General features: G+C 41.4%; 206 protein-coding genes, 4 tRNA genes and 1 pseudogene (1 of these 211 cut by a window edge). 126 read left to right on the top strand and 85 right to left on the bottom strand.

Annotated features, from left to right (window positions below; genetic code table 11):
- Positions 1–402 carry the 3' end of a matrixin family metalloprotease gene (locus tag EZ437_RS17165; protein ID WP_131597304.1) on the top strand. The gene continues 1,137 nt to the left of window position 1, outside the view, so the window shows 402 of its 1,539 coding nt (coding positions 1,138–1,539); the start codon falls outside the window, past its left edge; its stop codon occupies positions 400–402.
- A gap of 381 nt (positions 403–783) precedes the next feature.
- Here EZ437_RS17165 and EZ437_RS17160 read toward each other — a convergent pair whose 3' ends face one another.
- Entirely contained in the window at positions 784–3,144 is a 2,361-nt protein-coding gene (locus EZ437_RS17160; RefSeq protein WP_131597303.1) for a restriction endonuclease, read from the bottom strand.
- 375 nt (positions 3,145–3,519) lie between these two features.
- On the opposite strand from EZ437_RS17160, the gene EZ437_RS17155 reads away from it, so the two are divergent.
- From EZ437_RS17155 to EZ437_RS17145, 3 genes are read left to right on the top strand one after another with little or no spacing between them, the layout of a single operon-like run.
- Positions 3,520–5,220 (top strand): patatin-like phospholipase family protein, encoded by a 1,701-nt coding sequence (locus tag EZ437_RS17155; protein ID WP_131597302.1) that lies wholly within the window; start codon positions 3,520–3,522, stop codon positions 5,218–5,220.
- A 17-nt stretch (positions 5,221–5,237) separates the two neighbouring features.
- Complete coding sequence (locus tag EZ437_RS17150; RefSeq protein WP_131597301.1) at positions 5,238–7,220, top strand: gluzincin family metallopeptidase; 1,983 nt, start codon at positions 5,238–5,240, stop codon at positions 7,218–7,220.
- 10 nt (positions 7,221–7,230) lie between these two features.
- Entirely contained in the window at positions 7,231–8,607 is a 1,377-nt protein-coding gene (locus EZ437_RS17145; protein WP_131597300.1) for a ComEC/Rec2 family competence protein, read from the top strand.
- A gap of 63 nt (positions 8,608–8,670) precedes the next feature.
- Here EZ437_RS17145 and EZ437_RS17140 read toward each other — a convergent pair whose 3' ends face one another.
- The 5 genes from EZ437_RS17140 to EZ437_RS17120 form a co-directional block, all read right to left on the bottom strand.
- Positions 8,671–9,990 carry a hypothetical protein gene (locus EZ437_RS17140; protein WP_131597299.1) on the bottom strand — a complete coding sequence of 440 codons (1,320 nt, stop codon included), beginning with the start codon at positions 9,988–9,990 and terminating at the stop codon, positions 8,671–8,673.
- A 284-nt stretch (positions 9,991–10,274) separates the two neighbouring features.
- Positions 10,275–10,955, bottom strand: a complete 681-nt coding sequence (locus EZ437_RS17135; RefSeq protein WP_165500454.1) for a helix-turn-helix transcriptional regulator — start codon at positions 10,953–10,955, stop codon at positions 10,275–10,277.
- Positions 10,956–11,564: 609 nt separating this feature from the next.
- The gene (locus EZ437_RS17130; RefSeq protein WP_131597297.1) at positions 11,565–12,215 is read right to left on the bottom strand and encodes a hypothetical protein; all 651 of its coding nucleotides are present in this window, start codon (positions 12,213–12,215) and stop codon (positions 11,565–11,567) included.
- Positions 12,216–12,265: 50 nt separating this feature from the next.
- Positions 12,266–12,697 carry a DMP19 family protein gene (locus EZ437_RS17125; RefSeq protein ID WP_205942739.1) on the bottom strand — a complete coding sequence of 144 codons (432 nt, stop codon included), beginning with the start codon at positions 12,695–12,697 and terminating at the stop codon, positions 12,266–12,268.
- A gap of 362 nt (positions 12,698–13,059) precedes the next feature.
- Positions 13,060–13,341, bottom strand: coding sequence for a DUF3892 domain-containing protein (locus EZ437_RS17120; protein WP_131597295.1), 282 nt, complete (start codon positions 13,339–13,341; stop codon positions 13,060–13,062).
- 329 nt (positions 13,342–13,670) lie between these two features.
- On the opposite strand from EZ437_RS17120, the gene EZ437_RS17115 reads away from it, so the two are divergent.
- Positions 13,671–14,555: an ORF6N domain-containing protein gene (locus tag EZ437_RS17115; RefSeq protein WP_131597294.1), complete on the top strand. Its 885-nt coding sequence runs from the start codon at positions 13,671–13,673 to the stop codon at positions 14,553–14,555.
- A 22-nt stretch (positions 14,556–14,577) separates the two neighbouring features.
- On the opposite strand, the gene EZ437_RS17110 is transcribed toward EZ437_RS17115, so the two are convergent.
- On the bottom strand, positions 14,578–15,348 hold the full coding sequence (locus tag EZ437_RS17110) for a hypothetical protein (protein WP_131597293.1): 771 nt from the start codon (positions 15,346–15,348) through the stop codon (positions 14,578–14,580).
- 406 nt (positions 15,349–15,754) lie between these two features.
- On the opposite strand from EZ437_RS17110, the gene EZ437_RS21975 reads away from it, so the two are divergent.
- The 8 genes from EZ437_RS21975 to EZ437_RS17065 all read left to right on the top strand — a co-directional run bounded on the left by EZ437_RS21975 (position 15,755) and on the right by EZ437_RS17065 (position 28,750).
- Positions 15,755–15,883 (top strand): hypothetical protein, encoded by a 129-nt coding sequence (locus EZ437_RS21975; protein WP_262708931.1) that lies wholly within the window; start codon positions 15,755–15,757, stop codon positions 15,881–15,883.
- Positions 15,884–15,996: 113 nt separating this feature from the next.
- Entirely contained in the window at positions 15,997–17,607 is a 1,611-nt protein-coding gene (locus tag EZ437_RS17105; RefSeq protein WP_131597292.1) for a tetratricopeptide repeat-containing sensor histidine kinase, read from the top strand.
- A 9-nt stretch (positions 17,608–17,616) separates the two neighbouring features.
- Positions 17,617–18,282 carry a response regulator gene (locus EZ437_RS17100; protein WP_131597291.1) on the top strand — a complete coding sequence of 222 codons (666 nt, stop codon included), beginning with the start codon at positions 17,617–17,619 and terminating at the stop codon, positions 18,280–18,282.
- Between the two features lie 1,369 nt (positions 18,283–19,651).
- Entirely contained in the window at positions 19,652–20,242 is a 591-nt protein-coding gene (locus EZ437_RS17085; protein WP_131597288.1) for a hypothetical protein, read from the top strand.
- A gap of 1 nt (position 20,243) precedes the next feature.
- Positions 20,244–21,233, top strand: a complete 990-nt coding sequence (locus EZ437_RS17080) for a DUF4407 domain-containing protein (RefSeq protein ID WP_131597287.1) — start codon at positions 20,244–20,246, stop codon at positions 21,231–21,233.
- A gap of 446 nt (positions 21,234–21,679) precedes the next feature.
- Positions 21,680–26,344 (top strand): DUF3320 domain-containing protein, encoded by a 4,665-nt coding sequence (locus EZ437_RS17075; RefSeq protein ID WP_131597286.1) that lies wholly within the window; start codon positions 21,680–21,682, stop codon positions 26,342–26,344.
- 201 nt (positions 26,345–26,545) lie between these two features.
- Positions 26,546–26,875 (top strand): nucleotide pyrophosphohydrolase, encoded by a 330-nt coding sequence (locus tag EZ437_RS17070; RefSeq protein WP_131597285.1) that lies wholly within the window; start codon positions 26,546–26,548, stop codon positions 26,873–26,875.
- 12 nt (positions 26,876–26,887) lie between these two features.
- Entirely contained in the window at positions 26,888–28,750 is a 1,863-nt protein-coding gene (locus tag EZ437_RS17065; RefSeq protein WP_131597284.1) for a DUF2075 domain-containing protein, read from the top strand.
- A 45-nt stretch (positions 28,751–28,795) separates the two neighbouring features.
- Here EZ437_RS17065 and EZ437_RS17060 read toward each other — a convergent pair whose 3' ends face one another.
- Positions 28,796–30,022 carry a hypothetical protein gene (locus EZ437_RS17060; protein ID WP_131597283.1) on the bottom strand — a complete coding sequence of 409 codons (1,227 nt, stop codon included), beginning with the start codon at positions 30,020–30,022 and terminating at the stop codon, positions 28,796–28,798.
- Positions 30,023–30,397: 375 nt separating this feature from the next.
- On the opposite strand from EZ437_RS17060, the gene EZ437_RS17055 reads away from it, so the two are divergent.
- The 5 genes from EZ437_RS17055 to EZ437_RS17040 all read left to right on the top strand — a co-directional run bounded on the left by EZ437_RS17055 (position 30,398) and on the right by EZ437_RS17040 (position 33,440).
- Complete coding sequence (locus EZ437_RS17055; RefSeq protein WP_131597282.1) at positions 30,398–30,871, top strand: hypothetical protein; 474 nt, start codon at positions 30,398–30,400, stop codon at positions 30,869–30,871.
- A 47-nt stretch (positions 30,872–30,918) separates the two neighbouring features.
- Positions 30,919–31,077: a hypothetical protein gene (locus EZ437_RS21670; RefSeq protein ID WP_165500452.1), complete on the top strand. Its 159-nt coding sequence runs from the start codon at positions 30,919–30,921 to the stop codon at positions 31,075–31,077.
- A gap of 228 nt (positions 31,078–31,305) precedes the next feature.
- On the top strand, positions 31,306–31,779 hold the full coding sequence (locus EZ437_RS17050) for a LexA family protein (RefSeq protein WP_131597281.1): 474 nt from the start codon (positions 31,306–31,308) through the stop codon (positions 31,777–31,779).
- Between the two features lie 6 nt (positions 31,780–31,785).
- Entirely contained in the window at positions 31,786–33,063 is a 1,278-nt protein-coding gene (locus EZ437_RS17045; RefSeq protein ID WP_131597280.1) for a Y-family DNA polymerase, read from the top strand.
- Positions 33,064–33,065: 2 nt separating this feature from the next.
- Positions 33,066–33,440, top strand: a complete 375-nt coding sequence (locus EZ437_RS17040) for a hypothetical protein (RefSeq protein ID WP_131597279.1) — start codon at positions 33,066–33,068, stop codon at positions 33,438–33,440.
- A 167-nt stretch (positions 33,441–33,607) separates the two neighbouring features.
- On the opposite strand, the gene EZ437_RS17035 is transcribed toward EZ437_RS17040, so the two are convergent.
- Positions 33,608–34,030, bottom strand: a complete 423-nt coding sequence (locus EZ437_RS17035; protein WP_131597278.1) for a hypothetical protein — start codon at positions 34,028–34,030, stop codon at positions 33,608–33,610.
- Positions 34,031–34,141: 111 nt separating this feature from the next.
- Positions 34,142–34,525: a hypothetical protein gene (locus EZ437_RS17030; protein ID WP_131597277.1), complete on the bottom strand. Its 384-nt coding sequence runs from the start codon at positions 34,523–34,525 to the stop codon at positions 34,142–34,144.
- Between the two features lie 113 nt (positions 34,526–34,638).
- Here EZ437_RS17030 and EZ437_RS17025 point away from each other — a divergent pair, with 113 nt between their 5' ends.
- Positions 34,639–35,253 carry a hypothetical protein gene (locus tag EZ437_RS17025; RefSeq protein WP_131597276.1) on the top strand — a complete coding sequence of 205 codons (615 nt, stop codon included), beginning with the start codon at positions 34,639–34,641 and terminating at the stop codon, positions 35,251–35,253.
- Between the two features lie 335 nt (positions 35,254–35,588).
- Here the strand turns inward: EZ437_RS17025 and EZ437_RS17020 are convergent, their stop codons facing one another.
- On the bottom strand, positions 35,589–36,551 hold the full coding sequence (locus EZ437_RS17020; RefSeq protein ID WP_131597275.1) for a hypothetical protein: 963 nt from the start codon (positions 36,549–36,551) through the stop codon (positions 35,589–35,591).
- A 216-nt stretch (positions 36,552–36,767) separates the two neighbouring features.
- On the opposite strand from EZ437_RS17020, the gene EZ437_RS17015 reads away from it, so the two are divergent.
- The gene (locus EZ437_RS17015; RefSeq protein WP_131597274.1) at positions 36,768–37,241 is read left to right on the top strand and encodes a LexA family protein; all 474 of its coding nucleotides are present in this window, start codon (positions 36,768–36,770) and stop codon (positions 37,239–37,241) included.
- Between the two features lie 132 nt (positions 37,242–37,373).
- Here EZ437_RS17015 and EZ437_RS17010 read toward each other — a convergent pair whose 3' ends face one another.
- Positions 37,374–38,696 (bottom strand): hypothetical protein, encoded by a 1,323-nt coding sequence (locus EZ437_RS17010; RefSeq protein ID WP_131597273.1) that lies wholly within the window; start codon positions 38,694–38,696, stop codon positions 37,374–37,376.
- A gap of 480 nt (positions 38,697–39,176) precedes the next feature.
- Here EZ437_RS17010 and EZ437_RS17005 point away from each other — a divergent pair, with 480 nt between their 5' ends.
- From EZ437_RS17005 to EZ437_RS16995, 3 genes are all read left to right on the top strand, one after another.
- Positions 39,177–40,454, top strand: coding sequence for a Y-family DNA polymerase (locus tag EZ437_RS17005; protein ID WP_131597272.1), 1,278 nt, complete (start codon positions 39,177–39,179; stop codon positions 40,452–40,454).
- A gap of 2 nt (positions 40,455–40,456) precedes the next feature.
- Complete coding sequence (locus EZ437_RS17000) at positions 40,457–40,831, top strand: hypothetical protein (protein ID WP_131597271.1); 375 nt, start codon at positions 40,457–40,459, stop codon at positions 40,829–40,831.
- A gap of 285 nt (positions 40,832–41,116) precedes the next feature.
- Positions 41,117–41,665, top strand: a complete 549-nt coding sequence (locus EZ437_RS16995) for a hypothetical protein (RefSeq protein ID WP_131597270.1) — start codon at positions 41,117–41,119, stop codon at positions 41,663–41,665.
- Between the two features lie 147 nt (positions 41,666–41,812).
- On the opposite strand, the gene EZ437_RS16990 is transcribed toward EZ437_RS16995, so the two are convergent.
- Positions 41,813–42,346, bottom strand: a complete 534-nt coding sequence (locus EZ437_RS16990; protein ID WP_131597269.1) for a hypothetical protein — start codon at positions 42,344–42,346, stop codon at positions 41,813–41,815.
- Between the two features lie 28 nt (positions 42,347–42,374).
- Here EZ437_RS16990 and EZ437_RS16985 point away from each other — a divergent pair, with 28 nt between their 5' ends.
- A complete protein-coding gene (locus EZ437_RS16985; RefSeq protein ID WP_205942738.1) occupies positions 42,375–43,328 on the top strand; it encodes a PDDEXK nuclease domain-containing protein in 954 nt (317 codons plus the stop codon).
- 387 nt (positions 43,329–43,715) lie between these two features.
- Here EZ437_RS16985 and EZ437_RS16980 read toward each other — a convergent pair whose 3' ends face one another.
- Positions 43,716–46,013 carry a zinc-dependent metalloprotease gene (locus tag EZ437_RS16980; protein ID WP_131597267.1) on the bottom strand — a complete coding sequence of 766 codons (2,298 nt, stop codon included), beginning with the start codon at positions 46,011–46,013 and terminating at the stop codon, positions 43,716–43,718.
- 7 nt (positions 46,014–46,020) lie between these two features.
- Positions 46,021–46,539: a hypothetical protein gene (locus EZ437_RS16975; RefSeq protein ID WP_131597266.1), complete on the bottom strand. Its 519-nt coding sequence runs from the start codon at positions 46,537–46,539 to the stop codon at positions 46,021–46,023.
- A gap of 451 nt (positions 46,540–46,990) precedes the next feature.
- Here EZ437_RS16975 and EZ437_RS16970 point away from each other — a divergent pair, with 451 nt between their 5' ends.
- The 3 genes from EZ437_RS16970 to EZ437_RS16960 are packed head-to-tail and all read left to right on the top strand — an operon-like array spanning position 46,991 to position 50,589.
- Complete coding sequence (locus tag EZ437_RS16970) at positions 46,991–47,611, top strand: hypothetical protein (protein WP_131597265.1); 621 nt, start codon at positions 46,991–46,993, stop codon at positions 47,609–47,611.
- A 2-nt stretch (positions 47,612–47,613) separates the two neighbouring features.
- Positions 47,614–49,116 carry a hypothetical protein gene (locus EZ437_RS16965; RefSeq protein ID WP_131597264.1) on the top strand — a complete coding sequence of 501 codons (1,503 nt, stop codon included), beginning with the start codon at positions 47,614–47,616 and terminating at the stop codon, positions 49,114–49,116.
- Positions 49,117–49,170: 54 nt separating this feature from the next.
- Positions 49,171–50,589 (top strand): esterase/lipase family protein, encoded by a 1,419-nt coding sequence (locus EZ437_RS16960; protein WP_131597263.1) that lies wholly within the window; start codon positions 49,171–49,173, stop codon positions 50,587–50,589.
- Positions 50,590–50,996: 407 nt separating this feature from the next.
- Here EZ437_RS16960 and EZ437_RS16950 read toward each other — a convergent pair whose 3' ends face one another.
- Positions 50,997–51,380 (bottom strand): hypothetical protein, encoded by a 384-nt coding sequence (locus tag EZ437_RS16950; protein ID WP_131597261.1) that lies wholly within the window; start codon positions 51,378–51,380, stop codon positions 50,997–50,999.
- 199 nt (positions 51,381–51,579) lie between these two features.
- On the opposite strand from EZ437_RS16950, the gene EZ437_RS16945 reads away from it, so the two are divergent.
- Positions 51,580–52,194 (top strand): hypothetical protein, encoded by a 615-nt coding sequence (locus tag EZ437_RS16945; RefSeq protein WP_131597260.1) that lies wholly within the window; start codon positions 51,580–51,582, stop codon positions 52,192–52,194.
- Positions 52,195–52,532: 338 nt separating this feature from the next.
- Complete coding sequence (locus EZ437_RS16940; protein WP_131597259.1) at positions 52,533–52,826, top strand: hypothetical protein; 294 nt, start codon at positions 52,533–52,535, stop codon at positions 52,824–52,826.
- A gap of 345 nt (positions 52,827–53,171) precedes the next feature.
- Here the strand turns inward: EZ437_RS16940 and EZ437_RS16935 are convergent, their stop codons facing one another.
- Positions 53,172–54,116 (bottom strand): hypothetical protein, encoded by a 945-nt coding sequence (locus EZ437_RS16935; protein WP_131597258.1) that lies wholly within the window; start codon positions 54,114–54,116, stop codon positions 53,172–53,174.
- 118 nt (positions 54,117–54,234) lie between these two features.
- On the opposite strand from EZ437_RS16935, the gene EZ437_RS21665 reads away from it, so the two are divergent.
- The gene (locus EZ437_RS21665) at positions 54,235–54,396 is read left to right on the top strand and encodes a hypothetical protein (protein WP_165500450.1); all 162 of its coding nucleotides are present in this window, start codon (positions 54,235–54,237) and stop codon (positions 54,394–54,396) included.
- A 5-nt stretch (positions 54,397–54,401) separates the two neighbouring features.
- Here EZ437_RS21665 and EZ437_RS21660 read toward each other — a convergent pair whose 3' ends face one another.
- Positions 54,402–54,944 carry a hypothetical protein gene (locus tag EZ437_RS21660; RefSeq protein ID WP_165500449.1) on the bottom strand — a complete coding sequence of 181 codons (543 nt, stop codon included), beginning with the start codon at positions 54,942–54,944 and terminating at the stop codon, positions 54,402–54,404.
- A 440-nt stretch (positions 54,945–55,384) separates the two neighbouring features.
- The gene (locus EZ437_RS16920) at positions 55,385–55,906 is read right to left on the bottom strand and encodes a tetratricopeptide repeat protein (protein ID WP_131597256.1); all 522 of its coding nucleotides are present in this window, start codon (positions 55,904–55,906) and stop codon (positions 55,385–55,387) included.
- A 521-nt stretch (positions 55,907–56,427) separates the two neighbouring features.
- On the opposite strand from EZ437_RS16920, the gene EZ437_RS21655 reads away from it, so the two are divergent.
- Positions 56,428–56,571, top strand: coding sequence for a hypothetical protein (locus tag EZ437_RS21655; RefSeq protein WP_165500448.1), 144 nt, complete (start codon positions 56,428–56,430; stop codon positions 56,569–56,571).
- Positions 56,572–56,585: 14 nt separating this feature from the next.
- On the opposite strand, the gene EZ437_RS16915 is transcribed toward EZ437_RS21655, so the two are convergent.
- The 6 genes from EZ437_RS16915 to EZ437_RS16890 form a co-directional block, all read right to left on the bottom strand.
- Positions 56,586–57,227, bottom strand: a complete 642-nt coding sequence (locus tag EZ437_RS16915; RefSeq protein WP_131597255.1) for an alpha/beta fold hydrolase — start codon at positions 57,225–57,227, stop codon at positions 56,586–56,588.
- Positions 57,228–57,248: 21 nt separating this feature from the next.
- Complete coding sequence (locus EZ437_RS16910) at positions 57,249–57,863, bottom strand: hypothetical protein (RefSeq protein ID WP_131597254.1); 615 nt, start codon at positions 57,861–57,863, stop codon at positions 57,249–57,251.
- Positions 57,864–58,178: 315 nt separating this feature from the next.
- Positions 58,179–58,691: an ExbD/TolR family protein gene (locus EZ437_RS16905; protein WP_131597253.1), complete on the bottom strand. Its 513-nt coding sequence runs from the start codon at positions 58,689–58,691 to the stop codon at positions 58,179–58,181.
- A gap of 122 nt (positions 58,692–58,813) precedes the next feature.
- Complete coding sequence (locus EZ437_RS16900; RefSeq protein ID WP_131597252.1) at positions 58,814–59,422, bottom strand: dihydrofolate reductase family protein; 609 nt, start codon at positions 59,420–59,422, stop codon at positions 58,814–58,816.
- Positions 59,423–59,470: 48 nt separating this feature from the next.
- Entirely contained in the window at positions 59,471–59,824 is a 354-nt protein-coding gene (locus EZ437_RS16895) for a hypothetical protein (protein ID WP_131597251.1), read from the bottom strand.
- Between the two features lie 117 nt (positions 59,825–59,941).
- Entirely contained in the window at positions 59,942–60,397 is a 456-nt protein-coding gene (locus tag EZ437_RS16890) for a helix-turn-helix domain-containing protein (protein WP_225869607.1), read from the bottom strand.
- A gap of 273 nt (positions 60,398–60,670) precedes the next feature.
- Between EZ437_RS16890 and EZ437_RS16885 the strand changes: the two genes are divergently transcribed.
- The gene (locus tag EZ437_RS16885; RefSeq protein WP_131597249.1) at positions 60,671–61,318 is read left to right on the top strand and encodes a hypothetical protein; all 648 of its coding nucleotides are present in this window, start codon (positions 60,671–60,673) and stop codon (positions 61,316–61,318) included.
- A gap of 107 nt (positions 61,319–61,425) precedes the next feature.
- Here EZ437_RS16885 and EZ437_RS16880 read toward each other — a convergent pair whose 3' ends face one another.
- From EZ437_RS16880 to EZ437_RS16870, 3 genes are all read right to left on the bottom strand, one after another.
- Entirely contained in the window at positions 61,426–61,698 is a 273-nt protein-coding gene (locus tag EZ437_RS16880) for a SemiSWEET family sugar transporter (protein WP_131597248.1), read from the bottom strand.
- Positions 61,699–61,888: 190 nt separating this feature from the next.
- The gene (locus EZ437_RS16875; protein WP_131597247.1) at positions 61,889–62,329 is read right to left on the bottom strand and encodes a hypothetical protein; all 441 of its coding nucleotides are present in this window, start codon (positions 62,327–62,329) and stop codon (positions 61,889–61,891) included.
- Positions 62,330–62,334: 5 nt separating this feature from the next.
- Positions 62,335–62,703 carry a SpoIIAA family protein gene (locus tag EZ437_RS16870; RefSeq protein WP_131597246.1) on the bottom strand — a complete coding sequence of 123 codons (369 nt, stop codon included), beginning with the start codon at positions 62,701–62,703 and terminating at the stop codon, positions 62,335–62,337.
- 169 nt (positions 62,704–62,872) lie between these two features.
- Between EZ437_RS16870 and EZ437_RS16865 the strand changes: the two genes are divergently transcribed.
- The 4 genes from EZ437_RS16865 (at position 62,873) to EZ437_RS16850 (ending at position 65,763) form a co-directional block, all read left to right on the top strand.
- Positions 62,873–64,030 carry a zinc-dependent alcohol dehydrogenase gene (locus tag EZ437_RS16865; RefSeq protein ID WP_131597245.1) on the top strand — a complete coding sequence of 386 codons (1,158 nt, stop codon included), beginning with the start codon at positions 62,873–62,875 and terminating at the stop codon, positions 64,028–64,030.
- A gap of 12 nt (positions 64,031–64,042) precedes the next feature.
- Positions 64,043–64,936: an SDR family oxidoreductase gene (locus EZ437_RS16860; protein ID WP_131597244.1), complete on the top strand. Its 894-nt coding sequence runs from the start codon at positions 64,043–64,045 to the stop codon at positions 64,934–64,936.
- Positions 64,937–64,956: 20 nt separating this feature from the next.
- The gene (locus EZ437_RS16855; RefSeq protein WP_131597243.1) at positions 64,957–65,151 is read left to right on the top strand and encodes a hypothetical protein; all 195 of its coding nucleotides are present in this window, start codon (positions 64,957–64,959) and stop codon (positions 65,149–65,151) included.
- A 111-nt stretch (positions 65,152–65,262) separates the two neighbouring features.
- Positions 65,263–65,763, top strand: coding sequence for a protease (locus EZ437_RS16850; RefSeq protein ID WP_131597242.1), 501 nt, complete (start codon positions 65,263–65,265; stop codon positions 65,761–65,763).
- 36 nt (positions 65,764–65,799) lie between these two features.
- Here EZ437_RS16850 and EZ437_RS16845 read toward each other — a convergent pair whose 3' ends face one another.
- From EZ437_RS16845 to EZ437_RS16820, 6 genes are all read right to left on the bottom strand, one after another.
- Positions 65,800–66,393 (bottom strand): hypothetical protein, encoded by a 594-nt coding sequence (locus EZ437_RS16845; RefSeq protein ID WP_131597241.1) that lies wholly within the window; start codon positions 66,391–66,393, stop codon positions 65,800–65,802.
- Positions 66,394–66,428: 35 nt separating this feature from the next.
- Complete coding sequence (locus tag EZ437_RS16840; protein ID WP_131597240.1) at positions 66,429–66,743, bottom strand: hypothetical protein; 315 nt, start codon at positions 66,741–66,743, stop codon at positions 66,429–66,431.
- Between the two features lie 211 nt (positions 66,744–66,954).
- Entirely contained in the window at positions 66,955–67,842 is an 888-nt protein-coding gene (locus EZ437_RS16835; protein ID WP_131597239.1) for a helix-turn-helix domain-containing protein, read from the bottom strand.
- An 8-nt stretch (positions 67,843–67,850) separates the two neighbouring features.
- Positions 67,851–68,855, bottom strand: a complete 1,005-nt coding sequence (locus EZ437_RS16830) for an aldo/keto reductase (RefSeq protein ID WP_131597238.1) — start codon at positions 68,853–68,855, stop codon at positions 67,851–67,853.
- Positions 68,856–68,965: 110 nt separating this feature from the next.
- Positions 68,966–69,250, bottom strand: a complete 285-nt coding sequence (locus EZ437_RS16825) for a hypothetical protein (RefSeq protein WP_205942737.1) — start codon at positions 69,248–69,250, stop codon at positions 68,966–68,968.
- A 436-nt stretch (positions 69,251–69,686) separates the two neighbouring features.
- On the bottom strand, positions 69,687–70,130 hold the full coding sequence (locus tag EZ437_RS16820; protein ID WP_131597237.1) for a hypothetical protein: 444 nt from the start codon (positions 70,128–70,130) through the stop codon (positions 69,687–69,689).
- 227 nt (positions 70,131–70,357) lie between these two features.
- On the opposite strand from EZ437_RS16820, the gene EZ437_RS16815 reads away from it, so the two are divergent.
- Together EZ437_RS16815 and EZ437_RS16810 are read left to right on the top strand one after the other, a co-directional pair.
- Complete coding sequence (locus EZ437_RS16815; RefSeq protein WP_131597236.1) at positions 70,358–70,858, top strand: DinB family protein; 501 nt, start codon at positions 70,358–70,360, stop codon at positions 70,856–70,858.
- Positions 70,859–70,949: 91 nt separating this feature from the next.
- On the top strand, positions 70,950–71,465 hold the full coding sequence (locus EZ437_RS16810) for a hypothetical protein (protein ID WP_131597235.1): 516 nt from the start codon (positions 70,950–70,952) through the stop codon (positions 71,463–71,465).
- 80 nt (positions 71,466–71,545) lie between these two features.
- Here the strand turns inward: EZ437_RS16810 and EZ437_RS16805 are convergent, their stop codons facing one another.
- The 5 genes from EZ437_RS16805 to EZ437_RS16785 form a co-directional block, all read right to left on the bottom strand.
- Entirely contained in the window at positions 71,546–71,926 is a 381-nt protein-coding gene (locus tag EZ437_RS16805; RefSeq protein ID WP_131597234.1) for a PH domain-containing protein, read from the bottom strand.
- 122 nt (positions 71,927–72,048) lie between these two features.
- Positions 72,049–72,363, bottom strand: coding sequence for a hypothetical protein (locus EZ437_RS16800; RefSeq protein WP_131597233.1), 315 nt, complete (start codon positions 72,361–72,363; stop codon positions 72,049–72,051).
- Between the two features lie 165 nt (positions 72,364–72,528).
- Positions 72,529–73,002 (bottom strand): hypothetical protein, encoded by a 474-nt coding sequence (locus EZ437_RS16795; RefSeq protein WP_131597232.1) that lies wholly within the window; start codon positions 73,000–73,002, stop codon positions 72,529–72,531.
- A 109-nt stretch (positions 73,003–73,111) separates the two neighbouring features.
- Positions 73,112–75,286: a xanthine dehydrogenase family protein molybdopterin-binding subunit gene (locus EZ437_RS16790; protein WP_131597231.1), complete on the bottom strand. Its 2,175-nt coding sequence runs from the start codon at positions 75,284–75,286 to the stop codon at positions 73,112–73,114.
- A 3-nt stretch (positions 75,287–75,289) separates the two neighbouring features.
- Entirely contained in the window at positions 75,290–75,760 is a 471-nt protein-coding gene (locus EZ437_RS16785; protein ID WP_131597230.1) for a (2Fe-2S)-binding protein, read from the bottom strand.
- Between the two features lie 198 nt (positions 75,761–75,958).
- Between EZ437_RS16785 and EZ437_RS16780 the strand changes: the two genes are divergently transcribed.
- Positions 75,959–76,909 (top strand): M20/M25/M40 family metallo-hydrolase, encoded by a 951-nt coding sequence (locus EZ437_RS16780; protein ID WP_131597229.1) that lies wholly within the window; start codon positions 75,959–75,961, stop codon positions 76,907–76,909.
- A 35-nt stretch (positions 76,910–76,944) separates the two neighbouring features.
- Here the strand turns inward: EZ437_RS16780 and EZ437_RS16775 are convergent, their stop codons facing one another.
- Positions 76,945–77,736 carry a carbon-nitrogen hydrolase family protein gene (locus tag EZ437_RS16775; protein ID WP_131597228.1) on the bottom strand — a complete coding sequence of 264 codons (792 nt, stop codon included), beginning with the start codon at positions 77,734–77,736 and terminating at the stop codon, positions 76,945–76,947.
- Positions 77,737–77,776: 40 nt separating this feature from the next.
- Entirely contained in the window at positions 77,777–78,229 is a 453-nt protein-coding gene (locus EZ437_RS16770) for a DinB family protein (protein ID WP_165500447.1), read from the bottom strand.
- Between the two features lie 170 nt (positions 78,230–78,399).
- Between EZ437_RS16770 and EZ437_RS16765 the strand changes: the two genes are divergently transcribed.
- Together EZ437_RS16765 and arr are read left to right on the top strand one after the other, a co-directional pair.
- Complete coding sequence (locus EZ437_RS16765; protein WP_131597226.1) at positions 78,400–79,104, top strand: SDR family oxidoreductase; 705 nt, start codon at positions 78,400–78,402, stop codon at positions 79,102–79,104.
- Between the two features lie 2 nt (positions 79,105–79,106).
- Complete coding sequence (arr, locus tag EZ437_RS16760) at positions 79,107–79,541, top strand: NAD(+)--rifampin ADP-ribosyltransferase (protein WP_131597225.1); 435 nt, start codon at positions 79,107–79,109, stop codon at positions 79,539–79,541.
- Positions 79,542–79,649: 108 nt separating this feature from the next.
- Here arr and EZ437_RS16755 read toward each other — a convergent pair whose 3' ends face one another.
- Both EZ437_RS16755 and EZ437_RS16750 read right to left on the bottom strand, forming a co-directional pair.
- Complete coding sequence (locus EZ437_RS16755; protein ID WP_131597224.1) at positions 79,650–80,717, bottom strand: oxygenase MpaB family protein; 1,068 nt, start codon at positions 80,715–80,717, stop codon at positions 79,650–79,652.
- Positions 80,718–80,775: 58 nt separating this feature from the next.
- Positions 80,776–82,416, bottom strand: a complete 1,641-nt coding sequence (locus EZ437_RS16750) for a hypothetical protein (protein ID WP_131597223.1) — start codon at positions 82,414–82,416, stop codon at positions 80,776–80,778.
- A gap of 195 nt (positions 82,417–82,611) precedes the next feature.
- Between EZ437_RS16750 and EZ437_RS16745 the strand changes: the two genes are divergently transcribed.
- A complete protein-coding gene (locus EZ437_RS16745; RefSeq protein ID WP_131597222.1) occupies positions 82,612–83,091 on the top strand; it encodes an ankyrin repeat domain-containing protein in 480 nt (159 codons plus the stop codon).
- 54 nt (positions 83,092–83,145) lie between these two features.
- Here the strand turns inward: EZ437_RS16745 and EZ437_RS16740 are convergent, their stop codons facing one another.
- The 3 genes from EZ437_RS16740 to EZ437_RS21650 all read right to left on the bottom strand — a co-directional run bounded on the left by EZ437_RS16740 (position 83,146) and on the right by EZ437_RS21650 (position 86,738).
- Positions 83,146–85,332 (bottom strand): catalase, encoded by a 2,187-nt coding sequence (locus EZ437_RS16740; protein WP_131597221.1) that lies wholly within the window; start codon positions 85,330–85,332, stop codon positions 83,146–83,148.
- A gap of 85 nt (positions 85,333–85,417) precedes the next feature.
- A complete protein-coding gene (locus tag EZ437_RS16735) occupies positions 85,418–86,419 on the bottom strand; it encodes a 2-hydroxyacid dehydrogenase (RefSeq protein WP_131597220.1) in 1,002 nt (333 codons plus the stop codon).
- 151 nt (positions 86,420–86,570) lie between these two features.
- Complete coding sequence (locus EZ437_RS21650) at positions 86,571–86,738, bottom strand: hypothetical protein (RefSeq protein ID WP_165500446.1); 168 nt, start codon at positions 86,736–86,738, stop codon at positions 86,571–86,573.
- Positions 86,739–86,847: 109 nt separating this feature from the next.
- On the opposite strand from EZ437_RS21650, the gene EZ437_RS16730 reads away from it, so the two are divergent.
- The 6 genes from EZ437_RS16730 (at position 86,848) to EZ437_RS16705 (ending at position 95,375) form a co-directional block, all read left to right on the top strand.
- On the top strand, positions 86,848–87,312 hold the full coding sequence (locus EZ437_RS16730; protein WP_131597219.1) for a hypothetical protein: 465 nt from the start codon (positions 86,848–86,850) through the stop codon (positions 87,310–87,312).
- A gap of 144 nt (positions 87,313–87,456) precedes the next feature.
- Entirely contained in the window at positions 87,457–88,956 is a 1,500-nt protein-coding gene (locus tag EZ437_RS16725; protein WP_131597218.1) for an alpha-L-fucosidase, read from the top strand.
- Between the two features lie 105 nt (positions 88,957–89,061).
- On the top strand, positions 89,062–90,216 hold the full coding sequence (locus EZ437_RS16720) for a pyridoxal phosphate-dependent aminotransferase (protein ID WP_131597217.1): 1,155 nt from the start codon (positions 89,062–89,064) through the stop codon (positions 90,214–90,216).
- Positions 90,217–90,231: 15 nt separating this feature from the next.
- A complete protein-coding gene (locus tag EZ437_RS16715) occupies positions 90,232–91,080 on the top strand; it encodes a prephenate dehydrogenase (protein ID WP_131597216.1) in 849 nt (282 codons plus the stop codon).
- Positions 91,081–91,198: 118 nt separating this feature from the next.
- A complete protein-coding gene (locus EZ437_RS16710) occupies positions 91,199–93,727 on the top strand; it encodes a beta-L-arabinofuranosidase domain-containing protein (protein ID WP_131597215.1) in 2,529 nt (842 codons plus the stop codon).
- A 31-nt stretch (positions 93,728–93,758) separates the two neighbouring features.
- A complete protein-coding gene (locus EZ437_RS16705; protein WP_131597214.1) occupies positions 93,759–95,375 on the top strand; it encodes a glycoside hydrolase family 43 protein in 1,617 nt (538 codons plus the stop codon).
- Positions 95,376–95,377: 2 nt separating this feature from the next.
- Here EZ437_RS16705 and EZ437_RS16700 read toward each other — a convergent pair whose 3' ends face one another.
- Positions 95,378–96,454 carry a phosphotriesterase family protein gene (locus EZ437_RS16700; RefSeq protein ID WP_131597213.1) on the bottom strand — a complete coding sequence of 359 codons (1,077 nt, stop codon included), beginning with the start codon at positions 96,452–96,454 and terminating at the stop codon, positions 95,378–95,380.
- A 52-nt stretch (positions 96,455–96,506) separates the two neighbouring features.
- Between EZ437_RS16700 and EZ437_RS16695 the strand changes: the two genes are divergently transcribed.
- Genes EZ437_RS16695 through gloA2 form a run of 3 tightly spaced genes read left to right on the top strand, consistent with a single transcriptional unit; the run spans position 96,507 to position 98,347 of the window.
- On the top strand, positions 96,507–96,929 hold the full coding sequence (locus EZ437_RS16695; RefSeq protein WP_131597212.1) for a DUF2147 domain-containing protein: 423 nt from the start codon (positions 96,507–96,509) through the stop codon (positions 96,927–96,929).
- Complete coding sequence (locus EZ437_RS16690) at positions 96,929–97,951, top strand: WD40/YVTN/BNR-like repeat-containing protein (protein WP_131597211.1); 1,023 nt, start codon at positions 96,929–96,931, stop codon at positions 97,949–97,951. Before EZ437_RS16695 ends, EZ437_RS16690 begins: the two co-directional genes overlap by 1 nt.
- Before the next feature lie 12 nt (positions 97,952–97,963).
- Positions 97,964–98,347: an SMU1112c/YaeR family gloxylase I-like metalloprotein gene (gloA2, locus tag EZ437_RS16685; protein ID WP_131597210.1), complete on the top strand. Its 384-nt coding sequence runs from the start codon at positions 97,964–97,966 to the stop codon at positions 98,345–98,347.
- Between the two features lie 225 nt (positions 98,348–98,572).
- Here gloA2 and EZ437_RS16680 read toward each other — a convergent pair.
- Positions 98,573–98,646: transfer RNA gene (locus EZ437_RS16680), tRNA-Cys, on the bottom strand.
- A gap of 159 nt (positions 98,647–98,805) precedes the next feature.
- Here EZ437_RS16680 and EZ437_RS16675 point away from each other — a divergent pair.
- Positions 98,806–99,453 (top strand): peptidylprolyl isomerase, encoded by a 648-nt coding sequence (locus tag EZ437_RS16675; protein WP_131597209.1) that lies wholly within the window; start codon positions 98,806–98,808, stop codon positions 99,451–99,453.
- Between the two features lie 231 nt (positions 99,454–99,684).
- Here the strand turns inward: EZ437_RS16675 and EZ437_RS16670 are convergent.
- From EZ437_RS16670 to EZ437_RS16655, 4 genes are all read right to left on the bottom strand, one after another.
- A tRNA-Gly gene (locus tag EZ437_RS16670) sits at positions 99,685–99,757 on the bottom strand.
- A 44-nt stretch (positions 99,758–99,801) separates the two neighbouring features.
- Positions 99,802–99,886 (bottom strand) — tRNA-Leu (locus tag EZ437_RS16665).
- A gap of 69 nt (positions 99,887–99,955) precedes the next feature.
- Positions 99,956–100,028, bottom strand: a tRNA-Gly gene (locus tag EZ437_RS16660).
- A 132-nt stretch (positions 100,029–100,160) separates the two neighbouring features.
- Complete coding sequence (locus tag EZ437_RS16655; RefSeq protein ID WP_131597208.1) at positions 100,161–100,649, bottom strand: regulatory protein RecX; 489 nt, start codon at positions 100,647–100,649, stop codon at positions 100,161–100,163.
- Positions 100,650–100,795: 146 nt separating this feature from the next.
- Between EZ437_RS16655 and EZ437_RS16650 the strand changes: the two genes are divergently transcribed.
- The 3 genes from EZ437_RS16650 to EZ437_RS16640 are packed head-to-tail and all read left to right on the top strand — an operon-like array spanning position 100,796 to position 104,574.
- Positions 100,796–101,482, top strand: coding sequence for a substrate-binding periplasmic protein (locus tag EZ437_RS16650; RefSeq protein WP_131597207.1), 687 nt, complete (start codon positions 100,796–100,798; stop codon positions 101,480–101,482).
- A 15-nt stretch (positions 101,483–101,497) separates the two neighbouring features.
- The gene (locus EZ437_RS16645) at positions 101,498–103,954 is read left to right on the top strand and encodes a bifunctional UDP-N-acetylmuramoyl-tripeptide:D-alanyl-D-alanine ligase/alanine racemase (protein ID WP_131597206.1); all 2,457 of its coding nucleotides are present in this window, start codon (positions 101,498–101,500) and stop codon (positions 103,952–103,954) included.
- Positions 103,955–103,983: 29 nt separating this feature from the next.
- Entirely contained in the window at positions 103,984–104,574 is a 591-nt protein-coding gene (locus tag EZ437_RS16640) for a DUF502 domain-containing protein (protein WP_131597205.1), read from the top strand.
- Here EZ437_RS16640 and EZ437_RS16635 read toward each other — a convergent pair.
- Both EZ437_RS16635 and EZ437_RS16630 read right to left on the bottom strand, forming a co-directional pair.
- Positions 104,571–105,278, bottom strand: a complete 708-nt coding sequence (locus tag EZ437_RS16635; RefSeq protein WP_131597204.1) for an LOG family protein — start codon at positions 105,276–105,278, stop codon at positions 104,571–104,573. The two genes, EZ437_RS16640 and EZ437_RS16635, sit on opposite strands and share 4 nt — an antisense overlap.
- Positions 105,279–105,296: 18 nt before the next feature.
- A complete protein-coding gene (locus EZ437_RS16630) occupies positions 105,297–106,775 on the bottom strand; it encodes a sodium:solute symporter (RefSeq protein WP_131597203.1) in 1,479 nt (492 codons plus the stop codon).
- A gap of 178 nt (positions 106,776–106,953) precedes the next feature.
- Between EZ437_RS16630 and EZ437_RS16625 the strand changes: the two genes are divergently transcribed.
- The gene (locus tag EZ437_RS16625; protein ID WP_131597202.1) at positions 106,954–109,674 is read left to right on the top strand and encodes a GH116 family glycosyl hydrolase; all 2,721 of its coding nucleotides are present in this window, start codon (positions 106,954–106,956) and stop codon (positions 109,672–109,674) included.
- Here EZ437_RS16625 and EZ437_RS16620 read toward each other — a convergent pair.
- Positions 109,669–109,929, bottom strand: coding sequence for a hypothetical protein (locus EZ437_RS16620; RefSeq protein ID WP_131597201.1), 261 nt, complete (start codon positions 109,927–109,929; stop codon positions 109,669–109,671). The two genes, EZ437_RS16625 and EZ437_RS16620, sit on opposite strands and share 6 nt — an antisense overlap.
- Positions 109,930–109,992: 63 nt before the next feature.
- Positions 109,993–111,042 (bottom strand): endonuclease/exonuclease/phosphatase family protein, encoded by a 1,050-nt coding sequence (locus EZ437_RS16615; protein ID WP_131597200.1) that lies wholly within the window; start codon positions 111,040–111,042, stop codon positions 109,993–109,995.
- 298 nt (positions 111,043–111,340) lie between these two features.
- On the opposite strand from EZ437_RS16615, the gene EZ437_RS16610 reads away from it, so the two are divergent.
- From EZ437_RS16610 to EZ437_RS16595, 4 genes are all read left to right on the top strand, one after another.
- The gene (locus tag EZ437_RS16610) at positions 111,341–111,859 is read left to right on the top strand and encodes a DUF892 family protein (RefSeq protein WP_131597199.1); all 519 of its coding nucleotides are present in this window, start codon (positions 111,341–111,343) and stop codon (positions 111,857–111,859) included.
- A 71-nt stretch (positions 111,860–111,930) separates the two neighbouring features.
- Positions 111,931–112,140, top strand: coding sequence for a hypothetical protein (locus EZ437_RS16605; RefSeq protein WP_131597198.1), 210 nt, complete (start codon positions 111,931–111,933; stop codon positions 112,138–112,140).
- Entirely contained in the window at positions 112,140–112,370 is a 231-nt protein-coding gene (locus EZ437_RS16600; RefSeq protein WP_131597197.1) for a hypothetical protein, read from the top strand. Before EZ437_RS16605 ends, EZ437_RS16600 begins: the two co-directional genes overlap by 1 nt.
- Positions 112,371–112,818: 448 nt before the next feature.
- Positions 112,819–113,868, top strand: a complete 1,050-nt coding sequence (locus EZ437_RS16595; protein ID WP_131597196.1) for a hypothetical protein — start codon at positions 112,819–112,821, stop codon at positions 113,866–113,868.
- A 40-nt stretch (positions 113,869–113,908) separates the two neighbouring features.
- On the opposite strand, the gene EZ437_RS16590 is transcribed toward EZ437_RS16595, so the two are convergent.
- Together EZ437_RS16590 and EZ437_RS16585 are read right to left on the bottom strand one after the other, a co-directional pair.
- Complete coding sequence (locus tag EZ437_RS16590; RefSeq protein ID WP_131597195.1) at positions 113,909–114,133, bottom strand: helix-turn-helix domain-containing protein; 225 nt, start codon at positions 114,131–114,133, stop codon at positions 113,909–113,911.
- Between the two features lie 39 nt (positions 114,134–114,172).
- Entirely contained in the window at positions 114,173–114,811 is a 639-nt protein-coding gene (locus tag EZ437_RS16585) for a DUF6266 family protein (protein ID WP_131597194.1), read from the bottom strand.
- Positions 114,812–115,183: 372 nt separating this feature from the next.
- Here EZ437_RS16585 and EZ437_RS16580 point away from each other — a divergent pair, with 372 nt between their 5' ends.
- The 7 genes from EZ437_RS16580 (at position 115,184) to trpA (ending at position 120,990) form a co-directional block, all read left to right on the top strand.
- The gene (locus EZ437_RS16580; RefSeq protein ID WP_131597193.1) at positions 115,184–115,666 is read left to right on the top strand and encodes a CHRD domain-containing protein; all 483 of its coding nucleotides are present in this window, start codon (positions 115,184–115,186) and stop codon (positions 115,664–115,666) included.
- Between the two features lie 62 nt (positions 115,667–115,728).
- On the top strand, positions 115,729–116,346 hold the full coding sequence (gene recR, locus EZ437_RS16575) for a recombination mediator RecR (RefSeq protein ID WP_131597192.1): 618 nt from the start codon (positions 115,729–115,731) through the stop codon (positions 116,344–116,346).
- Positions 116,347–116,351: 5 nt separating this feature from the next.
- On the top strand, positions 116,352–117,167 hold the full coding sequence (locus EZ437_RS16570; RefSeq protein WP_131597191.1) for an SDR family oxidoreductase: 816 nt from the start codon (positions 116,352–116,354) through the stop codon (positions 117,165–117,167).
- Between the two features lie 237 nt (positions 117,168–117,404).
- Entirely contained in the window at positions 117,405–118,394 is a 990-nt protein-coding gene (gene trpD, locus EZ437_RS16565; protein ID WP_131597190.1) for an anthranilate phosphoribosyltransferase, read from the top strand.
- Positions 118,394–119,026: a phosphoribosylanthranilate isomerase gene (locus EZ437_RS16560; protein WP_131597189.1), complete on the top strand. Its 633-nt coding sequence runs from the start codon at positions 118,394–118,396 to the stop codon at positions 119,024–119,026. The genes trpD and EZ437_RS16560 overlap by 1 nt, the downstream gene beginning before the upstream one ends.
- On the top strand, positions 119,023–120,204 hold the full coding sequence (gene trpB, locus EZ437_RS16555) for a tryptophan synthase subunit beta (RefSeq protein WP_131597188.1): 1,182 nt from the start codon (positions 119,023–119,025) through the stop codon (positions 120,202–120,204). The genes EZ437_RS16560 and trpB overlap by 4 nt, the downstream gene beginning before the upstream one ends.
- A gap of 18 nt (positions 120,205–120,222) precedes the next feature.
- Complete coding sequence (gene trpA, locus EZ437_RS16550) at positions 120,223–120,990, top strand: tryptophan synthase subunit alpha (protein ID WP_131597187.1); 768 nt, start codon at positions 120,223–120,225, stop codon at positions 120,988–120,990.
- Here trpA and nhaA read toward each other — a convergent pair.
- Together nhaA and EZ437_RS16540 are read right to left on the bottom strand one after the other, a co-directional pair.
- Entirely contained in the window at positions 120,980–122,161 is a 1,182-nt protein-coding gene (gene nhaA, locus EZ437_RS16545; protein ID WP_131597186.1) for a Na+/H+ antiporter NhaA, read from the bottom strand. The genes trpA and nhaA overlap by 11 nt on opposite strands.
- Positions 122,162–122,180: 19 nt before the next feature.
- Positions 122,181–122,801, bottom strand: a complete 621-nt coding sequence (locus tag EZ437_RS16540; protein ID WP_131597185.1) for an L-threonylcarbamoyladenylate synthase — start codon at positions 122,799–122,801, stop codon at positions 122,181–122,183.
- A gap of 77 nt (positions 122,802–122,878) precedes the next feature.
- Between EZ437_RS16540 and EZ437_RS16535 the strand changes: the two genes are divergently transcribed.
- Positions 122,879–124,537 (top strand): FMN-binding glutamate synthase family protein, encoded by a 1,659-nt coding sequence (locus EZ437_RS16535; protein WP_131597184.1) that lies wholly within the window; start codon positions 122,879–122,881, stop codon positions 124,535–124,537.
- Here EZ437_RS16535 and asnS read toward each other — a convergent pair.
- From asnS to EZ437_RS16505, 6 genes are all read right to left on the bottom strand, one after another.
- The gene (gene asnS, locus EZ437_RS16530; protein WP_131597183.1) at positions 124,534–125,982 is read right to left on the bottom strand and encodes an asparagine--tRNA ligase; all 1,449 of its coding nucleotides are present in this window, start codon (positions 125,980–125,982) and stop codon (positions 124,534–124,536) included. The genes EZ437_RS16535 and asnS overlap by 4 nt on opposite strands.
- A 578-nt stretch (positions 125,983–126,560) precedes the next feature.
- Complete coding sequence (gene sucC, locus EZ437_RS16525) at positions 126,561–127,751, bottom strand: ADP-forming succinate--CoA ligase subunit beta (RefSeq protein WP_131597182.1); 1,191 nt, start codon at positions 127,749–127,751, stop codon at positions 126,561–126,563.
- 77 nt (positions 127,752–127,828) lie between these two features.
- On the bottom strand, positions 127,829–129,439 hold the full coding sequence (locus EZ437_RS16520) for a DUF4153 domain-containing protein (RefSeq protein WP_131597181.1): 1,611 nt from the start codon (positions 129,437–129,439) through the stop codon (positions 127,829–127,831).
- Positions 129,440–129,451: 12 nt separating this feature from the next.
- Positions 129,452–129,766 (bottom strand): hypothetical protein, encoded by a 315-nt coding sequence (locus EZ437_RS16515; RefSeq protein ID WP_131597180.1) that lies wholly within the window; start codon positions 129,764–129,766, stop codon positions 129,452–129,454.
- Between the two features lie 51 nt (positions 129,767–129,817).
- Positions 129,818–130,114: a winged helix-turn-helix domain-containing protein gene (locus EZ437_RS16510; RefSeq protein ID WP_131597179.1), complete on the bottom strand. Its 297-nt coding sequence runs from the start codon at positions 130,112–130,114 to the stop codon at positions 129,818–129,820.
- Between the two features lie 22 nt (positions 130,115–130,136).
- Positions 130,137–130,766 carry a hypothetical protein gene (locus EZ437_RS16505; RefSeq protein ID WP_131597178.1) on the bottom strand — a complete coding sequence of 210 codons (630 nt, stop codon included), beginning with the start codon at positions 130,764–130,766 and terminating at the stop codon, positions 130,137–130,139.
- An 82-nt stretch (positions 130,767–130,848) separates the two neighbouring features.
- On the opposite strand from EZ437_RS16505, the gene EZ437_RS16500 reads away from it, so the two are divergent.
- From EZ437_RS16500 to EZ437_RS16485, 4 genes are read left to right on the top strand one after another with little or no spacing between them, the layout of a single operon-like run.
- The gene (locus EZ437_RS16500) at positions 130,849–131,499 is read left to right on the top strand and encodes an ABC transporter ATP-binding protein (RefSeq protein ID WP_131597177.1); all 651 of its coding nucleotides are present in this window, start codon (positions 130,849–130,851) and stop codon (positions 131,497–131,499) included.
- Between the two features lie 3 nt (positions 131,500–131,502).
- The gene (locus EZ437_RS16495) at positions 131,503–131,826 is read left to right on the top strand and encodes an ATP-grasp domain-containing protein (protein WP_131597176.1); all 324 of its coding nucleotides are present in this window, start codon (positions 131,503–131,505) and stop codon (positions 131,824–131,826) included.
- A gap of 8 nt (positions 131,827–131,834) precedes the next feature.
- Complete coding sequence (locus EZ437_RS16490; RefSeq protein WP_131597175.1) at positions 131,835–132,449, top strand: HAD hydrolase-like protein; 615 nt, start codon at positions 131,835–131,837, stop codon at positions 132,447–132,449.
- 48 nt (positions 132,450–132,497) lie between these two features.
- On the top strand, positions 132,498–134,054 hold the full coding sequence (locus tag EZ437_RS16485) for a S41 family peptidase (protein ID WP_131597174.1): 1,557 nt from the start codon (positions 132,498–132,500) through the stop codon (positions 134,052–134,054).
- Here EZ437_RS16485 and EZ437_RS16480 read toward each other — a convergent pair whose 3' ends face one another.
- Positions 134,055–134,993, bottom strand: coding sequence for a M20/M25/M40 family metallo-hydrolase (locus EZ437_RS16480; RefSeq protein ID WP_131597173.1), 939 nt, complete (start codon positions 134,991–134,993; stop codon positions 134,055–134,057).
- Between the two features lie 145 nt (positions 134,994–135,138).
- On the opposite strand from EZ437_RS16480, the gene EZ437_RS16475 reads away from it, so the two are divergent.
- The gene (locus tag EZ437_RS16475) at positions 135,139–135,405 is read left to right on the top strand and encodes a hypothetical protein (protein ID WP_131597172.1); all 267 of its coding nucleotides are present in this window, start codon (positions 135,139–135,141) and stop codon (positions 135,403–135,405) included.
- 83 nt (positions 135,406–135,488) lie between these two features.
- Here the strand turns inward: EZ437_RS16475 and EZ437_RS16470 are convergent, their stop codons facing one another.
- The 3 genes from EZ437_RS16470 to lpdA form a co-directional block, all read right to left on the bottom strand.
- Complete coding sequence (locus EZ437_RS16470) at positions 135,489–136,349, bottom strand: sigma-70 family RNA polymerase sigma factor (protein WP_037444054.1); 861 nt, start codon at positions 136,347–136,349, stop codon at positions 135,489–135,491.
- Between the two features lie 314 nt (positions 136,350–136,663).
- Positions 136,664–137,503 (bottom strand): MBL fold metallo-hydrolase, encoded by an 840-nt coding sequence (locus tag EZ437_RS16465; protein WP_131597171.1) that lies wholly within the window; start codon positions 137,501–137,503, stop codon positions 136,664–136,666.
- Between the two features lie 216 nt (positions 137,504–137,719).
- The gene (gene lpdA, locus EZ437_RS16460) at positions 137,720–139,108 is read right to left on the bottom strand and encodes a dihydrolipoyl dehydrogenase (protein WP_131597170.1); all 1,389 of its coding nucleotides are present in this window, start codon (positions 139,106–139,108) and stop codon (positions 137,720–137,722) included.
- Positions 139,109–139,431: 323 nt separating this feature from the next.
- On the opposite strand from lpdA, the gene EZ437_RS16455 reads away from it, so the two are divergent.
- A complete protein-coding gene (locus tag EZ437_RS16455; RefSeq protein WP_131597169.1) occupies positions 139,432–142,605 on the top strand; it encodes a TonB-dependent receptor in 3,174 nt (1,057 codons plus the stop codon).
- A 677-nt stretch (positions 142,606–143,282) separates the two neighbouring features.
- A complete protein-coding gene (locus tag EZ437_RS16450; protein ID WP_131597168.1) occupies positions 143,283–144,404 on the top strand; it encodes an ATP-binding protein in 1,122 nt (373 codons plus the stop codon).
- Positions 144,405–144,423: 19 nt separating this feature from the next.
- Here EZ437_RS16450 and EZ437_RS16445 read toward each other — a convergent pair whose 3' ends face one another.
- The 4 genes from EZ437_RS16445 to EZ437_RS16430 form a co-directional block, all read right to left on the bottom strand.
- Positions 144,424–145,215 (bottom strand): hypothetical protein, encoded by a 792-nt coding sequence (locus EZ437_RS16445; protein WP_131597167.1) that lies wholly within the window; start codon positions 145,213–145,215, stop codon positions 144,424–144,426.
- 206 nt (positions 145,216–145,421) lie between these two features.
- Positions 145,422–145,772, bottom strand: coding sequence for a Fic family protein (locus EZ437_RS16440; protein ID WP_131597166.1), 351 nt, complete (start codon positions 145,770–145,772; stop codon positions 145,422–145,424).
- Positions 145,769–146,200 (bottom strand): hypothetical protein, encoded by a 432-nt coding sequence (locus tag EZ437_RS16435; RefSeq protein WP_131597165.1) that lies wholly within the window; start codon positions 146,198–146,200, stop codon positions 145,769–145,771. Before EZ437_RS16435 ends, EZ437_RS16440 begins: the two co-directional genes overlap by 4 nt.
- A gap of 39 nt (positions 146,201–146,239) precedes the next feature.
- Positions 146,240–146,611, bottom strand: a complete 372-nt coding sequence (locus tag EZ437_RS16430) for a hypothetical protein (RefSeq protein WP_131597164.1) — start codon at positions 146,609–146,611, stop codon at positions 146,240–146,242.
- Between the two features lie 98 nt (positions 146,612–146,709).
- On the opposite strand from EZ437_RS16430, the gene EZ437_RS16425 reads away from it, so the two are divergent.
- The 6 genes from EZ437_RS16425 (at position 146,710) to EZ437_RS16400 (ending at position 155,176) form a co-directional block, all read left to right on the top strand.
- Positions 146,710–147,465: a phosphatase PAP2 family protein gene (locus EZ437_RS16425; RefSeq protein ID WP_131597163.1), complete on the top strand. Its 756-nt coding sequence runs from the start codon at positions 146,710–146,712 to the stop codon at positions 147,463–147,465.
- 3 nt (positions 147,466–147,468) lie between these two features.
- The gene (locus EZ437_RS16420) at positions 147,469–148,143 is read left to right on the top strand and encodes a response regulator transcription factor (RefSeq protein WP_131597162.1); all 675 of its coding nucleotides are present in this window, start codon (positions 147,469–147,471) and stop codon (positions 148,141–148,143) included.
- Entirely contained in the window at positions 148,140–149,435 is a 1,296-nt protein-coding gene (locus tag EZ437_RS16415; protein WP_131597161.1) for a sensor histidine kinase, read from the top strand. The genes EZ437_RS16420 and EZ437_RS16415 overlap by 4 nt, the downstream gene beginning before the upstream one ends.
- A 232-nt stretch (positions 149,436–149,667) precedes the next feature.
- Positions 149,668–152,073: a TonB-dependent receptor domain-containing protein gene (locus EZ437_RS16410; protein ID WP_131597160.1), complete on the top strand. Its 2,406-nt coding sequence runs from the start codon at positions 149,668–149,670 to the stop codon at positions 152,071–152,073.
- 47 nt (positions 152,074–152,120) lie between these two features.
- Positions 152,121–152,948 carry a ThuA domain-containing protein gene (locus EZ437_RS16405; RefSeq protein ID WP_131597159.1) on the top strand — a complete coding sequence of 276 codons (828 nt, stop codon included), beginning with the start codon at positions 152,121–152,123 and terminating at the stop codon, positions 152,946–152,948.
- Between the two features lie 65 nt (positions 152,949–153,013).
- Positions 153,014–155,176 carry a S46 family peptidase gene (locus EZ437_RS16400; protein WP_131597158.1) on the top strand — a complete coding sequence of 721 codons (2,163 nt, stop codon included), beginning with the start codon at positions 153,014–153,016 and terminating at the stop codon, positions 155,174–155,176.
- A gap of 209 nt (positions 155,177–155,385) precedes the next feature.
- Here EZ437_RS16400 and EZ437_RS16395 read toward each other — a convergent pair whose 3' ends face one another.
- From EZ437_RS16395 to EZ437_RS16370, 6 genes are all read right to left on the bottom strand, one after another.
- Positions 155,386–156,654, bottom strand: a complete 1,269-nt coding sequence (locus tag EZ437_RS16395; protein WP_131597157.1) for a glycoside hydrolase family 71/99-like protein — start codon at positions 156,652–156,654, stop codon at positions 155,386–155,388.
- Positions 156,655–156,657: 3 nt separating this feature from the next.
- Entirely contained in the window at positions 156,658–158,316 is a 1,659-nt protein-coding gene (locus EZ437_RS16390; protein WP_131597156.1) for a hypothetical protein, read from the bottom strand.
- Between the two features lie 68 nt (positions 158,317–158,384).
- Positions 158,385–159,713 carry a glycoside hydrolase family 71/99-like protein gene (locus tag EZ437_RS16385; RefSeq protein ID WP_131597155.1) on the bottom strand — a complete coding sequence of 443 codons (1,329 nt, stop codon included), beginning with the start codon at positions 159,711–159,713 and terminating at the stop codon, positions 158,385–158,387.
- Entirely contained in the window at positions 159,710–160,423 is a 714-nt protein-coding gene (locus EZ437_RS16380; RefSeq protein ID WP_165500445.1) for a DUF3823 domain-containing protein, read from the bottom strand. The genes EZ437_RS16385 and EZ437_RS16380 overlap by 4 nt, the downstream gene beginning before the upstream one ends.
- Before the next feature lie 19 nt (positions 160,424–160,442).
- Positions 160,443–162,287, bottom strand: a complete 1,845-nt coding sequence (locus tag EZ437_RS16375) for a RagB/SusD family nutrient uptake outer membrane protein (RefSeq protein ID WP_131597153.1) — start codon at positions 162,285–162,287, stop codon at positions 160,443–160,445.
- An 11-nt stretch (positions 162,288–162,298) separates the two neighbouring features.
- Positions 162,299–165,445, bottom strand: a complete 3,147-nt coding sequence (locus EZ437_RS16370) for a SusC/RagA family TonB-linked outer membrane protein (protein ID WP_131597152.1) — start codon at positions 165,443–165,445, stop codon at positions 162,299–162,301.
- 357 nt (positions 165,446–165,802) lie between these two features.
- Between EZ437_RS16370 and EZ437_RS16365 the strand changes: the two genes are divergently transcribed.
- From EZ437_RS16365 to EZ437_RS16340, 6 genes are all read left to right on the top strand, one after another.
- Positions 165,803–168,322, top strand: coding sequence for a Kelch repeat-containing protein (locus EZ437_RS16365; RefSeq protein ID WP_165500444.1), 2,520 nt, complete (start codon positions 165,803–165,805; stop codon positions 168,320–168,322).
- A gap of 175 nt (positions 168,323–168,497) precedes the next feature.
- Positions 168,498–170,699: a GH92 family glycosyl hydrolase gene (locus EZ437_RS16360; RefSeq protein WP_131597150.1), complete on the top strand. Its 2,202-nt coding sequence runs from the start codon at positions 168,498–168,500 to the stop codon at positions 170,697–170,699.
- 25 nt (positions 170,700–170,724) lie between these two features.
- Complete coding sequence (locus tag EZ437_RS16355; protein ID WP_131597149.1) at positions 170,725–172,962, top strand: DUF7133 domain-containing protein; 2,238 nt, start codon at positions 170,725–170,727, stop codon at positions 172,960–172,962.
- 31 nt (positions 172,963–172,993) lie between these two features.
- Positions 172,994–175,444, top strand: a complete 2,451-nt coding sequence (locus EZ437_RS16350; RefSeq protein ID WP_131597148.1) for a glycoside hydrolase family 95 protein — start codon at positions 172,994–172,996, stop codon at positions 175,442–175,444.
- 42 nt (positions 175,445–175,486) lie between these two features.
- On the top strand, positions 175,487–176,734 hold the full coding sequence (locus EZ437_RS16345) for a sugar MFS transporter (RefSeq protein WP_131597147.1): 1,248 nt from the start codon (positions 175,487–175,489) through the stop codon (positions 176,732–176,734).
- A gap of 15 nt (positions 176,735–176,749) precedes the next feature.
- The gene (locus EZ437_RS16340) at positions 176,750–178,240 is read left to right on the top strand and encodes an FAD-binding oxidoreductase (RefSeq protein WP_131597146.1); all 1,491 of its coding nucleotides are present in this window, start codon (positions 176,750–176,752) and stop codon (positions 178,238–178,240) included.
- Here EZ437_RS16340 and EZ437_RS16335 read toward each other — a convergent pair.
- The 3 genes from EZ437_RS16335 to EZ437_RS16325 all read right to left on the bottom strand — a co-directional run bounded on the left by EZ437_RS16335 (position 178,234) and on the right by EZ437_RS16325 (position 182,577).
- Positions 178,234–179,415 carry an AIR synthase related protein gene (locus EZ437_RS16335; RefSeq protein ID WP_131597145.1) on the bottom strand — a complete coding sequence of 394 codons (1,182 nt, stop codon included), beginning with the start codon at positions 179,413–179,415 and terminating at the stop codon, positions 178,234–178,236. The genes EZ437_RS16340 and EZ437_RS16335 overlap by 7 nt on opposite strands.
- A gap of 85 nt (positions 179,416–179,500) precedes the next feature.
- Complete coding sequence (locus tag EZ437_RS16330) at positions 179,501–181,684, bottom strand: glutamine synthetase III family protein (protein WP_131597144.1); 2,184 nt, start codon at positions 181,682–181,684, stop codon at positions 179,501–179,503.
- Between the two features lie 179 nt (positions 181,685–181,863).
- Complete coding sequence (locus EZ437_RS16325) at positions 181,864–182,577, bottom strand: GntR family transcriptional regulator (RefSeq protein WP_131597143.1); 714 nt, start codon at positions 182,575–182,577, stop codon at positions 181,864–181,866.
- A 163-nt stretch (positions 182,578–182,740) separates the two neighbouring features.
- On the opposite strand from EZ437_RS16325, the gene EZ437_RS16320 reads away from it, so the two are divergent.
- From EZ437_RS16320 to EZ437_RS16240, 17 genes are all read left to right on the top strand, one after another.
- A complete protein-coding gene (locus EZ437_RS16320) occupies positions 182,741–183,571 on the top strand; it encodes a class I fructose-bisphosphate aldolase (RefSeq protein ID WP_131597142.1) in 831 nt (276 codons plus the stop codon).
- 11 nt (positions 183,572–183,582) lie between these two features.
- Entirely contained in the window at positions 183,583–184,725 is a 1,143-nt protein-coding gene (locus EZ437_RS16315) for a Gfo/Idh/MocA family protein (protein WP_131597141.1), read from the top strand.
- Positions 184,722–185,294 (top strand): D-lyxose/D-mannose family sugar isomerase, encoded by a 573-nt coding sequence (locus EZ437_RS16310; protein ID WP_131597140.1) that lies wholly within the window; start codon positions 184,722–184,724, stop codon positions 185,292–185,294. Before EZ437_RS16315 ends, EZ437_RS16310 begins: the two co-directional genes overlap by 4 nt.
- Positions 185,295–185,296: 2 nt before the next feature.
- Positions 185,297–186,307, top strand: a complete 1,011-nt coding sequence (locus EZ437_RS16305; RefSeq protein ID WP_205942736.1) for a carbohydrate kinase family protein — start codon at positions 185,297–185,299, stop codon at positions 186,305–186,307.
- Between the two features lie 65 nt (positions 186,308–186,372).
- Positions 186,373–187,227 carry an energy transducer TonB gene (locus EZ437_RS16300; protein WP_131597138.1) on the top strand — a complete coding sequence of 285 codons (855 nt, stop codon included), beginning with the start codon at positions 186,373–186,375 and terminating at the stop codon, positions 187,225–187,227.
- A 154-nt stretch (positions 187,228–187,381) separates the two neighbouring features.
- On the top strand, positions 187,382–188,413 hold the full coding sequence (locus EZ437_RS16295) for a LacI family DNA-binding transcriptional regulator (protein ID WP_131597137.1): 1,032 nt from the start codon (positions 187,382–187,384) through the stop codon (positions 188,411–188,413).
- A gap of 93 nt (positions 188,414–188,506) precedes the next feature.
- Complete coding sequence (locus EZ437_RS16290; protein ID WP_131597136.1) at positions 188,507–189,328, top strand: SDR family oxidoreductase; 822 nt, start codon at positions 188,507–188,509, stop codon at positions 189,326–189,328.
- Between the two features lie 46 nt (positions 189,329–189,374).
- Positions 189,375–190,538, top strand: coding sequence for a mannonate dehydratase (gene uxuA / locus EZ437_RS16285; RefSeq protein WP_131597135.1), 1,164 nt, complete (start codon positions 189,375–189,377; stop codon positions 190,536–190,538).
- A gap of 346 nt (positions 190,539–190,884) precedes the next feature.
- A complete protein-coding gene (locus tag EZ437_RS16280) occupies positions 190,885–194,082 on the top strand; it encodes a SusC/RagA family TonB-linked outer membrane protein (protein WP_131597134.1) in 3,198 nt (1,065 codons plus the stop codon).
- 11 nt (positions 194,083–194,093) lie between these two features.
- A complete protein-coding gene (locus EZ437_RS16275) occupies positions 194,094–195,995 on the top strand; it encodes a RagB/SusD family nutrient uptake outer membrane protein (protein ID WP_131597133.1) in 1,902 nt (633 codons plus the stop codon).
- A gap of 31 nt (positions 195,996–196,026) precedes the next feature.
- Positions 196,027–197,211: a DUF5000 domain-containing lipoprotein gene (locus EZ437_RS16270; RefSeq protein WP_165500443.1), complete on the top strand. Its 1,185-nt coding sequence runs from the start codon at positions 196,027–196,029 to the stop codon at positions 197,209–197,211.
- 48 nt (positions 197,212–197,259) lie between these two features.
- Positions 197,260–198,411: a DUF4998 domain-containing protein gene (locus EZ437_RS16265; protein WP_131597131.1), complete on the top strand. Its 1,152-nt coding sequence runs from the start codon at positions 197,260–197,262 to the stop codon at positions 198,409–198,411.
- A 133-nt stretch (positions 198,412–198,544) separates the two neighbouring features.
- Positions 198,545–199,807 carry a DUF6807 domain-containing protein gene (locus EZ437_RS16260; RefSeq protein WP_131597130.1) on the top strand — a complete coding sequence of 421 codons (1,263 nt, stop codon included), beginning with the start codon at positions 198,545–198,547 and terminating at the stop codon, positions 199,805–199,807.
- A 21-nt stretch (positions 199,808–199,828) separates the two neighbouring features.
- The gene (locus tag EZ437_RS16255) at positions 199,829–200,683 is read left to right on the top strand and encodes a ThuA domain-containing protein (RefSeq protein WP_131597129.1); all 855 of its coding nucleotides are present in this window, start codon (positions 199,829–199,831) and stop codon (positions 200,681–200,683) included.
- A gap of 30 nt (positions 200,684–200,713) precedes the next feature.
- On the top strand, positions 200,714–202,153 hold the full coding sequence (locus tag EZ437_RS16250; RefSeq protein WP_131597128.1) for a Gfo/Idh/MocA family protein: 1,440 nt from the start codon (positions 200,714–200,716) through the stop codon (positions 202,151–202,153).
- Position 202,154: 1 nt separating this feature from the next.
- Positions 202,155–203,525 (top strand): putative oxidoreductase C-terminal domain-containing protein, encoded by a 1,371-nt coding sequence (locus EZ437_RS16245; RefSeq protein WP_131597127.1) that lies wholly within the window; start codon positions 202,155–202,157, stop codon positions 203,523–203,525.
- Positions 203,526–203,562: 37 nt separating this feature from the next.
- Entirely contained in the window at positions 203,563–204,663 is a 1,101-nt protein-coding gene (locus EZ437_RS16240) for a glycoside hydrolase family 2 TIM barrel-domain containing protein (RefSeq protein ID WP_131597126.1), read from the top strand.
- On the opposite strand, the gene EZ437_RS16235 is transcribed toward EZ437_RS16240, so the two are convergent.
- Positions 204,647–205,657: a zinc-binding alcohol dehydrogenase family protein gene (locus EZ437_RS16235; RefSeq protein WP_131597125.1), complete on the bottom strand. Its 1,011-nt coding sequence runs from the start codon at positions 205,655–205,657 to the stop codon at positions 204,647–204,649. The two genes, EZ437_RS16240 and EZ437_RS16235, sit on opposite strands and share 17 nt — an antisense overlap.
- Positions 205,658–205,776: 119 nt before the next feature.
- Between EZ437_RS16235 and EZ437_RS16230 the strand changes: the two genes are divergently transcribed.
- From EZ437_RS16230 to EZ437_RS16195, 8 genes are all read left to right on the top strand, one after another.
- Positions 205,777–206,646, top strand: a complete 870-nt coding sequence (locus EZ437_RS16230) for an AraC family transcriptional regulator (RefSeq protein WP_131597124.1) — start codon at positions 205,777–205,779, stop codon at positions 206,644–206,646.
- Positions 206,647–206,778: 132 nt separating this feature from the next.
- On the top strand, positions 206,779–208,431 hold the full coding sequence (locus tag EZ437_RS16225) for an alpha-L-fucosidase (protein ID WP_131597123.1): 1,653 nt from the start codon (positions 206,779–206,781) through the stop codon (positions 208,429–208,431).
- 422 nt (positions 208,432–208,853) lie between these two features.
- Positions 208,854–212,477 carry an RHS repeat domain-containing protein gene (locus EZ437_RS16220; protein ID WP_131597122.1) on the top strand — a complete coding sequence of 1,208 codons (3,624 nt, stop codon included), beginning with the start codon at positions 208,854–208,856 and terminating at the stop codon, positions 212,475–212,477.
- 7 nt (positions 212,478–212,484) lie between these two features.
- A complete protein-coding gene (locus EZ437_RS16215; RefSeq protein ID WP_131597121.1) occupies positions 212,485–215,832 on the top strand; it encodes a DUF6443 domain-containing protein in 3,348 nt (1,115 codons plus the stop codon).
- The gene (locus EZ437_RS16210; RefSeq protein ID WP_131597120.1) at positions 215,826–216,146 is read left to right on the top strand and encodes a colicin immunity domain-containing protein; all 321 of its coding nucleotides are present in this window, start codon (positions 215,826–215,828) and stop codon (positions 216,144–216,146) included. The genes EZ437_RS16215 and EZ437_RS16210 overlap by 7 nt, the downstream gene beginning before the upstream one ends.
- 307 nt (positions 216,147–216,453) lie before the next feature.
- Positions 216,454–217,353: an RHS repeat domain-containing protein gene (locus EZ437_RS16205; protein WP_131597119.1), complete on the top strand. Its 900-nt coding sequence runs from the start codon at positions 216,454–216,456 to the stop codon at positions 217,351–217,353.
- Complete coding sequence (locus EZ437_RS16200; RefSeq protein WP_131597118.1) at positions 217,350–218,486, top strand: RHS repeat domain-containing protein; 1,137 nt, start codon at positions 217,350–217,352, stop codon at positions 218,484–218,486. Before EZ437_RS16205 ends, EZ437_RS16200 begins: the two co-directional genes overlap by 4 nt.
- Positions 218,487–218,490: 4 nt before the next feature.
- On the top strand, positions 218,491–218,850 hold the full coding sequence (locus tag EZ437_RS16195; RefSeq protein ID WP_131597117.1) for a hypothetical protein: 360 nt from the start codon (positions 218,491–218,493) through the stop codon (positions 218,848–218,850).
- Positions 218,851–219,131: 281 nt separating this feature from the next.
- Here EZ437_RS16195 and EZ437_RS16190 read toward each other — a convergent pair whose 3' ends face one another.
- Positions 219,132–219,854, bottom strand: a complete 723-nt coding sequence (locus EZ437_RS16190; protein ID WP_131597116.1) for a LytR/AlgR family response regulator transcription factor — start codon at positions 219,852–219,854, stop codon at positions 219,132–219,134.
- A gap of 174 nt (positions 219,855–220,028) precedes the next feature.
- On the opposite strand from EZ437_RS16190, the gene EZ437_RS16185 reads away from it, so the two are divergent.
- The 14 genes and pseudogenes from EZ437_RS16185 to EZ437_RS16120 form a co-directional block, all read left to right on the top strand.
- Positions 220,029–220,322 (top strand): hypothetical protein, encoded by a 294-nt coding sequence (locus EZ437_RS16185; protein ID WP_131597115.1) that lies wholly within the window; start codon positions 220,029–220,031, stop codon positions 220,320–220,322.
- Positions 220,312–220,716 carry a type IV pilin protein gene (locus tag EZ437_RS16180; RefSeq protein WP_131597114.1) on the top strand — a complete coding sequence of 135 codons (405 nt, stop codon included), beginning with the start codon at positions 220,312–220,314 and terminating at the stop codon, positions 220,714–220,716. Before EZ437_RS16185 ends, EZ437_RS16180 begins: the two co-directional genes overlap by 11 nt.
- 4 nt (positions 220,717–220,720) lie before the next feature.
- Positions 220,721–221,227 carry a hypothetical protein gene (locus EZ437_RS16175; protein ID WP_131597113.1) on the top strand — a complete coding sequence of 169 codons (507 nt, stop codon included), beginning with the start codon at positions 220,721–220,723 and terminating at the stop codon, positions 221,225–221,227.
- On the top strand, positions 221,224–222,633 hold the full coding sequence (locus tag EZ437_RS16170; protein ID WP_131597112.1) for a GspE/PulE family protein: 1,410 nt from the start codon (positions 221,224–221,226) through the stop codon (positions 222,631–222,633). Before EZ437_RS16175 ends, EZ437_RS16170 begins: the two co-directional genes overlap by 4 nt.
- A 1-nt stretch (position 222,634) precedes the next feature.
- Positions 222,635–224,566, top strand: coding sequence for a type II secretion system protein GspD (locus tag EZ437_RS16165; RefSeq protein WP_131597111.1), 1,932 nt, complete (start codon positions 222,635–222,637; stop codon positions 224,564–224,566).
- Positions 224,566–225,630, top strand: a complete 1,065-nt coding sequence (locus tag EZ437_RS16160; RefSeq protein WP_131597110.1) for a hypothetical protein — start codon at positions 224,566–224,568, stop codon at positions 225,628–225,630. The genes EZ437_RS16165 and EZ437_RS16160 overlap by 1 nt, the downstream gene beginning before the upstream one ends.
- Positions 225,620–226,147, top strand: coding sequence for a hypothetical protein (locus EZ437_RS16155; protein ID WP_131597109.1), 528 nt, complete (start codon positions 225,620–225,622; stop codon positions 226,145–226,147). The genes EZ437_RS16160 and EZ437_RS16155 overlap by 11 nt, the downstream gene beginning before the upstream one ends.
- Positions 226,144–226,635, top strand: a complete 492-nt coding sequence (locus EZ437_RS16150; protein WP_131597108.1) for a hypothetical protein — start codon at positions 226,144–226,146, stop codon at positions 226,633–226,635. The genes EZ437_RS16155 and EZ437_RS16150 overlap by 4 nt, the downstream gene beginning before the upstream one ends.
- Position 226,636: 1 nt before the next feature.
- Complete coding sequence (locus EZ437_RS16145) at positions 226,637–227,161, top strand: toxin-antitoxin system YwqK family antitoxin (RefSeq protein WP_131597107.1); 525 nt, start codon at positions 226,637–226,639, stop codon at positions 227,159–227,161.
- Positions 227,158–228,396, top strand: coding sequence for a hypothetical protein (locus EZ437_RS16140; RefSeq protein ID WP_131597106.1), 1,239 nt, complete (start codon positions 227,158–227,160; stop codon positions 228,394–228,396). The genes EZ437_RS16145 and EZ437_RS16140 overlap by 4 nt, the downstream gene beginning before the upstream one ends.
- Complete coding sequence (locus EZ437_RS16135) at positions 228,381–228,752, top strand: hypothetical protein (RefSeq protein WP_131597105.1); 372 nt, start codon at positions 228,381–228,383, stop codon at positions 228,750–228,752. The genes EZ437_RS16140 and EZ437_RS16135 overlap by 16 nt, the downstream gene beginning before the upstream one ends.
- Positions 228,733–229,230: a PulJ/GspJ family protein gene (locus EZ437_RS16130; protein ID WP_131597104.1), complete on the top strand. Its 498-nt coding sequence runs from the start codon at positions 228,733–228,735 to the stop codon at positions 229,228–229,230. Before EZ437_RS16135 ends, EZ437_RS16130 begins: the two co-directional genes overlap by 20 nt.
- Complete coding sequence (locus EZ437_RS16125; protein WP_131597103.1) at positions 229,218–230,381, top strand: type II secretion system F family protein; 1,164 nt, start codon at positions 229,218–229,220, stop codon at positions 230,379–230,381. The genes EZ437_RS16130 and EZ437_RS16125 overlap by 13 nt, the downstream gene beginning before the upstream one ends.
- Positions 230,382–230,446: 65 nt before the next feature.
- A pseudogene (locus EZ437_RS16120) lies at positions 230,447–230,686 on the top strand (hypothetical protein); the annotation flags it as partial.

Below are 230,686 nucleotides of genomic sequence, written 5' to 3'. Positions count from 1 at the left end.
ACCTACAAGGATGGACCGATTATTTCGGAGATTATAAACGTTCAGACTTTTGATAATTCGAATGGTAATTTGACAGTAATGCCCAAATTTACAATACAAAATGCTCGTAATGAGCAATTTGAAGTAGTTGGTCACTTCTTCTTTCAAGATGGGACACCAGTAACTTATTACAACACTATGTCGATGCAAAATCTAAATTTAACTTTCAAAACTATTTTTAGACCGAATTTTGATATTACAACTTACAACTATGGCTATTATAGCGACCTATTTCTCAATATACCTTTTAGTTATTTCCAGGCAAATTATCAACGAACCTATTACAAGTACTATACTTCAATCTTTAAGGACGGAGAACAGATTGCGACGAGTAATTGGACAAGTTTTTATCTTGATAGGTAGAATCAATATTGTTAGAATTCATTCTGACAAAATGATAAAATTGGCAATTATATTGACTCTTTGTACGCTCTCGGTGACAGTCCAAATGTCTTGATTGTTCAGGTGGTAATTTATATTGTTCATCATGTGCGAGTAAGGGTTACTCGGTATGTGAAAATTGTTCCGGTGGTGGCGGGATAATTAATAAGGATCCTGACGCTGAATGTAGCGGCACAGATAGATTATAAATTAGTTTCTGAAAATACGAAGGGCGCTAGCTGTGGCGAATAATATCTCTTTTTTAGATGCAAAGTTAGTTTTAGCCTGTTTAAAAATTAAAAGATGTCCGAGGACTGAATTAAGCTGCATTTACAAAATGCTTAAAAACGTGGCTGACACAGTTCAATTTAGACTTCCTTTGCGTTTTTGCTTCCGTGTTTCCTGAAAATCATCGTAAACGAGTTTAAGCGTTCTAAGCCTGCCGATAACCTCATCATCGACATCCCGTAGCACTGATACTATTCGATATTCATTTGAATTCAGCGTTTTGTCATCCTTCCATTCAGTAATGAAACACCACCCTTCCATTTTCTTTACAAATAGTGGCAATAGTGCCCTTAAGTCCAAGGTGTTATTTCTGGTGCTGATATTTGTTTTTAATAAAAGATCGGTTATCCAGGTTACGCTCTCCGCGACCGGGTGTATTTGCTTTTTTCGCGCTTCCTTCAGGATTTTGTTGTAATAAATTATCAACTCTTCACATAAATGGGATAAGATAGTTTCTACAGTATTGATTTTTTCGTGCATTGCTAAAAATAAGGCACAGACAGCGGCCATATCATCTGTCAGTTTTTTTGTTTCGCGGATTAAAAACTGTTTGAATTCTCCTATTTGTTCCGCTGTAAACGGATCAGCCTCGTGCATCAGAACAAAAATAATTTTGTACCACGGCGCATAGCTGGTCAGCACTTGTTGGAGAAAAATGCGCTTGTATTCGGGTTTGAAAAATATGCGTACAAGGTTGGTAGAAAGCATGCCCCGGTAATTTTTAAAGGCAAGATCTAAGTTGACGACTATTTTCAAACCGGCCAGCCCCTTAACAAAATCACTCACTTCGACCGTAAGGAGGTTATCTATTTTTTTTATATCGATATCTTGTCCGCTTGTAATTTGAATGACTACCTCTTCAGCTACAAAATATTCTTGAAATGACCTGTGAGGGAAATAAATTGTACTGCCCAATTTTCTAGACAGAAAGCACCCGGATATGAAATCACGTTTGATCTTGTCAATATCCCGGGCATTTTCGGGTATAAATTGCTCGAAAATATTATTAGGTATTTCTTCAAACTTGATACTGTATTCGCTGGAATTTTCCCAGAGAAATAAAGCAATCAACCTAGAAAATTTACGTCTATTGTCTTTGGATATATTAAAATTGGACTCCTTTTCGAATTCGCGGTCGAGGATCATACTGATAAACTCATCATACAGGAGCGCTGTCGTTAAGTTCTCAGCGGTAAAAGTAACATAGGGCAACAGGTCCGCAAGCATCTTGAGTTGAACTGGCCGGTTTGATATTTCTCGGATCTTACGATCTGTAATATGTCTAGACTTATAATCCCGAGCATGCGCTAAGGCACTGGCGTCTTGAGTATCTGATGCTACTTTGATGCGGTAAGTATAATAGTCTTGAAAAAACTTTTCAATTTGCGGAGCGTTTAGAAGTTCCAGTTCAAGCTCATGGTAAACCGGCCAGTCGCGTTCCCGGACTATCCCGAATGATGATTTTCGTTCGCCGCGCAACACGAATGCATGTTCGTCATCAGTCAAAAATGCGTTTGGTCGGCCTAGCAAAATAACTTTGCCTGTCCCATGAACCAGCTTATTTAATTGTGAGAAATTGTATTTAAATTCTTCCCAATTCAGCGATTGTTTCATTTCATCAAAACCATCGAGAATGATCACGAACTTTCCCATGGCATTAAGTTGGTTGAACGAAAAATAATTGTAATGTTTTACATTAACCGACGCAGTAAATATCTTCCCTAACAGTCCCTCGATAGACTGTTCTTTTGAAATAGCACTGAGTTTAATATAAATAGGAATACGTTTTACAGGATCTGACTGGTGTGCCTTTGCCAGAAAAGCGGCCAACTTTCGTGAAAATGACGATTTCCCTTGGCCGTAACTACCTAATATAGCCAGGGGCGTATAATCACTGCTTGCTATCCATTCCTCCACGATTGACATTAGGTCCCTGGTGTTACGACTGGTAACCGTATTCTCCCGAACACGTAAGTCAATATAATACTGATCCAAACCATCTGTGCTCTGATAAAAATCATTTTCTTGTTGATGAATAAATTGGGAAAAGTCGATTGTCAGATTTAATAAATCAACATACGTTATATGTTTAATATTTCGATGTTCTTCTACAAGCTGCATAGCAGCTGGAGATAAACCATTAAGTGTGACAATAAGTAAGCTGTCAATCAAATTTGTGGCTATCAATCCACCATACTGGAAAACGATTCCGCTGAGATCTTCCTTACTTAACTTGCTTTTCCAAGCTTTACATTCTACGGCATAATGTTCGGTTTTATTAAAGCCAGATAGGTTGAATGAAAGGTCGACTTTTTTACTTCCGATCATCATTTCCGGCAGGACATTTCTGCCCTGAAGCACTAATAATTGACGCACATGTTTTTCGAACAGATTGCCGTTTTCCAGACTAGTATTTTGCTCATTGAAAAATTCCATAGTTTTTGCAATATGTTTAAGGATTGGAACGGAAAGTTAAAGAACTAATTGTTGATATCCTAACTGGAGAAATTTGATTTTTTTAACTTACTTGGGTATTTTGCCAAAAGTGGTGAAATGTGCAGGCAATCGTCTCCCGTTATAAAATGAAGAATAATGCAGGAATGGCTGACTACCCTAAAATTAGAAACTTAGAGTTTTAATTGTTTTAGACTAAGATCAAATATGAGGCTTTGTCTTGATTAAGTTGTTGTGTTACTTTAAATTAAGTTTTGAAATAATAATAATTATAGTGATATTGTTTAAGTCAGCCATAAAGCCGATAGTGAAGAAGAATGAATAGCTAGCTGACTTTAAATAACAGATCTTCATAGTATGAAAACTATCGCATTGGCTTTTTCTGGCGGAGGATTTCGAGCTGCCGCCTTTTCCTTAGGAACGCTTTCCTATCTAAATTCCATTAAATACGAAGGAGAACCCTTGCTGAGAAATGTAAAGTTTATTGGATCTACATCGGGAGGCAGTCTTACCAATGCTATGTACAGTACCGGGCTTTGTAGGGAACATAGTTTTGAGGAAATCTTCGGGCGAATTTATGCTGCAATGGACGGGGACCGCCTTATTACCCGAGTATTCGCAATCTTAGCCAACGAAAAGCACTGGATGGGACGACCGCATAAAAGTCGCAATTTAATCAATGCATTTTCTATAGCATACAATGAAAGCAACTTGCTGGATGACCAGGAGTTTGGTTTAATTTCCCAAAAATTATCGGCAACCCATCTCGAACAAATAACAATTAATGCAACAGAGTTTACAAATGGGATCAGCTTTAGGTTCCAAAGCCAGCAATCAGGAATATCCAGTGGCCGTATAGGCAATAATTATATTTATTTTAAGGCGCCGCACACCTCTGTTTCAGATAAGCTCAAGCTTTCTGACATAGTTGCGAGTTCATCGTGTTTTCCGGGAGGTTTTGAACCCTTTTTATTTCCGGATGATTTTAGCCATAAAGAACTTTCAAGGGAAATATTGTCGGGCAGTATAGTATTTAAGGAAAATCCATTCAGCGTACCCAATGATCGAACAGACGCTTTTCCCGATGAACAGTTCCTGCAATTAGAACATCGGTTCGGCCTGATGGATGGGGGAGTAGCTGACAACCAGGCGATCGATAGTGTATTAAAAGCTAACAGCCGACGACTAAACAGCGGTCGACCTGCTTTCGATCTAATCATTGCAACAGATGTTTCCAGCTATTTCATGAATGGCTACACCTTGCCTATGGAAAAACACGGTTGGACTAACTATTTTACCTCAAATTGTGTTTACTGGTTCATGCTACTTTTTGGCCTGTTGTTTCCCTTATGGTGCTTATTTACCCAGTGGCAGGAGTGGTATAGCTTGTTATTAACTCCAGCCTTAATAAGTTTGGTTTTATCATTATGTATCAGTTCAAAACTACATATCAGTATGGTTAATGCATCAAAGGAAAAAAATACATGGCTTATCATTGTACATAAATTTGTCGGATTTTTTCTGGGTCAACGGCTTAGTGTTCTCAATCAAATGTTGACAGTAAGATTAAAATCGGTTATGTTGCTGGTAGACGACATCTATTTGAAACAAATAAGGCGACATTACTACAACATGCTGTACCGTGATCCCGAGCTTAGAAAGATCATTGTAAGTAACGCTATTTATGATCTGAGCAAGGTTAAGCAAAAGGCGCAGGATGATGATGACCTTGATGAGGTAATTGGCCCGAATTCATTTGGTGTTTTGGATAATTCTATCGACGCTCCCAGTCAACTGTTGATTGATGTTGCCGAACAGGCTAGGCTAATGCCTACGACTCTTTGGTATGACCAACACCAAACTGCGGCGAAAATGCGGGAAACTATTATTGCTACGGGTCAGTTTACCACCTGCTATAATTTATTAAAATATGTTAATAAGATGGAAAAGGTGCCAGATGCCCCGCTCACAAATGCACTTGTTGCACTAAAACAGCAACTTGAAAGAGATTGGGCGCGCTTCAATCTAAATCCTTTTTACCTTATGAAAACGCCTTAAAAAATCGAACTAATATTATGAGCAAAATGAACTATCCGCAACCCTTTTTTAGAAAACTGAAAGGATATGCATTTGACCCGTCTTTTTCTGCAACGCTAGCAAAACGGGAAGTAAATGAAGTGCTTTATAAAATAAAGTGGGAAGATACTAAACCAGGACCGGTCGGTGAATACATAGCAGTAATTGACTATGATCCTTCTAAGCGTCGCTTTTATGAACCTATCAATCTTCACCATGAATTAGTACTAGCGGATTATGGAATGGAACTGTCTGAAGGCGATCCAAGATTTCACCAGCAGCAGGTGTATGCGGTCATTATGAGCGTGATAAACCAGTTTGAGCGTGCGCTGGGCAGAAAGGTGATTTGGTCTAAAATCACCAACGCCGACCCTGCTGGAGGAAAACTATACAAGCATGAATTTATTCCGCAGCTATGGGTATATCCACATGCTATGCGACAGCAAAACGCTTATTACTCACCAGCAAAAAACGCCCTGATGTTTGGATATTTTCAAGCTGCCCACAATTGGAACGGTAATAATGTGCCCGGAGCTACAGTGTTCACCTGCCTCTCTCCCGATATTATTGCGCACGAAACTACCCACGCAATTCTCCATAGCATTCACCCTTATCTAATGAATGATACCAATCAGGATATGCTGGCATTTCATGAGGCGTTTTCAGACATCATTGCCCTGCTGCAACGGTTTACCTTTCGCTCCGTGGTGGAGGACCAGATAAGAAGTTCAAGAGGAGATCTTGTCTCAGCAGAAAATTTGCTTGGAGATTTGGCCATACAGTTCGGTCAGGCGGTATCAGGGAACAGGCGTGCCTTACGCAGTTTTTTGGTTGAAAAAGATGAGCACGGTAACTGGAAGAACATCACACCTGACCCATCACTTTACCACACTATAACGGATCCGCATAGCCGTGGTGGAATTTTGGTCGCCGCGATATTTGATGCTTTTGCCAGATTATACAAATTCAATGTAGCTGATCTGATCAGACTGGCCTCAAATGGAAGTGGTATTTTAGGGCAGGGCGAGATTGATCCAGATTTGGTTAAAAGGCTGTCTAAGGAGGCCTGCCATATTGCAGATCAACTCATGATGATCTGTATCCGCGCATTGGATTATTGTCCTCCGGCTGATTTAACATTTGGTGATTATTTACGAGCCATTATAACGGCAGATCTAGCAAATGATCCTGACGATGACCAGGGGATAAGGTATGCGATTATGGAATCATTTAGAGCATGGGGGATTATACCCGACGAAGTGAATACGTTTTCTGTAGCGGCTTTAAAATGGGAGAATCCAAATGAGTTCTTCGATGACGGAAGTCAGCTGGATTCGCTTATCAAAACGATCAAGTTTGCTTTTGATCCTGAGTTTTCAAGAACCTTAAATTTCTCCAACACTAAGATTCAAGAAGTGTTAGGTGCTTTTGAGAGAATTTTAAGGGCAAATGACCGCAAAATTATTTTTGAGCAAACGCAGTACCTTGCTGCAGTAGTGCATGACCTTTTCAAAATGAAAATGGAGATTCTTGATGCCGGAGTGGAAAATCTGCTGGGGATGAAATTTGATGATATAGAATATTTTCATAAAGGTGAGCAGGAATCTGATAACATCAGACTGCGAGCTCCAGGGCGACGAGTTTTTCAAGTCTACAAATGCCGGCCAATGATTCTGACTGATCCGCATACAGGAAATAGCCGCAAAGTAATGCTGATTATGTTTTTACAAAAAGTTAATATTGATGTCTCGGAGACTAAATATAAAGGGTATTTCAAAGATAATACCTTTGTTTTTCGCGGCGGCTCCTCACTCATTATCGATATGGCGAACTATGAAATTCAGTATGTCATATCAAAGAGCATATGCAGTTCTGCCAGATTATTTCGCCAGTTAGATTTCTCAATCGCGAATGTCTCTTTAGATAACAACGCCTTGCTAATGCAGGACGATGAGCCATTTGCTTCACTTCATATCCATTAATCCATACCTCATGTCAGTGACCGCTACAATACGCATGTATAACCAGAAAAATCTGGGAGACTGCTTCTTATTAAAATTCCAGGCTGAGGATCAGCAGGATACCTATATTCTGATTGACTTTGGTTCTTATAAAAGTAATGAACTACGAGAACATGAAATCGCATCGCACATAAAAACAACTGTGGGAGATAAAAAATTGACAATCGTACTCACCCACCAGCATAAAGACCACATAAGCGGGTTCGGTACATCTAATGATATTCTGAAAGGTCTGCCCAAAGAGCTCTGGCTTTCTTTTCTAGATGATGAAAACAGCAAACAGGGCAAAGTCATCAGGGAGATGACTGAAAAGTACTGGAAGAAAAGTGCTAAAGTGAGGCAATTGCTCTTAAAGTACTTTAACACGAACGCGAAAGTTGAGCAAATGTTACAGGCAAAGGAATCGCTGGATCTATTTGCTGAAGGACAGATAGGTGGAAAGGAGATGAGTAACCTACTTGACCTGGTAGATCACAATGTCAAATTTCTCACTCCTGGAGATTCTTTTTTCCTGCCTGGGACTAATGATAGTGTCAAAGTCTATGTACTAGGACCGCCAACGGATAACGTCCAATTGGCAAAACTTAATCCTCGAAAAGATGAAGAAGTTACTGGCCTTAAATCAGTTATGGAATTTGCGCAGTTGGATCTTTCCGGCACACTAATGATGGATGCCCTCACCGCATTTGACGGTGAGCTGAGCCCAAAGGAAAATTCATTTCCGTTTAACAAAAAATACCTAAGTAAAGGGAGCCCTGAAAGCGCAGAAATTAAGGCACTTTATCAGGGAGAGCCTGACCGCAAGATTGACGAGGACTGGTTAAGTGAAATCGGGCGGATGTCACTTCATATGGACAAGCTCACCAACAATACCAGTTTAGTACTCGCTTTTGAATTGGTGGATTCCCGAAAAGTGCTGCTGTTTGTAGGCGACGCGCAGATTGGTAACTGGCAAAGTTGGTTTGACGTTAAATTTAAGGACACAGAAGTAGATGGCAAGGATTTGCTTTCCCGTACGGTAATTTATAAGGCCGGTCATCACTCGAGCCATAATGCAACGTTGAAACAGGGACTCGAGATGATGAACAAAAAGGAGCTGACTATACTTGTTCCGGTGGACGAAGCAGTTAGTAACAATCACCACTTTGCGATGCTACGGCCTGAAATGGTAATGGGTTATCATCGTCAAAGTCTCGGGAGGGTATTACGATCGGACACTATTGTTCAATCGGGCAATAACTTCAAACTTGCCTATCCCTTCTACTCGCAGGAGGACTTCGAGAACTTAAAAGTTATCAACGACAGCGAAGGGAGCCATCTATGTCTCGATTTGACGATTAAGGGATAGATACAAGTTTATACCACACTAATTCCTTTTGCTAATAGTTACTATACATTTGGCCTGTCAATTCTAAAGCATGTGGAAAGGAAGGCCGAATTTGATGCCCCATAGTTCTTCACTTTCTAAATCCATTTTTTTATAACTCTTTCTTTGATAAAAGAATTCCAGGTTTACTGTGCTTTCGCCACTTTTGTCCAGAAAAGGAACGACAAGGCCGATGGTTGTTTTATTAACGTAGGCATTTTTTTTGGCGCCGACAAGTCCATTGAACGAGGTGGCGAGATCTAACCCTAGCGGTGTTTTGTTAAAAGTATTAATAAGAAAGATTAATTGTCCTCCGACGTCCGGTCTAATACCGGTTTTAAAATCACTATTGATTAACCGGTACACTTTCTCATCATTACTAATTATAAAAGTCGAATCTGTTAACAGCTGGCTTTGTTGCCACTGCGAAGGGCTGGCAATTTCTGACAGACTATGCTTATTCGAAGCTGCCAAGAACCCACTGAGATAAAGCTGCATATTACGTTTGTGTGGATAGGTGAAAAGTATATTGCCAGATAATTTCGCGTTTGCGGTGTAAACGGACTTATCAATTGGCTTACTATAACTAGTCTGTTCAGTCTGATCCACATATAAAAAATTGTCCCAACTAAAAGGTGTTAGGTTGAACTTTACCCAGGCAATTCTTTTGACTGTCCATTTGTCATCATAATACTTGAGTTCAATGCTTTCCAAATTTTTAAAAAATCGTTTTTTGATGTCTTTGTAAAAAGCGGTTTTGTCTTCATCTTCTGCAGCAGCTGCAAGATCAAGATAGGCAGAGAAACTGGTCGTCATTTTTTGATATTCAGATCTCGTGTCTTTGTATACCTCGTCAACAACGGCCTTATGGAAGCTAGTATTTCGCGCTCCCTGTTTTGCTGAATACTTATCGAAAATTCTAGTATAGGAATAACCTGCCCTTAGGGATTTTTTTTGCTTAAAATCAAAGATATTAGTACTGTTCACTTCTCCACTGAAATCTATGGAATGGATGGCCCTGAAGGCACCTTCGAAAGGATCGTTCTTTACAATAAAAGTAAATGGGGTAAAATAAAATCTGGACTCATCAGAGTCAAAATTAACGGCAGCGAAGCGTCCGATTTTGGAGAAACTGTTTTCACCGATCGTTATTTTGGAAAAATCCTGTTTAATAAGCGATCGGAATGTAAAGCGACTCACAATGTATTTAGGATGGCTATCGTAAACTTCATTAGTTAGGTCCCGGTATCGTCTCAATCGTACATCTATTTCGTCCATTTTTGAATAGCTCAACGTGGTCTGCGCAACACATGCCAGATGTACAAAAATGAGTAGCAAAGAAAAAAAGAATGATGGCTTTTTCATAATAGAAAGTATTAATACTAGCGTTGGTTTATTTCGGATATAAGTTTGATGGATTGTAAAAGCCACTCGAAAACGTCATAGTTAAGTGCAAATATACTCGCCGTTCCTGCAAGCAGTTTACTAATACATCCGGTATTATTAGAAATAAAATTGATGTTAATTTTGCATTCGGTTAATAATTTGATGGTTAATAGATAGGCTAATTTAGTTAAGATCGTCTTATTAAAACATCACCGAAAGTGGGTATTTTATAAAGTCGCGGACCCAAACTGAGCTGGAGTTGATTAAATAAGATCATATGCCCTGGCATATTCACATAATTCATAATATGAGTTAGTATTTAATTTTTGTTTAATATTTTTCCGGTGGGTTTCAACAGTATTTTGAGAAATGAACATTAGCTCAGCGGTATCTCCAGAACTCTTTCCGAGTGCGAGAAACTTTAGGATTTCACGTTCGCGTCCGCTAAGGGTGGAATACCGGTGAAGGTTTCGTCTGAGAAAGTTATTCTCTTCTAATAGACGGGCGGCTTTCGATGTCATATGATGCATAGCATCTATAGGGGAAGCAAGTGTGATAACTAATAAGGGTTTGTTATAGTCGTCGCGTAGATAAACTTTGGAGCCGGACATATGCCAAACATAGTCAGCTTCTGCCGCCACACGCACTTGTTGGAAAACCGTACAAAAATCATCGTCTTTATCGTTCTCTAATAGTTTAAGTATCTTCGGGACGTAATCTGCAGAGTCTTCTGCATTAAAGTATGTACTGTAATATTCTGCCGCTGTAAGACTGGTGAGTTCCTCCAGTGAAACATTTAATTGCTTCAATCCCCAGGCTGACATCCAGGCTATCCTCCAATCTCTCACATCATGTAAAATCACCACTCCTGGCATTCTGTCAGCGATTTTGATTACTTCAGATATAGCCTTTCTAATTGCCTCTTCTGTAGGATTTGACTTCATCTTGATCATTAAGTTTTGTAGCAGGTATAAAATGCAACTAATTATAAAACTAAATATAGTAATTAGAAATGCTATCTTAACTCAAATTATTAATTTTATCTATTTATTGGTATTTTGCCGGGTGAATGTAGTTTTATGGGTTAATTCAAATTATGTGCATAATGAATTACATAGTAAATTAATAACAAGTATGCGACACTGTCGCAATAATTGAGTTAGAGCCATCTAATAGATACCTAATTCATTTGCCGGTATCGAAATAAGGTAATACCTTCCCCTTTTTTATAGTGAGCCAAAGCGAATAAGGATAATTCGACTAATATTGATCTACTTTCCATCTTGGCGCTTTTTTAAGAATATAAAAAAGTTTAGTCTTTGCATGTTCAGGCAATTGATTGCCAGTGGCAAGGTTAATGAAATCGCTTTTTTCATTGATGGCAAATGACACTACTATATTTGTGTTTATCGAAGTTGGCAATATCACCTTGCTAGATAGATAAGTACGGAGGCGTACTAGTTGAGGGTTTTCTGGCGTAGTTGCAACTTCTCCTACGACTGGATAGGTCTCACAATCCTGATATTGCCACTTTCCCTTTCAATTTATACCGTTTATCTCTTTTTGAATGTCAATATATATTCCGTGTCTCTAATATGTTTATCAATCTTGGCACCTTCATTGTAAAAGTAATAAATCCACACTTCGCCTTCATTCTTTTTATACATGCAGAATACTTTTAGTTTATGGTACTTACCTTGGTACGCTCGAGAAACGGGTACATCAAACAATGCTGCATCATCAGCACCATATCTTTTTAGTTTTTGACCTTTAAAAATGTATGCTTTCTTTGGATTTAATGTTGTTGAGCGGCCTATTCTCCTAACAGTTCCATCACTATCTTCATAAAATATTGGCTCATCGTAAATCAAGTAATTGATTTTCTCAATATGATCTGTATCATTATAAGAAAATTTTGTCGATCGTTTTCTAGTTACCGTGTCCGAGTCGAAAAAGCTAAAGACAATCACAACGTCATCTTCTGCGGGCTTCATTTTATAATCGAATCCATTGAGTATACCACTATTTGGACGCGGCACGTAATTGTCATCAGGCATAATAGATTGCAGTTCTACCGAACGTTCTAGCGGAGTATAGTTCAGATTCAAAGTTTTGATACCCAGCGATAGGAAATCTATTTTGGCTTGACCGTGCAGGTTCGCTAGTGCAAACACAAACGTTACGGAGAGGATTATACGTTTCATAGATTTAATTATATATTTTCAATGATGTCTTTTAGGTTTGCCTTCATCTTCTACTTTACCACAAAATCCTTTTTGTTTTTCCTGATATACGCAATTTGAAGATCCATTAGCGGTTCTTTCAGCTTATAGAATTGATCATCAAATTTCTCTAAAGGATTATTTTCATATGATTTACTAAAACCTTCGCTGGTTCCATCCTGATACTTTACAATTCGCTCTTTTTCTTTTTCATATACGTCATTTGCCGCCTGAGTTAATGCAGCGTGTTGTGTAGCGCCAACTAACTTTAGCGCTTCCGGGGCTAACTTGGCAAACTGCCCGCTTGAATTATAATAGTATTGATTGAACCCGCCATTGTTTACTTCTCCTTCTAATATCCAGGTAATATAAATTACCTGTTGGGGTTTTGGGAGAGCGAGTAAGGATGCTAGCTCCTGATCTGGATTGCCAGCAATTCTACTTGAGATATGCTCAAATATCATATATACCAGTGATGAGTCCGGTGTGTGATCAATCTTTTCAATAGTTAGCGAATCGAATTTTATTGGGGCCTCTTTGACAGACGAGCTATTGACCTCTGTATTTGAAACACAACCCGCCAAACATATGCATATCAGAAGGACAGATGGCAGAACAAGAGATTTAGATACGGTCATTTTTATCGCTTTACACAACTAATATAGTGCTATAAACCCAGTCTACAACCACACATATAAATTTGAGGCATCATCACATTGTAATTTGGGAAGTGTGGATGTCTATTCCAAGTTATTGCTTTCTGGCGCATTAAGTGATTGCTTCACTAACTTTGTAGTAAGTTGCCCAGAGACTCTGGGCAACTCCTTTAAGGACACTCATCCAAACTTAACAAGTTATCTGGTGTATCGTTGTCCGCTTCAGTTTTAAGGTATTTTACACCATTTCTGCTAGCGACAATAACATCTCGCTCGTGCCCACCAACACTTGTGTAGTACGATCTGCTTCCGTTTTCGATTGAACGGATTGCTTCATCGAGGGTTAATTTCCACCTAGAGCCATTGTGAATTCCACCTACATTTGCGATCCTTTCGTATGCACTACTGCGCTCGCGTTTATTAATGCAGGAAATCTTTCTACGTTCTGACATTTGAAAATGCTTAAATATCTTCGCAATGTGCGAATCCACGGACTATTATATTTGCCCCACTGCATCACCGACAACAAGTCCACTATATATCGTTGACAATTCAAGGTACCTACCCAAACTGTATCCTTTTTACGGGTATCCGTAAACACGTGATAAGATAGGGGACTGATCTTCAAATAAGGTTTCTCAATAAATTGTATTCTGTGGCAAAATATTGAAAATAGATATGATTTTTTGATCTTAATTACAAAATATTCCTATAATTAGATATTTTATTTCCTTTTGGTTATTTATTAGCTTTTGCATAGGTTTGCGTTAAAGCAATTTCTATGTCAGATATAATGTCAATTACCCAAGAAACAATACAGAACCAGATCTTTACTATTCGTGGTAAGCAAGTAATGCTCGATCGTGATCTTGCGGTTTTGTATGGGGTGGACACAAGAACTTTAAATCAAGCTGTAAAACGTAATTTAGATAGATTTCCAATCGATTTTATGTTTCAATTAAGTGATTTAGAATTCAGCAACTTGAAATCACAAATTGTGATATCAAGTTGGGGCGGCATAAGAAAACCACCCTACGTATTTACAGAAACTGGTATAGCAATGCTTTCTGCAATATTACGAAGCGACATTGCTGTAAGAGCAAGTGTTCAGATCATTAGCGCTTTTACGGAGATGCGACGATTTCTGAATAACAACGCTGAAGTATTTTTGAGAATGGGTAATATGGAGCAGAGGCAGTTAAAGCTGGAATCCGATACTGACAAACGCTTTAACGAAGTTTACAGCGTAATTCAAAATCATGACTTAAAACCTAAACAAGGAATATTTTACAATGGGCAGGTATTTGATGCTTATACTTTCATCGCTGATTTAATCCGAGACGCAAAGCATTCCATAGTATTGATTGACAATTATGTGGATGACACTGTATTAAAAATGTTTGCTAAGCGTAGCAAAAATGTATCACTGTCGATTTACACCAAAAAGGATTGCATACTGAGTTTAGATTTGGTTAAATATAAGGCGCAATACGGTGTTATAACAGTGAAAGAGTTTAAGCACGCTCATGATCGTTTTTTAATCCTGGACGATGACGTTGTCTATCATATTGGAGCTTCCTTAAAAGATCTTGGGAAAAAATGGTTTGCTTTTTCAAAAATGGAGATCGGCGCTTTAGATATATTAAGCAAACTAAAGGGAGTGTAAACAACCTCGAAATTCAAACTATTTAATGAATTTCAAATTTGCAGAGGGTTTTACCCCTTTTCTCTGCTTCTGTTCTAGTGATTGAAACCACGTCATTCTTGCCATTCTTGCAGTTTCCTAGCGTAGGACAGTTATGATTCAGATGATATTTTGAAGCAGTTCCACTGCTGCAAATGTATACTTTAGTTGATTCCCAGTAGATATATAAGAAAAGGCCACCTGTAAGCAGAAACAAAATTGCAGCTGTTGGAATCGATCTTTTTAGTGATATCGGAACTGGCCACTTTTTCCGTGTAGTTGAAATCGATGGACCCTGTATCTCAGTAAGAGTAGATGATGGTGCAGTTGAAGGATTACTTTCAATCAGGCTATTTGATCCTTCATTCAGATTGGGATGCATTACTTCCGGTTTTTTCACATCACCTGGACTAACTTCAGTATCCTTTCCTCCAAACTCGTAGGGTCTATATTTAAAATCTATTAACCAGGCTAAAAGCTCTATGTTTTTTTTCTCTGTATCTGCTGTGTACCCCTTTAGAAAATTCACTAAAGGTTTGAACTTATCTGTCTTAAACCATTCAATAGCTTGATGATAATTAGTAGACTCTTCAGTGATCTCAAAGAATAATCTTAAAGTCTTCTCATCCTTTTTATGAAACCGACCCGATAAGACTAACAAGCACTCTTTCTTGAGCGTTGCAGGACTGGGCTCTGCCAGATTAAGTGAAAGCAAATTCTTCTTTTTCTCATGATAATCAAGAATTACATTCTGTTTGTAGTCGCTAAATAGCATTATCCCAAAAATTTGATAAGTAAAAGTAATCGGAATTTTCGGAATTCTTTACGGTTTTCCGGAATACTCTCGGAACACTACCGGAATTAGTGGAATCATCGGAACCACATGATAATTAGTGTTTTCGGTCGCTATACATTTGCTTTCGTAATCGGTTAGAGGCGGTGACAAGCTAAAGCCGCCTTATGTACAAACAGGTTACAAAATGAGAGAAAGTTGCGGTAGGCTATAGCTGGTTTGGGAAGCAGTAAAAAGCCTCCCGCAATGGAATCTCAATCTTCCCAAAAATTTCAGAAGCGCTTCTGAAATGCAATTGTAGCAACCTCCGCGTATGGATCGCGGAGGCCTACCAGGTATTTCTTTCTAAAATTTTTGATTTATGTTTCATTTATTCTTCGCGCTTTTTATGGCATTTGCATGCCCGGCGCACAATAACAATAATGGTGGCGGTACTGTAACTACCTTTGATGGTGGTGGTGACGAAGAGCACATCCCACCAAAGCCACCAAAACCGCCGATACCTCCAGCACCATAATTTATTGCAAAGATGAATAAGGCAAGAATACTCTTGCCTTATTTTTTTTTCATTATTTTTACATTTAGTTAAAATATATGAAAGAGAGACGATCGTTTTTGTTACCGTTATTCATGTCAATCACTTTTCTGCTTGCATGTAATGAGTATGACCCAGCTGCCCAGATCGTCGAGTCTGCAGATTATAAAAAGGCGGAGTCATTTTTTGACACCAATAGCGATTCAGCTTTTTACTATTTTAATAAAGTAGTCACAACTTCTATACAACCGCTGGAAATTGCAATGGCCTATAATCAGATGGCCGTGATCCAGTATGGTGCCGGTGATTACTTTGGGAGTCAGGAAAGTTTAACTACTTCTTTAACTTATCTCAACCCAAAAAAAGTAGATGACCATGCTTGCCTGGCATCAGATTATAATGAATTAGGAAATACGAGCCTCAAATTACAGCGGTATCGCTCTGCTGTCGACTTTTACGATACGGCATTAAAATTTACTACAGATACGAGCTTTAGTATATCTATCCTGAATAACAAGGGATTGGCCTATCAAAAAAATCGTGATTATAGTCAAGCCTTAAAGATCTTTGAAGCTGCGCTTGTCCAGACTACCCGTCAAAAAACTTATGCCAGGATCCTTACCAACATTGCTAAAACGAAATGGCTTGCTGACTCCACCTATAACCCTGTGCCTGATTTAAGAAGAGCGCTGGATATCCGGATAAATGAGAAAGACCGCTGGGGCCAGAATTCCAGTTACATGCACCTGGCAGACTATTATCTTTCCAGTAAGCCTGATTCTTCAGCTTTCTATGCGAAGGCTTGGTTAGCTTCGGGTATTAAATTGGACAGTCCGGACGATAAAATGGAAGCTTTGGAAAAGTTGATCCGTGTTAGCCCAAGACCGAATGATGCTAAAACCTATTTCATACGCTTTGCAAAGTTGCGGGATAGTGTGGAGACTGCGAGAAACGCTGCTAAGAACCAGTTTGCACTCATCCGCTATGAGGTGGAAAAGCATAAAGCAGACAATTCCAAACTACAACACGAGAATGATGAAAAACAACGTCAGGTTATAGCCCTGGTCCTGGGAATATTGATTGTCCTTTTTGTAGCGGTGGTTTGGTATCGGAAACTAAGATTGGAGGCAAAGTATAAGCTGCGCCAGAATGAGCTTAAAATGTCCAGAAAGGTACATGATGTGGTGGCAAATGGTCTGTATCGCGTAATGAATGAGGTGGAGCATCATAAGCAACTGGATAAAGAGTATCTGTTGGATCAGTTAGAAATCTTATACGATCGATCAAGGGACATATCCTATGAAGATAGTGCAGTTGCCAATTCTTCATTCAAAGAGCAGATCAATGCATTGCTGACGCCGTTTGGTACTGAGGTAAGAAGGGTTTCTATTGTTGGCAACGAGGATGAATTATGGGATTCAGTTGGCCTTGCAGTAAAGCAGGAAATAATGCTTGTGCTGCAGGAACTGATGGTGAATATGGATAAGCATAGCCGTGCATGCAATGTAGTTGTTAAGTTTGAGCAAATTGAAAATCAGATCACTATTTATTATGCTGATGATGGCATTGGGATCAACGGAACACCAAATTTCAAAAACGGACTGACAAATACGGGAAACCGTATTCGGGGTATTGGCGGGTCGATTACTTTTGATTCAGAAAACGACAAGGGTTTGAAAATTCACATTTCTTTCCCTGCTACCTAAAAAGAAATCATGTTTGAACGCGTACTAATTGTAGAGGATCACGAAAGCGTAAGCAATTCAGTGAAACAAGCCTTAAATGATCTTGGAGTTGATAATCCGGAGCATGTGTCTTATTGTGACTATGCATTGTCATGGATCAAAAAAGCCATTGTTACTCCTCAACCCTATGATTTGCTGATTACTGACTTGTCATTTGAAGAGGATCAGACTGTGCAGCAGATTACTGATGGTGTTGCCTTGATCCGTGCGGTCAGGGAAGTTCAGCCAGATCTCAAGATATTGGTATTTACCGCTGAAGGCCGGCTGGAAGTAATCAGGCCGCTGATTGAAAAACTGGGGATCAACGCTTATGTCCGCAAGGCCCGCCGGGACACTCAGGAACTGAAAGCTGCTTTTGAGGCGATAGCGAATGGCAGAAATTATTTTCCTCTTCAGATGAAAAGGTCGGAACGGAATGGTCATTCGTTTAATTTCTCCACCTACGATATAACTATCATTCGTTTGCTGGCGGAGGGCAAAAAGCAAAAAGATATACCACAATGTCTTCAAGATAATAAGATCACTCCTTCGAGTCTAAGTAGCCTTGAAAAGCGACTTAATCAAATCAAGGATGAGTTTAGCTTTACAACTAATGAGCAACTGATTGCTTATTGTAAAGACTTCAAAATCATTTAATACAATAAAAATTCGTCTTACGGTTTCCCGTAAAGAAAAGTCTGTTTGCTTCTCTATTTTCGATTCATAATTACAAATTAAAATTTAAGATTATGGAAAACTATTACGTTAACAGACAGGCACAATCAAATGGTGATCATGAGGTTCATAAAGGCACCTGTTCTTACCTTCCGAGTGTAGAAAACAGATTGTACCTAGGGCAATTCAGTTCATGCACCAGTGCCGTTTCAGAAGCTAAGAAGCATTACTCGAAGGCAGATGGCTGCTATCATTGTTCGCCAAGATGTCATACTAGGTAGTGGAATGTCGACTAGTAAGGAAGGTTTAGTTATGAGTGTTGTCATTTCTTTCATATATGTTAAGATTGCTGTTGACATTTTGAATTATTTTGAAAAATATTTCACTATTAGTTGTTTTATTGATAGAAAATAATAAGCTTTGAGATAACCAAACAAACTTGTATGAGTTGCACTAATAGGGAGTGCATCTAGCAATATTAATTTAAGGTCAATTAATCAGTCAGTTAAGATCGAAGTCTAATGTTCTTAACTGTCAGGTTCTGGTATTGCAATAATTAATATTCCGCAAGCTTCAAGGTTACTTATCGTAAAAAAATTATCTTATATGAAGTGCCTGTCTATTTTAATCATACTTGGAACAACGTTGTTATTCTCGGATTCAATGTTGACGGCAGGGACCAATAATAACAATAAGCACATAGCTACATGTACTGGGAGTAAAACCTGTTATGCATGCAAAAATTGTAAGTATTGTGGGCATTGCAAAGGAGGCGGAGGAACATGTGGTGTCTGCTCATCTTCGGCTTCGCAAGTAAAAACAGCAATCAAACTTAAGGACGAAAATAATAGTTCTGCTAGTTCACAATGTAGGGGGACTACAAAAAAAGGAGCCAGGTGTAAGCGGATGGTGAAGGGTGGTGGATATTGCTGGCAACATGGGTAACATAAATATATATGGGCATGAATAAACTTGTTAATGTTCATTATCAGCGACTTAATCTAAAAAATAAATACAGAAGATTTACTTCAGATAAGGTTATGACTAATGATACGAATGAAATTGAATCAATTGAACTTTTTCATGGTTCTTACGGATCATTATTGTTTGACCCAATGTGGAGGTCAAAGAGGATATCTATCCTTGAAAGAGACAAACATCAATGCATAAATTGCAAGTCGCAAATCGGACTGCAAGTTCACCATCGACAGTATCACTTTTCGAAGGCAACCAACCAATTCAAAATGCCTTGGGAATACGCTGACAACTTATTAATAACATTATGCGAAAAGTGTCATCAAAAAGGACACAAGCAATATAAAGTACCAACAATATCTATTTAAATAAAATTATGGGAATCTTTAGTTTTTTAACAAGTATCAAACCACAAGCATCAACAAGTTTTGATGATCATCCTACAAATGCCACTTCAAATATCAATTCTAAAACAATTGAAGAGGATATCTTTATAGAGCGTGACAAGCCATCAGCGACTGAAAATATCGACAAAGAAGTTATTGAAATGGCCATAACAAACAACCTTGAACAGCTTTACAGCTTTTTAGATAAAAACATGGAATCCAAGGGCTATGATGACGCACTTACAAATCCCGACTCATACCACCTTGAGCAAAATCTGGATTCACTGAGAAAGGAACTTATGAGAACTATTAAAAGGGTTAAAACTTTTTATGAAGACTTTATCAGAGAGATTGATTATCATATTGAAAGCAGATCAAGAAGTGGAATGATTGATACCGTGGAAGAGTTGAAAATGAAAAAGGAAATTGCCGGGAGTCACATTGAGAAGGTTCTTCTAATAGAAACTGACGCATTAAACAAGGAAGGTGATAGTGAGGGAATAATTATAAGTTACACCCGAGGTTTTAGAAATGGACTTGCGGCTATATCGCATCATACAATAATCAACAAGAAATTTTAATATGAAAAATTCGTGGATTAGATTAGGATGTTTCTTAACTGGGTATAATTATAAGATTGTAATGAACTCAAGTGAGATAAGTGCAATGAAAGTAAAGCAGAATCTCTCTGCATTAATGATAGTATGCATTTTATGGTCATTTATCGGGTTCAGTTTTACTCAGCGGTATCTGAAGGCTGAACTATTGGGCTCAATATTTGGAGCTATTCTATCATGTGTTATAATTATACAAATCGAGCGTCAGATTATACTTTCTGTTTATCACAATAAATATTTATATTTTATGAGATTAATTATTGCATTAATGATGGCTGTCATTGGTTCAGTTATAATTGATCAGGTTATTTTCAAACAGGATGTTGAAAAAAGAAAGATATCCTCACTTGACAAAGAGGTCAATCAAGTATTTCCAATAAAATCAGAGGAACTGAGATTACAAACGAAATATATTGATTCTACGCTTTCGGCAAAGGAAGCTTCAAGAGATAAGTTGGCTGACGATCTTTCCCGAAACCCGACTATAAAGATTTATAATAATCAGAGCTCGGCAACTCCAGTTCTTTCTACGACTACAGATTCAGCCAATAATGTGTCTTCAAAAACTGTTTTGATAAAAAGTAAAAGTACATCAAGCACCTCTATCCCCAACCCAAAAATGGGTATGCTTGAAGCATTAGATAAGCAGATATCCGACATACGTATACAAAAGATGCGGAAGGACAACGATTTGTTGACATTAAGAAGCTCGATTGAAAAAGACATAAAGGAAAAAGTCGGTTTTTTAGATGAGTTAAAAATAATGGTCGAGTTAATTAGTGAATCGATTGTGGCACGCGCGGTTTGGGGGATATGGTTCCTTATATTGCTAGGATTAGAATTGTTTATTTTGGCTAGCAAAATGGGGGAACAGCCGAATGTATATGATGAAACTTTAATTCATCAAGAAAAAGTGCAGAAGAGAAAGTTAGAGCTATTAGCAAAACCCGAATAAGGCCTGCTAAAAATTTAACGGGCTTAGCGCAGTAACCAGAAAACATCTGGAGAATAATAAAATTTATAAAATGGTAAAATATATTATTCAAATAAATCATCCAGACAAAGACGAAAATATATACTTAATCTATATAGTGTTTTTCGGCACATCTTCGACCCCGTGGTAAGAACAACTGTGGAATCGAAGGTAAAAATCAGCAATAGTTCAGTGAGTTATAAGTATAAAGGAATTACCAAGAAAGGTGCAAGATGCAAGCGGATGGTCAAGGGGGAGGATATTGCTGGCAACATGAACGTTAATTGGGTGACAATTGTAAAACGATTTGTCTTTTACAACACATATGACCGCCAAGGGATTTAAGCAACGCCAACCCCCATTTTAATCAATAAAATATATTAGATTTGGTTAATCACCTCGCTCATAATTCATTCAAAGATAACCATATGCAAGAAACTATCCTTCCGAAACTTGAAGCCTCAAGAAAAGAGCTGCTTGATTTGGGTATGCGCAATACTCTTCTGAATTACAAAATACCGAAAGGCAGGGGATTGCATATTGTTCAGGAAAAATCTGTTTCCATTTATGACATCCTCGTAAGGCAAAATAAAGCAATGACTTTTCTCGGAAGACCTGGTAAAGAAGACGATGATATTTTGGAGCTTCCAGAGCTTACGGAAGAAGAACTCCAGGATGCATATAATGATACGCGCTTACAGACAAATGAGACTGAACAAAAACTGCAGACTAAAATACTTAATACCTATTATTTTGCCAAAACCAGTATTGAGGAACAAGGAGTCAATATCTTATACTTGGCTCTGGGGATGCTTAATTGGTATGAAAGTGGTAATACGACGGAGCCAAGATTGGCACCCCTACTGCTGATTCCCGTTTCACTTGAGCGGTCCAGCGCAAGTGAACGATTCCGATTGAGGTATACTGGCAGTGAGGTTGGAGCCAATCTGTCATTGCAAGCGAAGATGATGGCGGATTTTAATATCACTATTCCCGACATTCCTGATGCTGACGATCTAGATATTGAAGCTTATTTAAACGACATTGAGAGTCGTGTACAACACATGAACTTGTGGAAGGTAGATAATGATGCAATGGAGTTGGGATTCTTTTCATTCGGCAAGTTCATGATTTATCATGATTTGGATAGCAGTAAATGGCCTAATGACAGTAAACCTTACGATCATCCCATCCTTATGTCTTTATTTGGGGGCGGCTTTAAAGAAGCCCAACCCACTGCTACCGAAGAACATAATTTAGATAAAGAAACCAGAGCACACGAATTGTTCCAGGTAGTTGATGCCGATAGCTCACAGGTTCTGGCAATGCTTGCAGTACATGAAGGCCGTAATATGGTGATCCAGGGTCCTCCAGGCACAGGTAAATCACAGACCATTACAAATATCATTGCCAACGCGGTTGGGCAGGGAAAAAAGGTGCTGTTTGTCGCCGAAAAGATGGCTGCGCTCGAAGTAGTAAAGAGGAGACTCGACTCAATCAACTTAGGCGAGGCTTGTTTGGAATTGCACAGCCATAAAGCCAATAAGAGAGAACTCCATGCGGAACTTAAAAGGATACTTGACCTGGGCAAACCAACGTTGACGCATTTGCAGGACGAACTTACAGAATTGGATGCTTATCGCGGAAAACTAAATGGGTATTGCAATTCCATTAATAAGGAAATAGGCAAGAGCGGAATATCTGGCCAAAAAGTGATAGGGCACTTACTTCAAATAACAGATCAATATAAAGACGCGAAACTGCTTAGTTTGCCAATTGAAGATATAGAGACTTGGGATGGTGATAAAATGAGACGGGCAAAGGCAATGGCAGAGTTAATCGAAGTAAGGTTAAAAGATATTGGCGTACCGTCTAAGCTCCTTTTTTACGGCACGAAGCTCACCTTATTTCTTCCACACGAAAATGAAAAGACAATTAAGATATTTGATGAAGCTTTAGAGGCGACTTTGGCTCTTCAAAAGATCAGCACAGAGGCTGCCGAGTTTTTTATGTTGACGTTCCCACTTGCTTCATCCGGATTTGATAGCCTATTAAACTTCGCAAAATTCGCTGCCGAAAGCCCCGATCTACGTGAAATTGCAGTGAAGGAAAGTAGTTGGACCGTCAACTATGAAGATATTCGTGAAATGCTGGAAACCGGCGAGTGGCTTTCAGCGCTTCGAAATCAGTATGAAGACGTTTTTTTTCCTGAAGCCTGGGAACAAAATGTACTTCAACTGAGACAAAGCCTTGTCGCACATGGTAACAAATGGTATAAGTTTCTAATAAGCGATTATAACCGCAGCGTGAAGCAACTTGCATCGTTTTCAAAGACCACACTACCAAATGAAGTGGAAGCAAAAATAAAATATACTGATGATATTCTATTCGCCAAGCGATTGTCCAATACACTCTCTGAACATGAGGCGTTGGCAACAAAACTATTTGGTAGCCGGTGGCAAAAATTAAAAACAAGATGGAAAGAATTGGAAGGCATCTTGCAATATCTAAAATCTTTAAATCGAGATATAGCCGCAGGTGAATATCCGGATACGATGCTCGACTATTTAAATCGTGGCGAAAATCCAGCGCTGGCAAAGGCGTATGTTGCTAAATTGACCCTTGCAAAAGAGATACATCAAAATGCTGTTGACGTAGTAATTAAGAAGTTAGAGTTGGATACAGCGTCACAAGCCCCCGAAAAACGGCTGAACGAACTTAAATTTGCGGATCAAAAAGATTTACTTAATACTTGGAAGAATCGATTATCTGAAATTCAACATGCAACAGCATGGAATAACCTTGTGGAGGAAGCCGTAAAGTCGGGCTTCAAAAACCTAATTGATATTTCCCTGGATTGGAATGAAGCTGGTCAGTTACTCAAAATATCATTAGAAAAGACTTGGTATGAATATCTAATTAAACAGGCGATGACAGATAGACCTCCACTGCGCGGTTTTGAGCGCACCAGTCATGAAGAAACCATTGAAAAATTCAAGCGCCTTGATCTGCTAAACTTGCAATTTAATCGTGCAAGAGTGGCTCTAAAACATTACGAATCGGTACCGAAACAAGAAGGTGGAGGGCAGTGGAGTATACTGCGCACAGAATTTAACCGCAAGGCGCGTCACCTGCCAATACGGAAATTGATGCAAGAGGCAGGCCTGGCCATACAGACCATCAAACCCGTATTTATGATGAGCCCAATGTCGATTGCCAATTTCCTTCCTCCTGGAAGTATTGAGTTTGACCTTGTAATCTTTGATGAGGCCAGCCAGGTGCGTCCTGTGGAAGCGCTGGGGGCTTTGTTGAGAGGAAAACAATTGATCGTTGTCGGTGACACGAAGCAATTGCCTCCAACGAGTTTTTTTGATAAAATGAATTCAGAAACAGAGGATGAGGACAATATTACGGCCGATATACAAAGTATCCTTGGAATGTGTGATGGACAAGGAGCGCCCCAGCGTATGCTCCGCTGGCATTACAGAAGCCGTCACGAATCATTAATCAGTTTATCGAATCATGAGTTTTATGAAAACAAGTTGGTTATATTCCCTAGCCCTGGGTCAAAATATCAGATGGGGCTGGCTTTTCATCACCTTCCCAACGCAGTATACGATCGAGGAAAAACACGTACCAATCCACTTGAAGCTGAAGCTGTGGCGGATGCAGTTATCTTGCATGCATTGAACAATCCTAAGAAAAGTTTGGGTGTTGTGGCTTTTAGTACCTCTCAAATGCAGGCGATTCAAAATGCATTGGAGATCAGAAGAAGAAGAAGTCCAGAAGTAGAAACTTTTTTCAGAAGTCACACGCATGAACCGTTCTTTGTTAAAAACCTTGAAAATGTGCAGGGCGATGAGCGGGATGTTATCTATATCAGCATTGGATACGGGAGGGTAGAAGATGGTAAGGTTCCGATGAGCTTCGGACCGTTAAACAATGAAGGTGGAGAACGGAGGTTGAACGTACTAATCACCCGTGCCAAATACCGATGCGAAGTATTCACAAACATTACGTCCGATGACATCAATCCTACAGCAAGCACTAAATTTGGGATTAGGGCGTTGAAGAGTTTTCTTTACTTTGCTGAACACGGCGCATTTGATACAGATCAAGACTTCCCTATCCCTTTGGTAAGACCTTTTGAAGATCTAATAGCGGATCAGCTTCAAAGAGGAGGGTATACTATTCGTAAAAAGGTAGGTTCAGAAGGTTTTTATATAGATATTGCAGTTGTTGATACAGAGAACCCAGGGCGATACCTACTCGGGATTGATTGTGACGGCGATTCTTACAGCCAGTCTAAATCTGCCAGAGACAGGGATCGCCTTCGCAGACAAGTTTTACAGGGAATAGGATGGAAGATGCACCAGGTGTGGAGTACCGCATGGTACAGAAACCCTGAGCGTGAGTTCCTTCGACTGCTCGAAGCGATAGAAAAGGCAAAGGAGCAAACTTCATTGGATGATATAGTGGATGACGAATTGCAGCAAGAACTGATTACGGTGCTCCGAGATCGCAAAGAAGAAGTTTCTGAATTAGCGTCAATATACGAGCGGGCATTACTTCCCGCGGAAGTTGCTTTCCAAGAGCTTCATCTCGTTCCGTTTGGAAAGCTCGCAGAATGGATATTGAAAGTAGTGTCTGTAGAAGGACCTGTGCATTTTGAAGAAATGGCAAGACGAATCACTGATGCCTCAGGGGTTTCGAAAATCGGTTCACGAATAAGGTATACTCTTACTGCAGCAACAGACTATGCAGTGAAGTCAGGTATTGTTCGTATGAAAGGCGACTTCTTATGGCATCCGACAATGGAAGTTCCGATTGTCCGCGACCGTAGTGCCCTTCCCTCTGGTTCTAAAAAAATTGGGTTCATCTCACCAGATGAAATGAATCTTGCAATAAAGAAAGTAGTAGAGAATTCCATAGCTATACAGCCAGATTTGGCAGTTCCACTGATAGCCAAGATGTTTGGATTTAGCAGGGTTACAGAGGATATGAAAAATGAAATTTTAACAGCAATCGAGACAAGTTTAGCACGATCAATTGTGGAAATGGATGGAGAGTTTTTAAAATTGCATACAGTCTAATAAGCCCAAACTCTTAATGTGATGATACCTAATAACTAATTTTAGTGAGTGAAGCTGAAAAGAGTTCTGAATTCATATTTTTAATCAGTTTCAGGCAATTCTGGAAGTACATGGCCTATGGTCCTTCCATGATCTAGCCCGAAGTTTACATCTACATTTGATATAATTTTCCTACTTTCAAACAATATTTTGACGAAAGGCATGGAAAATTGGGAAGATTTACAAAAAGCTTTAATTGAGTTCAGAAATTTGCGAGACTGGGAGCAATTCCATAATCCTAAGGACCTGGCGCTTGCGCTTTCAATTGAAGCTGCGGAACTGAATGAGCTATTCCTTTGGAAGAGCGCGGAAGAAGCCGATAAAGAAAAGATCAAGGAAGAACTCGCTGATGTTTTTGCATATGCTATTCTCTTAGCAGAGAAATATGATTTGAATATCAACCAAATCGTGATGGAAAAGATCAAGAAGAACTCAGAAAAATATCCTATAGATAAAGCCAAAGGATCTGCAAAGAAATATAACGAACTCTAACCTCTCAAATTAATGATTGTATACCAGGCTACAAAAGCGAGCTTCACTGAAGACGTGCTCAATGATCGTATTGAAACCAAGATTCATAGCTTCTTTAGTAAGAACCTAAACCGGAGAACTGGTCCTCAGGAAGTGCTTTCGTGGAAAAACTCAATGCAATACATGGACCGGGTATTGAACGATCCGGAAATCCCTGCCAGTTGTGGTGTTTCTATTGAGTTTCAAATCCCTCAGACTTCCAACCGTGTTGACTTTATCCTCACGGGCAAAGGTGAAAATGATAAAGACTACGCGATCATTATAGAGCTTAAGCAATGGACGGAAGCGACACTTTCTGCAAAAGATGCTGTTGTTAACTCTTTTGTTGGGGGACGTGTAAGGGAATGCACACATCCTTCGTATCAGGCATGGTCGTATGCAGCATTGTTGGAAAGTTTCAACGAAACTGTAGAGAAGGATGAGATACAATTGAGGCCTTGTGCATATCTGCATAACTACGTGCAGGATGATGTAATTTCCAATGCTCATTATAGCGATCATATTGATAGAGCTCCGCTCTTTCTGAAAGGGGAGGCGATCAAGCTGCGGGAGTTTATAAAGCAACACGTAAAGTATGGTGATGATCGGAAGATCATGTATAGAATTGATCAGGGGAGGATACGGCCGTCGAAAATGCTGGCTGATAGTATGGTTGCGATGCTCAGCGGAAAAGCGGAGTTCGTCATGATAGATGATCAAAAGGTTGTCTATGAAACGGCACTTCAAATAGCAACAAAGGCGAATATCAATCAAAAGGAAGTATTAATAGTAAAAGGAGGGCCTGGAACTGGCAAATCAGTAGTGGCAGTGAATCTATTGGTGGAACTCACGAATAGGGGATTGCTGGCAAAGTATGTTTCAAAGAATGCTGCCCCCAGGGCCGTTTACGAAAGTAAATTGACGCAGTCGATGAAGAAGAGTGTGATATCGAATTTGTTTGGAGGCTCAGGTGCATATATAGCGGGAAGGTCTAACCAATTTGATACACTCATAGTAGATGAAGCGCACAGGTTGAATGAAAAGTCGGGATTATATGGAAATGAGGGGGTCAATCAGGTGATGGAAATCATCCATGCTTCTCAGTCCACAGTTTTTTTCCTGGATGAAGATCAAAGAATTCATCTTAAAGACATTGGTTCGGTGAACGAAATACGGAAATGGGCGGATCTGGCTGGGGCAAATGTGCAGGAGATGGAGCTCAGTTCGCAGTTTCGATGTGGTGGTTCTGATGGCTATATCGCCTGGCTGGATAACACCTTACAGCTACGGCAAACAGCCAACGAGTCATTGGAAGGTATCAGCTATGATTTCAAGCTATTTGATTCGCCAGTAGAATTGAGAGACGCCATCATAGAGAAAAATAAGATCAATAATAAAGCCCGCATGGTAGCAGGGTATTGTTGGGACTGGAAAAGTAAGAAGGACTTGAAAGTAAATGACGTCGTGATCCCGGAGTTTAACTTCGGCATGAGGTGGAATCTGACCACTGACGGTAGTCTTTGGATCATCAGCCCAGAGTCGGTCAATGAGGTTGGTTGCATTCATACTTGTCAGGGTCTGGAGGTGGATTACATCGGTGTTATTATAGGTGATGATTTAATAGTAAGAGAGGGTCAGGTAATTACCAATCCACACAAGCGGTCTAAGAATGACTCTTCTGTGCGAGGTTATAAGAAGCTGTTGCAGGAAGATCCGGTTGAGGGTGCAAAGCTGTTGGATTTAATTATTAAGAATACCTACAGGACACTGATGACCAGAGGTATGAAAGGGTGTTATGTTTATTGCACAGATGAGGAAACTGCGAAGTATTTTAAGGCGGCGCAGGTCGGGGTTTAGCTAAATTAGCCGATCACAAAGGAGGACTAGTTTACTGATTAAATTCTATTGAGATGGAATCAAGTCATCGGTGTTACCGGGTATACCGCGAAGATAGCTGAGCAGAATAGAAGGGTCCTTTGCTGTAACATCTGATTCCAGAAACTTTTCAATGGTACTAAGATCAAGCAGACTTTCGCAGCCCGCGTCCTTAAAAAGTTGTTTTAAGGTCGGGTCATCCGCAACCCGAAATTTGATAAAACCTGAAAGCGTATCGATTCCCAGGTATTGTTTGTCAAGAAGCTGCACCCTGGTTAATTCAGCTAATTTTTTCCCTTCGGGAGTACCGTCATTGGTGAGAAACAAAAAGGTGCGGATCACAATCATCTCCTCATGAACCAGGCAAACCAGGTATCCGAGTTTTTGGTCGTAGATATTAAACTCGACAAGACTGTTGCCGCCCTGTGTCAAATTTCGGATCTGTTTATCCTCCTTAAAGCAATCCACTAGTGCCTGATGGAGCAAGCCTGATACGATACCGATTCTTTCTGACAACCGCCTCAGTGCGTGCCGTTGGATGAAGACAGGTAACGATTCTTTTGGATGTTTCAGACCGATTGATATTGGACTAACGCTTACAGGTGTAACGTTGCCCCGATAGTTGGGCCATTGTAATGGCATAACTTCACGTTTGGTGCCATCCAGTTTAATGGATATAGCCTGAGATTTAACAAGTCGGATGACAATGTGGTTGTGGTCAGAATCCCCGCCAAAGGCAAAGACAGGGTTGAAGTCGTATTCAAGAACGGATACAGATAAATCACTCATTAAGGTGCTGAGGCGATAGATCAACTGCATCAAATCCAGTAACGGTTGGGTAAATATTAGCCGCTGATAGCCTTCGAACGCTGCCCTTACTTTAGCCGCATTAGGTGAACCTAGTTCATGAACGATTTCGCTATAGCATACCAGGGTCATTGCTTCCCTCAGGTATTGTCCGAGCGTCATAGTTTCTCCGGTCAGTGTAGTTATCGTTAGTTTGTTGAGCTGGGAGACAAAAAGGTCATTGTACCTTTTAAATTCCAAAGGGTCGATATTATTATCGCTGCTTAACTTCAATTTGAGTGCGGGTAAGCGGTTGCTCGTCATTCTGGTTTTGCATAGCGCAGAAAACATATCGAATGAACCTTTACCTACCATTTTCTCGCAAGCAATTTTTAGTTGCTTCAGCTTGTTCGCTTCTATTTGTTTAGGACTGTACTGCCCCGTTTTGCCCAGCTTTTTAGTCTTCATAGTTTTTTTATGTTGGGCTTTGCCCTGGCAAAACTATGTACTTCTGGCGCAGAAGCACTAAATGAGGAGTCATGTTTTTCAAGGTTGACGTAGAATGAATTACATTCGGCTCTTGCTTCTACGCTCGGTTTTCGAAGTTACGTTTTTGTATTGGCTCCAACTCAATTGCGAATACAGTGTATTCGCAATTGGAAATATGCGGTTTGGAAAACTACAAAAGTTATTGAGTTCCTCTAACAGGGTATCAACATTTGCTGGTGCTAAAAATTGTCTGTCATTGTACATTTTAATTGCAAAGGCCCGATATTAGCATCGATACTTGGGCTTTGCCCTGGCAAAACTATGTAGTAACATCAACCTAAAAATAACCACACCATGAAATATTTCAATCTAATCATTTTGCTTTCGTCCTTGATCTTAATGGGGCAAGCTCATGCACAAGAAAAAAGCAATATAAGCGAAAAGCTATCAATGAAAGTTCCCGATGGTGCTCAAAAGGTCAAAGAATTGAAAAACACAAATACCTTCAGCATTGGGAAAATCTCTATACTGAACCCGAATAACAAGTCTGGCGAGATATACATGCTTGATAAGGCAGCTATCCAAATATATTATTTCGAAGAAAAAGTCGAGAAGAACCGGCTGACTGAGAATAAGAAATCTTTTGACATAGACTTCATCAGCGCTAAGGCTAAAAATACAGCATGTTACATTAAAAAGATCAATGATTACGAAGTATTAGTTGGGATTTACGAGTTTAATTCTGAAAAAATGGTTACATCACTTTTATTGCGATCAACAATGACTATACTAAGACAATCATCACTTTTTTTTCAATTGCTTAAATAATGCAACAATTAGTAGTTTTTTCGCTATCTTGCTTTAAATGCAAATATATGGGTGTAATATTTGAATTACTTGTCGTTATTTTTCAAGTCGTTGCTAAGGACAGCACTGATAAGGAATCTAAACAAAATAAATATGTTGCTTTGGGCTTCTTTGTAGCGTTATTATTAGTTGTGATCCTAATTTGGCAATACAATCCTGCATCTTAGTCCCAAGTCTCTACCAGTTTTCAGAGCAGCCCTGATATTTTTTCCTTGCTTATGTGTGAGGATTGATTAAGTACAGTGTTATACAAAATAGGAGTAGTGACAGCTGTTGACAAATGGCTTAGGTAATATACCCTTATAAGGAGTAATTAAATACTAATATTTTTAGTATTTAATTTGCAATTGCGGTATCAAATGATCTAGATTTGTAGCAGACCTAGTTTTGATATTATGAAGGAGATCACACTTTACAAAAGGGGAACGGCACACACCCTAATTCCACTATACGCTGAGGCAATACATGCGGGCTTTGAAAGCCCTGCGGCTGATTATGAAGAAGCAAGAATTGACCTAAACGATTACGTATCTAAATATCCGGCAGCAACATTTTTTGCCAGGGTAACCGGAGAGTGCATGACTGGTTCCGGGATCTATCCGAACGACCTGCTGGTGGTGGATAAATCGCTGACTCCGCAACAGGGGGACATCGTAGTTGGGATTATAGATAATGAATTCATCTTACGTTCTTATTTTAAACAGGGGAATAAGGAATACCTGATGCCGGATAACAATTATTTTAAGCCGATTGAACGATCAGAGGTGAGTCACTTTGAAATATGGGGTGTAGTACCGCATAGCGTACTGGATCAGCGCAGAAGAAACGGCGCCAGGATCAACCGGTTTGAGCAAGCGCTAAGACGGTAGTCAGTTATGATGGCATTGATTGATTCCAATAATTTTTATGTAAGCGCCGAGCGGGTATTCCAGCCTGAGCTGCGGGATAAGGCGGGTTGCGTGTTGTCAAATAATGATGGCTGTGCGATTTCCCGCTCTAATGAGGCTAAGGAACAGCTAGGGATTAGAATGGGGACGCCGTTTTTCATGATGCGGGAGCAACATACCAGCGGAAAGCTCTGGTGGCGTTCGTCCAATTATACGCTTTACCAGGATATGATGCGGCGCATCACACAGATTGTAAGGGATACTTTTCCCGACCAGGAGATTTATTCGATAGATGAATGCTTTTGTGACCTGGCTACGTTTAAACACCATGATCTGGAACAAGTGGCGATAGACCTGCGCCGGAAGATCCTGCAATATACGGGCGTGCCTGTATGTATTGGAATTGGTGCGACAAAGACGCTTGCTAAGATTGCTAATAAGTTGGCCAAGAAACAGCATAAAACTACTGGTGTGTATTACATGGGAACTGCTGCTCAAATAGAACAGGGCCTAAAAGATACGGAGGTAGACGATGTATGGGGCATAGGCCCAAGATACGGCATCAAGCTGATCAAAGCTGGCGTATATACTGCTTATGATTTTGTAAACCTCCCCGAAGATTATGTATTGAAACTGATGACCATTCAGGGCAGGAGAACGTATAGGGAGCTGAAAGGCCTACGCTGCATCCCTATGGAATTTGAGCGCCCGCTGAAAGAGGGGATTTCTACTGCCAGGTCGTTCAATTGCATGATTACGGAACGGGCTCCACTAGAGGAGGCGTTGGCTTGTTATGTGGCTAATGCATCGCAGAAGCTGAGAGCGCAGAAATCTGTTTGCGCGAGGTTTATGGTGTATGCGCAGACCAGCCAGTTTGTAGTGGAAAAGGACAGATATACAAACGACATTGTGGTGAAGCTATCCCAGCCGACAAGCGATACGGGTACGCTGATCACTGAAGCGCTAAAGGCGTTGCGAAGGATCTATGTAAAGGGGTACCGGTACCAGAAAGTGGGAGTGGAGCTGCGCGACTTGCGCCCGCAAAGCCAGGTGCAAAGCGATCTGTTTGGAAAGGTGACGGTGGAGAAGCAGGATAAATTGCAATTGGCTATGGCTGCGGTTGATCATATCAATAAAGTGCAGGGCAGGAATACCATTGTTCATGGGGCGATGGGCTTTGAAAAGAAATGGTCGATGCGCCAGGAATTTCTCTCGCGCAGGTATACGACAAGAATTGAAGATGTGATTGTAGTTAAAGCGATTTGAACATGAAAGTTTATAAAGAACCTAAAGAGCTTAGCCAGCACGATCGCATGCGAGGCGACTTTAAAGTCCTGTGGCCAATCGTGAAAGATGCTTTTGCCAAACGCCTGTGGTTATTTAACAAAGATAACCGATTGTGGTATACACCTGAAGAATTTTTGGAGAGCTATCAGAAAAAGCAAATGAATAATTATGAGGTCAACACGCTAAAGCAGAACCTGGTGATCCGTGATCCTAGAGATGGTAATATAGCTTACCACAAAGAAGTAGAACGCAGAACTGAACGCTATCAGCAGGAAATAGAAGAATTAAGGCTTAAAGGCGAAGTGTTCTTGAATAAAGTGATCGAATATTACGAGAGCAAACAGCACAAATCATGAAGATTAAACGAAAAACACCAGTCTTGGAAGCCTTATCGTGACCCGGATTTTGAGATCCATATCAATTTGGATATTGATGGTGAGCAGAAGGAACTTCGGATTGTCCATGGAATATAGAGATTCTGATTTTAAGCGGATGGAACCTCTACTAAGTCCTATTGTTATGTCTAATACTGATATTCATTATCGCTCACTAACAACCACTTATCCTTACTCTTTGCGAATTTGAACTCCTTATTTAGATGGAATTTAAAAACGTATACAGATACTTTTGCTGAGTCATTAACAAACTCAAATATTGGCGGATTGATCACAAACCTTTTTTCATTACCACGTTGAAAAACATCTGGTTTCTTATTATAACCAGCAATCAATTCAATTTGGATGTTTCCTGCTTTTTTTGGCCATCTAATGTCTGTAGAATCCAAAGCAATGTAAACAGACTTGTTTTGAATTCTGGATTCCTGAAACAATTTATTGAACTGCTTTCCTCCCAAAGCGAGGTTGAGCAGTTCAATGGTATCCTGATGATCAATGTTGGCTCGCTTGTCTATCTCACAGCATGAAATAGTTAAACAAGCAACTGTCATTAAACAAACTGTGAATTTAATTATTTGGATTGGTGTTATATTCATAATATTTAATCCATTCTATCGCGGTATTACGGTTTATTCCGTTTGAAGCAACATCCCGATATTATATTAACCCGTTTTTCGCTTGAAAAATAATAGATAGTTTTTATCGAGTCCAAAACCATCATCTTTATACCAGAACTTGTCTAATATATCAAAAATCTCTTCGTCTGTTCTAGGTGGCGAATTATATTTCGACATGGCCCAACCGTGCTCCCAATCGAGTTCCACTGCGTTAGTATCTAATAAGGCTTTGATAACTGTAAATGCAGCACGTTTCAGTTCAGGATCTTGCATATCCCTCTCTTTATCATTCTTATTCAAGTAAAAAAGAATATCACCGATGTGTTCAATTGCTAAACGATTATGAACTTTATCGCCATTTAATATGAAATCAACAATCCATTCATAGTTATTTATCTTACTTTTATCTAGAAACCTATCATCAAACATATTCGCTAATTATAAAACCTAAATCTATCAATTGTAGCACCTTGTTTCTTTTTAATTGTAAACTAATATTCAATCAAATTAACGCTTCTTCTCTAATCTTTAACTGTGTCAAGATGAAAAAAGCACTTTTTAGCATATTCATGATATTACTATATTTTAGCGAGGTTAGATCGCAAGAGCGTCCAACTGAAGAGAAATATCGAAAAATTTGGTCTTATATTCTTGACACAAATAAACTGGAGTTTAATATGCCTGAAAACTTTTCAACAATTATTATGAAAGATTGTAATTATGGAATTTGGGATTGTAAAAATGGTCAGAAATATGCGTTTCAACATGTATTGATCAACTCGGATAGTACTATAGCTGTTGGAATAAGGATTGATTTCAATTACACATGGGCTAATTCTAAGGGAGAGGCAATGTCAACTAATGTGGATTGGCTTCAGAATGCTGAAGATCTTTATAAATTTCGGGTGGATCTAAAAAAGGAGTATCAGGATTTGGATAATCAGTTGCTTAAAAGGCACTGGAATGCAGCGTATGGTATGAAGTTTTCTAGAAGAAGGTGTGATACTCCTTTTATTAAAGACTATAGTAACCATAAAAGCGTGGTTATCGCAAATAAAGATATACAAATACTCTTCGATTATTTTTATAATAATGAATTTAATAGTAAAGTAGATGGTGTAATCGATTCAACCATTACAATGTTAAGAAAGAAATAAATTCGGGTAGCAATTGCAAATCGCTACCTGAACTATGTATCATGGTGTTCCAGATATTCCGCTGCATAGTACCCCGCGATTCCGCTACAATTACAAAGGAGGACTAGTTTACTCCTGGATTCTATTTAGATGGAATCAAGTCATCGGTGTTACCCGGTATACCCCGAAGATAGCTAAGTAGGATAGAAGGATCCTTTGCTGTAACATCTGATTCCAGGAACTTTTCCAGGGTACTAATATCTAGCAGACTTTCGCAATCCGCGTCCTTAAAAAGTTGTTTTAAGGTCGGGTCATCAGCAACCCTAAATTTGATAAAACCAGAAAGCGTATCGAATTTAAGGGATGGGTGTACCGTCATTTGTCAGAAACAAAAAGGTACGGATCACAATCATCTCCTCATGAACCAGGCAAACCAGGTACCCGAGTTTTTGGTCGTAGATATTAAACTCCACAAGACTGTTGCCGCCCTGTGTCAAATTTCTGATCTGTTTATCCTCCTTAAAGCAATCTACTAGTGCCTGATGGAGCAAGCCTGATACGATACCGATTCTTTCTGACAACCGCCTCAGTGCGTGCCGTTGGATGTAGACAGGTAAAGATTCTTTTGGATGTTTCAGACCAATTGATATTGGACTAACGCTTACAGGTGTAACGTTGCCCCGATAGTTGGGCCATTGTAATGGTATAACTTCACGTTTGGTACCATCCAGTTTAATGGATATTGCCCGTGATTTAATAAGCCGGATGATAATGTGGTTGTTTTCAGAATCCCCGCCAAACGCAAATACAGGGTTCAACTCGTATTCAAGGACGGATGCAGATAGATCACTCATTAAGGTGCTGAAACGATAGATCAATTGCATCAAATCAAGTAACGGTTGGGTGAATGTTAGCCGCTGATATCCTTCGAACGCTGCCCTTACTTTAGTCGTATTTGCTGAACCTAGTTCATGAACGATTTCGCTATAGCATACCAGGGTCATTGCTTCCCTCAGGTATTGTCCGAGCGTCATGGTTTCTCCGGTCAGTGTAGTTATCGTTAGTTTGTTGAGCTGGGAGACAAAAAGGTCATTGTACCTTTTAAATTCCGAAGGGTCGATATTATGATCACCGCTTAACTTCAATTTGAGTGCGGGTAAGCGGTTGCTCGTCATTCTGTTTTTGCATAGCGCAGAAAACATATCGAATGAGCCTTTACCTACCATTTTTTCGCAAGCAATTTTTAGTTGCTTCAGCTTGTTTGCTTCTATTTGTTTAGGATTGTACTGCCCCGTTTTGCCCAGTTTTTTTGTCTTCATAGTGTTATGTCGGGCTTTGCCCTGGCAAAACTATGTACTTCTGGGGGAGTAGCATTAGATCAGGAGAGATTATTTTTCCCTGCTTATGTGTGAGGATTGATTAGGGCTTAAGTAAAATAGTCCTATAAGGAATAATTAAATACTAATATTTTTAGTATTTAATTTGCAATTGCGGTATCAAATGATCTAGATTTGTAGCAACCTAGTTTTGATATTATGAAGGAGATCACACTGTACCAAAGGGGAACTGCACACACCCTAATTCCACTATACGCTGAGGCAATACATGCGGGCTTTGAAAGCCCTGCTGCTGATTATGAAGAGGCAAGAATTGATTTGAACGATTATGTATCTAAGTATCCGGCAGCGACGTTTTTCGCAAGGGTAACCGGAGAGTGCATGACTGGTTCCGGAATCTATCCAAACGATCTGCTTGTAGTAGATAAATCGCTGACTCCGCAACAGGGGGACATCGTAGTTGGGATTATAGATAATGAATTCATCTTACGTTCTTATTTTAAACAGGGAAATAAGGAATACCTGATGCCGGATAACAATTATTTTAAGCCGATTGAACGATCAGAGGTGAGTCACTTTGAAATATGGGGTGTAGTACCGCATAGCGTACTGGATCAGCGTAGGAGAAACGGCGCCAGGATCAACCGGTTTGAGCAAGCGCTAAGACGGTGATCTGTTATGATGGCATTAATCGATTCCAATAATTTTTATGAGATGATCTTGACTAATCGTGGGGATTCATGACAGTGAGAATGGCTAGAAAAGTACCGATCTTAAGCCTGATCCTCTGGTGTAAACGCGGAATTATAGGGAGCGTGACTTCATTTTTTTTGCCTCTTCTCGGAAACCATTAATTTCTGCTTTAGACAATTCTTTCTTTTTTTTTGCCAACTGGATCGCTTTCTCTTGGTACAACAAGGCTGCATCGAAGAGCCCTATTCTATACAGCAGGTGTGCCAAAGTATCATAATGTGTGGCCTTTGGATCAATATCAATGGATCTTTGGCTCCACATCACCGCCTTGTATAGAAACTGAAGATTTTTAGTTCCATAGGTATAAAAATCCCAGGCTGCATTATTTAAGATAAAGGCCGTATTTGTTGCATCCTTGTCATGATAGTTTCCGACAGATAAATGACCTTTCCTTTCCATGAAAACAAGTTCGTTTGATGAATTTGATGTTGGTTCAATCTGCTTGTCACGCTTAATGGAGTCCAAACTAATCGACATAAAATATCGGTCATAATACACCTGAGCCTGACGAAAAAAGCCAATTGTGTCATTTATGCCTTTATAGAAAATAAGACGATTGAGTGACTGTTGCGGTTCGATCTTGGCATGGTCAGGCGCTACAGTCTTGTAGACGAACGAAGAGACTTTATCATAAAGGATGTAGTCCTTAGTTCTGATTGCCTCCGAAAGTGTATTGTTGATCATACGGGTATTGATCCAGATGCGATCCTGCAAGGGCTCCCGTTTGTAAAGGCTATCTACTATTGTTCGGTATTGCTGAGTAAAGGAATATGCCTCACCGAATAGTAACGGCGCGGCCCGGTAAATGAACAATATCTCTTCATAATTATTTCCGACATCTGCTGGTAGCAAATTAACATAGAGATCTATTAATTTGTCATTCGTAAAAATTCCAGACTTATATCGCAAACCAATGTAATCCTTCAGAAATGCCCGAGTTATATGATTTCCCTCATGGTAAAGCTTGTCATAATCAGCCAAGCCCGTGTTACCTTTAAATCGAGTGATGGCTTCTGTACCATATGACAGGAAATAATTCTTGTTGTTTTTAACTTCCTCAGACTTTAGAATCAGCGAACCATCCGGCTTAACGAACAATATTACAGGGAAGCGTGCCAACCCATATTTGTTAATGAGCATGTTACCTTCAGGACTATCGTGCTTAACTCGGTAATTGGCAAAATTAGAACTGAAGTACTCGGCCGGGGGATCAAGAACAGATTTATATTCTATGGTGATGAACACCGGGATCTGCTTTGCAGCTGCTTCTTCAAGCGTTTTCTTATAGTTTTTCTGGTACTTTAGCTGGGCGAGGGCAGCGACGAAATTAAGGAGAATAATAGCAAGTATTGTAAGGAATTTAAGCGAGCGCATACGGAATTTTTGTTGGTTATGCCAAACTTAACGAAATTTGCTTATTGTTTGATCTGATATTTAAATTAGGAAATACCAGTATAGAGTGTGCTATTCTCGAAAAGACTGAACTCGGCTGCAGTATAAGCTCTTAAGGGTCTTATATTAAAAGATGATTCCAACCATGTAAGCAATTCCGGACCACCTCCTCATTTAAATAGGAAGCGAGTTCGGAGTGGTTATGCTTTTTGAGGTTCTTCGGGGTGTTAAATGAGAAATAGCATTATAAGGAGTAGTTAAATACTAAAAATATTAGTATTTAATTTGGATTTGCGATATCAAATTATCTAGATTTGTAGCAGACCTAGATTTGATATTATGAAGGAGATCACACTTTACAAAAGGGGAACGGCACACACCCTAATTCCACTATATGCCGAGGCAATACATGCGGGCTTTGAAAGCCCTGCGGCAGAGCAAGCGCTAAGACGGTAGTCAGTTATGATGGCATTGATTGATTCCAATAATTTTTATGTAAGCGCCGAGCGGGTATTCCAGCCTGAGCTGCGGGATAAGGCGGGTTGCGTGTTGTCAAATAATGATGGCTGTGCAATTTCCCGCTCTAACGAGGCTAAGGAACAGCTTGGGATTAGAATGGGAACGCCGTTTTTCATGATGCGGGAGCAACATACCAGCGGGAAGCTCTGGTGGCGTTCGTCCAATTATACGCTTTACCAGGATATGATGCGGAGGATTACCCAGATTGTAAGAGATACTTTTCCAGACCAGGAGATTTATTCTATAGATGAATGCTTTTGTGACCTGGCCACGTTTAAACACCATGACCTGGAACAAGTAGCGATAGACCTGCGCCGGAAGATCCTGCAATATACGGGCGTGCCTGTATGTATTGGAATTGGTGCGACAAAGACGCTTGCTAAGATTGCCAACAAACTCGCAAAAAAACAGCACAAAACTACTGGTGTGTATTACATGGGAACTGCTGCGCAGATAGAACAGGCATTGAAAGATACGGAGGTAGATGATGTATGGGGCATAGGCCCAAGATACGGGATCAAGCTGATCAAAGCTGGCGTATATACTGCTTATGATTTTGTAAACCTGCCGGAAGATTATGTGCTGAAACTGATGACGATTCAGGGCTGGAGAACGTATAGGGAACTAAAAGGCGAGCGCTGTATCCCTATGGAATTTGAGCGCCCACTGAAAGAGGGGATTTCTACCGCCAGGTCGTTCAATTGTATGATTACGGAGCTTGCTCCACTGGAGGAAGCACTGGCCAGCTATGTGGCAAATGCCTCGCAGAAGCTGAGAGAGCAGAGATCGGTTTGCGCGAGGTTTATGGTGTATGCGCAGACCAGCCAGTTTGTAGCGGAGAAGGACAGGTATACAAAGGACATTGTGGTAAAGTTGACGCGGCCAACAAGTGATACGGGTACGCTGATCACTGAAGCGCTAAAGGCGTTGCGAAGGATCTATGTAAAGGGGTACCGGTACCAGAAAGTGGGAGTGGAGCTGCGCGACTTGCGCCCGCAAAGCCAGGTGCAAAGCGATCTGTTTGGAAAGGTGACGGTGGAGAAGCAGGATAAATTGCAATTGGCTATGGCTGCGGTTGATCATATCAATAAGGTGCAGGGTAGGAATACCATTGTTCATGGGACGATGGGCTTTGATAAGAAATGGTCGATGCGCCAGGAATTTCTCTCGCGCAGGTATACGACAAGAATTGAAGATGTGATTGTAGTTAAAGCGATTTGAACATGAAAGTTTATAAAGAACCTAAAGAGCTTAGCCAGCACGACCGCATGCCTGGCGATTTTAAAGTCCTGTGGCCAATCGTGAAAGATGCTTTTGCCAAACGCCTGTGGTTATTTAACAAAGATAACCGATTGTGGTATACACCTGAAGAATTTTTGGAGAGCTATCAGAAAAAGCAAATGAATAATTATGAGGTCAACACGGTAAAGCAGAACCTGGTGATCCGTGATCCCCGAGATGGTAATATGGCTTACCACAAAGAAGTAGAACGGCGCACCGAACGCTATCATCAGGAAATAGGAGAATTGCGCATTAAAGGGGAGGTGTTCTTGAATAAAGTGATCGAATACTACCAGAGCAAACAGCACAGACTATGAAGATCATCCTGAGTGGAAAGCTGCATTATGGAAGAAAATTGTTTTACATATTATCGGAGGAACATCTCCAGCTGGTCTATCGTATTTTGATCTCGTTCTCCTGGAAAAGTTAAATGTCAATAACACATCCAAAAATAAAAACAGTATCAAGCGACTGCTACGCGGTTTATTAAGATTATCCTAAAAAAATAAATGAAATTGTTTTAAGTTTGCCCCTGATCTTTGCGTGATACTTAACGTTTATACTTTTATCTGAGTTGTTGTGATTATAAAAACGGTATTAATATGATAAGAGCGGTTATGATCTTGTTTTTCTCATTTGTAAATTTGCAGTTCGTCAAATCACAGATAGTATTTTCGTCTGACGATGTTGATTCTGTAAAAATTGAACTTAAAAAACCTGAAAAAGTTCCTAGTCTTTCCAAGATTTTAGCAAGTTCTTTTGCATCGCAATTTGATACAAATAAAATGAAAAAAGCTTCGCAGAAATTTCATGTGTTCGTTTTATTCGGAGTTAAGATCGGCTCAAATGGAAAAGTTGAAGCTCTGTACACCAGAGAAAAAATGCCGACTGCATTGTTTAGTATCATGAGAGATGGTGCGAACCTTGAAGAAGCTATGAAGAAACTAGATTACGTATTTAAAGGCAATGAAAACAAAATATTAATGCTTCCTATGCTTTTTAAAAGGCTATCAAGTGATAATTCGGATAAAACAGAGTGGGACTATACACGTGATTTGTTCAACATATGGCCAGCGATTCCCTTAGATAATAAGCTCCAAATCGTTTTCCTAGATACATATTATGCTGCATTTTCACATCATGTAAACTAATGAATTGGCTATTTTGCTAACCTAGGTAATAAAAAGGCAATATAGATAAGTGAGCATTTAATTCAATAGGCAAAGCTATACAAGATTCGGTGTGTGACCCTAAATCAACGATGAGAAGTATGAGATTTGTCTCCGCCGTTTTCCTTTTTACTTCCATTTCCATTCTAAATTTTTCACATGCCGTATATTATAAATTTTAACTATGTCTACTATTTCTTGATTTAAGACGGCATTAGTTTTAGGAACAATTAATGTGTATCCAGTGCTTATTTTCATAAAGTAGTGGCTGCCTATTTCCTCGACCACCTGAAACTCAGAGATTTTAAGATTACTGTCTCCGGTTCTGTTGTTCATTTTTATTACGTCACCTACAATTTCAAGATGCACAGTTTCGTTACCCACACCTTTCCGGTAATTTTTTGTATGTGAAGTATAGTGGCGTTTATGCCGCCATCTAAGATAGATATTGCCAAAGACTATGGCCAGTACGGAGAAAAATACACCGTAATAAATCAGGAAATTGCTTTCGGAAATTTTACCGACTAGCATCATCAAAACGCCAAACAATATCAAATAAAACCAGCTTTTCCTCCGGTTGCTTATTTTCAGGTCATTGGTGGATGCGTCATATAATTGAAAAGTAATGTGGTCGTGTTCTGTGATCGTAACTGTATGCGTCATTTGGTACTTCTATATCTAGTTATAAATATTGACAAAAAATCTCATTGGTGCAATACAGCTCGGATACAGTTTTTGTAAGAAAATACAAAACTCAGCTCAGTGGGGGGATCAAGTTTTGCAAAATCTTAGTCTCGATCTTAGAAAGGAATTCCCAGATTCCACAGGATTTTCTGTTAGAAATTTGAAATATATTAGAAGTTTTTATCAGTTCTATTCATCAATTGGGCAACAGACTGTTGCCCAATTGATGACACAATTAAGTTTGTTGCCATGGGGGCATAACATACTGATATTTAGTAAGTCTATTAATTTAAATGAAGCTAAGTTTTATATAAGTCAAACCTTGGAGAACAATTGGAGTAGAGATGTACTTGCCTTACAAATAAAATCCAACTTGTATAAAAGAAAAGGAAGATCAATTACCAACTTCAAACATACCCTGCCGGATGTTTATTCAGATTTGGCGATACAAACTTTAAAAGATCCTTACGTTTTTGATTTTGTAGCCTTAACGACTGAGGCAAAAGAAAGGGATATCGAAAAGCAGCTTGTGACGCATATCACAAAATTTATGCTAGAGCTGGGAAAAGGATTTGCGTTTGTTGGGCAGCAATATCACCTTGAAATTGCTGGAGAGGATTATTATCTAGATTTATTGTTTTATAATATTCCTCTAAAATCATATGTGGTGATTGAACTCAAGAACACTAAATTTGTGCCTGAATACGCTGGCAAGCTAAACTTTTATTTATCTGCAGTAGACGATCTGCTAAAAAAAGAGGATGATAAACCTACTCTAGGTATGTTGTTATGTAGGGATAAGAATAATATCGGTGTGGAGTATGCATTGAGAGACATTAATAAACCGATAGGGGTAAGTGAATTTCAATTTACCGAGATTTTACCAGACAACCTTAAAAGCAGTTTGCCAACTATTGAGGAAATTGAAAATGAGCTAAAATTCGATGATAGCGAATCCTGAATGATATAGATATCAGCCTGAAGTTCACGGAGAAATTCAAATTTGTTTCTAAGGGCGCCATTATAATTCCAGGCTACTATCTTCATGGCTTAAGGCGTAAAAGGGTATCTATATTTTTAATTTGCTTGATTCGGTAATCTCTTTGAATACCAAGATATCTGCAATCGTAAAAAGTAGCATTTCTGTATAAAAAAGCTCTTGACGGTCGGGGCCATTTGGCCAGGCTGCAACAGCAATAGCTATTACGCATGGCTGCTAAGTGGGTGGTCAGTTTGCCCGAAATGGAATGATCAATTTATCCGTATATACAGTTTGAAGACAGAATTAAAAAAAGCCAAAAATGGCCAAAACAGTTTGAGGTTGTTTTTTGTTTTTTTTGAGATCTTCTTAATGATTTACAATTATCTGCTTTTTTAATACATTCTTTCCTTGAATAACGTGCATAAAGTATTGCCCATTCGGTATGTCCCCAACATTTATTGACAATTTTTTAGAAGTTGAAATGTTATTTTCTGATTTTATCAGTTTGCCATTATTGTTAAATAGTTTATAGTCAAATTTGGAAAGTGCCATTTTTCTACTTAAGGTCTCCATATCCGTTCGCTGATCAAGACTTTCTGGAAAGTGAACTATTAATTCGTTCGATGCTGGATTAGGATAAATAACTACAGCCTTATCCTCACCGGAACTCATTGCCATTCTCAAAGGTGTAATCCCACAATGACTGGTAGTGGTGCATTTAAATCTAAAATTAGTTCCTTTAGATCCACAAGGCCCTGTAATGGTTGCCGATAAGGAAATTTCTTGATTAAGAGCTGTGAAATATATGGTAACATCATTAATTGACTGAACCCAATTAAGATCCCAGGTATTAGCTGGGCCGCTCCAAGTAATCGTTGACCCAAAGGGCACAACCATATTTGTTTGAGTAGACATGCATGCATCATTCGCTAGGAAGCTAAATTTTACACTTGGTACTAAAGGTACGTATCCCGATGGAGTATTATAAGTGCCTTCGACTACCGCTAAGGAATTAGCAGACGTAATCGTTTTATTAATAGGGGATGAACTGCCACAGGATGATGTAATTACTCCAGTTAAAGTGAATACTTGAAGTGTTGTTTTGGTAAGTGTTGCAACATTGCCACTAGTCGTCAGCGAAGCAGCCCACGAAGGTGAAATAGACCAGGATACAGATGCGCCAGATGGAAGCGAACTCATTGAATAATTTTCTATATTACAAAGGTATGCGTTGCCAGAAACTGTCGGCCCATTTAAATCACTTCCAACTCCTAACTGGTAATAACCTATGGTTGTTGGGTATTTATTGGTTACTTTAATTAGGTAAGTGGCACCGAGAGTAGCATTAATAGTAACCTTCGAATAGATCGATGTACCGGACTTATCGTCATTAGTTGCGATTAAGGTATTACTCGTATTATATACATTTAAGATTGTATTTACTGATGGCTTACCAACTATTCCATTAGTAAAAATATCTACGTTTCCGGACTGTGTTGCTACATATTCAACCCAATCGTCATCGCAAGATTGAGCTGGACTGAGTCCATATTGAGCATGAAAATTTCGACTCTGACTTCCGCAATAAGGTATCGTGTCTGCGTCATCTAATCTGTTATCCGGCTCATAATCATCAAACATGGAAATTGGATCCTTCCACTGAGTTGGTCCCCCATACATTGCGTTTACTAACATAACCGCAACTTGTCGCCTTGTAAATTCAGTTCTGCAATACGCATATTTGTTTGTGGACATCAAGTTAGCAGGTGATGGTGACTCACTTCCTGATGGAGGGTTAGCGTAAGAATCCCCAAAAAAATCGTAGTTCCCCAAAATGTAGGAACAACTTTCGTTGTCCTCTAATCCAGGGTCTGCAGGAGTATCCTTTAAACCGTCACCCGTAGATTCACACATGACTCTGCTTCCAAATGGTTTACAAAATGAAATTAAGTTATAGGTTCTAGTTCTGTCGATGGGTTCCTTCAAGCATCGACTACGATCACTATATTGATCAGTGTGATCTAAACCTAAGAAATGACCTACCTCATGTGAAAAAATACTCGATGCTGCGGAACTTTCTGCGGCATTTTCACCTATCGTAACTGCCCCTGAAGTGTTCATTCTAGTTGAAAATCCCCTTACCCCTTCAGTTTCTTTTGTTAAAAAAACATTCATCTTCCCCGGCTGGAAATAATTGGCTGCCAATGTCAAAAATTCACTATTTGAGAAGGTCATATAATCGGAGTTGTCAATATATTCGACACCGCAGGATTGATAGAATTGAATGTATGTATTATTGACCCGAAAAGTTGTATTCAAATTATCTATTAGTGTTCTTACCCGATTAGTATCAATAACTCCTACACCGTTACTATATCTAATGATATGGAATTTTACAGGGATCCAAACCAAGGTTGGATGGTATGCAAAACGTAAGTTATCATTGTCAGATGGATAATTTATGCTGTCAAGGAACTCCTCTAAGTATTCATTGTTGTCGTAGTATGGGAGATTTATAAATTCTAATGAATCTCTATCTAAATTTCCGCAAGTTAAAGTATCGGAGAACATCTTGTTTGATTTCAGAAAGGTTGAATTATCTCTTCTTAAATAACCAGTTAGTATAAGCAATACGATTGCTAATGATGCGAGCGAAAATTTCATGATATATTTATTTTTCTATTCTGATTTTAGCTATGACGCTATTGTATTCCTCAGCTGCAGGCTTTCCATTATAGTTAACTTTCAAATACTCAAGCGTACTGCCATTACATATGCTTGCAATCCGCTTGTAAGAACAATCAATTGTATCCCTCTGTTTATCCAAGTCAAGAAAGAACCTCTTTGTCAGATCTTGATTCATGGGCATGATTTCATTGCCTCGATGAATCCGGATTGCTATTGTATGATATTGGAGATAATTAGACGAAGCATCTGAGTAATCATCCACAAAATACGTCAATGGGTTTTCCTTATCATCAAATAGTTTTATGTTATCCAGTGAGTAGACTTTGCTGGTATCGACTAATAATGGCTTTCCCGTTTCCTTGCTGAAAAATTCTAGTATTATGAATGAATCGTAGGCACTTTCCGGATCTACAAACTGGCATGGATCTTCGCGCCTGCATCCCAAGGAGATTATTATCAGCAAAGATATTATAGAAAATATTATCCTAGTATAAATATTCAAAAGCGAACGATAATAGAAAGACATGGGCGATGAGAGATTAATAAAATTTCATTACGAAGTCATTGCATTAGCACAACAACATAAAAGTAATATACTAATATACTGTTTTATTTATCACAAAGAAATATTTATTTATGATTTTATAACTTAACATAAAGGTTTTTAAATTTGCAATGTAAAAGAATGATCCAGAATTGATTATTTAAGGTAATATCCGCAATACGCCTTTTTCTCCTAAAGCTGCATCATTTGAATGCTTTGCACATAACAATGCGATGATTTGGTTTAGGGAATGATTTGAATATAATTTTATAGTTAGCTCACTAAATTTTTCGGTATGCTCCTAAACCTCCTTAAAAATATAATTAGATTTTATAAATTACTAAAATAAAAGTATAACTTTAGTGTATTATTAAGAAATGTTTTGCATTTAAACCTTAATTTTCATTTAATGAACACATCTTGGCAAAAATTATTATTACCTTTTTTTATTAGTGGCATTGGCATTCTAGCTATAATATTCATGCTATTTTTCTTTGTGGAAACTAACGAAATCCAGAAAGCACTCGCCAAGCCACCTACATTTGCAGAAAAAAGTGATAAAATAAAATTGCCTGAACGAATAACCAAATGGAATGATTTGTATGCGCTAGAGAAATTTACGTTAAGCAATCGATATTATCATGCTCAGTTGCTTGTCAGAAGCAGAATGCTTACGCTAAATTTGTCATTCTTAACTGGAATTACACTTGCATTTATTGGTGCTATATTCATACTGGGTAAATTTTCGGAAACACCTACGGATATGTGTGCTGGGAGTGATAAAATTTCTTTGAAAATCCTTTCAGGATCTCCTGGAATAATATTATCTATTCTTGGAGTTATTTTAATTTGCTTTTCAATTTCAAGTAAATCAACGATTGACGTAACTGATGCTCCAACATATATCCACAGTAGTTCAGATGACCAAAATCAACATGATTTGATTGAAAATCAAAGGTTAACTCAGGCCTATTATATCGACTCTGCTAAAAAGGCGGCTGTCGATTCTATAATTAACAGTCTAAAATAAGTATGAAAAATTTAGCAAAACTTATTTGCATTTATATTTTCATGATGACTCCTGCTCATGCTTTTGCGCAATCTAAATTTCAAGTAATAAGGTCGAAATGGTCTGAAAAGAAATATAAAGAAGTCATCGTGCTCGGTAAAGCTTACCGCAATACCCTTAATGGAAAGGGTATCCCCGCTTTAGATTACATGATCCTTTCGAGTATATGTTTAACAAGCAGCGACCGTGTTAAAACCTGTAAGAAAGTTAAATCTATCGTTGAAAGTTACTACAGAGCCATGGATCCTGTTGAACAACAAGTAATGAAAAGAGGTTTTGATAAAGTTTGTGAAACAGGAGACGTTGAACTCAACCTTTTAGCTAATAATTCAAATTCTAGGCAAAGTGCGCAGGCTCAACGCGGCGGCATTAGAGGACAATTCAAAACATTCATGCTGATTAGTGAAAGCTTAGAAAATGAAGGGATATTTAAGGATATGAGTGTTAGTCTTTTTTCTGAAATCTACGCCAATAAGGACCGTGAGATAGCTGAAGTCCAAAGTATTGACAATGATTCTAAAATATCACGAATAAATGAAAGGGTATCAAAGAACGATGAAGGAGCAGTGAAAAAAAGACTAGAAAGATTTGGAAATAATGCGACACACATTAAATCAGAAAATTTCATAGTCATAGCAGATAGATCTACAGAGCTAAATCTCAAGACGGTCAGTAAAAATCTCGAAGAAGTATTGGCCTATTATCAACGCCTGTTCAAAATGAGTGTGCCACAGGATTATATTATTGTAAACTTGATTAAGGATTACAATGCTGTGCGTCCTTTTATAAGTCGTTACTACAAAAGCAAAATTACATTTGAACCCCTTGGATATTCAAGCCCTGAAGACAATACAATTATTGCATGGATCGCGGCTTCTGATATGATCGGGACGCTTAAACATGAATTGGTCCACTTGTTAATGAGATCGACCTTCAGTTTTATACCTCCCTGGTTTGAAGAAGGTCTGGCCTCATTGTACGAAGAATCTCGATTTTCAGGTGATACATTGAAGGGAATCGGGAATTGGAGAGGTCCCATCTTAAAAGAAAAATTTATTAATTTTCCTGTTGACTCAATGGTAACCGATGCGAATTATGTTTTTACTTCTGCGCAGAGAGACAGCATGAAGTTCAGATTTACTAACTACATCATCAGGGGATCTTCAAGAGTTGGTCACTTAAGGCAGCTTTATGCTGAACATAAGAATGAACTTGGACCAATATTGGACGTTTTTTTGCAAAATTATTTGACTCAATACAAAAATGCTCTTTCGAGGTATTTTGTAATGTATATGCAGGAAACCGGTCGTTTGCAAGCCTTTTATGCATTATTGTTGAAACGTGATCAGTTGATATTTGATATGGAAGAAATTAAAACTGATCAAGAACTACTTTGTGAAAGTTTCAACAGGGACAATCCTAAAATGATCTACGATGATTTTTATACTTGGCTTAATCGATTGTAGAAATGGTTCAACAGCGATTGGTAAATAGGTAATGATATTTTTGGCTATTTAATTATGAATGAAAGGATAATTATAATTCATGGATACAGCGATTGCTCTGAATCTTTTATTGCTTTAAAGCAATGGCTGGTTGACCAGCAGCGTGGGCAAATCGACACAATTTATTATGCCGATTATCAATCAAGAGAAGACAGTTTGTCTTTCAATGACGTAGCAGATGGGTTAAACGATGAGCTGATTAAAGGTAATCTCATTAATCAAGACGGTAGTTCTGACTATAAGCTTAAGATAATAGTACATTCGACGGGAGGACTGGTGGTGAGATATTGGATTTGGCAGTATTACTACCATAGAGGAAGAATAGATAAATGCCCCATAACAAATATTGTAATGTTGGCTCCAGCTAATTTTGGTTCTCCGCTAGCGCATCGTGGAAAATCCTTTCTAGGAAGCTTAGTAAAAGGGAGATGGAAGATTGGAGATTTCCTCGAAGTTGGAAGGAAAATCCTTGATGGACTAGAACTGGCCAGCGCATTTCAGTGGAGCCTGGCTCATAAAGATCTGCTAATTAGCAATCCATATTTTAATTGTGAGCAAATAAAAGTTACCATATTGGTTGGGATGAAGGATTATGAAGGTCTGAGAGGATGGGTGAACAAGCCAGGAACTGATGGCACAGTAGTGATTTCCGGAACTAACCTGAATGCGGTCAAACTGACGCTAGAATTTGTAAAACCTGTAGGAACGGAAACGTACACTCCGCATAGGTGGTCGGGCAAAAAAAGTGTTTGTGACCTTGCATTCGGGATTCTTCCCAATCATGATCATGGTACAATTGTAGAACAAGCCACTACTGATTCAAATCTGAGCCGATTAATATTGACTGGCCTAGCTGATGATGTTGAGGTTTTTAAGGCTTTGAAGACCGACCTTGACTCGATCAGCTCCAATTCATATAACACAAATAACAAGAATAAATACCAACAATTTATATTTCACGTGGTGGATGACTATGGATTGTCAGTAGATGATTTCTCACTTGAATTTTATGTCTTCAAGAAAAGCAAGACAGATGGAGTAGTCATTATAAATGACCATATGACATATCTGGAAGACGAATACAGTAGCAGGATCAATGCAATTATTACTGAGGAGGTACACCAAAATTCCATAGATAAAAGTTACCGGAGATTATTGGTTGACCATTTTGCTCTTAATTCATTTCTATCAGTATTGAACGGTGATCCCAGCTTAGTGAATGGTTATGTGATTAGCATGAAAGTATTTGTTCCTAATGTATGTAAAGGAATCAGCTATGATATTGATAAACTGGAAAACGTCGTGATTTATGACTCCGATACACAAGAGGATTTACAAACTTTTTTCTTTGAGAATACAACAACATTGGTTGAACTACAGGTTGATAGAAATAACTCGTATGTAAGGGTTGGAACAGTGGCAATTTCTAATTAAATAAAACTTTAAACAATGAAAATAAACGATTTAATTCAAAGGAGCAGGAGTTTTTAAGGTCACAAATTGTGACCTTAAACGATGCAAAGGATTTAAAGCCGCAAGTTATTAACGCAAGTAATAAAAGAGGGTCTCATACAAAGTACTTGAGTAATGTGTTTTCTGAACAAGGGTTGGCTATGCTGGCATCGGTTCTTAAAAGCGATAAGGCTGTCGTAATGTCGGTTCAAATAATGCGTGCATTTGTGGCGATGCGAAAATTTCTGAAAGACAATGCTGAAGTCTTGGAGATTGGAGAATGTGGAGCGAAAGCAGTCGATGTTAGAGTATGATTCTGATCAAAAGTTTGATAAGATTTTTTTTTACTTGTCATAAATATCGGTTTGTTGTTCCGAATGAATATTATACTAGCCCTTTTTTCGCTTGAAAAATAATAGATAGTTTTTATCAAGGCCAAAACCATCATCTTTGTACCAGAACTTGTCTAATATTTCAAAAATCTCTTCGTCTGTTCTAGGCGGCGAATTATATTTTGACATGGCCCATCCGTGCTCCCAATCGAGTTCCACTGCGTTAGTATCTAATAAGGCTTGGATAACTGTGAACGCAGCACGTTTCAGTTCAGGATCTTGCATATCCCTCTCTTTATCATTTTTATTCAGGTAAAAAAGAATATCACCGATGTGTTCAATTGCTAAACGATTATTAACTTTATCGCCATTTAATATGAAATCAACAATCCACTCATAGTTATTTATTTTACTTTTATCTAGAAACCTATCATCTAACATGTTCGCTAATTATAAAATCTAAATCTACGAATTGTAGCACCAGTGTTTCTTTTTAATGGTAAATTAGTATTCAATCAAATTAACGCTTCTTCTATGAATAATCATTATCTAACTGTTCTTTGTCTGAAGTATTACACCAATGCATACGCAATAGATTGGAGTTTAAAAATCGATATTAATTCACTTTAACTGTGTCAAGATGAAAAAAGCACTTTTTAGCATATTCATGATATTACTATATTTTAGCAACGTCAGATCGCAGGAGCGTCCAACTGAAGAGAAATATCGAAAAATTTGGTCTTATATTCTTGACACAAATAAACTGGAGTTTAATATGCCTAAAAACTTTTCAACAATTATGATGAAAGATTGTAATTATGGGATTTGGGATTGTAAAAATGGTCGGAAATATGCGTTTCAACATGTATTAATCAACTCGGATAGTACAATAGCTGTTGGAATAAGGATTGATTTCAATTACACATGGGCTAATTCTAAGGGAGAGCCAATGTCAACTAATGTGAATTGGATTCAGAATGCCAAAGATCTTTATAACTTTCGGGTGGATCTAAAAAAGGAGCATCAGGATTTGGATAATCAGTTGCTCAAAAGGCATTGGAATGCAGCATATGGTATGAAGTTTTCTAGAAGAAGGTGTGATACTCCTTTTATTAAAGACTATAGTAACCATAAAAGCGTGGTTATCGCAAATAAAGATATACAAATACTCTTCGATTATTTTTATAATAATGAATTTAATAGTAAAGTAGATGGTGTAATCGATTCAACCATTACAATGTTAAGAAAGAAATAAATTCAGGTAGCAATTGCAAATAGCTACCTGAACTTTGTATCGCGAGTTATGGCATTCCTTAGCATGGCCACGTGGTTTGCATCCATCAGGCTAATTTAAGAATTATGTTCAATTGGTAAAGCTAGTTGTCTTACATCAGAGCAGGATTCTTTAAGGTCGCAAATTGCGTCCTTAAAGAAAAGAGGTACACATAATAAATATTTGATCACGGCATTTTCAGAACACGGCATACTAATGCTAAGCTCAGTATTAAGAAGTGCAACTGCCGTTAATGTGGGCGTTCAAATCATCAATGCGTTTTGCGGAGATGAGAAGGTTTTTAAAGGACAATGCTACACGTGGGAAACAAGAAAGTTGTTTGCAATTCGTTCAAAGTTACCAAAGAGGCGATAGATGAACTGGAAACTCGATTTCAGCAGGTTCAAGTTAGCGGTAATAAGGACGAGCAGTTCCGGCTTATAAAGCCTTTTTTTGCGGTCGCAGCCAGCGGGGATGCTAAATTTATCAATCGCTTGCTAAATTTTCATAAAACCTTTCCCATGATACTGGAAAATGAAAGTGAATTCCTGAGTAAGTGGCAACAATGTCTACGCGACTTCTTGGCAGTTAATAATGCCAATGCCCTCAAGTAAGGTATTAGATTGAAGAAGAAGAATACACACTATTAATTTGGTGCTGGGATTCAGGATTGTACTTGCAGATTAGGATGATAACGACCAATACAATAGTTAATAGGGCGATTGCGGCAAATTTACTAGAGTTAGTCCGGTCAGACTTGTCCCAAATTGGCAGGAATTGGAAAATTGCGAAGAGGATTTCTGCAAGTATGCTCATAAGCTCATTTATATAGCTTAAAGATAAAGAAAAAATCTATTATAACAATTCATGATGTAGTTGCAAATCAAGTACCTGTAGAACTCAATCGTTTCATGGTAACTAAGATCAATTGAAGGGTTTGTGTTCTGAAACTTGAATGTTTAATCTGCACTAATTTGGGTTCGATCTTCGAGGATGACTGTGTTTAGAGTTACTATTATATAGGCGGCATTAGGAAAATTACCAAAATGCCATTCTTTTGTTATAATTTCATTTGGAGCATTTGGGCCAAAAATTTCTGCAGGAGTGGATGAAAAACCGTAGTGATTTTTTATAATCTCATTATGAGTATTGTAGATCGTAATGTTAAAAACGGTACCTAACACCTTTTTGTTAGATATGTTTTGGCACTTAACCTCAACTAATAAGGAGCCAGTTTGGGAGATATCTTTGATCTTTGAAGAAAGTATAGTAACATATCTTTCGATCAGATCATCGGCAGTAATTTTATAGAGATTACTTCGCAGAGGACCTATCGATGCCCGAAAGGTGTATTCTCCTTGCTTGTCTGTTTTAAACCTGTTCCCAGTAAATGGCTTTCCGTCCAAAGTAAGCTCATAATCGTGATTTACTAATGCATTGTTAATATCAGTTACTTTTATTGAAAACATCGCCTCTGAAATGTTGTCCGCCCGTATGTGAGCACCAGTCTCCAAAACTGATCTATTAGAATTTAATACTAGTTTATGTGGTTTACCATCTAGATTTTCGCTCGCCTTTATCGTCAATATGTTGCTGATAAATTTTCCAACCGATGCTTGAAATATATAATCACCAGGAATAGCTGTCTTAAATGTATTTCCTTCAAATGGAACACCATTTAGCGTGATCCTAAAATCCTCATTTAAAATTTTTCCAGAGGCATTAGTCACAACTACTTTTAGAATTGCCTCATCCTTATTATTGCCATTTAGTTCGGTCTTGCTGGAGGTTAATTCAATCCTGTCAATGATTGAATTTATATCTATTTCTTGCAGCCGGCGGGGTTTCTTACATCCAAACAGACAAATTGAAATAATGAATAGTACTGGTAAAAATCTTTTCATCTGGATGTTTTGTGATTTATAGGTCCTCTGGTAATGCAGAAGGTTTTTGTACAAGATATAAAAACAAAGGATTGATTCAAATTTTCTATATGAGTTGAGGCGTAGAGGTTACATGGAAATGAAAATAAAAGAAAATAAAGACATGCTCAATGCGCTGGCTAAACAGCGCAAAGAAGTTGCTTCTTCCAAGGAAGCGGCCAAATCTTTATTAGTCCAACTGGGTATATATAATATACTCATCCCTAAAGATTCTAAATCAGCTACCACCTCCCCAGATTAGCGGAGTTATGTATTCATTAAAGCCAGGTTTGGTAATTGGTTTTCACGGTTGTGAAGAATCAGTTCGGAATGATATTGTTTCAGGAAACTCCTCAATGAGGCCAAGTGAGAATGCTCATGACTGGCTTGGAAAGGGATTCTATTTTTGGGAGAACAATTTTGATCGGGCATTGGATTTTGCGTCAAATCCACCAGGTAAAAAGAAATATACAAGTCCTGCTGTACTTGGTGCAGTAATTGACTTGCAATATTGCCTTGATTTACTTGATAAACAATATTTAGAATGGGTGAAATACTCATATAAGAATCGAAGCATGTTTGCAAATTGAGAATCTTCACGTTATGAGAATTAGTAATAATCTTGAAAATTTCGATTCTGCTCGTGGCGTTTTCGTAGAGGGGGATGAGCTTTATCCTGGAGCTGGATTTAGAGATAAAAACCATATTCAGCTCTGTATCAGGAATCCGAATTGCATCAAAGGCTTTTTCATCCCAAGAAAAGAGGTAAAATGGAATAACAGTCGGAATTAATTTCCATACTAAATTCATGGAAAATGAAACTGATCACAAACTGTGACCGGTTCAAAATATTAAGACATTCTCATTAATGTATGCTTATTATGAGTCGGGAGTGGCCATCCTTTTCACGCATTTTAATCACTCAAAACTAATGTACGGTGCTACCGACGAAATAATTATCTCGATCAGTTCTTCATCCATATATTGATATTCATCCGGGATGTTTAATACCACGAGATCTTTATTTGATATTAAGATGGGAGAGCGTTCTCTTAATTGATCGCGGTGACGTTTTTCCATAACGAAAATAAGATCTGCCCACTCGATGAGTTTTTCAGAAACTTTAATGCGGGCACTTGCAGCAGTGCCCGCAGATCGTACATTATGGAGCGTACTTTCTTTAAATAGATGTTCGGCTGTTAGGCTACGCCATTTATTACGACTACAGATGAAAAGAATGTTCAAGACAATTATCCTTGGTAAGTATATCGCACACGATCGTTTACGCTCAATTTATGTGTAACGCGTTTGAGGTGTTCTTCGTAGGTTGTATGATCGGCTTGGCAGGAGGTTGCAATTGATGCCAATGTGTATTGTGCTCTCGCTAAATCAAAATTTTGAAGCTCCTCGGCATATAAACCAAGGCTTTCGTAAATATTTGCCTTGCATACGCCGGGAACCTCCAGTGCGCTTTCGGCAACCTGAGTAACTGATTTATGCATCTTTAAGGTGATCAGCAGCTTAAGGTAGTGCTCGTATACTTCTGGAAATGCTGCTTCCAGTTCTATACATTTCTTAAAATAATAACCTGCTGCCTGGTAATCTTTAAATTGATAATAATAAAGGTAGCCCAACTGATAATATGCTCTGGCGTAGCCTGGATCCGAGTTGATAATCTCGTTGAATAAATGAAGTGCCTTTGGCAACTCTCCATAATTTAGTTCGTCTATGGCCTGTAAGTATTTTTCTTCTGCAGTGTATAAAATGTCCATAAGGATCTATATTGTTTTTTCAAGGCCCATTGCCTTGCAAAATGATTAATAAAAATGAATTGTATAGGGACTGAACCTGAGGATTGTGCCGGAGGCACTACTTCATACCCAGGCCCATTAGCCGACAAGACGGGCTATTTAGGTTTTGGCGGATATGATTGAAGAATAACATGACTGAAAAATTTTTACAAGTATACGAAAAGTTAGTCAATTATAAGTGACCGTTTTATTTTGCTTAATGGTCGGAAGACTACTATTGAAAAATTGGAAGTCACAATTTGTGACTTCCAATAGAGAAATAATGGGATTAAGGAAACTATCCATATTATTTATTGAGCAGGACTAACATGGCTATTACATCAAGCGACCCAGAGCGGAACCATTTGACTATACAAGAAGCAGGCATGACCTTTATCGTTATTATATGTTCAGGCTAAAATAATTGGCTTTGTTACTGCACAATACTTTAATTATATTTGTATTATCAAAGAATTCAACATAAAATCGATGAGTATAAAGAAATGGCCAGCAGTCATAAAGGACATGTTGCGCCCACTCGTTCAACAACCAATCGTCAGGATAGTCTAGCTGCGGTAATCAGGTCCAAGAAAGATGCTGATGAATTTATGGCCGAGCTTGAAAATGCTGTAAAAAGATCACTATAATCTACATCTTTATTCTATTTACACAACAATTTACTAATCTCCTTGGCATGTGTATAAACCATCAGGTGGCCACCTCCATTCAATGCCACATCTGGTTGCGTATATTTAATAGGTAATATCTTGTCGGATGTTCCGTGAATGTGTGTAAGATGATCAGGTCTCACTACATTCCTCCATCCAAGAATACAACCCAACGCCCATTTTAGAAAGACAGGGTCGGTATCTGCAACTATCTGATCGAGCAATTGCTTTTCTGACTGTGTCTTTAATCCAAAAAGCCGATACATTATAGCACTTGTGCGTTTAGCTAAGCCTACAGATAATATTTGGTGTAGTTTTAATGTTCCGGCAAACCGGTAATACCAGGGTAGTTGTGTGTAAGTTGAGATGCTTGAGATGATATAAGTATGAACTGGATGTAGTTTCCTGGCAATCTCCGTAGATAACATGCCTCCAAATGACAAGCCAACTAAATAGAATGGGGTAGAAGTATCAATGGCTTCAGAAAGCCTGTCAGCATAGTGTTCCAAAGACTCATTTGGTAGCGGTTTTATCCAATCCATATAGATTAGCTTATAGTCTGCCGGGAAAGTCAGGTTCTTAAATACCCTTTTATCTGCCCCAAGGCCACTAATAAAGTATATTCGTTTTGACATGTGCTAAGCGAGACTCGGCCTTTAATTAATGGATTCCTCGATAAGAACCTTGGGAAGAACTTTTTCCATTATCAACCTCTGCTTTGGTTCTATGTTTACGAATTTCCATGCAGTTTTTCCGTCCTTCGAAATAGCCCAGGAATTTTTGATTGGATTGATTGTAAATGTTTCTGTCAGTTCATCCAACTTGACATTGTCAGAGCCAAATGTATTGGCAAATGCTTCCTTCGTCATAGAAAGCCGTGTTGATTTTTCATCCGCAGTTTCCGTATCGCTGATTTTCATCTTTAACGTCATTGCGGAAATATATTTGATTTTCGCATAGTAGCATGTATCAATTTTCCTTACGTCAGCGATTTCTTTAATATCAAAACCGATAAACTTTACCTCCATGTCCTTGTTTTTAAGTAACTGCTCAAACATTTTGACCATTTCCGCTCTCGGCACAATAGTAAATATGGCTTCCGGGATATAGTCCATTGATTTGTTGAACTCACCTTTCACCATATACTGGTTAAATTCAGTAAAACGTTGTTTGATGTTCGTTTTGTATTCCTGAGCAAGACTGGTGAGGCTTGTAAGAACAAAGAATAGGAGTGTAAGCGTACGGTTGATGTTCATGTTGATTTTTTTCAAATATAAGGTTTTGTTAAAGAGTTTCTGGGTTTAGCCATACCACATTTTCCATAGTGGTCGGGTAGCGAGTCTTTTTAAAATCAACGTGACTTTGATCGATATTTAACCTACGAGTCGATAGGGAAGTTTTTGACTTCAACTGGTGGGATAGAGGTGTTTTTAAAAGTGGTATTTTGAACATTGCAATCCATAAAATGAGAAGGGGTTTTCAAGCAGTATATTTTCCCCTTGTTCAGGAATTTTGAATGCCATATTGGTTGCATAGAAGGTCAAATTTTCCAATGCTGATCATGAAAAGAGATGCAAAGAGTAGGGTCATAAATTATGCTGCTTTAAAAAGGCCTGTTCCTCTGCGGTAATATGATCATCGTCTATAGCAGGTGCTGTGCTGATTTTGGCAACATTCAACTCATCCATCATGTCAACAAAGTTTTTATAGCTTGCTCCCGATGTCGGCTTAATGATCACCACGATAGATTTTCTAGGATCATTGCTATTGGCTGTAGCTACAGCCCGGGAGTTAGCAAAAAGTGATTTTCTTATCCCTTTAAAATCTTCGATTTTGGGTGTGTTTTTGCCATTTTCGCCCATATACCAGGCGACTTTGTTGTCTTTTGCCAATAAGATAGTCATGGTTCGTGATGCAGGGAGCACGTTCCATACAGTTGTATCGCCTTCATCTGGTTTAGCCACATCCATAGCGATTGGTTTGGATAGGGAAGTAGTGAGCATGAAAAAAGTGATCAGCAAAAATGCCAGGTCAACCATAGCAGTCAAATCTACTTTAGGAGCTGCTTTTCTGTTTCGGGAAATACTTAATTCGGCCATGTCTTTTAGTTTAGTTTAAATGACGATGCTGAAAAAGTTGTTTTTCCATAATTTTACTACCTGAAATCTGGTTTCAGATTTGCAGGGAGCGAACGGCATGCGTACGGTAGCGGACAGTTAACCTAAAGGCTCATTTGTCCCGTCTTAACTTCTCCGCCTGGAGCATAGCTAGCTATAATTACCCCGGTTGTAGATACTTCGGTATTGAGCAATTTCCAATTCAGGGGTTGCGTTCCGTCATCAAAAAGCCGTTGACCAGTGCCGAGCGTAACCGGGAAGATCCAGTTCTGCATAACATCAATGAGGTGGTGCTTCAATAGGGTCTGAACGAAGTTGCTGCTGCCATAAACCAATAAATCAGGCCCTTCGGTGCTTTTTAACGCTTTTAATGCAGCAACGACCTCGCCGGTGATGAGCGTTGAATTTACCCAACTCAGGTTCAAGGCCGAGTTGGAGACCACAAATTTTTGTACCATATTGAACGTATCCGTGGTAGGATTGGGTTCCTGGTTTGGCCAGAATGCTGCAAAGATATCATAGGTGCGCCTGCCCAGGAGCAAGTCATAGGGTTGCGCGGTGGTTTTGGCCATCGCTTCATTCATCAGCTTATCCCAATAGCGTGCTGACCAGCCTCCCCATTGAAAATTGTTCTTAGTGTCTTCTTCCGGTGAACCAGGTGACTGAATTACTCCGTCCATGGTCATGAAGGTACAAACTGTGATCTTTCTCATCTTTGATGTTTTTATAAATGTACGAATATGTGACCTTTTTCTACGCGCTTACATGACCAGGCTTTCAGTCAGGTAGCCGGTAACGGCAGACAAATATTCCTGCGGGATATCGTCGCATCCTTTGTGCTCCAGGTGATGGAGGTCTTTTGCAGCTGCTTCAATAAAGACCCCGGACTGGCTGTCGTATTTGAGAAATCCCAGGTCAAAAAAGCGCTCCTGGACTGATGACGAGCTGTCCCTGGTTTTCAGCAGCATTCTTTCGATGCAAAGATTTTCCTTGCCTATGAGCAACCATTCATAGCGGCGTTCATTGCCATCATTCTCCTGTAAAGAAATCTCCAGGATGGCCAGGTTGGTGTTGTCCAAAAATTCGTGGCAGTGAAAATCGATCTGTCCGTTCATAAGCTAATAAATGTGAAATTATCCCCTGGCGAACATGCATCAATTGTGCCAAAAGTAAGCGTTGAGGAATACCAGGGTTTCATTGATTATTACTTTATGCTTTAAAGTGATTGTTGATTATTTAGAGAAATAGTAATAGAACATAGCTTTCACGATGGGGCTCATATTCCGTTTTCCGGTCACCCAGTCTGAGATGCTCTCCCGGTCTATGCCGGTATCAAAAGCGATCTGTTTGATCCTGATTCCTTTTTCATTCATTTTTTGCTCCAGCCAGGCGGGAGTAACGGCGCTGGCAGGTGAGGGGCGAAAAGTAACAGGAAGGATAACCAGTTGCGATTGGAGCAGAAACTTGCTGAAAAGTTCCTGTGTTCTTTTGACCAATGTGGCTTCAGTTGCGTAATTGCCGGATTTGTTTTCTTCCTGCCGGCACTCAATCTCGGTGACATGTTCGTCTGCATATTTAATGGTGAAGATGATGCTGGACTCTCGTTGGTGTCTTTCGGCAGCCTTGTCAAGTTCGCTGATTTGCTCCGAAGAGAGTTGTTGGGTCAGTTTATCTAAATTTATGATCATGTTCATTTTTTATTTAGGAGATAACAGCGTTTTTGTTTATTTGTTTACTGCCATTATTTATCAACCAGATGAAACTTTTTTCTTGCGCTGGTGGTTATTCGGTTATGTCGTTTTCACCAATGGACATGTTGTGGCTGGAGACTATATATTAAGGTGCTGCTGATAAGTTTGTTTGCGGTCCTTATTTTTCGATCAATGAGCTTCTGGGAACCATGGGCTTTGACCCATGTAAGTAACATTACCTGATTAACGATAAACTTAACCTATAAAGACATGGAAACAAATAACGAATACAACGAGCCTGGAGCGGCGCATGTGCCGCCTCAATACAGCGGATCAGAAATGAATGCGGTTGAAAAGATCCAGCTGGCTTCTGAGGCAGAAGCAGTTCACTTTTTTAAAACGGTAAAAGAACGCTTGCTGGATGTAAACCGCTGGACGGAAATTGCAGGCGGAGCGATGTCAGACTTTTTTCTTACAGATGGGGAAGGAAATCTGGTACAGCGAAAGGCTGCAAGCGGGGACCATATCAAGATTGATATTCCCGGGCCTGGTACCCAAACCGGTGGCGGCTATGATTGGGTAACTATTGAAGAGATTAAAGCGCAGGTACTGGATGATGCGGAGGTATTGAGCATGACCGTCAGACCATCCGCAAATCCTTTGACCAGTAGTGATGAAACCGCTCATTTTTTAACTGCGGAGGCAACTTCTACTTTTCAAGTGAAGCGCGTTGGCAATGCCATCTATGCGGAAGAACATGGTCGTAACGAAGTGCCTAATACGGATACCGAAAATACGCTGGATAACGTCCGCAATACTTTTGTGGGCTGGGGTGCTAAGGTTGGGCTCTCCTATCCGCAGTGGAAGGCTTTAGTTAAAGGGCTGTTGAATCATGATAACCCTTGCCAGTCTGCTTAATGTAAATCGATAATATATATCCTTAACTGATGATGTAGAGGGTCAGGAATACAATGCTTTTTACAACTTCCAAGGTCATTTCCCGGACGATAAGCCGCCCTGACTGCTTAGGTTTTCGCTGTATTTTTTCGGTATTTCCATTTGAACAGCAGCATGGCTGTATTGAGCATTAAGGAAAATATGTTGGTAGAAATGATGGGAATATCGGATTTGGAACTGCCGTAATAGACCCACATGGAGTTTCCAATGATCAATACGATGAACATGATCCATGACACATCGGAGGCCTTTTTCTCCTGTATGGTTTTAACCAGTTGTGGTATCACTGAGGATGAGGTACAGATGCCCGCTACAAGGCCCAGTATTTGAATGGAATCCATAGGTATGCGCTAATTTGGTTATCATTGCTTGGCTTCTGTTTTAGATTTTGTGGCGGTCTTTGCTCGGTTGTTGTTGTAGTTGCCATAATTTTAGTTTTTCATGAGTTAAATTTTCGTTATTTGCAGATGTGACTTCCTTGCTCGCGGTCTTCTTAAATATAACTCCGGTAAAGTTTTAGTGTAATTGACGCTAGGTTTTTTTCATCAAAGTCAAGGCTAGTCCTGTAACAACTGCTCCCAACAAGTAATATCCGATGGTGAGGGTTTTGACCTGATTGTTTTTAGCGACTGGTTCTGGATCTAAACCCATGGGCTCTGGTAAAGTAACTGCGCCAATGCCCGCACTTAGTCCCATCATGGCGACTTTTGGCCATAAGTATTTTGGATTTCCTGCGCCGATCAGGCTATAGTAGAGGGTATTGCCGATGATATCTCCTGCAAGGGTGGCCTGGTAAAGATTTTCTTTGCTTTGAATGTCTGCACCAAAGTAATGAAGTGCTTTCTGCAGGGCGTCTTCACCGAGCAGGTCTACTCTGGGCATATCAGGGCTTTTTTTCTTTAAACTTTCGTGCAGTACGTTTAAGGCGATGGCGCCGGCTAGTCCGGCAACCAGGTTTTTAATTTTGCTCATGGTGTTCAGGATTTAATGCTTAGCCAGTCTATGGCAGCTTGAAGGTCATTTAACTCGAATCCTTTTGCTTCTCCGGGACTGACATAACTGAAAATATCTGTGAATTTTTCGACTGCTTTCTGATCGGTTACGATGGCCATTTTTTTCCAGTCTGTGAAATGTTTGATTCCGGCAACCAGGTCTTGTATCCAGGCTCCAGCGGTGAAATTCTGGACATCGGTTTCCAGTACCAGCAGATAATAAATTTCTTTGTAGCGTTCGCTTAGGGATTCTAGTCCGGGCAGTAACACATTTTTAAGGTCATCTTTGGTGACCTCTCCGCTTGCGCGGACTCCGAAGATATGATCGGGTAGGTTTTGAATAACTGTCAGCATAATTTCTGGATATTTTTATTTAAGAACAGGTCTTGGGTGAAATGGTTTTAATTCATTATGGGGACAAGAACAGCGGGGTTTGACTTTTTGTTTAATAAATGTTAAAATAATTTTTATGAAACATTCTGTTTAACAAGGTGTTGAATTTATGCTAACTAAAACATCTATTATGAAAGCAGCAGTATTTCACAAACCCGGAGACATCAGTTATACCACAGTCGCCGATCCAAGGATCGAGTTGGCCACCGATATCATTTTAAAAGTAACCAGCACAGCGATATGCGGTTCTGACCTACACATTTTAAGTGGAGCGGTTCCGCAGACTACAGATATGGTGATGGGTCATGAGTTTATGGGAATCGTTGAAGAAGTGGGTGCGGAGATCAAAAACCTGAAAAAAGGAGACCGCGTGATTGTTCCTTTTCCAATAGCCTGCGGATCTTGTTTTTTCTGTAACCATGGCGCTTCGCCGAGTTGTGAGAACTCCAACTATAAACATTATGGCCCTAATGGAGATATGATGGATCAAAAGGGAGCGGGGTTATTTGGCTATACTGATCTGTATGGTGGGTATTCTGGTGGACAGGCAGAGTATGTGCGTGTGCCTTATGGAGATGTGAGTCCGAGGATCATTCCGGATAACCTGACCGATGAGCAGGCACTTTTTTTAACGGATATTTTCCCTACGGGATGGTCTGGTGTAGACTGGGCACAACTTAAAGGCGGAGAAGTCGTAGCAATTTTTGGATCTGGCCCTGTCGGACTAATGGCACAAAAAGCTGCCTGGTTAAATGGAGCGAGCCGTGTGATTGCCATTGATCCATTAGATTATCGCCTGGAAAAGGCAAAAGCGGTGAACAAAGTAGATATACTTAACCCTCATAAAGTCGATGTAGTGGAAGCAATTCGTGAAATGACCCAGGGAAGAGGTGCGGATGTTTGCATAGATGCGGTGGGATTTGAGCCCGAACGCAGTTTTATGGATAAAGTAAAAGCAACGATTAATTTTGAAAAAGGGAGCATAAAGGTACTCGAAATGTGTTTTGAAGCGGTCCGTCGTAGCGGAACGGTATCAATCCTGGGCGTTTATGGTAGCCCTTATGATAATTTTCCACTGTTTAGAATGTTTGATAAAGGAATCACCATTAAACAGGGACAGGCTCCGGTATTGAATTATATCGATCATTTGATTTCGCTGGTAAAGGAAGAAAAGGTGGTGCTGGACGACATCATCACACATAGCCTTCCTTTGAGCGAGGTGGCGCAGGGATATAAGCTTTTTGACGAAAAAGCGGATGATTGTGTGAAAGTTGTTTTAAAACCCTAAATGATGAAAACTATGAAAAAGGATAACATACTTGAGGATCCGACCACGAAGTATCCGAAACCACCGTTTAAGGAACAAAAACAACCCTGGCCGGGCTTAGCTGGAAAAATGGATCCAAAGCCCGATCACGGGGAAACCAGTTACAAAGGTTCAGGGCGTTTGAAGGGGCGTAAGGCGCTGATTACTGGTGGCGATTCGGGAATCGGGCGTGCAGCTGCTATTGCGTATGCAAGGGAGGGCGCTGATGTAGCCATTAACTACTTGCCGGCAGAAGAACAGGATGCAAAAGAAGTGATTGAACTGATCAAAAAAGAGGGACGTAAGGCGATCGCCATTCCTGGCGATCTGCGGAAAGAAGCGTTTTGTAAGCGGCTGGTAGAGGAAGCCGTGAAAGGTTTGGGAGGACTGGATATCCTGGTCAACAATGCTGCCCGTCAGCAAACAAAGGAATCTATTATGGACATTAGTTCTGAGGATTTTGATGCTACAATGAAAACAAACATTTACGCGCCATTTTGGATTAGTAAGGCTGCTTTACCCCACTTAAAGCCTGGGTCAGTGATTATCGCAACCACTTCGGTACAGGCAACTGATCCTTCGGCTGAGCTCTTTGATTATGCACAGACCAAAGCGGCAAATACCAGTTATGTCAGGTCGTTGGCAAAGCAACTGGGGCCAAAAGGGATCCGTGTAAACGGAGTGGCACCCGGTCCTGTATGGACGGCTTTACAGGTGAGCGGTGGGGCAACAATGGAAAAACTGAAAAATTTCGGTGGGGATACACCTTTAGCCAGGCCGGGTCAGCCTGCTGAATTATGTTCTATCTATGTAGAGCTGGCGGCAAATGAAGGGAGTTATTCAACGGGTCAGATCTACGGTGCAGCAGGTGGCGGTGGACAACCTTAAAGTTACATAAAATTACGACTATGGCTAAGAAGCAAATTACACCATCCACTCCGGTAAGTCCAAGGGATGGTTTAGATAATACAGGAACGCAAGGGTATGATTCCCTGACTGATGATGCGTTTACAGGTTCTTCTGACAAACCGGAGGAAAATCCTGGAGATGATGAGAGTCACACTGGAAGTTCTTCTGAAGATTTTGACAATAGGGAAGATTGATTATGGATCCTTTTAATATCATTATCAATCTTTTCCTTTCGCGCCTTTTATTAATTTGCAATTCTGTAGCGTTTATGCTGTATGAAACGTTACGACTATTAAATAACTATCATGAAGAACAGATCTCTATTTCTTGCTGCCGCAATTTTCCTATTTGCAGCTTGCGGCACGGCCGGAAAACATACTGACTCAAATGTCCTCGGTGCAGATACAACAACGTCCGCTCAATTGTGGGCCAAAATGCTTATAAGGCCGGAATTCAAACTTGGCGATCCCCTGGAAATGCGGTTTACTATATATAACAGGTCGAGTGAGAGCCAGCAGTTTTGCAAATGGCACACACCGTTCGAACCGCCAATGAGCAAATACCTGGACATTACTGATGAGCTGGGTGCTGAAGTACCATACATGGGTGCTATGGCCAAACGGATTATGCCACCGCCTGCAGATAGCTATATAACCGTAAAGCCTGGCGACAGCCTGAGTGTAAAAGTAGACCTGAGTAAAATTTATAGGGTCGATAAAGCAGGTAGATACGTGGTTCGTTATGTGGCTCAGGAAATAAGCGGAGTGTCAGCGAAAGATAGTGTCACTTTCGCAGTGCACCAATAGCTGGTTGATAAACTGGTATACTAATGGCTTATCCGCTTACCAGTCGGGACTGGTGTAGACCATGCCTTTGAGTTTAACTTTTCTATGAACTTCAGGATTGAAAAATCCTTTTTCAATCTTTCTTATGATCCCCTCATCTGAATATCCGATACCAAAATAAGTTCGTGGATTCTCATGGAGCAAGACCAGATCCCCGTTTTCGCTAACCCGTCCGAATTTCAATTGATGTGATCCACCGTTCAGGTCTGAATAATATTGAAGTTTAATGACCCTGACGTTCAAATGGTAATACCCGACAATTCCTCTGTGAATATTGTTTACATCAGCAAGCTTGATGCTGTCGGTATTCTTTATCCCAATTTCCTTAAACCTGCCGTCTGCATAGAACCTGATATAGCTATCCGGATTTTTGTACTCCTCGCTGTCTCTGTAGTAATTGCTATTACGCATGAGGTAAATCGCCGAAGTATCAATCAGCTCATTTGAGGTTAGCCGAGCGGCTTTTTTGCGGTAAGGAAATTTGTAACCAGAGGGCGGGCGAATAAAGCCTTCGCTGTTTATCGTATAGTGTGAACATCCGGAAATCAGAAAGCACAATAAAACTGGCAGGACACCAAAAGCGGTTTTCATGATGCTAATGTACAAATTGACTCACAGTTTCAAATTTATTCTTCTACTCTTTCCAATTTCTCATACTTATAAACCAGCATTTTGCCACTAGCTTTAAAGATGCTATCTTGTTGTGTATCCTTACGGTACTCGGTTAAAACAACAACACCTGAACTTACAAAAATCGCTGGTTGATCTGATGCAGTCCCCCCATTCCTGGAAATAAATAAAGCAGGTTTCTCCTTTTCGACTACCGCTCTATACAAATCTCTTTTCCACTTGTAGCGGTTGGTGTCGTCATCGCTAAGCTTACTTTTTTTACAGCCAAATGTTCCAATTAGTAGCAATGCTATCAGAATGTTCTTTGTCATGGGAGTTCGTTTTCTTGAAGTAAGTAAATAAAGATGACTTCGTCAAATTTACCATTGCGATTTAACATTAATTAACTGGTTGACTAAGAGTTGTAACCGTGCAGATTAAAATGTGCCCATCAATTGCTTTCATATTCTCAGCTACTGGCCTTCAGATGGATTGGATGATATGTACATTGATAGTTTTAGAAAAGAAGTAGTAGCTATTTAATCAGTTAAAAGCCTGACGAAATTCCAGCGGCGATAAATTCGTCTTTTTTTTGAAAAGCGTGCTAAAGGATTGTGCGTGTTCAAAGCCCAGGGCATAGGCGATCTCGCTGACCGAAAGACTGGTCGTGGAAAGTTTTTCTTTGGCCTTCGCGATCAGTTTTTCATGAATATGCTGCTGTGTGTTCTGCCCGGTATGAACCCGAAGCAGGTCACTCAGGTAGTTCGGCGACAGGTTCATCTGCGCAGCAATATATTGTACCGTGAGCAAACCCTGTACGTCGCTGCTAAAGTAGTCGTCGATCAACTGCTCGAACCGGGTCAGCAGTGCTGAATTATTATTCTTGCGGGTCAAAAACTGTCGCTCATAAAAACGGTTGGAGTATTTTAGCAGGCTCTCGATCTGCGTCAGAATGATCTCCTGGGTATGCCTATCGATATGCTGGCACTCCTTATCAATTTTATGGAGAATCATGATCAGGTCATCTTCTTCTTCTGCCGACAGGTGCAGCGCTTCGTTAACAGCGTAATCGAAAAAACCGTAGTGATGGATGCTGCTTGCCAGCGCATGCTGTAACAGGAAGTCCGGGTGAAAGATCAGGAGATAACCGCACCCGCATTCCATATTTTGCAGGTCCAGTTGTTGTACCTGATTAGGCGCGGTAAAACTCAATACTCCTTTATCGTAATCATAATGCTGCTGTCCGTACCTGATCTTGCCTTTGGCTTCTCGTTTGAGCGCCACGCAATAAAAGCGGTTAACGAAACCTTTCCAGATCTCGTCTTCCAAAAAAACACTTTCTGCCAGATTGATCACGCTCACCAGCGGGTGGCGGGGTTCCGTTAAGGACAGCAAACGGTGAAATTCCGATATGGAGTTAATGGCGTTCATAAACAAATTTAATCAATTAAGCCCATACTGAACTCATCATAAGGCGCACCGGTATCAGTACCTAAAGGCACGATGCTTTCCAGTTGTGATAGATCCGTCCGAGTTAATTCAATAGTTGTTGCCCCAATGTTTTGCTCCAGGTACTTCCGGCGTTTCGTTCCCGGGATCGGTAGGATGCCTTTGCTCATGATCCAGGCCAAAGCCAGCTGCGAAGAAGTGACTTGCTTGACTTTAGCCATCGCTTCAATAGCTTTCACCAATTCAATATTCTTGTCGAACTGTACGCCCTGGAAGCGCGGGATTGCCCTGCGGAAATCATCCTCAGGCAGGTCATCGATGCTTTTGATCTGCCCAGATAAGAATCCACGGCCCAGCGGTGAGTAAGCTACAAAGCCAATGCCCAATTCCTTTAAGGTTGCCAAAACCCCACGTTCTTCCACCGTCCGCTCGAACAAAGAGTACTCGCTTTGTAAGGCAGTGATCGGGTGCACGGCATTTGCCCGCTTAACCGTTTCAGACGAAACTTCTGACAAACCGATATAACCCACTTTACCTTCTTGAACCAGCTCAGCCATCGCCTCTACCGTTTCCTCGATCTGCGTATTTTTATCCAGGCGGTGCAGGTAATACAGATCGATGTAATCCGTATTGAGATTTTTGAGCGAACGCTCCAAAGATTTCTTTACATAATCTTTTCTACCATTGATGGCCCAGGTTACCTTATTGTTATCATCGATCTCCCACCCAAACTTGCTCGCCAAAATATACTGATCACGTTTACCACTGATCGCTTTAGCTATCAACTGCTCATTCTTCAGCGGTCCGTACAGATCGGCAGTATCTAAAAAATTACCGCCTAACTCAAGTGAACGGTGGATCGTAGCGATGGCCTCCTGCTCATCCGCAGGGCCATACATATTCGCCTCTTCAAAACCCGTCATGCCCATACAGCCCAGGCCGATCAAAGGCACAACCAAACCCTGGCTGCCCAATGCTATTTGTTTTATTTCCATGATCCAAAGGTCGGTAAGCCAAATCGCGCGCATGTATGCAAACCCCTGAAGTTTGTAAGCAAATCAAGGAATGATTTTTTTTTGTAAAGTGAAAGCCGTATTAGACCGACTTAATAAGTGAGGTTTATTCCTCCTCCATAGCCCATATCGCTGTCATAGTGGGTGGAAAGGGAGAAATATTTAGTCATGATATATCTTAAGCCGGCCATATACTCCTTATCCGTATTGCCCATACGATTATAGTGATAATCAAAACCAATGAATGGCATAAACCATTGCGTCTTACCAATGTATCTGCCGAAATAGGCCTCAACCTCGTTGCCGTGATCAGCTTTGAGCCCCAATCTAAATTCTGTCGAAAAACGGTAGCGCGTATTGGCCAGTGGAAGAACCAATCGCCCCCTAGTTCGTTCGCAGCAAACTCTATGGTGTCCCTTTCCATCGGCATGATGTCCAACACGTTTTTCATCGGCGAATAGTCGCCCTGTGCATTATTTTTTCATGTAGCCGTGTGTACAAACTGATCTTCATATCTGCAGCGTATTAGTATTACCGGTTGTTCAATATTCAACAAATTTACGGCAGCGGTAATTCCCGCCGAAAATCTACCCAATTAGCGAATCATCTACAGTTGGGAAAAATCTTTCAACCTCAATGATTTGGTTTTCAGGGAACTTGTGATACAGCGTATTGCCCCAAATTAACAGACTGCTGAATTTAATTTTATAACCATTTTTAAAGGTGATGATAAATACCTCAGATTCAGACCAAGTTGTGTGTTGGAGACTGCTCTAGCTAGATTTTATAGAACGATATGGAAATATCTTCCTTTTAGCGCTGAGCAGTCAGTTGCGCATCAGCGCTCATGTCAGCATTGTATAGCCTAAATAATATGGGCCATTCAACTTTCAGCAGATTGGGAATATATGCTGAGAATAATTTTAAAAAAGTGTCAAAATCAATACCTGGTTTAGTGATGACCAGATATTCTGCATCCCCTGAAGGGATGACATCCTGGATCTGGGCTGACCAGTGGTACTTAATGTCGCCCGGCAGCCTATTAAACTCCTGCGCGTCAATCAGACCGCCGATCGGTTGAATTAAATGCGGCGCCAATTCGGATTGCCCGCTAATCTGCCAATCCCCATCTTTTTTGATTAGGCTACCCAGCAATTCACCTTCACGGACAATTCTCCAGGATTCACCCGCACGAAACTGAATTACCTGGTAAGCTTCATGTATGTTATTTTTCTCAAAATATATCAGTTCAATCATGTTCTAGATTTGGTTTTATAGTACTGCTTAAGTTTCCCGGTTGATAATCTTGATTTTAATACATACCTGTTAGTCAATCTTCAGTTGTCTTTCGTTTCTGAGGGAAAACTCTAGGGTAAACAATTTCGCTAATACAAAACTAAAATATTTAGTTATAAAAAAGAAGAAAATACTAAATAAATTAGTTAAAAATTTAATAGCTTTACAGTTCCTAACAAATAAAAATTATGTACAGAAGCATCACTGATTTTATAACTGATTGGCAATACGAAAGGGAAGGAACCCTTAAGATTATGAATTTGCTGACAGATGAGACCGTAAATAAAACGATCCATGAAAATGTTCGAAGTCTGGAACGGCTGGCGTGGCACCTAACACAGACCTTGACAGAGATGGGCCACAAAGCTGGCTTATTTGATGCCGACTTGCTGGAACAGGCATCTACTCCAGACAGTGCTATCGCGATGGCAGCCTGTTACCAGGATTATAGCGAGCGCCTAGCAAAAGCGGTACATACCAAATGGACAGATTCCAGGCTGGAAGACCAGGTAGAAATGTACGGAGACAGTTGGACAAAAGGAACGGTACTTAGGGTACTCATTAATCACCAAAGTCACCACCGTGGACAGATGACGGTCATCATGCGTCTGCTTGGCTTACCAGTACCAGGATTGTATGGTCCTTCCAAAGAAGAATGGGCAGAGTTTGGCATGGAAGCGCCAAGTTGATAGTACTTTTCAGTATAAGGAGCAAGTTGGTGGTTTTACAAAAATTCGTTCTGTAAGCATCGTAATCTGTATTTTGCAGAAAATTTAGAAAATGAAACATATAGTGCTCTTCCTGGTCCTGTGTACTACCACACTCAACACAATAGCCCAGGACACATCTAAAATGAAAGCGACCGCGCAGAAGCTGTTGGATGCTACCATGAAAGAAGATTATGCGACACTATTAAAATATACTTATCCAAAAGCAGTAGTGCTCGGAGGCGGAATGGCAAAAATGACTGCCACCATCAAAACCGGAATGAAGCAGATGAAAGAAAGTAATGTCAGTTTTCACAGCGTTAAGCTACACGAACCCGGCAAAATCTATAAAGCAGGGAAAGAGCTTCATTGCGTCATACCCCAGACTACCGTTATGAAAGTAACCGGCGGATACCTGACTGCGGAGACACCATTACTCTGTATCAGTTCCGATGGAGGAAAAAACTGGACCTATATTTCAGCAGGAAATATGGACAAGGAGAAGATCAAACTGCTTTTTCCTAATTTCAATCATGCGCTTAAATTACAAAATACCAGCAAGCCGGTCTTTCAGACGGAAGCACCCTAATTCATGGGCCACTGAAGCTCATCGAAGGTAGCGGTTCAGCCTATACAGAAAAGGTACTTGAAGTAGCTGATATTAGCGTACTAGCCAAGTACGTGGTAAGCCAGTACCTTCTGAACTTCGAATACATTCACTGATTTATTGAACTTTTTTCTAATACTTGGCGAGGTCTCGCTGGAGATCCAGATTTTCAGTTCGGCATCGAGGTCAAATGTTCCTGCAGTTTCTACGCTGAATCTGGAGATCGATTTATAAGCGATGGAGACGTATTCCGTTTTACTACCTGTAAGCCCTTGTATATCTACAATGATGAGCCGCTTGTTGGTAAAAATAAACGTATCACGGATCAGTTTGAAACCCAGTTCAATCTCTTCATTGTCAATCAACAATGTTCCGAAATTTTTTAAAAGCTCTTTCTGATCTACTGCTCCGGCATTGCCCATCAGGGCTGAAAATATTCCCATGTTTTGTATTGGTTGTTTGTAGTTAGAATAGGGTGGGAGGTAATTGTTACATGGGTATGGGTAACGTAAGGCCGGAAATCATATCTGGCTAGCCCCCTGGAAAGATGGCAAAAGCCTTAAGATTATTCCTGGGGATACCAGCAGAGGTGTTCTTGCCGAAACTGGTATCGACTATCAAAACTAGCACCTTCTATAGCTTTTACGGTATACTTATCTCCGGTTTCGGAATTTTCAAGATATGCCTTATCGCTAAATGTGGACCACCAATTTGGTAAAAAGAGGACTTTTACTTCAACAACCGTTGCGGTATCAGTTAAGGTTATTTTATTTATATGGTGGATACCAGAAGTGGTAAATTCAATCTTTGGCTTGTCTATGGTTTGTGCTCCTGTAATAGATACAAAAAGGGCCAAAATGAGCGTACTAAGATATTTCATGAGATTGGTTAATTTAAGGTGAAAATATTGAAAATAATATACAATATCCCATTAATTACTTTTTTCATCACTTCATTTTCCGGAAACGCCGTGAATTTTTTGATGGGTATTCCTCATCTACCCATAACGGTTTCTCGAACAGCATGCTTCGGAATATCCCGCTTGCTATTTGCAATCTACAGGGACAAAGCTAAACCTGCCTCTTTCAAAGCTGATGGGCTTGCCTTTTACAAATCGGGATACGCCGAGGAAAGTTTCGATTTGTCCGACGCCAAGAATCAGTTTACCGTCCTTTTTTAGGAAAGCAAGTGGATTTTTGTAAGTGGTTTTATTGCTCCCAATCTTGAACGTATAATGTGCAAAGAGCGTATCTCCCCGGAAATTACCGTCTATCTGTCCATTGCTATCTCCTTTGTCTAAATAATTGATAATTAATGGGCCTGTAACTTTACCTTTGGCGTCCGTTGATAACTTTAATGATCCGGTATCTACACCGTCTATGGCTTGATAACACTCCATTTTGGAGGAATCTAAAGCCATTTTTATTTCGCCTGCTTGCTTATTTTTTTCGGTACTTTGATTACAGCTCAGCAAGAATGCAGATACAAATACTGCGAAATAGGTAAGTAAGTTTTTCATGGCTAATTAATTATGTTTTGCTCGAAGATAGCAATTTTTTTTGTCTGGCATCGCTCAAGAGCATCCATGGATTTTAGACGCTGTAGATCCAGAGGAAAGTGCTTCTTATTTAAAGCTTTAGCTGTTCACCTACGGGCAAATTCCTGATTCGTTTTCCACAAGCCCGGTTAATAGCATTAGCAATTGCTCCTGGTGTAACACACATGGCGATCTCTCCAACACCCTGCAGTTTTTCATTTGGACGTGAGATGACTTCCACCTCTACTTCCGGGATATCATTAAACCGAATGATAGGATAGGATGCCCAATTGCGGCTGTTTACCGTTTTCTGCTCAAACCTGACTTCTTCAAAAAGGGTCCAACTTGTTGCCTGGATCATACCTCCCTCTATCTGGTTGATTACGCTGTCCAGACTAATGACTTCACCGACATCCACTACAGCCCATAGTTTTACCGGAGTGATTTTAAATGTTGAGGGATGCACTTTTACCTGTGCTGCAACAGCAATATATGCTGCACTATTCTTATACCTTGAAAAGGCAATACCTATGGCTGCATTTTTTTCTTTGGGAAGCGTGATTACTGTGCGCTTCAATCTCTCCAAAACTTCGATGGCCCGCTTGTCTTCGAGGTGCATTATCCTGAAGTCAAAAGGATCAATGCCTGCCTGCGCTGCCAGCTCATCCATAAAAGATTCCACTGCAAAAAGGTTGGCATACGATCCAAGACTGCGGAGGTTGGAAGTGCGAAGGGGGCCGTTAAAGAAATTTGCGGTAACAGTCTGGTTAGACACCGCATAATACAGATCTGCATTTCGGTACCCACCTGAACCCGCCGGGTTTGCCTTCTGCACGACGGGATTCGCACGCAATCCCTCAAGATTAAGATAGCCTGGATTGCCCCGGATATAATGAGCGTCAGACCAAACTGAGTTTCGGAAATGGGCGATTCTGCCATCCATGGCTAAAATAGCTTCTAATTCCATATACATAGCGGTACCATAAGGTTCCCAGGAATGTTCCTGTTCACGTGACCATTGCAACCGTATATGCCTGCCTGGAAAGGCAACAGCAATCAGAGCAGCTTCTGCAGCCGCATCATCCGAACCGTTATGCCCATAACAGCCCGATCCTCGTATACAAGTTACATGTATTTGGGGAGTGGGAATTTTGACCAGGCTGCTGATGGTATCCCGCAGCGGGTAAGCGCCCTGACTATGGGTCCATATTTCCAGCAAACCATCTTTATAGCGAGCCACCGCACAGGAGGGTGCAATCGCACCGTGCATCACATAAGGTTTATAATATGCCGCTTTTATTGTTTTAGCTTCTTCAGGGAAAACTATTGAAGCAGTTTTAACTTTACTGGTTATGACAGTAAGGCTTTTGAGCAGTTCAGGCATGGACTTTGCCGATGTCGTTTTCTGAGATACAGACCATTTGGCTTGTGCAGAAAGGTGCTGTTGTGCCTTAACGGTCTGGTATTCGTCCTCACAGATCACTGCAATGAAACTACCGTCCTTTATTACTGTTAATACCGGAGCCACTTTGTTAAGGCCGGCCTCATCAAGGGATATAAGTCTGGCATCGTAGGAAGGAGGGCTTATTGTGCGTGCATGTACCATTCCGGGAAACCGCAGGTCCTGGATATACATTTCCGCACCAACAACCATTTGTTTAAAGTCTTCCCGATGTACAGATTTACCAGATATCCGGTATTGCTCTTTTGGTTTTAACTGAAGAGGCAGACGTATTTCTGACTTTAGCTTCTTTCCTTCAAGCAGTTCAAAAAAAGACAGCGAGCGTCCGCCGGATTTAAAGCTTACTTTTCCATCAGCCATCTGCAGCTCCTCGGCAGGAGCCATTAAAACCGCAGCTGCCAGATCCAATAACTCCCGACGTGCCGCTGCAGCTGCATATCTGATCGACAACACACTGTTCTCTGTAGAAAAACTCCCACCTGTGAAACCTTCATTAGGCGTACGGCGGGTATCGGCTATTACCACTTCAACCTTGTCAGCTTTCAGGTCAAGTTCCTCAGCTGTTACCTGGGCAATAGCACCACACAGACCCTGGCCTAGTTCCACTTTACCAGTAAATACACGCACGGAGCCGTTGGTCAATACCTGCAGCCATGCACTTAGAGAAGGGTTACGCCGCAACACCTCCGGTAATTCAAGATTATTCATTGTCAGTGCCGAAGCCAGTAAACCGGTATACTCTAATGAGAACATTACCGTAAGACTTCCAGCTGCTTTAATGAAACTTCTCCTGTTTGTTGTCATGTGTTATTTCTTATTGGTGGGTATCGCACGCTTTATTGCCCGCATTACCCTCGCCTGCGAACCGCAGCGGCAAAGCACCCGCTGCATCCCTTTTTTAATGGCAGCATCATCCAAATGAACAGAAGTATTTAGCAAGCCGACCGCCGAAATGACCATCCCATTTAAGCAATAACCGCATTGTGCCGCCTGCTCATCAAGGAAACTTTGTTGCACAGGATGAAGCTTGCCTTGTGTTGAAGCCAATCCTTCTAATGTAGTGATGAGCTTTTTTTCAGCCAAGGAAACAGGCATCGTACAGCTATACTGGGCTTTGCCATCAATTAAAACCATACAGGCCCCACACTGCTGCATTCCGCAACCAAATTTTGGACCGTTTAAGTACAGCTGATTGCGCAGTACATACAATAGCGGTGTTGCCGGATCTATATCCAGGCGATGTGTTTGGCCGTTTACATTTAATACTACATTGCTCATGGTGAAGGTCCAACCGATCTGGTTAAACCGGCTGGACCTAAGATAATAAAATTATGGAATATCATCTAAATTCCGTTTGACGGAAGACATCTGAAGCCGCCAAGTGGGTGGGGCGGGTTTTTTCGTCGGGAATTCCCGCTGCTCTAATTTCTTTTCTCTATTTTTGGTCTGAATAATTATAGTTAATAATATTGGTTAATGAAGTATTTAATTGCATTCCTCTTTTTATTTGTTGGCCTAAAATCTTATGCTCAAGAAATTGAAACTAAAAATCTTAAAGAGCACGTTTATTTCTTAGCAAGTGATAAAATGAAAGGGCGGGGAACAGGGAGTAAGCAAAATCTGAAAGCTGCAAAGTATATTGAGAGAAAATTCAAAACATATCAATTGAAACCTTTGGGTGAAGAAGGCTATTTTCAATCATTTGACGCTAAAATCCGAAAAGTAAAAGTTCCGGACAGCATTCGGCCTGCGCGAAATGTCATCGGATTTTTGGATAATAATGCCTCAAAAACCATTATAATTGGTGCACATTACGACCATTTAGGAGAAGGAAAGCAAGGTAGTTCATTAGCTAATGACAGCTATGGAATCATACACAATGGCGCTGATGACAATGCTTCCGGTGTAGCAGGTTTGTTGGAGTTGGCTCGAATTTATAGTCAAAATAAAGTGAAAGAACCCGTAAATTTTTTATTCATCGCCTTTGGTGCGGAAGAATTAGGACTGGTCGGTTCACGCTATTTTGTGCAACATCCCACTTATGATTTAAACAAAATCCATTGGATGTTAAACATGGATATGATTGGGCGATTGAATAAAGAAACAGGAGTCTCGATTATTGGCTTTGGGACTTCACCTGCTTTTGAAACGATTTTTAAGGGCATTAATCCTCAACGATTTGTAAAATTCTATACTGGTTATGAAGGGCGGGGAGGCTCGGATCAGACATCATTTTATGAAAAGGATGTTCCTGTTTTGTTTTTTCATACAGGTGGACATCCCGATTATCACAAACCTACTGATGATGCTGATAGAATTGATTTCAGTTCATTACAAGGAATTTTAAATCTGGAAAAAGCAGTTATTGACGGCAGTTTGAAAATGGAGGTAATTCCATTTAGGAATACTGATAAAAAGATAGAGTAGGTGCTGCTTCTGTCTATACTAAGTTCATGGAAAAATTACGTGTTATATAACTCATTTTTGAAGCGTTTCGCCAAAATTCCCGTTGCCCTTACGGGTTCTATGTCAGCGATAATAATACCTTCCTTTCCATAACCGCTGTTAACGATGCAACTTCCATTGGGATCAATTACCGAACTTGCAGATTCTGTATATGTTGAGGCATAGTTTACGCTGGCAAAATAAATGGTATTTTCAATTGCCCGCATCATCATTGCTTTTTCATAATATGGATTTTCTTTTTTACCCCATTCCTGAAGTTGTACTCCCTGCTCATTACCGCCAGTGAAATGTGGGTGAAAGACAATTGCCGCTCCGTTCTGCGCTGCCCATCTCACAGATTCAGGATACCTGAAGCCTTCATGACATATTGTTATGCCAAACTTTAGACCATTCACTTCAAACAGCTTCCTGTTCGTCCCTGCAATCCAGATTTCGTCTTCAGTTGGATCTAATTGATTCTTTGTCTGGTAACCCAGCACTTCTCCCGTCGATGATACTACAAATGCTAAGTTTTGCAGACCGGTCGCGCTATGCCAATCCATGGGTATGATAATTGCGATAGCATTTTGCACTGCAATGTAACGCACGGCGTCTAGTGCTTGCTGTAACTTTATTTGCGTTCTATCTTCAGGAGTGTACCCCATTCCCGGATATCCCGGTAGATATGACTCTGGAAAGCAAACGATCTCGGCCCCTGCTTCGGCAGCCTGCTTAACTAGGGTTTCCAACCATACCAAGCCCTTAGCTAAAGATGTTGGAATGGGAGGAGTGGCCAATGCGATTCTCATACGCTTAAATATAAGTTTTATAAAAATAAATGAAAAGCTATCAAGATCTTACGAACTGTATATAATCTGTATTAGCCGGTTGTAATCCGTTATCCTTCATTTCTTTAGCGATCTGTGCACGGTGATAAGTGCCGTGATTGAAAACATGAAATAATATATCATTAATTGATGTTTCAAAAATGGCCCCTGTCGAGATTTTGTATTTAACGATACGGTCCTTCGCTGAATCATTTTTCACGATGTCCTTGAGCTCATTTCCAGTCTCTGCAAGCAAACTTCTGCAGGTATCAAGGTCATGCTCCTGCCATACGCTCAGCCCGGGGACAGTGCCGTGGATACGACTCGTCCAGATTCCTTGTGTATTGGCGATGTGGCTCAAAAGTTTAATGCAATAGTCTGGAATGGGTGCAGCATGTTTCTCTGCCGCCTCTGATAGGGTATTCAGCAATAATGAATTTGCCCAGTTATTGTATTCACAAAGTTTTAGTAACATCAAGTTAATATAAGAATTTCTGTTAAAATAACCTCTATAATAATAAAACTCGGAAATTCTCATCGGCACCGCATATCTGCCTGTTAATTTGCTTTTAGATGTTGATATTTTTATCTTTAGATGAACTTGGGAGAACTAAATATTTTTCAAGGCCCATAGAACGATTTAATATGCAAGATTTAAGTAATAAAGTAGTTTACGTTACCGGCGGAACAAAAGGTATAGGTTTTGGAATTGCTAAAGCATTGGTAGAAGCTGGGTTGAAAGTAGCCATTTCAGGACGCAAACTGGAAGACGTGCAACGGGCCCGGGAAGAACTCCGTTCAGAAAATGTATTGGCGATCGCTTCGGATGTATCAAACTTTGAAGATGAAGCCCGTGCAGTAGAACAGATTGTAGAAAAGTTCGGTCGGCTGGACATCCTCATTGCTAATGCAGGAGTAGGGAAGTTTGCCCCTGTTGATCAGTTAAGTCTCGAGGATTGGAACGCGATGATAGCTACCAATCTAACGGGTGTCTTTCATACGCTTAAAGCAGGAGTGGAGCAGCTCAAACTGAATAAAGGCTATTATATAACTATTGCGAGCCTGGCAGGTACGAATTTTTTCGCAGGTGGATCGGGTTATAACGCTTCAAAATTTGGTGTTGTGGGTTTTACGCAGGCGGCGATGCTGGATTTAAGGGAATATGGGATAAAGTCGACCACTATTATGCCGGGTTCGGTAACGTCTCATTTCGCTGATCATGTGCCAAATGAAGCCGATTCCTGGAAAATACAACCAGCAGATATTGGTGAAATCATTGTTAATTTACTGAATATGAATCCAAATGTATTGCCAAGTAAAATCGAGGTACGGCCGACACAGACCAAATAACTATGAAGGATAAACTGACTAAAAGTGCTGTCACTGTTCCGATCTTTAGACAAACTTATTTTCACGGTACGAAAGCAGATCTGAAAATAGGGGATTTGATCTCAACCGGGTTTGACTCAAATTTTGTGGATAGGAAATTGAAACATATTTACCTGTCAGCCACACTTAATGCTGCCATCTGGGGAGCGGAGCTTGCTTTGGGTGAGGGGCGGGAAAGGATTTACCTGGTGGAGGCAACCGGGGAGCTGGAGGACGATCCGAATGTGACCAATAAGAGGTTTCCAGGTAATCCAACGATGTCTTATCGCTCGTTGCAGCCTTTTAAGGTGATCGGAGAAGTGGCAGTGTGGCAAAGTCATTCCCTGCAAGACGTACAGGCGATGAAACAGGGACTGGAAGATAGGAAAGCGCAGGGTAATGTGGTGATTGAAGAATGATCAGGGTTGTAGTTGTGCCGCTAAATCGATTAGAAGTCCTTTGGTTTCTCGAATGTAGCAGCTTGGATAGGAGACCGGGAGGATATTATGTGTCAGCTGGATAGCATATCAGGCGGATCTGAATGTCGGATTTAGTGCTTTAAAGGCTGTATAAGACTTATTGTATGATGTACCAACAGGGCCATGTGGCTTGAGCTGCTTTAAGAAATTCAAGCTCTTTAGCAGCATAAGTTTATAGGCTGGCAGCGCCACTTTCTTCATAGCAAGCATGTCCGCTATTTCGTCGCCCAATAAATAACGCATCAGGCCAATGATATCATCAGCAGTTGCTTTACTCGTATTGACCGACATAATGTGGTTGACGAGTGATTGTGTAAGTTCGGCGCCATGGCTTGACGCACGAAATTCGCGGTTCTTGATGGCGAGGTCTAAATTATCTGCTTCCCGTTTATTTTTGGGAATGAGGTCTTCGTCCAGTCCCATTAGATAACCTATCACTGACCATACATGCAAAAATGCCTCTTCGTTCTCTGGGGACACTTTAATGCCCAACTTCTTCATACCCCGGGTCACTATTAAGGAAAAAGACAGATTGGTGCCTGCCATATCTTCCTGATTGATAGGTGTCCCCCAGGTATGATCCCATTTTTCGCTTCGCAAGGTATGGTACCGTACCGCGGCGTGGATAATACGGATCTTCAAAATTTCTGTATACGCACTCCCTGTTTCCTCATATGCATCGGGTCCCATGACTTCCCAGACAAATATGGCAGTATCAAAAAGCCGCTTAGTAGTCTGCCTAGTGATTAGCTCTGACAGGTACAATACCATCGCACCGTTTGCCGCTGTATAGCAATAAGGCAAGGACAAAAGGCCGAGCAGGTTCATCACCATTTCTGAATGCCGAACAAATAATGCCGAACCTCGCCTCATGAGCTGTTGATCGGCCCAGGCGGGCAATATGTTTGCCTGTTGAATAAATTTAACATCAGGGTAATGGTTTTTTATCCATTCAAGTTCGCTTTTTCCAGGCTCATTGCCCAACCATTTTCGCAGGTCCGCTTTTTTAACGGGATCGGCAAATACTTCCTGAATAAAATGGTCGGCAGCAGGATCTGCCAGCAATCTTTTACTATTTAAAAATACATTATTATTAATTCCTGGAGCCAACGTCATTAAAGTGCATTACAGTTAAGACAATATAACGTTTGTAACGGTATAAAAGTTGTAGAAATTAATTAGTTTCAACCTTTACATCCTTAAACATGAAAGGATTGTCGCTGATCCTCAACGCTTTCTCACTTGCAGTTATCACGTTCCTGAGGGTGACCTTTTTGGTTTTTACATAGGGGTACTTTTCCTGGTAGGCATCGTCTGTCATTTCCGGATTGAAATTGCTGAAAATGGCAGGCCCCTGATAATTGTCCGGATGCGCGGAGTCGTCAATCCGGAGATTTTCAATGGTGATCAGTTCCGGCATATAGCATGTATAGCCGAAATTATGCTGACCTGAATAGGATCCACTTATCAGGGATGCACTGATCGGTTTGCCGCCGGCCGGTACAAAGACACAGTTGCGGATCACCAGTTCTCCCTGCCATGTACTGCCATAGTCGGAGCGCAGGTTGACAAAGCTCCTCCCGCGGATGGTGGAATTCTCAATAGTAAGGCGTCCGCTACCAATGGCATTGATTCCCATGTGTCCAAGTGTTGAGTTGCGAATGGTGGCATTGGCAACTCCCTGGTGGGCATCAAACCGGGAGAGGGTACAGCCATCGTAAAGCAGATTTTTGCAAAAGTTTGAACCCAAAATACCCCAGTACTTGGTGTCGTTGATGTCATTGGTCTGGCTGCAGTTCACAAAAGATATGTTAAGCGCACGGTTTACAGAAAGATCGTAGGTGCCCATTGTGACAGGTTTGCCCGCTGCACCGATCGTACTATAGGTTCGGTGTCCGGTCAGAATGGTATTTTTTATGGTTACATAGGCACAGTCGTTGATGTTGATAAAGCCGCCATATGGCGCACCATGGTCTCCTTCGCCCCGAATGTGGTGTTGTAGCCCTTCAACAAGCACGTGAGATCGTCTGATTGTGACGTTCCGGCTATAATAGGCGTAGTTTGATTCAGCTTTATTGGCAATTGTGGTGAAATGGCCTCCGGTGATCTTCAAAAGATCCTCATCAATGGGCAGAGCGGTGATATCCGTGATCTGTTCGAAATCCCAAATGATCGGGGCGTTCATATCTACATTGCCGTTTTTGTCTACGACAAAGATATCGGTCTGTGAAGAGCCATTGTTTTGGTTTAGCCCAAACCTGATGTATTGTTTTACGTTGGAATTCGTGACCGTGATTAAATAAGGGCCGGGTAAAGGCAGGTCGATTTTTTTCTGGTTCTTCTTTAATGAGGATATCGTTTTCAGTTTAAACGGTTTAAGACCCGAACTCACTGTGAAAACTGGCGCATTGCGGTTTTTTACGTCGGTGTCATCAATGATGAAGGCGGCTGTTCCGAAATCAGTATTTGTCTCGATAACTGCCGTGCGCTCCTTCCCTCCAATATAATAGGTGGCTCCAGCGTCTGCTTTAACCCGAAGGTTGAACAGGTTAGCAAAAGCATGAGTTGCCGCAATCACATCTATGTCATCCGTCTTTCCGTCACGTTTGGCACCGAAATCACTGTATCGGACCAGTCCGGCCACTTTAAATTTACGAATCTCCCCCGGTGATACATTGAGGGTCAGTTCCTGCTTTTCGTTGGTATAAACCGCGGTTTTCTGTTCCTCGTCGGTAATCACTACATTATTTTTTTTCTGTGCCTTCGTTACCAGTACACAGCTTAAAAAGAGAAACATTAGGAGTATATACTTCATAATAGGAATTAACGTGCTTTTTAATCTATCGGACCATTACTGTTAAGTAGTAGTTTTTAACTTCTTCATTGAATTCATTGATAACAAGGGCGCCTGGGCAGTTAAGCCCGCTAACAAACATAAGAATTTCTGTGAAATAGGAGGCGAAATGCTGTTGAATTGAAAACATTTCTGTATTTGAAATGTTTTTAAGGTATGACAAATACGACTCAAGTTATACTACACGCAGCCAGATTAGGTAATCTGGAAGTTTTAAAGGAGTTGATCCGCAGGGCTGAAGACCTGAATGTAAGAGATGAAAAGGGATATACGCCTTTGATCATTGCCAGTTATAATAATCAATACGAGGCGGCAAAATTGCTTATTGAAAATGGCGCGGATGTGAATGGTGCGGATCTGGGAGGAAATACGGCTTTGATGGGGGTGGCCTTTAAAGGTTATGACCGGATTGCCAAACTTCTAATCGAAAACGGCGCAAACCTGGATCTCCAGCATGGTAATGGCGGCACAGCGCTGATGTTCGCGGCCATGTTTGGCAGGCATGAACTACTGAAAATGCTTTTGGAATCTGGTGCCAGTAAATTTTTGCTGGATGTTCGTGGTCTCTCTGTGTATGATCTCGCCGTTCAACAAGGTAATGCTGAAGCGATTGCGATCCTGGATACAGCAAATTAGTGTTAACATTTATACTATTAAAAAGCGCCTGTGTTTTTCAAAGGCGCTTTTTAGTTAAGCGGGTACTTTTCTTGGTTTTTCACGTTCCCAGAATCTGTGGCCGGCGATAGCAGCGCGGAATTTACTGGCTAGTACAGAATGATCATTTTCTACAATCACACCTTCCTCAGGTCCTTTTATAAAACTTGCATTCAACAAGGGAAGCGCCTCCTGATCGGCAGCGATGGCTTTACAATGTTTGTATGCTTCATTGATGAAATGAACGGCATTTGGTTCAGCAAGAAGGGCCTCCACACTGTTCTTTCCGCCCGGAATGTACACGGCATCAAACAAAACGGATGCTGCAGTAAGAAAGCTCTGGTCTGCAGTTAATTGGTATTTTCCTGAGGTCAGGACATTTCCCAGGCGCGGGGCAATGATCTCGGTAATGGCACCTTCGTTTTCCAAAGCTGCCTTTAGGGAACTGATTGCATCTCCGTTCACCCCATCTGCTGCCAATATCGCTATCTTACGGCTTTCGATGGTATCTTTTACGGTATTTGCCATGCTCAGCGCAGCGGAGGCTTTGATTTTACTGCTGCCCTTGCGCGACTGATAATCTTCTTGTTTTCCGTCTGCAGGAACACTGCCATTGACAGGGAAGGAAATATTTTTTGGTAATTCAATGCCGAGCCCATAAGCGACTTTCTTTGCAAGGGTATCGTCTATTTGGAAGAGGATACTCAACATGCGCTCACGAATTGTTACCGTTTTCACTTTACCCAGTTCGAAGGTCAATGCATCAATGATATGGTTCTTTTCAGGTTCAGACTGGCTGTTGAAAAATAAAGTTGCCTGGCTGAAATGATCAAAGAAACTGTCGCTTCTGGCCCGTATTTTTCTCGCATCAATGCGTTCAGCATAACTGGTGAAACCTCCATCTTCCTCTTTTACCTGTGCCGGATCATTGTTTCCCAATGAATTTGGACTATAGCTGGTTTTTCCTTTGTTGATGGTCTGTCGCATGAAGCCATCACGCTGGTTATTATGTACAGATACTACGGGCCGGTTGATCGGGATCTCATGAAAATTGGGCCCGCCCAGGCGGATCAGTTGTGTGTCGGTGTAGGAAAATAATCTGCCCTGCATTAAGGGGTCGTTTGTGAAATCGATACCGGGAACGATGTGTCCGACATGAAAGGCAACCTGTTCTGTTTCTGCAAAGAAATTATCCGGATTCCGGTTCAATGTCATTTTACCAATACGCTGTACCGGAATCAATTCTTCAGGAATTAGTTTGGTCGGATCAAGCAGGTCAAATTCAAACTTGAACTCATCAGCTTCAGGGACAATTTGTAGTCCGAGTTCCCATTCAGGAAAGGCGCCGGATTCGATGGCATCCCAAAGGTCACGGCGGTGGAAATCAGGATCTTTTCCCGATATATTCTGTGCTTCATCCCAAGCGACCGAGTGGACACCCAATAACGGTTTCCAGTGAAATTTCACAAAAAAAGCTTCACCCTGCTGATTGATTAACCGGAATGTATGGACTCCAAAACCCTCCATCATTCTGAGGCTTCTCGGGATGGCACGGTCGCTCATTGCCCACATAATCATGTGCGCAGATTCTGGCATTAGTGAGATGAAATCCCAGAAAGTGTCGTGCGCAGATGCTGCCTGCGGGATTTCATTGTCCGGTTCAGGTTTGACTGCATGGATCAGATCAGGAAATTTCATGGCATCCTGGATAAAGAACACCGGCATGTTGTTGCCCACGAGGTCAAAATTCCCCTCCTGAGTATAAAATTTAACAGCAAAACCCCGGACGTCCCTGGCCAGGTCGCTGGAACCTCTTGATCCAGCCACCGTAGAGAACCTGACAAAGACAGGTGTTTCCGTTTCAATATCATTCAGAAAATGTGCTTTGGTAAATGCCGACTGGCTTTCATAAAGTTTAAAAACTCCATGTGCGCCCGAGCCGCGTGCGTGTACAATCCGCTCAGGTATCCGTTCATGGTCAAAATGGGTGATCTTTTCCCTGAGGATAAAATCTTCCAGCAGGGTAGCCCCGCGCTCTCCCGCTTTAAGCGAGTTTTGATCATCGCTGATCTTAACGCCATGATTGGTCGTCATTTGCTCATCCGTGGCATCAGCTGTGTGCGGCAGGAGCTTCTCGGTTTTTGCATTTTCAGGCTGTGGGACGAGCTTTTTATCGATTGCAGCTTCAGTCCCTTTCTTCGGAGGTGTGTTTTTCTTTGACATTTCAGGTATGATTTAGGTTGTTTAATCAACCAGGTGTCAAAGACAACATTACCTGTTTACTTTTGTTTAAAAAATTCAATATATTTTATGCAAGGATGACTGAAGGATCTGATACTTCCAAACCATTTACCAGCTCATTTATGCTGTTTAATGTGATAGTGGCAATCTGAGATAATGCGTCTTCGGTGAAAAATGCCTGATGGCCGGTAACCAGCACATTAGGGAAACTCATTAGACGTTGAATCTTATCATCTTCGATAATGCTGCCGGACAGGTCTTTGAAAAATAATTTTTCCTCCTGCTCGTATACGTCAATTCCTAGATAAGTAACATAGCCCGATTTCAATGCAGTAATCACATCATCCGTATGCAACAGTTGACCGCGGCTGGTATTAATGATCGTCACACCTGGCTTCATAGTTGCAACCGTATCCTTGTTGATCAGGTATTTATTCTCGGTGGTTAGCGGGCAATGAAGCGAAACAACGTCTGAGGTGCTAAATAGTGCTTTAAGTGGCAGATATCGCACACCCATTATGATCAGTTCTTTGTCTTCAAAAGGATCATGGGCGACAACCACGCAACCAAAGCCAAGCATGATTTTACAAAAAGCTTTTCCAATCTTTCCGGTTCCAATTACGCCTATAGTCTTGCCATGAAGGTTGAAACCGAGCAAGCCGTTAAGTGAGAAATTTTGTTCACGCACACGATTGTAGGCTTTGTGTGTCTTTCTGTTCAATGTCAGTAGCATTGCTATCGCATGCTCTGCCACTGCTTCGGGAGAATAAGCGGGAACCCTGCATACACGAATGTTATGAGTTTTAGCAGCTTCCAGATCTACATTGTTGAAACCTGCACAGCGCATGGCAATTACTTTAACTTTTTTAGAGGCCAGAACCGCAATCACTTCGGCAGTAAGCCTGTCGTTTACAAACGCACATACCACATCGGTATCTTCGTCAATTGCGTTGACAATGTGAGGTCCTAGATGTGTTTCCCAGAACTGAAGTTCAAATCCGTATGGTTGATTGTGACGGTTGAAGAAGTCTTTATCGTAAGTTTTTGCAGAAAAGAATGCGATTTTCATGTTGTTCATATTTATTGATTTCCGCCCTAGTTTTCGTCCCTGGGCTGATCCTGGAGTTTTAATGGCTACCCATCATAATCGATATTTAGATTGTGTCTGTCTAGGAGGCCAATCAAATTTCTTAAACCGAACTTTGCTTTTTTCATTTTGTTTACATCCGGGGCGATGCTAAAATTTCTTGCAATCCTAAAATCAAATCGCACTTTTCCAGTGTAGTTCCATTAAATTCGGCACCAAATAGGTCGCTGTCATTAAATGTACTCCCGATATTGGTAAATGTCTTGTCCTGGTGTAGTACGGCGTGTTGTTCGTTGTTCATATGTGTTTAAGCGGCTTTTTTTGCCGGAAATACAGGCATGTAAAAGTAATCAACGTATCTTAAAAATTTCTAAATATATTTGCCGCAATTACATTGCCAAACTGCCATTATGTATCAAATACTGCTTCCTCTACACGGTCTGTTTCGCTGGTTGGTATTGATATTTCTTATCATTGCTGTTTTTAGGGCGTACCGGGGCAGGTTTAAAAAGATACCCTTTTTAAGTATCGACCATACTATCAGGATTATCACAGTAAAAGTTGTTCAGATTCAATTTTGCATTGGTATCGTTTTGTATACAATAAGCCCCCTGGTGAGGTATTTTCTTCATAATTTTAACGAGGCAGTACACCTGAGAGAGATCAGGTTTTTTGGAATGGAGCACATTACCATGATGTCAATAGCAGTAGCAGTCATTACTATCGGATCAGATAAGGTAAGCAAGGCGACAGACGATCAGCAGAAGTACAAAGTTATGGCTATCTGGTTTACTGTTGGCTTATTGCTGATATTAACCTCAATTCCATGGTCATTTTCACCACTGACCAGCCGGCCAAATTTCCGCATGTTTTAGTGCATTATTTTTTCACATTGTATAAATGATATTGTTTCATTGGATAGTTCATGACTTTCGTTATTTAATCCATTTCATCTGAAAGGTATCTGCATTAATTTAGCTAGCTGATAAACCAGATATCATTCCTATATTGAAATCCTTATGAAGCCTTTATTATTTACATCATTTATTTTAGCATTATCCTTTAATTATTGTGTAGCCCAGTCGTTGGTGCCGGCTACTACACCCAATTCGGCGCAGCAAGCGATGATAAAAAGGGGATATGGTATGTTTATTCACTTTGGTATCAATACGTTTAACGATACAGAATGGTCTGATGGTACTTTACCGATAGAGAGTTACAACCCCACAAATCTTGATCCTGAGCAGTGGGTACTGACTGCAAAAAGAGCTGGTTTTAGGTATGTATTGCTGACTACCAAACATCATGATGGATTTTGCCTGTGGGACAGCAAGTATACGGCGTATGATGTGGACTCATCTCCGGTTAAAACAGATGTGGTAAAAGCCGTCTCAGACGCCTGCAAAAAATACGGGATCCAGTTTGCGGTATATTATTCTTTGTGGGACAGGAAGGAGCCATCCTATAAGGATAAAGACCCGCAAAAATACATAGACTACATGCTTAACCAGTTGACTGAGTTATTTGAAAATTACGGCACCATTGGTGAGCTGTGGCTGGATGGGGGCTGGGATAAAAAACCGTCCGAATGGGGGATTGACCAGGTTTATAGTTTGGTGAAAAAATACAATCCCAACTGTGCTGTGAGTGTGAACCATACGATTGTAAATGAAGAAGGAAAGCGCAACTATACACCTCCAGCCAATATGACTGAGGACAACAAGTATTTCTTTCAGTATTTTCCTTCCGATTTTCGTTTGTGGGACCCTGAACTTGCAACCAAAAATGATAAGAAGCAATACCTGCATAACGGAAAGTCTTATTACCTGCCGTTTGAACATACCATTTGTATAAGTAAACGGCTGAACTGGTTTGAGAAATTAGAACAATTACCCACCAGGGATCTGGATGAACTGGAAGAATTGTTTTACTGGTGTACGGACAATGACAATTGTCTGGTGATGAATGTACCTCCTGACCAAACCGGACAGATACGGGAGTATGTGGCCAATACGGCAATAGCATTGGGTAACAGGCTTAATTTGTCTTTGACTAAAGCCCTGCCTAAAAATGGTAAATTTATTTCGATGAATAGGCCGGTTACTGCCAGCAGCGTTTGGGATGATAAAGATGGGCAATATGCAGGCAACGCAATAAATGATGGTAAGATGAGCAGCAGATGGGCAGCGAAAGATACTTTAGTGAATTTGGAAATTGAGTTAAATCCCTCAGATTCATTTAATAAGATCAGTGTTTTTGAATACCAGGATACGAAAAGACTGCCTGATGGATTTTCTCAGATTAGGGTATCGCGGATTCAGCAATACAGCATTGATATTTTGCAAAATGGACAATGGAAAGTCATTTATCTGTCGGATGAACCAATGGGCGATTGTAAGGTGATCAGACTGCCGTTTAGTTACCGGGCCAATAAGTTGAGGTTAAAAGTGCTCAAAGCAACAGCGCCACCTTCAATTTATGAACTGAATGTGATTAATTTTTCCGGAAAATGGCGCTGATGATTTGATGAAAACAAGTCCGGAAGCATCATGTATTTTCCTTTAAATTGAATAAAAAATCATTATTTTAGGCCGATTTTAATCGAATGAATCTATCAACCGAACATGATTGCAAAAAGACTGGAGGGTATTAGTGAGTACTACTTCTCCCAAAAACTGAGGGAAATCGAATCCCTGAATAAAGAAGGTAAGAACATCATTAACCTGGGAATCGGCAGTCCCGATCTCCCACCACATCCTGATGTGATCAAAACCTTGCAGGAGGAAGTCGCAAAACCAGGCGTAAACGGCTACCAGGGATACAAAGGTATCCCTGCATTGCGGCAAGCTTTTGCAGACTGGTACCAGCAGTGGTACAGGGTCACGCTCAATCCAGACACTGAGATCCTGCCGCTTATCGGTTCAAAAGAAGGCATCGTACACATTTGCATGACTTATCTGGATGAAGGCGACGAAGCTTTGATCCCAGATCCGGGTTACCCTACCTACGGAAGTGCGGTCAGACTGGCAGGCGGTAAACCGGTAAGCTACATTCTACAGGAAGAGCGGAACTGGTATCCCGACCTGGAAGCCCTGGCCACCACCGACCTTAGCAAGGTGAAATTGATGTTCGTCAACTATCCCCATATGCCTACCGGACAGCGGGTAACCCCTGGCTTGTTTGAAGAACTGGTGCACTTCGCGAAAGAAAACAACATACTGCTGGTGCACGATAATCCATACAGCTTTATTCTGAATGATAATCCATTGAGTCTTTTGGAAGTACCGGGGGCAAAAGAAGTGGTACTCGAACTAAATTCACTCAGCAAATCGCACAATATGGCCGGTTGGCGCATTGGTGTGCTTTGTGGTTCAAAAGAACGGATTGAGGAAGTGCTCAGGTTTAAGAGCAATATGGATAGTGGAATGTTCATGCCACTGCAACTGGCCGCCGCAAAGGCCTTAAGCCTCGGTGCGGACTGGTACGGTCATATAAACAGCATCTATGCAAAACGCAGGGATAAGGTCTACGACATCCTTGATGTGCTGGGCTGCAGTTACGAACGCACTCAGGTAGGGCTGTTCATCTGGGCAAAAATCCCGGGTCAATACAAGGACGGTTACGCCCTTAGTGATGAAATCCTGTACGGGGCAAACGTTTTCCTGACCCCCGGCGGTATATTCGGGAGTCAGGGCAACCGCTACATCAGGATCAGTCTCTGCGGCGACCTCTCCAGGTTTGAACAGGCGATAGACCGGATCAGTAAATCACGTATATAATATTAACTTTGAATAATGAAGATAGCAGTAGTCGGCCTCGGACTTATAGGTGGTTCCATGGCTTTGGTGTTAAAACAGAAAGGTTTTGCCACTAAAGTATTCGGTGTAGATAACCAGGAGGCAAATACCCGGAAGGCACTGGAACTTGGAATCATAGATGAAATCAACGACCTGGACAGTGCTATTGCCAACAGCGACCTGATTATATTGAGTGCCCCGGTGAGTGCTTGTGTTACCCTGTTGCCCCTGGTACTGGATCGGGTGGACCACCAGGTGGTGCTGGATACCGGCTCCACCAAATCAGCCTTGCTGGAGGCTGTAAAGGGTCATCCAAAAAGAGGACGGTACATTGCCACCCACCCAATGTGGGGTACAGAATTCAGCGGACCCGAAGCCGCTACAACAGATGCCTTCACCGGACGGGCGAATGTGATCTGCAACGCGTCAGAATGTGATAAAGATGCGCTAGCGACTGCGGAACAGGTGTATACCCTGCTCGGCATGTACAATGTCTATATGGAAGGGAAAGACCATGATGTACATGTGGCCTATGTGAGCCACATTTCGCATATTACTTCATTTGCCCTGGCCAATACAGTACTCGAAAAAGAGCGGGAAGAAAATGCCATCTTCGAACTGGCCAGTGCGGGTTTTGAAAGTACCGTCAGGCTGGCAAAAAGTAGCCCGGCAATGTGGATGCCTATATTCAAGCAGAACAAGGAAAATATACTCGATGTACTAAACGAACATATCTCGCAACTCAGGAAATTTAAATCCTGTATTGAGAAGGAGAATTGGGAATACCTTACTGAATTGATGGAACATGCGAATAAAATTAAGGATGTCCTGGATAGGAAAGAATAAATCACTTTGACTTTTTGTATCAACCTTTTTGCGTATTGTATCAATTTACAAGGATACAGACCGTCAGGCCGGCGCCAAGTAGAAAATAATATTAGCTTTGATTTACATATATTAAATTATGAAAAGAGCATTATTTTTCTCAGCATTATTGTTTTCTAATTTTCTGAACGCGCAGGTGAGCCCGCAATCAAGTCGCAATTCCTACGAATTCAACCGTGCTCCACTCAAACAGGACGTTTATGTCCAATTGCCTTTAGGAAGTATAAAAGCCAAAGGATGGTTGCTAAAGCAACTGGAATTGCAAAAAGATGGATTTACTGGTCATGCAGAAGAACTGTATTCCGGAAAGGATGATTTAGGTCATGAGGCAGATTGGTTAGGCGGTTCTGGGAGAAGCTGGGAAAAGGCACCTTATTACTTGAAGGGGGTAGTGGCGCTGGCTTATACGCTGGATGATACTGGTTTGAAGATTAAAGCCCAAAAATGGATTGACTATACTTTGGAACATCAACAAGAGAGTGGCTTGTTCGGTCCGGAAAATATGCAGGACTGGTGGCCAAGAATGCCTTTTATGTATGCTTTACAGAGTTACTACGAAGCTACTAATGATAAAAGAGTGATTCCATTTCTGGCTAAGTACTTTAAATATCAGCTGGCAAATTTAGATAAAGACCCCTTAAAGGATTGGGGGAAGGCCAGGGCAGGTGATAACATGGAAATCGCTTTGTGGATGTATAATAAAACTGGTGAGCAGTACCTATTAGATCTGGTCAACAAACTTAAAGTACATGCCTATCCATGGGCTGATATTTATACCAACAATCAGTTCCTTTATTTTGGCAAAGACTATCATCCCAAGCACATGGTGAATGTAGCCCAGGCTTTGAAATTCCCAGCTGTATATTCACAAGTTGACCCTTCACCTTATTATGCTGAGGCGATGCAGAAAGGAATTGATCACCTGATGCATGATCACGGCCAGCCGCAGGGCTTGTCCGCAGGCACTGAGTTTGCTTCTGGCAAGAGCTCTGTTCAGGGTGTAGAAACATGTACAGTTGTGGAATGGATGCAGAGTTTGGAAACAGCAGCCAGAATAAACCACAATACAGATATTGGTGATCAGTTGGAAAAAGTAGCTTTTAACGCACTTCCTGCTCAATTCACAAAAGACCTAAAACACCATACCTATTATACCCTGCCAAATCAGGTGGTAAGTTTACCGGGTACTCATGGCTTTAATCAGGATTATGGAAATGGTATAGTGCCAAGTCCTTATAGCGGATATCCATGCTGCAGGTACAATATGCATATGGGTTGGCCATATTTCGTTAAAAATAGCTGGTCGGCAACTCCTGATGGCGGACTGGCGGTAATTGCTTACGGGCCAATGGAGGTAAATGCTGTTGTAGGACAGAATATACCGGTTAAGATCGATGCAGAAACCAATTATCCATTTGAAGAGCAAATTCGTCTTACAATAAGCTTAGATAAGCCGGCTTCATTTCCATTAAAACTTAGAATTCCTTCATGGAGCCAGAAACCTACAGTGAGCATAAACGGCAAATTAATAGATGGAGTAAAGGCAGGGAAGCAATTTATCATAAATAGAGCATGGAATAATAATGATAAAATAGTGCTTAACTTTCCAATGCATGTAGCCGTAGTGAAAAATCAGGTAAATAATGGGGTAAGTATAGAACGCGGCCCTCTATTATATGCATTGAAGATAGGGGAGGACAAAAAAATTATAAAGGAATATCCTGTAAAGGGATTTTATGAAAGTGAAATCTCAGCACTTACTGCATGGAACTACGGGTTGGTGTTAAACGGCAAATCGCCTGAGAGGGATATTGTTGTGATAAAGTCGCCCATGCCGGAAAATCCCTTCATTCAGGCACAAACACCTGTGCAATTGAAAATCAAAGCGAGGAAAATACCATCGTGGACGTTGGATTATAACAAGACTGCGGCTTTTGATGTACCCTTTAGTCCGGTAAATTCTGATCAGAAAACAGAAGATATTACTTTGGTCCCTTTTGGTTCGGAAAACTTAAGGCTTAGTATTTTTCCTACTATTGGCAAGTCTGATTTTACAAGTAAATCATATAAACAAACGTTCGATAATAATACCGCAAAAGGACTTGTGATTTATGGTGGCTCATGGTTTTACAGGGATAATGCCATTCATACCGCGCTTAATGAAGACGGAAGTTCGGGTGGGGGTACTAAGGTTATTGCAACTGCTACGCAATTTAAGGATTTCGTTTATAGTGCAGATGTGACTGTTGGTACGGCAGGTGATGCCGGGCTGGTTTTCAGGGTGACTGATCCGGCTATAGGTTCTGAAGCCTATAAGGGATACTACCTGGGATTGAACCCTATGACTGGTGTGATTCAATTAGGTAAATCCAGTAATAACCGGTGGATCGTTATCTCCTCTTCAAAATACCCTTTGAAGATCAAAGACACTTATAAAGTAAAAATAAAGGCAGTTGGCGACAAAATAGAGGTGTATGTAAATGCGGATAATAAACCTGTTATAACTGCAACAGATAGCGAGTTTAGCACAGGCAGTATTGGTGTGAGAGCATATAATGCGATGACCACAGTGGATAATATTGAGGTGCTGGATATTCATTATAAATAATATTTTTCAATTTTCTTTTATATTTACATTCATGAGAACCACCTATTTTTACTTTGTCGCTTTTCTTTTTCTTTGTTCCTGTGGTGTAAAAAAGACCGATTCCGGTACCACTACTTCAAATACAGGACAATCTGAACTCTTGAATCCTGCTCTGCCAGGGGATAATCCGGATCCTTCTATTATCAGGGTTGGAAATACCTATTTCGCGACATCTACCACCAACGAATGGGCGCCTTATTTTACCATTTATAAATCTACCGATTTGAAAAACTGGAAGTTGGTGAACCATGTATTTCCGGAAGGGTTTAAAGATATGAAAGATCAGTGGGGAGAAAACAATTTCTGGGCTTCTGAATTGGCCTACGATGCTAAGCAAAAGCGTATATATGCCTATTATACTGCTCATAACCGTGCTGTGAAAGGCAATCCTGGATTACAATGTGGGGTAGCCTGGATTGACGCTGACAAGATTGAAACGGGCAAGTTTACCGACAATGGCCCAGTAATCATAGAAGATGATTGTGGTGCAATTGACGCGTTTGAATTTCAGGATAAGGGAAAGATCTATGCATTCTGGAAAAATGACGGAAATGGCTGCGGAAAGGAAAGCTGGATCTGGATGCAGGAGATTAACGAATCCCGTACCCAGTTACTTGGAACAAAAAGAAAAGTGTATACCAATAGTCAGCCATGGGAAACGTCACTTGTAGAGGGTGCATGCTTTTTTAGAATGGGCGATTACATCTATAGTATGTATGCTGTGGGTGGATGTTGCGATGCACAATGCAATTATAAAACCGGAATCGCAAGAACCAAGGATCTTGCCAGCGGGGTTTGGGAGAAATACAGTAAGAACCCGATCATGTCGAGTAATGAAAAATGGCGCTGTCCAGGTCATGGAACAGTAGTTGAGTCAAAAGAAGGGAATTTCTATATGATCTACCATGCATTTAACAAAAACTACGATGTCTTTGTGGGCCGTGAGGGGTTGATTGAAAAACTGACCATAGCGGAAGATGGATGGCCGGTGCTGCACAATGAGACTACTGCAAACAGGCCAAAATCTGAGCTTGATTTTGAGGATAACTTCACAAAAGACAAGGCACTGAAATTGGAATGGCAATGGCCTTCGAAGTTTGAAAAGCCAACCCATTCTTTTAATAAGGGCTTAAATTTGCGTGCTTCAGCTACTAATCATGGCTTGGGTTCATTCCTTGGTCAATATATAAAAACAGTAGATTTTACCGTCAGTTCTACGGTTTCTGTGACCAAAGCTGATGCAGGAATTTGTCTGGGCGGGACAATCTTTAAGAGCAAATGGCCAGGTGAATTAGGTGCGCTTGGTGTTTCTGTATCGACAAATGGGTATAAGGTATTCAATACTTTTGATGGAACTTACGAAATACTAAAACAGGCCGATGGCGTGGTAAATGGAGAGGTGGAGCTGAAAATGGAGGTGGGAGACAACTGCAAACTGATTGATCTGTACTATAGAACTCCTGGTCGGGAGTGGATTAAATTGTACAGCCATGTATTTAATCCAGCTAAATACGCACCATGGGGTATGGGTTACCGGATTGGCATTACTGCTAAGGGTGATCTGGTAGACCAGGCAGTGTTCAAAAATTTCCTGCTCAAAAATAATTAAATTTAGCCTTTAGCTGCTTTGCAGATTTTAATTTTTAATGCCTCAGCAGGATTTTTAGTAATGATGTTGTCAAACTCCTGCTGGGTTATCCCTTTTTGTAGCAAAGCGGATTTTAATTTAGTGAACAGGGAACTGTAAGGGTAGGTATTTCCATTTTGATAGGGATTGAAAACACTGAGGTTGCCTGCTTTTTCTACACTGAAGCCATCGTCATGGGAAATGAGCAGCCTGTGCAATAATCCTTCTCTTTTCATGCGGGTGATAAAGCCGGTATATTTATCCAGTGAGCTGGCTTGTTCGTTTACACCGTCGAGACTGATCCAGCAGCCTTTCTTTGCCAGTTCGATCTGCGTATCCCCGCTCACATCATTTTGGGCATGTACCCAGATCATTGCTTCATGTCCTATACCCTCTTTAACTAGTATTGCAGCTTCTTCTCTTGCAGCTGCGGCATCTCCGGTATGGATAAAGATCTTCAGGCCACTGCCGGCATGGGTAATGGCCGCCGCCCGAATCATTTTTTTCTCAATTTCTTTTAATGGTCCTGCGTCAACACCGAGCTTGATAAATCCCGGACGAATGCCTGTACCGTCTATTCCATTTTGCCATTCGCTGAGCCACCTTTGCGCAATCTGTTCAGCACGTTCAATAAATGCATGTTTTGGCAGGTATTTATGTCCGACTGCGGCATAATAACCAGTATTGGTAACCATGTGTAAGCCACTGGCGAGCGAAAGCGCCTTTAACAGTATTACATTTCGACCAATATAGGCAGGAGTACATTCAACGATGCTGCTAACACCGGTTTTTTTTAATTCAAGCAGGTAGGGTAGCAGCTTTCTGATTGCCTCATTGTCAGTATAAATGGGGATTAGATTTTTTTCTGCACCCGCAAAGTCAGTGATGATGTGTTCATGCGCTAAAGTAACTCCAAGCTGGTTGATACCTATTGCGCCGTTTACAGTAACAATAAAATCTTCATTTGCAGGTTGAAATAACCCGGCACCGGTTAGCGCCTGTGGATATAGATAAGTAATGCCAGCAATACCGGATAAAGAAATGAATTTCCGCCTGTTCATTTATGAAATATAGCAAAAAGTTTATTAGTTTTATCAGGACTAATCTATTACTATGAGATATTTATTACTGCTATTGCTCACTTCCCTTTCTTCTATGGCCCAAAACAAGGATGCTATTCTCGGGAAATGGATCAATTCAACCGGAGAAGCGCATATAGCTATTACAAAAAGAAGTGATAAATACTTTGGCAAACTCGTGTGGATCAAAGATCCTAAAGGAACAGAAGGAACACTGAAAACAGATCTGAAGAATCCTGAAGCCAGTTTAAGGTCTAAACCTATTTTAGGCATGGAGATCCTGAAAAATTTCGTTTATGACGATGGTAAATGGACTGACGGAACTATATATGACCCTAAGTCGGGTAAGACTTACAGTTGCAATATGTCCATCAAAAGCAATGGGGAGCTCAGTATGCGAGGCTACATAGGTATATCTTTAATCGGCAGATCTGAGGTCTGGAAACGGGTAAAATAATGAAAAAATACATTATTTATTGTCTTTTATTGCTTTCCATAAACAGCTATGCGCAAAGCTATCACCTCAAACCACTTACTTCAGGTGAAAATACCAGTATAAGAGGCATGTCTGTTGTTACAGATGAAATCGCCTGGGTAAGTGGCAGTAACGGCTCCATTGGTAAAACAACAGACCGGGGTATGACCTGGCAATGGACGAAGCCTGCCGGCTATGAAAAACTTGATTTCAGAGATATAGAAGCATTTGACGGCAATAAGGCGGTGGTCGTAAACGCAGGTTCGCCAGCCTATGTGCTGCTGACTACAGATGGAGGCAAAAGCTGGAAGGAATGTTACAAAAATACAGATTCAGCTATATTTCTGGATGGTATGGATTTTTGGGACGCAGAGAACGGCATGATCTTCGGCGATCCTATCGATCACAAAATGCAGTTGCTCAAAACCAAAGATGGCGGACTGAACTGGCAGGATGTCTCCGGAAACCTGAAAACAGAACTTAAAGTAGGAGAGGCTGGCTTTGCGGCTAGTGGCACTACCATCAGGACACATGGAAAAGGCCTTGCATGGATAGCCACAGGAGGTTCCGTATCCAATATCTATTTCACCGGTAATTACGGATATACCTGGAGGAATTTTAAATGCCCTATCATTCAGGGTGAAAGCAGTACCGGAGTTTTCTCCATGGCCTTTTACAACAAAAAGCATGGTGTTGTGGTAGGCGGAAACTATCTTCAGGATAAGCAAAGTGCAAATAATGTATTGCTGACAACTGATGGAGGGAAAACATGGAAGAAGCCCGCAAGACCAGTTGCCGGTTATCGTTCAGGTGTGACCTATATCAATCAGAAAACCCTGGTCGCTACAGGATCATCGGGTACCGATGTATCTGCAGACGGCGGAATGAACTGGTACAATATTTCCGATCTGAATTTTAATGTAATTCAGAAGAGTAAAGCAGGAAAACTGATACTTCTTGCAGGAAATAGGGGCGAGGTATACCAGCTGCTGATCGGTCCTTAATCATTCGGGTTTATGATCAATAAAATTCATCATATCGCAATCATCTGCAAAGATTATGTGATCTCCAAGGCTTTCTATACGGATGTATTAGGGCTGGAAATCATCAGGGAAGTATACAGGGCAGAGCGAAAGTCTTACAAACTGGACCTGGCAGTAAACGGAAATTACATTATAGAACTGTTTTCTTTTCCGGACCCTCCGGACAGACCCTCCAGACCCGAAGCAGCAGGTTTGAGGCATCTAGCGTTTGATGTAGATGACCTGGATAAAGTAATTGCAGAACTGGCTGAAAAACAGGTAACCGCAGAGCCCGTCCGAACAGACGAATTTACAGGTAAACGCTTTACCTTTATTGCCGATCCTGATCAGCTGCCCATAGAATTTTACGAAATTTAATTTTTTCACGAGATATACAATAAAATAAGCATATCATCGTCTATATATGTGAGAGCGTTAATTTAGATAGCGGGGATATGGCGGATTGCTGTATCTCCGTTTTTTTTTAATTCCTTCTGCAATAATCGGCCAAAAAAATAAAGCCAGGTCATCCAACCTGGCTCATTTAAACAAAACTTAGATCTAACCAAACATCTAAAAGATCAGACAATATAGAAATTGAACTGGACGTCAAGGGCGGATTCGAACCGCCGTCAAAGGTTTTGCAGACCCTTACCTAACCACTCGGCCACATGACTATATAACGTATTTAGCATTGCAATGGTTGCCTTTGCTGAAACAAATATAAATAAAGTCTATTAAATTAATAGACTTTATTTTAAAAATATTTTATGTGGATTTTTTCTATAGTAGTGGCAGCTTTCTTTAATATATTAGCGCCAGTTAATCTGACCATTATGAAATTACTTACCATTTTTTTATTTTCCCTTTTGTTCAGTTATCATGCAGGCGCACAAAGCCGACTGGTAAAATTTACAACCAGTAAGGGTGAGATTACCGTAATGCTCTACGACAAAACGCCAAAGCATAGGGATATGTTTCTGAGCAGTATAAAAAGTGGCTTATATAGGGATGCACTGTTTAACCGGGTTATTAAATCTTTTGTGAGTCAGGCAGGAGAATTGGATGAATCTATCCTTGAAAGGGAAAAGCAACATCCTGAATTACCTTTAAAAAGAGTAGCAGCTGAAATTGATACCGCTTTGTTTCATAAAAAAGGGGCACTTGGTGCCGGAAGAAATGACAATCCTGAAAAAAGCTCGTACATCAATCAAATTTACTTTGTCGCTGGTAAAATTCATACAGATGCACAGTTGGATGCTATTGAAAAAAGAAAAGGCAGTAAATTTTCAAAAAAACAACGTGAAGTCTATAAAACCATCGGTGGTACGCCGCACCTTGATGGTGATTATACCGTCTTTGGAGAAATTATAACAGGAATGGACGTTGCGGAAGCAATCAATTCTGTTCAGACCAATAAAGATGATCTCCCTTTGGAGCCAGTTTTGTTTAATATTAAGACGATTAAGAAAAATAGGAGATAGCGGCGTATTTCATCTTACTGTGATAATCCCTGTTTCACGTTTACTGATTTCCAGATCGAAGTAAAAGGTTGAACCAATACCTTCCGAACGATCTCTGAGACGAGGTAAAGACAGATACCAAATCCCGAAACATTTTTTATAGAAAAAACACTTCTGTTTTCTATGTTATATGTTTATAAGTAATAAGTGAAGGTTTTTATCAAAAAAAGCCTTCTTGGAGGAAGGCTTTAGAGCGAAAGACGAGATTCGAACTCGCGACCCCGACCTTGGCAAGGTCGTGCTCTACCAACTGAGCTACTTTCGCGTTGGTATTAAATCCCGTTGTTTCTATAGAGAAATTTCGGGTTGTACTCAGAGCGGGAATCGAACCCGCACGACTTTTAAGGTCACAGGATTTTAAGTCCTGCGTGTCTACCAGTTCCACCATCTGAGCATAATCTATCCAAAAATTCGGATTTGATTAATCTTTTATCAAATACATCCTGGTAAGGAATGTATCAAGAGCGAAAGACGAGATTCGAACTCGCGACCCCGACCTTGGCAAGGTCGTGCTCTACCAACTGAGCTACTTTCGCATTGGTATCCACATTATCCAATGTTTTCCTTTGGCGGGCGCTGTTAAAACTAATTAACCTTGTTCCGTTTGGGATTGCAAATATAAATACTTTTAGATTAACGTCAAGTTATTTTTAATAAAAGTGAAGGGCTTAAGGTAAGTCGTTGTCTTTCAATACCTCCGTAATCAAATCATTTTCAAATCCCTTGCTCAGTAGGTAGGAGACAAGCTTATATCTTTTCTTATAAGGGTCTTTTTCTGTAATCACATTGAGTTTTTTCTCTGCAGCAAGCTTAATTGTATTTAGATAATTATCATAGTTAATTGATTTCAATGCGTTCAAAATCATTTTATCAGGCACTCTTTTTAACTTCAGACCCTGCTTGATCTTTATCTTTCCCCACTTTTTTATGTTAAATTTCCCTGATACGTAAGCCATTGCAAACCGTTCTTCATTTAAGAAATTTGTTTGGATCAGTTCAGCTATCAGCTCTTCTACATCGGACGACCATAAACCCCATTCATAAAGCTTATTGCGGACTTCCTGCTGTGATCTCTCCTGATACGCACAATAATGCTCTGCCTTGGCCAGGGCAGCTCTCCTGTCAAGCTTAACGATATGTTTCTTTTCTGGTTCCAATTAGGTACAATATTACAAAATCCCTGATGAATGTATTTAAAAATCCTGATGATGATGATATTTAATGTTGATTAATTCTTAATTTATTGCTAAAAAATGTAATTTTACCATCAATCGAGAATCATTAAGTTAACTTCTCCATATTTATGGGTTCAAAAAAAGTTTTAAAAGTCGGATTAGACTCTGCAGCGCCATTTCCAATGCACTCAGATTATGATTCTGAGAATTTTGAAGGATTTGAAGTTGATTTAATGAAAGCCATTACTGAGCATCTTGATTTTGAGGTGATATATGAAGTTTCTTTATGGTCAAATATCCTCGAGCAATTATTTAAAGGGGAGCTTGACCTGATCTGTTCTGCAGTCACTGTTACCCCATCCCGCAGGCACATCCTTGAATTCACCAATCCATACTTGCACTTCAGGTTATGTGCTGTTATTAAAGAAGCAGACACCTTGAGAAGTATCAGTGACCTTAAAAATAAGACCATCGGCATAAGAGAAGCTACTGAAGCGGAGAAATATGTTCATGCCAATTTCCCGGGAAACAATATGGTTCATGCAGAAACCAATAAAGAACTTTACCGTAAATTACAGGCAGGTAAGATAGATCTGCTGATTGATGATTCCCCTATAGCCGGAGGGTTTCTTCAAAAAAACAAAAAGCTGAAAGTGGGTCTTTATCTTCCCAATACCGACTCCCAATATGCCATTGCAATGAAAAAAGGAGATGTAAATCTTAAGGAGCAATTTAATGAGGTGCTTACGTTGCTCAAAGAAAATGGCGTATATCAAACCATTTACAAAAAATGGTTTACCGATATCCAATTTTAAGCTTAATTTTGAGGCATGAGCCATGCCAGTTATTCAATTGACCTTATTGCAGAAGTTGTAGGTGCACAATCATTCATCAGTAGCCCCTCCACCATTGCCAAGCTGGTTATCGATAGCCGGAGTGTCATAGATCCTGAGGAATCTTTGTTCTTTGCATTAACCGCCAAGCGGGAGGGACATCAATTTCTGAATGAGGCTTACGATGCCGGGATCAGGAACTTTGTGATCAGCGATGTAAAATTTGTCAAACAGTTTCAGGATGCAAATATTTTGCTCGTTGAGGATACATTGCTTGCTTTGCAGATTTTAGCGCGATACAACCGGGCGCAATACGGACTAAAGGTATTGGCCATTACAGGGAGCAATGGTAAAACAATTGTTAAAGAATGGTTGTATCAGTTGCTTGCCGCAGATTTTAATATCATCCGGAGTCCTAAAAGCTTTAACTCGCAAATCGGAGTTCCTTTGTCAGTATGGCAGATAGAAGAAGAACATACGCTGGGGATATTTGAAGCTGGAATTTCCAAATCGGAAGAGATGGATAGCCTGGCAACCATTATTGATCCTACGATTGGCATCTTAACCAATATTGGGGAGGCGCACGCCGAAGGTTTCTCCTCCCGCAAAGAAAAGCTATTGGAAAAGTTAAAGCTGTTTGAAGGTGCAGAGATGCTTATTTATTCGCCTGAATATACAGAAGGAATAAGTATCAACGACCTGCCTGGGAAAACCAAATTTTCCTGGAGCTACCTGCATAATGCCGATCTTAAAATTCTTTTTATTGAGCCTATAGAAGGTAAAAATTATGTGCGTGCTTTGTATAAGGGCATAGAAATAGAGTGTCTGATCCCGTTTAGGGACCGGGCTTCACTGGAAAATGGCATCATCTGTTGGGCTACTTTACTGGCATTAGGCTATAGTCCAACGGAGGCTGATCTGCGGTTGGAAAAGCTCAGCCTGGTGAGCATGCGGCTTGAGCTAAAAACAGGTATCAATCAGTGTTCTGTGATCGACGATTCTTACAGTGCGGATATTTCTTCACTAGCTATAGCACTCGATTTTTTAAACCTGCAGAACCAGCATCCAAAAAAAACACTTATATTATCTGATTTATACGAGACAGGCAAAGCGGATGAGCTATTGTACGCTGAGATCGCTGCCTTGCTGAAACAGAAAAATTTGCATAGATTAATTGGAATAGGCCCTCATATTACTGCTTCTGCAGGACTTTTTGAGATGGAAACGGTCTTTTTTGAAAGCACACAGGATTTCATTGATAATTTTCCTTCGCTTTCTTTTAGTCATGAGACCATTTTGGTTAAAGGTGCCAGGCGGTTTGAGTTCGAGCGGATCAGCAAACTGATCACCCAAAAGATCCATGATACAGTATTGGAGATAGACCTCAATGCATTGGCCGGAAATCTTCAGTTCTACCGCAGTAAGCTAAAGCCGGGAGTAAAAGTGATGGCTATGGTAAAAGCTTTTTCCTATGGCAGCGGAAGTTTTGAAATTGCCAATTTATTGCAATACCATAAAGTCGATTATCTGGCAGTAGCATATACAGACGAAGGTGTCTCATTAAGAAAGGCGGGCATTACCATGCCTATCATGGTGATGAGCCCCGAGTCCTCGGGCTTTGATGCGATAATCAAGCATAAACTGGAACCAGAAATATATAATCTTGACATCTTAAAAAGCTTTATCAGCTTTTTGGGAGACAATGAATACGACTATCCGGTGCATATTAAAATAGATACAGGAATGCACAGATTGGGTTTTGAAGAGACAGACTTAACTGATCTTACTGTGCTGTTGAATGATATGCATAAGGTGAAAGTAATATCTGTTTTTTCTCATCTGGTAGCAAGTGACAGTAAGGAGCACGACGAATTTACGGCGCATCAGCTGACCCGTTTTACCACTATGGCTGATAGGATAGCTCAGGAACTGGATAGTTCTTTTATCAGGCACATTTCGAATACATCGGGTATATCCAGACATCCTGAAGCCCAGTTGGATATGGTTAGGATTGGAATAGGTCTGTATGGTTTTGACGGAGGACTTGTCAATAATAAAGGCCTGCAGACCGTAGCTGTTTTAAAAACTACAGTGACCCAGGTTAAGCATATCAAGCCAAATGAAACTGTTGGATATAGCAGGAGAGGGGCTTTAAAAGAAGGCGGGACAATAGCGACAGTTAAAATCGGCTATGCGGATGGTTACAACCGTAAATTTGGAAATGGAGTAGGGTGTATGCTGGTAAACGATAACCTGGTGCCTACAATAGGCGTGATCTGTATGGATATGTGTATGCTGGATGTAACTGGATTGGGAGTGAAAACAGGGGATGAGGTGATTGTGTTTGATGGCAGCCTGACCATTGCACAATTGGCTGATCAGATTGATACCATTCCATATGAAATCCTGACTAATATCTCCCAGCGGGTAAAGCGGGTTTATTTTTATGAATAGATTTTGGTTAAAATACCTAAGTTTGCATCATGAATAGAATTGGAAGCGCTTTCTTAAGGTACCTGATCAAAGGACTATTGATTGTATTACCTATAGCTCTGAGCATTTTTATCGTGATTTGGGCGGTAACTACGGTTGACAGCTGGCTCAACGTAAACAATATCTTAGGGGTAGATCCACATACAGGCGCTAGTAGAAACATTCCGGGACTTGGCCTGTTCCTGGTTATTTCCATCATTTTAATAGCAGGAATATTTGTAACGAACTTTGTAACCGAGCCGATGTACAATTGGTTTCAGCGCACCTTAGACCGTCTGCCTATCCTGAAGTTCATCTATTCATCCATTAAGGACCTTACTGAAGCTTTTGTTGGCGATGAAAAGAAGTTTAACAGTCCTGTACTGGTAGAGGTAGAAGGCGATCTGAAACGCATTGGTTTTTTAACACAGAGTGACCTAAGCTCCATCGGACTTCCAGGAGAATCCATTGTATATTTTCCTTTTTCCTATTCCTTTGCCGGACAGGTATACGTAGTTAAAAACGAGAAAATCAAACCACTGAATATCAGTGCAGCGGATGCTATGAAACTAGTGGTTTCAGGAGGCGTAAGTCATTTTTAGAAGTTTGGTTTCAGCACATATTTCTCGTAGAACCTAAAGATATGCTGTGTAGCTTCTTCAGCTGTATCTACCAGTCTGAACAAGTTTAGGTCTTCTTCATGAATATTGTGCTCAGTGTGCAGCATAGTTTTGGTGATCCATTCTACCAGTCCGCCCCAATATTCCTTGCCTACCAGTACTATCGGGAACCTGGCAATCTTTCCGGTTTGTATCAGGGTAAGCGCCTCAAACATTTCATCCATGGTGCCCATTCCGCCGGGCAGTACAATAAATCCTTGTGAATACTTCATGAACATTACCTTGCGTATAAAGAAGTAATCAAATTCAAGAAGCTTATTATTATCAATGTATTTATTATGGAACTGCTCAAAAGGAAGATCTATATTAAGGCCCACAGATTTACCACCATTCATATGGGCACCTTTGTTGCCGGCCTCCATAATTCCGGGTCCACCACCGGTGATCACACCATATCCGCGGTCGGTGAGTAAACGTCCGCATTCTACGGCTATTTCATAATATTTATTGGTTTCTGCTGTTCTTGCAGAACCAAATATGGATACGCAGGGGCCTATTTTTGCGAGCTTTTCAAACCCGTCTACAAACTCGGCCATTATTTTAAAGATTTGCCAGGAGTCTGTTACTTTGATTTCCTGCCAGTTTTTATTTTCAAAAGCGCTTCTTATTTTCTCTTCACTTGTCATGCTGTTGGTATTATTGTATTAGAATTTAGTTTGGGTGAGGGAATGCTTGCCCGTTACCCAAAGGAGTATAAATGTAATTAGTCCGTTTAATATGATCAGTTCAAAACCCAGGATATAGCTGAGCCAGCTCAATGAGTTTATATCTATGATGTAGCATAAAATTGGCGATAGGATACAGATATAAGGCACCAGTTTATCCGCTACAGCCCGTTTTGTAAGCATGCCAAATGCGAACAGACCTAACAATGGTCCATAGGTATAACCAGCAGCTTTAAAAATGGCGTTGACTACAGAATCATCATTGACCAGTCGAAAAATCATGATCACTGCCACCATCAGTACAGAAAAACCAACATGTACCAAATGTCTTTGATTTACTAATTTAGGATCATTCTGATCAGCCTTCTTATCAAAATGCAGGAAATCCACACAGAAAGAGGTAGTGAGCGCTGTCAATGCAGAATCTGTAGTAGCAAAAGTTGCCGCCGTCAATCCGAGCATAAAAATGATCCCCGGCACTACGTTGAGATAGTTTAGCGCAATTTCGGGATACAGGTGGTCAGGCGTTTTCATTGCCGCTACGTCTATGCCATTTTGTTGCGCAAATATATATAGCAAAGCACCTACACTAAGGAAGAAGATGTTCATGATCACAAAGATCAGCGTAAAGGTAAACATGTTTTTCTGTGCTTCGCCAATGGTTTTCATACTCAGGTTTTTTTGCATCAGGTCCTGATCCAGGCCTGTCATCGCGATGGTTACAAAAATTCCGCCAAGAAACTGCTTGATGAAATGGCTTTTGGTTCCCATAAAATCTTCCCAGAAAAATATTTTGGAATAGCTGCTCGTTTTGACAGCCTCAAAAGTGCCGGCCAGATCGAGGTTTAAGGACCTGGCAATAAAAATGATGGAAAGCACCACTGAAAGCAATAAAAATACAGTCTGCAGTGTGTCGGTTATGATGATCGTTTTTAATCCTCCTTTATGTGTATAAACCCATATGAGTACCAGGCATATGACAATGGTAAGCCAGAAAGGAATATTCCAGGCATCAAAGATGAATTTTTGCAGTACGATGGCTACCAGGTATAGCCTGAATGCTGAGCCAATGGTACGGGAGATCAAGAAGATTACCGCGCCGCTTTTATAACTCCAGAATCCAAGCCTGCGCTCTAAATAGGTATAGATAGAGATGATGTTCAGGCGGTAGTACAAGGGCAATAGGACAGTGGCTATAATGATAAAACCGACTGCGTTGCCCAGTATGAATTGAAAATAACCAAATTCACTTTTCCCAACAGCCCCCGGTACAGAAATAAAGGTAACACCCGAAAGCGCAGTACCTATCATCCCAAAGGCAACCAGGTACCATTTGGAGTTTCGGTTCGCAATAAAAAAAGATGCATTGTCTGAATGGTTCCTTGACGTAAAATAAGCTACGCCTATCAGCAAGGTAAAATAGCCAAGAAGAAAAGACAAAAGTATGATCGGGCTCATATCGTATAAGGTTATTGAGCTAAATGTAAGAAACCCTCCCGAGTTTTCATTCAGATATTTTCAGGTTTTGGCTTTTCATCATCTCAAATACACCCGATCGCAGCTAAACCGAAGGAATCGTGACGAAGAAGGAGGTAATGAAGTATAAAATGGTAACTTAGAAATATAGAATTTTGATATGCATCAACAGCGCTCAAACAGAAGAGACTTTATTAAAATGGCCAGCCTTTTTACAGCTGGCCTGACAGCTTTACAGTTCCCTGTATGGGCTAATAGTGTCTTTGCACTGGAATATCCGCTTCATAATATCCCCGAAAATAAAGGTATAGATCCTAAATGGGCGAGGTCGCTTTACACCAGAGGGGAAGAAACGGCTTATTTTAAAAGCAAGAATGAATTTAAATATATTGGGATGCCAGTCGGCGGTCTTCACGCCGGAACGGTGTATGTTGGAGGTGACGGCAGGCTCTGGTTATGGCAAATCTATAACGAGACTTTTGAGGGTGCCCAGGAAGGAATAGAGCCCAAAACGGTGAACTGGAATGACGGGACAGAGGTGCGGAAAATTCGTGCCAGGGATGGCTCTGCTTATATTGAACCAGCTATTGCTAATAATAAGCGTATTTTGGAGCAGGGTTTTGCGGTCAAAGCTGTAGTCAATGGCAAGACGTTTATTAAAGAATTAAGCGAGGCGCACTGGGACGAAATTGTTTTTAAACCGGCCTATCCAATAGCTACTATACAATACAGCAGCAGGGATTTCCCCCTGGAAGTACAACTGAAGGTATATTCCCCATTTATTCCTCTGGACGCAGAGAATTCGGCTTTACCCAGTACCATTTTACGATTAGAAATAAAGAATACCACCAACAGCCATATAAGTGTTTCCGTATTGGGCTGGATGGAAAACGGCGCCAATAAGCTGACCGGAAAAATTAACACTGGAAGAAGAAGAAATGAGGTCTCAAAAGCTGAAAATTCAAAAAGCATCTTTTCTTCGTTTGAAGCAGCTACTGACGAGCTGAAAAATGCGCAGGATAGCGGCACAATGTGTTTTACACTGCATAATGCGAAAAGTAAAACATATGCTAGCCTTGACCCATGGCCGGTTGCAGACAAGCACTTTAACACTGCTGTTACCACTTCAGCATATGCCGATGCACCTGAAAAACTGGTCGGGGGGATTGAAGTAACTGAAGCACTTAGTCCAGGAAAATCGGTTAAAGCCGATTATTCAATCAGCTGGCATTTCAATAATGCCAATGTTCAGCTTCAGAAAATTGTTAAGAATGCAGAACAGGGTTTTCATTATGCTGTAAGATTTAAGGATGCCGGAGCAGTGAGTTCCTACCTGCAGTCAAATTTTGAGAAGCTGACAAAGAACACCGAGTTGTGGGTCAAGACCTGGAATGATGCTACGCTTCCTCACTGGTTCCTGGAGCGTACTTTTATAAATATTGATACACTGGCTACCGCCAATACCTATCGCTTTGCTGACGGCAGGTTCTGGAGCTGGGAAGGGGTGGGGGCCTGTGCAGGAACATGTACGCATGTATGGCAATATGCACACGCCGTCGCGAGAATATTCCCTGAACTGGAACGCGATTTAAGACACCGTGTAGATTTGGGGATTGGGTTTAAAGAAGACAGTGGCGCTATTATATTTCGTGCAGAAAATGAAAGCAGGCCGGCTATTGACGGACAGGCGGGCACTGTTCTTAGGTTTTACCGCGAGCACCAAATGAGCACAGACGTTACCTTTCTGCAAGCCAACTGGCCAAAAATTAAAAAGGCTATACAGTTCATGTTGGACCAGGATAAGAATGGTGACGGTATGACCGATACGCCCATGGAGAATACGCTGGATGCAGTATGGCAAGGTGAAATTGCCTGGATCGTGGGCCTTTGCATTGCAGCGGCAAGGGCCGGTCAGGCCATGGCAGAGGAAATGAATGACACTTCATTTGCCCAAACCTGCCAGACTTATGTAGCCAATGGCCGTAAGAATATGGAACAGGAACTTTTTAATGGAGAATACTTTATTCATCGCCCTGATAAGGTTCAGGGTCGTAAAGAACTGGGTTCTTACAATACCTGCCATATAGATCAGGTGTATGGTCAGAGCTGGGCTTTTCAGGTAGGCTTGCCCAGGGTATTGAGTCAGGATAAAGCAATCGCTGCTCTAAAAGCGTTATGGAAATATAATTTTACCACTGATGTAGGCCCTTATATCAAAACCCATATAGGTGGCAGGCCATATGCATTACCTGGTGAAGGAGGGATGGTCATGAATACGAATCCACATAACGAGCTTAAACCATTCGGAGAAAACGTAAGCTGGCAGTTGGGGTACTTTCATGAATGCATGAGCGGATTTGAGCATCAGGTAGCAGCACATTTGATGGCCGAAGGTATGGTAGAGGAAAGTCTGATCCTTACCCGGTCGATACACGACAGGTATCATGCGGCCAAAAGAAACCCATTCAATGAGATTGAGTGTAGTGACCATTATGCCAGGGCCATGGCTAGCTATGGGACGTTTATCAACGCATGCGGATTTGAGTATCATGGCCCCAAAGGCTATATCAAATTCTCACCAGCCTGGAATCCAGAGTATTTTAAAGCCCCTTTTACATCGGCAAATGGCTGGGGCAGTTATACACAGAAAAAAAACGGAGCCAAGCAGCTGCACAGCATCAATTTAAAATATGGCGATCTGCAATTGCAGGAACTGGCTTTCAGTAAAATAGGTTCAGGCGCTGTAAAGTCGGTTTCAGTGATGCTAGGTGTTCAAAATATTCCGGTTCAATTAAATCAGAAGGGCGCTGAATTGAGAATTACTGCTAATAAGAAGATCAATATAAAGACGAATGAAAGCTTAAATATTACTTTTTCATAGCTGGTCAAACGAACTGCTATTTGGCATTATGTTATTGACTTCAAAGCCACCATAACTGATCATTTCCGCGTCATGCAACACAACAAGTTTAAGTTTCATTTTTTCGATCAACTCTTTAGCACGAGTGATGTTCCTATGCAAGTCGCCGATACCCCTGATCTCGATTCCTTTAGCCAATAATTTAAACTTATTGGGTTCAAATTTGTTGATGAATTTTTGTAAGTCTGAACTGATCGTTATTTGTGTTTTTTCCATGTGAAATTGTTAGTCAACCTATTAACGGATAAAAGACCTTATGGTTTTATTTTAATGCAGTTTTCAATTGGTTGGCTCATTGATTTTTTCATTGGCCTGTTCCAGGTCTGATTGCTCCACAACAGGCTGATTGTTCGATTCTTCAGCCTGCGGATCAAATTGCAGGTTTAAGCACATGGGAAAATGATCCGAACCGCAACTGTTCATGCGTTTGATTCCGGAAAGTGAAAAATCAGAAGAACAGAATATGTGATCCAGTGGAAAACGCATAAAAAAGTATCTGGCGTTAAAGCTGTTGAAAAAACCGCGTCCTCTCCTGGGATCAAGCAGTCCGCTGACCTTTCCGAATAGTTCGGTCGTATAACTCCAGGCAACATCGTTGAGATCGCCCATTACGATAACCGGTAATTTGCAGTGTTTTGCCCTTTCGGCAACCATTAAAATTTCCTTATCTCTTTCAGTTGATCTTGGATTTTCCTGTGGTACTGGCGGTTTTGGATGGAGGCAATAAAGCTTTACCCATTGACCGGAGGGCAGTTTAACTTCCAATTCCATGGAAGGAATATCCTCCTCCACCAAAAAGTTGATCTTTCCATCCCTGGTTTCGAATTTGGAATAGAGGAGCATCCCATAAGTATTTTCCAACGGGATTTTCAACTGATATGTATAAGTATTTCCGATCACGTCTATCTGCTGTTGCCACCAATGATTGGTCTCTACCATGAGCAACACGTCCGGATCGCATTTTTTGATCAGTTTAAGGTAATCCTCACTTTGCCTGTTGTCCTGATAGACATTCGCGATCAGCAAACAAATGTTGTTTGTATTGTACTGTTTAAGCGAGGAGATAACCTGCTTTTTACCCAGAAAGGTAAATGGAGAAATTAGATAGATAAGGTAACTAAAGTTAATGGCTAAGCCTGCTAAAGCTATTTTTTGGAGAAGATCTGTTGGCAGAAACCAAAGGTTGAGCACCAGAAGTACGGCATTAAGGGTCAGCTTTTGGAGCCTTGGATATTCAAAAACCCTGAATATCCAGAAATCATGACGGATAAATGGTATAAGCGTAAACAGCATGATGGTTATAGAAGAATAAAAGAGTACCTGCTGCATAAATACGTGTTAGAATCGTTTGTTTGATCAGGATAAAGGTAATAAAAACCCAGAGGTTATATTACATTGTACAGCCAGTACTTCAGGATTTTAGTCACTGCTGGTTCTGATGAAAACTTTTTATGCTCAACGCTGTTAACGGATCAAATGTAAAAACATATTTGTAATTATTTAATAATCAATAGGTTGTTTCCGATGTTTTCCGGCAATTTTCCGGTGAAGCAGAAAGGGAATCACTGTTTCTATACTCATATCGGGGGGATGAAGAACATTTTATGTCCGGCGCTGTTCATGAAACATGAAAACTCCCCCTAACAATCTTAAAGATGCGTTTGAAGCACTCTTGATTCCCAGCCTGGCGGCTGAGCTGAAGTATGCTAAACTTTTCGAGCAATTCTCCGGGCTCGCAGTAACGGCAGAGTTGGGTACGGTGCTTTCTCCGGCAAGGAATGAGTTTGATCAACAAACGGAGCGTTTGCGACTTTTGTTTAAGCAGCTGAAATTGCGTCCGGTAAGGGAGTGCCTGCAAGTTGATGAAGTTTTTCTGTCAATGGGAAAAGAGGTTTGCGGGTATAAAAAACAGCAATCATTGTACAAAGACATCCAGATCATTAGTCTTGCTAAACAGATCACTTACCATAGGGTTGCGATTTATAGCACTTTGGATGTAATGGCTAGCGGGCTGAGAGCCGATGCTGCCGGATTGCTAAAACAGAGTTGCGAGGAAATTAGAAATTCAGCCGGTTATTTCAGCCAGATTGAGCAAAACATTTTGTACCCGGCAATAAAAGGTGCAGAAGGTGCTAAGGAAGACTGATGTTGAATGATATATGCAGCTTTTATAAGGCGAATAAAACCTAAACCTTCCTTTGTTGTTATTTACTTACTATGGAATCATTTGAAATACAGTTATTAGAAGATCGTTTTAGAATTGAGCCGCTTGAAAACGGCCTGTACCGGATCATGGACGGCGAAAATAAAGTGGGCGTGATATTCCCCGAGCCTGATGGTGATCAGGTGAAGTGGGCTACCCAGGATGAACTGGAGGATGGTTTTGTACAGCAGGTTGGTGAATTGATTACCGAACACAATATGTGATGAAAGCCTTTTACTATGACATAGAACCCTATAAGATCCAAGCCTCCGGCATGAGCCTCACGGTATTGCCGATGGAGGACGGCACTTATAGGGTATGTCATTTTGGAAAGGTATTGGCAGATTTGTATCCTGAGATTACTGCTGCCGGGATTTATTGGAATGGATTTGGCCAGTTGCCTTTATGGTTTGCGGAAGAAATTGGCCAGCAGATCTATGCCTGTGAAATATAAAATGATCCTCTCGCCGTCATCATCTCCTCATTCGAAACAGAAATTTTCAAAGCCAATCAACCTCTGTTATAAGTAATTTTTTCTGCTCAGTCACTTCCTCGTGGGCCTTATTTCAGTAGACAATCAGGCCGAGTGGCACAGCTCTTAGCGGGCAAAAAATCGACCGATATTATATGATTTAAAACTGAAATTCAGATTACTTAACATTCGTACTTCTTTACTTTATATTTTAAACAACCAAGAAAATTATTATTCGCATTTTTTTGCTAGATTTAGCATAATCAACCGAACAACTACATGTTTATGCTCTATTATACTTCAATCGGAACTCCTGTTTTGTTTATTGTTTTGGAAAAATACTGCGGAGGAATACAAAATTGTTACCGTTATTATTATGGTAGCCACCTTGCAGTTTAATAATCCCGGATTTATCGGCAATTGATCAGTTATGAAGTTTAAAGTTCGAAAAATAATTGTAAGTCTTTTTTCTCTCTCGGTTTGCGTATTTGCCCAATCTCGTGATAATGTAACTACTGTTACCATAAAAGCTGAAAAGGGCCGATTAATGATCATAAAAGACAGATCAGTCATAAGGCGTGACGTCAATTACGAGGTGAAGAAGGGAGAAAACAACAACTATGTCATTACCTATTTTGGAACGACCCCCAAGATACTTTATGTAAACGAACGCCCGATTTACATTACGCCTGGGGATGACGTTAAGCTGGACTATCGATATATTCGAGACCCGGGAAAAGAAAGAGATACGTTAATCGCAACTGGACTTCATTTCGAAAACTATATTTATTCGCAAGCATTGATGTTCAAATCACCTGGTCGAACAAAGAGTATGGAAGGTATTCTCATTCCAAAACTGTCCGATAGTAAATATAAAAGTAGCGCTATTTCCTTCTATGATGATTTAAGGAAGTATCATGACGCACAATGGAGATATAGTAAGTCATATTTGTTGCACCAGGGATACAATAGCGATATCATTCGCCAATCCGAGCAAGATGACTTTGTCCGTGAACTATTTAGCCTCAGGTATTATGAGGACAACTTTGCTAAAGCAAATAAAGCGCAGCTCGAAGATTTCTCTAAAAAACTTGATCTATATTTTAGCTCGAAAAATATCAGTCCGAGTGACACAGCGCTTTCCTTAAATATAGAGGGTGCTATAGCCATGTACTTCGGGCATTTAGCAGAGATCAAATTTCGGAAATTAGAGACAGAACAGCTGCTCCATGAGATGGTTCTCTTTATCAAAAACTACCCTAATCAGTTTGTCCGAGAATATTTGTTATTTTTTTTAAAGGAAGATTATGCCGATACCTTACAAAGGTATAATTTCACTGGCCTAGGTGTTGAGCTAGAAAAGATTAGTAACCCAGTCATTAAAGCTGCCTTAAATGAAAAAACCGGCAACACTCGAACACCAAGTGGCCTTCCACCTGATATAGAACAAGCTCTTAAGGAGATTAATAAGTTAAACTAAATCATTTCGCTTTATTTTTTAACGATAGCGCTGCTGAGATTTATCGGGATTTCCTCATCAACGCCAGCACACTGGACTCCAAATAAAAATTTGCCTGGCCTCGCTTCTCACAAGTCAGCTTACCCTGGGCTACATAGTTGTACAGCGTCCTTTCACCTACCTGCAACATAAACTTCGTCGTCTCGCTATTCAATAGAGGATCTCTCAATGCTGCCATTCTCATTTCCTCCTGATGCGCTTTCCAAAGCTGCAGGAACTCCCGCATTAACGCAATAATTATCAATAAACACCTGACCATGCCCGTCTAATAATTAATTACCCCCGCATACGTACTATTGCTGATCTGCTTCTTATTGTCACGATGAAATGCCACATATAGATGAAGCAGCTGGTTTTTAAAACCTATCGGCAGCTCCAGAAAATCTGTCTTTTCCATAATCCTGGCGCCACTCAAAGTGTAAAAGGATTTATCAAGCGCAGGAGCATACACCAACAGCATCACCCTGCTAATCTTATGATAGACCGATGTCCGCTGAATTAGCTCCCAGCTAAACTGCAAACCAGTAGCCATCACAACAACTGGCACATCAACTGGCGGATCAATCTGCCCCTTACACAACAGCACCTGAGGATAATCTATCTCAAGAGCGGGATAATCTCCAGTAACCGCTCGCATCTGATAAGATTTTGCCGCTGCATTTGCGGAATGTGTCTTGCCAGCAGCTTCCAGCGTAAATCCGATCCGCACAAATTCCGTCATGCTGTTGATGAACCTGTTAACTACCCTCATCTTTTCCCGTTCTGCCAGTTGCGCCGGGCTGGCTTCCTTTTTAGGCTTAATGGTTTTCATTTTTACATAAGCCTTGCCATATCGGATATAACCGATTACATCGCCAATTTTTCCGGAGATTCCTCCCAATAATCCACTTTTTAAACGTGCCATACTTTTTATTTATGCTCTATTTGTCTTTTATCTGTGTACGTCTTGCCTTCGCACGAGCAACGAACCACCATCGGGCCAGCGTCGGATCACAGTCGGGTATTTCCGACCCTGGCCCGAACCTGAGCCGAAGCTGGCCCGAAGCTCGTCCGAACCTCAAAGGGTGTCAGCTAAAGCACAAACAGAATGTAAAAAGGAAAAAAATAAGGCTGCGCGTTATATGAAAGTTTTATGACAAAATGTGTAAATTAGATCAATTAATCAAATACAACCGCTGTATTGAGGCTGGCTTATATAAACTTCCATTTTATCGAACAGGCAAAGGCAACCTCCTGACAGGTTCCCACGTACTATCATTTATAAACCTTATTCATTATGAAAAAAATTTCATTCACCCGGATTTCTATGGCACTTGCTGTAGCTGTATTATTGCTTTTCTCTTTGCAGTCTTGTAAAAAAGAAAAAGCACCCGTTGACCTTAAAAAGAAAGCCCATGTGATGTTTTCTGGTTCGCAGGAAGTCCCTGCTAACGCCAGTACTGGCACCGGTATGGGAGACGTGGTATTTGATCCTGAAACTAAGATTGTTACTTACAGCTTTTCCTGGCAGCTTGGGTCTGCTGCCGCAACAACTACAAATATGCATTTTCACGGTGCTGAAGACGGATCAGATACTAAAAGCTCTGGAGTGGTTATCCCTATTAGTGGATTCACCACTACCAGTTCAGGAAGTATATCAGGAGTGACACCTGTATTAACTGAAACACAAATCAACCAGTTGCTGGCTGGAAAGTGGTATTTGAATATTCACAGTTCAACTATAGCAGCTGGAGAATTAAGAGGCAATATTAAATTTTAGAGCTGAGGGAAGCCAGGCTGGATAAAATTGCTTTAAGCCCCAAATTTATCTAAGTTTGCAGGATGAACTTTTCTTCCAAATTGCTTGAAGACGCGGTCGGCGAATTTTCTAAGCTGCCCGGTGTGGGACAAAAAACTGCATTGCGACTAGTGCTGCACTTGCTAAACAAAGAGCAGGAAGAAGTAGAACATTTTGGCAATGCAATCATCAGGTTGAGAAAAGAGATTAAACATTGCAATATTTGTCACAATATTTCTGATCATAACGTATGTGAGATCTGTACCGGAAATAAGCGGGACAAAGAAATCATTTGTGTGGTAGAGGACACCAGGGATGTGATGGCAGTCGAGAATACTTCACAGTATTTCGGGGTTTATCATGTGCTGGGAGGTTTGATATCGCCAATGGACGGCATAGGGCCTTCCGATCTATTCATTGATTCGCTCGTGCAGCGGGTAGCTACCACACCCGTTAAGGAAGTGATCCTGGCATTAAGCGCTACGATGGAAGGAGATACTACGCTGTTCTATTTGTACAAAAGGCTCAAAGATTTTCAGATACCGATTACCACCATTGCCCGCGGCATTGCCTTTGGTGGCGAGCTTGAGTATGCAGATGAGATCACACTCGGGCGCTCAATAGTCACCCGTGTACCTTATGAAACCTCAATAATTAGATAATCAGGATGGATTTTAAGAATAAAGTAGTCATCATCACCGGTGCATCTTCAGGTATAGGAAAGGCATGTGCAGAAGAGTTTGCCAGGCGTGGGGCCAATGTAGTACTTGCTGCCAGGCAATATGTGACACTCTGTGAGATTACTGCTGATCTGGAAAAAAGATTTGATATCAAAGCCCTGGCTGTTCAGGCAGATGTAAGCAAAGAAGACGAATGTGAGTCGCTGATCAAACAAGCATTATCCACGTTTGGTAAAATAGATGTATTGGTAAATAATGCAGGATTATCTATGCGTGCATTGTTTAACGATGCGGATCTGTCTGTGCTAAAGAACCTGATGGATGTGAATTTCTGGGGGACGGTTTATTGTACCAAATATGCCTTGCCGGAGATATTGAAGACAAAAGGCAGTATCATAGGTGTTTCTTCTATAGCAGGTTACAGAGGTTTGCCTGGGCGAACAGGTTATTCGGCATCTAAATTTGCGATGAATGGCTTTATGGAATCGCTGCGGACAGAATTGCTAAAAACCGGGGTACATGTTATGGTGGCCTGTCCTGGTTTTACCAGCTCCAACATCCGTGTGGCTGCACTCGCCAGTGACGGGCATGCGCATGGAGAAACAAGTATGGAGGAGGGCAAAATGATGTCTGCTGAAGCCGTAGCGGCGATAATTGTAGATGGAATAGCGGCCAGAAAGCGTACACTGGTAATGACCGCACAAGGAAAATTAACGGTCTGGATAAACAAACTACTGCCTGCACTGGCCGATATGCTGGTATTTAAACACTTTACTAAGGAGAAAAATGCACTGATAAAGTAAATCAGGTTAGAAATTTCAATTTTTTTAATAAAACATTTGCTGCTTTGCAAAAACAATTCCATATTTGCTGAAATGATACTTACAAACGGACTTAATAACTGGTGGTGGCACAACGCGGTAGCGTAGTGTAACCCTGTATTGAAAACGTTTTTTATTAATAAAAATATTTTGAGGGTTGCTTAGGGCAACCTTTTTTGTTTTACAACATTTTGAACCGCTCCTTTGAGAGATACGAATATGAAGAAGATACTGAACCACCTATTTGAAAACAAAACCTTTAGCAGGGAAGAAGCCAGAAAAATTCTGACTTCTATCGCCTTGGGCGAGTTTAATCCTTCGCAGATAGCTGCTTTTATTACTGCATATGGCATGCGCAATATCACCGTTGCCGAGTTGCAGGGTTTTCGCGATGCGATGCTTGATCTATGCCTGAAATTGGATTTTTCTGAATTTGAACTGGTAGACCTCTGCGGCACGGGTGGGGATGGTAAGGACACTTTTAATATCTCTACGCTTGCTTCTTTTGTAGTAGCAGGGGCTGGGTATAAAGTGGCCAAACATGGTAATTATGGTGTGTCATCAGGTTGTGGTTCCTCAAATGTGATTGAATACCTAGGCTATACGTTTACTAACGATCAGGATACCTTAAAACGTAGTTTGGACACTGCCGGGATTTGTTTTATCCATGCGCCATTGTTCAATCCGGCCATGAAAACTGTAGCACCTATCCGTAAGGAACTTGGGGTTAAAACATTTTTTAATATGCTGGGCCCAATGGTAAACCCTGCCCAGCCAAAAAACCAGATAGTAGGGGTCTTTAGCCTGGAACTGGCCAGGATCTATGCTTATCTGTATCAAGACACGGATAAGAACTATACCATATTGCATGCCGTAGACGGCTTTGATGAAGTATCGCTAACTTGTGATTTTAAGACCTTTAGTAAGAAAGGAGAGGCATTACGCACCGTTTCGGAACTTGGTTTTGAACAGATCGATGAGCAGGCCATAAAGGGTGGGGATACGGTAGAATCTTCTGCTAAGATCTTTATGGAAGTGTTAAATAGTACTTGTACCGAAGCACAGCGAAATGTGGTGCTTTGTAACGCTGCACTCGCAATCCAAACGATTGACGACACTAAATCATTTTCAGATTGTTATTATGAAGCTGAAGCGTCTCTGATGAATAAAAAGGCCCTGAACAGCTTTAATAAACTAACAGGAAAGTAATGGATGTAAAGTTAAAAATATGCGGAATGAAGGACCCTGCCAATATTTTGGAGGTAGTGGGCCTGCAGCCGGATTATCTGGGGTTTATTTTTTATAAGCCTTCTAAAAGATATGTAGACGGACTCTTGCCGTCTTTTGTGAAAGATCTGCCGGCTGGGATTAAGAGGACAGGTGTTTTTGTAGATGAGCAACTGGTAAAGATAGCGGAACTTGCTACACTGTATGGATTAAACGTAGTGCAGCTGCATGGATCGGAGTCTGCAGCGTATTGCAGGGAATTGCGGGAGCTCCTCGCTGACTACGGGATTGAAATAATCAAGGCCTTTGGAATTGATGTAAGCTTTGATTTCGCAGTATTGGATGCCTATGAAACAGAAGTTGATTATTTTCTTTTTGATACACAGACACCGCAACATGGTGGCTCGGGAAAGACATTTGACTGGTCCTTGCTGGATGGTTATAAACTGACCAAACCTTATTTTTTAAGCGGTGGTATTGGCCCTGAAAGCATAGACGAACTGCATAAAATTAAAGATCCCAGACTATTTGCGATAGACATCAACAGTAAGTTTGAAGTAGCACCCGGATTAAAGAACATCGATAAATTGAACGATTTTAAAAATAGAAAATGAGTTATTTTGTAAATGAAAAAGGATATTATGGTGATTTTGGCGGGGCTTATATCCCTGAAATGCTGTATCCAAATGTGGAAGAACTGAGACAGAACTACCTTAACATAATTAATGATGCCGATTTTCAAAAGGAATTTCATCAGCTGCTTAAAGATTACGTAGGACGGCCTTCGCCTTTATACCTGGCAAAACGCTTATCGAAAAAATACAATGCCAATATCTTTTTAAAGCGGGAAGACCTGAACCATACCGGGGCGCATAAAATAAACAATACCATCGGGCAGATCCTGCTGGCGGAAAAACTTGGTAAGAAGCGCATCATTGCCGAAACCGGTGCAGGTCAGCATGGGGTGGCTACTGCTACGGTATGTGCATTAAGAGGCTTGGAGTGTGTGGTATATATGGGGGAAGTAGATATCAAACGTCAGGCACCTAATGTGGCCAGGATGAAGATGCTGGGTGCTACAGTGGTGCCAGCTACATCGGGAAGTAAAACACTGAAAGATGCAACCAACGAAGCCATGCGCGACTGGATTAATAATCCGGTAGACACCCATTACATCATTGGCTCGGTAGTTGGCCCGCATCCATATCCTGATATGGTGGGTATTTTTCAATCCATCATTTCTGAAGAAACCAAGAAACAGCTGATAGAACAAACTGGTAACGACCAGCCCGATTATGTGCTGGCCTGTGTAGGTGGCGGGAGTAACGCCATGGGGATGTTTTATCATTTTATTGATGATGAAAAGGTAAAGCTGATTGCTGTTGAGGCTGCAGGCAGGGGCGTAGACAGCGGATTTTCTGCTGCTACAACTACTTTGGGCAAAGAAGGGGTACTTCATGGCAGCAGAAGCATATTGATGCAGACGCATGACGGACAGGTGGTAGAACCGCATTCTGTCTCAGCCGGGCTGGATTATCCAGGTATTGGACCGCAACACGCTCATTTGTTTAAGACAGGAAGGGGCAAATATGTCTCGATCACAGATGACGAATCTTTGCAGGCAGGCTTGCTCCTTACCCAAATGGAAGGTATCATTCCTGCCATAGAAAGTGCGCACGCACTGGCTTATCTTGAAAAGATGGAATTTAAAGGCGGGGAGAATGTAGTGGTATGTTTATCTGGTCGCGGCGACAAGGACATGGATACCTATATGAAATATTTTAATTTATAATGACGACAGAATAACCATATGAACCGTTTACAAAACCTCTTTGAAACAAAGAGAAATATATTATCAATTTATTATACAGCAGGTTATCCTTCCTTAGGCGATACTGTTGCCATAGCAGAAGCATTAGAAGAATCAGGAGCAGATCTATTAGAGATAGGCTTTCCTTATTCAGACCCGGTAGCGGACGGACCAATTATTCAGGCCAGCAGCAAGCAAGCGCTTGACAATGGGATGGACCTAAAATTGTTATTTGAGCACTTGAAAGGGCTTCGTGCTAAAGTTAGTATTCCTGTACTGTTAATGGGCTATGTAAATCCCGTGCTGCAGTTTGGTGTGGAGAATTTCTGTAAGGCCTGTGCTGAAGTAGGAGTGGATGGCTGTATTGTGCCTGATTTGCCCATGACGGAGTATGAGGAGCTATACGCACCCATATTTAAGGAAAATGGACTGAGTAACATCTTCCTGATCACTCCACAAACTTCGCCAGAGCGTATTCAGAAAATAGACGGACTAAGCAACGGGTTTATTTATTTGTTGTCTTCCTCAGCTACTACAGGTCAGAACCTGCAGGTATCAGACAATACTGCTGCCTATTTTTCAAGAATCTCAGAACTGAAATTGAAAAATCCTACCATGATCGGCTTTGGTATCAGCAGTAAAGAAACATTTGACAAAGCCTGTAGTTATGCAAATGGAGCTATTATAGGCAGCGCTTTTGTGAAAAGCCTCGATGCAGCTGACCTGAAAGGAAGTGTGAAAGCCTTTATGCAAAAGTTTAAGCCTTAACCGGCTTATTCTTTTTTATAGATTTCAGATAAATAAAACCTGCCAATCCTGAAATAACCGATGCACAAAGAATGGCAAATTTCGCTTCGGTTACATGCATTTCATCACTGAAAGAAAGCAGAGAGATGAATATCGACATCGTAAAGCCGATTCCTGCCAGCATGCCTAAACCTATGATGTGCTTCCATCCTGATCGGGAAGGTAAACTGCCAAACTTAAGCTTAACTGCCAGCCATGAAAACAATGTGACCCCGATTGTTTTACCGGCAAATAACCCTAGAATGATACCTGTTCCCAAAGGAGAGAGGAGGCCGCCAAGCATTTCTTTTTGAAAGGTAATATTGGTATTTGCCAAAGCAAAGACGGGCATAATAAAATAGTTGACCGGGCCATTTAACAAATGCTCCAGTTTTTCCAAAGGAGATTCCGTATTAGTGGTGTTGGTAGGAATGGTTAGGGCAAGTAGTACTCCGGCAATGGTAGCATGGATGCCTGAGTGATGAATAAAATACCAAAGGAATACCCCGGGAACCAGGTAAAAATAAAGTTGCTTTACGTTGAAAAAGTTGAACATCAGCAGTAAAGCAACAATACCGCCCGCCATGAGCAGGTAATTAAAATGGACTTCACTGGTATAAAATACCGCAATAACCAGGATGGCACCCAGGTCATCTACTATAGCAAGCGCAGCCAGGAATATTTTTAAAGAAGCGGGTACACTTTTACCCAGCATAGATATGATGGCTAGGGCAAATGCAATATCTGTAGCCATAGGTATGCCCCAGCCGGATGCTGTAGCACTGCCTATATTAAAAATAAAGTAGATAAAGGCTGGCACCAGCATTCCTCCTAAAGCGGCTATCACAGGTAATGCTGCTTTTTTAGCAGAGGACAATTCTCCCTCAACAAGTTCTCTTTTGATCTCAAGGCCCACCAGTAAAAAGAATACCGCCATCAATGCGTCATTTATCCAGGCGGAAATGGTAAAAGCGAAAGTGCTGTCCCCAAAAGTAAATCCAAAATCGGTAACCAGAAAATTAGCGAACCCGTCTTTAAAGCCAGAATTGGCAATAAATAGAGAAATGGCAACGCAGGTCATTAGCAATACGCCACCTATTTGACCTGAACGAAAAAATTCTTTAAAGGATCGCAGATTGATAAGTTTTGCCATTCGGTAAAGATATATAAAACTACAAGAAATCTTCCAGTACGCCTTTTCCCTGTCTGATTACTTCAAAATCACCTGAGGTACAATCTACGACTGTTGAAGGTTCATTGTCTCCATATCCTCCGTCAATGACCATGTCTACCTTGTCTTCATATTTTTCATGGATCAGATCCGGATCGGTAGAATATTCGATTACTTCGTCATCATCATGGATGGAGGTAGATAAGATGGGGTTCCCCAGTTGCAGTACAATTTCCCTGGCAATGTTGTTGTCCGGTACCCGGATGCCGACAGTTTTCTTATTGGAGCTGAGTAGTTTGGGTACATTGTTGTTGGCATTCAGAATAAAAGTAAATGGCCCGGGCAGCGCCTTTTTCAACAACCTGAAAACCGTAGTGTCTATGGGCTTAATGTAGTCGGAAATATGCCTGAGATCAGAACAGATAAAAGAGAAATTTGCCTTTTCTGGCTTAATTCCCCGCAGGCGGCAAATCTTTTCTATGGCTCGCTGATTGGTGATGTCGCAGCCCATTCCGTAGACGGTGTCAGTGGGGTATATGATTATCCCGCCCTTTTTCAAGACTTCAACAATCTGTTCGATTGCCTTAGGATTTGGATTTTCAGGATAGATTTTGACAAGCATATGTAAATTTAACAATTATTAGGTCCAAATGCGTTAAAATTGCTTGAAATGGCGTATTTTTTATTAAATTAACGGGTATGAGAAAAGCATTTGTCGCAATCGCAGCATTTTTAGTAGCGCTTACCATCATGTTGGGCCTTACCTATCCTCCTCTGTGGTGGTTGTTTATTTTTACCGGTCCGGTTGTTTTGTTGGGTATTTATGATTTATATCAGCCCAAACACAGTATAGTTAGAAATTATCCGGTTGTAGGCCGTCTGAGGTATTTTATGGAAGATCTCCGGCCTAAAGTTTACCAGTATTTTGTAGAGAGCGATACCAATGGGAAGCCATTTAGCAGGTTAAGCCGTTCGCTGATCTATCAGCGCGCAAAAATGGAAAATGATACCATTCCCTTTGGTACACAACTGGATGTATATGAAAATGGGTACGAATGGCTCAGTCACAGTATTTCTGCGATCAGCCACCATGAGCTGGACGAAAGTCCAAGGGTACTTATTGGTGGTCCGGATTGTGTCCAGCCATATGCTGCAAGTATTTATAATATATCGGCCATGAGCTTTGGCTCTCTTAGTCAGAATGCGATACTTGCTTTAAATGGCGGAGCAAAAATGGGCAACTTTGCACATAATACTGGCGAAGGCGGCATTAGCGATTATCATAGAAATCCGGGTGGAGATCTGATCTGGCAGATTGGAACAGGTTATTTTGGTTGCAGGCATCACGATGGTTCATTCAATGACGAAGCGTTTGCCGAAAAATCTAAATCAGATCAGGTAAAAATGATCGAGATCAAATTATCACAGGGGGCGAAACCCGGACATGGAGGTATTCTGCCTGCCCGTAAGGTTACTCCAGAGATAGCGAGGATCAGATTGGTAAAAGAAGGTTATGACGTGATTTCGCCACCTGCACATGCTGCCTTCAGTACACCTTTGGAAATGATGTCTTTTGTAAAGAAGCTGCGGGACCTGTCGGGAGGCAAGCCCGTCGGGATAAAACTATGTATAGGCAGAAAAAGTGAATTCTTTGCCATATGCAAAGCGATGGCAGAAACAAAGACCTATGTAGATTTTATTACCGTAGATGGAGGAGAAGGGGGGACGGGAGCATCACCGCAGGAGTTTTCCAATGCCGTTGGTATGCCTTTAAGAGAAGGCATCGCCTTTGTTTATGATGTGCTTACAGGTTTTGACTTAAAGAAGCATATTAAGATTATTTCCTCAGGAAAAATTGCTTCAGGCTTTGATCTGGTAAAGAATATTGCATTGGGTGCGGACCTTTGTAATTCTGCCAGGGGAATGATGTTTGCATTAGGATGTATACAGGCACTGGAATGTAATAGTAATACTTGTCCGACGGGAGTGGCTACGCAGGATGCCAGTTTAATGAAGGGTTTGGTGGTAGAGGATAAGACCGTGCGGGTTTTTAATTTTCACAGACTTACGGTTGCCAGTGCTGTCGAACTGCTGGGGGCAGCTGGTCTGCACTACCCGCACCAGCTGACGCGAGCATACATTAACAGAAGGGTGGCGCAAAATACGATTCAGTCCTATATGGAGAGTTTTCCTTATGTGCCGGAAGGAAGTTTGTTGCAGACTCCTTATCCATTGAGGTTTGAACTCGGAATGGCGCTCAGTACATCGGCAAGCTTTGTGCCTACAGATTATAAAGTATCACTGGTAGATTATGCACAGGCAAATTCATACAGTGATACTTCGAAAGCTCAAAATTAAAACTCTGCGTTTCGCGGGAAACGAGGGAAGGCGATTACGTCCCTGATATTGGTCATGCCAGTTACAAAGAGTACCATACGTTCAAAGCCCAGTCCGAATCCGGAGTGAGGGGCCGAGCCAAATCGTCTGGTATCAAGGAACCACCATAGTTCCTCCTGTGGAATATTCAGGTCTTCCATTCTTTGGGTCAGCTTATCCAGGCGTTCTTCTCTTTGTGAGCCGCCGATGATCTCACCGATACCGGGAAACAGGATATCCATGGCGGCTACAGTTTTTCTGCCTTGCGCATCAGGTTCATTCTGGCGCATATAGAACGATTTGATATCGGCTGGATAATCGATAAGGATCACCGGCTTTTTAAAGTGTTTCTCTACAAGAAAACGCTCATGCTCCGATTGGAGGTCAGCACCCCATTCGTCAATCAGGTATTTAAATTGTTTTTTCTGGTTAGGCTTAGAGGATTTCAGGATAGCAATTGCCTCGGTATAGGTGAGACGCTGAAAATCATTGGTTAAGCAGAAGTTTAGTTTATCTATCAGTGAAAGCTCAGAGCGCTCATTTTGTGGCTTTGATTTCTCTTCTTCCAGCAGGCGGCTGTTTAAGAACTCCAGTTCTTCTTTGCAGTTTTTTAGCGCATAATCAATTAGATACTTGAGCATGTCTTCTGCAAGTACCATGTTATCTTCCAGGTCCGCAAATGCCACTTCAGGCTCGATCATCCAAAACTCGGCAAGGTGACGGGTAGTGTTGGAATTTTCTGCCCTAAAGGTAGGGCCAAATGTATAGATCTGTCCGAATGCCATTGCAGCAAGTTCACCTTCCAATTGGCCTGAAACAGTAAGATTGGTCGCTTTAGCAAAAAAGTCTTCAGAGAAATCTACTTTGCCATCTTCGGTGCGCGGTGGATTTTCTGGGTCTAATGTGGTTACCCTAAACATTTCTCCTGCACCTTCTGCGTCTGATGCAGTAATGATCGGTGTATGCATGTAAACGAAGCCTCTTTCATTATAGAATTGGTGTACTGCAAAGGCCAAAGCATGCCGTACTTTAAATATTGCATTAAAAGTATTTGTGCGGAAACGCAGGTGTGCTATTTCCCTTAAAAATTCTAAACTGTGTTTCTTAGGCTGCAAAGGGAATTTTTCAGGATCACTATCGCCGAGTATTTCAATGGATTCAGCCTTTATATCTACCTTTTGTCCTTTTCCAAGAGATTCTACTATTGTTCCGGTCACAGCAATAGCGGCACCTGTAGTAATGCGTTTTAATAGCTCTTCAGGAGTATTATTAAAGTCGACAACGATCTGGATGTTTCCCATACAAGAACCATCATTTATTGCAATAAATTGATTGTTGCGAAAAGTACGCACCCAACCCATCACTGTTACCGCTCTGTTAAACTCGTTTTTCTCTAATAAACTTTTTACTTTTTCTCTCTTGATCATAGCTTTCTTTTGAAGAGCGTCAAAAATAAGGAATTTCAGGAGAATAAGGAACTTCAACAACAAATTACCATTTTATCATTTGAAAATGTTGAGATTGAATAAATGAGATTTGATGCATTTCTTTGTTTTTTTAATTGAAATTATAGTATTATTCGGATTTTATGCTGAGTAAAATCTATTTTTTCAGTTTTAAAATTATTATTTAAGGTTTTTGTGTTGTAAAACATCTATAAATTTTGATTTATTGATATTATTCTTGGTTTTTAACATCAATTTTTGTTAAATATTTGATGTTTTTTGTGTTTTTTATCCATTAAAATTGATTTTTATGTGTTTTTAATTGCTGTTAATCAGTTTATTGCTAATTATTTTTAATTTTTATTGAAAATAATAGTGATTTTTAAAAATAAACTCTATATTTGTAATGCTCGTTTAATTTATATTTGGTTAGAGAGGCCTACAATTGGATAGTTGTAGGCCTCTTCTTATTTATAAATAAATCTGTTCTGATAAAACTTGGGTGCAACAAAAAAGCCGCCCTGTTGGGGGCAGCTTTTTAACTATGAAATTCCTTAGAATTATGCTAAAACTTCGGTAACTAATTTTGCAGCATCTTTTAGTGCAATCGCTGAAAATACTTTTAATCCTGAATCGTCAATCAGCTGCTTTGCTTCAACAGCATTCGTGCCTTGCAGGCGACAGATGATCGGAACCGGAACATCTCCAATTTCCTTATAGGCATCAATTACGCCTTGTGCTACACGGTCACAACGAACGATACCACCAAAGATATTTATTAGGATCGCTTTTACGTTTGGATCTTTAAGGATGATGTTAAAACCAGCCTTTACAGTTTGCGCGTTAGCAGTACCACCTACGTCGAGGAAGTTAGCCGGCTCGCCACCTGCAATCTTAATGATGTCCATAGTAGCCATTGCTAAACCAGCACCATTTACCATGCAACCCACGTTTCCGTCTAGTTTTACATAGTTTAGGTTAGACTCACTTGCTTCTACATCAGTAGGATCTTCTTCTAGTTTATCACGCATCGCAGCATAATCAGGATGACGGAACAATGCATTCTCATCAAGATCTACCTTAGCGTCAACTGCAATGATCTTATCGTCAGAGGTTTTTAATACAGGATTGATTTCAAACATAGCAGAATCAGTACTGTCATACGCTTTATAAAGTGCGGTAACAAACTTTACCATTTCTTTATGGGCACCACCGCTTAAACCCAGGTTAAAAGCAATTTTGCGTGCCTGAAATCCTTGCAGACCAACCTTAGGGTCAATTTCTTCTTTGAAGATTAAATGAGGCGTATGCTCAGCAACTTCTTCAATATCCATTCCACCTTCGGTAGAATACATAATGATATTTCTGCCACTTGCTCGGTTTAAAAGAACACTCACATAAAACTCTTTGGTTTCAGAAGCACCCGGATAGTAAACATCCTGGGCTACTAAAATCTTGTTTACCTTTTTACCTTCAGGACCAGTTTGAGGAGTCACCAACTGCATGCCTAAAATGGCTGTTGCTCTTTCTTTAACCTCATCAAGGTTTTTGGCAAGTTTTACACCGCCGCCTTTACCTCTTCCGCCTGCATGGATTTGAGCTTTTATTACAACCCAGTCAGAGTTGTAATCACTTTTCATTTTTTTAGCAGCTTCTACAGCCTGCTCAACCGTGTCGGCAACTATACCTTCCTGTACGGCTACTCCAAAACTTTTAAGTATTTCTTTACCTTGATATTCGTGGATATTCATTCGCTGAAAAAATTTGTTCAAATCTACACTTTCAAAAGCTTTATAGCAAATGAGAACAGGCCGAATTTTGATAAATACTATAAATGTTGCATGATTAAATATTGGTGTGTCTGCCAGTCGCGATAATTCCAGGACAGCCAGGAAGCGTTTGCATAGGTTTGCTTAAACTCAATGATCCTGGACTTGAGATCGCTTTCAAAAGCTTGCACCTGATCGGCTGCAGATTGAGCCCTGGACATTATTGTATCAGGAGATTTTCCTTGTATAATGCTATCTGCATATTTGGATGTGGATAAGTACGACAGAAGCAATGTCTTGTTTTTGTGCAGTAGGGGCAGTGTTTTGTCTGATAAGCTTGTCAAATGATCTAAATCCAATGCAATGCTACCCCTGTTATTGATGTTATAGCCAACAATGAAAACGTCCCAGTTTACCATACCGAAGGTAAGCAACAATATATACCAGATAAAACTATTGATCCTGATGAGGTAGAACAGCGTTTTTTGTTGGGCGACCTTAAGATAGACTGTAACGAGGCCGATTGTACAGAGCAGGAGGAAGATCATTACCCCGATCCGTTTATAGGTGAGACCATATGCATCTATGTAGTTGTAATCTCTAAGAAGTACTGACAGCACCAGAAAAGCATTTTGAATGATCCATATATATGCCAGGAGACGAAGGATTTTGTTTTTACTATAGAAGTTGAGGTTGCCACTAAAAAAGTATACAATAACCAGCATGGCCATTACGATGCTGATGATCAGTGCATTGGTGCCATCATGCAGTTCAGAAGAAAGATTGCTGCCGGTAGTCTTTGCTGTCCAAAGCGTATTTATATCTATCGCGTTTAAGAACAATAAGAGCAGGTTGAGCGCAGTAAATGAGATGATGCCTATAATGTTCTCCGTCTTTAAAGCCATTTTCCGGTTTAATAGATTGCCCGCGAAAACCGCAATAATTTCATATCCGATTGTGAATGCTCCTTTTGACTTTCTTTGACGCAATAGTTTATCTGTGTATAATGCCTCTGCACCTTCCAACGCCTTATCCTTAAAGCCTATAAATATGGCAGTAGCAAGCAGCAGGCCCAAAATGAAGTGCATGAACCTTAAAAAACTCAACTCGTCGAAAAAGAAGTTGAAGAAACTGGTCAGCGCACTTTCTATAGCGGTGATCATGTTGTCCAGGTATTTTGCAAATACAGGATTGGCTATGCTGTATAATATACTGAAGAGGAAGAGTACAATAATCGGAATAACCAGGTATTTTATGGGCTTCAGGATTGGGGTAAAAGAGACATTACTATACCTTCCTGCAACCAGTTTTCTGAAAAGGTTGACGGGCACGGTTACTATTTGGAGAAAAGTACCAATCAACGCTGTGAAAATACTTCTTAAGGATTGAAAATGAGCAAAGCCAATAAATACGGCCAGACTGATATACCAGGAAATGATTGTCAGGTCAGATTGATTAATCAGCACCAATATTGCAGCGAGCAGATGTGAGCCACCTATGAGCAGGATTTTTTTACTTTTGGGCATTTCCTTGTCCAGCAGTAAAATAACTATGATGAATAGTGAATAAAGCAATAGGTTGAGCGCCTGTTCCTCCATCCAGAACAGGTAATTAAAAATTACCCCGCCAATCAGGACAGCCAGTAATTGCAGATCGATTTGTTTTTTCATGATCGTATATATTTAAAGAGGTAAGTGTTGAAATTCTTGGGTTAGCCAGAGATAAAATACTGCTACTGGAATATTGAGCAGCATGAGGATCATCGTTTTTCCAATCTCTATATATTGGTGTGGGTAGATCAGTATGTTGATGAATAGGAGCGCAAACACCAGTAGATTTAATCCTACAGCGGCGATGGCAAATACGACGCCCACTATTTGAAATAGCACTGCACCGGTAAGGCAGAATAGGAGGGCTATGATGGATCCTATTATGAACGAGTATTTAGCGCAGAACCTTCCGGCTATCCTCAGACGATTGATGTTATTTGTTTCCATATATTTCGTTCAATAAAGTGCTTTGTATTTCAAAGTAATGATGTAAAAAAATTAAACTCCTTTTATCATTTTTTCTAAAGCATCTAAATGCGCTCTAAATGCCTGTCTACCTAATTCAGTAATCTTATAGGTAGTATTTGTTTTTTTTCCAATAAATACTTTCTGGACAGTTAGGTAATCTGCTTGTTCCAGCGTGTTAAGATGGGAGGCAAGGTTGCCATCTGTCAGTTCCAGTAGCTGCTTCAGTTCATTGAAGCTTATGCTGTCGTTTACAATCAGCACAGACATCACACCCAGTCGTATACGGCTGTCAAATATCTTGTTTAGGGCTCCTATTGGGTTTTTCATCAGCTTGCTTTTTTTCTTTGGCTTATTTTGCTCTTTCGTATTTAAAGTACATAAGCGTACCATAAATTATGTGGAGTATTCCAAAACCGACGGCCCAAAAATAAAGACCGTATCCGATGTTAAACATGGCAATTAATCCTAAAATAATCTCGCAAAAACCCAGAAAGCGGATATCTGTATACGTGTATTTGCTGGCATTGACCAGGGCTAGACCGTAAAACAATAAGCAGGAGGGAGCTATAAGGCCATAGGCATTTGAATGTACATATAATAAAGCTGCGATAAACAATCCCCCTGTTGCCAATGGAATGGCGAGATTTATCAGCAGGTTTTTTGCAGTCTTGTCCCAGATCGGCAGGTTCTTTTTCTTGCTTTGGCGATAAGTAAACAATGCCCCACCGACAAGTGCAATGATCAACACCAAAAGACCTATCTTAATCAGGTTAAACTCTATACCTGCGTCAAAATATGCTGTTTCAAGATCCCTGTTCACATAGTTTACTATTTCCTGATTTGCAAAATAAGCACCAACCAAAGCCGTAATTCCTGCAAACACCCCAGATAGTCCGCTTAAAGAAATAAACCTTGATGAACGGTCCATCATCTTTCTGATGTCGTTCAATGCATTTAGTTGTTCGTCTTGCTTATTCATTTTAAAAGTACTTTGTTTTTCAAAGTTAAACTATAATTCTTAACCTCCAAATTATTTTCTGTTTTTTAGTAAGTTTGCATTTATGCTAAAAGCCACAGGTATAAAAAAAGCTTATGGAAATCTGCCTATTTTAAAGGGGGTTGATTTTGAAGTCGGGGAAGGGGAAATTGTAAGTATCATTGGTGCCTCGGGGGCAGGAAAAAGTACTTTGTTGCACATCCTGGGTACATTAGACAAGCCCGATGAAGGTACGGTCGAACTCAATGGTACTGCAGTAAATAAGCTTTCAGGAGAATTTTTGAGTGTTTTCAGGAATAGAAATATTGGTTTTGTATTTCAGTTTCATCACCTGCTGCCCGAATTTACAGCTTTAGAAAATATTTGTATACCCGCTTTTATCGCTAAGTCGACAAAAAAGGAAGCGGAAGACAGGGCAATGGAGCTTTTGGATCTTTTAGGATTGAAAGACCGTGCGGACCATAAGCCCAATCAGTTGTCGGGTGGGGAGCAGCAAAGAGTAGCAGTGGCCCGTGCATTGGTAAACAAACCGGCCATTATCCTGGCTGATGAACCTTCTGGTAACCTTGACTCAGCAAATGCCAGTTCCCTGCACCAGTTTTTTATAACACTGAGAGACAACTTTAAGCAGACTTTTGTGATCGTGACCCACAATGAAGACCTGGCAAAAATTAGCGATAGGGTAGTCACAATGAAGGATGGTTTAATTATTTAAGTTTTGAAAATACTGATTACCGGCGGCAGATCTGCTTCTGCTTTGAAATTATTGAAAGCATTTGCAAATGATAAAGTAGTGCTTGCAGATTATGGAGAGATGCCCTCAATAGTTACCCCTCATTATCATTTCATTTCATTGGGTGAAAGGAACGATGACATCATTGCGCACAATCTTTTAAATCATTGTCTTGATGAAGTAGTGGATGCCGTTTTGCCGCTGCATCATTTTGAGCTGGAAGAGATAGCCAAATCAGCTGTGCTGTTTGAAGAGTTTAACATCAAAGTATTGATGCCGGATACAGATCAGATCATTCACCTAAAATAATTTTCCCGATGTCATTTGAAAAGTATCTGGATAAAAAAGAAGCCTTTGTTTTTGAATTGGATAACGTGCTTTATCCCGAAAAGGACTACTTGTTGCAGGTGTATTTTCTGTATGCCCAATTCATAGAATATGCCGAACAGATCAGCGCTTCGGAAATTATCAAATATGTAGAAATCACATTTTTAAACGAAGGAAAGGCTGAATTGTATGAGAAAACGACCAAACAGTTTAACATCCCGGAAAAGTACAGGATTAATTTTGTGCTGCTATTGAGCAATGCAAGGTTACCGCTAAAATTACTTATCTTTGAAGAGGTATTGAGGTTATTGAAGGCAATAGTTTTGGAGCGCAAACAGATTTTCATTTTTACAGACGGTCTTCCACTGATGCAACTCAACAAAATTAAACAAATGGAGTGGCATGGCCTGGAGCAGTATCTTACCCTTTTCTTCTCAGCTGAAACAGCAGCAAAACCTTCCCCAATGGGCGTAGAAGCCATTATTGATACCTATAACCTTGAGCGGGAAAAGATGCTGATAATCGGTAGCAATGAAGTGGATAGACAATGTGCAGAGAATGCTTCAATTGAATTTTTGAATGTTGATAAACTATTGCTAACTTAATTTCGTTTATACCTACCTATAAAAACCTATAATAGACTGACTTAAAGAATGGAAAACACAATTCAGATCAAAAAATATACTTTTCTTGCTGTATTTGCATGCAGTCTTGTATTTAGTGCCTGCAACAAGAAGCCGAAGATAGTCGATGTACCTACAAATACTAAACAGACGCCAACTACCGACAGAAGGGAACTGACAAACGATTCACTTTTTTTATATGCGAAAGAGGTATATTACTGGAACGCAGCCCTGCCTACTTACGATGAATTTGAGCCAAGAAAATACAACGCGGAACTGGTAAATCTTGATAACTATAATGAGAACCTCTTTAATATAGTCAAAGAATCAGCATCTCCGGATTATGACGCAGAAGCTGAAGATACAAAATACTCGTACATTTTTGACCAGTCAGACAAGAACCCAACGGCCAGCATTGCTCACCGAACCTCATCTGTAGATTTGGAAGGTAATGGCAACGATATCGGTGTTAGGCTTGGATATTATGGTTCGGCCAACAACTATAAAATATTGATAACTGCTGTGTATCCCAATTCCCCTGCCGATCAAGCAGGTTTTGTAAGGGGTGACGTGATCACACAAATAAATGGTGTGAGTTACGGCACCAATTTCTATAACCAGATAGATCATATCACTAACGCAATAGATGGTACGGTAGTTACTTTGGCAGGCACAAGATCTGATGTTCCATTCAGTACGGTGCTCAATAAAGCACTTTATACGAGCGTTCCGGTGTATAAAAACAGCACGCTGACTGCCGGTACTAAAAAGATCGGTTACCTGGCTTATGCTAGATTTTCATCCCTTGAGAATTCTATGAACGCTTTAAATGCAGCTTTTCAAAACTTTTCAAATAGTGGAGTGACCGATCTTATTATAGACCTAAGGTACAACGGTGGTGGTTACATCAGTACTGCTGTACATCTGACCAATCTGATTGCCCCTACAGGTACTTCAGGGGTGATGTTTGCAGAACATTACAATACTACAATGCAGACTAAACAAGCTACTATTTTAAAGAACCAGCCAAACGTCAACTCAAACGGGGTTGTAGTCGGATCTTATTTTGATGAGGATTATTCTGTGACGGCAAATACGACCACATTCAGCAAATCGGGTCCCGTGGGAGGCGTTAAAAATGTAGTATTCATTGTAACGGGTAGTACTGCATCTGCAAGTGAACTGGTGATCAACAACCTGAAGCCACATATGACTGTGAAACTGGTTGGTGAGCGTACCTATGGAAAGCCTGTAGGATTCTTTCCTATTACCTTAGAAAATAAGTATGACGTTTACTACTCCATGTTTGAAACAAAAAATTCAAAGGGTGAGGGGGGATATTATAATGGCATGGGTGTAGATGTTGAGGCTGATGAACTGACCAGCAGTCAAAAAATGTACGACTGGGGAAATCCTCTTGATCCTTCTACTGCCAAGGCATTGAATATCCTGGCTCCTGGTTTACCTGTTACAGGCAAAGCAAAAACAGCTGAAGCTAAAGCAGGTGCTACCGGAGTTGCCTTAAAGAAGCTTGGCGGCAACAAGACCAATCCCGAATTTGTGGGCATGATAGAAAACAGGAAATAGTTACTGCTTGTTCATGATCTTTTTTTCGTTGATCACGGCTTTTATATAAAGTTGCTTGTCCAGCCTTGAAGTAATTTCCTGAATTGCGCTGACAGCATTTATCAAGAAGTCCTGATTGATGTTTTTAAACTCGTCAGAGGCTTTATGATAATCTTTATGATCTTCTACGCCAAAATATATAAAGGGGATATCTTTGTCATTAAATGCTGAATGGTCGCTTTGACCGGTCCAGTTATCAATCCCTAGTTTCGGATCATCATGCCCTGGCAAAACCTTTATCTTTTTACTAGCAGTGTTGATGAATGGCTTTAGCTGCGGATATTTAAATGTCCCGCATGCGTATAGTTCTCCTTTATCATTGTGGCTGATCATATCCATGTTAATGTTCAACTTTATCTTTTCAATGGGCACAGGTGGTTTTGAAACGAAATATTTGGCACCCTGCAGTCCCATTTCTTCGGCGTCAAATGCTGCGAATATCAAGGTATGACTGGGTTTGTTGCTTTTAAAATAGGCAGCCAGCTTTAACAGTCCTGCTACACCTGAAGCATTGTCATCAGCTCCATTGTAAATCTCGTTATTGATAATGCCAATGTGGTCGTAGTGGGCAGATATTACTATGATATGGTCACTCTTTCCTTTTACAGAAGCAATCATGTTTATTCCATTGATCACTTGCCCTTTTTCATTCTTAAAAGAAAAAGGCTGCTCATAGGCTGGTATATTGTTTAATGGAGCCAAATTGAGTTCTCTAAATCTGCCAGCAATATATTTCCTGGCCATCTCAGCACCTGTGGTTCCTGTTTTTCTTCCCTGGTAGGCATCAGAAGAAAGTATTTCAACATCCTTTAATAACTGGTTCGCTGGTTGGGCTTCTGTCTTTTTTGCCGAACTACAGCCTAAAAGAGCAGTTGCAATGATCAATAAATATAATTTCATTTTTTTAATTCTTGTTTATAAATTGAAAGTTAAAGGTAGCTTATAAATATTGTAACTTATCTGTTGATTTTATGTAACTCTTTTTTGTTTTATTGGTTTTTTGATATAATAAATGCATATTTAGTTAAAGATTATACAGTACACTATGTTAGGGGAATTAATAGAAAAAGAATCAATCACGGTTAGTGATATTATACCAGCCGATCAAAATCATACAGAAGAATTAAGAGGAAAACTAAACTCTGCCCAGCGACTGGGAAATGAATTTAAGTCCAAGGCTGACATCACCTTCAATACTAATAAAGGACCAAAAACGGTAAATACAACAGTCTGGTCTGTTACCGAAAGTTATCTTCAGTTGAAAAATGGGATACACATTCCATTAAACAGCCTGATCGATATAGACTTCTGATCACAAAAAATGGATTGAGTGAATACTCAATCCATTTTGATAATATTTGCAGCTGCGTTAGAGAGACTGCTTTTCCGGATATCTTATCCTAAATATGATTTTAATATTTTACTTCTTGAGGTATGACGCAGGCGTTGTAATGCCTTGTCTTTAATCTGACGGACACGTTCGCGTGTCAGGTTAAATTTCTCACCGATCTCTTCAAGAGACAATGGATGATTGGTGCTTAATCCAAAGAAAAGAACGATTATTTCACGTTCACGTTCAGTGAGCGTAGATAGTGATCTTTTAATCTCTTCCGAAAGCGATTCATTGATCAGGCTGCTATCTGTATTGGGCTCATGGTTTTCAAGTACGTCAAGCAAGGTATTTTCCTCACCCTGAACAAAAGGAGCGTCCATTGATACGTGTCGGCCTGAATTGCTTAGCGTATCAGATATTTTATCAACTGTAGTCTCAAGAATCTCTGCCAGTTCCTCAGGAGAAGGCTCACGTTCAAATTCCTGTTCCAGTTTAGAGAAAGCTTTACTGATTTTGCTCAAAGAGCCAACCTGGTTTAATGGAAGACGAACAATACGGCTTTGCTCAGCAATCGCCTGTAAAATAGACTGACGGATCCACCAAACAGCATAAGAGATGAACTTAAATCCCTTAGTTTCGTCAAAACGCTTAGCAGCTTTAATCAATCCAAGGTTACCCTCATTAATCAAGTCACCTAATGTTAAGCCTTGATTTTGGTATTGTTTTGCTACAGAGACCACAAATCGCAGATTGGTTTTAGTCAAGCGTTCAAGTGCTGCCTGATCTCCCTCCCTTATTTTTCTGGCTAGTATAACTTCTTCTTCGGCTGTGATTAAATCTACTTTACCAATCTCGTGAAGGTATTTGTCTAATGATTGACTTTCGCGATTGGTAATCGATTGCGTGATTTTGAGTTGTCTCATTTATATATTTTGGTACTCTTTATGTGTTTCGAACGTGCAAAAGTAAGCATTTAAAGGTAATTAAGAAACATAAATTACTGAAAACGTTACACTTTACGAAGTTTATTTATATAACATTTTCACAGCAAAAATTATTCCAAAGTACTTTTGTCAGTATGCAGATCAACCTGGGATAAATGATAAATTTTTATCGTAATTCGATGATATTATGCTGTTTATAAATACTAAATGATCCATCTATTGCCTAAAATAATATTTTGCTGTATAGTGTACATAATACACATTGTCCGGAATTGCGACAATATCTCGTACAGCTATATACTATTTAGATCAAAGATCTCATTCAGCCTTATTCCCCTCTCTGTGTGTTTTACTGTACAACATTCGTTAATTGGATCATGTTCCAGATAAAGTATATAGTCATTATCAGCTGCTTCCTGCAGAAATGACCCTTTTTCTGTCAGCGTCTGTAGTGGAAACATATCATATGCCATCACATAAGGTAGGGGAATGTGCCCGGTAGAAGGCAGTAAATCTGCCATATAGACGATAGTCTTGTCTTTATACTGTATTTGGGGCAGCATCATTGAATCTGTATGCCCATAAGCAAAGCGAATGTTGATACCATCGTGAAACTGTACTCCATCTTTGTCTTCTATGAAGCGCAACTGTCCGCTTTCCTGGATCGGCAGAATATTTTCTTTTAAAAAGGAGGCTTTTTCCCGGTCATTTGGATTAACAGCCCAGTCCCAATGTTTCTGGTTGCTCCAGTAAAAGGCATTTTTAAAGGCAGGTCTGAGTTTATCTCCTGTGCGCACTATAGAACCCCCGCAATGATCAAAATGCAGGTGTGTTAAAAATACATCCGTAATATCCTCCTTACTGAATCCTTTTGCGGCAAGTGAACGGTCGAGTGTGTCATCTCCATGCAGGTAATAGTGCCCTAAAAACTTTTCATCCTGTTTTTCGCCGATGCCGTTATCTATCAATATCAACCGGTCTCCATCTTCTATCAGCAGACAGCGCATAGCCCAGGTGCAAAGATTATTGGCATCCGCCGGATTAGTCTTTTGCCAGATAGTTTTTGGCACAACCCCAAACATGGCCCCTCCATCCAGTTTAAACATGCCTGTATTTATGGTATGTAAGTTCATATGGTAAAGTTAACAGCTTTATCACAGCAAGGTATATAAAATGGAAATATTCAGCAATAAAAAAGGTCGCACACGCGACCTTTTTTATGCTTTCTGCTACCAACAAATTACATGCTATCTGCTACCAGCAAATTCAATGTCTGGGAGAGGGCATAGCGTTCTTTCGATTTTTCATCGAATTAATGCCGCCCGAAAACAGATCATTTAATTTGTCCCTTATAAATGAATCACTTCACCATACGCATCAGCGGCAGCTTCCATGATTGCTTCACTCATTGTAGGATGCGGATGTACAGATTTGATCATTTCATGGCCAGTTGTTTCCAGTTTACGGGCTACAACAATCTCAGCAATCATTTCAGTTACATTGGCACCAATCATGTGCGCGCCTAATAACTCACCGTATTTAGCGTCGAATATCAATTTCACAAAACCGTCTTTAGCTCCGGCTGCACTGGCTTTACCTGAAGCTGAGAAAGGAAATTTACCGATCTTCAATTCATAACCTGCCGCTTTAGCTGCTTTTTCAGTGTAACCAACCGATGCAATCTCAGGGCTGCAATAAGTACATCCCGGAATATTGTTATAATCCAAAGGCTCCGGTTTGTGACCGGCTATTTTCTCCACACAGATAATTCCTTCTGCCGAGGCCACGTGGGCCAATGCCTGTCCGGATACGATATCACCAATCGCATAATATCCCTTTACGGAAGTATTATAAAACTCATCAACTACCACTTTTCCTTTTTCAGTTTTGATGCCTGTCTCTTCCAGGCCGATGTTTTCAATATTAGCTACTACGCCAGCAGCTGAAAGAACAATGTCGCACTCCAAAGTCTGCATACCAGATGCAGTCTTAACCTGAACTTTACAGCCGGCACCAGAAGTATCTACAGACTCAACACTTGAAGAAGTCATCACCTCAATACCTGCTTTTTTAAAGCTTCTCAACAATTGTTTAGAAATATCCTCATCCTCTACAGGCACTACATTGTCCATAAACTCTACCACGGTAACTTTAGTGCCCAGTGTAGCATAGAAATAAGCAAATTCTACCCCTATCGCACCGGAACCTACTACCACCATAGATTTTGGTTGTTCAGGCAATACCATTGCCTGTCTGTACCCGATCACTTTCTTGCCGTCTTGTTTTAAATTTGGCAATTCTCTCGACCTGCCGCCTGTTGCAACGATTATACTAGTTGCCGTATATTCTTTTTGTGCACCATCTGCACCTTTTACTTCCACTTTGTTTCCCGGTTTCACTTTCCCGGTACCCATCAATACCTCAATTTTGTTCTTTTTCATTAAGAACTGAACACCCTTGCTCATACCGTCTGCCACACCGCGACTGCGTTTTATAACAGCTGCAAAATCTGCTTCAGCTTCAGCTGTTTTAATGCCATATTCAGAAGCATGGTTGATATATTCAAAAACCTGCGCACTTTTTAATAGTGCTTTAGTCGGTATACAGCCCCAGTTAAGGCAGATACCACCCAATGATTCGCGTTCTACAACTGCAGTTTTCAAACCTAACTGAGAAGCCCTGATTGCAGCTACGTATCCACCGGGACCGCTGCCTATTACAATTACATCGTAGTTCATATCTTTAATTAAAGGAAATTTAACGTTAGTAAATGCCAAAAATAAAAAAAATGTTGGTTAAAACCTTGTTTAGCTTTTTTGAAGCGTCATTTATATCTATAATTAATATGACAAGTATTTTTTCAATTCAATGTCATTATGTAGAATCATAATAAATTACTGATAAACTGCTGGTTACATTATTAACTCCTTTGTTAAATGTTGAAAAATATTGGTTATTCTTAATAATTATTTAACATTGAAATCAAAACTGAGGTTATTTAAATACCTATTTTTGCAGCGATACATACACTAACTACATTTCAAATCAAAACACAAAAAGCATGAAGAAATCTTTACTATCCAAGATGATGGTTTTAGTCTTTGTTTTTGTTGGATTCATCAATGCCGCAAAGGCACAAGTGACCACATCAACGATTTCGGGAACCGTTAAAGACGCACGGGCAGGTTTGCCGGGGTCGAGTGTAAAAGCTACCCATACACCCACAGGTACTGTGTACAGTGCCATGACAGATGTTCAGGGGAAATTCTCTTTACCAAATTTGCGTGTAGGCGGTCCCTATACTATCGAAGTAAGCTATGTTGGATTTAAGCCGGAAAAAGTTGAAAATGTGTTCCTTAAACTAGGAGAGACTTTTCCTTTAAATGTTAACTTAAGTGATGAAGGAACTAATCTTACAGAGATTGTAGTTTCCGGTCAGCGCGATCAAACGATGAACAGTAAAAGAACTGGTGCAGCTACCAATGTTAGCCGTCAGCAGTTAGAAAGTTTGCCTACATTAAACCGGTCATTGCAGGATTTCACCAGATTGACTCCTCAAGCAAGCGGAAACTCTTTCGGTGGTGCAAATAACCGCTATAACAACATCACAATAGATGGTGCCATCAATAATGACGTTTTCGGATTAAGTGCATCAGGTACACCAGGTGGTCCGGCAAACACACAGCCTATCTCATTGGATGCCATTCAGGAGATCCAAATCGTTCTAGCTCCTTACGATGTAAGTCAAGGTAACTTTACAGGTGGTGGTGTCAATGCTGTAACCCGTTCTGGTACGAATAATTTCGAAGGATCGGTTTACTTTTTTGGCAGAAACGAGAATACAACTGGTAAAAACGTCCTTACTGATGTAAAAAGTACGGAGTTTATGAACAATCAGTATGGTGTTAGAATTGGCGGGCCAATTATCCAAAACAAATTGTTCTTCTTTGCAAATGCTGAATTCCAACGGATCAAATCTCCTTTATTCAATAATGCAGGAGAAAATGGTGCAGCCATCACGTTGGCTACAGCTAAGCAGATCGCAGATCACACCCTAACCACTTACGGTTATGATGTGGGTTCTTACAATGCTTCCGATGTTAAAACAGAAAATGAAAAGATATTTGCCAAATTGGACTGGAACATCAACCCTAAAAATCAGTTGACGATCCGTTATAATTACATCAATGCATTTGATGACAACATTTCCAGATCCAGCAGTTTCTTCAGATTTGGTAATAATGCCTATCAATTTGCCAATACACAAAACAACACGGTATTGGAGCTTAGAACAAACATCAGCGATAAATATTCAAACAACCTGATCTTGGGTTATTCCAGAATCAGGGATGCACGTGAAATTGCTGGTAAATTGTTTCCTCAGATTACTATCAACAACATAGATGGTAAAAGTGCCAACAGCGTTGAACTTGGTGCTCAAAGAAGCTCTGTGGCTAATGAATTAGATCAGGATATCTTTGAATTTACTGACAACTTCAAGATCAATATGGGCAAGCACTTAATTACGCTTGGTACCCACAATGAGTTCTTCAAGTTTCGTAACTTGTTTATTAACGATAATAACGGTCGTTGGGAATATAACAATGTGGAGGACTATATTGCAAACAAGCCAAATAGGGTAAGGGCTACTTATTCTATTATCCCTGGTGATTTGCGTCCTTCAGCAGAATTCAGCGCTGCTCAGCTAGGTTTTTACGCTCAGGATGAGTTCGAAGCATTCACCGGTTTTAAATTAACTGCTGGTTTAAGGGTAGACCTTCCGGTATTCGGTGAAGCTCCACCTGCAAATCCTAAAGTGGTAGCTGCTTTCCCGCAGTATCGTACCGACGTTACTATGAAGAGCACACCGCTTATTTCACCAAGAGTAGGATTTAACTACGATGTATTTGGCGACAGATCATTACAATTCAGAGGTGGTACCGGTATCTTCACAGGTCGCGTGCCTTTCGTATGGTTGTCTAACCAGTATAGTAATAGCGGAATGCTTTTCGGCGCCGTTGACGTAACTAAAGCTAATAATCCTGCTTTGGGCTTTATTGCTGATCCAAATAACCAGCAATCTGCAGGTCCATTGATCAGCAGGGCACAAATCAACATACTTGAGGAGGATTTCAAAATTCCTCAGGTATTCAGGACAAATTTAGCTGTGGATGTTAAGTTGCCATATGGTGTAGTCGGAACGTTAGAGGGTATTTACTCTAAAACACTGAATAACATTACTTACAAGGATATCAACGTAAAGCCATCTACCGCAACAGTAAATCCGTTGTTTTCAGATGGAAATGATACCAGAAAACTATATTCTACCGCTACTGCAGGTAAAGTTGACGGAACTAACTTTACCAACGTAATCTTGTTGGGCAATACCAGCCGTGGATATACTTACAACCTTACAGCTCAGTTGCAGAAAACTTTCAGTAATGGAGTATCAGCGATGGTTGCTTATACCAATTCAGAAGCTAAAGCTGTGAATGACGGTGCAAGTAGTACAGCTGTGTCTAACTGGGAATTTGTACAGCATGTGAACGATGCAAACGATCCTTTGTTGACAAGATCTAACTTCCTGACCAGACACAGGGTGATCGGTGCCTTGAACTACAGAATAGAATATGGCAAAAGCAAAGCATATGCAACAGCTTTTAGTTTGTTTTATGCAGGCCGATCGGGACAAAGGTTCACTTATTTATATAATGGTGACTTCAATGCTGATGGCGCAACTGGAAACGACTTATTGTATGTTCCAAGAACAGCTGCTGAGATTAAATTGGTTAACTTAAACATTGGTACTACTGCAGTGCCGATTATAGTTTCACCGGCAGATCAGTGGACTGCCTTAAATGCTTTCATTGAAAATGACGAATATCTTAATTCAAGGAGAGGACAGTACACAGAGCGTAATGGAGCAGAATCACCATTCGAACATCAGTTTGACGCAAGAATCTCTCAGGATTTGGGTGCAATTGTGAAAGGCACTAAAAACAGGATCCAACTAACATTTGATATTTTTAACGTAGGTAACCTGATCAACAAGAGCTGGGGCAGACAATATACTGTAACCAACCAAGCCTTGACATTAGTGAACTATGTTTCTAATGCAAATATTGCAAATGCTGGATTTACATTTAGAGCACCTTCTACCAATGTTGGATACCAAACTTCACCATTCGGTTCAGCATGGTCTGGTCAATTTGGAATCAGATATTTGTTTAATTAACCCATTAATTTTTTTAAAAGGAATGCGCCTACGGGGCGCATTCCTTTTTTAATTACATTTATCAAGATACCTATTACTTAATTTTCATGGCTATCCTGATCTACTCAATACCTCAATATTGATTCCTTCCCGGTTAACGAATTTGAGCTTAATCGTCTACTCGGTCTATAGTTGTTGATTTCTTTGAAAATAAGTGATAAAATTTATGACCAGTATGATGACTGGTCAGATATTCGGTGCAAGAACTAATTGGGATGGATATCATAATTATGACTCAAATTGGGTTGATGAAACCGTTGTTGTACCAGCGGGTACTACAGAGATATTTTTAAAATTTCAATATTCTATAGGAATAATGCACCTTAATTTATTTCAAATTACTTTACATAAAAAGACATGTTTGTCATCCGGAGCCAGTCCTTTTTGAGGATAATTAAACTGTGTAATTCAATTATATCAATTCTTTGTCCTGCCATATATATGTTAATGTTTTAAATCCAACTCTATCAAAATAACCGACTGAGTTATTAGTGTTGCGCAACTGTTCTGATGGATTGGAAAATGGTAAGGAAATAACATTACTATTATAATGTGATCCTTTCTATTCCCCAAATATTGCCATATTTAGCGATTATATTCCCCAAATATTGCTATATTTGGGGAATAGATTGTTTGATATGATTAAAAGGACTTTACAGAAAGTATTAGAAGGCAAAGTAGATTTTACAAAAGCAATAGTAATATTAGGGCCACGACAGGTAGGGAAAACCACGCTGATCACAAAAATAGCAGCTTCTTTAAATGAAGACTACCTATATATCAACGGTGATGACCCTGCCACCCGGGCAGCATGGAATAACCCTACGCAGGCTTTTATCAACAACTACATCGCCAATTATAAAATAGTGGTAATTGATGAAGCCCAGCGGCTTGAAAACATAGGCCTTAGTGCCAAAATGATTATTGACGGTAAAAAAGGTATTCAGCTTTTTATATCCGGATCTTCTGCCTTAGAAATCTCGAGTAAAATTAACGAACCACTTACCGGAAGAAAGTGGGAGTACAGGTTATACCCATTATCATGGCATGAGCTGAAGGAACATTTTTCATTTGCTAAAATTCATCCAAGGCTTGAAGAATTCTTAATAACGGGAATGTATCCTGATGTGATTAACAACCCTGAGAATGCAATTGAGACGTTAAACAACCTTGCTGGCAGCTATTTATACAAAGATATATTAGAGTCAGGGGGCATACGCAGACCAGATGCCCTATTAAAACTTTTGCAGGCACTTGCCTGGCAAGTAGGGAATGAAGTATCCTATAATGAACTTGCAGGAACTGTAGGCATTGATAAGGCCACGGTGAATAATTATATCGACTTACTGGAGAAATCCTTTGTTATTTTTCGTTTAAATCCCCTAGCGCGGAACTTACGTAACGAAATCAGTACCTCCCGCAAGATTTATTTCTACGATAATGGCATTAGAAATAGTATCATTAACAACTTTGCACCTATTGCGCAGCGTAATGATATTGGTGCATTATGGGAAAATTTTATCATCAGCGAACGAAAAAAGAACCTTAGCTATACTGGCTTTTACGGGAATACTTTTTTTTGGCGCACGGTAGATAAAACTGAGATCGATTATATAGAGGAGCAGGATAATAAGCTGTCAGCTTTCGAAATCAAATGGAACCCAAAAGTAAAAGTAAAATTTGCAAAATCTTTTACGGAAAAATATACTCCCGAAACTACGTCGGTGATCAATAGCGATAATTACTGGGAGTTTTTATAAAGAACACCCCCATAAACCCTTACCCTAACAAGATCTTTTTGGTCATTGTACCTGACCAACCCTTGGTTTGAGTTTTATCAACTTGACCTTTCAATACAACGGCTTTTAATATTGCCGCCGGATTGAAGGTTTTGCTGTTCACCACTGCCTCTCCCGCTAGTGAAGATTGTATAAACTGCAGCGATACAACAAGGATACAAACACAGCCAGCCTGTGTCTCAAATTCCCAGCTTTGAGGAATTGTCGTTCCTTTTTTATTCTCGATTTCAAAAGATACAAAGTCAATTTTTCTTTTCTGATTAGTCAGATCTGTCAGCGAACGGCCAATCAGCATTCTGCAAAATTTCGTATCTTTAGGGAACTTAAGATTTTTAGGGATTTCCAATGCCGGGAGAGAAACAGTGAGGGAGTGTTCGCCAATTTCCACCTGAGGCAACGATACCAGCGTATTCACCAGGGGGGATTTAGCATTAAAGTCAAATCCTTCAAGCCTGCTGAAACTGTCTGCGACCAAATTAAATGACCCAGTTTCCGGATTATTTGCGTATCTTAAAGCATGAGCTACTTCTGTGTTTAGCCGAAAGATCATTGTGCCATCGTAAAAAGCGGTGACCAGCTTAGAGACACCAGTTCTAAATTCACACGCAATATTGCTGGCTATCCCAAACAAAGACGAGGATTTATCGCTTCCTTCTGCACGTCTACTTTTGCCTTTCACAGGCCGTGCTTGTATGATCTGCATATTTCCGTAGGTCTTTAATACCGAATCACCAAGTACTCCTTTCAAATATTTCCCTATTATTCTAGCCATGGTTTTAATTACTGGTTTAACACTGTTTTATAAGTCTTCTTAGTGAATACAGAATGAATTTATAATTAATATATGATTAGTCCAAGTTTTTTATGCAAATAGTTGGACTAGACTTGGACTCAACTTGGATTCAAGTTGGTTTAAGGATACACTCAGATCGGATACTGTCGAGTGTTGTCCTATACTATTAATTGTCCGTTTTAAACCTATTGATTTACAATCTTTAGGATATTTTCATCCCCCTCTTTGAATGCATTACTCCTCTCCAGCATATTTTGCATCAAATCAATATCCTCGCCAAAGATAGTTGCCGTAAACTGTTGAGCACGTTGCAACATCCGGATATAAACATCCGGATGTTGCTGTCTTGATAAAACTCTTAGCGCGGGGATATAATCCTCCCGAAATACAGTTGGGATGATAATCTTACTTTGTTCACCTTTCACTAATTCAGCATTCATCATTACTCTTGCAAGTCTTCCATTTCCATCCAAAAAGGGATGTAATTCACTCACCATAAACATCATAAAAGCTGCTTTAGCAAAAGGATCATTCAACGCGCGATAAAAATCAAAGCCTGAAAAAAGCGTCCCCCAGTCCTCATTTCCCCCTGGTTGCTCACGAGTTGATAAGTGCCTAGGACGTCATGAGAATCTTCATCTCGGGAAGCCATTGGCTTCCCCCTTTCTATGATCTGTCTCGCATCTGCTACTTTGAATTTGGTACCTTCAATATAGTTTGAGAAGTAAGCTTCATAAAATGCAAAATTGCGAAATGCTTTCACCGAGGTGTTTAACTCTGGTACTGAAGGAAAAGTCCTTTGCTGAAGTTCAACAAACAGCTTTTCAAATAACGAAATCCGTTGAGGATCATATGGATGTCCAAATGCCCTTGCAATTGCCAGTGGCGATTTAAGCAGGTCTGATGATTTGGTACTCAGTATGGCGCCTATTAGTTTATTTAGCCTCGTAAATTCCTTGTGCATACCGAGTTCATTTGCAATTTGCCTAGTCTTGTCCCCAATTTAATTTAGTCCCTCTTCTCCTTTGATACTCACAATCTGTTCCAATCGCTCTTCCAGCTCAGGAATTGTAAGCACCTTAGAGTTTGGACCGGGTTTTCTTGACTCCTGTAAATTTTCCAATAAAGCCCGTTCTTGCTGAGAAGTATACAGTCCATCTGTAAATAAATTATCTCCGGAAATCGGTTTGGGTCCCTCCGAAATATTTAAAGTAATCCCGGGGAGGTTTACTTTTCGTGAATAAGTGTAAGTTAAAAAAAGATTGTCTGTTGCCGTAGGTTTGAATTCTAAGGCAGAACGGTGGCTTAATAATATACCAGGATATAGATGCCCGATAATACCCACGCATCGATAGCTATGAGTTTCTTTTGTCACAGATGTGCAACTTTTGACTAGTTCCAAATTGCCCAATTCAGATTTTCTTCATAATTGTAGACTAACTTGCCGCGGTCTGATTTATTTATACTGACAACATGATCTCAAATAAACTATTGACAACCTGTTTGTTTTTACTCTCTATACCATTGTTTTCTTTTACTCAGGTTCAGGATAGTCTGTCAGCCAGAAATATGAAAAAGATCAGCATATCTTCGTTTGCAGTACCTGCTGTCTTTATTGGTTATGGAATAGTGTCACTATCAGGAGACAATGCGATCAGAAGGCTGGATTATACTACGAATAATGAACTTCGTGAAGATCATCCTACTTTTGTGCTGAAGATAGATAACATTACCAGATATACACCCGCTGTAGCGGTTTATGGGTTGGATCTGCTGGGTGTAAAAGCAAAACACAATGTCATTGACCGCAGTGTAATGCTGCTAATGTCGGCAGTTATCGCCCAGGCAAGTGTCAATGGAATCAAAAGCTTGTCACACCGGATGAGACCAAATGGAAGTGCAAGCAACTCCTTTCCCTCCGGGCACACGTCTTTTGCATTTATGAGCGCAGAGTTTTTAAACCAGGAGTATAAAGACCAGTCAGTCTGGTATGGTATTGGTGGTTATGCCATCGCTACGGGAACAGGAATCCTGAGGCTGTACAACAATGCCCATTGGGTAAGTGACGTTGTAGCAGGAGCAGGCTTTGGAATTTTGTCGACCAAATTAACTTATCTCGTTTATCCGTATATTAAACAAAAACTATTTCGTGGAAAGCCCGCAAATATGGTGTTTAATCCCAGTTTTCAAAATGGAAATATGAGTTTTAGTTTAATAAAGCGGTTATAATAAATGAAAATACTGATCATTGAAGACGAAGTTGAACTAGCATCAAGTATGGTTACCTACCTGTCATCGCAGCATTACCTGTGCGAACTGGCAACCGATTACCCGCAGGCATTGGAGAAGATCAGCAATTACCAGTATGATTGTATTTTGCTGGACCTGATGCTTCCGGGCGGCAATGGTATGAGCATACTCAAATTGCTCAAAGCACAAAATAAGGAAGATGGGGTGATCATTATTTCTGCAAAAAACTCATTGGAGGATAAAGTAAGCGGCCTTCAGATCGGAGCCGATGATTACCTGGCCAAGCCATTTCATTTGCCCGAGCTAGCGGCCAGGATTTACTCAATTCTCAGGCGCAAGAATTTTACAAATTCCAATGTAATAGCGCAAAATGAGTTGAAGATTGATGTCTTGTCCAAGTCAGTTACAGTGAATGGCATCGCTGTGATGCTCACCAAAAAGGAGCTCGATCTATTGCTGTTCTTTGTTGGCAACCGCAACCGCGTGATTTCTAAAAGCGCATTGGCTGAACACATCTCCGGTGATCTGGCAGATATGCTGGACAATCATGATTTTATTTATGCGCACATTAAGAATTTAAAGAAAAAATTGTTGGAGGCAGGTTGCGGCAATTACCTCAAAACATTGTATGGCAATGGTTATAAATGGGAAGTATGATCAAACTACTCGACAAACCACTTAAAGCTTTCATTATTTACTCATTTGTAGTACTCTTGTGCAGTATCCCGGTCTATTTTTTAATGGTCGACTGGATCTGGGTACATGAAGTAAAAGCACACAACCAAATAGTGGCAGAGTCTACCAAAAAGCACCTTATTGATTTGCGGATGGATGACAGGCAGGTGGGAGAGAGTGTAGCGCTCTGGAACAAGCTCCAACCTGATACCAAATTACAGCAGGTACCTTCTATCAGACCTGACAGCACCTATGATATTTATCGTAAGAACAAGTATATCCCTATAAAAGGTTACGATCGATTTCAGGGGCTGGTTACCTATTTTGCAATAAACGGCAAGCCTTATAGCCTTACTATAGAGAGCAATTTAGAAGAGAGTTATGAAACCATTGCCGGAATAACGGCCATTACCATTGGGTTTTTTATCATTCTTTTGTTGGGTTTTATCAAACTGAATAAGCGGATTTCAGCCAGGTTATGGCGTCCCTTTTATCAGACACTGGAAAAGATCAAGGCCTTTGATCTGAATATGCAGCATCAGATCTCCTTTGAGCCAAGCGGGATTATAGAATTTGACGAGATGAATACCAGCATCAGCAATCTGGTGGCCAGCAATGTGGCAGTTTACCGTCATCAGAAAGAGTTTGTTGAAAATGCAGCGCATGAGCTGCAAACTCCCCTGGCTATTGTGCAGTCAAAATTGGATGTGCTCTTTCAAAACCAGGAAATTACCAATGAGCAGGCAATACTCATCGAGAAAATTCAAAATGGGCTGTCGAGGGTTTCCAGGATCAACAAAAACTTACTGCTTTTGGCCAAAATAGAGAATCAGCAGTTCCTTGAAAAAGAGCAGATAGACATAGGCGAGGCGCTTGATGAAGTCCACTCGTTGTTGTCTGACTTTGAAGAGGAAGCCACTCTTCATCTTGAGGTAGGTGCTAAGGTGGTGGTTGATGCCAATAAAATGCTGGTGGAAACGATGCTGACCAATCTGCTGATGAATGCCATCAGGCACAGTGCACATCCGGCAGAGATCCGTATTTCTCTGTTCAATAATTGTCTGACTGTCACCAATCCCGGAACGGCAGGCCTAAATTCAGAAAAGTTGTTCAAGCGATTCAGCAGTGTATCCAAACTGACACCCGGAAGTGGCCTTGGTCTTTCTATTGTTAGGGAGATCTGTGTGCGTTATCACTGGAATGTTAGCTACGTATACCTGAATCAGTTGCATACTTTCACAGTTGATTTTGGGAGTCTTTCGGTAAACAGTTAGCAAATCTATTCAGAATTAATTCATAATTGGATGATACTATTGTACATATAAACAAATATATTGGTGATTTTAGGCCCCCAGCAAAAGATTGAAACTTTTATCTATAACAAACTGAGCAATGAACAAAAGCCTGCTCAGTTGACATCCCATGTAATTAACCAGGCAAAAGCCAGTTACCAAACTGTTTATGATCTCTTTAAGAGCGGAGGATTACCTTAGTAAAAATCACATTATGCATAGAATTATTATCTTCCTTATTTTGTTTTTACCCTTCCTGGTGAATGGGCAGAACAGTACCGCCATAACTGCTTCGGGCATAGTAAAAGACACTAAAAAAGTTAGCCTGCCTTATGCCAATATAGTGCTTAAGGCACAAAAGGACAGTGTTTTTCTAACCGGGACAGTAACGGATGAGGAGGGAAGGTTTACCCTTTCTGGCCTTAAGAGTGGTAATTACTTCCTTGAAATATCGATGGTTGGATTTGTGACCATCAAGCAGCCGCTCACTGTGGGTGCCCTGAGTCCGTTTTTGGACCTTGGCCTTTTTGAACTCTCTGGAGATACAAGAGCACTGAATGAGGTAAACATTACCGGTACTCCTGAAGACGGAGTGTCTTCTAAACTGGATAAGAAAGTTTTTACCTTAGCAAATAACGCGACACAAACAGGAGGGTCAGTATTGCAGGCCATGCAAAACCTGCCGGGTGTAACCATACAGGATGGTAAAGTGCAGTTGCGCGGAAATCATAATGTGGCAGTATTGATTGATGGAAAGCAAAATGCGGTAACTGGTTTTGGCAGTCAAACGGGATTGGACAATATACCGGCTTCAGCTATAGAGCGCATCGAAATTATCAATAATCCCTCGGCAAAATATGATGCAAATGGCAATGCAGGTATCATTAATATTATTTATAAGAAAAACAGGCAGGAAGGCCTGAATGGTAAGATTGGCCTAAGCAGCGGGCTTGGTGCATTGTGGATCCGTAAGGAAAATCTGCCTGGTATCCGGCCACAATACCAGGCTACACCTAAACTGAACCCTTCTGTGTCACTCAATTACAGGAAAAACAAAGTAAATACCTTCCTTCAGGGCGATTGGCTATATACGCAAACATTGAACAGAAATGACTTCGCCCAGCGTAGTTATGATGATGGCACAGTGATTAACCAGCAGGTGAAGCGAAACAGGACTACCACATTTTCAACAATAAAAACAGGGGTAGACTGGAATCCTGACGATCAGAATGCATTCACAGTGTCGGTATATCTGAACAGGGAAAAGATCATCGATAAGGGTGACATTCCGTATTTCAATAACGATTTTAGTGTCAGAAACCGCCTTTGGCAATTTCTGGAAGATGAAGTAAAATATACGGCCACCGGTGCCGCGCTTTACCAGCATAAATTTAAACAACCTGGACATTTGTTGAATGCAAGTTTCAACTATACCTTCCATCGGGAAGATGAAAAGTATTTCTTTACCAATATCATGCCCAGCTTTACTGGTGAGGATGCATTCAAGCTGCTGTCTGATGAGCATGTGGCTGATTTCAACTTAGATTATACCAAGCCGCTGAAACATGGAAGGCTGGAAGGGGGTGTAAAATTCAGAAGAAGAACCATACCTACCGATATGCAGTTTTTTCCGGGATTGAATTCTCCACTGGATGTGAATGCCGGAGGATGGGCAGATTATAAAGAAACAATCCCGGCGGTATATGGCAATTATGTTTTTGAGAGCAGCAGATTTGAACTTGAGGCGGGCCTGAGGTTTGAATACGTGAAGGTCAATTATGATGTCAATCCAAACCACAATACCTACACCAGTGATGGTTACGATTATACCCGTCCTTTTCCTAATCTCAGACTGGGATATAAGCTAAACGATAAAAATAAGATCTCCATGTTTTACAATGAGCGGGTAGACCGGCCTAATGAAGTGGATATCAGAATCTTTCCCAAGTACGATGAGCCCGAGGTGATCAAAGTGGGGAATCCTACATTAAGACCGCAGTTTACCAAAAGCATAGAGCTGGGGCATAAACTGACCTGGACTAAAGGAAGCGTGTATTCGGCAGTTTATCATAAAATGGTGGATGCGACCATTAGCAGAATTGCAACAGTGGTTCCCGGAAATACGCTGATCTATAATATTTTTCAAAATGCAGGTAAAAGCAGGAATACGGGAGGAGAGCTTACGTATCACCAGGAACTGGCAGTCTGGTTCTCCTTTAATGTCAGTACGGCAGTATATAAGAACACCATAGACGTATTCACGATTACCAACAAATATCCTGTGCCGACAAGGTACACTATGCCCCGGGAAAGCATTACTTCCTGGAATAGTAAGTTGAATGCCATGTTTAAGCTGCCTGGAAAAGCAAATCTGCAAGTGTCGGCCATTTATCTTGCGCCGGATATTATTCCGCAAGGAAAGATCGGTTCAAGGTTTTCTGCAGATATGGGTTTGAAAAAGCAGATTCAAAAAGGAAAGGGCGAACTATTCTTGAACGGGACTGATCTGTTCAATACGTTGAGCCCCAAAAAGAAAGTAAGGGGGAATGGGTTTACATTAATAAGCACAGATTACCTTGAAACTCAGGTTTTCAGGTTAGGGTATAGCTACAAGTTTTAGGGAACTGCTTACTTGAAAATATTCATGATTAGTTATTATATTGCTTCATGAAATATATAACGCTCTTAATTGCTGTATGCCTGGGTTTTCTATCGGTAAATGCGCAAAGCAGCAAGGTAAAAAAGCCCAAATTTAAAGTCATCGCTTTTTATACTGGTAAAAATGACAAAGCACATGTGAGTTATGTGCATGAAGCCAATAAATGGTTTCCTCAGATGGCAGAAAAATATAACTTTTCATACGATTCTACCAGCAACTGGACCAATATGAATGCAGCTTTTCTTTCGAAGTATCAGGTAGTGCTGTTTCTTGATACCAGACCAGAAGATGCAGCTCAAAGAACAGCTTTTGAAGCCTATGTAAAAAAAGGCGGTGCCTGGATGGGATTTCATTTTGCGGCTTTCGCGCTTAAGGATTCTGCTTATCCTGATAACTGGGATTGGTACCATAATGAATTCCTTGGCTCCGGAGGCTATGGCAGCAACACCTGGAGACCTACTTCAGCGATATTGAGCGTAGAAGATAAAAAGCATCCTGCGGTCAAGGGAGTGCCTCAGACGTTTAAAGCTTCCCCTAATGAATGGTACAGATGGTCTAATGACCTAAGGAAAAATCCTGATATTAAAATCCTGGTGGCAATTGACAGTACCAGTTTCCCATTGGGAACAGGTCCAAAAGCACATGAGATATGGCATGAAGGCTATTATCCTGTGGTATGGACCAATAAAAAGTATAAAATGATCTATGTAAATATGGGGCACAATGATATAGACTATGAACATGCACCATATAACAAGGAACTGTCATATACTTTCGATAATGAATTCCAAAATAGAATGATTGTATCCAGCCTGATGTGGTTGGGCACTAAGTAGTAAAACCCTGTATTTTTATCAGGTTATTCCCTAACTTTACGCCCAACACTAACAATTATTATTTTATGAAAAAGACGATTTATCTTTTGCTGTGCGCAATGGTGCTTTCCATTACCAATACAGTAAAAGCAGATGAAGGAATGTGGATTCCTATGCTGATTGGTAAAAACTATGAGCAGATGAAAAAACAAGGTTTTAAGCTGACCGCTAAAGACCTTTACAATGCCAATGGTTCCAGTATGAAAGATGCTATTGTGCATTTTGGGGGCTTTTGTACAGGTGAGATTGTATCTGATAAAGGATTGATCTTCACCAATCACCATTGTGGATATGATGCGATTGCTTCAAACTCTACTGCACAAAATAACATCCTGGACAACGGTTTTTACGCAAAGAACTATGGCGAGGAAAAACCTATCAACGGCCTTTTTGTTCGTTTTCTGCTAAAAATGGAAGATGTAACTGCCAGGGTCAATGAGGCCACGAAAGGTTTGAAAGGCGGGGAGAAAGCTTCTAAAATGCTGGAAGCATTTGATGTGATTGCCAAGGCTGCGGTGACCGGGCCGACTATCGAAGCCAACGTAAAGGATTTTTATAAATCTAACCAGTTTATTTTGTTTGTGTATGAGCGTTTTGACGATGTGCGACTGGTAGGTGCGCCACCTCAGAATATCGGTAAGTTCGGTGGTGATACAGATAATTGGGAATGGCCGCGTCAGACGGGAGACTTTTCTGTATTTAGGGTGTATTCAGCTGCTGATAACAAACCTGCAGCTTATTCGGTGGCAAACGTGCCATATAAGCCTAAGAAGTTCCTTCCTGTTTCTATCAAGGGAGTAAAAAATGGTGATTTTTCTATTGTTTATGGTTATCCGGGCCGCACAGACCGCTACCTTACTTCTTATGGGGTAGACCTGGCGGTAGATAAGACGAATCCCACTACCGTAAAGCTAAGGGATATCAGGTTGAAGGCCTGGAAAGAAGAGATGGATAAAGATGTCAGCCTTCGTTTAAAACTATCTTCCAAATATGCGCAGATCGCTAATTACTGGAAATATTTTATCGGACAAACAGAGCAATTGAAACGTTTAAAAATAGCCGACAATAAAAGAACTGAAGAAAAGGCCTTTACTGAATGGGCTGCTCAGAAAACAGAGTTTGCTGGTTTGATGGAGCAATACGACGAGATCTATAAGAGCATAGATCCGATCGCTGTACAACGTACCTATATCAATGAAGGTTTTATGGCCTCGGCATGGGTCCCGAATGCCATTACCCTGGGCAGGGCATGGGCTGCGATGGAGCAGAAAAAAGGTGATGATAAATTTGCTGGGCAGGTAAAAGCTGATATGACAAAGGCTGCTGATACTTATGAACTGACGTATAATGAAACTGCCGATAAAAAGATCTTTGCTCAGGTCCTGGCTTCTTTTTACACTGATATCCCGGTAAAATCCCAGCCTAAATTCTTCTCAGATATTGCAGAGAAATACTGGACGGGTAACCCTAAGGGTACTTTTGAGAAGTATGCGGAATACTTGTGGGACAACAGCAAATTGATCAAGCCAGAAAAGCTGAAGGCATTCCTGGCCTCTAATCCCTCACTGGATGACATTAAAAATGATCCGGGCTATAAGTATGCGGTCAATTTGTATCCCGCAGATTATATCAAGAATAATTTCGGGTCGTTGGTGGCCGATTTTGAAAGTAAAAAAGCCGAACTGGATCATTTATACCTGAAAGCTATCCTGGAAAAGAATGCCGGAAAGATCCAATATCCAGATGCGAATTCGACCATGCGTTTATCTTACGGGAATGTACAGGACTATTCGCCTAAGGATGGGATGGTGTATAAAACTACCACTACGATAGAGGGTATGATGCAAAAATACATTCCTGGTGATGGTGAATTTGACCTGCCTGCCAATTTGATTGAAAATTATAATAAGAAGAACTTTGGTCAGTATGGTAATGATGGGACATTGACCGTTGGTTTTATTACCAATAATGACATTACAGGAGGTAATTCCGGTTCCCCGGTGATCAATGGCAACGGTGAACTGATCGGGCTGGCTTTTGATGGCAACTGGGAGGCTATGAGTGGTGATATTGCATTTGATAAGAAGTTTAAACGCACGATCAGTGTTGACATTCGTTATGTACTTTGGTGCATAGATGTGCTGGGTGGTGCTAAGAATATTATTGCAGAACTTGACCTGAAAAGGTAAAAAAGACCGTTCTCTTCAAGAGCTGCATCCTCAGGCGCTACGCGCAGAGGCGCTAAGGCTCTTTCTGAGAAGGTATTTTTTAAGGTAAACAGGGTGGTTAAAATAAACAGGCGGGCTTTTAAGGCCCGCCTGTTTTGCTTTAGCAATTTAGGTGAGTGATTGCCAATTTACTTAAAGCTTGCGATTATGTCATCGCATTGGGCAAAATCCTATAGCATAGGCTTTGTGGGACGGGCTGTGGTTAACGGGATTTCTCCTTTAAACATTTTGCCGCCATCGGCTGTAAGTCTAAGGTAATAGTCGGATGAGCAAGCGGTGCCATCTTCATCCAGGGCCAGAAAATTGGAGCCAGCAGGCACGGAAGCCTGTGTTTCTGCTGTTTTTGCGATTTGATTGCTTTCGTTGTATTCATCAAACATAGAAATATAAATTCCCTGGCAACCAACTCTTTTCATGTTGTAAAACTGTCTCCACATGAAATCACCATGTGCCCGCTGACGTGCGTTTAAGTCTCCTGGTAAAACACAGGGCTGGTAATCAATGCCATTGCTCTTGCAGAATGCTTGATCCTGTCTGTTTACGTTTACGTAGAAAGCGTCAGATTCATAAGCATTGCTGATTCTTCCTACCATCCAGGGCGAGATCATATCGAGTGCTTTGTAAGCATTTATAAAGCTTGGCCTTGAATCGCTTTTTTGCTCACGCCAATGGGTCGGCGTACCTCCGATAACGTATAAGCCTTTATTCTTAAACCAGTTGATTACCTCCAGGCATACCTCTGCGGGCCATGGGTGATTGTTGTCATTAAATCCAAATCCCCAGATACAGACTACCGGCTTTCCATTTTGTTTGGCATAAGCAGGTGATGCTGTGTAGGCAGACATCTTGTTTGTCCAGTCGGTTTTCATCTCTGTCTGCATATTGGTCCAGCCGCTTACATCGTACATGATATAGAATTTAACCCCATTTGCTTCTGCTGCGGTTTTTACTTTAGCAGCCATGGCATCTCTTACTGGGCCTTCCATTCCGCTTGGGTTGAACCGCTGTAATGCTGCCGCATCTATTCCATTTTGCTTCATCCATTTGAAATGGATGTCGACCGTTTGATTATCAAAAGATGAAAATACACGCGCTTCGCTGCCATTGTTCAGGTTGGCATAGTCTGTTTTATAAGTCTTGGTGTATTCTCTTACATCCGGCCAGGAATATATTGCCGTATTGGTAGGGGATGGCAGCTGCTCCCAAATGTGCGACCAGTGCCAGAACCTGTTAATGGGCGACCCATCACCAATGGCGGCAAACCAGCCCTGGTAACCCGTAGTTATTTTACCCACTACATCTCCCGGAGGGGATGTAGTGGGTTTTTCTTCTTCTTTGCCAGGCTGGTCAGGCGCGTCAACCGGATCTTTTTTAGAACAGGCCACCATCGTAGCAAGAAGAACCAGTGCGAATAACCAATTAAATCGTTTCCTATTCATATTTTATTTGGTAATGAATCTTATCCCGTCAAGGCCTATATTTAAATCAGATGTGAGTTTTGCTTTGGTAAAACCAAACATTCTAAAGAATTTGATAGCCTTTAGATCTGCACCTCCATCAGCATCGTACGATACTTTAGATAAGTCCAGTTTTACTTCATTCCAGCCCTCTTTTAATGGTTGAATTCCTAAGTTTGCCGATTCCAGTATAGCCCATCCATAGCGGGTTGCGTCAATATTGTCTGTACTACTGATCTGTACCTGTATTTCACTAAATTCTGAGATGCGTTCAATATAGAACCAGAATGTGAGCTGCCCATTCGCTTTGGTTACCTTAGAATCGATATTCACAGGGAAAACTTTTGCAAAACGCATGTAATCTCCTCCTGCAGGGATTTTTCCTTTGATGTAGCCAACGCCTTCTTTTTTACCTGCTGTTTCGATCGACGCGGCCATGTCACCAGGCAGGTCCCATCCGTCCAGTTTTTCACAGCCATCCAGCAATGTCGGCTCGGGCGGAGGGATCGCACCAAATTTAATGTCATCAATACCGATATTTATGCCGTCTTCTCCTGTTTCCAGATACATGCGGAAGAAATTGATGGCATTAAGATCAGGCGCTCCGTCATCTGATACTGCTGCATCCCTTAAGTTTAGTTTTACTAAATTCCAGGAATTTGGTTTCAGTCCGGTTATTTTGGAAGCGTCCCAGTTGTATTCTCTTTTATCCGGTTCACCCGAGCTGGTAATTTCTATTTGCCCGCCAAGTGTAACTGCTTTATCTACATATAGCCAAAACGACAATTGGGCTGTAGATGCGGTTAAGTTAGTTTTTATAACCGGCGATAAAGGCTTTTTAAGTTTCATGTGCAGATATCCACCAGTTGGATGTGTTTTTCCAAAAAGTGCACCGGCGCCTTCTTTTTTATTGATCGCATCTACTTTGCCCGTTCCACCTGATATTTCCCATAGTTCTTCATCAAAAACATCACAATTTAAAAAGGAAACAAATGTACTTGGAATGGAAGTGGTGGCTACAAAGCCGATGGCATCCAATGCCATGGTAAATGTAGCGGTAGGGCTGGCAGCAGCCGTGGTGTTCATATAAATACGGAAGAAGTTTATTTTGCTCAGGTCTGCACCGCCACCCGATTCTCCTGCGTCTGCCAGGTTAAGCCTTACCAGGTTCCACCCGTTTTGCAACGGGTTTAACATACTTGTAGGCCAGTTATATTCCTGCTGATCTGCACCGCCGGAGCTAGTTACTTCGATCTGTCCGTCACTTAATTTTACTTTACCGGCATCTTCTACAAATAACCAAAAGATTAACTGAGCTGTTTCTTTTGCTAGTTTAGTATCGATAGGGCTGGTTAATGCTTTTTGCATGCGCAGTGCATCACCGCCGCCTATGGTTGCTTTTACAGCATTTTCACCCTGTTTTTTGCTGGAAGGGTCAGCAACTGCGCCTCCTGCAGCATCCCAGCCATCTGCGCTTTCGCAATTGTCAAATACCACGAGCGTTGGATCTACCGGTTCCGGTATTACCGGTTCAGGCACCACGCCACTAGTATCCCTGGAACTAAATTTGTCTTTTTTGCAACCGGCGAATGTAAGTGCCAGTGCAAAGATGGAACATACCATCATTATTTTTATTAGTTTCATTTCTTTTCGGTTTAAAAATTTTAATCGGTTCTATTCATTAAACTTTATTGATTTTTATTGAGTGATGATTAAGGGGTCCTGACCGGTTTCTGATAGTTGTATCCAGCCTGACCATGCACCCATCTGGCGGCCTGACCTGTCAGCCACAAATAGTAATCTGAGGGTAAGTCATTTTCGATGCCCATGAACCGCAGATCTCCGTTTAATGGTGTATCTGCTTCTCTTGCGCATTTGAATATGGCCGTTCCTTCATCAATCTCATCAAACATCGCTACGTACAAAGACTTTGCTCCAAATTGTACTGCACCTGCTACTTGTGTCCACAGGAAATCGCCTTTTCTTCTTGGTATGGAGTTATAAAGTGAAGCATCCTTATGCATGTTGCCCCAGCTAAAACCTGGAAATACGAGTGGAACATAGTCTACTTTATTGGTTTTGCACCATTGCATATCCTGTCTGAGATTGTTTGGGTTGTAGTTTTCCATTCCGTAACGTCCAACTGCCCAGGGCATCACGATGTCGATCTTTTTGATGAGATCATGCAGTGCAGGCGATTTTTCTGTATCGGCTCCAAAATCCCTCCAGTAGTAAGGTACGCCCAACATTATGGACACCTTTTTTTCTCCTGATTTCAGCTTTTCTACCAGGGTATTTACATTGGCGATTGTGTAATTTCTGTTGTCGTTAAATCCCACACCCCAGATGGTCATCAGGGGTTTCTTGTTATGCCATAGGTAAGTAGGGTTTTCAACCTTGTCGTATAGTTTAAAAGTGGTTACCAGTTCCTTCCAGTCCTGCTCTAAATACGCAACATCGGCGCTGGAACATCCGCTCAGATCGTACATGACGCTAATAGCCCTTCCGTACTTTTTTGCTGCCTTTAAAGCATTGGTCAGCACTTTGTTGAAATGCCGTTTTCCGGAAGCATTGCTGGGTTTTATTTCTCCCACAAAGCGCTGCATATGTACGCCGTCTATGCCATAATCCTTCATCCATTTAAAATGAAGGTCTACACTTTCCTCATCGTAAGGACTGTAGAGATAAGCATCAGATCCGTTTGCAAATTTAAAAGGGGACTTATAGGTTTTAGTATACTCAGCTATATCCGGCCAGAAATCAACATTGGTAATTCCCGGCTGGAAGGTGTTATTAGGACCCTGGTAATGATACCAGCCCCTGTTAGACCCGTCTCCCTGTGCGGCAAACCATCCCTGGTAACCAGCCATTACCAGACCGGTATAAGAAGGATATAGTAAACCTGAAGTGTCGTAACCTGTTTCTTTTTCATCTACTACAGGGTCAACCGGGATTGGTTCCTGCTCTTCACCGTTTTTGGAACAGGAAATAATTGTTCCTATTATCATCAAAAAAAGGAATAGCGCTTTTATCTTTTTCATGGTACTTTTACTTCTATGATCTGTGACAGATTTGAACTCTTGAAACTATCGTTGACACGAACTCCCACTCTCACATAAAAAGTTCTGCCCGCAGCCAGCTCTGGGATGGTTAATTCTATCGATTTATCGGCTGCAGTCATATTTATCCACTCTTTGTTGACCACTAGTTTTCGTGCATCAGAATAATCAAAGATGGAAGCACCCGGGCCAACCATTTTGGTGGTATTTACATAAGGCTGGATTTCGATAATTGTAGGCAAACCTGCACCGATCGGGGCATCTATGTCAAAGTTTAATTTGAGGGTAGTGCTATCCAGGACATGGGTAAAATTATTGATCACCAGGTAGGGGGTAAGCTCAAAATCATGTTTGCTGCCCTTGCCGATTTTTACCTCTGCCGTATCCAGTACCGGCCAAAAAGCGCCTCCTATCGGTATTGCCTTATATGTGCCGGCAAAAAGCTTTGTATCTTTAAAAGTACCGTCCACTTTGCTGGGTATTTCCTGCGGCGCAGGGGTTGCGCTCCAGCTTACCTGTAGCAGCCTTACTTGTATATTGCCGGTGCCAGTCTGGAAGTTCTCGCCTGTAACGACATCAATCAACCTGCCCTCAAAGGAAGCATTCGGCCCTTCGTAATTATCTATTTTTGTACACGCAGCGCTTGTCAGTAAAATTACTCCTAACAAGATTCTGCTCATCATCTTCTTCATAACTATAAAGTTTATCATATTAATAATTAGGGTTATTAGGATACAGATTTGGGTTTTTGCCTAACTCGCCCCCCGGGATTGGTTCGTAGTAAAACTTCTTCTCGAAATTGTAGTTGCGGTCGAAGGTCTCACGCTCTGCTATGAAAATATATTTATTCTCGCTGATTACATAATATGGCATTAGCCCAGTGAATTTTGCGTTATTCAGCAATACATCGGCAGTCCTCCATCGCTTTAGGTCCCAGTAATAATGATTTTCAAATGCAAGCTCTTTACATCTTTCATTGCGGATTTCATCAATATCCACGTCTGCCAGTGTCAACTGTGCACCGCCAGCCCTTTCCCTGAGGAGGTTAAGGCAGGTAAGTGCATCTCCCGGATTGTTTAGTTCTGCGGCTGCTTCAGCCCTGTTCAACAGTATTTCCGCGTAGCGGAATTCTATCCAGGCTTGTTCGCTCTGGAAGAGGCCGGTCACCGGTTGCGCTTTATTATAGTCTATGTATTTTCTTACAAAAAATCCGGTACGGGTAGCATTGTCAGGGCTGCCCGGACGTTTCATTCCTGCTTCGCCTATCACTCTTCTGCCATTATGCAAGGTGTTGGGATCGGATGAAGTGATACTTGCCCTTGCTTCAAGAGGTTTCGCAACTTCCTGCGTTACCGTTCCTGTAAACATATTTTCATACAGACCTCTTTGTGTATCGAAGGTTTTGCCTCTTAAGGTAGCTCCGGGAAAATAAACTGTGGCCAGCAAGCGGGGTTCCAGGTTACTGTTGTTCATCAGGTCTGCAAGGTTATTGAATTTAACAGGGCGGTCATTTCCATCCAGTACAGGGAGTTTGCCCCAGCGTTCCACAAATTCGAGGGTAGGGTATGCCCTTGATTCTGGTCCGACTGTCATAAATCCCGGTGAAAAAGTAGCATCCCAGCTGTGCGCTGTTCTTGTGGTGATGGAATAATCCCTCACCAGGATGTTCTCCTCACTGGTTGGGTCAAGGAACAGATCGGTATAGTTTTTTACCTTGTCTGATGGGTATTTATTGTATAATTTATAGCTTGTACCTTCAAATAGTTTTGCAGCATCCCATGCTTTTTGAAAGAACGAAGATGCTTTGTCCGCTGGGATGCCAACCAAACCAGCAGACTTAGCTTCTCCGTCAACAAAGTTTACAGATCCATATTTTGCAATAGAACCGGCGTATAGCATAGCCCTCGACTTTAATGCCAGCGCAGTATATTTATTGGCTCTTCCCCTTGGGCTTGTTCCGGCCATCATTTCATAGGCCTTGTCCAGATCTTCACCAATAAAGGTCCATACTTCTTCTTCTTTGTTGCGGTGTAACTGTAATTCTTCTATACTTTGCTGCGGATAGTTTTGTACAGTAGAAACGATGGGTACGCCTCCGTAGCGTTTTGCCAATGAAAAGTAGAAGAATGCACGGCAAAAATATGCCTCACCAAGTAATTCATTGATCCTTGGGCCCGTAAAATTAGCAGCATACTTTGGGATATTTTCTATCACATAATTTACTGCCCTGATGTCGTCATACGGCCAGTAGCCAAAGCCACCACCTATATCCATGCCTCCAAAAGGCCCGACCATTTCGCCGACAGTAGCACCTGCATGAAAGAAATTCTGCCACTCGTGGTGCAGGTTCATCCCGGCCCGACCTTCTCCGCCCGGTCTGTATCTAAAGTCTTCAATCGGCAGTTTGCGGTAAATATTGGCCATGTACACATCCATACCGGCCTCTCCTCCAAATACGACTTCTTCTCCCGCAACGTTTGTCGGCTTTATGTCCAACTTCTGGCAGGAAACAAATATCCCCGCTAGCACCGCTATAATTAATTTATATCTTTTCATCTTCAATAGTTTTAAAAGGAAATACTGGCTCCAAGGTTAAATGTTCTGTTCAATGGGTATTTATATCCGCCTAAACCATGCTCGAAACCAGCATCAGGAATTTGTCCGGGATGTTCTGGGTCACTGTTTTTAAGTTTTGTGATTGTCAAAAGGTTATAGGCATTTGCATAGACCCGCATTCTTTTGATGCCGACTTTAGCCAATGCAAGCGCTGGTACAGAATAGCCCAGCTCCAATGTTTTTAACCTCAGGTAGCTGGCATCCTGTACCGCTTTGGTGCCTTCTGCAATTGGAGAGCCCATTGCCGGGTAGTTTCCGGAAACCCATTGTGTATTGGGATCAAATACATTATCACCTGGATTTTGGGTATGCCAGCTGTCCAGGAACTGTGTCAATGCGCTTCTGCCATACATCAATGGCTCTGCATATTGCTCTGCGTACTGTACATAGAAACTGGTGGCTCCGGCAAACAGCGCATTCAGATCGAAATTCTTGTAGCTTAAGCCCATGTTGATGCCATAATTGACCAATGGGATATCCTTGGTGGCAATAGGCTGGTCATCTTTTTCGTTGATCACACCATCCTCATTCCAATCCTGATAGTAATAATCACCCGGAATGGTGTTGTTATTTCCACCACCTGTATTTACCGGATGGTTAAAGATCTGGTCGTAATTCTGGAACTGTCCTTCATAGGTTTTGCCCCACCAGATGCTTGTGTAACGGTTGGACCTCGATGTTTTCCAGTTGCTGTATTCATTGCCGGCCCTGCCCTGGATCACATCCCTGTCCATGGTGCGCGTGGTAAAGAAGTTACCACCGATGTTGTAACCTACCTGGCCTATTTTGTTCCTGTGGTTCAACAAGATTTCGACACCCTCGGTTCTGTTGCTGTTTAAGTTTTCTTGAGGTAAGCCAACACCAACGGTACCTGGCAGCTGAACATCCCTAAGGGCCAGCAAGCCCTTCATATCTCTTCTGAATACGTCCACAGATCCTTCCAGTTTACCTTTCCACATACCGAAGTCCACTCCGATGTTTTTAGATTCAGCAGTAAACCAGGTGAGGTCAGGATTGGTCAGCGGTCTCGCTCCGGCGCCATTATAGAATTTGCCACCAAAGAAATAGCCCCATACGCTATTGTCATTTGGATTAAGGGTAGGATAGTTAAAACCTGAAATGTACTGGAACGCAGTTGCACCATCATCCCCAGTTTGGCCATAAGATAACCTGACTTTCAAATTGCTGACAAGATCCGGAGATACGAGGCTCTTAAAGAAATTTTCCTCGCTGATGCGCCATCCCACAGAGCCTGCCGGGAAGAATCCCCATTGTTCGGCTCCAGGTTTGAATTTATTGGATCCGTCTCTACGGAAACTGAATTCTGCCAGGTATTTACCCTTATAATCATAGTTTAACCTTCCTATATAGCTTCTTGTCGCTTCCTCACGCAGTCCATTGACATTCATCGATCCGAGTTGCTGGGTATCTTCACCGCCAAATAAATAGTCAATCGGGATGCTTACATTTCTCTGTGCATAAAAGTTGTCAGCGTTAAAATGGCTTTCTTCGAGCAATAGTAACGCCGAAACATTATGTAAATCGTTAAAGGTTTTAGCATAATTTAAAGAAAGCTGGGTTAATGAAGAAACACTGTTTGCGTAGGCGCGGTTGATGTAGGCCGGTGCGCCTACTAAGCTAGGGCCATAGGTGTCTTGCTCCGCATTATAAGTATAGAGGTTGTACATTCTCTTATGGTCGGTGTTGTCGTCCGCGTTGTAACCATAGTTGTACATTCCTTTTGCTTTCAGTCCGTCAATACCTGGTATGTCATACTCGAGGGTCAACTGTCCCTGGAAATTCTTTTGCATACGTTTTTTATACCCAACTTTTGAAGCATCGGTGATGACAACAGGATTGGCATCATCGGGCATTTTATTGGGATACAGTGGATTATTATTTGCATAGATCTGGTTGATAGGGACCTGGTTCCATGCATATTTGAAAATGGTCCATAAATCCTGGAAAGGCTGGTTTTTTTGATCCAGGTGTCCTGAAGTCAATACCTGTGCCCTGATGCGTTTGGTAATACTCACATTCACATTTGAGCGGAAATTGTAACGGTCATAATTCAGGTCGCCACTTTTAAAAAGACCATCCTGTTTCATGTAACCCAGGTTAAAGAAGTAATTGGCTTTTTCTGTACCACCGTCTACATTCATGTTGTGCTGGATCTGGGGTGATGTGGTATTGAATGCAGCACCTATCCAGTCTGCCGAGGGATAAGTACCATTCATCCATGGTTCGATATCCCCGTAAGAGAAAGTCGATTCCTGATTTGCCGGAAAATTGTTAGCAAAGGACCTTTTTGTTTTTTCGTTGGTCAGCAACATATAATCTACAGCACCCACACCTTCCGGCATGCCCAAAAACTGTTGCCAGCCTTGGTTTACTGAGTAATTGATGTCGTATTTGCCATCTTTCTTACCTTTTTTGGTGGTGACTAAGATTACCCCGTTTGCTGCCCTCACCCCGTAAATTGCAGCGGCAGCATCTTTTAGCACGGAGATATTTTCTATCTCATTGGGATCCATCCTGGACAGATCACCACCACCTCTTGGCACTCCGTCAATCACGATCAAAGGATTACCGAATCCCCTGATGTCGAACTGGTTTTCATAAGCACCCGGTTCACTGGTTTTTTGCAATACACGTACTCCGGGGATTTTTCCGGTCAGCATATTTACCACGTTCTCATTTTTCGTGACCGTTAGTTCTTCGCTTTTTAAGGTAGCGATTGATCCGGTTAATGTTGCTTTTTTCTGGGTACCGTAGCCTATTACTACCAGTTCGTCCAGGCTGTTGTTGTCTTCCTGCAGGACGATCTGAAAATCAGTCCTTTCTTTTACCTGCAGTTCCTGTTGTATAAACCCTACAAAAGAGATTTGAATATATGCCTCTGGTCCGGGCACGCTTAATGAAAAATTTCCCGCGCCATCTGTTGTAGTACCTGTAGCAGTACCCTTTACTTTAATACTTACACCTGGCAGACCAGTCCTCCCGGCTGCATCTGTTATCTTTCCACTGATCATTTGCTGAGCCAGCAAAGTGAGCGGGAAAAGAAAAAATAATGTAAGTAAGTATTTAATTTTTTTCATACTGTTTTCTTTATGTTTTTTGGTTGAATTTTATTTTGTCTGTCGCAGCTAAGGACTTGTTGTACGCAGAAATTCCCCTAGGGCGGGTTTGATTTGTAATTGTTCATATTTATACTTGGTTGGTTTAGTATTTAATAATAATGGCCTCAATGAGATAGGACCAGATTATAATTAATGACAATTAAACGAGAGGATAACTAATAAAACATTAATAAAACATTACTATTTGGCGTTATATGAGATTTTTATAAAATATATCGCAATCGATTGCTCCTTAATGTAAATAAACCCTATTTTTAGTCAGTGTATTTAAATCCCATGCTAACCAAGTATTCTCCACTCTTTTTTGCCTTTCTCATGATATGTGCTTTCCGGTCGTCAGGTCAGTCCTATGGCCTTGGTTTTGCCGGACATGAAGTTGTCCAGGAAAAACGGACCGGCCTCGACCTGAGTTTAGAGCGGCCGATGTGTTTTGATCAGAGTTTTGAACTTTCGTTTGACTTGTCATTTGTACCTGGACAGGCCGACTATTTTGGATATATTTTCAGGGTAATAGATCAGCAGAACCGGAATATTGATCTGGTATATGACATGCGTTTTTTAGAAAACAAGCATTTTAAGTTAATTGTGGGAGATAAGATTTCAGACATAGCCTTTGATATAAGCATTAACAGTCTGTATAAGAACTGGCACCACCTGAAATTAAAGTTTGATATTAAAGGAAACAAGCTGATTATGGTTGCGAATGGTAAGTCCTATGTTCAGCAGGTTAATTTGAGTAAAAATTGCTATAAAGTTCTTTTTGGGGCAAATAATTATCAGGATTTTAAAGTAAAAGACGTTCCGCCGATGCGGGTAAGGGACATTAAGCTAACAGAAGGAAACAAAACCAATTTTTACTGGCCGCTGGATCAGATCAGTGGGGCCAGCGCTACAGAAAAGATAGGAGGCAGAGCAGCTACTGTGGCAAATCCGATATGGATAAAAAAGATGCACCACGACTGGGAGTTGGTCAAGACAATTGTTATACAAGGGGTTGCAAGCGTAGCTTTAAATTCTGAAAAGGAAGATCTTTACCTGATCACACCCGATTCATTGATGAGTTATAATATCACCTCGAATCAGTTGGCGGGTCTAAGCTATAAATCTAAAAAACTACAATTGCTTGGTGGCAATCAATCGCTTTATGATGCAGGGACTAAGCGGCTGTTCAATTTTTACATTGATCAAAAGCTCGTCACCGACTTTGACTTTGTAAAACACACCTGGAGCAAGTCCTATATAAGTCCGGATGTGATCACAAATTATTGGCATCCCAACAAATTTTATTCATCTGTGGATAGTTCCCTGTATATAATAGGTGGCTATGGGCAATACAATTATAAGAAAAGCGTGTTTCGCTATCACTTGCCAGATAGTACCTGGAAAAGTGTTAGCGCCAACGGTGAGTTTACTCCCAGGTACCTTGCTGCCCTGGGGGTTGTTAAAAAGGGTGCCTATATTTTAGGAGGTTATGGAAGTGCTACTGGTCAACAGATCTTAAATCCTAAGAATATTTATGACCTTAGCTTCTTTGATGTTAAAACCAGAACATTTAAAAAGCTGTTTGAATTAAAGCCAAAAAAGGAAGAATTTGCTTTTGCGAATTCCATGATAGTTGATGAGAAATCCGGCACTTATTATGCATTGATATTTCCCAATCAAAAGTACAATTCGTCTCTGCAGCTCATTAAAGGTTCGCTTAGTAATCCTTCGTATGAACTGGCAGGTAATGAAATCCCTTACGCATTTCATGACATCCATTCTTTTGCAGATTTGTTCTACTGCCCTGAAAGCAAGAAATTTGTTGCAGTTTCCTTATTCCATGATGAAAAGACAAATCAGACCACGGCTAAAATTTATGTGTTATCAGGCCCCCCTGAATTAGCTTTAGCCGCATCACCCGAGTTATGGCTGTCTAAAAATACCTGGCTTTTATTGCCGCTGGCAGGTTTGTTTTTGATCGCCTTTCTAATAATTTATAGAAAAAGAAATCTTAAACTTCATAAACCTTCTGCAGGTGGCCAACAAGCGGTGCTACCGGTTGTTGAAACCGGGAACGATCATGTTAAACAGGAAATACAAATCGACGGAACATCCCCGCAGTCCGCAGAAATGAAAAATGCCATTTTACTATTTGGTGACCTTCAGTTATTTGACAGAGATGGTAATGACATCACTAAATATTTTACGCCGTTGATCAGGGAGCTTTTTCTCGTGGTACTTTTATATACCATTAAATGGGGCAGGGGAATAAGTACAGAAAAACTGACGGAGATCCTCTGGTTTGATAAAACTGCTGACAGTGCCAGAAATAACAGATCGGTGAACATTGCCAAATTGAAAACCATTCTCGAAAAAATGGATTCCTGCCAGATCTCCAAAACAACTGGCTATTGGAAGATCAATTTTGAAGATCAGTTGGTGAAAATTGACTATAGTCAATACCTCAATATTGTCAATAGTAAACGTGAGATCGATAAGGAAAGAATAAATGAACTGACGGAAATCACACATCGCGGAAGTTTCTTGTCAAATGTTGAATATGACTGGCTGGATGTATTTAAATCTGAAATATCGAATGAGATCATAGATACTTATCTTCACTATGCCAACACAGTCAAAATTTCAGATGACCCGGAATTCCTGATTAACCTGGCCAATTACATTTTTTATTTTGATCAGGTAAATGAAGCAGCCATGATCGTCAAATGTAAAGCACTGGTGCATTTGGGTAAGCATTCTTTGGCTAAGACCAAATTTGAGACTTTTTGTAAAGAATATAAAGCAATATATGGCGAGGAATATAAGCAGACCTTCCAGGCAATATTAGAATAGACAGGAAATTAAACAGATATCATATGTGGTTTTATTCATTTTTCCGGGTAAACGATGAATTTAGCTTACAAATTAATCATTTGTTAGGCTTTTGTTAATAAGAATCGCGGACATTGTAGACGAACAGGGCAGTTAAACCATACCAAACTAAATATAAACCAATTGATCAATTTTTATGTCTCAAATTTTTAAACTAATTAATTCAACATTCATTATTGGCTTTTGCAGTGTGCTATTGCTGATGCAGATTGATGTTAATGCACAGGTAAATCCTTATGAGGGAGCAGGTAATCTTAAATACGTTGATCCCCGTATCGGAAACGTGGGAGCCATTCTGGAGCCTACCAGGCCAACCATTCAGTTACCCAACCAGGTGATCAGAATGACCCCGCAAAGAGCGGATTATATGGATGATCAGATTTCTAGTTTTCCATTGACTGTTGTCTCGCACCGTAATGGACAGGTATTCTCTGTAAAGCCGGCACTGAACGCCAAGGATAATAAGCGAATGACTTATGATCACGATTTGGAGGTCAACCGCCCCTGGTACTATTCCACTTATCTTGTAGACAGTGAGATTGCCGTAGCGTTTACACCCGGAAAAAAAGCAGGAATCTTTAGATTTGAATTTCCTGCAAACATTACAAAGGCACTGATTTTTGATAAGTATAACAGAGATAATGAATTGGTACTGACAGCAGCAAAGGAGATCAGCGGTATGGAAATATGGGATGGTGTGAAAGTCTATATGTACGGCGTGTTTAACGCCGATGCTACTGCTGAAAAAAGCGGTAGTAAACTCATGCTCACCTTTAATGATAAGGCAGTAAAGACCATTGAATTTAAGTATGCACTATCTTTTGTTAGTCAGGAACAGGCTAAAAAGAACTATAACAATGAAATAAAGAACACGTCGTTTCAGCAGCAGACAAAAATAGGCGAAACAGCCTGGGCTAAGGTGATCAACCAGATCCAGACCACCGGAGGTACCGAAGCGCAGAAGCGCTCGTTTTACACTGCTTTGTACCGTACTTACGAGCGTATGGTAGACATAACCGAAGATGGCCAATACTATAGCGGATACGATAAACAGATCCATAAAACCAACAGACCTTTTTATGTAGATGACTGGGTTTGGGACAGCTACCTGGCCCACCACCCATTGAGAACCATTCTTAATCCTGCACAGGAAGGTGATATGCTCAACTCTTATGTGCTGATGTATCAGCAGAGCGGTTGGGTACCTACTTTTCCGCTTTTGTATGGAGATAATCCATGTATGAACGGATTTCACTCTACCATCACATTTTTGGATGGTTACCGTAAAGGTATCAGGAACTATGATGTAAATGTGGCGTATGAAGGTATGCTTAAAAATGCTACCCAGGCTACCATGCTTCCATGGAAGAACGGACCTAAAACTGATCTGGAAAATTTTTATTATGAGAAGGGATATTTCCCTGCTTTAAAACCAGGAGAGGAAGAGACCAATAAGACCGCTCATGGATTTGAAAAACGCCAGGCAGTAGCCATCACACTGGGGCATAGCTATGACGACTGGGCATTGGCCCAATTTGCCCAGGAACTGAAAAAAGATCAGGACTATACGAAATTCATGGCGAGAAGCAATAACTACAAAAACCTTTGGCACAACGATACCCAGATGTTTTTGCCTAAGGATAAAGCCGGTAACTGGATCAAGATCGACCCTAAATTTGACGGTGGCATGGGCGGCCGTGACTATTACGACGAGAACAACGGCTGGACTTACCTGTGGCAGGTACAGCATGATGTAAAAGGGTTAGTCGGCCTTTTTGGAGGTGTAAATAACTTTGAAAGCAAACTGGACCAGCTCTTTCGCGAATCATTGGGGAGAAGCAAATATGAGCTTTGGGCTAAATTCCCGGATTTTACCGGCATAACAGGGCAATTCTCTATGGGTAATGAACCTAGCTTCCATATTCCTTATTTATATAACTATAGCACTTCACCATGGAAGACCCAGAAAAGGATCAGATTTTTATTGGATACCTGGTTTAAGGATAATGTATTTGGCATTCCGGGCGATGAGGACGGAGGTGGTATGACCGCGTTTGTGGTATTTTCTTCTTTGGGCTTCTATCCTGTTACTCCCGGTACACCAGTATATACGATAGGAAGTCCTTTGTTTGAAAAGGCAAGTATTGATCTTCCCAATGGAAAACAGTTTCAGGTGATAGCAAATAAATGCTCGGTGGTAAATAAATATATTCAAAGTGCTAAACTGGACGGTAAAGTGTTGGATACCCCATGGTTTACACATGATCAACTGGTGGCAGGTGGAAAGCTTGAACTGGAAATGGGGCCATTGCCCAACAAAAAATGGGGTGTGAAATAGTCAATCATCTATAACCAAATTTAACATGCAATTGATCAAAAGGAACCTGAATAGTACACACCTGATACTGGGTATTTTATTCGTATCGATGTCGGTTTATACCTGCAAGGTAAAACAGAATGCAGTAAAAAGAGACGCTGAAGGTAAAATAGTTGTCAACACAAACCCTTCTTCGGCATACCTGAGTCCGGAAGAAAGCCTTAAAGCTTTCCATATTCAAAAAGGATACAAACTAGAGCTGGTAGCAACTGAACCTATGATCCATGAGCCTGTTGCGATAGCGTGGGACGGAGACGGCAGAATGTTCGTCGCCGAGATGAATACTTACATGCAGGATGCAGAAGGAACCGGCGAAATGAGTCCGGTATGTAAAATCAAAAGGCTGGAGGATACAAATGGCGATGGAAAAATGGATAAGGCAGTAGTTTTTATAGACAATCTGCTGCTGCCGAGACTGATCCTCGCGCTGGACGACAGACTGCTGGTAGGTGAGACAAATTCCAACCATATATACAGTTATAGAGACACAAATGATGACGGTGTGGCAGATGAAAAGAAAATGGTTTTTCGCAACGATGAAGTAAATACCAACAACCTGGAACACCAGAAAAGTGGCCTGATCTGGAACCTGGACAATAAAATGTACCTTACCTATCAGGATGTGCGGTATAAGTATGACAATGGAATGCTAAAAACCGAGCAATTAATTAATGGATCGGGCGGACAATGGGGCCTGGCCAACGACGATTATGGACGCTTGTTTTATTCCTCGGCAGGTGGTGAAACACCCGCTCTTGATTTTCAGCAAAACCCATATTTTGGAAGGTTGGATGTGCAAAATCAATTGGATAAAGGCTTTCAGGATGTATGGCCGGTTATCGCTACTCCCGATGTTCAGGGAGGATTGTCAAGGTTAAGAGCTGATAGCACATTAAACCATTTTACTGCCTGTGCAGGGCAGTCTGTGTTTAGGGGAAATTCATTGCCCGCAGATGCGAATGGAGATCTTTTTATACCTGAACCTGTCGGAAGGCTGATCAGGAGGGCTAAAGTAGTAAATACCGATGGCATGATCACTTTAAAAAATGCCTATGATAAGGAAGAATTTATCGCTACTACAGATATGAATTTCAGACCGGTCAACAGTGTGACAGGACCTGATGGCTGCCTGTATATTGTAGATATGTACCGTGGCATTATTCAGGAGGGCAACTGGACTAAAAAAGGAACTTACCTGCGCAAACAGATCGATGAAAAAAAGTTTGATAAGAATATTGGAAGAGGGCGGATTTACCGCGTAGTGTATGATGGTATAAAGCCTGATAAAACGCCACCCAGAATGCTGAGTATACCAACTTCACAATTGGTACAGTACCTGTCGCATCCAAATGGCTGGTGGAGAGATAATGCCCAAAAGATCATGGTAGTGAGGGGAGATAAAGCAGTGGTGCCGGCCCTAAGGGAGGTGGCACTTAATTCACCTGTGCAACTGGCCCGTATTCATGCATTGTGGACGATGAATGGGTTGAATTCGCTGGACAGGCCTACCTTGCTGGCGGCTTTAAAAGACAAAGATGCAGAAGTAAGAAAAACAGCACTGTGGATCTGTGAAGAGCCAATAAGGGCAGGAGATGAAACGCTTGTCAATGGAGTAGCATTTCTTAAAAATGACCCCAGTGCAGATGTACGCTTTCAGCTTGCTTTGTCCTTAAGATTTAATAATTCAGAAAAGGCCCAGTCTATCATCGCTGATCTTCAGCAGGGCTATCCGGACAATAAGATCTTGAATGAATCTCAGCGCAGATACCAGAATTATATAAAATCAAAAACTGAAGCAGATCAAAAATCAAAATTAATGGCAGCAGCAGATCAAAAACTAATTAAAGATGGTGCTTTGATCTTTAAACAGTTATGTGCTACCTGTCACGGTGCAGATGGTAAAGGAATAAATAATGGAGGAAAGGATATGCCTGCACCACCCCTGGCCGGAGCCAAAGATGTGAATGGAGATCCGGAGAAATTGATAAAGATATTGCTGCACGGATTAAGCGGTCCGGTAGATGGAAAGGTCTATGCAGATATTATGCCGCCGCTGGGAGGCAATACGGATGAGTACATTGCATCAGTGATCAGTTATATAAGAAACGATATGGGAAATAAAGCTGCTGTGGTAAAACCGGAACTTGTTAAAAAAGTGAGACAGGAATCGTTAAGCAGAACTACGCCATGGACAATGAAAGAACTGGATGCAGCTAAAAAATAAGTGTTAATTTGATATTTATAGCATAACAATTATGAACAAGGTCTTAATATTTTTGATACTGATATTTATTGGCCAAGGTGCTGACGCGCAGGAACGCAGTTTGAAATTGTGGTATGATAAACCTGCGGAAAAGACATGGGAAGCAGCGCTGCCCATTGGTAATGGGCGGATAGCAGCAATGGTGTACGGAAATCCTGCTGCTGAACTAATCAAATTAAACGAAAGTACTGTTTGGTCGGGCGGACCAAACCGCAACGACAACCCTAAAGCACTCGCTGCTTTACCAGGAGTCAGGCAGCTCATTTTTGAAGGCAAATATGATGAAGCCGATAAGCTTGCAGCTGCAAATATTCCTTCTCCTATTAATGGGATGAACTATCAGTTGGTGGGAAATCTTAATATCAACTTCCCCGGGCATGAGGCCTACACGGATTATTATCGGGAGCTGGATATTGAAACAGCGGTGACGAAGACTCACTATACCGTTGGAGAAGTGAAATTTACGAGGGAAGTTTTTGCATCCCTGCCAGACCAGGTGATCGCAGTACGACTGACGGCAAGCAAACCCGGCCAACTGACTTTTTCGGCTGATATGCAAAGTCTGCAGAAATCGGCCGTAACTACCAGGAATAATGATGAATTGATCTTGTCAGGCATATCGGGAGACAAAGACGGGGTAAAAGGCGCAGTAAAGTTTAGCTCAATAGTTAAAGCGAAAGCCGAAGGCGGAAATATGTTGGCCGGCGATGGCAAAATAAGCGTTACCAATGCCAATTCAGTTACTTTTTACATTTCCATAGGGACCAATTTCAACAATTATAAAGACATTACCGGCGATCCGGATAAACGGGCGGCAGATTATCTAAATAAGGCCGTTCAGAAAAGCTATGCTGTGCTTTTGAAAAATCATATAGCAGCTTATCAAAAATTCTTCAACCGTGTGAAGCTTGATCTAGGCACAACAGCAGCTTCGAAAGAACCTACTGATGTACGCATTAAGAACTTTGCACAGGGAAATGATCCGCAACTGGCAGAGCTGTATTTCCAGTTTGGCAGGTACCTGCTGATCGCCTCTTCACAGCCTGGGGGGCAACCTGCTAACCTGCAAGGTATCTGGAATGATAAAATGAACCCACCCTGGGGCAGCAAGTACACCATCAATATTAACACAGAAATGAATTACTGGCCTGCCGAGCTCACCAATCTGACCGAAATGCATGAGCCATTGATAAAGATGGTGCAGGAACTTTCCCAGAGTGGACAGGAGACAGCTAAAGTAATGTACGGGGCAAAGGGTTGGGTCGCACATCATAATACAGATCTGTGGCGCATCTCAGGTCATGTGGATGGTATCTATTCGGGCATGTGGCCGATGGGTGGTGCCTGGCTGAGCAGACATCTTTTTGATAAATACTTATATGGCGGTGATAAAAAATACCTGGCTTCGGTTTATCCTGCCATTAAAGGGTCTGCTGAATTTTATAGCGATTTTCTGGTGGAAGAGCCTTTCAACAAATGGCTGGTAGTAGTCCCTTCTAATTCACCTGAAAATGCACCAGCGGCGGCGAGGGGTAAGTCCATCGCGGCCGGTACTACTATGGACAATCAGATTCTGTTTGAACTGTTCTCCAATGTGATCAGGGCTTCAGAAATATTGGGGATTGATAAGGAATTTGCGGAAAGGCTAAAAGGTTTGAGAAAAAGACTTCCGCCTATGCAGATAGGTCAGCATTCGCAGTTGCAGGAGTGGCTGCAGGATCTGGATAATCCCAATGACAAGCACAGGCATGTCTCGCATCTGTTCGGCGTTTATCCTGCAGGCCAGATCTCTCCTTACCGCACGCCGGAACTATTTGATGCGGCACGTACTTCGCTATTGTATCGCGGAGATGTGTCTACCGGCTGGTCGATGGGCTGGAAAGTAAATTTGTGGGCAAGGTTTTTGGACGGAAATCATGCGTATAAACTGCTGACGGATCAGCTAAGTCCCGCAAGTAACCGATCTGAATCGGGTGGTACTTATCCTAATTTATTTGATGCACACCCACCATTTCAGATAGATGGCAACTTTGGCTGTACCGCAGGTATCGCAGAAATGCTGGTACAAAGCTACGACGGCGATATACATTTATTGCCGGCATTGCCTGATGTATGGGCAAAGGGAAGTGTAAGTGGATTAAGGGTGCTTGGAGGCTTTGAAATTATTAAGCTGGAATGGGAAAACGGACAGGTAAAAAGGCTGGAAATAAAGTCTCATCTGGGAGGAAATTGCAGGCTGCGCTTGGCTGCTCCTTTAGCAGGAAAAGTAGCCCTGAAACCGGCAGATAAAGAAAATGCTAATCCGTTTTATCAAATTAATAAAGTGGCAAAACCACTCATTTCAGATAAGGCCAAACTGAAGGGTACAGGGGTAAAAGAAACATTACTTTATGATTTTGCAACAAAGCCGGGACAAGTTTATATATTTAACAATGCGAACTAATTCGCATTGTTAAATTGTAACCAAATAAATCAAATATAAACCATGACCGAATTAAAATCTAAAGCAGCTTTTACGGATAAAAAGTTCCTTGTAACTATTGTTTTTGTAACCTCACTCTTTATGTTTTGGGGCATTGCCATCAGCATGGCCGATGTGTTAAATAAACATTTTCAGGAAACGATGAGTTTGTCCAAATTCCAGTCTATGTTTGTGCAGTTTGCCATTTTTGGCGCCTATGGGGTGATGGGTATCCCTGCAGGTTTGTTTATGAAAAGATTCGGCTATAAGAATGGAGTGCTGTTGGGCTTGTCGCTATTTTCTGCAGGCGCCTTTTTGTTTATACCGGCTGCAAATATCTCATCATTCACTTTTTTTGCGATTGCTCTTTTTGTTGTTGGATGCGGCTTATCTACACTGGAGACTGTGGCGCATCCTTTCGTTGCATCACTGGGTGATCAGCGTACAAGCGACCAGCGTATCAATTTCGCGCAGACCTTTAATGCTGTTGGTACTATGCTGGGCCCGATCATTGGTGGATATTTTTTATTCAGCGGTGCAGTTGAAGGCAGTACGGACCTCACATCTGTAAAAATGCTTTACGCGGTAATTGGATTTGTGATTCTGCTGGTAACTATTTCATTTTCATTCGTCAAGGTTCCTGCTACTACTGATCCGCATGTTGTTACAGTTGCTGATGCAGGTGCCGTCAATGTAGATGTTGCTCCGGATAAAGGCCTTTTCGCTCATAAGCATTTTACCTGGGCCATAGCTGCCCAGTTTTTTAATGTTGGAGCGCAAGTTGGTACCTGGGCATTATTTATCAACTATGGACATGAAATTATGGGATATACCGATGAACAAGCCGGTTATTACATGGGATTCTTTTTTATGGGCGCCATGTTAGCAGGTAGAATTATCGGAACTTTCTTAATGCGCTTCGTCGCTCCTAATAAGTTGCTCGCAAGCTTTGCGGTCGGTAATGTTCTGATGTGTATCATTGTAGCGCAGGGCATGGGGATGGTCTCATTCATCGCATTGCTTATGGTCAATTTCTTTTTTAGCATCATGTTTCCAACCATTTTTAGTTTGGGACTTAAGAATCTCGGCTCTAAAACCCAATTTGCCTCTTCATTCATTTCGATGGGTGTCGTGGGTGGAGCACTTTTTCCTCTAATAATGGGCTTTGTAGCAGATCATCATGGCGTCGCCAATGCTTATTATACCCCAATTATTTGTTACGTGATAATCTTTATGTTTGGCTATAAATTCTATAAAGTAAAGCATCATTAATATATAAATGACGCTTTGGCTGCTTCATTAAAATTAACAACCGGAAAAATTATATTATCAGGAGTATTTATACTCCTGATAATACTTATTGGCCGGCCTATCGTTTTTTTAACCTATACCTATTTTGCGGACCGCGAACACAAAAAGGAAAATTTATCTGGTTATTCACAAGACGCAAGCAATTTAAATAAGACAAAGGTAGATACCCTCATCCAACTCAGTAGTGCCGGTGACAGTGCCGTAATGCAGATTGTCGGTCTTGTTAAGCAATCTGCGGCTACCCACAAAAATATTTCCATAGCAGGAGCGCAGCACAGTATGGGAGGCCATACGATTTCGGCAAACGGAATAGTGCTGGACATGAAGCATTTCAACTACATGCGTCTGGATACATTAAATGATGTACTTCTCGTAGGTGCCGGTGCCTTATGGAATCAGGTGATTCCTTATCTGGATAATTACGGTAAATCAGTCAAGATCATGCAGTCTAACAATTCATTTTCAGTTGGCGGATCTATTAGTGTGAACTGTCATGGCTGGCAGCCCAACTCGCCGCCGATAGCTTCTTCTGTAAGGTCTTTCAGATTGGTAAAGGCGGATGGTGAAATTGTAACCTGCAGCAGGACAGAAAATCAGGAACTCTTTTCTTTGGTACTTGGGGGATATGGTCTTTTTGGTGTGATCCTCGATGTGCGGCTGGAGGTAACTGATAATAAGATTTACAGCGCGAAACAATATGTTATCAAAAGCAGGGACTATATTAAGGAATATGACCGGCTGGCCGCCACCAACCCCAATATAGGTTTAGTATACGGAAGGATCAATGTAAACAGCGAGCATTTTATGGAGGAAGCTATTCTGGCCACTTATCTCACTACCGCAGATCCTGTTGTAAGGTTAAAGCAGGAAAATACTTTTGCAACTTTCCGGAGAATATTATTCAGAGCCTCGGCCAATAGCGATTATGGAAAAAATCTGCGTTGGAGGATTGAGAAACAAGCTGTTAAGTTGATGAATGATAAGAAATTTTCAAGAAACAGACTGTTTAGCGAAGGAGTGGAAACCTTTCAGACTACCGATACCGGATATACCGATATTCTTCATGAGTATTTTATCCCTAAAGTCAGGGTATCTGAATTTATAGAAGCTTTACGCAAAGAGCTGCCGGGACATAAAATAGATCTCTTAAACATTACCCTGAGAAATGTGATGAAAGATGAAGATACGTATATGAACTACGCCAATGAAGAGGTATTTGGTTTTGTAATGCTGTTCAATCAAAAGAAAGACAAAGCAGCAGAACAGGAAATGCAGTACTTAACACAACGCCTGATTGACATAGCCTTAACTTTAAAAGGAACTTATTATCTTCCTTACCGTCTGCATGCCAGCCAGGAGCAGCTGTATCGAGCCTACCCAAAGGCCAGGAAATTTTTCAGTTTAAAAAGAAAATATGATCCGGATATGCGTTTTAGCAACCAGTTCTTTAAAACTTATGGTCAGTGATAAACGAACTCCCCGTTTTCTGATTTAATAGTTACCTGTTTCTGATCCGAAGCTTCCACCTTGCCGATAATCTGTGCGTCGATGTTGAAGCTTTTTGATATGGCAATGATTTCTTCAGCAATTTCTTCAGGAACATACAGCTCCATACGGTGACCCATGTTGAATACCTTGTACATTTCCTTCCAGTCAGTGCCCGACTGCTCCTGGATGAGCCTGAAAAGCGGGGGAATAGGGAACAGGTTGTCTTTTATGATATGTACATCATCATTTACGAAATGGAGCACTTTGGTCTGTGCGCCACCACTACAATGAACGATGCCAGCTATTTGAGTTCTGTAAGATTCAAGAATCTGTTTGATAACGGGTGCATAGGTACGCGTAGGGGAAAGTACCAGTTTACCAGCTGTTACACTAACCCCCTCGGTAATTTCAACCAGATCAGTTAGTTTTTTTCCTCCTGAAAATACCAGGTCATACGGAACAGAAGGGTCATAGCTTTCCGGAAAAGCAGAAGCCACAGACTTATCAAATACATCATGTCTGGCAGAAGTAAGACCATTAGAGCCCATGCCGCCGTTGTACTCGGTTTCGTATGAAGCTTGTCCGTAAGATGATAACCCGACAATAACATTGCCTGCCTGAATTTTATGGTTACTGATTACCTTAGCACGTTCCATACGGCAGGTAACTGTTGAGTCTACGATAATGGTACGCACTAAGTCGCCCACATCAGCTGTCTCACCACCGGTAGAGTAAATAGAAATGCCTTGTGAACGCAGTTCGGCCAAAATCTCTTCCGTGCCATTGATAATTGCTGCGATCACTTCACCGGGGATCAGATTTTTATTACGTCCTATGGTAGAAGATAAGAGGATATTATCAGTAGCACCTACACAGATCAGGTCGTCTATGTTCATGATGATTGCATCCTGCGCAATGCCTTTCCATACAGAAATGTCGCCGGTTTCTTTCCAGTATATATAAGCCAAAGAAGATTTTGTACCTGCGCCATCGGCATGCATGATGTTGCAAAATGAATCGTCGTTACCTAAAATATCAGGGATGATCTTGCAAAAGGCTTGAGGAAATATGCCCTTATCTATATTCTTGATGGCCTGGTGCACATCTTCTTTAGAGGCAGAAACGCCACGCTGGTTGTACCTGTTATCACTCATGTTGCTGCAAAGATATAAAAAATAACCCCTGCCAGTTAAGGCAGAGGTTACAAAACTAAAAATAGCTGGTTATTAGGTGTTGGTTTTATTTAACAAATAATAATTCTCTGAATTTAGGCAGAGGCCATACACTGTCGTCAACAATCTGCTCTAATTTGTCAGTATGGTAACGGATGGTATCGAAGTAAGATTTTACGTTCTCATCATAACCGATCGCTTTCTCACGGCTATCTTCAATAGCATTTGTTTTCTTACGTTCTTCAAGCATTGCATCAATACTTGTTTTAACGATACCTAAATGCTCAGACAATTTCTTGATAATCGCAATTGGAGCTTCCAAAGCAGCTCCGTCGATACCAAGGTCTTTCAATCCTTTGGCATTTTCAATCAGCGTATTTTGGTAAGCGATGGCAGCAGGAATGATCATGCTGTTGGTAACTTCGCCCATTACCCTTGCTTCAATCTGTAATTTTTTGTAATAGTTCTCCAGCAAAATTTCATGACGTGCATGAAGTTCGCGTTTGTTGAAGATGTTCGTTTTGCCAAACAATTCTGTAGACTTCTCGCTTACATAAGCATCCAACGCTACCGGAGTAGTTTTGATGTTTTTCAAGCCGCGTCTTTCTGCTTCATCAGCCCATTCCTGGCTATAGCCATTTCCTTCAAAACGGATGTCTTTAGACTCTTTGATGTATTTTTTGATCACTGTCAATAAAGCGATGTCTTTTTTCTCGCCTTTTTTGATCAGTTTATCTACTTCAATTTTAAATTTAGTCAACTGATCAGCTACGATTGCGTTTAATACAGTCATAGGAGCAGAAGAATTAGCAGTAGAACCTACGGCTCTCAACTCAAATTTATTACCCGTAAAGGCAAAAGGAGAAGTACGGTTACGATCTGTGTTGTCCAACAATATTTGCGGGATTTTAGGGATACCCAACCACAAAGCATTGTCTTCTTTGATTTTTTTGCTGATACGTGAATGCTCTATTTCGTCAAGAACCTCGTTCAATTGCTGACCAAGGAAGATAGAAATGATCGCAGGAGGGGCCTCGTTGGCACCCAGACGGTGATCATTGCTTACTGAAGCGATAGAAGCTCTCAATAAATCTGCATGTTCGTGAACAGCTTTAACCGTGTTTACGAAGAATGCTAAGAACATCAGGTTGTTTTTAGGCGTTTTTCCCGGAGCCAATAGATTTTTACCAGTGTCAGTGATCAGCGACCAGTTGTTGTGTTTACCTGATCCGTTGATACCTGCATATGGTTTTTCATGTAAAAGCACTTTAAAGTTATGTCTCAAAGCAACTTTCTCCATCAAGTCCATCAACAATTGGTTGTGGTCAATCGCAAGGTTGATTTCTTCATAGATAGGAGCACACTCAAATTGCATTGGAGCCACCTCATTGTGACGTGTTTTCAAAGGAATACCTAATTTAAGGGCTTCATTTTCAAAGTCAACCATATAAGTGAATACACGCTCAGGAATAGATCCAAAATAATGATCTTCTAATTGTTGTCCTTTAGCAGACATATGTCCGAATAATGCACGTCCGGTCATTACAAGATCCGGGCGGGCATTGTATAATGCAAGGTCTACCAGGAAATATTCCTGCTCGATACCTAAAGATGCATTTACTTTGGTGATACTTTTATCAAAATACTGGCAAACATCAACAGCAGCTTTATCCATAGCAGCAAGTGCTTTTAATAAAGGAGCTTTATAATCTAATGCTTCGCCGGTGTAAGAAACAAATACGGTAGGAATACAAAGTGTTTTACCAGCTTTGCTTTCCATAATGAATGCAGGAGAAGAAGGGTCCCATGCTGTGTAACCGCGGGCTTCAAAAGTATTGCGGATACCACCATTAGGGAAACTTGAAGCATCAGGTTCTTGCTGAACAAGCGCACTGCCTGCAAATTTTTCAATTGCACCATCACTGCTAGGTTCAAAAAATGAATCATGTTTTTCAGCAGTAGTACCAGTTAAAGGCTGAAACCAGTGAGTATAGTGCGTAGCACCTTTTCCCATAGCCCAACTTTTCATCGCTGTAGCAATCTGATTGGCATCATCATGGTTGATTAGTTCACCCTGGTCAATGGCTGAAACAAGTTTCTCATAAACCTCTTTTGACAAGAAATCTTTCATTTTTCTTTTGTCAAAAACATTAACGCCAAAAAACTCAGAAATCTTAGTCGAAGGAGACTTTACCTCTGGTGAAATTCTTGTTTGCGCCTCTTTTAATGCAATTGTTCTTAAGCTTTTCATTTATTTGTTTAAAATTTTATCAAAAATAGGATTTTTTTTGAATTATTCCATCTAATTGAACGTAAAAATACAAATATTGATAAGTATTCAAAGAAATGTCAATCAAATTATATAAAACGTCCTTCAAAAATGATTAAACGACTGGTTGGCCTCCATTTTCTGAATTTGATAAAAACCCTTTAAAAGTAATCCTGGAGGAAATATTCGGCCGTATTGCAGTAAACAGAAGAGAATATATTGACGTCTTTTATGTTGGTCTGCAGCCTTCTTTTCATATGCACAATAGGATGACTTATTTTAATATTGAGCAGGCTGCTGATTTTTTTGTCGCCATGTATTGCCCAGATTTTTTGTTCCCCTTCTTTAACCTCAATATCGTAAAACGTTTTAAGTACTTTAAAGAGTGAAGCATTGTCCAGTTTTTTTGAAGTGAACCTTGGAAGGTTGATATTACCTATATAGGTTTCTTCATAGAGTACCGGAATGTCATTTATATGGCGCAGGCGGGTAAAAAATATACAGCCATGGCTTAGCTCTTCTTCGTTTAGTTCATAAGAGAAATCAGCAGGCCATTTTTGCTTTACCGGTTTTTGAAGAATCAGTGTGGTTAATGTTTGGTTGCCCACACCTTCCGTTACTCCGCTTATTGAAAGGATACCAAGTCCATTTTTGGGTTCAGAAACGATACTGCCCTTGCCGTGGTGCCTGGTAATATACCCGATTGTCATTAATCCTGAAAGCGCCTGTCTTATGGTAACCCTGGTCGTTTTATAAGTTTTGCAAAGTTCATTCTCTGATGGAAGCAGTGCACCTTTCTGATATTTCCCTGAATCTATTAATAATTTAAGGTCATCAAATACCTTTTTGTATAGTGGAAATTCTTTTTTGAGCATTTTCTTTGGTTACTGATTAACAACTTAGACAAAATAGTATTGCGACTCTCAATATACAATATAAATGAAAATAAATAGTAATTTTTATCTTGTATATACAAGCTGTTTTTTTTATGTTTGATTTGCAGCGGGCAGCTGCAACCAGATATATTAGTAACCACGTATGAAATCATATAAGCTTAATAGATTGTTTAACGGTAAATCCGGAAATTGCTTTGATGTAGCCATTGACCATGGCTTTTTTAATGAGGTGTCTTTCCTGAATGGAATAGAAAACATTAAGTCGGCAGTAGACGTCCTGGTGGCGGCCGGTCCTGATGCCATTCAGTTGACGGTGGGGCAAGCTCAATATCTTCAGGCTATACCAGGCAAATACAAACCTGCACTGGTACTTAGAACAGACGTTGCCAATGTTTACGGAAAGGAATTGCCCCGAAGGCTTTTTAGCCGCATGATAGAAAATCCGGTAGAACAAGCGATAAGATTAGATGCAGTCTGTGTAGTGGTCAACTTGTTTAGTATCCCTGATGAACCTGAAGTGACAGATCAGTGTATTCAGAATATTTTAAAAATCAAACCTCTGTGCGATCAGTATTCCATGCCGTTAATGGTAGAGCCATTGGTATTCAGGCCCAATAAGGAAGTGGGGGGCTATATGGTAGACGGTGATTCACAAAAGATTGTTTCACTGGTAAGGCAGGGGGTAGAACTGGGAGCTGATATAATCAAGGCTGATCCTACAGATGATGTTAATGACTACCACAAAATAATCGAAATTGCGGGAAACATCCCGGTGCTTGTCAGAGGGGGAGGAAAAGCAAGTGATGCAGAAATCCTGGAAAGAACTTACGGATTAATGCAGCAAGGGGCTAAGGGGATCGTGTACGGCAGAAATGTAATACAGCATGCAGATCCTGCAGGGATGACAAAAGCTTTAATGGCGATTGTGCATGAAGGGGCACGTCCTTCAGACGTTTTGGATTTAATAAAATAGAATCAGAACTTATGAAAACGGTAAACATAGGAATCATTGGAGGCGGCTTAATGGGCAGGGAGGCTGCCAGCGCTTTTGGGCGATGGTTTGTACTGAATGATTTTCCTGTAAATGTAGCTTTAAAAGCAGTTTGCGATCTCAATGAAGCGGTGTTGTCATGGTATCAAGCCATTCCGACAGTAGCGCTGCTTACTACAAATTATAAGGAATTACTTGCGCGCGAAGACATAGATATTGTATATGTGGCCTTACCCCATAATCTGCACAAAGAATATTATCTGGAAGTGCTGGCTGCCGGTAAGGACCTGCTGGCAGAAAAACCTTTTGGGATTGACCTTGATGCCGCAATAACAATACAAGAGGAAGCAAAACGTCTGGGCCGCTTTGTACGCTGCAGTTCAGAGATGCCTTTTCTGCCAGGCCCGCAACGGGTAATGCAGGAAGTGCTTTCGGGTAAACTAGGCCAGATTATAGAAATTAAAGCTGGTTTCCTTCATTCGAGCGACCTTGATCCTGCTAAACCGATCAATTGGAAAAGGCAAAATAAGTTTTGCGGGGAAATAGGCGTAATGGGCGACCTGGGCATGCATGTATTGCATGTACCTTTGCGATTGGGCTGGATGCCGGAAATGGTACATGCGCAATTGCAAAAGATCATCACCGAACGTCCGGATGGTAAAGGTGGAAAAGCGGTATGTGATACATGGAATAATGCTTCGCTACATACCCAGGTTGAGATAGGCGGCAACAGGGTGCCAATGACTTTAGAAATGAAACGCATGGCAGCTGGAGAAACCAATACCTGGTACATTGAAGTATTGGGTACCAGGGGTGGTGTAAGATATAGTACTAAAGACACCAAGACCTTGTGGATATTTACCTGTCAGGATGAACAATTTTGGCAGCGGACAGACCTGGGCTTTAAAGGGATGGTCTTTCCAACAATCACCGGAGGAATCTTTGAACCCGGATTTCCTGATTGTTTTATGCAAATGCTGGCAGCCTATGTGGTGGAAAGAGAAGGTGCCCTGAATGGCAGGTTTGGTTGCGTAACGCCGGAGGAAGCTGTAGCAAGCCATCGCATTTTTAATGCGGCACTTAAATCATTTACAAATAATACTGTTGAAGAAATTAATTACCACGCACAGACATGAAAAGATCAGAAATAAATCAGGCAATCATAACCGCCGCCAATTTTTTTAGACAAAATGGCTGGTTTTTGCCACCAAACCCGAAATGGGACATCACTGATTTTGGCTTAGGATCATTTTTAACTACTGGTCTTGTGTTGGTAAATCTGGCAGAAGAAGCTGAATATTGTGAGAAATTAATGTACGCGGTGAAAAATCAGGTCACACCCGCACATATGCATAAAAAGAAGAAGGAAGACATCATTTCCAGGGCCGGAAATCTTATCGTGCAGTTTTGGACAGGTGATCCTGCAAAAGCACAAACTTCAAACAGCCTGACTATAAAAGTAAATGGTGAAGCAAGATTGATAAAGTCCGGAGAAAAAATTAGCTTAAAACCAGGAGAACGGGTAACCATCGAGCCGGGTGTCTGGCATGAGTTCTATCCAGGTTCCGATGAATGTGTCATTGGTGAAGTATCTACTGCAAATGACGACCTCAATGACAATTTCTTTTCTAATGAAGCTATTGGACGCTTCTCAGAGATAGAAGAGGACGAAGCCCTGATCATAAAATTGGTAAGCGAAAGATAGCTATGAGAAATGGAATATTGGTTGGCGGCAATTGGATAATAGACCAGGTCAAAGTAGTTGATGCTTTCCCGGAAGAAGAAAAACTGGTTAATATTCTTAGCGAATACAGTAGCAATGGCGGCTCTGCATACAATATTTTAAAGGGACTGGTTAAGTTAAATGCTGGTTTTCCGCTAAATGGCGTTGGCCTGGTAGGAGATGATGACCGCGGCACGCAGATCATCCAGGACTGTCAGAATTTGGGTATAGGCACTGCGCAGATTCAAAAAATGCCCGGAGCTTATACTTCTTATACAGATGTGATGACGGTAAAATCAACCGGTAAAAGAACCTTTTTTCATCAAAGAGGGGCAAATGCACTACTGGATATTCCTCATTTTGATTTCTCCGGTTCCGGTGCGAAGATCTTTCACCTGGGTTACCTGTTGCTGCTGGATACTTTGGATGCTAAACAGGAAGATGGGACAACAAGGGCCATGAGTGTTTTAAAAAAAGCAAGTGAACATGGTTTTATCACCTCGGCCGATATTGTAAGTGAGAAGTCAGACAGGTTTAAAGAGGTTGTAACTCCCGCGCTTCCTTATATAGACTACCTGTTCTTAAACGAATTTGAGGCGGGAATGATCACCGGGATCCAAACCGTTTCTGATCAGGGGCAGCCAATGCTGGACAAATGCTACGAAGCTGCCTCCACAATTATTGAAATGGGTGTAAGAAGCTGGGTGATCCTTCATTTCCCTATGGGTGTGATTGCGGTAAACAAACAGGATCAGCAATTATTTCAACCGAGTATAAATTTACCGGCAGATAAGATACAGGGAGCTGTTGGGGCAGGAGATGCTTTTGCCGCAGGCGTTTTGATAGGGGTTCATGACGATCAGGAGATGCAAACTTGCCTCAAACTGGGAGTCTGTGCAGCTGCCTCAAGCTTATTTGCTGCCACATCATCTGATGGGATAGTTCCGGCAGAAGAATGCCTTGCGCTGTCAAAATCATACGGCTTCAGGAACTAATATTATAGAATTGTTATGGAATAAAGGTACCGGTTACATCTTAAGAGTAACTAATCTATATAACCATGCTTAACAATTCATCAAATTTGTACAAGATCGAGTGGCTCAATCTGGTATTCAAAAACAGGAACCAATCTTATGGTGCTTACGAACTGCGCCTGCATTCCAACCAAAACACCCTGCGTGCGCTGTTCATTGCGGTGCCGCTGTTTATCATGCTGTTTGCCGCTCCAATGATCTATAAGCATTTTAATGCGGCTCAGGTTGATGTGGTTAAGCCAGATACCATGATAGACCTGATTGAGCTTCCGGTGCCTGTGGTAGAAAAGATCAAACCACAGGAAAAGCAGGAAATGCCAAAAGCCGAACCTGTTAAAGAGAAAGTTAAGATGATTGCGCTTCCTAATAAGCCAGTCGTAGTAGAAGATGCAGCGCTGATAGATCCCCCAACCATCAAAGATATTGACATGGCAGTGATAGGTCCGGTAACGCAGTCGGGATTAGAAAACAGCCTGATTGCTGTGCCTTCACAGGGAGAAGGAAACGGGGCTGTTGGTGGAAACGGAACCGGAGAAGGTACTGCAACAGACAATGAAATTTATAATGCAACTACCATAGAAGTATATCCTGAATTTGTGGGTGGTATGAAAGAATGGACCCGATTCATTCAAAAACACTTACGGTACCCTCCAATGGCGATGGATCAGGGTAAGCAGGGCAAGGTGTTTGTCAGTTTTGTAGTAGAGAAAGATGGTTCTGTTACCAATGTAACAGTGATAAAAGGCATCGGCTATGGTTGTGATGAAGAAGCGCTGAGAGTAATAAGCAAATCACCAAAATGGAAACCAGGCAGGCAGAATGGTCAGAATGTAAGGGTAAAATATACGATGCCGCTCGGGTTTGCCATAAATCCGGTATAGCACAGTTCTATGATCCTTCTATAACGGCTCGGAAAGGGAACCCTTAAAAAGCCATCTTACCATCAATCCCAATGCTTCATTTTAATTATTAAAGAAAACTTAATATATTAGAAATCGATTGCATATTTGCATAAATGAAATTCCCATTAGCTTAATGAAAAAAGGATCAGACAATACGATGAAAGATATAGCCCTTGAATTAGGTTTATCTTCTTCAACCGTATCAAGGGCACTACAGGACCACCCGCATATTAGTCAGGAGACCAAAATAAAGGTTAACGAAGCAGCAAACAGACTTGGTTATAGTTATAATGCGGTTGCGGCCAGCTTAAGGAACAGTAAATCCAATACGATTGGCCTGATCATTCCCCGGATCTCAAGATATTATCAGTCTACCGTAATCACAGCAATACAAAATAAACTGCATGAGCATAAGTATAATCTGATGATCTGTCAGTCGAACGAGTCGCATGAACTGGAAAAGGAGCTGGTCAATGCCTTGTATGCCTCCAGGGTAGAGGGTCTGATCGTATCCTCTACTTTAAATACAACTGATTTTGCTCATTTTGATGTTTTCTCCAGAAGCAACAGGCCCCTGGTGTTCTTTGACAGGGTCCCTAAAAATTATCCTGCGCATAAAATACAGGGTGATGACTACCATGGAGCAAATATGGCTACCAATCATTTGCTGACACAGGGCTGCAGGAATGTTGCATTTATAGGAGGCCCCTTGTTTTGTAACCTGTACAGGGAAAGGTATGAGGGGTATGCTGATGCATTAAAAGGTTATGAGCTTTCTCCGGGTCCTAACAGGACATTTTTTCATGACCTAACGAAGGAAAGCGCATTGCAAAGCTGTGAAGCCTTGTTTTCAGGCAAGCGGGATACCTGGCCTGATGCTGTTTTCTGCTGCAATGATACCGTAGCTTTGGCGGTTACCACCTATGCTAAAAACCGCGGTGTGGAGATACCTGCGCAACTTAAGATTACCGGTTATTCAAATGACCCGCTCACAGAAATAATAAAACCTACCATCACATCGGTTGAGCAGTATCCATCTGAAGTCGGCACCCAGGCAGCAGGAATGATTATGAACCTGATTCAGCAGAAGTTAAAGCCCGGCAAGAACTATATATCAGTCACTATAGCGGTTGATCTGGTAAAAAGAGATTCCACAGATAAATAAATTTATTTTTTTTGCAATATGCAATCGATTGCATATATTTACTTTTAAACCAAAGCAAATAGAAATTAAGCCTGTTTTAAGTAGATATATTAAATGGAAGAAAACAATCAATTCTCATTAAAGAACAAAGTAATTATTATTACTGGTGCAACTGGTGTACTAGGAACTGCATTTTCGCTTGATGTGGCCAAGGCTGGTGCCAAAGTAGTGGTTCTGGGAAGGAATAAGGAAAGGGCCGACAGTTGTGTAGCGTCTATTAAGGAAGCAGGAGGAGAAGCAATAGCGGTACTTGCAGATGTTCTGGACGAAGAACAGGTTACTAAAGCAAAAGAAAAAGTACTGGAAGTTTGGGGAACAATTGACGGCCTGGTAAATGCCGCAGGTGGTAACATCGCCGGATCCGTAATCGGTCCGGACGATAATCTTTTTGATGCAACTGTCTCCGATATAAAGAAAGCGGTAGACCTGAATCTATTTGGTACGGTGATCCCAACCCATATTTTCGGACGGGTAATGGCAGAAAAAGGGAAAGGTTCCATTGTCAATATTTCTTCATTGGCAGCTCAGCGCCCTATCACGCGGGTACTTGGTTATACACTTGCCAAATCAGGCATTGAAGCTTATACGCAATGGATGGCTGTAGAGCTAGGATTACGTTATGGGGGAGGTCTGCGTGTTAACGCAATTGCGCCAGGAGTATTTTTAACTGAACAGAACAGGGATTTGTTGACCAATGCCGACGGGTCGTATACTGATAGAGCGCAGAAATTCATTAACAATACCCCTTTTGGCAGGTTTGGTGATCCAAAGGAATTAACCGGAACTTTAATTTATCTGCTGAGCGAGGCCTCTTCTTTTGTAAGCGGGGAAACGGTATTGGTAGACGGTGGATTCAATGCCTATTGCGGAGTATAAACTCCTTTTTTTAAAACCAAATATATAAACCAATAAATAATAGAGTATGTCGCTACTTCAATCCTGGAGATGGTATGGGCCAAATGATCCGGTAACACTTATAGATATTAAACAGGCAGGCGCTACAGATATTGTAAGTGCGCTCCATCAGGTTCCGCATGGTGAGGTATGGACTGTTGAGGAGATTGAACAGCGTAAACATATTATAGAGGCGGCAGGATTAAAATGGACGGTTGTAGAAAGTGTTCCGGTACATGAATCTATTAAAACGGGAGCAGCAGACTGCCAAAAGTATCTCGATAATTACAATCAGACCTTGCGCAACCTTGCTTCATCCGGACTTAAAATTGTTTGTTACAATTTTATGCCGGTGCTGGACTGGACCCGTACCACATTGGATTATGAATTGACAGACGGGTCCAGATCTCTGTTGATGGACTGGGTTGATCTTGCTGTATTTGATATTTATTTGTTAAAAAGGGAAGGTGCGGACAGGGATTATGCGGCAAATATTGCAGAGCAGGCCGAACTGCGGTTTAAAGGATCGACACCAGAAGGCTTGCAGCTGCTTAAAGACAATATTTTGATGGGAGTTCCTACAGAAGGAAGCACCACCATCGCGCAATTACATCAGAGCCTTGCGATATATAATGAATTGGGACCTGAGGGGTTGCGCAAAAACCTGCTTCGTTTTTTAGACGCAATAGAAGAAACCTGCAATGAGTCAGGTATCAAGATGACCCTGCATCCGGATGATCCGCCTTATTCAATTTTAGGATTGCCAAGGATCGCAACCAGTAAGGAAGATTTGCTGTATATCATTGAAAACAACAGGAGTGTACATAATGGAATTTGTTTTTGTACAGGATCATTAGGAGCCGGGGTGCATAACGAAGATATAGCAGCTATACTTAAGGCAGTGGGGCACCGGGTTTACTTTGCGCATTTGCGGAATGTAACCAGGGTGGAAAACAATAATTTTTATGAATCAGGTCATCTTAAGGGCGATGTGGACATGTATGCGGTGATGAAAGAACTGGTTGCCATCAATCAGCAAAGAACAGATCCTATTCCTTATCGTCCAGATCACGGCCTCCAGATGTTGGACGATCTGCATAAAATAACCAATCCGGGTTATTCAGCAATAGGAAGGTTGAAGGGGCTGGCAGAGTTACGGGGATTGGAATATGGCCTTGAAAGTAGTGCATAATTTATGCGTTCGATTGCAGATTGTCTGTTCTGAGGTTCTGGTACGCATAAATGGCTTGTCGATGCCTGATTGAGAGTTAATTACGTGATATTTTTTTATATTTTATTTTGATACTTATGCTTTTTTAAATTATATTTACATTATGTGTGCAATCGATTGCATATAACAAAACCAAATAATAAACTAAATGAATAAACTATGCAGCAACTCTACACAGCAGACAGCATTTCTAAATTAAGTTCTGGTTGACCATTTAAGGCCTCAAAATCGTAAAACAAAATCCGATTCGATCGTATCTAAGGGATGAGATAAGATTTGATGAAAAACCTAACCAAATAGTAAAACTATGCTTAAAAAATTACGAACCAATGGAAGTTTTCGACAACTTCTGCTAACATGTTGCATTTGCATAACCGGATTGGGTGTTTATGCAAAAAAATCACCCCCTAGAACCATAAGTATCAGATTTGAAAGTAACTTTCAAAACAAAGAAGTAAGGGGTTTGGTTTCTGATACCACGGGTGCCTTGCCTGGCGTGACAGTGCTTGTTAAAGACAAGCCAAACATTGGGACTACCACCGATGTAAACGGAAGGTATTTTCTTGAAGTGCCTGATGACAATTCAATCCTGGTCTTTAAAATGGTCGGATTTGAAACCCAAGAAATCGCCGTGAAAGGCAGGGCAGTAATCAACGTAGTCATTAAATCTGCAGATAATATGCTTGACGAAGCCGTGGTTGTGGCTTTTGGAAAGCAAAAAAAGGAATCGGTTATTGGTTCCATCACTACAATCAATCCAAAGGAGCTGAAAGTGCCTTCCAGTAACCTTACAACCGCCCTTGCAGGAAGAATAGCAGGTATGATTGCCTATCAGCGGAGTGGTGAACCGGGTGAAGACAATGCCAATTTCTTCATACGGGGGATCACTACCTTCGGTACCAATAGAAATCCGCTGATCCTGATCGATGGGGTAGAGCTGTCCAGTACAGATCTTGCCCGCCTTAATCCGGATGATATCAATAGCTTTTCTATTATGAAAGATGCTACGGCGACCGCCTTGTATGGTGCAAGGGGTGCCAATGGGGTCGTGCTGGTAACCACAAAGGAGGGTAAAGAGGGTAAGGCCAAGATCTCTCTGCGGCTGGAAAATTCCATGTCCACAGCTACAAAAAATGTAGAACTCGCAGATCCGGTTACTTACATGCGCTTGCACAACGAGGCTATACTTACACGCGATCCATTGCGCGAACTTCCTTACAGTGATGATAAGATTGACAATACGGTATTGGGTTCGGGTTCCTATATCTATCCCTCTACAGACTGGCGCAAAGAGCTTTTTAAAGATTACACCATGAACCAGCGTGCCAATTTGAGTGTAAGCGGTGGTGGATCTGTCGCTAAGTATTATGTGGCCGGAGCCTTCAATCAGGATAATGGGGTCTTAAAAGTGGACGAACGGAGCAACTTTAACAGCAATATCAAGCTAAAAAATTATTCGTTAAGGTCCAATGTAAATGTCAACCTGACCAAATCAACAGAAATGATCATCAGGCTAAGTGGTAATTTTGATGACTATACGGGTCCGGTCGATGGCGGTACTGCCATGTACAGAAGGGTAATGCGTACCAATCCGGTGTTGTTTCCTGCTACCTATCCTGTAGATGATGACCATCAATTTGTCAAACACATCATGTTCGGTAATTCAGTTGACGGTAATTACCTGAATCCCTATGCGGATATGGTAAGCGGATATAAAGACTATTCCAGGTCAAGTATGGTTGCCCAGTTTGAGTTGAAGCAGGACTTATCGATGCTTACACAAGGACTTTCCTTCAGGACCATGCTGAATACTACCAGAGGTGCATTCTTTGATGTTACCAGGGCTTATTCTCCGTTCTTTTACCAGTTAGGGCAATACAACAGACGTGAAAACACTTATCGGGTGAATGTTGTCAACCCCGACTCCGGAACAGATTTCTTAACCTATTCTCCTGGTGAAAAAACCATCAATTCTACATTCTACATTGAATCGGCGGTCAACTATACCCGTGATTTCAACAAGCATACTTTAAGTGGCTTACTAGTTTCCATCATGCGGCAGAGCCTCACAGCCAATGCCCCAACATTGCAGCAGTCCCTGCCTTTCAGAAACGTGGGTTTATCTGGTCGGGCTACTTATTCATACGACTCCAGGTACTTTGCTGAATTCAACTTTGGCTATAACGGTACTGAGCGTTTTTATGAAGACCACCGGTTTGGGTTCTTCCCTGCCGCTGGACTGGCCTGGAGCGTATCTAATGAAGCCTTCTGGAAACCGTTAAAAAATACCATCAACAATCTAAGGTTAAGGGGTACCTACGGATTGGTAGGAAATGACAATATTGGGAGCGGACGTTTCTTATACCTGTCGGAGGTAAATATGAACAATGTGGATTACCGTTCTGTTTTCGGTCGCGATGCAGGATATTCCAGGAACGGTATTACCGTAAGCCGGTATTCGGATCAAAACATCACCTGGGAAACTGCCAAGAAAATGAATGTTGCACTCGAAATGGGTCTGTTCAATAAACTCGAAGTTATAGCAGAGTATTATACGGAAAGGAGAGAAAATATTTTACAACAGCGCGTTTCCACTCCCGCTTCGATGGGGCTATGGGTGCAGCCATACGCCAATATAGGTAAGGCACAGGGTAAAGGAGTAGACGTTCAGATGTCCTACAACCATTCGTTCAACAATGCCTTCTGGATGCAAGGGCGTGCAAACTTCACCTATGCCACCAGTAAGTATACCGTGTTTGAAGAGTATGACTACATGAATGAGCCCTGGAAATCCCGCATCGGTCTTCCGATCAGCCAGGTTTTTGGTTATATAGGAGAAAGCTTATTTGTGGATGATGCAGAGGTAGCTAATTCGCCGCTGCAAAGTTTCGGTGGAGAAGTAAGGGGTGGTGATATTAAATACAGAGATGTAAACGGTGATGGCAAGATAACTGTGCTTGATCAGGTTCCGATAGGCTTTCCAACCGAACCGGAAATTGTTTACGGATTCGGACTTTCTGCTGGATTTAAAGGATTTGATATGTCGGCATTCTTTCAGGGCCTTACCCGCGAATCATTCTGGATAGATCCGCAGGCTACCGCGCCTTTCGTTTCCTACACCTATCAGAATGAAGTGATTAGCGGCATTACCCAAAACCAGCTGCTGAAAGCTTATGCCGATGATCACTGGTCGGAAGAAAACCGCAATGTATATGCTTTGTGGCCTCGTCTTAGTGCGCCTGGAGTGAGCCAGAACAATTCTCAGACCAGTACCTGGTTTATGCGAAACGGGGCTTTTCTTAGGTTGAAACAGGTGGAGTTTGGTTATACACTTCCTAAAAGAATCGCCGACCGCCTTCGCATGTCTGCACCGAGGATTTATGTGAACGGCACTAACCTGCTCACATTTAGTAAATTCGGATTATGGGACGTAGAGATGGCCGGAAACGGACTTGGATACCCGGTTCAAAAAGTATTTAATTTAGGTCTTAACGTAGCATTTTAAACAGAACGAAGATGAGAAATATAAAAATTGGACTTTATATAGTGTTGCTTACTGTGTGCAGCTCGTGCAAAAAATACCTGGATATCGTTCCCGATAATATACCAACCATAGAAAATGCATTTACGATGCGCATCAGCGCGGAGCGGTTTTTATTTACTTGCTATGCGTACATGCCACTGCAAAGTAGCCTTACGGCCAATCCGGCTTTTACAGCCGGAGATGAGTTTTGGCTGCACAACGATTATTCCACTACTGGCTATAGTATAGCCAGAGGTTTTCAAAACGTACTGGATCCCTACCTGAATTATTGGCAGGGTAGCCAGGGAGGCAAAGATTTATACCAGGGCATCAGGGATTGTAATATCTTTTTAGAGAATGTTGGTACTGTTCCCGATCTGGATGAGTATGAGCGCGACCGCTGGATAGCCGAAGCAAAGTTTTTAAAAGCCTATTACCACTTTTGGCTGATCCGGATGTACGGGCCTATTCCGCTGAAGAAAGAGAATTTGCCGGTATCTGCAGGAATAGAAGAAGTTAAAGTAAGAAGGGATAAAGTAGATGATTGCTTTAACTATGTCGTGCAGCTTTTGGATGAAGCAGCAGCACCTGAAATGCTGCCAAACAGGATAGACAATGAAGCGGCAGAATTAGGGCGGATCACCAGGCCGATTGTTTTGGCCTTGAAGGCTTATGTGCTGGTTACAGCGGCCAGCCCCTTATTTAACGGGAACTCGGATTATATAGGGTTTACTGACAATCAGGGTACTGCGTTATTCAATACCACCATCGATCAGGGCAAATGGGAAAAAGCCGCGGCAGCTTGTAAGGAAGCCATAGAGCTCTGCGAAATGAATGGCAGCAAATTGTATTATTACAGTCAAAGCGGACAGCAGTACAATGTGTCAGACACTACCAGGATCCAGCTTAACATCCGCAACAGCCTTACAGAAAAATGGAACGCAGAAATTATTTGGGGAAATCCAAACAGTACAGCCAGCACCCTACAGGTACAGGCCACTACAAGGGGGCTAGATCCCGCCAAGCGAACCAATGGAGGTGTAGCAGGAAACCTTGGGGTGCCTATTAAGGTGACGGAAGTGTTCTACTCAGACCGGGGCGTGCCTATTACAGAAGATTCAGAATGGGATTATGCCGGACGATATGAACTCAAAACTGCAGGACAAGAAGAACGTTATAATTTGAAATACGGGTATACAACGGCATCCATCAACTTCAACCGTGAGCCCAGGTATTATGCAAGTCTTGGATTTGATGGAGGCATCTGGTACGGACAGGGCAGGTTTAATGACAATGATCCCTGGTATCTTATGGCAAAAAAGGGCCAGTCGGCATCTACCATCGCCAATCATTCGCACAATGCTACAGGATTCTGGCCTAAGAAGCTGGTTTACTATACCAATGTCATAGGCGATGGGAATACGTATACCAAAATCGACTACCCTTGGCCTGTTATCCGCCTTGCGGATCTTTACCTACTGTATGCAGAGGCGCTGAATGAAACCACAGGCCCCGGAGCAGAAGTGTATAAATGGATTGACAGGGTAAGGGAAAGAGCTGGACTTCAAGGAGTGGTTACTTCATGGCAAACAGCTTCTGTAAACCCCGGAAAACCTGGTGTAAAAGATGGTATGAGAGACATTATCAGGCAAGAGCGTTTGATAGAGCTAGCTTTTGAAGGGCAGCGTTTCTGGGATCTTCGTCGCTGGAAAACAGCCATATCGGAACTCAATAAACCAATTACCGGATGGGATTTAGCGCAGGTAACCAGTGCTGGTTATTACAGGGAAAAACAAATATTTAAACAGGTGTTTACCACCAGAGATTATCTATGGCCTATACGGGAAACTGAAATGCTTGCAAATAAAAATACTGTTCAAAATCCTGGCTGGTAGTTATGGATATTAAAAATGAAATAAGATGAATATGCGTAAAATATTAAACACTGTTCTGATACTGTTGTTTGCCTTATCAGGATGTAAGCAAGAAAAAGAATATGTTAGCCTGATCGAAGACGTGGCACCGGGACAGGTTTCCAATATCAGGGTAGAGCGCCTGCCGGGTTCTGCCAAGATCTTTTATACATTACCGTCAGATGCGAGCTTGCGTTACGTAAGGGCAGAATATGAGATCAGACCAGGAGAGCTAAAAGAAGCCAAATCTTCCAACTATACCAATTACATCCTGGTAGACGGCTTCCCTAATACCGAAGAGCACGAGGTAAAACTTTACGCAGTCAGCAATGGCGAAAAGTCTTCCGCACCCGTGACTGTGAAGGTCACGCCTTTGACTCCTCCCTTACAGGAAGTATACAGTACCCTCGAGTTTAAGGAAACATTTGGTGGTGTAGTGGTGACTTTCCAAAACCAAGGAGAAGCCAGTGTAGCGGTTACGCTGTTCACGCCAAATGCTTCCGGACAAATGACGGAAGTAGATACGTATTACAGCAAGTCGAAAAACCCTAAGTTTTACTCCCGTGGTTTTGAAAACGTGAAACGGAAATTCGGAGCGGTGGTAAGAGACCGCTGGGGCAATCTGTCAGATACTGCATTTGTGGAGCTGACACCGGTTTTTGAAGAATTGATACCTAAGCCCTTTCAGACTTACAACTTACCTACCGATACTTATGAAGCACATTTAAGTGGCCATACTGTAGATAAACTTTGGGACAACATTACCGGGCCTGTAAGTGAAGTAGGCCTGCATACCAAGCCGGGAGCTGGCATGCCACAGCACTTTTCATTTGACTTAAAGGTAAAAGCAAAACTTAGCCGTTACAAACTGTTCCACAGGGGTTCTCCAAAACTTTATGCCTACAGGCTAGGTGCTCCAAGAAAATGGGAAATATGGGGGAGCAATAATCCTGATCCCCAGGGTAGCTGGACAGGGTGGGTGAAGCTGATGGATTGTGAATCTTACAAACCGTCCGGAAGTCCCGTAGGAATCAATACCGACGAGGATAATCTGTATGCCAGTACCAATGGTGAAGACTTTACCTTCCCTGATGATGCACCTGCAGTGAGGTACCTTAGGGTTAAAGTTTTGGAAACCTGGGACCTCCTTGACTATATCTATCTCTCTGAACTCACCTTCTGGGGGAAAAGGGAATAATTGCATAGGGTATATAAATACAAAAACAAGGATTTTAAACGTGATGTTATGAAACAAAATAAAAATATACTTATCCTTTCCTTTATGCTGTTGGTTGGTTTTATCATCAGCTGCAGTAAAATGGACAGTAACTATTCTGGGTTTATCAAGGATGGACCGATCAAATATACCGGAAGACCTGACTCGCTGAAGGTACACTCTGGAAATCACCGGTTGAAACTATCATGGATAATATTTGCCGATCCAAAGATCAACCGGGCATTGATCTACTGGAACAACCGTAAGGATTCTGTCAAAGTACCCATCACCAGGACAGGTGGTATCGATACAGTCAATGTGACCCTCAGTAACATGAATGAAGGTACTTATGTATTTGAAATATTTACTTTTGATGCCGACGGGAATAAATCAGTCAAGACTGAAATACTGGGAAATGTGTATGGCGAGAATTATCAAAAAACTATTTTAATCAGACCAGTCAACGTTGCTTCTGTCATAGGGCGCGACAGTGCCCGCATAGATTGGGGTGCTGTTTCATTTAAAGAAGCCATATCGTCTGAACTGAGCTACACAGATCTCATGGGTGGTGCTCATAAGCTTGATGTTTCCTCTGAGATCGCAGCCACGATACTCACCAATGTAAACGCTACTACAAGCTTTACTTACCGTACCAAATATCTTCCTTCGCCATTAGCGATAGACAGCTTTTACACTGGGTACAAAACGGTAAAGATAAAGGGCGCTCCCGTTGAAGTGGCCAAAACAGGCTGGACCATTACTGCTTCCAGTGAAGATGTGGCGGGCAATCGCAGGGCGGTAAACCTAATAGACGGCAACCTGACCAATTTATACGTTAGCCAGATCGCAGCAAGTATCAAATACCCGCATTGGGTAATTGTGGATATGAAATCGGTAGTTAATGATGTAGAAGGCTTTTATTTCTATCAGAGGAGTACCAATCCGCTAAAAACCTTGGAAATCCAGATCAGCAATAATGGTACAGACTGGGAAACACTGGGAGATTTTGTCATCGCAAATACGCCTACAGTGAATACTGGTAGTCCGCAGACTGCCAAACCTGTATATGCAGACCTGACAAGGGTAAGGTCGTTCAGGTATTTCAAACACATCTATAAGAATGACTACACAAGTACTTCTGTCAATGTAAACATACATGAAGCAGGCGTATTCATCAGATAAACCACACGGATTTGGGTTTCGTTGTCTGCGTGTGTTTTATGGAAAGCAGATCTATCTAGATCTGCTTTTTTTAAAATTATCGGTGCAATCGATTGCATATAAATTGTATATTAGTAAAAGTAAACCAATAAGTATGAACACATCACTCAAAACCATAGTGGCTTTCGCTGTATGTTTTTCGATGCTAACCATGGCAAGCGCCCAGAGAATTGCTACGCTGGAAGTTGCCCCGCAGCAGCAAAATCAATCGCTTGACATCCCTGTGAGCATTCAACTTGATAAAATCACCTATCTGCCCGATTCTGTGATCAGTTTGGTTGAAGTTAAAAACAACAAGCGGATCCCCGTAGCCTATCAAATTGAAAACAAAGGACAGCGTACCCTTTACTGGATGATGAAGCAGGATAACGGTGCTGCCACAAAGCGGATTTTCGAACTGGAAAAAGGTACTCCGCTAAAAATATCCGATCACATCAAAACTGTTACAAAAGACGGAGCATTGATTATAACTGCCAATAATAAAAACCTGCTCCAGTACAATTTTAAAACCATGTACCCGCCCAAAGGGGTTGATACCGCGTTTAGACGAAGTGGATTTATACATCCGCTCTGGACACCTCATGGACAGTCGCTCACCCGAATCAATGCACCCGATCATTACCACCATTACGGACTATGGAACCCATGGACACACGTTATGTTTGAGGGTGAGATGATAGATTTTTGGAACCTGAAGGATAAAAAAGGAACGGTTAAGTTTGCCAATTTTGTATCTGTCAGCGAAGGTGCGGTGTACGCCGATTACCAGACCCTGCATGAACACATTGCGTTTAAAAAGAACGGTGAAAAGAAGGTAGCCATCAATGAGCTGCAATCTGTCAGGATTTATCAGCCAAAAGCAGATCAGGATTATTACATTGCTGATATTACCATCCAGATGAACTGTGCCGGCGACAGTCCCGTTACACTAAAAGAATACCGCTACGGCGGACTGGGGTGGCGGGCTACTGAAAAATGGCAGGACAGCAACAGTGAGACACTCACTTCAGAAGGCAAGACACGCAAAGATGCCGATGGTACTAAAGCCCGCTGGGTGATTGTGCAGGGCAGCCTGGACAGCGACTACGGAGGTGCTGTGATGATGTCTTATCCATCCAATTACAACTATCCCGAACCGCTCAGGATCTGGCCGGAGAAGATAAATGGAAAAGGGGATGTATATGCCAATTTCTCCCCAACCAAAGACAAAGACTGGCCGCTGCTGAAAGGCCAGGACTATATCCTTAAATATCGTTTTTTGGTTTTTAATGGTAAGTTTAATAAAGAAAAGGCCGAAGCAGCATGGAAGGGCTTTGCAAATGCGCCGCAAGTGAGTGTCAAACCAATCAACAAATAATAACAGAAAACACACAATAAGATGAATCACCAAAATTTCAAACAAAAAACACTATTGCTGCTAAGCTTTCTTTTACTGGGCTTTGCTGCGCAACAGGCCCAGGCAACGGTTAAATCTAACATAAAGGGAACAAGGGTGTTGGTTTATACAAAAAATGGAAAAGGCTTTATTCACGACAACATCCCCAGTGCTGTAAAATGTATACAGACACTTGGTGCCGAAAATAAGTTTACCGTAGACGTCTCAGATGACCCTTCAGTATTTACAGAAGCAAACCTAAAGAAATATAAAATGCTGGTATTCACCAGTACCAACAATGATGTGTTTGACAATGACCAGCAGCGCTTAGAGTTCAGGAGATACCTGCAGGCCGGAGGCGGATTTGTAGGCATACATTCCGTAACGGGTACCGAAAGAAAATGGACCTGGTTCAAGCAGATGATCGGCGGAACATTTGAATGGCATGCGTCAAACCAGAAGTTCAACGTTAAAATCATTGATCCGTCTCATCCAAGCATGAAAGGCCTCCCTAAAGTATGGGAACGCAGTCTGGGCGACGAATGCTATTTTACCAAGGAAATGTATCCGGGTATTAAAGTGACCATTGCGCATGACTTGCACAGTCTGAAAAAGGATACGGCAAAAGTAGCTAAAGTAGCCGGACCGTTTAAAGACCTGTACCCGGCAGCATGGTACCAGACATTTGATGGGGGCAATGTATGGATCACTACACTGGGTCACAACAAGGAGTATTACCAGGAACCAACCTTTATGAAGCACATCCTGCAGGGCATGGATTACATTGCTTCACTGGTAGGTAAGCTTGATTATACCAAAGCCTACGCCACATCCAGGGATACAGAAGTTAAATATTAATCAGTATACACAAATTTTAACCAAATAATCATGAGTAATCTCGAAAAACCAATGTATGACCGCAGGGGATTTATGAAAACCGCTGCCAAAACAGCTGTAGTAGGAGGCATCGCATTGACGGGTTTCCCTACCATCGTTCCGGCTTCTGTATTCGGTAAAAATGCACCGAGTAATAAAATAAATATTGGACAAATAGGCTGTGGCCGTATTGCACGTACACATGACCTTGCAGAAACATTCAAAAATGACGTGGCCCGCATCATGGCCATTGCAGATGTAGACAAATCAAGGCTTATCAGCGGCAAGAAGATGATAGAAGGCTGGTATGACAAGAAAATGGGCAAGCAGGGCTATATCGATGTGCAGACCTATGATGATTATCATGCGCTTCTGGACAATAAAGACATCGATGCCGTAATGATCAGTACACCCGATCACTGGCATGCACAACCTGCTATTGAAGCCGCACTGGCCGGAAAGCACATTTACCTCCAAAAGCCAACTTCACTGACTATAGAAGAGGGTCGTCAGATGAGCGATGCAGTCCGCAAATCAGGCGTAAGGTTTCAGTTGGGCAGTCAGCAGCGCTCTGTAGATCCATGGCCACAATTTAAGCGTGCCTGCGAGCTTGTGCGCAATGGCAGGATCGGTAAACTGCATACCGTACACATCGGGCTGCCAGCAGATCCAGCAGGAGGCGATCCCAAAAATATGCCGATTCCAGAGGGATTAAACTATGATATGTGGCTGGGCTCTACGCCATATATTTATTATACGGGCGACAGAGTGCACTCACAGACCGATTTCAACTCCAGGGGCGGATGGCTGCGACTTGAGCAGTTTGGCGCCGGAATGATCACCGGCTGGGGCGTACACCACATCGACATTGCCCATTGGGGAATGAATACCGAGCTAACCGGGCCAATAGAAGTAACTGCCAAGGCTGATTTCCCTAAAGCAGGCTTGTGGAATGTACATGGCGACTACCAGGTCACTTCCAAATATGCAAATGGTGTAACCATGCTGATGGACAGCAAGAATCCCAACGGAATCAAGTTTGAGGGCACCGATGGATGGATCTTTGTATCGAGGGGTGATGTAGCGGTAACCGCCTCAGATCCTGGCGCAACTGGTGGTAAACTGAAAGCCCTGACGGTCAGTGATCCTAAAATACTGACCTCAGAAATCGCAAAGAACGAGATCCATCTGTACGAAAGTCCGGAGCAGCACCGCAACTGGCTGGAATGTATCCAGAATAAAAAAGAGACCATCAGTCCGGCCGAAGTAGCGCACCGCTCCTGCAGTGCCTGTCTGGTAGCACATGCCGCTATGAAATTTGAAGGACAAAAGCTATATTGGGACCCGAAAAAGGAAGTCTTTAAAGACAATGTAGAGGCCAATAAATTATTATCCAGACCTCAGCGTTATCCTTACGGAACCAATTATGTAAACCATAAAAAGAAGGCCTAGTATGAGATCAAAACTTGCCATATTGTCTTTAATCGCAGTTGCGGGCTGCGGCAATCCGCAAAAAGCAACAGAACAAGCTAACAACAAGATAAAACTGATTGCTTTGGATCCGGGGCATTTCCATTCCGCGCTCTTGCAGAAATCGATGTATCCTGATGTAGACTCTGTAGTGCACGTCTACGCACCCAAGGGCGAGGAACTGGAGTCGCACCTGAAACTGATAACGCAGTACAATGCCAATGCAGAAAAACCAACCGCATGGAAGGAAGAAGTGTATATTGGCGACGACTACTTCAAAAAAATGCTGGCAGACAAAGCCGGTAACGTAGTGGTTTTGGCAGGCAACAACCAAAAGAAGACAGATTATATCAAACAATCTATCGATGCCGGCCTTAATGTGCTGGCCGACAAACCCATGGTGATCAATAAGGAAGCGTTTGAAGTATTGAAGCAGGCTTTTGAAACAGCCGCCGATAAAAAGTTGCTGTTGTACGACATCATGACCGAGCGTTATGAGATCAGCACCATGCTGCAGCGCGAACTTTCCTTGATCCCGGAGATCTTTGGTAAGCTTGAAAAAGGAACACCAGAGAACCCGGCAGTGACCAAAGAAAGCATCCACCATTTCTATAAATTCGTATCCGGCAATCCCTTGAAGCGACCTGCCTGGTTTATGGACGTGAGTCAGGAAGGGGAGGGTATCGTCGATGTGACAACCCACCTGGTAGATTTGATCCAGTGGGAATGCTTCCCGGACCAGGTACTGGATTATAAAAAAGACATCCAGCTTACGTCTGCCATCCGCTCGGCTACCGATATGACATTGAGCCAGTTCAACGCCGTTACCAAGCTCAATGGCTTTCCGGACTATCTTAAAAAGGATGTGAGCAAGGACAGCATATTGAAGGTATACTCCAACGGAGAGATCAATTATGCCCTGAAAGGGGTTCATGCCAAAGTATCGGTAAAATGGGTTTATAAGGCGCCGGAAGGAACCGGTGATACCCACTACTCCATCATGCGTGGTACCAAAGCCAACCTGATCATCAAGCAGGGCGCAGCGCAGAAATACAAACCAGCTTTATATGTGGAACTGGCAGGCAAAGCAGATCCGGCATACGAGGCTGTTTTAATGGAGAAATTCAAACAGGTACAGGCAAAATTCCCGGGTGTGGAGCTCAAGAAACTGGCAAAAGGCTGGGAGGTGAGTGTTCCTGAAAAATACAAAGAAGGACATGAAGCACATTTTGCCCGCGTAACAGAGAAGTTTTTGGAATACCTGAAAAAAGGAAGCATGCCGGAATGGGAAGTGCCCAATATGATCGCCAAGTATTATACTACCACAGCAGCTTTGGAGCTCGCCAGAAAATAGTATCTTGGTAGCGACCATTTAATTTTAAACCATTAGTATGAAGAAACTATCAAATTATTTAGCAGCAGCAGTGCTGGGTTTGGGCTTGTATAGCTGTACGCAGGGCGAAAAGAAAACAACTGCCGATGTGAACGCTGCGCCCCGTGAAATATGGAGCGTGGAAAAAGCCAATGACTGGTACAAACAGTGGGGCTGGTTGCGGGGGAGTGATTTTATCCCAAGTACAGCCATCAACCAATTGGAGATGTGGCAGGAAGATACTTTCGATACCGCTACCATCAACAGAGAGCTTGGCTGGGCAGAGAAAATTGGTATGAACTCTATGCGGGTATACCTGCACCACAAGGCATGGCAACAAGATCCGGAAGGATTTAAAGGCCGTGTAGGCAAGTACCTGGACATTGCAGACAGCCACAAGATCTCTACTTTGTTTGTGATCTTTGACGACTGCTGGAATCCTACTTATAAAATTGGCAAGCAGCCTGAACCAAAACCGGGGATACACAATTCAGGATGGTTGAGAGATCCGGGAGATCTGCTGCACCAGGATTCTACCCTTACAGATACACTGGAAACTTATGTAAAGGATATCCTCAATACTTTCAGAGATGACAAGCGGATTGTACTTTGGGATTTGTATAACGAACCGGGCAATTCAGGCTATGGCAACAAGAGCATGCCGCTGGTACAAAAAGTATTTACCTGGGCCAGACAAGTCAATCCTAGTCAGCCGCTTTCTATAGGCGTATGGAAAAAAGACCTGACAGAGTTGAATAAATACCAGGTAGAAAACTCAGACGTAACTACTTACCACAATTATGGTGATCCCGCAGATCATAAGAAATGGATAGATTCACTCAGAAGTGTGTCCAAGCGTCCGCTGATCTGTACCGAATATATGGCCAGAAGCAGGAACAGCTTGTTCAGCAACATCATGCCGATTTTAAAGGCAGAAAATATCGGTGCGTACAACTGGGGGCTGGTAGCGGGTAAAACCAATACCAAATATGCCTGGGATACCCCGCTGCCTGATGGAAGTGAGCCTAAATTATGGTTTCATGATATCTTCAGGCCTGACGGATCAGTTTACAGACAGGCAGAGGTAGATTCTATTAAGATGCTTACAGGCGTAAAATAGCCTTTACTACACCGCTATACGGTTTAGCAAGATCAGCAAACTGATCTTTAACCTCATTGAAGTCCAACTTGTGGGTGATATAATCCGCAGGTTGGACTCTTTTGCTTTTTATACAATCTATCACATGGGCAAAATCAGCAGGCAGCGCATTGCGGCTGCTCATCAGGGAGGCCTCCCGTTTATGAAACTCAGGGTGACTGAAGCTGATCTCCTGCTTTTGCAAGCCGACCATCACAAAACGGGCACCATGAGCCATGTATTGGAAGGCGTTGTTGATGGCCTTCAGGTTGCCTGAGCAGTCCATCACTACCGTAGGCATGTCGCCATTGGTGATGTATTTCAACTGCTCCAATACATTTTCTTCAGCAGCATTGATTACATGGGTGATGCCCAGTTTATCCCTGCAGAACTCCAATCTTTTTCCGTTTACATCCAGCGCAATTACTTCTGCTCCGGCAATCTTAGCAAAGTCCATCGTTCCCAGGCCGATCGGGCCTGCGCCAATTACCAATACAAATTCACCTGGCTTAATATCAGCCCTGCGTACCGCATGAGCCCCAATGGCCAGGGGTTCTACTAAAACCAGCTCATCGGCAGTTAAGCCTTTGCCCGAAACGAGTGAATAATCCGGAACCAGCAAATATTCGCACATTGCCCCATCTATGTGCACCCCGCAGACCTGCATGCTTTCGCAGCAATTCGTTTTTCCGTTAAGGCAGGCGATGCAGTGGCCGCAATAGAAATACGGACTGATGGTCACCATGTCGCCCTTGTTAAAGCCATTTTCTGCAGTCTCCGCTATTTCAGCAGCAATTTCATGGCCCAATATCCGCGGGTAATTAAAAAAAGGCTGGGTGCCCTCAAAAGCGTGGTAGTCAGTGCCGCAGATTCCCACGCTTTTAACCTTTAACAGTGTAAAGCCTTCTTTTATAGCAGGAACATCTTTTTCTATGTATTTAAATTCACCAGGAGTGGTACAGATCAGTGCTTTCATCAGGATAAAAGTAGGATAAAGCAGGTTGATAAACGCTACTGCTTTATCCTGCTATTAAGTTTTATTAACATCATTATGATCTTATGCTGATTTTTGCGTATATTTTCTTAAATAGCAGTATGAAACCGCTACATCTCAAGATAGCCAACAGTGCCGACCAGTCCTTCAGTGTCAGGAAGGATATGATCCCTAATATCAACAACAGGTGGCATTACCATACTGAGATAGAACTGATCTGTTTTCATAAAGGCAGCGGGACGCAATTTGTAGGAGATAACATCAAAAGATTTGCTCCGGGGGACATTGTATTGGTCGGCCGCGATTTGCCCCATTACTGGCGGTATGATGCCGCCTATCTGGCTGATGAAAGCTCTCTGGAACCCTATTCCACTGTGATCCATTTCTTTGACAACTTTCTGGGAGAGCGGTTTTTATTCCTTCCAGAGTTTAAATCAGTACGCAATATTCTCGAAAAAGCAAAGCGGGGAATTCTGATAAGGGGCCAGCATGCGGTAGGTATCGCTACCCGGATAGAGCAGATTTATCAGCATAGCGGATCAGCAAAGATCATAGCACTGCTGGAGTGCCTGGTGAGCATTTCTGCCTTGCCGCAGGTCGCCCTGCTCTCCTCCATTGGCTTCAAACATGATTTTAAAGAGATAGAAAGTGAGCGGATGAACAACATCTACAATTTTGCGCTGAACAATTTTAAGCGGAAGATCCAGTTGGAGGAAATTTCTGAAGTGGCAGATCTGGTGCCCAATTCTTTTTGCCGTTACTTTAAAACACGGACAGGCAAGACCTTTTCACGGTTTCTGATAGACATCAGGATCGGCTATGCCTGCAAGCTCATTCTGGAAAATAAGCTCGACATCAAGCAGGTCTGTTATGAATCTGGCTACAACAACTTTACCTGTTTTCATAAGAACTTCAAACTGATTACCGGAAAAACACCAAAGCTGTACCAGGAGAGCCATATGATCCGTTGAGTATTTAAGATATTAACCTTAAAATATCCAATTTTCAGATCAAATGTTAAAATAGCTTATAAGGTGGTTAATACCTTAAGGGCTTGCACCTGTAAATCCCATTTCTTTGAATGAACCATTTGAAACCTTGTTATGAAAAGAAGAGCATTATTAAAAGGACTGGCAACAGTAATTCCAGCATTCGCAATTTCCAGTAAATTGTCAGCATCCACCTGGCTACTGGATCCCGATGGTGCTGCGGAATTTGCCAGACCACCTTTTTCGCCTACCTGGGAATCATTGAAAAGCTACCAGGTGCCAGACTGGTATAAAGATGCAAAGTTTGGTATCTGGGCACATTGGGGGCCACAGTGTCAGCCAGAGCGCGGCGATTGGTATGCCCGTGGCATGTATGAAGAAGGGAGTGACCAGTATAAATATCATGTGGAGAAATATGGCCATCCCTCCAAGTTTGGTTTTAAAGATGTGATCAATGAATGGAAGGCCGAGAAATGGGATCCGGAGTATCTGGTAGGCCTTTATAAAAATGCTGGTGCCCAGTATTTTGTGGCCCTGGCCAATCACCATGACAACCTGGATCTGTACAATAGCAAGCACCAGGCCTGGAACTCTGTCAATATGGGCCCAAAGAAAGACATTGTAGGCGGATGGGCGAAAGCAGCAAAAAAACATAAAATACAATTTGGCGTGAGTGTACATGCGGCCCATGCCTGGAGCTGGTACGAAACGGCTCAGCGTGCGGATAAAAGCGGGCCTATGGCCGGTGTACCCTACGACGGTAAGCTTACTAAAGCAGACGGTCAGGGCAAATGGTGGGATGGCCAGGATCCTCAGGAATTATATGCACAAAACCATCCTTTAAGCGAACGCAGTGAAAACAACGGAACCATACATAGTCAGTGGAACTGGGGAGGTGGGGTAGCTAAACCGACTGAAGAACACATAGAGAAATTTTACCAGCGCACGATAGACCTGATTGATCAGTATGATCCCCAATTGGTTTACTTTGATGATACTGCCTTACCATTCTGGCCCATCAGCGATGCAGGCTTGCGTATTGCTGCGCATTTGTATAATAAAAGCGTTAAAAAGCATGGTAAGCTCAAGGCCGTAATTAACGGAAAGATACTGGACAAGGAGCAGCGTCAGTGTATGGTATGGGATATCGAACGGGGGCAGAGCAACGAAATAGAACCTTATACCTGGCAGACAGATACCTGTATAGGCTCCTGGCATTACGACCGTCGTATTTACGACAACCATCACTATAAAAGTGCGAAAACCGTAATCCATACCCTTGCCGATGTGGTGAGTAAGAATGGTAACCTGTTGCTGAATGTGCCTTTGCGCGGCGACGGTACGATGGACAGTGACGAGCTAAAGGTGGTGACGGAGATTGGCGAATGGATGAAGGTCAACAAAGAAGCAATCATTGGCACGAGGCCCTGGAAGAAATTTGGTGAAGGTCCGGCCATAGAAAATGCAGCGCCCTTAAGCGCCCAGGGATTCAATGAAGGCAAAGGCAAGCCCTTTGGCGCACAGGATATCCGGTTTACTACGAAAGGGAAGTTACTGTATGCCATACCTATGGGATGGCCTGAGGACGGTGAGCTGGTTATAAAAAGTCTTGGTTCAGACAATCCTGCTTTGGCAAGGGTGAATAGCATCACTATGTTGGGCCATGGCGCAATTAAGGACTTTACTAGAGATGCGGAAGGGCTGAAGATCAAGTTGCCAGTTGGCAAACCAGCGCTGTCGTATGCGTATGTGCTGAAGATTAGTTAATATACTTCGTTAAATTTAATACGCTATATATGCTTTGTTCTGATTCTTTAGAGCAAAGCATATTCATTTTTTATCCCGAAAAATTCCCTTCTAATTGAATGCATTGTATGGCGCAATTTAAATACTGCGCTTTCTATCCGTATGTGCATTTTCTGGCAGATATTCCTGCCTTCAATACTTTTTTCAATTATTTCTTGGGTTCACACCGGCTGTACCGGGCTGTTTTAGCTTAGTCTGTATCTAATTAGCCCTCCATCTATGACCATAAGTGGTGCGGGCTGATGGATGAATTAACAGAATCCCTAATCTAAAATGGCATCCATGAAAAACCTCAGTCCAACTTAATACGGCAACTGCATTTGGAATAGTCGGCTATGGCTAGCCGGCTTTAAATCATAAACATAATATTAATCAATTCAATTATGAAAGAGAAATTTTACCTCATAGGCATCCTTATGGTTGTAGGGATGAGTATAGAAAGTAAGGCACAGCTTAGCTATAACAAGAGAGCACTCGGCTCTATAGGCAATGCGCCAAAAACAGGAGATTTTTTGAACTCCGCTAGTCTGGACAATGTGGACATGACTACAGGGACACTTAAGATAGGAATCCCATTATATGAAATAAAAGTAAACGATATCGTCGTACCCATAACATTAAATTATAGTGCGACGGGATTGAAGGTAGGACAGGAAGCCAGCGCTGTTGGTATGGGCTGGGAACTTAGTGCCGGTGGAAAGATCGTTAGGAATATTCAGGGCAAGGATGATTTAGGTTCAGAAGGTATACTATTATATCCCCTGCCAAATGTGGCTAACTTAGATCCTCACTCCAACTCAACTCATAGATCGGTGATAGGCGAGATACTTGATGGGAAGAAAGATAGTGGCTGGGATACTTACAACTATTCTTTGCCAAATGGGATGGGAGGCACGTATGTCAAAAATGGATTGACCTTTCCATATGATCCGCTTATTACGATAGTACATCCAGGTTTAATTAAAACGACAGATGGATTGCAATATAATTTTACTACCGGTGAACACAAAAAAACGACAAGAAGGATTGATTTCATGAGAAATACTGCCACTCCTACAAGGGTAACTCTGGGACAGGAATGGAATCAAGAACCGGGTGTAGAGTCAAGAGATTGGGATCTTTCAACCATTGTATCTTCGAAATTTAAAGATACGGTCTTCTTCGCCTACGAAACCATGGGATCTCAAAATCCGAAACTTGTACCTAAAACCCGAATTAGTACAACGGAGTCATTGCCTCTTTATCGTGAGACAAGGGCGGCCAGTCCCGTGCATGGGGGTATGACACCTCATACTGATGACCAGTTTTACCTGATACAAGATCCTATGATATCACAGTCAAAGGTAGAAACATTAATGCACACTCGATTGAGTACTATTAATTTTCCCAATGGCAGTGTCATATTTGAATATCAGTCAGCAGACATTGCCGGTCAGGACGTACTCACCAGTATCCGTATTAATCAAAAGATAAATGGGGTAACAACCCTTATAAAGAGATATGGATTTGAGTATGACGTAGCAGATCAGAACTACGGACATTATCTATTAGCAGTGCATGTTTATGATAAGACCGATACATGGCAGTCAGCATGGGATTTCACCTACGAAGGCAAACTGCCCGTTGTTGCTAATACTGGAAGTAAAGCACAAGACAGGTGGGGATTTTACAATGGACAAACCGGAAACTTAACAATGTTAGATAATCCTGATGGTGTTTTAGCTTTAAGGACACGTGCTCATTACCCAATTACTAATACTCCATATACATCGTCTAAATCGATCAGGTATTCCCGTCCTGACGCATTGGGGCATTATGGATTACATAGTGCGGTTGTTGATCCAATTACAGGTGTCATCATATGTACCATACCCTTCGCCGATAGGAGCTATAGTTTTGCCAACGCGGTTAAAGGGACATTAAAAAAAGTCATAACACCTACCGGTGGATTGTATGAGTACGAGTATGAACCTCATCAAATGTATTTTATAGAAAGACCAGACCTCTCTTCAAATATAGCACGAATAGAGTCGGGTGGCGGTATCCGGATTAAATCAATTACCAAAAAACTTGATCATGATGATCTGTATTCAGGACTCACTGATATTGAGAAAAATTTTAAAAAGAAGTATGTCTATGGCATGGGTACTTATGCGACACCCGGATCAGTTGCAGAAACAAACGGTTATGGGATGGTTACTACTCCGGGTGTAGTACTACGGAACCAATCTATGTATTATAATGGACTTGCCGGTAATCCGGTAGGAAGGAATAATATCATGCTTTTGTCGCATCCAGTTAATAATTTGGTCCAGCATGGTGGCAGTTACGGAGCCTATCAATCAGTAACGGAATTTTTGATGAAGGACGCCCTTAGTGATAGTTATGGAAAAACTGTATACTACAGTAACTTGCTATCACCAGGAGACGCGCCTGACGCTAAATGGGACCCTTTCGGTGCAACCTTAGAAAATCCCGGTCTTCCATTCATGGAAATTACACCTGGAGTAAGCAGGGACTTTGGGGTTGGTGTGGCCGGTATCAAGAAATATCTCTATACAGCCCCTTATTATAATACCGTCGAAGATACCAAATATACCTTCAAATCATTTGATGCACCGCAAAACAGTACGAATAAGCTGGTGAATTTTTACGGCACGCTTACCGGACAAATGTCCGGGCCATATCACATTTCAGGCGGAACTACGCTTAGAGATAATCCGTATGGTGAAAACAGAGGTGGTACGATCATTTATCTTTATAACCAGATGAATGACACTGGCAATGGGCGCATGGATTACATCACGGGCACAAATGTTGTGTTTGATGATCTGACTGAAAACTATAACGGAAAATATCATACTGTTCTTTTGGATCTGAATACATTGTCAAATGTTGTAAAAAAGGAAACCGAGCAGCACAAAGTCTATGATGATTATGCCTATTCCTCTATAACAAACGATACTAAATTCTACTATGATAATTTAGCCCACTTATTGCCTAGCCGGATTACGACTAAAAATACGAAAGGTGATTCTACGATCACGAGGTTAAAGTATGCTCAGGACTATTCAGGATCTCTCAATGCAGCTATTGATTTTATGAAATCAGATAAAATAGGCCTGGATGAAGTGGTGGAGCAATTTTCTACATTCAAGTTGGGTTCAACAGAGTATGTTCGCGATGGTCTTGTGAATACATTTAAAGTGCAGTTTGGTTCATTGTTGAATGACAAGACCTATAAAATGAAAGTGGGGAGTAATCCAACTTATGCTGGCAACTATTTTAGTGTCGGCTCGCATTTGAATACCAGTTTATTTACTCCGGAAGTTTCTTATGAGTATTATAACAAGGGGCAAGTCCACCAGTACAAGGATTTAGGAGGCCCTGGTAATGTGGTGTTTTGGGGTTACAAAAATCAATATCCGGTTGCTAAGGTGAATAACGCAGAATTAGTCGACGGTTACCAAAGCGCTTACCTTAGTGCAGAGGTTGCCTATAGCAGTTTTGAACATTCCGATGTCAGCAACTGGACCTATTCGGGTACGCCTATCGCCGATGCAAGTAGTCCGTCTGGCAAGCTTGCTTACTCTTTATCAAGCGGTGCGATCACGAAGAGTACTTATACTCCTTCAACAAAAAAATATGTAATCTCTTATTGGTATAAATCCGGAGCATCCGTTAGCGTTACAGGAGGTACAGTAGGGGCTGCCGTAATTAAAAAAACCTATGGAAGCTGGACCTTGGCCGAAAGGGAAATCACAAGCGCATCCGGCACTATCACTGTGTCAGGTAGCGGTTCGATTGATGAATTGCGTTTTCATCCGGCGGATGCCCAGATGACAACTTATGTGTATGATCCATTGGTAGGAATTACGTGCACAATAGATAGCAAAGGCGGCGCCCAATATTATGAATACGATAATTCTCAGCGGCTTAAAAACGTGAAAGATCAGCAGGGAAATATTGTGAAAAGCTACCAGTATATTATGGGAGCACTTAATTAATAAGACCATGAAAGCATTAAAATATAAAGTTGTAAAGCTGTTGCTGATGGCAACGGTTTTACCTTCAGCTTATACCCGCTTGGCTGCACAGCAAAATAATACGGTATTGAATCCCTATATGAATGCCATTGTTACCTACAATGTTCGGGTGCCAGGAATTACCAATCCTGCAACGACCACGCACCTGGCCAGTCAGGTCAACGTCGATGTCCAAACACTGGATCATTTTGGCAGGCTGGTAGAAACACAAAGTATTAAAGCAACACCAGGTTTTAACGACCTGGTCCAGTTGATCAGGTATGATGGGATGGGGCGGCAAGTGAAAAGCTACCTTCCGTATGTACAAACTGCGGGCGGCCAAAACTTCTACGGGATGGGTAGTATAAGCCCGGTATCTTCCTATTACACAGGGCCAAGCCGGACACCTTCCATTTCCCATAATTCGTCTGCCTTTAGCCAGACAGTATTTGACAATTCTCCATTAGGCAGGGTATTGGAAACAGGCGCTCCCGGAACTAATTTCGCTATTGGATCAGGCCATACTGCCAGAACCAGGGTAGTTATAGGTGGTGGAGACGTTGCCAAATATACAGTAGCGATCAATTCTTCCACAAATTCTAGAAAACTAGTACGCACCGGCGGTACTAATTATGGGACTTATGATGTATTTATTCAATTGGTACAGAATGAAAATGTTGTTGGGGTAGATGGAGCAGTGTATGAGTACAAAAACAACGAAGGCCAGGTCATCCTAAAACGCCAGTATAACAATGTAGGCGGCAGTACACAAACGCTATCCACTTATTATGTATATGATGAAACGGGTAATCTGTGTTTTGTGCTTCCACCAAAAGCAGAACCAGATGCGAGTGGTGTACCAAGTCAAACAGTTTTGGACAATTTATGCTATCAGTACCATTACGATGACAGGCAGCGCATGATTGCAAAGAAAGTTCCGGGCAAGGGCTGGGAATACATGGTTTACAATAAACTAAACCAGGTGGTAATGAGCCAGGATAGTCTTCAGCGGATGAAAACTCCCTATCAACAGTGGAATGTCATCAAGTATGATGCCTCAGGCAGGACGGTGATCACTGGGATCTTTAGCAGTACCCATGTACCTGGTGGAAATAACAGAAGTACCATACAGAGCAGTGTTGACGGACAAAGCGGAGAGTGGGAGAGCAGGATCACCACAGGTAATGGATACACCAATGTTTCATATCCAACCAGCTGGGGGACTACTTTGAGCATAAGTTACTATGATGACTATAACTTTCCTGGTGGCAATCCTTACCCATACGCTGGTTCAGATGCCAGTGGTATGACCAGAGGGCAGCTAACAGGTAGTAAAACGGCAGTGGTTGGAACAGTTTCAGATATGCTCTGGGGTGTTAATTACTATGATGCGGACGGCAGGGTAGTGCGCAGCTTTAAGCAGCACTACAAAGGTGGGTCGGTGATTGCAAGTAATTACGACGAGGTAAGCAATACCTATGATTTCACTGGTGCTGTGCTTACCAGTAACAGGAGTCATAAAGTAGGCGGAACGGAGACCCTTAAATCTTTGACCGAGTATACCTATGATCAGCGTGGCCGCAAAATAGATACCTGGCAAACAATGAATACCGGCACAAGGACCTTACTTTCTAGATTGGAATATGATGATCTTGGCCAGCCTTATAAAAAGAAGCTGCACTCTACCAACAGCGGTTCTACATTTCTTCAGACTGTCACTTATGCCTACAACGAGCGTGGCTGGCTAAGGACAGCAAGCGCACCACTGCTGAGCTTCGAACTGCGGTATGATGTTCCTACAAGGGGAGGTGTAAGTCAGTACAATGGTAACATTTCAGAATTTGAGTACACCGCGCCTACCAGTGGGAATAAATGGTTTACTTATGGTTATGATAACATTAACCGTTTGCTGCAAAGTACTTACAGCACCGCCAGTGAGCTAAATGAAACCCTTGTTTATGACAAGAATGGTAACATTACTTCATTACAGCGCGGTCTTTCCAGCAGTACACCAATCAGCTATACCTATGCGAGCAGCGGAAACAGCAACCAGCTGAGCAGTGTTTCAGGATTATTGGCGGGAAGTTTCGCTTACGATGAAAATGGTAATGCCAAGACAGATGGGATGAGAAGCGTAGGCATGACTTATAATCATTTGAATCTGCCAGCTACTGTAACCGGAGGTATTGGTGCAACTTATACTTATGATGCAGGCGGCAACAAGTTAAAGTCCGTTCAGGGTTCACTTACAATGGAATATATCAGCGGGGTACATTATAAAAATAATGTACTTGATTTTATGTCGACAGATGAAGGCCGTGCGGTTAGAAATAGTGGCACAGGGGTTTATAAATACGAGTACAGCCTTAAAGATCACCTTGGCAATACAAGGGTATCGTTCGATGACAATGCAGGTACAGCAAGGCTGATCCAGGAAGATGAGTTTTATGCATTTGGATTAAGCAGGGCAAAATTTGTATCTGGTGATAAAAACAATTATCTTTATAATGGCAAGGAGTTGCAAACGGCGTTAGCTGATGTTTATGATTACGGGGCAAGGTTCTACGATCCGGTGATTGGAAGGTGGAATGTGGTGGATCCGTTAGCGGAGAAAGGAAGAAGATGGTCGCCATACACTTACGCATTTAATAATCCGATTAGCTTTGTGGACCCTGATGGTATGTGGCCATGGCCACCAAGCTCGTACTTTTCTGCTTTGTATCAAGAAGCGAAATACAAAGTAAAGTCCGTTTTTGGATTGAAAACCTATGCAGATGGAATGATGGATAAGGCAGCTAATCAGGTTCACAAAGAAGATCCGGATTATGTAAAAAATGTTCCCAAAAGAATTCGAGACATCAATGACAAGCTAAATGATCAAAAAGCAGATGTAAAAGCTGCCGGAGGTATACTAGAGTTCGGTTCAACAGCACAGGCTGCAATGGGGCTCGCTATGGGCGGAGTTGAGGGAACGTTGGGAGGACTTCCAAAAATAGCAGCAACCCAAACATTAGTTGGAGAAAGTAGTAGTATTTTAAATTTTACTGCCAAACAATTACAGGCTAAATTTAAACATGCTGAAGATTTTGGAGTGATAGGAAATTATAATAAGGTTAACGCTGGGAAATTTAGTTCAGAGATAAATAAACATATTAATGCATCAGGAACCACAATGATTCAAGGTACGTACAGGAATGCTGAAAATCCAGTTACATTTTACTTAAATGCTGAAACAGGATTAAATGTAATTGCTTCTCCTTCAGGGAAATTTATAAGTGGTGCTACATTAAGTCCCACTCAAACTAACGGAATTTTAACAAAACAATTCTTATGGTAGATCAACAAAAATATTTAGACGGAATCCATTTACAAAAGTACCTTAATCTCATTTTGTTATTTGTTTCCAAGGAAATAACAACTGAATTTTTTGAAAAGAACTTTCTTGCTACTAGAAGAAATGATCCATATTGGATGTCAGGTTCTTTTGAAAATTCAATTAGCCAAATTCTTGACACCTTTTTCCTTGATGTAGACGATTACGTTCCTGATGAGTTACGTGATGGGACTAACAAATTAAATATTAATGAAAAGGAGTTGCTTAAAAGAGCAAAATGTACTTTAGATAAATTACAAAATCAAATAAATATCTAATGATAATTAGCTAATTTAAATTTTCCTAGAATTTAAATATATCTTAAGTCTTTGTATTTTTTAGTTGTCCATACAGCACTCCCTGTTGTTAGGACAAGATTCTTACAATATTAATTATTATTGTTGTTCGAGGTATTGAATGTGGGAAACTCCCTTCTGAGTTTTTCATATTTCAATACCTTTTTTTGATTCTTTTTCTTTTAAACTCATGCGGCAATTTGTTTCATAACTTTCCTCTGGGGAGAGCAGGATTACCACAGGCAATGGATACACAAATGTTTCGTATCCAACCAGCTGGGGAACTACTTTGAGCATCAGTTACTATGATGATTACAACTTTCCTGGCGGCAACCCTTACCCTTACGCAGGTTCAGATGCCAGCGGTATGACCAGGGGACAGCTTACAGGCAGTAAAACTGCAGTGGTTGGAACAGTTTCAGATATGCTCTGGGGCGTTAATTATTATGATGCCGAAGGAAGGGTAGTGCGCAGCTTTAAACAGCACTATAAAGGCGGATTGGTGGTTGCAGGTAATTACGACGAGGTAAGCAATACCTATGATTTCACAGGCGCTGTGCTGACCAGCAACAGGAGCCATAAAGTAGGCGGAACCGAGACGCTTAAATCCTTGACTGAATATACTTACGACCACCGTGGCCGCAAAATAGATACCTGGCAAACAATGAATACCGGCACAAGAACCTTGCTTTCGCGTTTGGAATATGATGATCTTGGTCAGCCTTACAAGAAAAAGCTGCACTCTACCAACAGTGGTTCAACATTTCTTCAGACTGTTACCTACTCATACAACGAACGTGGCTGGCTAAGGACTGCGAGCGCACCTTTACTGAGCTTCGAACTGAGGTATGATGTTCCTACAAGGGGAGGTGTAAGTCAGTACAATGGTAACATTTCAGAATTTGAGTATACTGCGCCCACCAGTGGGAATAAGTGGTTTACCTATGGCTATGATAATATTAATCGTTTGCTGCAAAGTACTTACAGCACCGCCAGTGAGCTAAATGAAACCCTTGTTTATGACAAGAATGGTAACATTACTTCCCTACGCCGCGGGCTTTCAAGCAGTACGCCAATCAGCTATACCTATGCTAGCAGCGGAAATAGCAACCAGCTGAGCAGTGTTTCAGGGTTAATGGCGGGAAGTTTCGCTTACGTGAAAACGGTAATGCCAAGACAGATGGGATGAGAAGTGTAGGCATGACCTATAACCATTTGAATCTGCCTGCTACAGTGACTGGAGGTATTGGAGCAACTTATACTTATGATGCAGGAGGCAACAAACTAAAATCCGTTCAGGGATCACTAACCGTGGAATATATCAGCGGGGTGCATTATAAAAATAATGTGCTTGATTTTATGTCTACAGACGAAGGTCGGGCGGTTAGAAATAGCAGCACAGGGGTTTATAAATACGAGTACAGCCTGAAAGACCACCTTGGCAATGCAAGAGTGTCTTTTGATGACAACTCGGGAACTGCAAGGTTGATACAGGAAGATGAGTTTTATGCATTTGGATTAAGCAGGGCAAAATTTGTATCTGGTGATAAAAACAATTATCTTTATAATGGCAAGGAGTTGCAAACAGCGTTAGCTGATGTTTTTGATTACGGCGCAAGGTTCTATGATCCGGTAATTGGAAGGTGGAATGTGGTGGATCCGTTGGCGGAAATGATGAGGAGACATTCTCCTTATAATTATGCGTTCAATAATCCAATGAGGTTTACTGATCCCGATGGTATGGCTCCTCAGTCATTTAATAATTATGCAAAAAATATGGATATGGAGTTAGGGATTAATATAGGGAAGCGCTCCGATGGACCAGGAGATGAAGAGAAAAAGAAGAAAAACCCAAAGAAAATTGCAGAAAAAAAGATGGAAATCAAGAATACGATTAAAGAGAACAAAAAAGTTGGAGGAAGTGGAGTGTCGTTGTCTGCTGGATTAGGTTTGTTTTACCAAGGGCTGGAATTATCAGTAGGAGCGTTCGGAAAAGGGCCGTTTAAGACGCCTTACCTTTCTATTGGTGTTCCTAAAAATCCACTATACTTTAATGCATCCATTTCGGGGCAGTTGCTAGCTGGATCCTCTAATACTGGTCAATTCAACTTAAGCGGCTATGGAGAGACAGTTGCGGGCGGGATCGGTCCTGTGTCCGGAAGTTATTCAGCAGATGATATCACTAAACCAACTTATGCAATATATGGGGTAGGCGTTGGAGCAGGTGTCAAATATACAGGTGGGTATACATTGACGAAAACTTATACATCACCCATTCCATTAGTTTTTTATATGGTCGGTTTATTACGACCAAATTTTTAGAAGGATGAAATATTTGTTATTAAGTTTAGGGTTTATAGTAGTTTTTTTTCTTCTCGTTAAACTGCTGCTCCCTAATTTATCGGATACTGATTGTATATTAGATCAAGAGTTTATCGGCAATCAATATATCGGGGTCGTGAAAGACAAGTATGTCGATGTTTCGCAGCATTCTTATCCAATCATAAAAATACTTGATTCGAGAGATTCTGTTCTGACTCTTAATCTAGTTATGGAGAAAACCGGTTTATATGATAAAATAGAAGTTAGTCAGCAGATATATAAACTAAAAGGAAGTGACACAGTATTCTTGTTAGCACAAGGCAAGAAAATCCCATTAGGGAAAGCTGATTTTGGTTGTAAATAACTGGATCGTGTTATTACCATTTTTTTGGTAATGGGTAAGTTATTATGTTGAAATGTGATCTGAATTATAATGTTAGGACACATTTCAACATAATTTTTTCCAGATAAGATATCGGTTTCTATATCTTGTTTAGTAGTGAAATGAAAACTATTGCTTACTATTCAATGTTAAGGTGTAAAAGCTCACCAAGTTTTATATTTATAAAATAACAAGTCTTGTAAGCTTTACTTTTCTATACTGCTGAAACTATCGACGGATGAAATCCCCTAAATATATATCAATCACTTAAACAATATAGTCGCCAAATATTTATCAAAATCTTTACGATAATGGGGTCCCATTTTAATCGATTTGCCATAATGATTCATCTTAATGAAATCTCCTGCAATACTATCTATGTAATCTCTTGAAATAATGAATGATTTATGAACCCTGAAAAATAGGCCAACAGGTTCGAGCAATGCCTGAATTTTATTAAGGGGTAAGTTAGATTCTATTGGTCGCTGGTTAGCAGAATGTATCGTCAAAGATTTGTCTGCAATTTCAATAACAGTGACTTCTTCGTAAAAACAGCGGATAATTTTTTTTTTAGCGATATCCATAATCATAAAATCCCCTTTAGTCATGAATTTGTTCAGATTAATTGAAGGAATTTTTTTAGTTATCTTCTGAATTATTAAATCAAACTGCCATGTGAAAATCGGATGAAATAAGAACTCTATGTCAGATAGATCGTGGGTCTTCATCAAATGGTTCTGGCTTTCGAAGATCAGCACAATCGATTTAAACTGTTTGGAGAGCTGTAGTATTTTCTCCAGATTGGAAACCCCATCGTCATTTACTTCAAAAAATACGACATCGATGGTGGAATGATGCCTTGAGATCATCTCCATTGGCTTATGTGTTAATGCCAATAATTCAATTGAGTTGTTGATTTTAATTTTTTTGGATAGATTTTCAGCTAAGGAACTGTCTTTTACAATCATAATAGATTTAAGCGTCATAGGAACTAGATATAAGTTAGTATTATTTATAACCAATTTAAACAAGATAGCCAGTAGAGCTTTAAAATCTTGCGCAAGAAATCTCTATGTTCACGCAATAAAAACTTCTGTTTGCGGAAAAAATATCTTTTCAAGCGCTTATTTTATACATATGTATAAAATAAGCGTCATCAAATGGAAGAGCAATTTAAAAGAGTGATCGCCTTTAACGCACTCATCAAAAGAAAGGCAACAGGTTCACCGGCCGACCTGGCCAGACGATTTGACATCTCACCGAGTCTGGTAAAAAAGATCATCAGATGTATGAGAGAAATTTTGGATGCACCGATTGAATACAATCGAGATAGAAAATCCTATGTCTACACTAAAGAAGGGATTGTGAAGATCGGTTTCGAAGACAACAGGAAAGCAGAGATCATCAATGCAATCAAGCACATGCTGGATGAGGAGGGGCGAAATGAAAACTAAACTATCTGCCTATACGCTCACAGAGATCCTGGTTGTGCTCGTCATCATTGGCATACTTGTGCTATTGGCGCTACCCAACCTCATGCCGCTGATTACTAAAGCCAAAACCACAGAGGCCAAAATGCAACTCGAACATGCCCATCAACTCCAAAAAGCTTACTTCTACGAACATTCCAGATATTCCAGTAACCTCGAAGAAATAGGCTTTACGCAGGAAAAACTGACGACCGACGGTGCAGATGGCAAAGCCAATTATCAACTGGAAGTAGTAAGTGCTACGGCTACAAACTTTGTAGTGCGGGCCACGGCTGCCGTAGATTTTAATGGAAACGGAACTTTTAACGTTTGGGAGATCGACCAGGAAAAGAACCTTCGCGAAACACAACCTGATTAAGGCGATGATGCAGCTATTCATCCAGCTTTCCATTTTGCTTATTTTAATGGTAATGGCCCTGCAAGACTTCAGGTGCCGTGCTATTTCCTGGTATGCCTTCCCCTTGCTGGCAGTCCTCATGCTACTCGGTAATAAAGATTTCAATATTACAGAAGCTTTTATAAACATTGGCTTACTCCTGATAAACTTCGGCCTGGCTACTTTATTTATCAGCCTCAAAAACCACAGGTTTACAAACCTGCTTAAATCCCATATCGGATGGGGAGATCTATTGATGCTGTTGTGCCTGAGCCTCTATTTTTCACCTGTTAATTTCTTTGTGTTTTACCTGTCAAGTCTGGTATTCATAGCCATCGCGACAGGGACATACATGCTGTTGGCCAAGCCAAAGAATTACACCATACCGTTAGCAGGAATGCAGGGAATGTTGCTATTCGCTTGTATCCTAAGTGCTTCACTATTTGATGTAAAAATCAACAATGTACAATGGTTTGAAAACTACCTCTTATGAAAGATACAGCCGTTTTACATGAGATTAGTACAGAACAGGCCTGGCATTACAGGGTTATTCCAGTTACTTATAAAAATGACCTGCTTGAACTGTATTGTGACCTGGAGGCCGATACAGAAACACTTGGCGATGAACTGGAAATACTGCTGGGCAAAAACGTGAGCCTGGAGCCAACAGCCCCTGAAGTAGTTTCTAAGCTGTTACAGCAACACTACCTGAAGGAACAAAAGGCCGCAGGAATTGAAAACCTGGACCATGAGCCTTCTTCTGACGATTTTTTACATAAACTGATCTCTGAAGCTAGGAAGCTTAAGAGCAGTGACATCCATATTGAAGCTTATGAGGAAAAGTGTAGGGTCAGGATCCGCATAGATGGCATGCTGATCGAAAGGTATCTGCTCAGCCGGCTGGAATATCCGGCAATCATCAACAGGATCAAAATACTGGCTAATTTGGATATCGCAGAAAAAAGGTTGCCACAGGATGGAAGGATCACCTTTAAAAATGGCGCGGAACAGTTTGATATCCGTGTGTCTGTTTTACCCACCCTCCATGGAGAAAAGGTTGTGCTGCGCTTGCTAAACAATGATGCTACTAACATTGACCTGTTTAAACTTGGCCTTTCAGAAAGGGATCTGCATAATTACCTGGAGGGGGTAAAGCGGCCTAATGGCATTGTCCTAATCAGCGGGCCTACCGGTTCCGGTAAGACAACTACACTGTACGCTACTTTAAAGCTACTCAATAAAAACACCAGGAACATCCTGACGATAGAAGACCCGATTGAATACACCCTTGAAGGGATCAATCAGGTGCAGTTAAAGGAAAGTATCGGACTGAGCTTCGCGTCTGCCCTGCGGACTTTTTTACGGCAGGATCCGGATGTGATCATGGTGGGTGAAATCCGTGATCCGGAGACAGCAAATATGGCCATGAGGGCTGCCCTGACCGGGCATCTGGTATTATCGACCATCCATACTAATTCTGCTTGGGGCACGATCTCAAGATTAATTGATATGGGCATTCCGGCTTTTTTGGTGGCGAATACCCTTAATACTTCTGTAGCGCAGCGGTTGGTACGCTTGCTTTGTCCGCACTGCAAAACTGCAGAGCCAATGGATGAAAAACGCTATCCGCAAAGTTTTAAACCCTATTACGAAGTCAGGACTCATTATGTGTTGCAGGGTTGCGACCGATGTTATTTCACTGGATATAAAGGCAGAAAAGCGGTATATGAGGTTATTCCGCTGGACAGGGAGCTATCAGCCTTAGTGAAGTCGGGAGACGGGAACGCGGAAATGTTACTCAAACAAAAAGGCATAGGAAGTCTAAGTGCCAATGCTTTTGACCTGTTTGCCGCCGGTGACACTTCGATTGAAGAAATTTATCCCTTATTACTTAACTGATATGACCAGGACGCTCTATATAATTTTATTTCTCGCATTCGGATTGCAATTGCATTCCCTGCCTGCACTGGCCCAGCAAACAAAGGAAGAACGCATAGACTTGCTGGAGAAAAAACTCGTTGGACTATCCGCTTCGGTGCCTGGGCTGAAACAAAAGGTAGAGGTCGGCCTTTCGGGTGTGTCAATCCAGGAGTTCTTAAGGGCCCTGGCACAGGCCAATCAGCTCAATATCAACGTAGATCCGATGCTCAGTATTAAAATAAGCAGCAATGTAACCAATGAAAATGCACTCAACGTATTGCTGTTTCTGGCAAAAAGCTATGACCTGGAAATCAATGTGATCGGATCTATCATTACCGTAGCACAATACAGTCCGCCGATAGTAAACCCTGTGTATGTACCCAAAGATATTGCGGTAAAGTATGGCGCATCTGGTACGCTGTCTATGGAATTGAACAGCGACAGTCTGGTACATGTGGCCCGGAAAATCAGCCGCTTATCGGGCAAAAACATCGTTGTCCCGTTTTCTTTAAAAACCAAACTGCTAAGCGGGTTTTTTACCGATGCACCTTTTGAAACTGCATTGGAGAAACTGGCTTTTGCAAATGACCTGAAGTTGGAAAAGACCAGCGATCAGGTCTTTATCTTCCAGCCGCTGGCGGAGGGGGAGGAATTATACATCAACGCAGATAAAAATACAGACGTAAGAAAGCAGATGAAACCCTCCCAGACCGGAGCTGCTCCTTCCAGTTTTAATGTAGATAAAAAAGGCAAACTGCTGACCATCGATGCGTTGAATACGCCCATTATCGACCTGGTAAAATCAGCAGCTAACGAAACCGGTGCTAATTATTTTCTGTATTCTGAACTGAAAGGCAATATCAGCACCAAAGTAAATAACATGAGTTTTGACCATTTCCTGACCGCGATGTTTAATGGTACAGATTATACTTATAAAGTAGAAAATGGGATCTATTTGATCGGCGACCGCAAGCTGGAAGGACTGCGCAGAAATAAAGTGCTGCAACTGCAATACCGTGCCATTGATACCATTATGATGATGATCCCGACTGAGCTGAAAAAGGGTATTGAGATCAAGGAGTTTAAAGAGCAGAATACACTGTTGTTGTCGGGCTCATCCCCGCAGATCGCAGAAGTGGAGGCGTATATCAAAGAGCTGGATAAGCTGGTGCCAATGGTGCTCATCGAGGTAACGCTCCTGGACGTACGAAAAGGACACACAACAAAAACCGGTATTTCAGCAGGGGTGGCAGATTCTGTAGTGAAAACCCGTGGTCAGTTATTTTCAGGTGTAGACATGACCCTTGGAGCCAGTACCATTAATGACCTGCTGGGCAAACTGGGCAGCAACAGCGTATTCAATATCGGCAAGGTAACGCCAAATTTTTATGTAAAGTTGAACGCACTTGAAGGCACTGAAAATGCTGAGATCAGGCAGGTGCCCAAACTGGCCACTTTAAATGGCCATACGGCAAACCTGAGCATCGGCACTACCCGCTACTATGTGACCAAGACACAGAATGTGTTCTCTTCTGTAAACACGCAAACGGTATTTACGGAGCAATTTAACAAGGTAGAGGCCAATCTAGCTATCGGTATCACCCCGCTGGTATCCGGGGACGATCAGGTGACGCTGAAGATCATGGTAGAGATCTCTGATTTTATTGGCATCCCACCTGCCAATGCGCCTCCTCCAACTTCTACCAGCAAGTTTGAATCGATCATCAGGGCACATAATGAAGACATGATCGTACTTGGCGGAATGGAACGTACAGAAAGAAGCGAAACCGGAAGCGGCGTGCCTTTCCTTTCCCGCATTCCGGTTATCAAATGGCTGTTCAGTAGCAGGGAAAGAACCAAAAGCAAGGTGGTGACGCTTGTGTTTATTAAACCAACCATAATTTATCAGTAATGCTGCAGCGGATTAAGGAACGGTTTGAACTACAGGCACTTATTGGTGTTGAACTCAGGTTAGGAAAGGAGGGTGTTGATCACATCAACGCCTGTACCCTGAGGCTGTCGGGAGATCTGCTTTCCGTAACCAGTAAAAAGGAAGATCTTAAAAATATAGCCCATTTTGCCAAACACTTTAAGCCAGGACCCGTAGCGATATGCCTGACTGGAAAGGGTGTCTTAACGAAAGAGGTTAAGAATGTGCTGGTGATGGATAAGCAAGTGGTTCAACTGGTGATGCCAAATGCCAATCCGGATGAATTTTACTTTCAGCTGTATAGCACAGCGCAGCAGGCGATGGTTTCTCTGATCCGCAGGAAAGTAGCTGATCAAATACTATCAGAACTGAATGATCTGGGCTTTCAGGTTGTCGCACTTAGTTTAGGCGAACTGGATGATGATTCTGCTTACAAAGCTGCCTTTCAGGTGCTACTGAACCAGGAAATAGTTGAAGTGCAGGAGGTGAACTTTGCCCATAACCGCCGGCAAATGTTTGCAAAGGCTAGGGTACTTGGGGTAGCAGTTGTTTTTGGAAGCACACTCTTTGCCTTGCTGGTCATTAGTTTCCTGTTGTCGGGTTATTTTGATGGAAAGGCCGACCAACTTGCTCTTAAAAGAAACGCGACTGGGATGGAAATTAAGAAATATCAGGAAATGGAGGCTGATGTGATGCAGAAAGCGGTGCTTATCATCCATACCGGCTGGGCAGGGGGATATCCCTTAGCCTGGCTTACTGATCAGCTGATGGTCAGCAAACCTGCTGCAATTACGCTGCGGCAATTAAACATCAATCCGCTAAAACCGACAAAAATACAAGGTGCTGCATCTACAGAAATCTATGAAGTAAACAAGATTGTGGTGAGTGGAGTTTGCGACCAGGCTGCCACGCTAAACAACTGGTTGTTTGAGATCAGGTCTAAAAGCTTTGTAGCTGCATGTGCCATTGGTCAGTATGAATTAAACAAGGAGAGCGGGATGGGGAATTTCACCATTTACATAGTTTTAAAGGATTATGAAGGTTAAGGAAATCAATTATCTTCTTTTATCTAAAGTAATGCTGCCTCTGGGTTTAGTGATCGGCTTTGCGGCTTATCAGTGCTGTTTTAAACCCGGCATGGAAAATTACCGAAGATATTCAGGGCTGAAACAGGAAAATAGCGCCGGGAGTTTGAGCATTAGTCCGGCTTATTCAGTTAGCCGTGAAGCGGCCGTCAGTAGTTTATACAGGCGCTTTCTGGTTGATACACTGCTATGGAAAAATGACCTGTGGAACCAATGTGCAAAGCTCTCCCAGCAATTTAACTGTTCGGTAGCCGCATTTCCGGAATTGAGCCGTATGGAAAGCGAACAGCAGACTGTGCTGAGACAAGAAGTGGTGTTCAACGGAGATTTTCACAGTTTGCTTGCTCTGCAGCATGCACTGGATACGATTAGGAATATAGGGCTGGTTGGAGGGCTGAGTTACAACCGGAATCCAAGGGCATTGCAAACGACTTTAAAGATCCAGCTTTTGGCGCTACCGGAAAGGAGAAATCCATGAAGTCTAAATCAATTGTTTATTTGCTGGTTTTTTCAGTATTGGGAATTTGGGGTGTCATTCTTTTCAGAGTTTTCTTGTCTGTAAGCGATAAGGATAATGATGTGATGTATAGGGCAAGCGTTTTGCCCTCGCGAAAAACCGACGTCCCGAAATTGTATCCTGATACCTTCAAATTGCTGATGAATTACCAGGATCCTTTTACCGGAACACCTGCTATAAAAAAAGACACTTCGAATATTAACAGCAGAAAAGTGCCGCTGACAAGTTTGCCAGTGCCGCCTGAAATAAATCCTGCAGGGCAAATGAAATACTTAGGTTATGTAAGGGACGGGAGAGAAAAGAACAGTGTAGCCATTATCAGTTATAATGGTAAGGAAAAAATGATGAAAAAAGGGGATACCATTGGCGGTGTGACCTTGACAGCGATACAAAAGCAGGCCATAATGATGCGGTTTAAAGGCAAAATGATCACAATTAAAGCGGAATAAGATGAAGGGGAAAATAATACTACTACTGGGTTTAAGCTGGTTGGTCGCTTGCAAGCCAATGGAGCTAAAGCAAATCGATCTGATTAAGAACCGTGTGATGGTGCAGGTGGCCGATACTGTTATCAAAGCGGAATTGATGGAAGGAAAGATCAGCATCGATCTCAGGCATACCTATTTCTGGTTTGAGAATGGCAGGATCAATAGTTCCCAGGGTGCCTATTCGGGTAAACTGCTTCATGGTAATTTCAAATCCTATCATTCAGGAAGTAAAAGGTTGCTGGTCGCAGGGCAGTTAGATCATGGATTAAAAACGGGCAGCTGGCTGAGCTGGTATGGCGATGGAAATTTAATGCAGCGCAAGATGTATAAAAATGGCTTACTGGATGGGCTGTTTATGCAGTTCGATAGCTCAGGCCGGCCTGTGGATACCATGAAATATAGAAAAGGCATCCTGAAACAACAGAAAACAGATACGGTGGGGTTCTATCGGAAATTTAAAAGGTTTTTAAAATTTAAGAAAAAATGATCCGCTCATCTGCATTGTACATTTCCTTAATCATTTCAATTCTTATTGTATTGATCTGCGGAGCCTTACTCATGATTGGGTTTACCTACAAAATGTTTGAGCGCAAGCAGAACAGGCTGAGGGTGCTTAAAGAAAATGTAGCATCCGGAACACTAATGGTATTGCAAAAAGAATTTAAAACAGATACTTCTATGCGGATCAGCCTGTTTGGTCAGGACAGGGACAGTGTGCTGTTGGAAAAGCGAAGCTGGGGGATTTATGAAATAGGAGTGGTGAAAAGCTGGATTCAGCAGGATAGCGTGGGTACAGCTTTTATGATTGGAGCTATGCCGACAGACACTTTAAAAGTTCTGTATTTGACGGATGAGGACAGGCCCATGTCCATTACGGGCGAAAGCATGATTAAGGGAACAGCCTATCTGCCCAAGTCCGGCATTAAAGCAGGTTATGTAGAATCATACGGTTACAAAGACAAGACACTGGTGTATGGAAGTATCAAATCGAGCGGTAGAAACCTGCCGAAACCGGATATGGAGCTGATAGGAAGGATCAGTGACTTAAGTGATTTAGCGATAGATAGTACCGCGCAATTGCCTGATTCTATTAGAAATTCTTTTACTCATAAGCCTGCCAGGTTCCATTTCCCTAAGGAAGTGCTGCTTCCAAACGGGTTTAGTGCAAAGGGTAATGTGATTATTTCCTCTGACAGTTTAATTGTAGTCGCTGAAGGTTCATTGCTTGATAAAGTGATCCTCATGGCACCTGAAGTGAGGATCGGAAAAAAGTTCAGGGGAAATTTGCAGGTATTTGCAACTGATTCTATCTTATTGGGTGACTCAACTCAACTTACCTACCCCTCAGCATTGGTGCTGATAAAAAATGACAGCGCCAAATTTCAGGCGCTTATAAAAGTAGGGAAAGATGTAAGGATATCGGGTCAACTATTTGCGTATGAGGGAGAACGGTCTTTACTAATGCCAATCATATCAATAGGCGAAAGGACATTGATTAAAGGAGAAATCTGGTGTCAGGGGTATGTAGGCTTGAATAAAAAAGCAGTTATACATGGATCCGTCTCTGCCATACGGCTGATAGCCAATGTAGGGGCTGCCATTTATGAAAATTACCTGATAGATGTGCGTTTGGACAAAAAAGCATTGTCAAAGTATTATTTAAGTTCCGTGTTGTTGAATGCCGAAAGTAATAAAGGGAAAGTGTTATGCAGGTTAGAATAAAAGACATCAAACTGAAGTCCGCAACTATCGTTGAAACCATCATTGCATTGCTGATCCTGATGATCAGTTTTTCTGCGGGAATGGTGATTTATACGAAGGTTTTGACCACAGGGGTCAATAACGGGCAATTGCGTGCAGATGCTGAAGCACGATTTTTAATGGATAGCCTAAGTACCGCAAGAAATACAGAGCCAGCCAGATTGGTCAGGCAGAAAAGTGTTTTTGAACTGAGCTATGTAGTGGATGAGCGTTTTCCCGGAATGCTATTAATGAAAATGACGGGTACGGATGAAAAGGGCCAGGTTTTGACCCGGCATTTAAAATGGGTGTCAGCGTATGAAGCAGGGGAGGATTAAATCATTTACGCTATTTGAAATTGTGTTGGCAATGATGCTGGCAGGAATTGTGGTGGGCATGGCCTATACTGCATTTACACTTTTTAGCAAAATTTACCGTGATTATCATGCTAAAACTATTTCCCATGCTGATGTGCAATTGCTCAGAAAGCTGTTTGATGAAGACCTGGGCAGTGCGTCAGTGGTCTCAAGTTCTGGCGACCAAATAAGATTTAACGGCCTTTCTGATTCTTCAGGATCACGCTATCTGGTATATCCTGACTTTCTGATCCGGCAGAAAGATAATCTGCCGGATACTTTCAAAATGAAAAACCTGGCGCTCATTACTTTCTTTGAGGGTAGGGAAGTTTCAAACAGTATTGTAGACCAGATGGTGTTTAGGTTTGAATTTGAAGGCTCTCCGATATTGATCAGCGTAACCAAAAGTTATTCAGCCGAAGATTTATTTAATTATACAGACACATTATGGAACAAGTAAACATCGCTGAATTTCGCAGGCAACATAAGAAAACAAGTAATCATATACCAGTTGATAATCAGCACTATAGGTGGTCTAAATTGAAAGAATTGTTTACTAAAGACCTTACTTTTGGAGGGAGTCATTTGAATGATCAGAAAAAAGACCATTTCTTTTTTGAGCTAAGCACCTTGCTGCAATCGGGGATTGATCTTAAAAATAGTCTGGATCTGGTGACACTGGAAAGCCTGAAGGACAAGCACCTTGGAATATATAAAGAAATTAAAGAGAAAGTGATTAATGGTGAGTCGCTGGCCCGGGCTGTAAAAGGTACCGGCAAATTTTCTGACTATGATTTTTTCAGTATCGAGATAGGTGAGGAGACTGGTAACCTGGCCGAAGTACTGAAGGACCTGGCTGTATATTACAAGCGGAAAGTAGAGCAGCGTAGGAAAATAGTTGCTGCGCTGACTTATCCTGCCATTGTCTTGTGTACCTCTGCAGCTGCGGTATTCTTTATGCTGCGGTTTGTCGTGCCCATGTTCAGCGATGTATTTAAACGCTTTGGAGGTAAACTTCCATGGATGACAGATATGGTGATCAGAAGTTCGAAGCTGATGGGCGCGCTGTTTTTACCCGGAGTGCTGGTCTTAGGCCTGCTTATTTCTTTCCTTTACGCCAACCGGAATAAACATAGGTTCAGAGATTTATCCAGTCGCCTCGTCTTGAAGATTCCGTTGATTGGCGAATTGGTCACCAAGATATATCTGGCCAGGTTTTGCAATACCATGCGCTTATTGATCAGCACTAAGATCCCTTTGCTAAGGGCGATAGCCATGTCGAGACATACCATCGGGTTTTATCCTGTTGAGCAGTCCCTTAAAAAAGTGGAACTGGAGATTATGGCGGGGAAATCGCTGCACCTGAGCTTGCAGGAGTTTTCTATCTATCCGCCTAAAATGATCCAGCTGGTAAAAGTGGGAGAGGAGATCAATAAGCTGGATTACTTTTTTGAGAACATAGCTGATCAGTATGTAAAGGAAGTAGAGCATCAAACTAGTACAGTAAGCAAGTTGATCGAACCGCTGATTATCATATTTCTGGGGCTGGTAGTAGGATTTATCTTGATCTCCATGTACCTGCCAATGTTTGAAATGGGTAATAGTTTTTAGGTTGGTTTGTCTATTCCTAAAATTGCCTTACCAAATTCGGACTAACCATTTAACTTTATATTACTATGGAAAAACCGAGAAAAGGGACACAGACAGGGACATTTGTTACCTATGAGGATTCTTTTAAAATTGCCGTTGCCCGGGAATACCTTGAAGGCAAACTGAGCCAGGCGCAGCTTGGCCGTAAGTATGGGCTTAGCAGCGGCGAAGTAGTTCGCTATTTCGTGAACTGGTACAAAAAGTACATCAGCCAGGCCGAGGTTTGGGAGTCGGGCAGCCCGCTTGCGTCAAATGCTGATCAGGGT

The sequence above is a fragment of the Pedobacter psychroterrae genome (genome assembly GCF_004331695.1).
GTDB classification, from domain to species: Bacteria; Bacteroidota; Bacteroidia; order Sphingobacteriales; family Sphingobacteriaceae; genus Pedobacter; species Pedobacter psychroterrae.
The sequence above is the reverse complement of the archived record's forward strand: the minus strand, read 5'-3'. Positions and strand labels throughout refer to the sequence as shown.

What these genes read in the sequence shown, in the direction of transcription:
- EZ437_RS16455 (WP_131597169.1), top strand. Translation starts at nt 139,432, where the DNA reads ATGAAGAAATCTTTACTATCCAAGATGATGGTTTTAGTCTTTGTTTTT.
- EZ437_RS16605 (WP_131597198.1), top strand. Translation starts at nt 111,931, where the DNA reads ATGGAATCATTTGAAATACAGTTATTAGAAGATCGTTTTAGAATTGAG.
- EZ437_RS16395 (WP_131597157.1), bottom strand. Translation starts at nt 156,654, where the DNA reads ATGAATAGGAAACGATTTAATTGGTTATTCGCACTGGTTCTTCTTGCT.
- EZ437_RS21650 (WP_165500446.1), bottom strand. Translation starts at nt 86,738, where the DNA reads ATGAACAACGAACAACACGCCGTACTACACCAGGACAAGACATTTACC.
- EZ437_RS17075 (WP_131597286.1), top strand. Translation starts at nt 21,680, where the DNA reads ATGCAAGAAACTATCCTTCCGAAACTTGAAGCCTCAAGAAAAGAGCTG.
- EZ437_RS16315 (WP_131597141.1), top strand. Translation starts at nt 183,583, where the DNA reads ATGAAAACGGTAAACATAGGAATCATTGGAGGCGGCTTAATGGGCAGG.
- EZ437_RS17035 (WP_131597278.1), bottom strand. Translation starts at nt 34,030, where the DNA reads ATGACAGTTGCTTGTTTAACTATTTCATGCTGTGAGATAGACAAGCGA.
- EZ437_RS17005 (WP_131597272.1), top strand. Translation starts at nt 39,177, where the DNA reads ATGATGGCATTGATTGATTCCAATAATTTTTATGTAAGCGCCGAGCGG.
- EZ437_RS17130 (WP_131597297.1), bottom strand. Translation starts at nt 12,215, where the DNA reads ATGAAACGTATAATCCTCTCCGTAACGTTTGTGTTTGCACTAGCGAAC.
- EZ437_RS17135 (WP_165500454.1), bottom strand. Translation starts at nt 10,955, where the DNA reads ATGAAGTCAAATCCTACAGAAGAGGCAATTAGAAAGGCTATATCTGAA.
- EZ437_RS16180 (WP_131597114.1), top strand. Translation starts at nt 220,312, where the DNA reads ATGAAAACTAAACTATCTGCCTATACGCTCACAGAGATCCTGGTTGTG.
- EZ437_RS16465 (WP_131597171.1), bottom strand. Translation starts at nt 137,503, where the DNA reads ATGAACTTACATACCATAAATACAGGCATGTTTAAACTGGATGGAGGG.
- EZ437_RS17055 (WP_131597282.1), top strand. Translation starts at nt 30,398, where the DNA reads ATGAAATATTTCAATCTAATCATTTTGCTTTCGTCCTTGATCTTAATG.
- EZ437_RS16490 (WP_131597175.1), top strand. Translation starts at nt 131,835, where the DNA reads ATGTCATTTGAAAAGTATCTGGATAAAAAAGAAGCCTTTGTTTTTGAA.
- EZ437_RS16295 (WP_131597137.1), top strand. Translation starts at nt 187,382, where the DNA reads ATGAAAAAAGGATCAGACAATACGATGAAAGATATAGCCCTTGAATTA.
- EZ437_RS16630 (WP_131597203.1), bottom strand. Translation starts at nt 106,775, where the DNA reads ATGAGCCCGATCATACTTTTGTCTTTTCTTCTTGGCTATTTTACCTTG.
- EZ437_RS16885 (WP_131597249.1), top strand. Translation starts at nt 60,671, where the DNA reads ATGGAAACAAATAACGAATACAACGAGCCTGGAGCGGCGCATGTGCCG.
- EZ437_RS16625 (WP_131597202.1), top strand. Translation starts at nt 106,954, where the DNA reads ATGCATCAACAGCGCTCAAACAGAAGAGACTTTATTAAAATGGCCAGC.
- EZ437_RS16820 (WP_131597237.1), bottom strand. Translation starts at nt 70,130, where the DNA reads ATGATTGAACTGATATATTTTGAGAAAAATAACATACATGAAGCTTAC.
- EZ437_RS16420 (WP_131597162.1), top strand. Translation starts at nt 147,469, where the DNA reads ATGAAAATACTGATCATTGAAGACGAAGTTGAACTAGCATCAAGTATG.
- EZ437_RS16150 (WP_131597108.1), top strand. Translation starts at nt 226,144, where the DNA reads ATGAAGTCTAAATCAATTGTTTATTTGCTGGTTTTTTCAGTATTGGGA.
- trpD (WP_131597190.1), top strand. Translation starts at nt 117,405, where the DNA reads ATGAAGAAGATACTGAACCACCTATTTGAAAACAAAACCTTTAGCAGG.
- EZ437_RS16900 (WP_131597252.1), bottom strand. Translation starts at nt 59,422, where the DNA reads ATGAGAAAGATCACAGTTTGTACCTTCATGACCATGGACGGAGTAATT.
- EZ437_RS16560 (WP_131597189.1), top strand. Translation starts at nt 118,394, where the DNA reads ATGGATGTAAAGTTAAAAATATGCGGAATGAAGGACCCTGCCAATATT.
- EZ437_RS16305 (WP_205942736.1), top strand. Translation starts at nt 185,297, where the DNA reads ATGAGAAATGGAATATTGGTTGGCGGCAATTGGATAATAGACCAGGTC.
- EZ437_RS21975 (WP_262708931.1), top strand. Translation starts at nt 15,755, where the DNA reads ATGGCATTTGCATGCCCGGCGCACAATAACAATAATGGTGGCGGTACT.
- EZ437_RS16275 (WP_131597133.1), top strand. Translation starts at nt 194,094, where the DNA reads ATGAGAAATATAAAAATTGGACTTTATATAGTGTTGCTTACTGTGTGC.
- EZ437_RS16405 (WP_131597159.1), top strand. Translation starts at nt 152,121, where the DNA reads ATGAAATATATAACGCTCTTAATTGCTGTATGCCTGGGTTTTCTATCG.
- EZ437_RS16915 (WP_131597255.1), bottom strand. Translation starts at nt 57,227, where the DNA reads ATGTCAAAACGAATATACTTTATTAGTGGCCTTGGGGCAGATAAAAGG.
- EZ437_RS16580 (WP_131597193.1), top strand. Translation starts at nt 115,184, where the DNA reads ATGAAAAAAATTTCATTCACCCGGATTTCTATGGCACTTGCTGTAGCT.
- EZ437_RS16715 (WP_131597216.1), top strand. Translation starts at nt 90,232, where the DNA reads ATGAAGATAGCAGTAGTCGGCCTCGGACTTATAGGTGGTTCCATGGCT.
- EZ437_RS16795 (WP_131597232.1), bottom strand. Translation starts at nt 73,002, where the DNA reads ATGAAAAACTTACTTACCTATTTCGCAGTATTTGTATCTGCATTCTTG.
- recR (WP_131597192.1), top strand. Translation starts at nt 115,729, where the DNA reads ATGAACTTTTCTTCCAAATTGCTTGAAGACGCGGTCGGCGAATTTTCT.
- EZ437_RS17010 (WP_131597273.1), bottom strand. Translation starts at nt 38,696, where the DNA reads ATGCGCTCGCTTAAATTCCTTACAATACTTGCTATTATTCTCCTTAAT.
- EZ437_RS17140 (WP_131597299.1), bottom strand. Translation starts at nt 9,990, where the DNA reads ATGAAAAAGCCATCATTCTTTTTTTCTTTGCTACTCATTTTTGTACAT.
- EZ437_RS16160 (WP_131597110.1), top strand. Translation starts at nt 224,566, where the DNA reads ATGCTGCAGCGGATTAAGGAACGGTTTGAACTACAGGCACTTATTGGT.
- EZ437_RS16175 (WP_131597113.1), top strand. Translation starts at nt 220,721, where the DNA reads ATGATGCAGCTATTCATCCAGCTTTCCATTTTGCTTATTTTAATGGTA.
- EZ437_RS16935 (WP_131597258.1), bottom strand. Translation starts at nt 54,116, where the DNA reads ATGAAAAGATTTTTACCAGTACTATTCATTATTTCAATTTGTCTGTTT.
- EZ437_RS16290 (WP_131597136.1), top strand. Translation starts at nt 188,507, where the DNA reads ATGGAAGAAAACAATCAATTCTCATTAAAGAACAAAGTAATTATTATT.
- EZ437_RS16845 (WP_131597241.1), bottom strand. Translation starts at nt 66,393, where the DNA reads ATGAAAACCGCTTTTGGTGTCCTGCCAGTTTTATTGTGCTTTCTGATT.
- EZ437_RS16675 (WP_131597209.1), top strand. Translation starts at nt 98,806, where the DNA reads ATGAAATTACTTACCATTTTTTTATTTTCCCTTTTGTTCAGTTATCAT.
- EZ437_RS16635 (WP_131597204.1), bottom strand. Translation starts at nt 105,278, where the DNA reads ATGACAAGTGAAGAGAAAATAAGAAGCGCTTTTGAAAATAAAAACTGG.
- EZ437_RS16745 (WP_131597222.1), top strand. Translation starts at nt 82,612, where the DNA reads ATGACAAATACGACTCAAGTTATACTACACGCAGCCAGATTAGGTAAT.
- EZ437_RS16695 (WP_131597212.1), top strand. Translation starts at nt 96,507, where the DNA reads ATGAGATATTTATTACTGCTATTGCTCACTTCCCTTTCTTCTATGGCC.
- asnS (WP_131597183.1), bottom strand. Translation starts at nt 125,982, where the DNA reads ATGATCAAGAGAGAAAAAGTAAAAAGTTTATTAGAGAAAAACGAGTTT.
- EZ437_RS16865 (WP_131597245.1), top strand. Translation starts at nt 62,873, where the DNA reads ATGAAAGCAGCAGTATTTCACAAACCCGGAGACATCAGTTATACCACA.
- lpdA (WP_131597170.1), bottom strand. Translation starts at nt 139,108, where the DNA reads ATGAACTACGATGTAATTGTAATAGGCAGCGGTCCCGGTGGATACGTA.
- EZ437_RS16595 (WP_131597196.1), top strand. Translation starts at nt 112,819, where the DNA reads ATGAAGTTTAAAGTTCGAAAAATAATTGTAAGTCTTTTTTCTCTCTCG.
- EZ437_RS17015 (WP_131597274.1), top strand. Translation starts at nt 36,768, where the DNA reads ATGAAGGAGATCACACTGTACCAAAGGGGAACTGCACACACCCTAATT.
- EZ437_RS17120 (WP_131597295.1), bottom strand. Translation starts at nt 13,341, where the DNA reads ATGTCAGAACGTAGAAAGATTTCCTGCATTAATAAACGCGAGCGCAGT.
- EZ437_RS16600 (WP_131597197.1), top strand. Translation starts at nt 112,140, where the DNA reads ATGAAAGCCTTTTACTATGACATAGAACCCTATAAGATCCAAGCCTCC.
- EZ437_RS16730 (WP_131597219.1), top strand. Translation starts at nt 86,848, where the DNA reads ATGTATCAAATACTGCTTCCTCTACACGGTCTGTTTCGCTGGTTGGTA.
- EZ437_RS16585 (WP_131597194.1), bottom strand. Translation starts at nt 114,811, where the DNA reads ATGGCACGTTTAAAAAGTGGATTATTGGGAGGAATCTCCGGAAAAATT.
- EZ437_RS16330 (WP_131597144.1), bottom strand. Translation starts at nt 181,684, where the DNA reads ATGAAAAGCTTAAGAACAATTGCATTAAAAGAGGCGCAAACAAGAATT.
- EZ437_RS16360 (WP_131597150.1), top strand. Translation starts at nt 168,498, where the DNA reads ATGTCTCAAATTTTTAAACTAATTAATTCAACATTCATTATTGGCTTT.
- EZ437_RS16740 (WP_131597221.1), bottom strand. Translation starts at nt 85,332, where the DNA reads ATGTCAAAGAAAAACACACCTCCGAAGAAAGGGACTGAAGCTGCAATC.
- EZ437_RS16500 (WP_131597177.1), top strand. Translation starts at nt 130,849, where the DNA reads ATGCTAAAAGCCACAGGTATAAAAAAAGCTTATGGAAATCTGCCTATT.
- EZ437_RS17160 (WP_131597303.1), bottom strand. Translation starts at nt 3,144, where the DNA reads ATGGAATTTTTCAATGAGCAAAATACTAGTCTGGAAAACGGCAATCTG.
- EZ437_RS16780 (WP_131597229.1), top strand. Translation starts at nt 75,959, where the DNA reads ATGAAGTATTTAATTGCATTCCTCTTTTTATTTGTTGGCCTAAAATCT.
- EZ437_RS16960 (WP_131597263.1), top strand. Translation starts at nt 49,171, where the DNA reads ATGAATGAAAGGATAATTATAATTCATGGATACAGCGATTGCTCTGAA.
- EZ437_RS16815 (WP_131597236.1), top strand. Translation starts at nt 70,358, where the DNA reads ATGTACAGAAGCATCACTGATTTTATAACTGATTGGCAATACGAAAGG.
- EZ437_RS17080 (WP_131597287.1), top strand. Translation starts at nt 20,244, where the DNA reads ATGAAAAATTCGTGGATTAGATTAGGATGTTTCTTAACTGGGTATAAT.
- EZ437_RS16350 (WP_131597148.1), top strand. Translation starts at nt 172,994, where the DNA reads ATGAACAAGGTCTTAATATTTTTGATACTGATATTTATTGGCCAAGGT.
- EZ437_RS16875 (WP_131597247.1), bottom strand. Translation starts at nt 62,329, where the DNA reads ATGAGCAAAATTAAAAACCTGGTTGCCGGACTAGCCGGCGCCATCGCC.
- EZ437_RS16435 (WP_131597165.1), bottom strand. Translation starts at nt 146,200, where the DNA reads ATGCACAAGGAATTTACGAGGCTAAATAAACTAATAGGCGCCATACTG.
- EZ437_RS16155 (WP_131597109.1), top strand. Translation starts at nt 225,620, where the DNA reads ATGAAGGTTAAGGAAATCAATTATCTTCTTTTATCTAAAGTAATGCTG.
- EZ437_RS16145 (WP_131597107.1), top strand. Translation starts at nt 226,637, where the DNA reads ATGAAGGGGAAAATAATACTACTACTGGGTTTAAGCTGGTTGGTCGCT.
- EZ437_RS17045 (WP_131597280.1), top strand. Translation starts at nt 31,786, where the DNA reads ATGATGGCATTGATTGATTCCAATAATTTTTATGTAAGCGCCGAGCGG.
- EZ437_RS16365 (WP_165500444.1), top strand. Translation starts at nt 165,803, where the DNA reads ATGATATGTGCTTTCCGGTCGTCAGGTCAGTCCTATGGCCTTGGTTTT.
- EZ437_RS16800 (WP_131597233.1), bottom strand. Translation starts at nt 72,363, where the DNA reads ATGAAATATCTTAGTACGCTCATTTTGGCCCTTTTTGTATCTATTACA.
- EZ437_RS16410 (WP_131597160.1), top strand. Translation starts at nt 149,668, where the DNA reads ATGCATAGAATTATTATCTTCCTTATTTTGTTTTTACCCTTCCTGGTG.
- EZ437_RS16425 (WP_131597163.1), top strand. Translation starts at nt 146,710, where the DNA reads ATGATCTCAAATAAACTATTGACAACCTGTTTGTTTTTACTCTCTATA.
- nhaA (WP_131597186.1), bottom strand. Translation starts at nt 122,161, where the DNA reads ATGGCAAAACTTATCAATCTGCGATCCTTTAAAGAATTTTTTCGTTCA.
- EZ437_RS16835 (WP_131597239.1), bottom strand. Translation starts at nt 67,842, where the DNA reads ATGAACGCCATTAACTCCATATCGGAATTTCACCGTTTGCTGTCCTTA.
- EZ437_RS16570 (WP_131597191.1), top strand. Translation starts at nt 116,352, where the DNA reads ATGGATTTTAAGAATAAAGTAGTCATCATCACCGGTGCATCTTCAGGT.
- EZ437_RS17100 (WP_131597291.1), top strand. Translation starts at nt 17,617, where the DNA reads ATGTTTGAACGCGTACTAATTGTAGAGGATCACGAAAGCGTAAGCAAT.
- EZ437_RS16995 (WP_131597270.1), top strand. Translation starts at nt 41,117, where the DNA reads ATGATAAGAGCGGTTATGATCTTGTTTTTCTCATTTGTAAATTTGCAG.
- EZ437_RS16170 (WP_131597112.1), top strand. Translation starts at nt 221,224, where the DNA reads ATGAAAGATACAGCCGTTTTACATGAGATTAGTACAGAACAGGCCTGG.
- EZ437_RS17025 (WP_131597276.1), top strand. Translation starts at nt 34,639, where the DNA reads ATGAAAAAAGCACTTTTTAGCATATTCATGATATTACTATATTTTAGC.
- EZ437_RS16230 (WP_131597124.1), top strand. Translation starts at nt 205,777, where the DNA reads ATGAAACCGCTACATCTCAAGATAGCCAACAGTGCCGACCAGTCCTTC.
- uxuA (WP_131597135.1), top strand. Translation starts at nt 189,375, where the DNA reads ATGTCGCTACTTCAATCCTGGAGATGGTATGGGCCAAATGATCCGGTA.
- EZ437_RS17125 (WP_205942739.1), bottom strand. Translation starts at nt 12,697, where the DNA reads ATGATATTTGAGCATATCTCAAGTAGAATTGCTGGCAATCCAGATCAG.
- EZ437_RS16260 (WP_131597130.1), top strand. Translation starts at nt 198,545, where the DNA reads ATGAACACATCACTCAAAACCATAGTGGCTTTCGCTGTATGTTTTTCG.
- EZ437_RS16870 (WP_131597246.1), bottom strand. Translation starts at nt 62,703, where the DNA reads ATGCTGACAGTTATTCAAAACCTACCCGATCATATCTTCGGAGTCCGC.
- EZ437_RS16240 (WP_131597126.1), top strand. Translation starts at nt 203,563, where the DNA reads ATGAAGAAACTATCAAATTATTTAGCAGCAGCAGTGCTGGGTTTGGGC.
- EZ437_RS16270 (WP_165500443.1), top strand. Translation starts at nt 196,027, where the DNA reads ATGCGTAAAATATTAAACACTGTTCTGATACTGTTGTTTGCCTTATCA.
- EZ437_RS17145 (WP_131597300.1), top strand. Translation starts at nt 7,231, where the DNA reads ATGTCAGTGACCGCTACAATACGCATGTATAACCAGAAAAATCTGGGA.
- EZ437_RS16650 (WP_131597207.1), top strand. Translation starts at nt 100,796, where the DNA reads ATGGGTTCAAAAAAAGTTTTAAAAGTCGGATTAGACTCTGCAGCGCCA.
- EZ437_RS16970 (WP_131597265.1), top strand. Translation starts at nt 46,991, where the DNA reads ATGAACACATCTTGGCAAAAATTATTATTACCTTTTTTTATTAGTGGC.
- EZ437_RS16785 (WP_131597230.1), bottom strand. Translation starts at nt 75,760, where the DNA reads ATGAGCAATGTAGTATTAAATGTAAACGGCCAAACACATCGCCTGGAT.
- EZ437_RS16535 (WP_131597184.1), top strand. Translation starts at nt 122,879, where the DNA reads ATGAGAAAAGCATTTGTCGCAATCGCAGCATTTTTAGTAGCGCTTACC.
- EZ437_RS16610 (WP_131597199.1), top strand. Translation starts at nt 111,341, where the DNA reads ATGAAAACTCCCCCTAACAATCTTAAAGATGCGTTTGAAGCACTCTTG.
- EZ437_RS16945 (WP_131597260.1), top strand. Translation starts at nt 51,580, where the DNA reads ATGAAAAAAGCACTTTTTAGCATATTCATGATATTACTATATTTTAGC.
- EZ437_RS16990 (WP_131597269.1), bottom strand. Translation starts at nt 42,346, where the DNA reads ATGACGCATACAGTTACGATCACAGAACACGACCACATTACTTTTCAA.
- EZ437_RS17105 (WP_131597292.1), top strand. Translation starts at nt 15,997, where the DNA reads ATGTCAATCACTTTTCTGCTTGCATGTAATGAGTATGACCCAGCTGCC.
- EZ437_RS16210 (WP_131597120.1), top strand. Translation starts at nt 215,826, where the DNA reads ATGGTAGATCAACAAAAATATTTAGACGGAATCCATTTACAAAAGTAC.
- EZ437_RS16735 (WP_131597220.1), bottom strand. Translation starts at nt 86,419, where the DNA reads ATGAAAATCGCATTCTTTTCTGCAAAAACTTACGATAAAGACTTCTTC.
- EZ437_RS16140 (WP_131597106.1), top strand. Translation starts at nt 227,158, where the DNA reads ATGATCCGCTCATCTGCATTGTACATTTCCTTAATCATTTCAATTCTT.
- EZ437_RS17155 (WP_131597302.1), top strand. Translation starts at nt 3,520, where the DNA reads ATGAAAACTATCGCATTGGCTTTTTCTGGCGGAGGATTTCGAGCTGCC.
- EZ437_RS16470 (WP_037444054.1), bottom strand. Translation starts at nt 136,349, where the DNA reads ATGAGACAACTCAAAATCACGCAATCGATTACCAATCGCGAAAGTCAA.
- EZ437_RS16450 (WP_131597168.1), top strand. Translation starts at nt 143,283, where the DNA reads ATGATTAAAAGGACTTTACAGAAAGTATTAGAAGGCAAAGTAGATTTT.
- trpA (WP_131597187.1), top strand. Translation starts at nt 120,223, where the DNA reads ATGAACCGTTTACAAAACCTCTTTGAAACAAAGAGAAATATATTATCA.
- EZ437_RS21670 (WP_165500452.1), top strand. Translation starts at nt 30,919, where the DNA reads ATGGGTGTAATATTTGAATTACTTGTCGTTATTTTTCAAGTCGTTGCT.
- EZ437_RS16720 (WP_131597217.1), top strand. Translation starts at nt 89,062, where the DNA reads ATGATTGCAAAAAGACTGGAGGGTATTAGTGAGTACTACTTCTCCCAA.
- EZ437_RS16515 (WP_131597180.1), bottom strand. Translation starts at nt 129,766, where the DNA reads ATGGAAACAAATAACATCAATCGTCTGAGGATAGCCGGAAGGTTCTGC.
- EZ437_RS16255 (WP_131597129.1), top strand. Translation starts at nt 199,829, where the DNA reads ATGAATCACCAAAATTTCAAACAAAAAACACTATTGCTGCTAAGCTTT.
- EZ437_RS16195 (WP_131597117.1), top strand. Translation starts at nt 218,491, where the DNA reads ATGAAATATTTGTTATTAAGTTTAGGGTTTATAGTAGTTTTTTTTCTT.
- EZ437_RS16200 (WP_131597118.1), top strand. Translation starts at nt 217,350, where the DNA reads ATGAGAAGTGTAGGCATGACCTATAACCATTTGAATCTGCCTGCTACA.
- EZ437_RS16750 (WP_131597223.1), bottom strand. Translation starts at nt 82,416, where the DNA reads ATGAAGTATATACTCCTAATGTTTCTCTTTTTAAGCTGTGTACTGGTA.
- EZ437_RS16620 (WP_131597201.1), bottom strand. Translation starts at nt 109,929, where the DNA reads ATGGAAAAAACACAAATAACGATCAGTTCAGACTTACAAAAATTCATC.
- EZ437_RS16510 (WP_131597179.1), bottom strand. Translation starts at nt 130,114, where the DNA reads ATGAAAAACCCAATAGGAGCCCTAAACAAGATATTTGACAGCCGTATA.
- trpB (WP_131597188.1), top strand. Translation starts at nt 119,023, where the DNA reads ATGAGTTATTTTGTAAATGAAAAAGGATATTATGGTGATTTTGGCGGG.
- EZ437_RS16830 (WP_131597238.1), bottom strand. Translation starts at nt 68,855, where the DNA reads ATGGAAATAAAACAAATAGCATTGGGCAGCCAGGGTTTGGTTGTGCCT.
- EZ437_RS16220 (WP_131597122.1), top strand. Translation starts at nt 208,854, where the DNA reads ATGAAAGAGAAATTTTACCTCATAGGCATCCTTATGGTTGTAGGGATG.
- EZ437_RS16135 (WP_131597105.1), top strand. Translation starts at nt 228,381, where the DNA reads ATGCAGGTTAGAATAAAAGACATCAAACTGAAGTCCGCAACTATCGTT.
- EZ437_RS16380 (WP_165500445.1), bottom strand. Translation starts at nt 160,423, where the DNA reads ATGAAGAAGATGATGAGCAGAATCTTGTTAGGAGTAATTTTACTGACA.
- EZ437_RS16615 (WP_131597200.1), bottom strand. Translation starts at nt 111,042, where the DNA reads ATGCAGCAGGTACTCTTTTATTCTTCTATAACCATCATGCTGTTTACG.
- EZ437_RS16640 (WP_131597205.1), top strand. Translation starts at nt 103,984, where the DNA reads ATGAATAGAATTGGAAGCGCTTTCTTAAGGTACCTGATCAAAGGACTA.
- EZ437_RS16400 (WP_131597158.1), top strand. Translation starts at nt 153,014, where the DNA reads ATGAAAAAGACGATTTATCTTTTGCTGTGCGCAATGGTGCTTTCCATT.
- EZ437_RS16235 (WP_131597125.1), bottom strand. Translation starts at nt 205,657, where the DNA reads ATGAAAGCACTGATCTGTACCACTCCTGGTGAATTTAAATACATAGAA.
- EZ437_RS17085 (WP_131597288.1), top strand. Translation starts at nt 19,652, where the DNA reads ATGGGAATCTTTAGTTTTTTAACAAGTATCAAACCACAAGCATCAACA.
- arr (WP_131597225.1), top strand. Translation starts at nt 79,107, where the DNA reads ATGAAGGATAAACTGACTAAAAGTGCTGTCACTGTTCCGATCTTTAGA.
- EZ437_RS16385 (WP_131597155.1), bottom strand. Translation starts at nt 159,713, where the DNA reads ATGAAAAAGATAAAAGCGCTATTCCTTTTTTTGATGATAATAGGAACA.
- EZ437_RS17110 (WP_131597293.1), bottom strand. Translation starts at nt 15,348, where the DNA reads ATGCTATTTAGCGACTACAAACAGAATGTAATTCTTGATTATCATGAG.
- EZ437_RS16505 (WP_131597178.1), bottom strand. Translation starts at nt 130,766, where the DNA reads ATGAATAAGCAAGACGAACAACTAAATGCATTGAACGACATCAGAAAG.
- EZ437_RS16705 (WP_131597214.1), top strand. Translation starts at nt 93,759, where the DNA reads ATGAGAACCACCTATTTTTACTTTGTCGCTTTTCTTTTTCTTTGTTCC.
- EZ437_RS16310 (WP_131597140.1), top strand. Translation starts at nt 184,722, where the DNA reads ATGAAAAGATCAGAAATAAATCAGGCAATCATAACCGCCGCCAATTTT.
- EZ437_RS17050 (WP_131597281.1), top strand. Translation starts at nt 31,306, where the DNA reads ATGAAGGAGATCACACTTTACAAAAGGGGAACGGCACACACCCTAATT.
- EZ437_RS16325 (WP_131597143.1), bottom strand. Translation starts at nt 182,577, where the DNA reads ATGCTCAAAAAAGAATTTCCACTATACAAAAAGGTATTTGATGACCTT.
- EZ437_RS16950 (WP_131597261.1), bottom strand. Translation starts at nt 51,380, where the DNA reads ATGTTAGATGATAGGTTTCTAGATAAAAGTAAAATAAATAACTATGAG.
- EZ437_RS21660 (WP_165500449.1), bottom strand. Translation starts at nt 54,944, where the DNA reads ATGAATTTAGTATGGAAATTAATTCCGACTGTTATTCCATTTTACCTC.
- EZ437_RS16890 (WP_225869607.1), bottom strand. Translation starts at nt 60,397, where the DNA reads ATGATCATAAATTTAGATAAACTGACCCAACAACTCTCTTCGGAGCAA.
- EZ437_RS16485 (WP_131597174.1), top strand. Translation starts at nt 132,498, where the DNA reads ATGGAAAACACAATTCAGATCAAAAAATATACTTTTCTTGCTGTATTT.
- EZ437_RS16390 (WP_131597156.1), bottom strand. Translation starts at nt 158,316, where the DNA reads ATGAAACTAATAAAAATAATGATGGTATGTTCCATCTTTGCACTGGCA.
- EZ437_RS16725 (WP_131597218.1), top strand. Translation starts at nt 87,457, where the DNA reads ATGAAGCCTTTATTATTTACATCATTTATTTTAGCATTATCCTTTAAT.
- EZ437_RS16700 (WP_131597213.1), bottom strand. Translation starts at nt 96,454, where the DNA reads ATGAACAGGCGGAAATTCATTTCTTTATCCGGTATTGCTGGCATTACT.
- EZ437_RS16645 (WP_131597206.1), top strand. Translation starts at nt 101,498, where the DNA reads ATGAGCCATGCCAGTTATTCAATTGACCTTATTGCAGAAGTTGTAGGT.
- EZ437_RS16880 (WP_131597248.1), bottom strand. Translation starts at nt 61,698, where the DNA reads ATGGATTCCATTCAAATACTGGGCCTTGTAGCGGGCATCTGTACCTCA.
- EZ437_RS16860 (WP_131597244.1), top strand. Translation starts at nt 64,043, where the DNA reads ATGAAAAAGGATAACATACTTGAGGATCCGACCACGAAGTATCCGAAA.
- sucC (WP_131597182.1), bottom strand. Translation starts at nt 127,751, where the DNA reads ATGAATATCCACGAATATCAAGGTAAAGAAATACTTAAAAGTTTTGGA.
- EZ437_RS16690 (WP_131597211.1), top strand. Translation starts at nt 96,929, where the DNA reads ATGAAAAAATACATTATTTATTGTCTTTTATTGCTTTCCATAAACAGC.
- EZ437_RS16165 (WP_131597111.1), top strand. Translation starts at nt 222,635, where the DNA reads ATGACCAGGACGCTCTATATAATTTTATTTCTCGCATTCGGATTGCAA.
- EZ437_RS16980 (WP_131597267.1), bottom strand. Translation starts at nt 46,013, where the DNA reads ATGAAATTTTCGCTCGCATCATTAGCAATCGTATTGCTTATACTAACT.
- EZ437_RS16905 (WP_131597253.1), bottom strand. Translation starts at nt 58,691, where the DNA reads ATGGCCGAATTAAGTATTTCCCGAAACAGAAAAGCAGCTCCTAAAGTA.
- EZ437_RS16965 (WP_131597264.1), top strand. Translation starts at nt 47,614, where the DNA reads ATGAAAAATTTAGCAAAACTTATTTGCATTTATATTTTCATGATGACT.
- EZ437_RS16770 (WP_165500447.1), bottom strand. Translation starts at nt 78,229, where the DNA reads ATGTTACTAAAACTTTGTGAATACAATAACTGGGCAAATTCATTATTG.
- EZ437_RS16855 (WP_131597243.1), top strand. Translation starts at nt 64,957, where the DNA reads ATGGCTAAGAAGCAAATTACACCATCCACTCCGGTAAGTCCAAGGGAT.
- EZ437_RS16320 (WP_131597142.1), top strand. Translation starts at nt 182,741, where the DNA reads ATGAAATCATATAAGCTTAATAGATTGTTTAACGGTAAATCCGGAAAT.
- EZ437_RS16185 (WP_131597115.1), top strand. Translation starts at nt 220,029, where the DNA reads ATGGAAGAGCAATTTAAAAGAGTGATCGCCTTTAACGCACTCATCAAA.
- EZ437_RS16540 (WP_131597185.1), bottom strand. Translation starts at nt 122,801, where the DNA reads ATGCTTGTCAAAATCTATCCTGAAAATCCAAATCCTAAGGCAATCGAA.
- EZ437_RS16520 (WP_131597181.1), bottom strand. Translation starts at nt 129,439, where the DNA reads ATGAAAAAACAAATCGATCTGCAATTACTGGCTGTCCTGATTGGCGGG.
- EZ437_RS16250 (WP_131597128.1), top strand. Translation starts at nt 200,714, where the DNA reads ATGAGTAATCTCGAAAAACCAATGTATGACCGCAGGGGATTTATGAAA.
- EZ437_RS17115 (WP_131597294.1), top strand. Translation starts at nt 13,671, where the DNA reads ATGTCAGATATAATGTCAATTACCCAAGAAACAATACAGAACCAGATC.
- EZ437_RS16790 (WP_131597231.1), bottom strand. Translation starts at nt 75,286, where the DNA reads ATGACAACAAACAGGAGAAGTTTCATTAAAGCAGCTGGAAGTCTTACG.
- EZ437_RS16710 (WP_131597215.1), top strand. Translation starts at nt 91,199, where the DNA reads ATGAAAAGAGCATTATTTTTCTCAGCATTATTGTTTTCTAATTTTCTG.
- EZ437_RS16370 (WP_131597152.1), bottom strand. Translation starts at nt 165,445, where the DNA reads ATGAAAAAAATTAAATACTTACTTACATTATTTTTTCTTTTCCCGCTC.
- EZ437_RS17070 (WP_131597285.1), top strand. Translation starts at nt 26,546, where the DNA reads ATGGAAAATTGGGAAGATTTACAAAAAGCTTTAATTGAGTTCAGAAAT.
- EZ437_RS16245 (WP_131597127.1), top strand. Translation starts at nt 202,155, where the DNA reads ATGAGATCAAAACTTGCCATATTGTCTTTAATCGCAGTTGCGGGCTGC.
- EZ437_RS16895 (WP_131597251.1), bottom strand. Translation starts at nt 59,824, where the DNA reads ATGAACGGACAGATCGATTTTCACTGCCACGAATTTTTGGACAACACC.
- EZ437_RS21655 (WP_165500448.1), top strand. Translation starts at nt 56,428, where the DNA reads ATGGCCAGCAGTCATAAAGGACATGTTGCGCCCACTCGTTCAACAACC.
- EZ437_RS16415 (WP_131597161.1), top strand. Translation starts at nt 148,140, where the DNA reads ATGATCAAACTACTCGACAAACCACTTAAAGCTTTCATTATTTACTCA.
- EZ437_RS16335 (WP_131597145.1), bottom strand. Translation starts at nt 179,415, where the DNA reads ATGAGTGATAACAGGTACAACCAGCGTGGCGTTTCTGCCTCTAAAGAA.
- EZ437_RS16280 (WP_131597134.1), top strand. Translation starts at nt 190,885, where the DNA reads ATGCTTAAAAAATTACGAACCAATGGAAGTTTTCGACAACTTCTGCTA.
- EZ437_RS17060 (WP_131597283.1), bottom strand. Translation starts at nt 30,022, where the DNA reads ATGAAGACTAAAAAGCTGGGCAAAACGGGGCAGTACAGTCCTAAACAA.
- EZ437_RS16810 (WP_131597235.1), top strand. Translation starts at nt 70,950, where the DNA reads ATGAAACATATAGTGCTCTTCCTGGTCCTGTGTACTACCACACTCAAC.
- EZ437_RS16920 (WP_131597256.1), bottom strand. Translation starts at nt 55,906, where the DNA reads ATGGACATTTTATACACTGCAGAAGAAAAATACTTACAGGCCATAGAC.
- EZ437_RS17040 (WP_131597279.1), top strand. Translation starts at nt 33,066, where the DNA reads ATGAAAGTTTATAAAGAACCTAAAGAGCTTAGCCAGCACGATCGCATG.
- EZ437_RS17000 (WP_131597271.1), top strand. Translation starts at nt 40,457, where the DNA reads ATGAAAGTTTATAAAGAACCTAAAGAGCTTAGCCAGCACGACCGCATG.
- EZ437_RS16190 (WP_131597116.1), bottom strand. Translation starts at nt 219,854, where the DNA reads ATGACGCTTAAATCTATTATGATTGTAAAAGACAGTTCCTTAGCTGAA.
- EZ437_RS16300 (WP_131597138.1), top strand. Translation starts at nt 186,373, where the DNA reads ATGCTTAACAATTCATCAAATTTGTACAAGATCGAGTGGCTCAATCTG.
- EZ437_RS16840 (WP_131597240.1), bottom strand. Translation starts at nt 66,743, where the DNA reads ATGACAAAGAACATTCTGATAGCATTGCTACTAATTGGAACATTTGGC.
- EZ437_RS17065 (WP_131597284.1), top strand. Translation starts at nt 26,888, where the DNA reads ATGATTGTATACCAGGCTACAAAAGCGAGCTTCACTGAAGACGTGCTC.
- EZ437_RS21665 (WP_165500450.1), top strand. Translation starts at nt 54,235, where the DNA reads ATGAAAATAAAAGAAAATAAAGACATGCTCAATGCGCTGGCTAAACAG.
- EZ437_RS17020 (WP_131597275.1), bottom strand. Translation starts at nt 36,551, where the DNA reads ATGAAGACAAAAAAACTGGGCAAAACGGGGCAGTACAATCCTAAACAA.
- EZ437_RS16345 (WP_131597147.1), top strand. Translation starts at nt 175,487, where the DNA reads ATGACCGAATTAAAATCTAAAGCAGCTTTTACGGATAAAAAGTTCCTT.
- EZ437_RS16265 (WP_131597131.1), top strand. Translation starts at nt 197,260, where the DNA reads ATGAAACAAAATAAAAATATACTTATCCTTTCCTTTATGCTGTTGGTT.
- EZ437_RS16355 (WP_131597149.1), top strand. Translation starts at nt 170,725, where the DNA reads ATGCAATTGATCAAAAGGAACCTGAATAGTACACACCTGATACTGGGT.
- EZ437_RS16480 (WP_131597173.1), bottom strand. Translation starts at nt 134,993, where the DNA reads ATGAAATTATATTTATTGATCATTGCAACTGCTCTTTTAGGCTGTAGT.
- EZ437_RS17150 (WP_131597301.1), top strand. Translation starts at nt 5,238, where the DNA reads ATGAGCAAAATGAACTATCCGCAACCCTTTTTTAGAAAACTGAAAGGA.
- EZ437_RS16475 (WP_131597172.1), top strand. Translation starts at nt 135,139, where the DNA reads ATGTTAGGGGAATTAATAGAAAAAGAATCAATCACGGTTAGTGATATT.
- EZ437_RS16755 (WP_131597224.1), bottom strand. Translation starts at nt 80,717, where the DNA reads ATGACGTTGGCTCCAGGAATTAATAATAATGTATTTTTAAATAGTAAA.
- EZ437_RS16225 (WP_131597123.1), top strand. Translation starts at nt 206,779, where the DNA reads ATGAAAAGAAGAGCATTATTAAAAGGACTGGCAACAGTAATTCCAGCA.
- EZ437_RS16805 (WP_131597234.1), bottom strand. Translation starts at nt 71,926, where the DNA reads ATGGGAATATTTTCAGCCCTGATGGGCAATGCCGGAGCAGTAGATCAG.
- EZ437_RS16215 (WP_131597121.1), top strand. Translation starts at nt 212,485, where the DNA reads ATGAAAGCATTAAAATATAAAGTTGTAAAGCTGTTGCTGATGGCAACG.
- EZ437_RS17030 (WP_131597277.1), bottom strand. Translation starts at nt 34,525, where the DNA reads ATGTTTGATGATAGGTTTCTAGATAAAAGTAAGATAAATAACTATGAA.
- EZ437_RS16375 (WP_131597153.1), bottom strand. Translation starts at nt 162,287, where the DNA reads ATGAAAAGATATAAATTAATTATAGCGGTGCTAGCGGGGATATTTGTT.
- EZ437_RS16590 (WP_131597195.1), bottom strand. Translation starts at nt 114,133, where the DNA reads ATGCGGGAGTTCCTGCAGCTTTGGAAAGCGCATCAGGAGGAAATGAGA.
- EZ437_RS16775 (WP_131597228.1), bottom strand. Translation starts at nt 77,736, where the DNA reads ATGAGAATCGCATTGGCCACTCCTCCCATTCCAACATCTTTAGCTAAG.
- EZ437_RS16130 (WP_131597104.1), top strand. Translation starts at nt 228,733, where the DNA reads ATGAAGCAGGGGAGGATTAAATCATTTACGCTATTTGAAATTGTGTTG.
- EZ437_RS16125 (WP_131597103.1), top strand. Translation starts at nt 229,218, where the DNA reads ATGGAACAAGTAAACATCGCTGAATTTCGCAGGCAACATAAGAAAACA.
- gloA2 (WP_131597210.1), top strand. Translation starts at nt 97,964, where the DNA reads ATGATCAATAAAATTCATCATATCGCAATCATCTGCAAAGATTATGTG.
- EZ437_RS16850 (WP_131597242.1), top strand. Translation starts at nt 65,263, where the DNA reads ATGAAGAACAGATCTCTATTTCTTGCTGCCGCAATTTTCCTATTTGCA.
- EZ437_RS16445 (WP_131597167.1), bottom strand. Translation starts at nt 145,215, where the DNA reads ATGGCTAGAATAATAGGGAAATATTTGAAAGGAGTACTTGGTGATTCG.
- EZ437_RS16765 (WP_131597226.1), top strand. Translation starts at nt 78,400, where the DNA reads ATGCAAGATTTAAGTAATAAAGTAGTTTACGTTACCGGCGGAACAAAA.